The sequence below is a fragment of the Chryseobacterium taiwanense genome (genome assembly GCF_000813825.1).
Lineage (GTDB): Bacteria > Bacteroidota > Bacteroidia > Flavobacteriales > Weeksellaceae > Chryseobacterium > Chryseobacterium taiwanense.
On sequence record NZ_JWTA01000010.1, the window covers coordinates 1 to 214273 of the forward strand.

The 214273-nt window shown below is 34.6% G+C and carries 194 protein-coding genes and 1 riboswitch; of the genes, 80 read left to right on the forward strand and 114 right to left on the reverse strand.

From position 1 onward, the window contains the following. Positions 1-284: 284 nt before the first annotated feature. From RM51_RS12220 to RM51_RS12285, 14 genes are all read right to left on the reverse strand, one after another. Positions 285-971 carry a hypothetical protein gene (locus RM51_RS12220; RefSeq protein ID WP_039370296.1) on the reverse strand — a complete coding sequence of 229 codons (687 nt, stop codon included), beginning with the start codon at positions 969-971 and terminating at the stop codon, positions 285-287. 10 nt (positions 972-981) lie between these two features. After that, positions 982-1842 carry a dTDP-4-dehydrorhamnose reductase gene (rfbD, locus tag RM51_RS12225; RefSeq protein WP_039369801.1) on the reverse strand — a complete coding sequence of 287 codons (861 nt, stop codon included), beginning with the start codon at positions 1840-1842 and terminating at the stop codon, positions 982-984. Between the two features lie 8 nt (positions 1843-1850). Next, a complete protein-coding gene (locus RM51_RS12230; protein WP_039369804.1) occupies positions 1851-2336 on the reverse strand; it encodes an acyl-CoA thioesterase in 486 nt (161 codons plus the stop codon). A gap of 69 nt (positions 2337-2405) precedes the next feature. After that, entirely contained in the window at positions 2406-2909 is a 504-nt protein-coding gene (locus tag RM51_RS12235) for an OmpH family outer membrane protein (RefSeq protein WP_039369807.1), read from the reverse strand. 91 nt (positions 2910-3000) lie between these two features. After that, on the reverse strand, positions 3001-3540 hold the full coding sequence (locus tag RM51_RS12240) for an OmpH family outer membrane protein (RefSeq protein ID WP_039369810.1): 540 nt from the start codon (positions 3538-3540) through the stop codon (positions 3001-3003). Positions 3541-3544: 4 nt separating this feature from the next. Next, positions 3545-6079: an outer membrane protein assembly factor BamA gene (gene bamA / locus RM51_RS12245; protein WP_039369813.1), complete on the reverse strand. Its 2535-nt coding sequence runs from the start codon at positions 6077-6079 to the stop codon at positions 3545-3547. A gap of 30 nt (positions 6080-6109) precedes the next feature. Beyond that, positions 6110-6859, reverse strand: a complete 750-nt coding sequence (uppS, locus tag RM51_RS12250) for a polyprenyl diphosphate synthase (protein WP_039369815.1) — start codon at positions 6857-6859, stop codon at positions 6110-6112. 7 nt (positions 6860-6866) lie between these two features. Further along, positions 6867-7757, reverse strand: coding sequence for a type IX secretion system protein PorG (gene porG / locus RM51_RS12255; protein WP_039369817.1), 891 nt, complete (start codon positions 7755-7757; stop codon positions 6867-6869). Positions 7758-7967: 210 nt separating this feature from the next. Continuing rightward, positions 7968-10451 (reverse strand): exopolysaccharide transport family protein, encoded by a 2484-nt coding sequence (locus tag RM51_RS12260; protein ID WP_039369819.1) that lies wholly within the window; start codon positions 10449-10451, stop codon positions 7968-7970. 2 nt (positions 10452-10453) lie between these two features. Beyond that, the gene (locus tag RM51_RS12265; protein ID WP_039369821.1) at positions 10454-11314 is read right to left on the reverse strand and encodes a polysaccharide biosynthesis/export family protein; all 861 of its coding nucleotides are present in this window, start codon (positions 11312-11314) and stop codon (positions 10454-10456) included. A gap of 35 nt (positions 11315-11349) precedes the next feature. Further along, complete coding sequence (locus RM51_RS12270; protein WP_039369824.1) at positions 11350-12471, reverse strand: glycosyltransferase family 4 protein; 1122 nt, start codon at positions 12469-12471, stop codon at positions 11350-11352. Positions 12472-12565: 94 nt separating this feature from the next. Continuing rightward, the gene (locus tag RM51_RS12275) at positions 12566-13567 is read right to left on the reverse strand and encodes a glycosyltransferase family 2 protein (protein ID WP_039369826.1); all 1002 of its coding nucleotides are present in this window, start codon (positions 13565-13567) and stop codon (positions 12566-12568) included. 3 nt (positions 13568-13570) lie between these two features. Next, on the reverse strand, positions 13571-14641 hold the full coding sequence (locus RM51_RS12280) for a formimidoylglutamase (protein WP_052248496.1): 1071 nt from the start codon (positions 14639-14641) through the stop codon (positions 13571-13573). A gap of 92 nt (positions 14642-14733) precedes the next feature. Further along, entirely contained in the window at positions 14734-15822 is a 1089-nt protein-coding gene (locus RM51_RS12285; RefSeq protein WP_039369829.1) for a glycoside hydrolase family protein, read from the reverse strand. 165 nt (positions 15823-15987) lie between these two features. Here RM51_RS12285 and RM51_RS12290 point away from each other — a divergent pair, with 165 nt between their 5' ends. The 3 genes from RM51_RS12290 (at position 15988) to RM51_RS12300 (ending at position 19008) form a co-directional block, all read left to right on the forward strand. Beyond that, positions 15988-17001: a serine hydrolase domain-containing protein gene (locus tag RM51_RS12290; RefSeq protein ID WP_039369832.1), complete on the forward strand. Its 1014-nt coding sequence runs from the start codon at positions 15988-15990 to the stop codon at positions 16999-17001. Between the two features lie 71 nt (positions 17002-17072). Beyond that, on the forward strand, positions 17073-17987 hold the full coding sequence (locus RM51_RS12295; RefSeq protein ID WP_084111118.1) for an alpha/beta hydrolase family protein: 915 nt from the start codon (positions 17073-17075) through the stop codon (positions 17985-17987). Positions 17988-18135: 148 nt separating this feature from the next. After that, positions 18136-19008: a WG repeat-containing protein gene (locus RM51_RS12300; protein ID WP_131667077.1), complete on the forward strand. Its 873-nt coding sequence runs from the start codon at positions 18136-18138 to the stop codon at positions 19006-19008. Between the two features lie 58 nt (positions 19009-19066). Here the strand turns inward: RM51_RS12300 and topA are convergent, their stop codons facing one another. From topA to RM51_RS12325, 5 genes are all read right to left on the reverse strand, one after another. After that, the gene (gene topA / locus RM51_RS12305; RefSeq protein WP_039369837.1) at positions 19067-21643 is read right to left on the reverse strand and encodes a type I DNA topoisomerase; all 2577 of its coding nucleotides are present in this window, start codon (positions 21641-21643) and stop codon (positions 19067-19069) included. Positions 21644-21691: 48 nt separating this feature from the next. Continuing rightward, the gene (locus tag RM51_RS12310) at positions 21692-22846 is read right to left on the reverse strand and encodes a hypothetical protein (RefSeq protein ID WP_039369839.1); all 1155 of its coding nucleotides are present in this window, start codon (positions 22844-22846) and stop codon (positions 21692-21694) included. Between the two features lie 140 nt (positions 22847-22986). Continuing rightward, the gene (locus tag RM51_RS12315) at positions 22987-26409 is read right to left on the reverse strand and encodes a T9SS type A sorting domain-containing protein (RefSeq protein WP_165585006.1); all 3423 of its coding nucleotides are present in this window, start codon (positions 26407-26409) and stop codon (positions 22987-22989) included. A gap of 267 nt (positions 26410-26676) precedes the next feature. After that, entirely contained in the window at positions 26677-27816 is a 1140-nt protein-coding gene (locus tag RM51_RS12320; RefSeq protein WP_039369841.1) for an EpsG family protein, read from the reverse strand. After that, positions 27813-28805, reverse strand: a complete 993-nt coding sequence (locus tag RM51_RS12325) for a hypothetical protein (RefSeq protein WP_039369843.1) — start codon at positions 28803-28805, stop codon at positions 27813-27815. The genes RM51_RS12320 and RM51_RS12325 overlap by 4 nt, the downstream gene beginning before the upstream one ends. A 274-nt stretch (positions 28806-29079) precedes the next feature. Here RM51_RS12325 and RM51_RS12330 point away from each other — a divergent pair, with 274 nt between their 5' ends. The 22 genes from RM51_RS12330 to RM51_RS12435 all read left to right on the forward strand — a co-directional run bounded on the left by RM51_RS12330 (position 29080) and on the right by RM51_RS12435 (position 48946). After that, a complete protein-coding gene (locus tag RM51_RS12330) occupies positions 29080-32649 on the forward strand; it encodes an MMPL family transporter (RefSeq protein ID WP_228375813.1) in 3570 nt (1189 codons plus the stop codon). Positions 32650-32691: 42 nt separating this feature from the next. Continuing rightward, the gene (locus RM51_RS12335; protein WP_039369847.1) at positions 32692-33606 is read left to right on the forward strand and encodes a hypothetical protein; all 915 of its coding nucleotides are present in this window, start codon (positions 32692-32694) and stop codon (positions 33604-33606) included. A 1-nt stretch (position 33607) separates the two neighbouring features. After that, a complete protein-coding gene (locus tag RM51_RS12340; RefSeq protein ID WP_039369850.1) occupies positions 33608-34747 on the forward strand; it encodes a beta-ketoacyl-ACP synthase III in 1140 nt (379 codons plus the stop codon). Then, positions 34747-35178, forward strand: coding sequence for a hypothetical protein (locus RM51_RS12345; RefSeq protein WP_039369852.1), 432 nt, complete (start codon positions 34747-34749; stop codon positions 35176-35178). Before RM51_RS12340 ends, RM51_RS12345 begins: the two co-directional genes overlap by 1 nt. Before the next feature lie 123 nt (positions 35179-35301). Then, positions 35302-35745 (forward strand): ABC transporter permease, encoded by a 444-nt coding sequence (locus tag RM51_RS12350; RefSeq protein ID WP_039369855.1) that lies wholly within the window; start codon positions 35302-35304, stop codon positions 35743-35745. Between the two features lie 4 nt (positions 35746-35749). Beyond that, positions 35750-36154 (forward strand): hypothetical protein, encoded by a 405-nt coding sequence (locus tag RM51_RS12355; RefSeq protein ID WP_039369858.1) that lies wholly within the window; start codon positions 35750-35752, stop codon positions 36152-36154. A 94-nt stretch (positions 36155-36248) separates the two neighbouring features. Then, complete coding sequence (locus tag RM51_RS12360) at positions 36249-37244, forward strand: BtrH N-terminal domain-containing protein (protein ID WP_039369861.1); 996 nt, start codon at positions 36249-36251, stop codon at positions 37242-37244. After that, the gene (locus tag RM51_RS12365) at positions 37244-37999 is read left to right on the forward strand and encodes an ABC transporter ATP-binding protein (RefSeq protein ID WP_039369864.1); all 756 of its coding nucleotides are present in this window, start codon (positions 37244-37246) and stop codon (positions 37997-37999) included. The genes RM51_RS12360 and RM51_RS12365 overlap by 1 nt, the downstream gene beginning before the upstream one ends. Then, the gene (locus RM51_RS12370; RefSeq protein WP_039369867.1) at positions 37986-39257 is read left to right on the forward strand and encodes an ABC transporter permease; all 1272 of its coding nucleotides are present in this window, start codon (positions 37986-37988) and stop codon (positions 39255-39257) included. Before RM51_RS12365 ends, RM51_RS12370 begins: the two co-directional genes overlap by 14 nt. Next, positions 39247-39669 (forward strand): acyl-CoA thioesterase, encoded by a 423-nt coding sequence (locus RM51_RS12375; protein ID WP_039369872.1) that lies wholly within the window; start codon positions 39247-39249, stop codon positions 39667-39669. The genes RM51_RS12370 and RM51_RS12375 overlap by 11 nt, the downstream gene beginning before the upstream one ends. Continuing rightward, positions 39669-40817, forward strand: coding sequence for a beta-ketoacyl synthase N-terminal-like domain-containing protein (locus RM51_RS12380; RefSeq protein WP_039369874.1), 1149 nt, complete (start codon positions 39669-39671; stop codon positions 40815-40817). Before RM51_RS12375 ends, RM51_RS12380 begins: the two co-directional genes overlap by 1 nt. A 10-nt stretch (positions 40818-40827) precedes the next feature. After that, entirely contained in the window at positions 40828-41367 is a 540-nt protein-coding gene (locus RM51_RS12385; protein WP_117590352.1) for a 3-oxoacyl-ACP synthase, read from the forward strand. 135 nt (positions 41368-41502) lie between these two features. After that, on the forward strand, positions 41503-41760 hold the full coding sequence (locus RM51_RS12390; protein ID WP_039369882.1) for a phosphopantetheine-binding protein: 258 nt from the start codon (positions 41503-41505) through the stop codon (positions 41758-41760). Positions 41761-41825: 65 nt separating this feature from the next. Further along, positions 41826-43025 carry a beta-ketoacyl-[acyl-carrier-protein] synthase family protein gene (locus RM51_RS12395; protein WP_039369885.1) on the forward strand — a complete coding sequence of 400 codons (1200 nt, stop codon included), beginning with the start codon at positions 41826-41828 and terminating at the stop codon, positions 43023-43025. Continuing rightward, complete coding sequence (locus RM51_RS12400; protein WP_039369887.1) at positions 43022-44083, forward strand: beta-ketoacyl synthase N-terminal-like domain-containing protein; 1062 nt, start codon at positions 43022-43024, stop codon at positions 44081-44083. Before RM51_RS12395 ends, RM51_RS12400 begins: the two co-directional genes overlap by 4 nt. 240 nt (positions 44084-44323) lie before the next feature. Further along, positions 44324-45079 (forward strand): polysaccharide deacetylase family protein, encoded by a 756-nt coding sequence (locus RM51_RS12405; protein WP_039369891.1) that lies wholly within the window; start codon positions 44324-44326, stop codon positions 45077-45079. Then, positions 45072-45698 carry a LolA family protein gene (locus RM51_RS12410; RefSeq protein WP_039369895.1) on the forward strand — a complete coding sequence of 209 codons (627 nt, stop codon included), beginning with the start codon at positions 45072-45074 and terminating at the stop codon, positions 45696-45698. The genes RM51_RS12405 and RM51_RS12410 overlap by 8 nt, the downstream gene beginning before the upstream one ends. Further along, positions 45664-46299 carry a hypothetical protein gene (locus RM51_RS12415; RefSeq protein ID WP_039369898.1) on the forward strand — a complete coding sequence of 212 codons (636 nt, stop codon included), beginning with the start codon at positions 45664-45666 and terminating at the stop codon, positions 46297-46299. The genes RM51_RS12410 and RM51_RS12415 overlap by 35 nt, the downstream gene beginning before the upstream one ends. A gap of 4 nt (positions 46300-46303) precedes the next feature. Continuing rightward, the gene (locus RM51_RS12420; protein WP_039369900.1) at positions 46304-46912 is read left to right on the forward strand and encodes an outer membrane beta-barrel protein; all 609 of its coding nucleotides are present in this window, start codon (positions 46304-46306) and stop codon (positions 46910-46912) included. 3 nt (positions 46913-46915) lie between these two features. Further along, complete coding sequence (locus tag RM51_RS12425) at positions 46916-47293, forward strand: 3-hydroxyacyl-ACP dehydratase (RefSeq protein ID WP_084111121.1); 378 nt, start codon at positions 46916-46918, stop codon at positions 47291-47293. Next, the gene (locus RM51_RS12430) at positions 47293-47769 is read left to right on the forward strand and encodes a hypothetical protein (RefSeq protein ID WP_039369903.1); all 477 of its coding nucleotides are present in this window, start codon (positions 47293-47295) and stop codon (positions 47767-47769) included. The genes RM51_RS12425 and RM51_RS12430 overlap by 1 nt, the downstream gene beginning before the upstream one ends. 4 nt (positions 47770-47773) lie before the next feature. Beyond that, positions 47774-48946: a DUF2062 domain-containing protein gene (locus RM51_RS12435; protein ID WP_039369905.1), complete on the forward strand. Its 1173-nt coding sequence runs from the start codon at positions 47774-47776 to the stop codon at positions 48944-48946. 51 nt (positions 48947-48997) lie between these two features. Here RM51_RS12435 and RM51_RS12440 read toward each other — a convergent pair whose 3' ends face one another. The 7 genes from RM51_RS12440 to RM51_RS12470 form a co-directional block, all read right to left on the reverse strand. After that, positions 48998-50653, reverse strand: coding sequence for a C45 family autoproteolytic acyltransferase/hydolase (locus RM51_RS12440; RefSeq protein ID WP_165585008.1), 1656 nt, complete (start codon positions 50651-50653; stop codon positions 48998-49000). A 97-nt stretch (positions 50654-50750) separates the two neighbouring features. Beyond that, a complete protein-coding gene (locus RM51_RS12445) occupies positions 50751-52289 on the reverse strand; it encodes a phytoene desaturase family protein (protein ID WP_039369908.1) in 1539 nt (512 codons plus the stop codon). A gap of 118 nt (positions 52290-52407) precedes the next feature. Then, positions 52408-53292: an LpxL/LpxP family acyltransferase gene (locus RM51_RS12450; RefSeq protein ID WP_039369910.1), complete on the reverse strand. Its 885-nt coding sequence runs from the start codon at positions 53290-53292 to the stop codon at positions 52408-52410. 109 nt (positions 53293-53401) lie between these two features. Continuing rightward, the gene (locus tag RM51_RS12455) at positions 53402-53656 is read right to left on the reverse strand and encodes an acyl carrier protein (RefSeq protein ID WP_039370312.1); all 255 of its coding nucleotides are present in this window, start codon (positions 53654-53656) and stop codon (positions 53402-53404) included. Positions 53657-53660: 4 nt separating this feature from the next. After that, complete coding sequence (locus tag RM51_RS12460) at positions 53661-54881, reverse strand: beta-ketoacyl-[acyl-carrier-protein] synthase family protein (protein ID WP_039369913.1); 1221 nt, start codon at positions 54879-54881, stop codon at positions 53661-53663. A gap of 10 nt (positions 54882-54891) precedes the next feature. Further along, positions 54892-55623 carry a 3-oxoacyl-ACP reductase FabG gene (gene fabG / locus RM51_RS12465; RefSeq protein WP_039369916.1) on the reverse strand — a complete coding sequence of 244 codons (732 nt, stop codon included), beginning with the start codon at positions 55621-55623 and terminating at the stop codon, positions 54892-54894. A 51-nt stretch (positions 55624-55674) separates the two neighbouring features. Then, entirely contained in the window at positions 55675-57195 is a 1521-nt protein-coding gene (locus RM51_RS12470) for an HAL/PAL/TAL family ammonia-lyase (RefSeq protein ID WP_039369919.1), read from the reverse strand. 97 nt (positions 57196-57292) lie between these two features. Between RM51_RS12470 and RM51_RS12475 the strand changes: the two genes are divergently transcribed. Further along, positions 57293-58549, forward strand: a complete 1257-nt coding sequence (locus RM51_RS12475) for an NAD(P)/FAD-dependent oxidoreductase (RefSeq protein ID WP_039369920.1) — start codon at positions 57293-57295, stop codon at positions 58547-58549. Between the two features lie 34 nt (positions 58550-58583). Here the strand turns inward: RM51_RS12475 and RM51_RS12480 are convergent, their stop codons facing one another. Next, the gene (locus RM51_RS12480; protein WP_039369923.1) at positions 58584-59195 is read right to left on the reverse strand and encodes a hypothetical protein; all 612 of its coding nucleotides are present in this window, start codon (positions 59193-59195) and stop codon (positions 58584-58586) included. 93 nt (positions 59196-59288) lie between these two features. Beyond that, positions 59289-60533 carry a phenylacetate--CoA ligase family protein gene (locus RM51_RS12485; protein ID WP_185095009.1) on the reverse strand — a complete coding sequence of 415 codons (1245 nt, stop codon included), beginning with the start codon at positions 60531-60533 and terminating at the stop codon, positions 59289-59291. Positions 60534-61047: 514 nt separating this feature from the next. On the opposite strand from RM51_RS12485, the gene ileS reads away from it, so the two are divergent. The 7 genes from ileS (at position 61048) to trpS (ending at position 68054) form a co-directional block, all read left to right on the forward strand. Continuing rightward, positions 61048-64503 (forward strand): isoleucine--tRNA ligase, encoded by a 3456-nt coding sequence (ileS, locus tag RM51_RS12490; RefSeq protein WP_039369927.1) that lies wholly within the window; start codon positions 61048-61050, stop codon positions 64501-64503. A gap of 59 nt (positions 64504-64562) precedes the next feature. Then, positions 64563-64943 (forward strand): TraR/DksA family transcriptional regulator, encoded by a 381-nt coding sequence (locus tag RM51_RS12495; protein WP_039369928.1) that lies wholly within the window; start codon positions 64563-64565, stop codon positions 64941-64943. An 80-nt stretch (positions 64944-65023) separates the two neighbouring features. Further along, positions 65024-65269, forward strand: coding sequence for a DUF6576 domain-containing protein (locus RM51_RS12500; RefSeq protein WP_039369930.1), 246 nt, complete (start codon positions 65024-65026; stop codon positions 65267-65269). A 17-nt stretch (positions 65270-65286) separates the two neighbouring features. Continuing rightward, a complete protein-coding gene (locus RM51_RS12505) occupies positions 65287-65478 on the forward strand; it encodes a DUF2683 family protein (RefSeq protein WP_039369931.1) in 192 nt (63 codons plus the stop codon). Continuing rightward, complete coding sequence (locus tag RM51_RS12510) at positions 65478-66116, forward strand: lipoprotein signal peptidase (protein ID WP_039369934.1); 639 nt, start codon at positions 65478-65480, stop codon at positions 66114-66116. The genes RM51_RS12505 and RM51_RS12510 overlap by 1 nt, the downstream gene beginning before the upstream one ends. A 14-nt stretch (positions 66117-66130) precedes the next feature. Further along, positions 66131-66775 carry a SanA/YdcF family protein gene (locus RM51_RS12515; RefSeq protein ID WP_039369937.1) on the forward strand — a complete coding sequence of 215 codons (645 nt, stop codon included), beginning with the start codon at positions 66131-66133 and terminating at the stop codon, positions 66773-66775. Between the two features lie 310 nt (positions 66776-67085). Next, complete coding sequence (gene trpS, locus RM51_RS12520; RefSeq protein ID WP_039369941.1) at positions 67086-68054, forward strand: tryptophan--tRNA ligase; 969 nt, start codon at positions 67086-67088, stop codon at positions 68052-68054. 54 nt (positions 68055-68108) lie between these two features. Here trpS and RM51_RS12525 read toward each other — a convergent pair whose 3' ends face one another. From RM51_RS12525 to RM51_RS12545, 5 genes are all read right to left on the reverse strand, one after another. Next, on the reverse strand, positions 68109-68804 hold the full coding sequence (locus RM51_RS12525) for a YjjG family noncanonical pyrimidine nucleotidase (RefSeq protein WP_039369944.1): 696 nt from the start codon (positions 68802-68804) through the stop codon (positions 68109-68111). A gap of 198 nt (positions 68805-69002) precedes the next feature. After that, entirely contained in the window at positions 69003-69593 is a 591-nt protein-coding gene (locus tag RM51_RS12530) for an RNA polymerase sigma factor (RefSeq protein ID WP_039369947.1), read from the reverse strand. Positions 69594-69792: 199 nt separating this feature from the next. Beyond that, complete coding sequence (locus RM51_RS12535) at positions 69793-70284, reverse strand: hypothetical protein (RefSeq protein ID WP_039369950.1); 492 nt, start codon at positions 70282-70284, stop codon at positions 69793-69795. A gap of 81 nt (positions 70285-70365) precedes the next feature. Next, positions 70366-71646, reverse strand: coding sequence for a methionine adenosyltransferase (metK, locus tag RM51_RS12540; RefSeq protein WP_039369953.1), 1281 nt, complete (start codon positions 71644-71646; stop codon positions 70366-70368). A 238-nt stretch (positions 71647-71884) separates the two neighbouring features. Further along, entirely contained in the window at positions 71885-72835 is a 951-nt protein-coding gene (locus tag RM51_RS12545; RefSeq protein ID WP_039369956.1) for a LysR substrate-binding domain-containing protein, read from the reverse strand. A 131-nt stretch (positions 72836-72966) separates the two neighbouring features. Between RM51_RS12545 and RM51_RS12550 the strand changes: the two genes are divergently transcribed. The 5 genes from RM51_RS12550 to RM51_RS12570 all read left to right on the forward strand — a co-directional run bounded on the left by RM51_RS12550 (position 72967) and on the right by RM51_RS12570 (position 77241). After that, positions 72967-74454 carry a catalase gene (locus RM51_RS12550; protein ID WP_039369961.1) on the forward strand — a complete coding sequence of 496 codons (1488 nt, stop codon included), beginning with the start codon at positions 72967-72969 and terminating at the stop codon, positions 74452-74454. Between the two features lie 120 nt (positions 74455-74574). Then, the gene (locus RM51_RS12555; protein WP_039369965.1) at positions 74575-75342 is read left to right on the forward strand and encodes an enoyl-CoA hydratase/isomerase family protein; all 768 of its coding nucleotides are present in this window, start codon (positions 74575-74577) and stop codon (positions 75340-75342) included. Positions 75343-75384: 42 nt separating this feature from the next. After that, positions 75385-75807 carry a deoxycytidylate deaminase gene (locus RM51_RS12560; protein WP_039369970.1) on the forward strand — a complete coding sequence of 141 codons (423 nt, stop codon included), beginning with the start codon at positions 75385-75387 and terminating at the stop codon, positions 75805-75807. A 7-nt stretch (positions 75808-75814) separates the two neighbouring features. After that, positions 75815-76729, forward strand: a complete 915-nt coding sequence (xerD, locus tag RM51_RS12565; protein ID WP_039369973.1) for a site-specific tyrosine recombinase XerD — start codon at positions 75815-75817, stop codon at positions 76727-76729. Beyond that, the gene (locus RM51_RS12570; RefSeq protein WP_039369976.1) at positions 76726-77241 is read left to right on the forward strand and encodes an NUDIX hydrolase; all 516 of its coding nucleotides are present in this window, start codon (positions 76726-76728) and stop codon (positions 77239-77241) included. Before xerD ends, RM51_RS12570 begins: the two co-directional genes overlap by 4 nt. Positions 77242-77278: 37 nt before the next feature. Here the strand turns inward: RM51_RS12570 and RM51_RS12575 are convergent, their stop codons facing one another. The 4 genes from RM51_RS12575 to RM51_RS12590 form a co-directional block, all read right to left on the reverse strand. Beyond that, the gene (locus tag RM51_RS12575; RefSeq protein WP_039369978.1) at positions 77279-77737 is read right to left on the reverse strand and encodes a heme-binding domain-containing protein; all 459 of its coding nucleotides are present in this window, start codon (positions 77735-77737) and stop codon (positions 77279-77281) included. Between the two features lie 5 nt (positions 77738-77742). Beyond that, positions 77743-79515, reverse strand: coding sequence for an Ig-like domain-containing protein (locus tag RM51_RS12580; RefSeq protein ID WP_052248498.1), 1773 nt, complete (start codon positions 79513-79515; stop codon positions 77743-77745). Between the two features lie 25 nt (positions 79516-79540). Beyond that, a complete protein-coding gene (locus RM51_RS12585; RefSeq protein ID WP_039369982.1) occupies positions 79541-80800 on the reverse strand; it encodes a serine hydrolase domain-containing protein in 1260 nt (419 codons plus the stop codon). A 90-nt stretch (positions 80801-80890) separates the two neighbouring features. After that, positions 80891-81823 (reverse strand): 2-hydroxyacid dehydrogenase, encoded by a 933-nt coding sequence (locus tag RM51_RS12590; RefSeq protein WP_039370316.1) that lies wholly within the window; start codon positions 81821-81823, stop codon positions 80891-80893. A gap of 97 nt (positions 81824-81920) precedes the next feature. Here RM51_RS12590 and RM51_RS12595 point away from each other — a divergent pair, with 97 nt between their 5' ends. Beyond that, positions 81921-82277, forward strand: coding sequence for a DUF1648 domain-containing protein (locus tag RM51_RS12595; RefSeq protein WP_039369985.1), 357 nt, complete (start codon positions 81921-81923; stop codon positions 82275-82277). On the opposite strand, the gene RM51_RS12600 is transcribed toward RM51_RS12595, so the two are convergent. From RM51_RS12600 to RM51_RS12615, 4 genes are all read right to left on the reverse strand, one after another. After that, complete coding sequence (locus RM51_RS12600) at positions 82274-82792, reverse strand: acyl-CoA thioesterase (RefSeq protein WP_039369988.1); 519 nt, start codon at positions 82790-82792, stop codon at positions 82274-82276. The two genes, RM51_RS12595 and RM51_RS12600, sit on opposite strands and share 4 nt — an antisense overlap. After that, positions 82780-83538 (reverse strand): HU domain-containing protein, encoded by a 759-nt coding sequence (locus tag RM51_RS12605; RefSeq protein WP_039369989.1) that lies wholly within the window; start codon positions 83536-83538, stop codon positions 82780-82782. The genes RM51_RS12600 and RM51_RS12605 overlap by 13 nt, the downstream gene beginning before the upstream one ends. A 308-nt stretch (positions 83539-83846) precedes the next feature. Next, positions 83847-85952, reverse strand: a complete 2106-nt coding sequence (locus RM51_RS12610) for a TonB-dependent receptor (RefSeq protein WP_039369992.1) — start codon at positions 85950-85952, stop codon at positions 83847-83849. 187 nt (positions 85953-86139) lie between these two features. Continuing rightward, positions 86140-86901, reverse strand: coding sequence for a WG repeat-containing protein (locus RM51_RS12615; RefSeq protein WP_052194330.1), 762 nt, complete (start codon positions 86899-86901; stop codon positions 86140-86142). A 352-nt stretch (positions 86902-87253) separates the two neighbouring features. Here RM51_RS12615 and RM51_RS12620 point away from each other — a divergent pair, with 352 nt between their 5' ends. Further along, the gene (locus tag RM51_RS12620) at positions 87254-90034 is read left to right on the forward strand and encodes a bifunctional aconitate hydratase 2/2-methylisocitrate dehydratase (RefSeq protein ID WP_039369995.1); all 2781 of its coding nucleotides are present in this window, start codon (positions 87254-87256) and stop codon (positions 90032-90034) included. A 155-nt stretch (positions 90035-90189) separates the two neighbouring features. Here RM51_RS12620 and RM51_RS12625 read toward each other — a convergent pair whose 3' ends face one another. Next, complete coding sequence (locus RM51_RS12625) at positions 90190-92343, reverse strand: rhamnogalacturonan lyase family protein (RefSeq protein WP_052248499.1); 2154 nt, start codon at positions 92341-92343, stop codon at positions 90190-90192. A 575-nt stretch (positions 92344-92918) separates the two neighbouring features. Here RM51_RS12625 and RM51_RS12630 point away from each other — a divergent pair. Beyond that, positions 92919-95189 carry an aconitate hydratase gene (locus tag RM51_RS12630; RefSeq protein WP_039369998.1) on the forward strand — a complete coding sequence of 757 codons (2271 nt, stop codon included), beginning with the start codon at positions 92919-92921 and terminating at the stop codon, positions 95187-95189. A gap of 53 nt (positions 95190-95242) precedes the next feature. Here the strand turns inward: RM51_RS12630 and RM51_RS12635 are convergent, their stop codons facing one another. Both RM51_RS12635 and RM51_RS12640 read right to left on the reverse strand, forming a co-directional pair. Further along, positions 95243-95929, reverse strand: a complete 687-nt coding sequence (locus tag RM51_RS12635) for a LytR/AlgR family response regulator transcription factor (RefSeq protein WP_039369999.1) — start codon at positions 95927-95929, stop codon at positions 95243-95245. Next, the gene (locus RM51_RS12640; protein WP_039370003.1) at positions 95922-96932 is read right to left on the reverse strand and encodes a sensor histidine kinase; all 1011 of its coding nucleotides are present in this window, start codon (positions 96930-96932) and stop codon (positions 95922-95924) included. Before RM51_RS12640 ends, RM51_RS12635 begins: the two co-directional genes overlap by 8 nt. 161 nt (positions 96933-97093) lie before the next feature. Here RM51_RS12640 and RM51_RS12645 point away from each other — a divergent pair, with 161 nt between their 5' ends. From RM51_RS12645 to RM51_RS12655, 3 genes are all read left to right on the forward strand, one after another. Next, positions 97094-97927 carry a DUF5694 domain-containing protein gene (locus RM51_RS12645; RefSeq protein WP_039370006.1) on the forward strand — a complete coding sequence of 278 codons (834 nt, stop codon included), beginning with the start codon at positions 97094-97096 and terminating at the stop codon, positions 97925-97927. Positions 97928-97944: 17 nt separating this feature from the next. Further along, complete coding sequence (locus tag RM51_RS12650; protein ID WP_039370009.1) at positions 97945-98760, forward strand: DUF5694 domain-containing protein; 816 nt, start codon at positions 97945-97947, stop codon at positions 98758-98760. Positions 98761-98827: 67 nt separating this feature from the next. Then, positions 98828-100963, forward strand: coding sequence for an outer membrane beta-barrel family protein (locus RM51_RS12655; RefSeq protein WP_039370012.1), 2136 nt, complete (start codon positions 98828-98830; stop codon positions 100961-100963). Between the two features lie 60 nt (positions 100964-101023). On the opposite strand, the gene RM51_RS12660 is transcribed toward RM51_RS12655, so the two are convergent. The 13 genes from RM51_RS12660 to RM51_RS12720 all read right to left on the reverse strand — a co-directional run bounded on the left by RM51_RS12660 (position 101024) and on the right by RM51_RS12720 (position 112818). Next, complete coding sequence (locus RM51_RS12660; protein WP_039370326.1) at positions 101024-101734, reverse strand: HesA/MoeB/ThiF family protein; 711 nt, start codon at positions 101732-101734, stop codon at positions 101024-101026. A gap of 143 nt (positions 101735-101877) precedes the next feature. Beyond that, the gene (gene thiH, locus RM51_RS12665; protein ID WP_039370015.1) at positions 101878-103014 is read right to left on the reverse strand and encodes a 2-iminoacetate synthase ThiH; all 1137 of its coding nucleotides are present in this window, start codon (positions 103012-103014) and stop codon (positions 101878-101880) included. Positions 103015-103025: 11 nt separating this feature from the next. Continuing rightward, positions 103026-103802 carry a thiazole synthase gene (locus RM51_RS12670; protein ID WP_039370017.1) on the reverse strand — a complete coding sequence of 259 codons (777 nt, stop codon included), beginning with the start codon at positions 103800-103802 and terminating at the stop codon, positions 103026-103028. Further along, positions 103799-104413, reverse strand: a complete 615-nt coding sequence (gene thiE, locus RM51_RS12675; RefSeq protein ID WP_039370021.1) for a thiamine phosphate synthase — start codon at positions 104411-104413, stop codon at positions 103799-103801. The genes RM51_RS12670 and thiE overlap by 4 nt, the downstream gene beginning before the upstream one ends. A 3-nt stretch (positions 104414-104416) precedes the next feature. Next, positions 104417-105154, reverse strand: a complete 738-nt coding sequence (locus RM51_RS12680; RefSeq protein ID WP_039370024.1) for a hydroxymethylpyrimidine/phosphomethylpyrimidine kinase — start codon at positions 105152-105154, stop codon at positions 104417-104419. Further along, positions 105130-105714, reverse strand: a complete 585-nt coding sequence (locus RM51_RS12685; protein ID WP_039370028.1) for a thiamine phosphate synthase — start codon at positions 105712-105714, stop codon at positions 105130-105132. The genes RM51_RS12680 and RM51_RS12685 overlap by 25 nt, the downstream gene beginning before the upstream one ends. Then, entirely contained in the window at positions 105711-107522 is a 1812-nt protein-coding gene (gene thiC / locus RM51_RS12690) for a phosphomethylpyrimidine synthase ThiC (protein ID WP_039370031.1), read from the reverse strand. Before thiC ends, RM51_RS12685 begins: the two co-directional genes overlap by 4 nt. A 22-nt stretch (positions 107523-107544) precedes the next feature. Then, entirely contained in the window at positions 107545-107751 is a 207-nt protein-coding gene (gene thiS / locus RM51_RS12695) for a sulfur carrier protein ThiS (RefSeq protein WP_039370032.1), read from the reverse strand. 57 nt (positions 107752-107808) lie between these two features. Continuing rightward, positions 107809-107910: riboswitch (TPP riboswitch) on the reverse strand. Positions 107911-108015: 105 nt separating this feature from the next. Continuing rightward, positions 108016-110082: an Ig-like domain-containing protein gene (locus RM51_RS12700; RefSeq protein ID WP_039370034.1), complete on the reverse strand. Its 2067-nt coding sequence runs from the start codon at positions 110080-110082 to the stop codon at positions 108016-108018. Positions 110083-110213: 131 nt separating this feature from the next. Continuing rightward, on the reverse strand, positions 110214-110894 hold the full coding sequence (locus RM51_RS12705) for an RluA family pseudouridine synthase (protein WP_039370037.1): 681 nt from the start codon (positions 110892-110894) through the stop codon (positions 110214-110216). Continuing rightward, positions 110895-111221 (reverse strand): hypothetical protein, encoded by a 327-nt coding sequence (locus RM51_RS12710; protein WP_039370040.1) that lies wholly within the window; start codon positions 111219-111221, stop codon positions 110895-110897. Positions 111222-111224: 3 nt separating this feature from the next. Further along, the gene (panB, locus tag RM51_RS12715; RefSeq protein WP_039370043.1) at positions 111225-112040 is read right to left on the reverse strand and encodes a 3-methyl-2-oxobutanoate hydroxymethyltransferase; all 816 of its coding nucleotides are present in this window, start codon (positions 112038-112040) and stop codon (positions 111225-111227) included. A 64-nt stretch (positions 112041-112104) separates the two neighbouring features. Next, a complete protein-coding gene (locus RM51_RS12720) occupies positions 112105-112818 on the reverse strand; it encodes a Crp/Fnr family transcriptional regulator (protein WP_039370046.1) in 714 nt (237 codons plus the stop codon). 90 nt (positions 112819-112908) lie between these two features. On the opposite strand from RM51_RS12720, the gene RM51_RS12725 reads away from it, so the two are divergent. The 9 genes from RM51_RS12725 to RM51_RS12765 all read left to right on the forward strand — a co-directional run bounded on the left by RM51_RS12725 (position 112909) and on the right by RM51_RS12765 (position 122564). Next, a complete protein-coding gene (locus RM51_RS12725; RefSeq protein WP_039370330.1) occupies positions 112909-115287 on the forward strand; it encodes a heavy metal translocating P-type ATPase in 2379 nt (792 codons plus the stop codon). Between the two features lie 109 nt (positions 115288-115396). After that, entirely contained in the window at positions 115397-115594 is a 198-nt protein-coding gene (gene ccoS, locus RM51_RS12730; RefSeq protein ID WP_039370049.1) for a cbb3-type cytochrome oxidase assembly protein CcoS, read from the forward strand. Positions 115595-115624: 30 nt separating this feature from the next. Next, complete coding sequence (ccoN, locus tag RM51_RS12735; protein ID WP_039370053.1) at positions 115625-117886, forward strand: cytochrome-c oxidase, cbb3-type subunit I; 2262 nt, start codon at positions 115625-115627, stop codon at positions 117884-117886. Between the two features lie 18 nt (positions 117887-117904). Continuing rightward, positions 117905-118102 (forward strand): cbb3-type cytochrome oxidase subunit 3, encoded by a 198-nt coding sequence (locus RM51_RS12740; protein ID WP_039370054.1) that lies wholly within the window; start codon positions 117905-117907, stop codon positions 118100-118102. A gap of 10 nt (positions 118103-118112) precedes the next feature. Beyond that, complete coding sequence (locus RM51_RS12745; RefSeq protein WP_039370055.1) at positions 118113-118994, forward strand: cbb3-type cytochrome c oxidase N-terminal domain-containing protein; 882 nt, start codon at positions 118113-118115, stop codon at positions 118992-118994. A 96-nt stretch (positions 118995-119090) separates the two neighbouring features. Next, positions 119091-120545, forward strand: a complete 1455-nt coding sequence (ccoG, locus tag RM51_RS12750; RefSeq protein WP_039370057.1) for a cytochrome c oxidase accessory protein CcoG — start codon at positions 119091-119093, stop codon at positions 120543-120545. Between the two features lie 8 nt (positions 120546-120553). Further along, positions 120554-121006, forward strand: a complete 453-nt coding sequence (locus tag RM51_RS12755) for a FixH family protein (RefSeq protein ID WP_039370060.1) — start codon at positions 120554-120556, stop codon at positions 121004-121006. Then, on the forward strand, positions 120997-121764 hold the full coding sequence (locus tag RM51_RS12760; RefSeq protein WP_039370064.1) for a sulfite exporter TauE/SafE family protein: 768 nt from the start codon (positions 120997-120999) through the stop codon (positions 121762-121764). Before RM51_RS12755 ends, RM51_RS12760 begins: the two co-directional genes overlap by 10 nt. 20 nt (positions 121765-121784) lie before the next feature. Beyond that, on the forward strand, positions 121785-122564 hold the full coding sequence (locus tag RM51_RS12765; protein WP_039370066.1) for a hypothetical protein: 780 nt from the start codon (positions 121785-121787) through the stop codon (positions 122562-122564). Positions 122565-122617: 53 nt separating this feature from the next. Here the strand turns inward: RM51_RS12765 and serS are convergent, their stop codons facing one another. The 11 genes from serS to RM51_RS12820 form a co-directional block, all read right to left on the reverse strand. Continuing rightward, entirely contained in the window at positions 122618-123886 is a 1269-nt protein-coding gene (gene serS / locus RM51_RS12770) for a serine--tRNA ligase (RefSeq protein WP_039370069.1), read from the reverse strand. A 96-nt stretch (positions 123887-123982) separates the two neighbouring features. Further along, positions 123983-124489, reverse strand: coding sequence for a hypothetical protein (locus RM51_RS12775; protein ID WP_039370072.1), 507 nt, complete (start codon positions 124487-124489; stop codon positions 123983-123985). 33 nt (positions 124490-124522) lie between these two features. Continuing rightward, the gene (gene asnB, locus RM51_RS19150) at positions 124523-126424 is read right to left on the reverse strand and encodes an asparagine synthase (glutamine-hydrolyzing) (protein WP_052248501.1); all 1902 of its coding nucleotides are present in this window, start codon (positions 126422-126424) and stop codon (positions 124523-124525) included. Positions 126425-126487: 63 nt separating this feature from the next. Then, positions 126488-127741 carry an MATE family efflux transporter gene (locus RM51_RS12785; protein WP_039370076.1) on the reverse strand — a complete coding sequence of 418 codons (1254 nt, stop codon included), beginning with the start codon at positions 127739-127741 and terminating at the stop codon, positions 126488-126490. Positions 127742-127746: 5 nt separating this feature from the next. Continuing rightward, a complete protein-coding gene (locus RM51_RS12790; RefSeq protein ID WP_039370079.1) occupies positions 127747-128877 on the reverse strand; it encodes a glycosyltransferase in 1131 nt (376 codons plus the stop codon). An 84-nt stretch (positions 128878-128961) separates the two neighbouring features. After that, positions 128962-129450, reverse strand: coding sequence for a hypothetical protein (locus RM51_RS12795; RefSeq protein WP_039370080.1), 489 nt, complete (start codon positions 129448-129450; stop codon positions 128962-128964). A 24-nt stretch (positions 129451-129474) separates the two neighbouring features. Further along, positions 129475-130638, reverse strand: a complete 1164-nt coding sequence (locus tag RM51_RS12800) for a hypothetical protein (RefSeq protein ID WP_131667078.1) — start codon at positions 130636-130638, stop codon at positions 129475-129477. 14 nt (positions 130639-130652) lie between these two features. Next, positions 130653-131438, reverse strand: a complete 786-nt coding sequence (locus RM51_RS12805; RefSeq protein WP_039370087.1) for a (Fe-S)-binding protein — start codon at positions 131436-131438, stop codon at positions 130653-130655. Between the two features lie 84 nt (positions 131439-131522). Further along, a complete protein-coding gene (locus RM51_RS12810; protein WP_039370090.1) occupies positions 131523-132848 on the reverse strand; it encodes a 4Fe-4S dicluster domain-containing protein in 1326 nt (441 codons plus the stop codon). 10 nt (positions 132849-132858) lie between these two features. Next, positions 132859-133809: an MlaD family protein gene (locus RM51_RS12815; protein WP_039370092.1), complete on the reverse strand. Its 951-nt coding sequence runs from the start codon at positions 133807-133809 to the stop codon at positions 132859-132861. A 127-nt stretch (positions 133810-133936) separates the two neighbouring features. Beyond that, entirely contained in the window at positions 133937-136078 is a 2142-nt protein-coding gene (locus tag RM51_RS12820) for a peptidylprolyl isomerase (RefSeq protein ID WP_039370095.1), read from the reverse strand. A gap of 259 nt (positions 136079-136337) precedes the next feature. On the opposite strand from RM51_RS12820, the gene lon reads away from it, so the two are divergent. Together lon and RM51_RS12830 are read left to right on the forward strand one after the other, a co-directional pair. Continuing rightward, a complete protein-coding gene (lon, locus tag RM51_RS12825) occupies positions 136338-138743 on the forward strand; it encodes an endopeptidase La (protein ID WP_039370099.1) in 2406 nt (801 codons plus the stop codon). A gap of 130 nt (positions 138744-138873) precedes the next feature. Then, complete coding sequence (locus RM51_RS12830) at positions 138874-139986, forward strand: AI-2E family transporter (protein WP_039370102.1); 1113 nt, start codon at positions 138874-138876, stop codon at positions 139984-139986. A gap of 66 nt (positions 139987-140052) precedes the next feature. Here RM51_RS12830 and RM51_RS12835 read toward each other — a convergent pair whose 3' ends face one another. Then, positions 140053-140295 carry a bacteriocin-like protein gene (locus tag RM51_RS12835; RefSeq protein WP_039370105.1) on the reverse strand — a complete coding sequence of 81 codons (243 nt, stop codon included), beginning with the start codon at positions 140293-140295 and terminating at the stop codon, positions 140053-140055. 151 nt (positions 140296-140446) lie between these two features. Here RM51_RS12835 and RM51_RS12840 point away from each other — a divergent pair, with 151 nt between their 5' ends. Next, a complete protein-coding gene (locus RM51_RS12840) occupies positions 140447-140824 on the forward strand; it encodes a DoxX family protein (protein ID WP_039370108.1) in 378 nt (125 codons plus the stop codon). 64 nt (positions 140825-140888) lie between these two features. Here the strand turns inward: RM51_RS12840 and RM51_RS12845 are convergent, their stop codons facing one another. Next, positions 140889-142247 carry an acyl-CoA dehydrogenase family protein gene (locus RM51_RS12845; RefSeq protein WP_039370111.1) on the reverse strand — a complete coding sequence of 453 codons (1359 nt, stop codon included), beginning with the start codon at positions 142245-142247 and terminating at the stop codon, positions 140889-140891. 206 nt (positions 142248-142453) lie between these two features. Here RM51_RS12845 and RM51_RS12850 point away from each other — a divergent pair, with 206 nt between their 5' ends. The 12 genes from RM51_RS12850 (at position 142454) to RM51_RS12905 (ending at position 153404) form a co-directional block, all read left to right on the forward strand. Further along, entirely contained in the window at positions 142454-143368 is a 915-nt protein-coding gene (locus RM51_RS12850) for a DUF4349 domain-containing protein (RefSeq protein WP_039370114.1), read from the forward strand. Between the two features lie 157 nt (positions 143369-143525). Then, positions 143526-144401: a TraB/GumN family protein gene (locus tag RM51_RS12855; protein ID WP_052248502.1), complete on the forward strand. Its 876-nt coding sequence runs from the start codon at positions 143526-143528 to the stop codon at positions 144399-144401. 19 nt (positions 144402-144420) lie between these two features. Further along, positions 144421-144930 carry an RNA polymerase sigma factor gene (locus RM51_RS12860; protein WP_039370116.1) on the forward strand — a complete coding sequence of 170 codons (510 nt, stop codon included), beginning with the start codon at positions 144421-144423 and terminating at the stop codon, positions 144928-144930. Then, entirely contained in the window at positions 144920-145528 is a 609-nt protein-coding gene (locus RM51_RS12865) for a hypothetical protein (protein WP_039370118.1), read from the forward strand. Before RM51_RS12860 ends, RM51_RS12865 begins: the two co-directional genes overlap by 11 nt. Positions 145529-145718: 190 nt before the next feature. Further along, a complete protein-coding gene (pgi, locus tag RM51_RS12870) occupies positions 145719-147359 on the forward strand; it encodes a glucose-6-phosphate isomerase (protein WP_039370120.1) in 1641 nt (546 codons plus the stop codon). Between the two features lie 2 nt (positions 147360-147361). After that, positions 147362-148186 carry a class I SAM-dependent methyltransferase gene (locus RM51_RS12875; RefSeq protein ID WP_039370123.1) on the forward strand — a complete coding sequence of 275 codons (825 nt, stop codon included), beginning with the start codon at positions 147362-147364 and terminating at the stop codon, positions 148184-148186. Positions 148187-148207: 21 nt separating this feature from the next. Beyond that, on the forward strand, positions 148208-149092 hold the full coding sequence (locus RM51_RS12880; protein WP_039370126.1) for a bifunctional 5,10-methylenetetrahydrofolate dehydrogenase/5,10-methenyltetrahydrofolate cyclohydrolase: 885 nt from the start codon (positions 148208-148210) through the stop codon (positions 149090-149092). Positions 149093-149099: 7 nt separating this feature from the next. Continuing rightward, on the forward strand, positions 149100-149729 hold the full coding sequence (locus RM51_RS12885) for a 7-carboxy-7-deazaguanine synthase QueE (RefSeq protein ID WP_039370130.1): 630 nt from the start codon (positions 149100-149102) through the stop codon (positions 149727-149729). 36 nt (positions 149730-149765) lie between these two features. Beyond that, positions 149766-151136: an exopolysaccharide biosynthesis polyprenyl glycosylphosphotransferase gene (locus tag RM51_RS12890; RefSeq protein WP_039370133.1), complete on the forward strand. Its 1371-nt coding sequence runs from the start codon at positions 149766-149768 to the stop codon at positions 151134-151136. Between the two features lie 105 nt (positions 151137-151241). Then, positions 151242-151994, forward strand: coding sequence for an MlaE family ABC transporter permease (locus RM51_RS12895; RefSeq protein WP_039370137.1), 753 nt, complete (start codon positions 151242-151244; stop codon positions 151992-151994). Then, entirely contained in the window at positions 151994-152809 is an 816-nt protein-coding gene (locus RM51_RS12900; RefSeq protein ID WP_039370140.1) for an ABC transporter ATP-binding protein, read from the forward strand. The genes RM51_RS12895 and RM51_RS12900 overlap by 1 nt, the downstream gene beginning before the upstream one ends. Further along, entirely contained in the window at positions 152793-153404 is a 612-nt protein-coding gene (locus tag RM51_RS12905; RefSeq protein ID WP_039370143.1) for an outer membrane beta-barrel protein, read from the forward strand. Before RM51_RS12900 ends, RM51_RS12905 begins: the two co-directional genes overlap by 17 nt. A 40-nt stretch (positions 153405-153444) precedes the next feature. On the opposite strand, the gene RM51_RS12910 is transcribed toward RM51_RS12905, so the two are convergent. Both RM51_RS12910 and RM51_RS12915 read right to left on the reverse strand, forming a co-directional pair. Then, positions 153445-153759 (reverse strand): DUF1049 domain-containing protein, encoded by a 315-nt coding sequence (locus tag RM51_RS12910; RefSeq protein ID WP_039370145.1) that lies wholly within the window; start codon positions 153757-153759, stop codon positions 153445-153447. A gap of 99 nt (positions 153760-153858) precedes the next feature. Next, on the reverse strand, positions 153859-154665 hold the full coding sequence (locus RM51_RS12915) for a M48 family metallopeptidase (RefSeq protein ID WP_039370148.1): 807 nt from the start codon (positions 154663-154665) through the stop codon (positions 153859-153861). 111 nt (positions 154666-154776) lie between these two features. On the opposite strand from RM51_RS12915, the gene RM51_RS12920 reads away from it, so the two are divergent. Continuing rightward, positions 154777-155331 carry a DUF4251 domain-containing protein gene (locus RM51_RS12920; protein WP_039370151.1) on the forward strand — a complete coding sequence of 185 codons (555 nt, stop codon included), beginning with the start codon at positions 154777-154779 and terminating at the stop codon, positions 155329-155331. A gap of 25 nt (positions 155332-155356) precedes the next feature. On the opposite strand, the gene meaB is transcribed toward RM51_RS12920, so the two are convergent. Continuing rightward, complete coding sequence (meaB, locus tag RM51_RS12925) at positions 155357-156370, reverse strand: methylmalonyl Co-A mutase-associated GTPase MeaB (RefSeq protein WP_052248503.1); 1014 nt, start codon at positions 156368-156370, stop codon at positions 155357-155359. A 221-nt stretch (positions 156371-156591) separates the two neighbouring features. Between meaB and RM51_RS12930 the strand changes: the two genes are divergently transcribed. Further along, positions 156592-156882, forward strand: coding sequence for a c-type cytochrome (locus RM51_RS12930; protein ID WP_039370156.1), 291 nt, complete (start codon positions 156592-156594; stop codon positions 156880-156882). A gap of 45 nt (positions 156883-156927) precedes the next feature. Here the strand turns inward: RM51_RS12930 and RM51_RS12935 are convergent, their stop codons facing one another. From RM51_RS12935 to RM51_RS12985, 11 genes are all read right to left on the reverse strand, one after another. After that, positions 156928-157920 (reverse strand): enolase C-terminal domain-like protein, encoded by a 993-nt coding sequence (locus RM51_RS12935; RefSeq protein ID WP_039370160.1) that lies wholly within the window; start codon positions 157918-157920, stop codon positions 156928-156930. Between the two features lie 24 nt (positions 157921-157944). Then, the gene (locus tag RM51_RS12940; protein ID WP_039370163.1) at positions 157945-158460 is read right to left on the reverse strand and encodes a tetratricopeptide repeat protein; all 516 of its coding nucleotides are present in this window, start codon (positions 158458-158460) and stop codon (positions 157945-157947) included. Continuing rightward, entirely contained in the window at positions 158447-159145 is a 699-nt protein-coding gene (gene prfH / locus RM51_RS12945) for a peptide chain release factor H (RefSeq protein ID WP_039370341.1), read from the reverse strand. The genes RM51_RS12940 and prfH overlap by 14 nt, the downstream gene beginning before the upstream one ends. A gap of 91 nt (positions 159146-159236) precedes the next feature. Continuing rightward, on the reverse strand, positions 159237-160628 hold the full coding sequence (locus RM51_RS12950) for an RtcB family protein (RefSeq protein WP_039370166.1): 1392 nt from the start codon (positions 160626-160628) through the stop codon (positions 159237-159239). Between the two features lie 10 nt (positions 160629-160638). Then, on the reverse strand, positions 160639-161388 hold the full coding sequence (locus RM51_RS12955; RefSeq protein ID WP_039370169.1) for a hypothetical protein: 750 nt from the start codon (positions 161386-161388) through the stop codon (positions 160639-160641). A 645-nt stretch (positions 161389-162033) separates the two neighbouring features. After that, positions 162034-162531, reverse strand: a complete 498-nt coding sequence (locus RM51_RS12960) for a hypothetical protein (RefSeq protein ID WP_039370171.1) — start codon at positions 162529-162531, stop codon at positions 162034-162036. A 60-nt stretch (positions 162532-162591) separates the two neighbouring features. Continuing rightward, positions 162592-164715 (reverse strand): methylmalonyl-CoA mutase, encoded by a 2124-nt coding sequence (gene scpA / locus RM51_RS12965; RefSeq protein WP_039370173.1) that lies wholly within the window; start codon positions 164713-164715, stop codon positions 162592-162594. A gap of 221 nt (positions 164716-164936) precedes the next feature. Beyond that, entirely contained in the window at positions 164937-167048 is a 2112-nt protein-coding gene (locus RM51_RS12970; RefSeq protein WP_039370175.1) for a prolyl oligopeptidase family serine peptidase, read from the reverse strand. 93 nt (positions 167049-167141) lie between these two features. Beyond that, positions 167142-168227 (reverse strand): peptide chain release factor 1, encoded by a 1086-nt coding sequence (prfA, locus tag RM51_RS12975; protein WP_039370179.1) that lies wholly within the window; start codon positions 168225-168227, stop codon positions 167142-167144. Between the two features lie 84 nt (positions 168228-168311). Then, positions 168312-171152, reverse strand: coding sequence for an alpha-amylase family glycosyl hydrolase (locus tag RM51_RS12980; protein WP_039370183.1), 2841 nt, complete (start codon positions 171150-171152; stop codon positions 168312-168314). A 218-nt stretch (positions 171153-171370) separates the two neighbouring features. Then, positions 171371-173446, reverse strand: a complete 2076-nt coding sequence (locus RM51_RS12985; RefSeq protein WP_039370186.1) for a T9SS type A sorting domain-containing protein — start codon at positions 173444-173446, stop codon at positions 171371-171373. Between the two features lie 160 nt (positions 173447-173606). On the opposite strand from RM51_RS12985, the gene RM51_RS12990 reads away from it, so the two are divergent. Next, positions 173607-174476: a helix-turn-helix domain-containing protein gene (locus RM51_RS12990; RefSeq protein ID WP_039370189.1), complete on the forward strand. Its 870-nt coding sequence runs from the start codon at positions 173607-173609 to the stop codon at positions 174474-174476. A 97-nt stretch (positions 174477-174573) separates the two neighbouring features. Here the strand turns inward: RM51_RS12990 and RM51_RS12995 are convergent, their stop codons facing one another. Beyond that, positions 174574-174852 carry a hypothetical protein gene (locus tag RM51_RS12995; RefSeq protein WP_039370192.1) on the reverse strand — a complete coding sequence of 93 codons (279 nt, stop codon included), beginning with the start codon at positions 174850-174852 and terminating at the stop codon, positions 174574-174576. A 93-nt stretch (positions 174853-174945) separates the two neighbouring features. Further along, positions 174946-176553, reverse strand: coding sequence for a fumarate hydratase (locus RM51_RS13000; protein ID WP_039370195.1), 1608 nt, complete (start codon positions 176551-176553; stop codon positions 174946-174948). A 182-nt stretch (positions 176554-176735) separates the two neighbouring features. On the opposite strand from RM51_RS13000, the gene fumC reads away from it, so the two are divergent. Beyond that, entirely contained in the window at positions 176736-178130 is a 1395-nt protein-coding gene (fumC, locus tag RM51_RS13005; protein WP_039370199.1) for a class II fumarate hydratase, read from the forward strand. A 174-nt stretch (positions 178131-178304) separates the two neighbouring features. Here fumC and RM51_RS13010 read toward each other — a convergent pair whose 3' ends face one another. From RM51_RS13010 to RM51_RS13065, 12 genes are all read right to left on the reverse strand, one after another. Beyond that, a complete protein-coding gene (locus RM51_RS13010) occupies positions 178305-179342 on the reverse strand; it encodes an outer membrane beta-barrel protein (protein ID WP_039370202.1) in 1038 nt (345 codons plus the stop codon). 31 nt (positions 179343-179373) lie between these two features. Further along, positions 179374-180012, reverse strand: a complete 639-nt coding sequence (locus tag RM51_RS13015; RefSeq protein ID WP_039370205.1) for a hypothetical protein — start codon at positions 180010-180012, stop codon at positions 179374-179376. Then, the gene (locus RM51_RS13020; protein ID WP_039370208.1) at positions 179993-180559 is read right to left on the reverse strand and encodes an RNA polymerase sigma factor; all 567 of its coding nucleotides are present in this window, start codon (positions 180557-180559) and stop codon (positions 179993-179995) included. Before RM51_RS13020 ends, RM51_RS13015 begins: the two co-directional genes overlap by 20 nt. 214 nt (positions 180560-180773) lie before the next feature. Then, positions 180774-181712 carry a Dyp-type peroxidase gene (locus RM51_RS13025; protein WP_039370211.1) on the reverse strand — a complete coding sequence of 313 codons (939 nt, stop codon included), beginning with the start codon at positions 181710-181712 and terminating at the stop codon, positions 180774-180776. Between the two features lie 20 nt (positions 181713-181732). After that, the gene (locus RM51_RS13030) at positions 181733-182455 is read right to left on the reverse strand and encodes an ABC transporter ATP-binding protein (RefSeq protein ID WP_039370214.1); all 723 of its coding nucleotides are present in this window, start codon (positions 182453-182455) and stop codon (positions 181733-181735) included. A 1-nt stretch (position 182456) separates the two neighbouring features. Continuing rightward, positions 182457-183923 carry a DUF5687 family protein gene (locus tag RM51_RS13035; RefSeq protein WP_039370217.1) on the reverse strand — a complete coding sequence of 489 codons (1467 nt, stop codon included), beginning with the start codon at positions 183921-183923 and terminating at the stop codon, positions 182457-182459. Between the two features lie 186 nt (positions 183924-184109). Next, the gene (locus RM51_RS13040) at positions 184110-185759 is read right to left on the reverse strand and encodes a DNA repair protein RecN (protein ID WP_039370219.1); all 1650 of its coding nucleotides are present in this window, start codon (positions 185757-185759) and stop codon (positions 184110-184112) included. A 70-nt stretch (positions 185760-185829) separates the two neighbouring features. Then, positions 185830-186738 carry a type IX secretion system protein PorD gene (gene porD / locus RM51_RS13045; RefSeq protein WP_039370222.1) on the reverse strand — a complete coding sequence of 303 codons (909 nt, stop codon included), beginning with the start codon at positions 186736-186738 and terminating at the stop codon, positions 185830-185832. A gap of 37 nt (positions 186739-186775) precedes the next feature. Further along, positions 186776-187978, reverse strand: coding sequence for a bifunctional phosphopantothenoylcysteine decarboxylase/phosphopantothenate--cysteine ligase CoaBC (coaBC, locus tag RM51_RS13050; RefSeq protein ID WP_039370224.1), 1203 nt, complete (start codon positions 187976-187978; stop codon positions 186776-186778). Positions 187979-188101: 123 nt separating this feature from the next. Next, on the reverse strand, positions 188102-188425 hold the full coding sequence (locus RM51_RS13055; RefSeq protein ID WP_039370228.1) for a DNA-directed RNA polymerase subunit omega: 324 nt from the start codon (positions 188423-188425) through the stop codon (positions 188102-188104). A 41-nt stretch (positions 188426-188466) separates the two neighbouring features. Next, a complete protein-coding gene (locus RM51_RS13060) occupies positions 188467-189462 on the reverse strand; it encodes an outer membrane protein assembly factor BamD (protein ID WP_039370231.1) in 996 nt (331 codons plus the stop codon). Positions 189463-189564: 102 nt separating this feature from the next. Next, positions 189565-190194 (reverse strand): TetR/AcrR family transcriptional regulator, encoded by a 630-nt coding sequence (locus RM51_RS13065; protein WP_039370234.1) that lies wholly within the window; start codon positions 190192-190194, stop codon positions 189565-189567. A 97-nt stretch (positions 190195-190291) separates the two neighbouring features. Between RM51_RS13065 and RM51_RS13070 the strand changes: the two genes are divergently transcribed. The 4 genes from RM51_RS13070 to RM51_RS13085 all read left to right on the forward strand — a co-directional run bounded on the left by RM51_RS13070 (position 190292) and on the right by RM51_RS13085 (position 192806). Beyond that, positions 190292-190918, forward strand: coding sequence for a TatD family hydrolase (locus tag RM51_RS13070; protein ID WP_039370237.1), 627 nt, complete (start codon positions 190292-190294; stop codon positions 190916-190918). Beyond that, positions 190911-191636, forward strand: a complete 726-nt coding sequence (locus tag RM51_RS13075) for a tRNA threonylcarbamoyladenosine dehydratase (RefSeq protein WP_039370240.1) — start codon at positions 190911-190913, stop codon at positions 191634-191636. Before RM51_RS13070 ends, RM51_RS13075 begins: the two co-directional genes overlap by 8 nt. Positions 191637-191771: 135 nt before the next feature. Further along, the gene (gene rnpA, locus RM51_RS13080; protein ID WP_039370242.1) at positions 191772-192146 is read left to right on the forward strand and encodes a ribonuclease P protein component; all 375 of its coding nucleotides are present in this window, start codon (positions 191772-191774) and stop codon (positions 192144-192146) included. Between the two features lie 54 nt (positions 192147-192200). Further along, positions 192201-192806, forward strand: a complete 606-nt coding sequence (locus tag RM51_RS13085; protein ID WP_039370245.1) for a DUF4126 domain-containing protein — start codon at positions 192201-192203, stop codon at positions 192804-192806. A gap of 259 nt (positions 192807-193065) precedes the next feature. Here the strand turns inward: RM51_RS13085 and RM51_RS19155 are convergent, their stop codons facing one another. The 15 genes from RM51_RS19155 to RM51_RS13165 form a co-directional block, all read right to left on the reverse strand. Next, entirely contained in the window at positions 193066-195030 is a 1965-nt protein-coding gene (locus RM51_RS19155; RefSeq protein WP_052248504.1) for a hypothetical protein, read from the reverse strand. Position 195031: 1 nt separating this feature from the next. Next, on the reverse strand, positions 195032-195580 hold the full coding sequence (locus RM51_RS13100) for an LptE family protein (protein ID WP_039370346.1): 549 nt from the start codon (positions 195578-195580) through the stop codon (positions 195032-195034). Beyond that, positions 195570-196277 (reverse strand): hypothetical protein, encoded by a 708-nt coding sequence (locus RM51_RS13105; RefSeq protein ID WP_039370252.1) that lies wholly within the window; start codon positions 196275-196277, stop codon positions 195570-195572. Before RM51_RS13105 ends, RM51_RS13100 begins: the two co-directional genes overlap by 11 nt. 15 nt (positions 196278-196292) lie before the next feature. Continuing rightward, a complete protein-coding gene (locus RM51_RS13110; protein WP_039370255.1) occupies positions 196293-197585 on the reverse strand; it encodes a sigma-54 interaction domain-containing protein in 1293 nt (430 codons plus the stop codon). Positions 197586-197661: 76 nt separating this feature from the next. Beyond that, complete coding sequence (locus tag RM51_RS13115; RefSeq protein ID WP_039370257.1) at positions 197662-198090, reverse strand: hypothetical protein; 429 nt, start codon at positions 198088-198090, stop codon at positions 197662-197664. Between the two features lie 60 nt (positions 198091-198150). Beyond that, a complete protein-coding gene (miaB, locus tag RM51_RS13120) occupies positions 198151-199587 on the reverse strand; it encodes a tRNA (N6-isopentenyl adenosine(37)-C2)-methylthiotransferase MiaB (protein ID WP_039370349.1) in 1437 nt (478 codons plus the stop codon). Between the two features lie 145 nt (positions 199588-199732). Next, positions 199733-200464 carry a hypothetical protein gene (locus RM51_RS13125; protein WP_039370258.1) on the reverse strand — a complete coding sequence of 244 codons (732 nt, stop codon included), beginning with the start codon at positions 200462-200464 and terminating at the stop codon, positions 199733-199735. A 53-nt stretch (positions 200465-200517) separates the two neighbouring features. Further along, positions 200518-200934, reverse strand: coding sequence for an energy transducer TonB (locus tag RM51_RS13130; protein ID WP_039370261.1), 417 nt, complete (start codon positions 200932-200934; stop codon positions 200518-200520). 5 nt (positions 200935-200939) lie between these two features. Then, positions 200940-201425 carry an energy transducer TonB gene (locus RM51_RS13135; protein WP_039370263.1) on the reverse strand — a complete coding sequence of 162 codons (486 nt, stop codon included), beginning with the start codon at positions 201423-201425 and terminating at the stop codon, positions 200940-200942. 92 nt (positions 201426-201517) lie between these two features. Further along, positions 201518-202753 carry an MFS transporter gene (locus tag RM51_RS13140; protein ID WP_039370266.1) on the reverse strand — a complete coding sequence of 412 codons (1236 nt, stop codon included), beginning with the start codon at positions 202751-202753 and terminating at the stop codon, positions 201518-201520. Further along, positions 202753-204486 (reverse strand): thiamine pyrophosphate-dependent enzyme, encoded by a 1734-nt coding sequence (locus RM51_RS13145; RefSeq protein ID WP_039370268.1) that lies wholly within the window; start codon positions 204484-204486, stop codon positions 202753-202755. The genes RM51_RS13140 and RM51_RS13145 overlap by 1 nt, the downstream gene beginning before the upstream one ends. A gap of 189 nt (positions 204487-204675) precedes the next feature. Continuing rightward, the gene (gene lysA / locus RM51_RS13150; protein ID WP_185095008.1) at positions 204676-205878 is read right to left on the reverse strand and encodes a diaminopimelate decarboxylase; all 1203 of its coding nucleotides are present in this window, start codon (positions 205876-205878) and stop codon (positions 204676-204678) included. 244 nt (positions 205879-206122) lie between these two features. After that, positions 206123-206302 carry a DUF5808 domain-containing protein gene (locus RM51_RS19645; RefSeq protein WP_039370274.1) on the reverse strand — a complete coding sequence of 60 codons (180 nt, stop codon included), beginning with the start codon at positions 206300-206302 and terminating at the stop codon, positions 206123-206125. A gap of 17 nt (positions 206303-206319) precedes the next feature. Continuing rightward, positions 206320-207543, reverse strand: a complete 1224-nt coding sequence (locus RM51_RS13160) for a 3'-5' exonuclease (RefSeq protein ID WP_039370277.1) — start codon at positions 207541-207543, stop codon at positions 206320-206322. A 144-nt stretch (positions 207544-207687) separates the two neighbouring features. Continuing rightward, on the reverse strand, positions 207688-209214 hold the full coding sequence (locus RM51_RS13165) for a helicase HerA-like domain-containing protein (protein ID WP_039370281.1): 1527 nt from the start codon (positions 209212-209214) through the stop codon (positions 207688-207690). A 272-nt stretch (positions 209215-209486) separates the two neighbouring features. On the opposite strand from RM51_RS13165, the gene RM51_RS13170 reads away from it, so the two are divergent. Together RM51_RS13170 and RM51_RS13175 are read left to right on the forward strand one after the other, a co-directional pair. Then, entirely contained in the window at positions 209487-210896 is a 1410-nt protein-coding gene (locus RM51_RS13170; RefSeq protein ID WP_039370283.1) for an MBL fold metallo-hydrolase, read from the forward strand. Positions 210897-211073: 177 nt separating this feature from the next. Continuing rightward, positions 211074-211373 (forward strand): thioredoxin family protein, encoded by a 300-nt coding sequence (locus tag RM51_RS13175; protein WP_039370286.1) that lies wholly within the window; start codon positions 211074-211076, stop codon positions 211371-211373. A gap of 55 nt (positions 211374-211428) precedes the next feature. On the opposite strand, the gene RM51_RS13180 is transcribed toward RM51_RS13175, so the two are convergent. Beyond that, positions 211429-212181: an amidohydrolase gene (locus RM51_RS13180; protein WP_039370289.1), complete on the reverse strand. Its 753-nt coding sequence runs from the start codon at positions 212179-212181 to the stop codon at positions 211429-211431. A 102-nt stretch (positions 212182-212283) separates the two neighbouring features. On the opposite strand from RM51_RS13180, the gene RM51_RS13185 reads away from it, so the two are divergent. Together RM51_RS13185 and rseP are read left to right on the forward strand one after the other, a co-directional pair. After that, a complete protein-coding gene (locus tag RM51_RS13185; protein ID WP_039370292.1) occupies positions 212284-212724 on the forward strand; it encodes a DUF6646 family protein in 441 nt (146 codons plus the stop codon). A 104-nt stretch (positions 212725-212828) separates the two neighbouring features. Beyond that, a complete protein-coding gene (gene rseP, locus RM51_RS13190; RefSeq protein ID WP_039370294.1) occupies positions 212829-214175 on the forward strand; it encodes an RIP metalloprotease RseP in 1347 nt (448 codons plus the stop codon). The last annotated feature ends 98 nt before the right edge of the window (positions 214176-214273 follow it).

Here is a 214273-nt window from a genome sequence, read left to right on the forward strand (position 1 = left end):
TGTGTATAAGAGACAGATCTAAAGGCTCTTCTGCGCTTACTGATATTCTCTCGTTTTCAGTGGGGCAAAGATAGAACCTTTACTCAATACAATCCAAGTTTTGTTAACGTAAAGTTTACTTTTTCGCAATATTTAAACTTAACTAGCTGAATAGATGAGAGAATAATTTTTAGATTTTTAAACTAATGTTTGTTTTTTTATATTCTGGAGATTGAAGATGTATACTAGAACCTTTTTTGGAGAATGATCTCAACCGGATTTTATGGAATAAAAAAAAGCAAAGTTTAATTACTTTGCTTCACTTCTTGATATATTATGCTTAAAAATTCTGCGAAAGATTTTTCTAATCCTATAATATCACCACTTTTTAAGTTCAATCCACCTCTTCCTGAATCATCAGATTTTATTTTTGTGGAAGACATTTGAAAATATTGATTTCCATCGTTAGATCTCGGCTGCAGTTTTATAGTAGATCCCAAAAGTTTTTTAGTAGAAATAACATATACTTCTTCATGTTTCGGTTTTAATATAAAAAAACTTCTGTGTGGTAGAATAAGATCTTTTTTATTAATACTTATTTTTTGTTCTTTATCTGAGGATGCAAATAAATAAATATATCCTGTCTGATTTAAAAGTTTTTCTCTTGAAATAAAATACAAGTTCAATCTATAATTCGAAGGATTGAATGGTTGAGTCGATCCATCAATAGTTTCAAAAGGTTTTAATGAAAATGCATTGGCTCCAATTTCTTTTGCTTTTTTATACACTGATGAAAATACAGCCGCATCATCTTTCGAATATCCCTGAACTTCTATTTCTCCTAAATACTCCGCTTTTTTTACTTCATCTTGTATTTTAAATAATGTTTGATCTTTATTATCACTCGTTTTTTCAACTTTGGTAAGAAAAACATTTTGAGCATTACAAAATTGAAAAAAAGCAATACAACTTATAATAATCAGATTCTTCATATATTCAATTTTATTTTGAGAGAATTTCAATACAATCTTCCAGGCTATTTTCCCAATGCTTAGGTTCTATTTTATAAGCCTCTTCTATTTTATCTAAAGACATCGTACTTCTCTTTGGTCTTTTTGCCGGAGTTGGATACTGCTCTGTTGTAAGTGGATTAAGCCTAATATTTGATTTTGAAAATTCTGCAATTTTTTTCGCGAACTCAAACCAAGTGGTTTCCGGATAGTTTGAAAAATGAAAAATACCAAATGTTTTATGTGAAGCTTCAATGATAGCCATTATTGCTTCTGCCAAGTCATTAGCATTTGTTGGTTGCCCAAACTGATCTGCAACAATTCCTAATTCTTCTTTTTGAGAGAACAGATTCAACATTGTCTTCACAAAATTCTTATTAAACTCTGAATATAGCCAAGACGTTCTCAGAATAATTGTTTTAGGATTACTATCTAAAGCTAATTCTTCTCCTTTCAATTTCGACTGTCCATAAACTCCTATCGGATTTGTAAAATCATCTTCAGCATAATCTAAGTTTGTTTCTCCATCAAAAACATAGTCTGTAGAAACGTGGATTAAAGTGGTACCGAACTCTGCACAAGCTTCAGCAATATTTGCCACACCTTCAGCGTTTACAGCAAAAGCTTTTTCTGGTTCTTTTTCTGCAAGGTCAACTGCTGTATATGCAGAAGCATTGATACAAAAATCGGGTTTATTGTCATAAAAGAAACCTTGTATTTGTTCTGAATTTGTTACATCCAGATTTTGTGAATCTGTAAAGATAAACTCGTATTTATTTTCAAAGTTTTCTGCAATCTTTTTTATACAGTTTCCTAATTGACCGTTACTTCCTACTACTAGTATTTTTTTCATCTTAGTTATTATGAATTTTTTGCGTTTTGAACTCTTAAAAATTTAACTCTAGATTGGAATTCTTTCTGTTCCAAGTCTACATAGAATTTATGGAATGTTTCTTTTATGTCTTCAGGATGTACTTCTGATTTTCTCGTTTTAACATTAAAATAAATCACAGTAACCCATAGAACCGCATGAATTGTTTTTTCATCTAAACTTTTCATTAGAATTTCAACTTTCGCAGTTCTATCCTGAACCTCGATTGTTTTACTACTGATAACAACTGAAGTATTATATCTTACCTCTTTCAAATATGCTATTTCATTTTGAATGGCAATCCAAGTACAACCTGTTTGTTTTGTATATTCTTCGTAAGTAAAACCATAAAATGTTTCTACATGATCTTCTCTGGCATTGAACATGTAATCCAAATATTTCACATTATTCAAATGACCTATCGGATCACAGTCACTAAAGCGTACTTTTACCGTTGTTGATACTTCTTTTTCCATTGTGCAAAAATAAAAAAACCACCCCGAATAGAGGTGGTGGTTCTTATAAATCTTTGTTAATTTCTAAAATTATTTAAGACCTAATTCTTTTTTAACATCAGCAGTGATGTCTGGTCCGTTTTTGTATAACAATGTAGATGAGTTATAATCTAATACAAAGTCAATAGTATTTGCTTTAGCTACTTTTTCAATCGCAGCTTGTAACTTCTTCTCGATTGGCTCGTACAAAGCGTCTTGTTTAGCCTGGCTATCTTTCATTGCCTTATCTTGCATCTGAGCAATTTCTTCTTGCAATTTTTGTAGTTCTGCTTCTCTTGCTTTATTTTCTTCAGCCGTTTTTTTAGAAGCTTCTTCTTGATACTGCTTTACTTTCAATTGCCCAGCATCTCCTTTCTTTTTGATTTCAGTTTGTTTGGTATCAATGAATGCTTTTAAATCAGCATCTGCTTTAGTTTTCTCAGGCATCGCATTAAGAACAGCTGCAACATTTAAAGTAGCCGATTTTTGAGCTTTTACCATACCTACAGACACAACCATCATTATTGCTGCAAATAATACACTTAATTTTTTCATAATTGGTAAATAAATAATTTAATTTTTAAGATTGCAAATTTCTATAAAAGTTAATTTCAAAACAAATTTAATTATACTTTTTAAGGAAATTCTAATTCTTTTTTTCTTTTCCTGTTGTTCCTTTTAATAAAATATCTAAGACTTTATCCGTGTAGTCATATCTTTTCTGAAGGAAAATAACATTAACGTCATTACTTTTATCAAGAACTATGCCCAACCCATTTTTTTCAGACATCGTCTTGATTGCATTCCATATCTGATCCTGAAAAGGCTGAACAAGGTTTGCTCTCAGTTTACTGATTTCTCCGTTGGTACCAAAACGCAAACTTGTTGTTGTTTTGATATTTTTATCCAAATCCATCACTTCTTTTTCTCTAAGTTTTAATTGATCTCCTATCAATAAAACTTTTTCATTTTCAAAAGCAGATCTTTTTTTCTCATACTCTGTCTGCAGATTTTGAAGGTCTGTCTGCCAAGTATCAATTTGTGAGTTTAATCTTGCTTCTGCCTCTTTATACTGAGGAAGCTTGTCTAATATAGCTTGCGTATCAACAACACCCACTTTCTGAGCATTAGAAATTCCAAAGCATATCAGAAAGAAAATGGTGAAAATGGTTTTAAAATTCTTCATATTGTTATAAAGATTGGTTCATCAAGAAATGGGTCTTCCATCCTGAAGGCTCTGTAGAATTGATTGTTTTATCAAATCCATAAGCAAAGTCAAATCCAATCAAACCAAATGCTCCCATATATACTCTTACCCCAACTCCCACTGATCTTTTTAATTGGAAAGGATTATATTTACTCCAAGAGTTCCATACGTTACCTCCTTCAGCAAAAGTAAGCGCATAAATTTTAGCTGTTTGACTCATTGAGATAGGATATCTCAATTCTAAAGTAAATCTGTTATAAATAGTTCCTCCTCCAGCTTGAGTAATATCTTCAGAAGTTCCACCATAAGTAGAAGCATTTTCATAACCTCTCAGTGGAATAAGCTCTCTACCATCATATCGACCTCCGAATAAACCTGTACCTCCTACATAATATCTTTCGAAAGGTGGGGCTCCAAGCTCTTTATTATATCCATCCATGAATCCCATTTCAGCGGAAGATCTTAAAACAAGTTTTCCTGCAATTTCGTTATAAATATCTGCTTTGAATTTTACTTTATAAAACTCCATCCACTTATACTTATCAACAGGTGTCATTGTTGAATAATCTTTATTACTAAACAATGAATATGGTGGAGTAAGTTTCGCAGAAATCTCCACGTTAGAACCCACAGTTGGGAAAATAGGGTCAATACCAGCCGAATTTCTACTTAATCCTAAGTTAATACTAAAGTTATTTGCATTTCCATAATATTCAGTACTGTTACCAAATTCAAAAGGATAGTTACTAAATTTATACTTTTGATATTGTACCCCCGTATATAATGAGAAATAATCATCTGGCCAATTCAATCGTCTATTAAGACCTACCGAAGCAGAGAAAATATTTAATTTCTGATCATTATACCCATCACTGTATTTAACTCTTGAAGTATTCAAACTTACTGAAAGTGCTGTAGGCTTTGTTCCGAATAACCATGGTTCTGTGAATGAAATTCCATAGTTCTGGAAATATTGTCCAGCTTGTGCTTGGATAGACAATGTTTGCCCGTCACCTTGAGGTACTGGTCTAAAATCTTTAAGTTTAAGGAAGTTCTTTAATGAAAAGTTATTAAACGTTAGTCCTAATGTTCCAATAAAGCTGTTTCCTCCATAACCGGCTTGTAACTGAACCTGAGAAGATCCTTTTTCAACCAATTTCCAATTGATATCAACTGTATTGTCTTGCTGATTCGGTTGAATATCTTGTCCGACCTGTTGTGGATCAAAGAATGACATTCCCGCAAGATCAAAATAAGTTCTCTTAATATCTGATTTCTTGAAAAGTTCTCCTGGTTTTGTCATTAATGATCTAAGAATAACGTGGTCATGAGTAGTAACGTTTCCTTCCCATGTTACCTTATTCCAAGTAGCTTTTTCACCTTCATTGATGCGAATTTCAAGATTAATTTTATCTCCATCTACAGATTTTTCAACAGGAGTTACATTCGAGAACAAATATCCATTGTTCATATAAATAGACTTGATATCAGAATCGTCTTCTTTACCACCATCTTCTCCAACTTTTTTGTTGAATCCTACTGCATCATAAATATCTCCTTTTTTATATCCTAAAATTCTTTGTAGGTATTCAGTCGCAAACACAGTATTTCCTGTGAAAGTAATATCTCCGATATAATATTGTTTACCCTCAGTAAGTTTTACATTGATCTCATAATTGTTTCTTTTGTTTCTCCAAACAGAATCTGAAACAATTGCAGCATCTCTATATCCTAATGAGTTATAATAGCTGATAAGGTTTTGTTTATCTTCTTGGTATTTATCATCAACAAACTTTGAAGATTTTAAAATACCTCCGATACCGAATCTTTTTTGTTTTGTTTCCTTAAACGCTTTTTTTCTTAGCTTAGCATCTGTAACGTTTTTGTTTCCTTCAAATTCGATATGATCAATTTTGACTCTTTTCCCTTTATCAACTTCAATCGTCCAGTCTACTAAAGCAGGATCACTTGCATTCACTTTATCTTGGATCGTAATTTTGGCGTCTGCAAATCCCTTTTTAACGTAGTCTTTCGGAATATTTGTTTTTAAACTAGAAACTAAGTTTTGAGTAATTTTAGTTCCAGGTTTTAAATTATTGTCTTTAGCAAGTTTTTCATTTTTAGACTTACCAATCCCTTTTCCGGTAAATTTCACTTCACCAAGCTCTTTTAAGTCTTCCAAATAAAATTTTAAAACAACTGTTTCCCCTTCAATACTTTCAATATACACTTCCACTTCAGAAAATGATTGAGTATCCCAAAGTTTCTTTACAGCTGTACTGATTTTTTGTCCCGGAATATCTACAGATTCTCCTTTCGTTAAACCTGTAAATCTTAGAATTTGAGCGGGTGTATATTTTTTCACCCCATCAACGACGATATCTTTTAACGTATATGTCCCTGCTTGATTTTCTGCATGTACAGAAGAATTCACTTTTGTACTATCCTGCGGTGTTACTTGTCCATAAAAATGTGCAGAAGCAGCAAACATTATGATGGGTAATAATCTAAACTTCATTTTATCGTAGTCTTTCTTTTCTTAATTCTTTTACTGAATCTTTATTTGTTCTCCGGTTTTCCCGTATCTTCTTTCCTTATTTTGATAGTTTAAAATGCATTGGAAGAAAATATCTTTTGTAAAGTCCGGCCAAAGTATATCTAAAAACTGTAGTTCTGCATAAGCAATTTGCCACAGAAGGAAATTACTTATTCTTACCTCACCGCTCGTTCTTATCATTAAATCAACTGGTGGAAAGTCTTTTGTATATAAATAGCTTTCAAATAGTTTTTCATCTATTTTATCTATTTCAAGCTTCCCTTCTTTTACATCTGAACTGATTTCTTTTACAGCATTCAGAATTTCATTCTGAGAGCCATAGCTAATTGCCAGTATTAAGTTACCTTTTGAGTTATTTTTGGTAAGTTCTACCACTCTTAGTAACTGATCTTTTACAAGAGGAGGTAGTTTTTCTAAATTCCCAATCACATGCATTCTCAACCCTTTGCTAAAAATCTCTTCGGCTTCAAGCAATAAAGTTTCCATAAGTAAATTCATTAATGTATTTACTTCGTCATCTGGTCTGTTCCAGTTTTCTGAGGAAAAAGTATAAAGGGTTAAGTAGGGAATATTGATTTCGTTACAAGCATTAATAGCATTTCTTACCGCATCAATGGCATTCTTGTGACCAAATGTTCTTTCTTCACCCCTAGATTTGGCCCACCTTCCGTTTCCATCCATAATGATGGCAACATGTTGTGGCAAATTTTCAGGATCTATTTTATCTTTTAACAACGACATATTTTAATTAATCACAATAACACGGAGGTCTTCCAAAAGAATAGGTAAGTCCTAAACTAAAAGTATTTAACCAATCTCTTGACTCTCCATCTCCAATAGTTCTAGTTCCTTTGTATGCAGCTTCTCTTTCTTGAGAAACAATGTAATAATTCCCTGTTCCTAATAATGAACCTCCCCCAGGAGATAAAATATCAGAATTATATGATGATTTTACATCTTTTGGTAACACTTTGCTGTAATCCAGCTGATCTGTCAATGTAAGCCTGAATGTAGCTTCTGCAAAAATCGCCCAGTTATGATTGAATTTATATTTCAAACCAACACCAAACGGAACCTGCATTGATATTTTTTTCCCTGTAGAATATACTGCCGTAGTCGTAAAATCTTCTTCATTAATCGGAGCTTGCGCTACTCCATCTGCATCTCTTCTAAAGTCGTGTACCAAAGTAGTTTTCGGAGCATCATACATAATAGCTCCAACTCCTGCAAAAATATAAGGACTCAACATCCCCATTTGCTCATTGTTCACTGGGAAGAAATTATATTCAAAGCTTAAACTTGCTTCATAAATATCATTCTTACCAAAAGCATTTCTATTTTTTCTATACTGCTCTTTTGCAGCCTTATCACTAAATTGAACCTGATTGTATCCCAAATCTAATCTTACCGTCTGATAAGGGTTAAAATTAAATCTATATAATAAACCACCATAAAAAGGAACTCCCCAATCAGAAACCCTATCCATACTCAACGGTTTTTGTAAAATATAATTGGTATTTCCTACATCTCCTACTAGGTTACTCATCCCTAGTCGAATTCCCAATTCATTTCTTTGTGCCTTCATGCTCACCATTGTTCCTATAACGGTAAGAAAGCTAAACAATAATTTTTTATTCATAAAAGAATATGGATTTATGGTTATTTTAAAAATTAATTTTTGCAAATATAAAACTTTTTTATATTAATGATATTCTTAATGTTTAGTTAAAAATAAACAAAAAAACATAATTTGTTATAAAGTAAACGGCAAAGTCCTTAAATTATTTCTTTTTCTACATAAACAAGAAATTCATTTCGGAAAAATTGTCTTTTACAGGTTGCTAAAATATTACTTCTTTCCTAATATTTGCTGAATTTTATTTCTAAATCTTATTAATAGTGGTTCTTTGTAGTTTTTATCCTCATCAAAATAGCCATAGCCATAGCCGTAGCCATAACCGTAGCCGTAACCCTGTCTTGTATTGTAATCGTTATAAACAAGCCCTAAATTTCCTACTTCCTGATTATGATATTTCTCCGTAATCATCTTCAACATATATTTTTCTGTGTATTCGTGACGAACTACATAAATATTCGCGTCTGAATGCTTCATCAATTCGTAAGAATCTGCTACCAATCCTACCGGTGGAGAATCTATAATGATAAAATCATACATTTCTTTAAGCTTATCAAGAAACTCTATGTTTTTTTCACTCATCAAAAGCTCCGAAGGATTTGGTGGTATAGGTCCAGAAGTTGCTACATCTAAATTAGGGATTTTCGTACTGTTAATAATCTGATCTATTGAAACTTCCCCAGTAAGGTAATTAGAAATTCCATATTTATTATCGATATTAAAATCTCCGAAAATCTTTGGTTTTCTCAAATCCATTCCAAGCAAGATCGTTTTTTTATCACTTAACCCCAAAACAGAAGCTAAATTGATCGAAACATAGGTCTTCCCTTCTCCTCCAATGGAAGAAGTAATCAAAATCGTTTTACTTTTCTGGCTTTCATTCAGTAAAAATCTCACATTGGCTCTTATTCCTCTGAATGCTTCTGAAACAGAAGACTTCGGAGACTGAAGAACCGTAAGCATATTTTCGTTGTTATTATTACCGATTACCCCTAGTAATGGTATTTTGGTAACGCCTAAAAGCTCTTTAATATTTCTGACCTTATTATCTAAAACTTCTCCTACAAAAATGAATAATAACGGTAAAAACAATAGCCCTCCTATAATTCCGAATTCGGTTCCTTTTTTATTTGGTCCGACTGGAAGTTGTCCTAAATTTTTAGCAGGATCAATCACCGTGATATCCGACTGATTGGTTGCCACTTTCATTTGAGCTTCATTTTGTCTCCCCAATAAGCTATTGTAAGTTGCTTCAATCATGTTGTACCCTCTTTCGGCATCAAGATATTTTCTTTGCTTTTCAGGATAGGAAACAAGATCCGCATTAGCCGTTGCTACTTCATTATTAATTTTATTGATTTCATCGTAATAATGAGTATAATAGTTTCTTAATGAATTTGACGAGCCTAATTTTGCTTCATTAATAAGCCTGTTAATTTCTATCATCGGCTCAGAATTCGGCTTATAAATAGTCGCCATTTCTCTTCTTTTAAGATACAATGCCTTCAATTCTGATACGGAAGCACTAAAGAGACCGTCTTCAAATCCCGCAGCACTTGTACTGATCATTCTTTCAAAATTCTGATTATCGATCGTATTTTTGATAGAGTTCAAAGAGCTTAACTTACTTAGAAGATCTGCTTTTTTAGCTTCTAAATCTTTTATCTTATTCAAAGATTTTTCATCTCTGTCTTTGATGTCGTACAACTTCTCAGAAGTTTTTAAATAATTCAATACCAAAGCACTTGAATCAAGCTTTTTTCTGATTCCGTTTAAGCTGTTCTGTAAGTATACATCGGTATTTTTATTGATAACATTTTTATCGGCTAATCTTTTCTTTTGAAGTTCAGCCACAGATTTATTTAAGAAATTGACAGTTCCATTTAGATTAAACCCTGTTTTTGTGATAATCATAATGGTATTGATTTCTTTATCGAAATCTACATTAATGGTAGAAACAATTCCGTTTACTGTCTGGTTTACCGTTTCCAAATTCACAATAATGTTATCCAACTTTATCGTTGGCTTAACAGGATTTGCGACCAGCTTAAATCTTAAATTAGGGGTCGTGAACCACTCATTTAATTTTACTACTTTATTCGCAGGTTTAGGAAACTCTGTAATATTTTGATATCCTTCTATTTCGTAATTATACAAATTTCCTGAATGACCTTCTTCGGGCAAAACTACCTCATAGGTATTGTTTCCTTTTGGCAATAAAGTAATGGGATAATTAACCTGCTGTAAATGTTTTTTATCGATTTCAAGAAAAACCGGAGAGTCATTTTTATCTAAATAAGTAGACTTAAGAGTCCCTTTCGTAGAAAAGTTTACGAACAGCCCCAATTCTTTTACCAAAAATTCATTATGCGATCTTGACAAAAGCATTTTTTTCAAATAAATCCCATCCTGATTACCCCCTTGTCCCCAAATGAAGTTGATGGACTGGTTAGGCGTAAAATAACTTGCTGTATTATTGGAAACACTCAAAGATAAGTTGGATGCGTAGATATTTTGTGCATAATACTTACTGTACACCCAGGAAAGGGTATAACCAAGAAAAAACATCAGGACGAACCAATACCAGTTTTTTATGATCCTCCTTATGAAATTCTCTATATCAAATAAAGAAAAAGCTCCACTTTTATCTTTTGAAGAATCATTTTTCGCTAGACTAACATATTTTTCAGGAATCATGATTACAGTGTTTTTATGAGTAAGTAGATAGATAAAGCTGTAGTAAGAAGAGAAACCCCAGTCGTTAAAGTCTGTACAGGGTCTTTTCCTAAGCCATTCAAACTTTTCGCTCTTGTATTCAGATAAATCTCATCTCCATTTTGAACGTAATAATATGGAGAATTCATTACATCTTCACGGGTAAGATCTATTTTAGCAATCTTGATCCCTTCCGGAAGTTTTCTGTGAATTACAATACTTTTTCTGTCAACCGTTCTGTTTAGTCCCCCATTCATAGCAATAGCTTCAGTAATGGTAAGAGTGTTTTTATGAGCCACTTTCTCTCCTGTAACACCAGTAGTTTCTACATCACCCAGAATATAATAGGTAATACCGTCTGTATTTAACCTAACTTCAGATTTTCCTTCCTGAAAGTTTTCATTTACTTTAAGTTGAAGCTCCTGAGTTATTTCTTCAATGGTTCTGCCTTCCGCTTTCAAATAGCCAATTCCAAACACATTAATATCTCCTTTTGAGTCTACTTTAAGCCCGTTAAAGTAAAAATTAAGATTTCCTCCGTTTCTTCCTGCATCTCCTCCAGCATTAAGCATTGCTGTATTTGTAACCTGTCCTGGAGTAGCCCCTCCCGAAGTATTATACGCAGAGTAAAACTGAGCCGCGTCTCCTTTAGGAGTCGTGATAATATTTAAGTTAAGGATATCATTTTTTGTAATCCTGTATACCGGAATATTGTATGGAACAAGCCCTTCTTCATTAATGACTAAACTTTCATTAGGCTGCATATATCGCACCTCTTTTGTAGTGATACAAGAAGTCATTACTAGGGAAAGTAACAAAAGGAATAAATATTTATAATTCTTCATCAGATTTAAGTTGTTTGCAAAAATAAAAATTAAAACTATTTATTTGTATTATTTCTTAAATAGTATATAAGATTTGGTAAATATGCACCAATAAACCCTAAACTCAAAACAATCACCAATAACAGCCCTACATTTATGTGTCTTAGGAGATTAGCTATAACTATTATAAAAAGATAATATGTAATAATATAAAAAGTAGATCTTCTATGGGTAAAGCCCAGTTTTAAAAGTTTGTGGTGAATATGGTTTTTATCAGCCTTAAAAAGAGATTTCCCATGAATTAATCTGACAATCATGACATTCAGCGTGTCTACAATGGGTAAAATAAGAATCGCCACAGCAATAGCAGGAGCCGAAGGTAAATGATAAAGAGGAACACCCGGCTCTGATTTGTCAATAAAAATATCAATAAAACATATACTGGTAAAAGCTAGCAGAAACCCTAACAACATAGATCCCGTATCACCCATAAATATCTTAGTGGCTCTGTAATTTGACAAATTATAATACAAAAATGCCAAGACAGATCCGACAATTACAGCAGAAAATACAACCAAAGGATAGTTATATTCTCCTAAACGGTAATAACTAATCCCAAAAAGAGCACTGCAGATCAAAGAGTACCCTCCAGCCAATCCGTCAATCCCATCAATCAAGTTAAATGCATTAATCAGTACAATGAAGGTCAGTATGCTGAATACAACACTCACATAATAATTAATCTCATATACACCGCATATCCCAAAAAGACTTCTGATTCGGATATCTGAGCCTATAACAATCAATGATGAAACGATAATCTGTGCAACAAGTTTTTTATAAGCCCTCATTACCACAATATCATCCATTATTCCTACATAAAGCAGGATAACCATCGATGCAAATAAAAATTTATAGAGTGAAAAAAGTTCGTACGCAAAAATTGACGCACATACTCCGATAGAATAAAATATAGCCGCACCACCAAGATTCGGAATTTTTCTCAAATGAGAACTTCTAACTCCAGGTTCATCCATTAAGTTTTTTCTCTTGGAAATTTTGATGATGGTTGGAATCGTAAAAAAAGTAATTAAAAAAGAAAACAGGAAACCCAATCCTATTTTTATGTAAAAAATAGAAATACCTTTTCCCAGTAAGAACAACTCAAAACTTTGCATTCTTTTTTATTGTTCAGGCACCCGTAATAATAAAGAACCTGATAAAATGTATTTTTAATACATTCAGTATCTTTTTCTTCGCCTGCATTTGTGTTTACATTAATTTTCTTATCAATCTTTTCTGCCCCGCAAAAAAAAGCAGATAGAAAATTCTCTTGCTTACAGACAAAGATAAAATATAATTCTTATCAAAACGACTGTAACTCAATATATCTTTCATTTTAATATTCCTTTTTTTTCTGAAAACATCAAGCTTAGCACTCATTTCATAAAATAACTTTTCATCTTTTACAAAAGCCAGATACGCCAAAAAAGTATAAACACCTTCCAAAATCTGAAAGTTTTTAAGTTCTTTACGTTTATCAGAATAAACAGATTTTTCAAAAGCAACTTCTACATCCTCAACAGATTGAAGAATATCCAATCCTTTTTCGTTGTGGGTTTTTGATATAGAATTCTGACGTTCAAGATACTGATAATGATATTTTTGAGTCTGAGCAATCGTTTTACACTCCAAAAGCAATTGTGGAATTAACTGAATATCTTCAAAAAAAATTCCTTTTTTAAATCTTTTGGTCGCAAAAAGATCTTTCTTAAATAGTTTATTACATGCAAAATAGCTTATATCCGAAAACACTGAAAAATGAGTTTCAAGATCTATTTTTTCAGGCATATTGGGAATTTGCGTTAGTTTTTGAGTGACATTTCCATTCTCATCAACTTTCTGAATGTTACAGATTACCATTTCCGCTTTGTGCTTTTCTGCAAGATGAAGCATTTCTTCAAACATGGTTCCCGAAACATAATCATCGCTGTCTACAAAGCCAATATAATCTCCGGTCGCATTATCTAGTCCAATATTTCGTGCATCACTTAATCCTCCGTTTTTTTTGTAAAAAGATTGAATCTTTTCCGGAAAAATTTCTGAAAAATCACTAATAATTTTTTCTGAGCCATCTGTACTTCCGTCGTTCACCACCAAAATTTCAATATTCTGATACGTCTGATTGATTAAAGAATCAAGACATTTTGCCAAATATTTTTCGACATTATAAACAGGAACAATGATAGAAATTTTTGAGGGAACGTTTGTCATACACTATATTTTCATCAGTCGGGTGTTTAGCCAGCCTTTCTTAGCTTCGTCAAAATCTTTTCTTGAGCAAGGAATACAGTTTTCTATATCTTCATCCTCCCCAAAATACCAAAGATTACTGAAAGTATCCCGTTTAAAAGCATATTGTCTGTCATCAATCAACACATAGAACACTTCGTAATGTCTTTCTTTAGGATGTGATTGCTGAATATTAATTCCTTCGATCAAATACCAGATCATTTGGGCAAGAAGCTGATGATTGAGCTGATTTTCAGAATAAATATTATAATTAAAAATTCCTACCGATTTCAAATTTTCGCTGAGTCCGATTTCTTTCATGTAAGCACAAATCTCTCTTCGGTTCAATCCATTTACTTGTGGATTCATTGAAAAAGGCTCGCTGAAACTTTCGATGGCATCACAGTTTACCGTCACCAAATCAGCTTTCCTGAAAAATGGCTCTGTTTTTTCTGTAGAATTCATCATTTCAGCAAGACGGATAATATCAAATTCCACTTCTTTAATCAATCTTACAGAATCAATTTCGTTTAAATGTTTCTGATAGCCTAAATGATGATAGTTTTTAATTGCGAAATTCTTAGCTCCGAAAATCTTGCTTAGGAAAGTATGTTCATTGATCATTTCACCTTGTTTAAGGGAAATAATATTGCTGATCTGAGTGTAATTAATGCTTTTCGTATGGAAGTTTAATCCTGAAAAAAGGGAAAAAGCAAAGTCATTAGAGCCTCCTACAATCACAGGAATCGCTCTTTTGTAATGACAAGCCGACAATACTTCCTGCAAAATATAATGGGAATCTTGCACCGACTTCCCTGAAACCAGATCTCCTAAATCCACAATTGGAATTTCAAAATCTAGTTGTGACAGTTTGTAAAATTCTTTTCTGATTCCCGTAAAATCCTGAACTTCAGCATCACCATTCGCTCCTCTATAATCAGAAACAAACAAAAGAACAATGCTGTCTTCTTTTATCTCTTTCGTGATTCGGTTTCCGATTTGCCAGCTTTCAGTTTTGAAATTTCTTGGTGAAATAATAAAGTCTTCGAAGTTCATGTATTGTCCGTATTATTTTCACAAACTTACAAAAAACCTTTTCAACTTAAAATCATGTCATATTTTTATTACTAAAAAATAACATCGTCATTCTAGGCTTTACCATTTAAAATTTCAAAAACAAAAGTTGTGGATGTTTCAAATTCACCACCTTGAGTTGCACCGAATAAAAACTTTGGGGTTTCTCCATCTTTATCCAGCAAAATCATTGGCCGCTCCAGCCTTCCGAATCTATTTAGATTTTTGGGAGGAGTTGGTTCACTGATATAACTTTTCATATTCAGATAAGCAATTTCAGGCTTTGTCCAGTGAATTCCGTCTTTTGTCGTTAAGTGCAATCCATATTCATGATTAAAAAATCCCATATCACGGGCAACCATGTGAAATTTCTCCTTTTGTTTCCAGACAAATGCATCTTCTAATTGCGCATTATTCGGCAATGATGAAAAATCAATCACTGGATTTTCTGAAACTTTCACATAAGCTCCCGTTGGAGAATCTGCTTTTGCCAATCCGTATTTTCTATTTCCTCGAATTGGCCCTTTCTGGGTTTCGTACTCATGCGTATTCCATGATTTATAAAACAACCAATATTTTCCGTCGTTTCCTTTTACAAAAGCCGGATTGGTGGTACAATGATCATCCCACGAACCTTCTTTTCCGGGAAGAAGTAAAGGTTCATCCGGTCTTGTCCATTCTCCATCAAGACTTTTCGAAGTTGCCAAACCTATTCTTTTCGTATTTGTTTTTCCATTGGACGTTCCCATGAAAAATAACAAATATTGATTGCCTACTTTTTTAATTAAAGGATTGTGACAGGTCGTTGCATCCCAAAAACCTTCACCTCTTGGCGCAAGAATGACTTGTTTATGTTCAAATTTATCAAATGGAGAATTGGCTTCTGCGCGACAAATTTCAGAACCTTTGAGCCAACCACCCATCCCTTTTTCTTTTTTCCATCGGGAATAAAAGAGATGAACCTTCCCATCTTCACCCCAAATCGGAGAACTGCACCAAATGTAATAGCCTTCTAATTGTAAAGAACGACCAATTGGTTTTAAATTGAAATAAGGCTTTTCATCTGAAGATAATAAGCCGGTAAATGATGATCCGAAAAATACCGCTGCCATTCCTAAAGCTGAAGTTTGCAGAAATTCTTTGCGGGTGAAAGGTTTTTCCATTGCATTTATTTGAAAGCTAATTTAGAAGAAACGAGTCTAAGCAGTGTCCTGCTCCTTCAGGATGATTTTTCATTTATCCAAATTCTTAATAAGAACATTACTATATTTGAATGATTAACATCATCAACAAAAGAAATCTAAAAAAAGAATTCCAATAACTTAAACATGAAATATTACAAATCATTGCTTTCATTTATAGCTACTTTCTTAATTACAATAAATAATCTATTTGGCCAAACAAAACAAATCAATCAAATTGATTCCTTAATGAGGCACTCAAGCCAAATTGGCGTTTTTAATGGAAATGTTTTGGTCGCAAAAAACGATAATACAATCTATAATGCTTCCTTTGGCTTTACAGATGCTACAAAAGCTCAAAAACTAACACCCGATTATAAATTTAATATTGGCTCAATTACTAAAGAATTTAGTGCCGTTGCTTTGTTACAATTACAAGAACAGGGTAAATTAGAATTAGATGATAAGGTTTCCAAATTTATTCCAGAATTACCAAAATGGGCAAATGAAGTTACGATAAAAGACATATTACAGTACACAAGTGGGCTTCCTAATGTAAACTGGAAAAAAATTAAAAGCAATCAAGATGTTTTTGATGATTTAAAGTCAGTCGACAAACTAGATTTTATTCCAGGAACTCAATACGATTACAACATGAATAATGTTTTTCTAAGACAGTTTATTATTGAAAGAATTACAGGAATGACTTATAAAAAATATGCAAAAAAATACATTTTCAAACCATGTAAAATGAATTCATCTGAAATTACACCTATTGATCATATAAAGTTTATTGCAAAAGGATATAACAACAAGCATATCGAAGATAAGCCAGATTTTTTAATTGGAGGAACTTTCTTAACTACAAATGATCTGCTAAAATTCTCAAATTGTCTTCATTCAAAAAAATTAATCAATGAAAATTCACTGTATGAATTAGGTCAACAATTTCATCAAGAAGATACCCAATCTGCTTTAGGCGAAGCAAAATTTGTAAATAAACATTTGATTCAGCATTCTCATGATGGAAGAGCAGGAAGTTATGAAGCAATTTTAGTTTCTGACCTAGATGAGAATTTCACTATTATCTTATTAGGAAACAATTATAACGGAAAGATATTTGAAATCTTAGATGCAATCAAAGCAATTTTAAAAAACTAAAAATATAGTTTACCTAAGAACAATTGATAACGAACACAAAATTTCACTACACTAATAAAAGATAAACTAAAATGATAGCTATAGACAAATTGGCTCATTGTAAAAACATCATAAATACAAAAACAATTTGCAGGAATTTTCTTCTTGTATTATTTCTTTTAGGTATTCTCAATCGTACATTGGCAATTCCTCCAAACTTTACGACTAAAAATATAAAATTTCTAAGTGAAGGAGACATGCTTTCTGGGACAATTTTCACACCGAAGCATATTTCAGCGGCTGTGGTGATGGTTCATGGATCCGGACAGGAAAAAAGAATGACAGAATTTGCGACATTGTTGGCTGAAAATGATATTGCTGTTTTAACTTATGACAAACGTGGCGTCGGAGAATCTGCTGGTATTTATGCAGGACCTGAAGTCGGGACTAATAATGTTGACGCTTCAAATCTTACTCTTTTATCTCTGGATGCGAGTGCAGCAGTAGATGTTTTATCTAAAGATTTATCAAACAATAAAATTCCCATAGGTTTAATTGGCGCTAGTCAGGCCGGATGGATCATTCCTTTGACAGCAGAGAAAAACAAGAAAGTCAAATTCATAACCATATTCAGTGGGGCACTTATAACGGTAAAAGAACAGCTTCGTTTTCAATTTTACACCAACGGAAATTCAAATTTTTGGGATACTCATACAGAAGAAGACGCCCGAAAACACACTATGAATGATCCGGACAAGTATGAATTCACAGACACTGATCCACTAGACGCTCTTTCCAAAGTATCAATTCCGGGACTATGGATTTTTGGAAGCAAAGACATTCAAGTGCCTGTAAACCTATCCATTGAACTTCTTAATACATTAAAGTCTAAAGGTAAGCGCTATGAATATAAATTATTTCCAACATTAGGACATAATACTGCATTCTCCAACTCCGAAGAACCTATGAACATCGCTTTGAAATGGATGAAAAATATCAAAAACTAAAGTACTAACAGACAATAAGAAGATTCACTGATGTATTACTAAAAACATGACATACTTAATATATTTGATTTAATAATTATTAAAAATTTACGTTTTAAATACATCTTTCTCTTCCAAAATAAGAACTAATACAAATTTTATAAAAACATTGAAAGCAATAATACTACTCATGATCTTAGCCTCTTATCTTTTTTATGGACAAGGAAATGGGCTTTATAAATTTCAATCCGAAAATGGAAAATACGGATTTATGGACGAAAATGGAAAAATTAAGATAAAAGCAGAATATTTGAGAGTTGGTGATTTTGGCGACGGGCTTTGTTATGTTTCCAAAGAAGTTATAAAAAAAGGGTATAAGTGGATTTTCATAGATACTTTAGGTAAAAAAGTATTTGATATTCAAGACAATTTCCCGCAAACAGGCTTTAATGAAGGGTTTGCCCAAATATCAAGTTTTGAAGAGCATTGGTTTGTAAATAAAAAAGGAATAAACGAATTTGGAAAGACTTGGAAAGATGGATATGGAGGTTTTAACAATGGAATTGCATTTGTAAGTGATGTAAAATTTTCCGATTTCTATCCTATTAATAAAAAAGGAGAAAGAATCGACCCAAAAACAGTTTCAAGAATAGAAATTTACAATTCCAGAAAAAATGATAATTCAGATATAAAAGATGAAATTGAGCTTAGGTCTAATAAGCTTATTGCATTTCAAGAAAATGATTTGTGGGGCTTCAAAGATGATCTAAATAATATTGTAATTGAACCTAAGTTCTATTTGGTAGATAAATTTCAAAACGGAGTCTGTGCCGTAAGAATTAATAAGCAAGAATTTGAATTTGCAAATGATTATTTTCTTGATGCAATTATAGATGAAAAAGGAGTAATTCTTAATGAAATAGAAATGCATTGTTATTTGGGATTTCAGGGACAATTAATTGAATTTTATGGAGCCCCTCATTTTGGAGGAGGAGTTCATTACTTAAATAAACACGGTCAATTAGTTACACCAATTGAATAAAAATACAAAACCCCTTTTGAAAATTTCAAAAGGGGTTAATCTTTAAATATAAAACTATTTATTTCTTCGCTGCCGGTTTCTTAGCCGCAGGCTTTTTCGCTGTTGTCGTTGCCTTCTTAGTCGTAGCCGCTTTCTTCGCAGCCGGCTTCTTTTTCTCTGCAAAAGCTTTCGGATCCTGATCGGTAATCCATTTTTTAACCTCATCAAGAGAGATATCTTTCAGCTCTTCGCCTTCATATTTGGTATCATCTGCTTTTTTCGGAATTTTAAACATCGCCTTTCCGAATTTGATGAAAGGGCCCCATCTTCCGTTTTCAATAGAGATTTTTTCTTTTTCCCACTGTTGGATATATCTGTTGGCTTCTTTTTCCAGTTTAGCATCAATCAATTCGTTGATATCGCTTTGAGAAAGATTTTCAAAATCATATCTCTTTGGAACATTTACGAAAATACTTTGATATTTGATGAAAGGTCCAAATCTTCCTGTTCCTTTCGTTACAGGCTCTCCCTTGTAAGTTGCAATCGGTGCATCCGCGATTTTCTTTTCATTGATGATTTCTTCCGCACGTTTCTGATCTACTGAAAGCGGATCTTCACCTTTGGGAATGCTGATGTACGTTTCACCCCATTTTACATAAGGTCCGAATCTTCCTACTCCAACTGAAACCGATTGTCCGTCAACTTCATTTAAATCGAATGGAAGTTTGAATAACTCCAAAGCTTCTTCAAAAGTTATCGTTGCAATATTCTGTCCCGCCATTAATGATGCAAAAACAGGTTTTTCTTCATCATCCGTTTCCCCAATCTGAATCATTGCTCCAAATCTTCCGATTCTTGCATGAACGTTTTTACCCGTTTTTGGATCAACTCCAAGAAGTCTATCTCCGGTTGCTCTTTCTGCATGTTCTTCTACATCCTGAATTCTTGGGTGGAATTTTGAGTAGAAATCCGTCATCATTTCTTTCCATTTCTGGTCACCGTTGGCAATTTCGTCAAAACTTTCTTCTACTCTTGCCGTGAAACCGTAATCAAGGATTTCTTTAAAATTATCTGTTAAGAAATCACTCACCACTTCCCCAGTGTCCGTTGGAACGAATTTATTTTTATCCCCTCCGAATTTCTCTTCAAGGACTTCTTTTTTGATTGTATCTTTCGCCAAAGACATTTTGACAATCTCACGAGTATGAGGTTCAATCTCTCGCTTATCAACATATTCACGGTTTTGGATTGTTTGGATTGTCGGTGCATACGTAGACGGACGACCGATTCCCAATTCCTCCAACTTTCTTACCAAACCTGCTTCGGTATATCTTGCACTCGGTCTCGTAAATTTTTCTGTTGCCGTAATTTTTTTATAATCTAAAGCCTCTCCAACGCTTACTTTAGGAAGTAATTTTTCGTTGTTTTCTTCATCATCTTCTTCCGTTTTTACAATTCCGTACGCTTTTAAGAAACCATCAAAAATGATTACCTCTCCTTGCGCTTCAAAATGTTGAGGAAGTTTTGCATTACCAATTTCAATAACCGTCTTCTCAATTTTAGCATTTGCCATCTGAGAAGCTAATGTTCTTCTGTAAATTAATTGATAAAGTCTATTTAACTGAGCATCTCCAATGCTTGTTACTGCAAAATCAGTCGGACGAATCGCTTCGTGAGCTTCCTGTGCTGATGCAGATTTTGTTGTATAGTTTCTTGGTGAAGAGTATTCTGAACCGTATTCTGATGTAATTTGTCTTTTCGCTCCTTCAATAGCTTCCTGAGAAAGGTTTACCGAGTCTGTTCTCATATAGGTAATGTATCCTTCTTCATATAGTCTTTGTGCAAGACGCATGGTATTAGTTACATTATATCCTAATCTTGAAGAAGCTTCCTGCTGTAATGTAGAGGTTGTAAAAGGTGCAGAAGCAGAACGTGTTCCTGGTCTTGTTTCAACATTCAGAACTTTGAACTCCGTAGTTTTTGATAATTCTAAGAATTTTTCAGCCTCTTCTTCTTTGTCAAAGTCTTTTTTCAGCTTTGCAGAAATTTCCTGCCCTGTTTTATTTAGGAAGATCCCATCTAGTTTAAAGCTTGCTTTCGGAGTAAATTCACGGATTTCTTTTTCTCTTTCAACAATTAATCTTACCGCAACCGACTGTACTCTACCTGCCGATAATCCCGGCTTTACTTTTTTCCAAAGAACGGGAGACATTTCAAAACCTACGATTCTATCCAACACTCTTCTTGCCTGTTGAGCATTTACTAAGTTCTGGTCTATATCTCTAGGATTTTCAATTGATTTTAGAATGGCATTTTTAGTAATCTCATGGAAAACGATTCTTTTTCTGTTTTCCGGTTTTAGTTTCAGTTCTTCCGCCAAGTGCCATGCAATAGCCTCTCCTTCGCGGTCTTCATCGGAAGCCAACCAAACCATTTCGGCTTTTTTTACAGCGGCTTTCAGTTCTGTTACCAGTTTCTTCTTGTCTGCAGAAACTTCGTAATCCGGACTGAAGGTAGCCAAGTCAATCCCCATTCCTTTTTTAGGTAAATCTCGGATATGTCCGAAACTGGATTTCACTTCAAAATCCTTACCTAAATACTTCTGAATAGTTTTTGCTTTTGCCGGTGACTCGACGATTACTAAATTTTTCGACATTCTAAAAATTTTTTGCAAAAGTAAAGCTTTTTTATTATATAGGTCTGCTTAGAGCATTTTATTTAGTAATTCCAGTGGTGCAAGGCAAATTCTGTAGAACAATCCTTCGAATGTAAAACCTCTTCCTGACATTTCTACGCGATAAATGAGTGAAAAAATGATAATCAACAGAGTAATGTAAAATTTTTTATTCACAATTATTATTTCTGAAGCATATTCAGAATCACTTTTTTTCAAAAATAGCGCAAAAAGGATAATTATAAATATCATATGAATATACATCCATCTTCCCCAATCGATCGCAAGATAGAAAAGTGGTAAAGAGAATAGAAAAGCCCCTATTAAAAGGATATATATGATTTTTCGTTCTGCTATATATTTGAGATAAAATGCAAGATGAGCAATACTTATCCCTAAACTTAAAAAATACAATCGGTATTCTTTAATATGTTCCAAAATGTATTGTCTTTCATCGATATTCCAAAAAAAGATTCCCCGAGTGAAAATCACTCCTCTCTCTTTTAAAATAGATAAAGACTGCCCTTCATTGATTTCTTTCCCAAAAAGCAACAGCAAAACCACCGGAATAAGAACTGCAAGAATGTATTTTAAATATCTTACAGCTTCTATTTTCTTTGTTTTTAAATATAATGCTATGAGAAAATACGGAATAAAAAATAAGGTAACTTCATGAAATAAGGTAGATATGAAAAGGGCAAGACAAAATCCCCATTCCTTTACTTTAGTAAGTTTATTATTATCTATTAAGTAAGCAAAAACCGCAAACAACAGAAAAATAATAAATTCTTTTTTTCCTACATAATCTACACAGTTCAGCAAACCGACAAATCCAATTGAAGACATCAAAAGGGAGAGATAAAGAAAGGTTGCTTCTTTATATTGTATCAGCTTAAAGTAATAATAAAAGAATAATGAGATGATGATGAACTGAAAGCAGTAGACCAAAATATTCAGCTTTAGCCCTGTAAGATCTTGTAAGATGAAAAAGAAACTTCCGGAAAGACCTCTTCTTTTAAAACCTCCATCCTGATAATTAACCAGCCAATCTCCTAAAATATAGCCATCGGAATGAATATTGTGCAGAAAAGTAAAACCCAGCGTATAAAGTGCTGTTATTGCAATGAGAAAATAAATAAAAATTTTACTATTGAAACGAGAGATTATTTTTTCCAGCGCTGTCATTATTCTACAGTAATTTCCACAAAAAAAGAGAAACACATAGGATTTTATTTTTTCTTCACATTTTCCTATTAATCAAAAATATGAATTTAAAAACATTTTAATACTATATGTTTCTCTTTAATTATAGTTAGATGCTGTATCTATCTTTTAATAATCTTCATGATTGTTTCAGAATTATTAACTTTAATTATATAAACACCTGTAGAAAGGCTTGAAAGATCAGCCTGATTATTTTTAAACTGACCTGTCAATACAAGTTGCCCCGCTGCATTGTATATTTGAAATTGATATAACTTTCCTGTATCTCCTTTTATATTTAAAACATTATGGACAGGATTCGGATACAAAACAAGTGCATCTTCTTTCTTTTCTACGTTAGTTGTTGCTAATCCCGGAGCACCACCTAATCCTGCAGAAACCTGATTTTTAGGGATCGCTCCTAGCTCTTCTCCATTTTGATCATATTTTACTTTTGCACACCTGCAATTCATTCCAAAATAAGGATCATTATTATCATGAAAAGCAATCATACGATTTGCGCTTGATGCGGCATCAAAAAGAATATTAACCGCTCTCCCGATATAATTGGAATTGAGAGCTCCAGTCCATATTCCCGGATATTGAAAATTATTCACATTGAACGTTCCCTGAGCAGATTGATTAGCCGTCACACTTCTAAATCCTCTGGATCCGGAATTCGGATAATTACCCACCAAATAACTCGTATTATTGTACATATATCCTATGGTTGTAGAAGTACTATTTCTAACTCGTGTTCCTAAATAGTCAGTAATCACGCTATAAGCAGTTGCTACATTTTTATCTTTTTTATACCAAGGCGAAATACCAAAGTCTTTATTGCTTACTATGGTAACACCTGTTAAGTCAGGAATCCTCCATCCTTGCGGGCAAGGATCAAAAGGAGATTTTTCACCACCTCTTCCCCATCTGTCCGCAGCAAGATTAGGCTCTGTAGCCAACCAGTCGGTTCCGTTTGAATAATTTGGCGTTGTAGAATTATACGGAGCAAAGCTACTCGGAATCATATACACCAAAGGATGCCCCACAGAATAAGAAAGTACTTTTGCTATTTTTTGTGAAGGTCGGTCAGTTGACAAAACATTTGCGTTTGCAGCATTCGAATAGGTATCATAAGGTATAATATAACTACCGGAAAGGTTATTATACACCGTAGGAGTAAGCGTAGTATACGCAACGCCTCCGGTATCTGAAACATTCCCTAAGAATATATTATAGCTCGATCTGTTATCAGCATTCTGAAATGATGGAATAGGATCTTTTCTTCCCCACTGATACTGCAGTCCTGTTGATGCTCTAATTTTTGAAAGTTCGGCTGCCGTTGGCGTAAGAGGATCTGCAACCTGAGGAAAAGCATCTGTAGCTCCCAGATTTCGATCCATAAATTCTGTTTTTAGAATATCCCCTTTAGGAATATAGTTTACATAATTACTTGCTGTTGCATCAGGCAATTCAGTCGTATAATTATAGCTTCCTACCGCCGTATCTGTCACCCAAATATGCCATGACCAGTACACAGGGTTCGCGATACTTCCATTATGTAAGGTTACAACCGCATTACCACTCTGATTGGGATTAATATTGACAACAATTTTTGAGTTATTTAATGCTGCAGTTGACCCAGGAGATGGATTCGTTACAGTTACCGTATTTATTAATGAAGTATTGGTTGACCAAAGAACATTCGCTTTTAGATTATTAAAACTTGCAGCATTTAAGATTGCCTCATTTCCCAGAAGCTGACTTTGTACAGAGAAAGCTTTACTTACAGGAATCTCAATAGCAGATAAAGAGGTCGACTTTACAATCTGATAAGTATTAGGATTATTTAAACCTTCTTTATATTCAGTTGATGCAGTGAAGTACTCAGTTGGAAAATCGTAATCATTAATTACATTCAAAGGATCTTTTATACATCTGCACGCATTGGCATCTGATGTTTTTACTGCAGAGGTAGGCATATACCAATACCTTCCTTTAATATTCGGTTTTGAAGGATCCGGAATATCGGTCTGATATTGATCTGAAACCATAAATAATGATCTTGCTCCTACCGCAGGAGTCGTATCAAAATGTCTCGCCATCGTTGCCGTCCACAATCCTACATGATGCTGATCCGTATATTGCCCTCCCTGTAAATCTATTGCTAGCTGACCTGTCCCCGGGAAAACACCCATATTAAACCCTCCTACATTAGAAAGATCAAATCCTAAATTGGGATACGCCTTTACTCCTTGTAAGTATGATGGAACGTTGGTATCATTCGGTTTAATAATATGATATCCGTTGGATTCAAATGTATTTTTTCCTAACCCTGTTCGTACTCCAAAAGGAGAAAAATCTACACGAATATCATCCACATAGAATACCGAAGCTAAATTCGCCGTCAACATTGAAGGAATTCTCCATCCATTCGGACAGGGATCGAATGCTGATTTATCTTTATATACCGCTGCGTTATCTGAATTATTATAATCCGCTACAATATTTCCTTCAGAATTATCAGACCACAAGTTGAGTTCAGACAATCGGTTATCGGTTATGGTTGAGGACTTCCCAAACCAGTTTACCATCAAGTTTGTATTGTTATTGTAATAAGCCGGACCTGAATTGTCATCCTTATTGACATAAATTAAACTTAACGGATTTTTTATCGCAAGCTGAATATTATTATTTACCGTAGCATTCGACAACAAAACAAACTGTCTGAGGTTATCAAAGTTAGTTGCATTAGTAAAATTTTTCGCTCCACGGTGTCGGATTCTGCCTATGGAACCTGAAACTTCATAAAAATCACCTCCTTTCATGACCAAAGGAGGAATAGGGTCTTTTCTCCCCCACTGATACAACAATCCTCCATTTCTATTCCATTCCGTCCCGGTCATAGAACTGCTTATCGCTCCTAAGTTACGATCCATCCACTTCCATTCGGAATCAGGAATCACTTCTACAGTCCCATCACTTTTTTTTCTTTTAACTCCCGGAAAGCTTTTATAAGACGACCCGTTACTTGGATCTTCCGTAACCCAAACATGCCAAGACCAAAAAATCTCTCCGTTGATTCTAAATGCAATTACCGCATTTCCTTCTTTTGATTTATTAATCGGAATTTTGATTTTCGCATCTTCTCCGGTTCCAACTATTTCAAGGCTATAATTAGCATTGGCTTTTATCAACCCATGAACATCCTCCCACAACACATCTGCGGTAACGGTACCGGAAGGTAACCCAGACGCGCCCAACAATGGATTAGTCAGCCAGATGGCATACGCTTTTTTTACAGGGATATAAAGGCCTTCATAGGAAGAATAAGGATCAAAAACATAGCTATTCGGTGCTTTTGTCCAATCTTTCAACAAGGTTTTAGAATATTGATTTTTCCACTCTTTTGACTTTTCTACCTGATTATCCTTTTTTAAAGTTTTAAGTTCTAAAGAGTCTTTTTTCACCTTAGAAAAACCCAAAACTGGAATCAAACATAGCGCGTATAGAGCTGTAAGACTAATAGTTCTCGTATTTCTCAAACTTATTATTCTCCATAAAGTGAATTTTATAAATTCATAAATCATAAATGATAAAAATTATTAATAATTAAAAATAAATACATTTATTTAAAATAAAAAACAAACATATTTCAATACTAATAAATTATTAATCATTTTTGTGTCATTGCAAAAATATAATAATATTACACAGAAACAATTAATTTATGATTAATTTTAATTCAACTAAACAAAACGAAAAAAAGCGATACATCACGTATCGCCCTATTTAAAGCAAAAAACTTAATTTTATGGTAGTAAATGATTTTTGTAAAGCTCGATTGTAAATCTACCGTTCACAATATTTTTAAAGCTTGAGAAAACAATAAAGTTGAACATCACCAAAGCGATAATGAACGTATAAATTGTTTTCTTAGTATTCTCAGAAGCTACATACATTGCATTTGGAATAATAATGTACGAGAAACCAATAAATGCCCCCGCCAAACGGGAAGAAAAAATAGGGTTATTTCTAAAGATAAAGTAAAAACAAATTCCGATAACGGCATAGTTCCTATGATATTCGTAGTAAGGAAACTTCTTTTTCATATCAGAATCGAAGAAGAAAAGGAAGAAGGTAAGGATGATCATCATTACCTCTGGAATTCCGAATCCACCGTTTAACCTTTGTGCCGTTTCATCGATATATCCGTTAAATCCTTCCACCAGCTCACTCTGCGAAGCGATATTCGTTAAAAAGTCCCCAAAAATACGATAGACTTCAAATGGAGAAAGAAACACCGAAACCACGATGAGTATCAACATCCAGGTCTTATTCAAAGGCACACGAGCCAACCAGTACATGGGTAAAAATATATAACATACATTGTGAATTCCCGCCCCTATATAAATAAACAAAAGGTAATAAAGCAATTTCCTCTGCTTAATAAACTTAATCGCAAAATAAACAATAAACGATCCTAAACACTGTCTGATTTGCCCACTTTCCCCGATAAAAAAGCCGGGTATGAACATAAACAGCATAAAAGTAAAGGGATAAAAGGTATTATCCTCCACATAATCTATTTTGAAAAATATCGTAATAATGGCAACTACAAAAGTGAGCATGTAGAAAGGCGCATTAAAAACATTCAGCATAATCTTATTAATCAACACAAAGAGCCATTCCAGCTCCATAGGTTGTGGCCCTTCCATATTAAGAGCCTTCATAAAAATACTCAGATAATCTTTTGTCCCGGAATAAATAAAAATCCCGCGATAACTTCCATAGTCAGGTCCTACCTGATCTCTAAGCCCCGCCACGATCATAAGATATACCCCTAAAACCCAAAGCCATCTTTTATCAACCCTTCTGGAAAACACTTCCTGAAAGCTAAAAATCATCATATAAATAATGGCAATAATATAATATGGGTGCAATAAACTCATGAAGTAGTTTTATATTTTTTAAACTCATGAGAAGCTATCACAAAGCCTGTCAGAAGTAAAGGGATAAAAAGTCTCGTCTCCCAAAAAAGCCCTACAAGGGCAATCATCAATAGATAAGGAGATGAAAAAAGAATATATTTTTTTAAAATAATCTGTTGATCCGAACTACAAAGTGAAAACGTAAAGTATAAACCCAAAACCCCAAAACATAAGCCCAACAAATTAAAGGGACTTGTAAAGTTTTTAAGAACGTAAATTCCTTCAGCAAAAGAAACATTCTGAGGAATAAAAAACTTCAATCCCAAATAAGGCAATACAAAAGCAATCACAAGAAAAGCGATTTCCTTACCGTAAGTCAAATCAAATTTTTCAATATTAACAAAAAGGGCTGCGAAAAAAGCAATATTCAAACAAGCTGTTTCTCTTACAAACGTTGAAATAAAAATCAAAACAAGTAATCCTAAAAAAACACTATATTTTTTATAATGAAAATACTTTAAGGTCAATAGAATGCCATACAAATAAAAGAAAACCGCAACCACATCGCAATTGGTAGGTACATACTGAGTAATAACAATAAAAAACACCGCCAACAGATGAACAAGCCGTCTTATTTTAATATCCTGAAAAAAATCGGCAGGACTCAATTTAAAAATTAAATGTAAAATAATGGAAGACAAAACGAAGAACAGGCTGTTCACCACAAAAACCCCATGATAAAACAAACTTCCGTGTTTCAGCAGAAAAGCTTTTAACACCGGAAAACCCTTCATAATTTCAGTAAGAATTTCCGTCACATGAACGCTCAGGTAATTAGGAATGACACGATACGCGTATACCGAAGAAAACATAAAATCCGGAGCCTTCTCCCATTTTTTCATATCCACATAAGAGGATTCAAAGCCATAATACGCTATGAATAGAAGAAGAAACGGGAAAATTATGACAAATAAAACGTCATTTATTTTTTCATCAAATAGTTTCTGCATACAAAACAGTTCCTCGAATTAGAATAATTTTGTCTCAAAAAGTCTCTTTACAAAGACATTATTTGCAAAAATATAAGTTTTTTTCATTCGGACTAGAAATATTTTATTGATTTTCAAGTCAAACTTTATCGTTAAAAATTTTGAACTACCCCCTAAAAATTTAAATTTGCAAACTTGATTTTATAATGTAATGCATCGTTTCTTCATATTTTTATATTATCTCATCTCAAAAAACAAGATTTTTTCTGTTCTTTTTGCGACAGGAATAGCTGTTTTGTGCCTTTTTTTTGCTTCAAAAATCAATTTTGAAGAAGATATCAATCAGATAATCCCTAAAAATGAAAAGTCCGATCTTACGGCAAAAGTTCTGAAACAGCTCAATTTTTCAGATAAAATCATTGTTATCATCGAAAACAAATCCAAAGAAGATCAGTTTCAACTTTCGGAAACCGCGGATACTTTTTTAACTAAAATTGAGCCTTTACAGAAGTACATTGGCACAGTTCAGGGAAAAGTAAATGATAATGAAATTTCAGAAACCTTCGATTTTGTCAATCAGAACCTTCCTTTGTTTTTAGATGAAAACGATTACAGCGAAATCGAAAGAAAACTTCAAAAGGACAGTATCGCAAAACAGGTTGAGAACAATTATGTTTCTTTAGTTTCCCCAACAAGTTTGGTGACAAAAGAATTCATTAAAAAAGATCCGCTGGGAATTACTTTTTTAGGGATCAAAAAACTCAACGCTTTAAATATTAGCAAAGATTTTAAGCTTGAAGACAATTATATTGTTACTAAAGACGGAAAAAATCTTCTTCTTTTCATCAGTCCTAAAAACAAAAGCAACGATACCAAAAACAATGAGACATTTATTAATCAGCTCAACGAAATAAAAGATAACCTCAACAAACACTTCAAAGGAAAAACAGAGATCAGCTATTTCGGGTCTCCAGTTATTGCGGTTGCAAACGCTCAACAGATAAAAAAAGACATCCAAAATACAGTCATTATTTCAATGACCGTGCTTTTGCTTTTGCTGATTTATTATTTCAGAAATGTTTTTACCCCTATCATTGTCTTTCTTCCCACAGTATTCTCTGTTTTATTGGCTTTACTGATTTTATATTTTATTAAAGATAAAATTTCTGCAATCTCATTAAGTGTAGGAGCTATTCTAATAGGAATTACTATCGATTATGCACTTCATATTCTGACGCATTATAAGCACAACAACAATATTGAAGAGCTGTACAAAGAAATCACACAACCTATTATTTTAAGTAGTGCAACAACTGCCGTTTCATTTTTGTGTTTGGTTTTTGTACGTTCGGAAGCCTTAAAGGATTTAGGGCTGTTTGCTGCAATCACCGTGATTCTTTCATCGGTTACCGCATTGATTATTGTACCTCAACTCTACAAACCAAAGACTAAGGAGAAATCAGTTAATACCAATTTCATAGACAAAATCGGAGCATATCCTTACGAAAAAAACAAACCGCTTATTATTGGATGCTCGGTTATTATTATAGCCTGTCTTTTCGGTTTCAGACATGTTGGGTTCAATGAAGATATCGGAGATTTAAATTACATTCCGAAAGATCTAAAAATAAGCGAGGCTAAACTGGAAAAGCTTTCAGATATTACTTCAAAATCGATTTATACAATTTCCTATGGAAACTCTGAAAATGAAGCTTTAACAAGAAACTCTCAACTGAGCCAATTTTTAGAAAAAGAAAAGAAAGACGGAAAAATCCTCAGCTACAATTCTCTTGGAAATGTGGTTTTATCCGAAAAAGATCAGCAAAAAAAGATTGAAGGCTGGAATAAATTCTGGGATAACAACAAGAAAACCCAAACTATTTCTGAATTGGTAAAAAATGGAAATCAATTCGGATTCAATAGTTCGGCATTTGATCAGTTCAATGAAAATTTAAATAAAAACTATTCTACATTAAGTCTAAAAGACTACTCAACCGTAAAAGCTTTACAGGTCTCGGAATTCTTAAGTAATGAAAATGGCTTTTATACCGTTTCCAATGTGGTAAAAGTTGATGAAAAGAAAAGAGACGCCTTCATTAAAGACGTTGAAAAAAATCACGACGCTTTGGCAATCGACCGTCAACAGATGAATGAAAATTTTTTAGGGTTGTTGAAAAGAGATTTCAATACGCTGATTAATTATTCTTTGCTGGCTATTATTTTAACCATCATTATTTTCTTCAGAAATTTTGAACTGACGATTTTGACAATGTTCCCGATTGTCTTGACAGGAGTGGTTACCGCAGGAATTCTATATTTCTTAGGATTAGAGCTTAATATTTTCAGTACCGTTGTCTGCACTTTGGTTTTCGGTGTCGGAGACGACTTCAGTATTTTCCTTACTCAGGCGATGCAGAAGGAACATACAACAGGGAAAAACGAACTTCCTACGTACAGAACCTCTATTATTCTTGCTGTTTTCACCACAGTACTTTCTATCGGATCTTTGATTTTTGCAAAACATCCCGCATTGCATTCCTTAGCTTTGGTGGCACTCATCGGAATGTTCTCGGTGATCATCATTACCTCAACATTATATCCGTTCTGGTTTAGATTATTAATTACCAACAGAGCGAAAAAAGGGCTTTCACCGATTACCTTCAGAATGCTATTCAATTCTGTATTGTCATTTTTATATTACGGATTAGGAGGATTGCTATTTTCTGCGGTTGGAAGTATTTTTGTTAAAAACTCAAAAGGAAAAACACTGGACATTATAAAACTGATTTTAGCTAAATTTTTAGTTTCTGTTTTATACACCAATCCGTTTGTAAAAAAGAAGTTTATCAAAAATCCTAATGAAGATTTCAATAAACCGGCTGTAATTATTGCTAACCACACTTCCTTCCTAGATACTTTGGCTTTGGCAATGAGTAATCATAAAATTATTTACCTGGTAAATGACTGGGTATATAACTCCCCTATTTTCGGAAAGCTTGTAAAAGCTTTAGGATTCTATCCCGTTTCTCAGGGTATCGAAAACGGAATGGAGAAACTGAAAGAAAAAGTAAAGCAGGGATATTCCTTGGTTGTTTTTCCTGAAGCAGAGCGTTCTTACACCAATGATGTCAAAAGATTCCATAAAGGAGCATTTTATATTGCAGAAGAGTTCGGATTAGACGTTGTTCCGGTTTATATCCACGGAAATTCTGAAGTTTTACCAAAAGGTGACTTCATTATTTATGATGGAGTTATTACGGTAAAAGTGGGAGAAAGAATTGATAAAAACGACTTAAACTTCGGAAAAATATATTCAGAAAGAACAAAAAAGGTCAATGCTTATTTCAGAGAAGAATTTTCAAAGCTTAGAAATGAGCTAGAAGATGAAAACTATTTTAAAAAGAAATTATTTTTAAGCTTTTTGTACAAAGACAATGAAGTCGTAAAAGAAGTTAAAAATGATTTCAACAAAAACAAATCATTGTATTTCGAACTGAACAAGCATATTCCAAAAGACGGAAATATCTTACACATTTCAGATGACTACGGCCAAAAAGATATTGTATTTACTTTACAGCAGGCCAGAAGAAAAATATTCAGTTTTATAAGCAATCCTGAAAAACGCGAAGTCGCAAAGCATAATTATATTGTACAACGAAGAAAAATCAAATACATCTCCGATTTCTCAGAAATTGATAAAGAAATTGATACTCTTTTGATCTCCACTGAATCTTTTGATCTTACCAACTTAAAAGAACTTCCTCCAAAAATTATTTTTATTAATGAAGGAAATACTTCTTTTGAACATATAAATTATACACTAGAATCAAGTTCAGCATCAATAAAAATATATAGACATACATAATATACCACTGAAAAACATATTTTTGTAAATAATAACAAACGCATGAAGAAGAATATACTTGTAATATATTATACTCAGACAGGTCAACTCGAAGATATTGTAAAGAACATTGCCCGTCCTTTTGAAGAAAAAACAGACGAGTACCAAGTTACCTATTACAATATCAAAATGAAGGAAGATTTTCCTTTTCCGTGGTCAAATGATGTATTTTTCAATACTTTCCCTGAGTCTTATTTACAAATTCCAAGTGAAATTCTTCCCCCTTCTGAAGAGGTACTGAATAAAAAATACGACCTTATTCTTTTTGGATATCAGGTTTGGTATTTAACCCCTTCTATTCCTATTATTTCATTTTTAAAAAGCGGCTACGCAGAACAACTCCTGAAAGACACACCCGTTGTTACCATTTCAGGTACCAGAAATATGTGGATGTTCTCTCAGGAAAAACTGAAAGTCTATTTAAAAAATATGAAAGCCAAACTGATAGGAAATATTGCTTTGGTAGACCGACATGATAATTACACAAGCGTATTGACCGTAATTCGCTGGATGATCGGCGGACAAAAAGAAAAATCAGGTATCCTTCCTGCAGCCGGAGTTTCAGATCAAGAAATAAAGGATTCTGTAAAATATGGAAACATTATTGAAGCCCATTTCAGCAAGAATGATTTTGAAGGATTACAGCCTGATCTCGTAAAAAATGGAGCGATCGAAATAAGACCGTTCTTAGTACGTGTAGAAAAGGTAGGAAACAAAATTTTCACCATTTGGTCAAACCTTATTATAAAGAAAAAAGAGAAACGACCGCTACTTATCAAATTCTTTAAGGTATATTTGATGGCGGCGATATGGATTATCTCACCCGTAGTGTTGGTTTTACACCTACTAACAACACCAATTTTTTGGTTCAAAAGACAGAAAGAAAAAAAATATTTACAAGGAATTAATTTAAAATAGAATGTACGACGTATTTATAACAAAAGCATCAAAATACTTACCCAACGAGCCGGTTTCAAATGACGAAATGGAAACGTATCTTGGTTATATAAATGGCGCGAAGTCTAAGGCAAAAGCAATTATTTTAAGAAATAATAAAATTACCACAAGATATTACGCTCTAGATAAAGAAGGAAACCCTACTCATACAAATGCACAATTGACAGCAAAAGCAGTTGAAGGACTTTTTGACGAAAAATTCAAAAAAGAAGACTTGAAACTTTTATCTGTAGGAACAACTTCACCAGATCAGATTCAGCCTTCACACGCTTCCATGGTTCATGGTGAATTAAATATCGGAAAATCTATTGAAATTAATACCGCAACAGGACTTTGCAATTCAGGAATGAATGCGTTGAACTACGGATTCCTTTCCATTAAAGCAGGAGTTCAGGATCAGGCTGTTTGCGCAGGTTCAGAAAGAATGTCAGCTTGGATGACCGCAGATAAATTCAATCACGAAGCAGAAAACTTAATCTTATTAGAAGAAAGACCAATCATCGCTTTCAAAAGAGAATTTTTGAGGTGGATGCTTTCTGACGGAGCCGGAGCGTTCTTATTGGAAAACAAACCAAGAGAAAACGAAACCAATTTAAAAGTAGAATGGATTGATTTCTATTCTTATGCTCACGAAATTGAAGCTTGTATGTATGCAGGTTGCGAAAAGCAGGAAGACGGAAGCTTGCAATCTTGGGCAGACTACCCTTCAGAAGAATGGTTGAAGCAGTCTATTTTTGCTTTAAAGCAGGACACTAAAATTTTAGATAAATATATTCTGGTAAAAGGTGCTGAAAGTTTAAGATCATCTTTTGATAAACACAATCTTGATCCGGAATCTATCGATCATGTATTAGCTCATATTTCTTCCGGATATTTTAAAGAAGGACTGAAAGATGAGTTTGCAAAAGTAGGATTGGATTTCCCTTGGGAAAAATGGTTCTATAACCTTTCTGAAGTTGGAAATATTGGAGCCGGTTCAATTTTTATTGCCGTAGAACAATTAATGAACTCAGGAAATCTGAAAAAAGGAGAAAAAGTACTTCTTTGTGTTCCTGAAAGTGGAAGATTTGCCTATTCTTGTGCTTTATTAACGGTTTGCTAATGGAAAACAAATTACCAACCACTGATCAGAATTTCGTGGAAAGTTTAATTCCACAGCGATTTCCTTTTGTAATGGTCAACAGCATTGCAGCATATTCTGAAGATCATTTGGTTTCAGGATTTGAAATAAAAGAGGAAAACATTTTTGTTCAGGACGGGATTTTTCAGGCTTCCGGTTTGGTAGAACATCAGGCGCAGAGTGTGGCGTTACACACCGGCTATAAGTTTTATTTATTAGGAAAAGAGGCTCCGACAGGATACATAGGTGCTATTAAAACTTTTGAAGCAATACAGTTACCAAAATTGGGTGATAAGCTCACTTCAGAAGTTTCTATTATTAATGAAATGATGGGAGTAACTTTAGTGGATATTGTGACAAAGCTTAATGATGAGGTTATTGCTAAATCCCAAATGAAAACTGTGGTAATGTAAATATTTGAATTAAAAGCTTTGTGATCTTGGTTAAGTGAAACGGCTTTGCGAACTTAAAAACGTTTAGTATTTCAAAAAATCTTTGCAAGCTTTGCGTTTAAAACAAATTCAAAAAAATAGATAATGGAAATCAAGGAAGAAAACATCATCAATATACACAATTTTCTCCCGCATCGCGAACCGATGCTGATGGCTGATTATATCTTGGAATTGACCAAAGAAAAAGTGATTACTTCCTTTGAAATCAAAGAAGACAATGTTTTTGTTCATAACAATGAACTCGTTGAAGCGGGTTTAATTGAAAATTTAGCACAAACCTGTTCATCCATTCTGGGACAAAGCTTCTTCGAAAATCCTGAAGCAGATACAAAAGTGATTGGCTTTATTACCAATATCAAGAAAATTGAAGTTTTTGCATTGCCAAATGTGGGTGATAAAATCATTTCAAAAGCATCATTGATTTCCCAGTTTGAAAACATTTGCAACATCTTTTGTGAGACATTTAATAACGATGAACTTCTGATAAGAGCCGAAATTAATTTGTTTATTCAAGAAGTAAAACACTAAACCGATGAAAAAACAAGACCTTCCTCAAGACGAAAGCAATCTGAAATCAGCAAACATGACTGAAGTCTTGTATGTAACTGATGAGAATAATAATTATACCACCGCAAACAGTATCGGTTGGGATGTAAAAAAAGCAGCGTTAGACGAATCTTTAGCGTTAATCAACGAAAGAATTGAAGAAGCCAAACAAAATGTTGCCAACAATATCGTAAGTCCTATTATTTATTTCATGGAACTGAATAAAATGGATCTGCAGGTATTGGCAGCCTACGTTGGAATGTGGCAATGGCGTGTAAAAAGGCACGGAAAACCCAAAATATTTAAAACACTAAGCGAATCCGTACTGAAAAAATATGCCGATGCTTTCGGAATTTCAGTGGATGAATTAAAAAACTTCAACGGAAAATAATTAATTTAAAATAGAAAACATCTTATTTGTCATTCTGACGAAGGAAGAATCTCTTTTAAAAATTATCTCCTGAGATAAATAGATAAAAGCCCAAATGGAACTTAATTTTGAACATCACCAAACAGCGCATTGCGAAAACGGTGTTGCCTCCAATTTATTATTGAACAAAGGACTAAAACTCAGCGAACCTATGATCTTCGGAATCGGTTCCGGATTGTTCTTTGTCTACTTACCCTTCTTAAAAGTAAATTTTGCTCCGGGGTTTAGCTATCGTCCGATGCCGGGTGCGATTTTCAGCAAGGCGGCAAAAAGACTGGGAATTAAAATCAAAAGAGAAAAATTCTCAAACCCAGCGGAAGCACAGAAAGCTTTAGAAAGAAATTTAAATCAGAATATACCAACAGGATTACAGGTGGGAGTTTTTAACTTAACCTATTTCCCTGAAGAATATAAATTCCATTTTAACGCCCACAATTTGGTTGTCTATGGAAAAGAAGACGGAAAATTCCTGATCAGCGATCCTGTGATGGATTATACCACTACTCTTACCGAAGCAGAACTTGAAAAGGTAAGATATGCCAAAGGAGCACTTCCTCCTAAAGGTCACATGTACTACCCTACTTACATTCCTGAAAATGTAAACTTGGAAGAAGCGATCAAAAAAGGGATCAAAGATACCTGTAAAAACATGTTGGCTCCTGTCCCTCTAATTGGGGTAAAAGCCATGAGATGGGTAGCAAGAAGCATCCCGAAATGGGCAGAGAAAAAAGGAACGAAAGTAACCAATCATTATCTTGGTCAACTGATCAGAATGCAGGAAGAAATCGGAACTGGTGGTGGCGGTTTTAGATTTATTTATGGGGCATTTTTACAGGAAGCAGCAGTCATTCTTAAAAATGATAAGCTTAATGAACTTTCTAAAGAAATCACCTCTATCGGTGACCTTTGGAGAGATTTTGCGGTAGATATTGCAAGAGTTTACAAAAACAGAAACTCGAAAAGCGATATTTATAATCAGCTTTCAAAAACAATGCTTCATATTGCAGATCTGGAAGAAGCTTTCTATAAAAAACTGAGAAAAGCGATCTAATGGAGAACTTAATTGAGATTAAAAATTTATATAAAAAATATAAAAATGCAGAAGACTTTTCTGTAAATGATATCTCGTTGAATATTGAGAAAGACGAAATCTACGGAATTCTCGGTCCCAACGGAGCCGGAAAAACAACATTGATTTCCATGCTTTCAGGGTTGATAAAACCCACTTCAGGAAGTTTTAAAATCAATGGATTATCTCCTCAAAAAGACGGTTTTAAATTAAGACAAATCATCGGAATTGTTCCACAGGAATACGCTTTATATCCGACTTTGACTGCTAAAGAAAACTTAATGTATTTCGGAAGTCTTTACGGTTTAAGTCACAAAAAATTAAGAAATGCTATTGATGAATCCTTAGAAATTATGGGATTATCAAAATTTGCAGATAAAAAAGTAGAACAGTTTTCAGGAGGAATGAAACGCCGTTGTAATCTGATTGCAGGAACCCTTCACAATCCTAAAGTTCTATTTCTGGATGAACCAACTGTTGGAGTTGATGTTCAGTCCAAAAAAGCCATTATCGATCATCTTTTGGATTTAAATAAAAAAGGAACCTGTATCATTTATACATCGCATCACCTTTCAGAAGCAGAAGAATTCTGTACAAAAATCGCCATCATCGACCACGGAAAAATCCACGCGGTCGGAACACCTGAAGAATTGGTAAACAGAGTGACGAATGCTGAAAACCTAGAAGATGTTTTCATTTCATTAACCGGAAAAGAATTAAGAGATGTTGTTGTATAAATTATGGAGAAGCTTCGTGAAAGAAGTTCTTTTACTGAAAAGAGATATCGGGGGAATCGTCATCATTTTCGTGATGCCTTTATTGCTGATCATTACCATTACACTGATTCAGGATTCTACTTTCAAAAATCTGGAAGGCTCAAAAATCCCGATCATTTTTATTGATAACGACAAATCTGAAGTTTCAAAAAATATAAAACACGAACTGGAAAGCAGCAAAACTTTCCAACTATTGACCAATTACACTGAAAAATCTGCTCAGGAAGCCGTTTTTGGAGGAGATTATCAAATGGCCATCGTTATTCCTCAAAATTTAACGAAAGATTTAAATTCAAATATCGATGCCAAAGTTCAGGCAATTGTAAGTTCATTTGGATTGGATGAAAATGCAAACCAAAAAGTTCCGATTCCGGCTGTAAAAGCCAAAGAAATTCATTTATACTTTGATCCTGCCACCAATGCCGGATTCAAAAACTCAGTGATGAATTCCGTGAACAAAATGGTTTTTGAGATCGAGAACCAAAAGATTTACAAAGCGTTCCAGGATCAGCTGGGAACCACAGAAAATCTTGAAGAAAATAAAAACTTAATCAGTTTCAAAGAAATCACTCCGAAAAAAGGAAAAATGGAAGTGATTCCAAATTCGGTTCAGCATAACGTTCCGGCTTGGGCATTGTTCGCAATATTCTTTATCGTAGTTCCTTTGTCTATTAATTTGGTTAAAGAAAAAAGCCAGGGAACAAGCGTGAGAGCAAGAATCAGCCCGACTCCTTATTTCATCCATATTTTAGGAAAAACATTTACCTATCTTATCATCTGTATCATTCAGTTTTTACTGATGGTTGCCGTAGGAATTTATCTTTTCCCTTATATGGATTTACCTCAATTTGATGTCACAGGAAAAATGTTCCAGCTTATTGTCGTAACATTATTTTCAGGATTGGCAGCCATTGGTTTCGGTGTTTTATTAGGAACCATTGCTGATACTCAGGAACAGTCTGCACCCTTCGGAGCAACGTCTGTTGTGGTTTTAGCTGCCATCGGAGGAATCTGGGTTCCGGTATTTTTAATGCCAGAATTTATGCAGTCAGTGGCAAAATTCTCTCCTATGAATTGGGGACTAAATGCCTACTATGACATCATTCTAAGAAACAGCGGAATCGGTGGAATTGCAAAAGAGCTCACCTTCTTATTTTTATTCTATCTTGCCATGGTTGGGATTTCATTAATTTACGAAAGAAAACAAAATGCAGTCTAAAGAAAATTTAACTTGTACAGAAGTCGTTAGAGTAAGATTCAATGAGACAGATCCATTGGGAATTGTTTGGCACGGTCATTATATCGTCTATTTCGAGGACGGAAGAGAAGCTTTCGGAAGACAGCATGGTTTGACGTATCTTGACATTCAAAAAGCGGGTTACGTTACACCCATTGTAAAAAGTACTTGCGAACATTTTCTTCCTTTAAAATATGGAGAAACATTTAAAATTGTAACCACTTTTGTGAATTCCAATTCGGCAAAATTAATTTACAGATACGAACTCTTCAACGAAGAAAATAAATTGGTCTGCTCAGGAGAAACCATTCAGGTATTCTTAGATTCAGACAATAATTTGTGCTTATATAATCCTGAGTTTTTTCAGGCGTGGAAAGATAAAATGGGATTATAATGAAGAAGGAAATTTATATTACAGATTATAACTGCGTCACTCCTTTAGGATTTGATGTTTCTTCAAACTGGAATGCCCTTTTAGAAGGAAAATCAGGCGTAGCTTTACATAAAATTATAGAAAATCAAGAGCCGTTTTACGCTTCTATGATTGATTCTGAAAAACTGGAAAACGAGTTTAACAGATTCTTCGACGGAGCTCAGAATGACAATTCGACTTTTACAAGGCTTGAAAAAATGTTTTTGTTAAGCTTAAAACCTCTAGTTGAAAAACATCCTGTTTCAGATGAAACGGCTTTTATTTTATCAACAACAAAAGGAAATATCAGTTCACTAAAAAACCAAACCTCTTTACCGGAAAGCGTTTTCCTTTCAAGCTTGGCTCAAAAGATCGCTGATTTTTTCGGGATTAAAACCAAACCTATTGTTGTTTCTAACGCCTGTGTTTCTGGAGTAATGGCGATTGCCGTTGCCAAAAATATGATTCAGGCAGGAAAATATAAAGATGCTTTTGTAATTGCCGGAGATGAAATTTCCGAGTTTGTCATTTCAGGTTTCAATTCTTTCCAAGCGATCGGAACAGAAATCTGCAAACCTTACGATAAAAATCGTGACGGAATTAATATTGGTGAAGCAACTGCAGCAGTTTATATAACTTCTGAATTAAATCAAAACGAAAAATTTAGTTTTAAAATTTTAGGAGATTCAGCAATTAATGATGCCAATCATATTTCCGGTCCTTCAAGAACCGGTGACGGATTATTTGCAAGCATCAAAAATGCAATGACAGAAGCCCATATTTCAGCAGAAAAAATCGATTTTATTTCCGCTCATGGAACAGCGACAATATATAATGATGAAATGGAAGCTATCGCTTTTAACAGAATGGAATTACAAAACGTTCCCCTAAACAGTATGAAAGGCTATTACGGACATTGTCTGGGAGCTTCAGGATTACTGGAAAGTATTATTTCTATGGAAAGTGCAAGAAATAATATCCTAATTCCATCTAAAAACTTCAAAGAAACGGGAACTTCCCAACTTTTGAATATTATTAAAGAAAACCAACCTGCGGAAATCAGCTATATTTTGAAAACAGCTTCAGGTTTTGGTGGGTGTAATGCGGCAATTGTTTTAGAAAAATGTTAAAATGAAAACCATGAAGAAAACAGACATTTGCACCATAGAGCATTCAAAAATTGTTCTCAACAATGAGGTTATTTTTGAAACCCAAACTGAAAATTTTTCAGACTTTGCAAAAGAAGCCTATAAAACGTTAGAGCTAAATTATCCGAAGTTTCACAAAATGGATAGCTTAAGCAAACTCGCTTTTCTTGCCTCTGAAATGATTTTAAAAGATGAAGATCACAGCAGAACAGCATTAGTTTTTGCCAACAGGTCATCAAGTTTAGATACCGATTTTAAATATCAGGAAAGCATCAATTCTCAGGAAAATTACTTCCCGAGTCCAGCTGTTTTCGTGTACACTTTACCGAACATTTGTGTAGGTGAAATCAGTATCAAACACAAAATGCAGACAGAGAATGCTTTTTTTGTTTTGGATGAATTTGATGAAAATTTTTTAAACGATTACTCAGAGCATATTTTACAGTCGGGCAAGGCTGATAAAGTATTGTGCGGCTGGGTAGAACTCTATCAGGAAAGTTATAATGCTTTTGTATATTTGCTGACATTGTAAATTTGATAATTTGAAAATTACCATTAAAGTACAACGATTATTTAACAGAATATTTTTTATTTTAAAATTCAATATCTGATATAATTCAATACATTTTCAAATTATCTCATTAATATATTTTCAAATTAAATTTTTATGGAAAACTTAAGAGAAGAATTAAAACACAAAATTATCGAAGTTCTTAACCTAGAAGACGTTGCAGTAGAAGAAATCAAAGATACAGATCCTTTATTCGGAGGAGGTCTTGGATTGGATTCTATCGACGCGCTTGAATTGATAGTTCTTCTTGATAAAGAATACGGAATCAAATTATCTGATCCCAAAAAAGGGAAAGAGATTTTCGCTTCTATCGAGACAATGGCGAAATTCATTGAAGAAAACAGAACAAAATAAATTAATATACCAATGTATCGATCCGGCAGAAACCGTTGTATTGATACATTGTTACATTTTGCAACATGGGTCAAAAAATTGCCATAACAGGAATGGGCATCATTTCCGCGATTGGAAACAATGTGGAAGAAAATTTGAGTTCGTTAAAAACCGGAAAACATGGGATTTCAGACATTCAGTTGTTTGAAACACGCCATACCGGAAATATAAAAACGGGCGAGATCAAGTTATCTAATGAAGAGCTTGTACAAAAACTTCAGTTAAATGAAGACAATAATGCTACAAGAACCTCTTTATTAGGAATGGTTGCCGCAAAAGAAGCCGTAGAAAGTGCCGGAATTTCTGACATTAATGAATATAAAACAGGATTGATCTCCTCAACCAGTGTTGGCGGAATGGATATCACTGAAAAATATTTCTACACCTACGAAGACTTCCCTGAAAAGCAAAAATATATTGACGCTCATGATGCCGGAAATTCATCATTGCTGATTGCAGATTATTTAGGCTTACAAGGAATGGTTTCTACCATCAGTACAGCCTGTTCATCTGCAGCCAATGCCATTATGATGGGCGCAAAACTGATTAAAAACGGTGTTTTAGACCGGGTAATTGTCGGTGGAACAGATTCTCTTTCAAAATTTACGTTGAATGGTTTCAGCACGTTGATGATTCTTACGGATTCTTATAACACGCCTTTCGACAACGACAGAAAAGGTCTGAACTTAGGTGAAGCTGCTGCTTTCATCGTTTTGGAATCGGATGAAGTCGTGAAAAAGGAAAACAAAAAAGTTCTGGGTTATCTTTCAGGATATGGAAATGCTAATGACGCCCATCACCAAACCGCTTCTTCGGAAAACGGACAAGGAGCTTATTTAGCCATGGAAAAAGCTTTGAAAGTTTCAGGATTAGAGAAAGAAAATATTGATTATATAAACGTTCACGGAACGGCAACTCCTAATAATGATTTATCGGAAGGAATTGCCATGATCAGAATTTTTGGAGAAAATAATGTTCCTGAATTCAGTTCTACGAAAGCATTTACAGGTCATACTCTTGCTGCAGCTGCAGGAATTGAAGCCGTTTATTCTTTATTAGCGATTCAGAATAATATTATTTTTCCGAATCTGAATTTTAAAACAAAAATGGAAGAATTTGATTTGACTCCTGTAACTGAACTCAAAGAGAAAAATATCAACCACGTTCTTTCCAATTCGTTTGGTTTTGGGGGAAATTGTTCAACTTTAATTTTCTCAAAATCATGAGCGTAGTTTACATCAACAGTGCGGCCTGTATTTCGATTCAGGACACTTTAAATGAAAATTTTTTCCAAAACTTACAGCCTGTACATTCACCTCAGGTTTTAAAAGCTATTGAACCCAATTACAAAGAATTCATTCCGCCTGCAGCAAGCAGAAGAATGTCTAAAACGGTAAAAATGAGTTCCGTAGCATCAAAATATGCTTTACAAGAAGCTGGAATAGAAAATCCTGATGCGATTATCGTAGGGACAGGAATGGGTTGTTCCCAGGATTCTGAAAAGTTTTTAAAAAATGTGATTGATAATAACGAAGAGTTTCTTACTCCTACGTATTTTATTCAATCCACACACAATACAGTTGCGGGACAAATTGCCTTAGGTTTGCAATGTCACGCGTATAATTTCACGTATGTAAATACTTCTTCGTCTCTGGAATTTTCTTTTTTAGATGCAAAACTTCAGATCAATGACGGTGAAGCAGATAACATTTTGGTAGGTTCTACAGACGAACAAACCGACCGTACCATGGAATTGTACAAATTAAACAAAACCATTAAAAAAGAAGAAAATCTTCCCGTTGATTATTTAAACTCAACAACCAATGGAGTCATTTGGGGAGAAGGAGCCAGCTTTTTTGTCTTAGGAAAAGATAAAACAGAAAATTCTTATGCTCAATTAAAAGATATTCAGATCAGCAGCAGATTAAATTTAGAAGAAACTCATCAATTTGTTGAAGATTTTTTGGCTAAAAATAATTTGAAAAATGATGAAATTGATGCTGTTATTTTAGGTTACAGCGGAGATGCAAAATCTGATGTTTATTATACGAATGCAATGGGTTTATTTCAAAATTCAGCCTTATTGTATTACAAGCATTTGAGTGGAGAATTCAATACGGCAAGTGGTTTTTCAACATTTCTTGCTTGTCATATTCTTAAAAATCAAAAAATTCCGGAAGTGATGATGATTAATGATTTAAAAAAAGAGGAAATTAAATACACTCTTCTTTATAATCATTTGGGAGGAAATGATCATAGCTTGGTTTTGTTGGAAAGAGCTTAGTTTGTTGAATTTATTCTTAACGCAAAGAGTACAAAGAAATTTAAATTTTGAAAATATATTCCGTTCGCAAAGACGTTTCACTCAGCAAAAGTAAAACATAGTCTTTGTCATTCGGAACGAAACGAAGTGAAGCAAGGAATCTAAGTAACGTTAAAATACGCTGAGATTCCTACGGAATGACAAACACATCGTTTAAAGTGCTAAGAAGCTGAAAATTTCAGATTTAAAACCAATTAAAAGATGAAACATTATCTGTTTATTCTATTTTATCTTTTCTGTAACGTTTTTATTTATGCGTTTCATGGGACTTTTTGGGTGTATTTCTTTTGTTTTATTGGATTTACCGCAGTTTTAACATGGGGTTCTTTTGATATTACATTAAGGTATTTCATCAACAGCGTTACTCATAAAAGAACAAAAATCAAAGAAGTTGCTTTGACTTTCGATGATGGTCCGACCGAGTTTACACCTAAATTTTTAGATCTATTAAAAGAAAATAACATAAAAGCTACCTTTTTCTGTATTGGAAAACAGATTGAAAAATATCCTGAAACCTTTCAGAGAATTATTGCAGAAGGACATACTATTGGAAATCATACCTATTCACATTCCAACAACACAGGATTTCTATCTACCTCGAAAATGGTTGAGGAAATTGACAACTGTGATGAAATCATGTTAAAGGCTGGAAATCTAAAAACCAATTTATATCGCCCTCCTTTCGGAGTTACCAATCCAAGTATTGCAAAAGCAATAAAAAAAACTCATAAAAAAAGCATCGGCTGGAATGTCCGTTCTTTGGATACTATTACAGAAGATGAGAAAAAAATTTACCAAAGAGTTACTAAAGGTATTAAAAAAGGGAGCATTATTCTTCTTCACGACACTTCAGAAAAAACCTACAATGTGTTGGTAGATTTATTAGTATTTTTGAAGGATAAAAACTACTCAACTTTTACGGTTGATTCATTGATTAAAAATCAAAAAAATGATTAAAAATATTGCTTTCGGAACATTTTTATTTGTTTCAGGATTCTTTTTTGCACAAAACACGGCAATGTCGGGAACTGAGGCTAAAGCATTTGTCAGTAAAGTTTCATCGGAAACAAAAGAAATAAAAACGTTACAAAGTGACTTCACCCAAACCAAGAAAATGGATTTTTTGGACAAAAGTATTGTCACTCACGGAAAAATGTCTTTAAAAACTCCGAATATGCTGAGCTGGAAATACACAAAACCTTATCAGTATAGCATTGTTTTCAAGGATAATAAGATCTTCATCAACGATCAGGGGAAGAAATCTTCTGTTGATGCCAAAAGTAAAACATTTGAAAAAATCAATAAACTGATTGTTGGAAGTTCAAACGGGCAAATGTTCAACGATCCTGAATTTTCTGTTTCTTATTTTAAGAATGCTAATTTCAACATCGCAAAATTCACTCCGAAGTCTGCTCAATTGTTAAAATACATCAAGCAAATCGAATTGAGCTTTCCCAAAGGTCAATCAACGGTTTCACAGGTAAATATGACGGAAGCTTCGGGAGATACTACGAATATTGTTTTCAAAAATACTAAAATCAATGCGCCGATCGCTGCTTCAGAATTCACTTTATAGTCTGATTTTATTATTGTTTGTTTCCTGTAAAACATACCAACTTACAGATGTAAAAACTGTTTCCGGTTCTGAAAAAACGGTTGAAAATTTATACTTTTCTTCCCATGATGATTATGTTTATAAATGTCAGATGGATATTTATAAAAATCACGTCAGCGGAATTCTGATCATCAAAAAGATCAGCGAAACGACACACCGTGTTGCCATGACATCGGATTTTGGGAATAAATTGATTGATTTTGAAATTTCAGAGAATGATTTTAAACTCAATTATGTTCTTCCTGATTTAGATAAGAAAATTGTCATCAATTTCTTAAAGAATGATTTTCAGCAACTTTTAAAAAGACAATATCCTGTAACTGAAAGTTTTGAAAATGAAAATTCAAAGATTTATCTATCCAAAATTGATAAAAAAGTTTACTATTTATTCTTCAACAAAGAAAATAATTTACTAAAACAAATCATCTACACGAAAAATAATAAGGAAAAAATCGATTTTACTTTTGATGCAAAAAAACATATCTTCGCGGATAGTTTGAATCTTCAGCATAAAGATTTCAAAATCAATATAAAACTATTTCAAATAACCGAAACAGAATAATTGCATGAAAAAAATATCATTTTTACTTATTTTACTCATTTCAAGCTTATCTTTTGCACAGGTTACTTTCACACCAGGAATAAGAGGCGGGGTCAATTTTGCAAAATTTACAGAAAATGACGGCGGATTTTACAACTGGTTTGAAGCGAGTGATGAGTATTGGGCCAATGAAGAAAAAGTAAGAACAAGCTATATTACAGATTTCTATGTAGGGGCTTTCGGAAATATCCGTTTTTCTAAATTATATGCTTTACAGCCGGAAATCAATTATTCCAGACAGGGAACCATTATGAAAACGAGTACTCAAGAGGTTAAATCTGAGCTTTCCTATCTTTCTTTTCAGGCTGTGAACAAGTTTTATTTTAAGAATTTTAATTTGCATGCAGGGGTAAGCATCGATGTTTTGATTAATGACAAAAATTTTGATCCTTATAATAAAACAAATACCGATCTTGGAGTGTTGGTGGGTTTAGGATATGATATCACTAAAAATTTTGGTATTGAAGTAAGATTTAAAAAAGGGATGGTTTCTCAGATCAAAACAACGAGTGAAGATCATACCAATCTTCTTTTCCAAACCGGGATTTATTATACCTTTAACACGAAAAAATAATTTATGCAGACTATCCTAACAGATTTTTATACATTAGATTCTTTCCAAAAAACAGAGAACAGTCATTATATTGCCCAAATCAATCTGAATAAGGATCATGATATTTTCAAAGGGCATTTTCCGGGAAATCCTGTAACTCCGGGAGTTTGTATGATGCAGATCGTAAAGGAACTGACAGAAGAGTTTACGGGCAAAAAATTGTTTTTAAAAACGGCTTCCAATGTAAAATTCATGGCAATTATCAATCCTTTTGAAACGCCTAAATTAACCCTTCAATTAGATATTACTGAAAACGAGGAGGAAGTAAAAGTAAAAAATACTACTTCGTTTGGCGAGACAATTGCATTAAAAATGTCAGTAAACTATAAAAATCTGATCTGATGAAACTTATTGTAACGTTGCTAACGGCTTTTCTTGTATTTTTTCAAACTGATCTTGAAGCATTAAGAAACAGCTATGCTAAAGCGAATTTATCAAATACCAATTTAGAGGCTTTTATAAATATTGCTGAAAAACAAAACGGTTCTGACGCTGTAACTAAAGGTTATAAAGCAGCGGCACAGATTATGGAGGCAAAAATTGCCAAGCAAAACCGAAAGGCTATGGTAAAATCCGGTGCTACAAACTTAGAAAGCATTATCAAATCTAATCCTAATAATATTGAACTTCGTCTGATAAGACTAAGTGTTCAGGAAAACATCCCAAAGATTGTAGGATACAGAGGAAGCCTAAAAGATGATAAAGCTTTTATTCTCAATAACTACAGCAAGCAAAATACTGCCTTAAAAAACTATATTAAAAATTTTGCGGCACAATCTAAAACCATTTCGGCAGAAGAAAGAGCAACACTAAAATAAGACAATGACCCTCTCTGAAGTACAAAATGTAATTTCTGAAAAGAAAATCTGCGTTTTAATACCTACCTACAACAATGAAAAAACACTGAAAAGAGTCATTGACGGTGTTTTGGAATACACAGAAAATATCATTGTCGTAAATGATGGTTCTACCGACTCTACTGCTCAAATCCTGCAAAACTATTCTACTATTGTAGTCATTTCTTTGTCTGAAAATAAAGGAAAGGGAAACGGACTGAGAACAGGGTTTAAAAAAGCTAAACAATTAGGTTTTGACTACGCCATAACAATCGATTCTGACGGACAACATTATCCGGATGATATTGCTGTTTTTGTAGAGGCTTTATTAGAAGAAAATGAGGATGTTTTGCTTATAGGTAACCGTAATATGTCACAAGACGGAATTCCCAAAAAAAGCAGCTTTGGAAACCGTTTTTCTAATTTCTGGTTCTGGTTTGAAACAGGAATTAAGCTTGAGGACACCCAATCCGGGTATAGATTATACCCTTTACATAAGATTCCTAAGAAATATTTCACTCCGAAATTTGAGTTTGAGATTGAGATCATTGTAAGAACAGCCTGGAGACACGTTCCGGTAAAAAATGTTCCGATCAAAGTCTTGTATGATCCTGCAGAAAGAGTTTCTCATTTCAGGCCATTTAAGGATTTCACGAGAATCAGTATTCTGAACACTATTTTGGTGACCATTACTTTATTGTATATTATTCCGAGAAATTTCATCAACAATTTCAGAAAGAAAAGCTTTAAAAGGTTCATCAAGGAAGATGTTCTAGAAAGTGACGGAACCAACCGTACAAAAGCATTTTCCGTTGCTCTCGGTGTTTTCATAGGACTTTCTCCTTTTTGGGGATTTCAGACTTTACTGGTCATTTCTCTATCTGTTCTTTTCAAGCTGAATAAAGTGTTGGCTTTTGTAGCTTCCAATGTGAGTTTGCCACCATTTATACCTTTTGTTATTGCTGCTTCTTTATTTTTAGGCGCTCCTTTTGTGAGCGGAGACAGTGATATTTTCAATCAGGAACTGAATTTTGATCTGGTAAAAAACAATCTTTTTCAGTATATCATCGGAAGTATGATTTTAGCAAGCAGTGTGTCTGTGATTTCGGGGATTGCCACTTTCTTGTTTTTGAATAAAGTAAATCCTGAAAATAACTAATTTTTCGGGATTCGTTTCGGCGGCGGCTTTGCCGCCGCCGAAATCATTAAACTACCTCAATTTCTTCAACGTCTTCTTCAAATAATTCTCCACATTTTCTTTATCCGGAACCGTTGTAATTTCTTTAGACAATGCTTTTTCAAATTCAACTTTAGCTTTTGAATATTCTTTTCTGTTAAAATAATATTTCCCGGATTGATAATACACCAGCCAAAAATCCGGATTTAAAGATTGATAATATGGCAGAAGATCATCCGTTAGAAGAATGTCTTTATTATTAATGGCATCATTAACTTCTGAGCTCATTATTTTATAATGTTCATAATTTTCATATTCAGAAGAATCAACAAAAGAATCTTTGGCAATATTTAATTCTGATCTTGAAAATTTTCCATTCTGTAATCTTTTTTCAGAGAAGATCTCATTCAGATCGTAGCAGACAAATTCTCCTAATTGATACGGATTGGAAGAAACCCAAACCAGTTTTTTCTGAGGCGAGAAAATCACGGCATGATGCGCCAAAAGCTGATTGATTGCTTTTTCATTGCCATAACCAATTTTTTCACCTTTCAATCCTGATTTGTCTCTTAAGATAGAAGCCATTTTTTCAGGATTAAGCTTTTTATTTTCCTGTAAAAGTTCCTGTAACTTTTCGTAACGATATTCAGAATGGCTTTCTATGATATGCTTTTGGTTTCTTTTATCATCTTTGTAAGCGTCGGACTGAAAATGATTGGTACAAAAAACACGGCTTGCATTCTCCACTTTATACACTCCAAAATTATCTGGTGATACTTCAATGACCACTGCATTTTTATCATTGGCACTGCCTACAAGAATCGATTCTGAAACGAAAACTTTCCTCTTTTTGGCGATGGCAATAGCTTCATCTATATTTCTTGCATACTGTAAGATCTCTCTTGTCACCAGTGAAATTGGCGTTTTTGCCGTTAATGGAATTTTAGATTTCCCTGCATTAATGGTCACTGTAATTCCTTCTTTATTCATTCCCGAAACGACTCCGATCATTCCCGGCCAGCTTACAGATAAATAAGGAATTCCTCCTTCAGGTTCCACGAATTCCACCAGTTTATTTTTAGCAAAATCATCCCCTACGTAAAAATCAAAATTCCGTCCGATCAGCAGGTCTCCGTCTTCAGTATTTTCATTCCAGACCGCAAGAGAAGTACAACCTACCATCATCAGATCTTGCATTGCATGACCAATATCGTGGGCGCCATGCAGATATAAACTTCTCAGATATTTTGGGGCAATAAAATCATATGTATCGGATGAATATTGAGATAATCCGTACAGTTCTGCCTGAAAATCATTTCTTACGTTCAGATACATTTTCCGGTTATACCATTTCAGAAAATTTCTCAATAAGTTTTGTTTAAATTTTGAAGGAACAAATCCTTCTACTTTAGAGAAGAAAATCTCTTCCTGTTTCTGCATCAAACCTTGGGTTAAAGCTCCATTATTATAGCCTAATTGTAAAGGATTTCCTTTAATATACAGTTCCCAAAGCTGTTGCTTGTTTTTCGTTAGATAATTTTGATTAAAACTAAAAGTAGAATCGTTGATCTTATTCACTTTAGGAACTTCAAGCGAATATTGTTTTACATCCGGAGTATGTTTAATTGATTTCCGAACACCACAAGACGTGAGATTGAGGATAAGGTTTAGGCTGAGAAAAATTAAGATTAACGTTCTGCCATTCTGACGAAAGGAAGAATCTTTTATTATTTGTTGAGATTCTTCAATACGCGTTGCTTCTTTCAGAATGACACTTTGAAAATTATTATTCCTCACCTTTATTTTTATTAATCATTTGTGTTAATCTTCCATCAATCATCTCTTTACCTAAAATCTCTGCACACGTATTGAATCCACCGATGGTACAGCCCAAAATTCCGTGCATATTTACAGATTGTCCGGTAAGGAATAAATTATCGATTTTTGTACGGGGAGAAACCATTGTTTTTAAAGGATTCTCTGAGGTTTTGGCATATCCGTACATATTTCCGTCAAAGCTTCCGATATAATCGCGATAGGATAAAGGTGAAGAAGTGTACACCTTTTTTATAGCATCTCTCAAACCAGGAACTTTTCGTTCGAGAGCAACAATCATTTTTTCGGCTTTTTCCAATTTGAATTGTTCATACAACTGCCCCCTTTCATGTTCATCGGCAACGGTATTGAATGTTTTTTCCCACTCTTTTACCTCATCAAAATCCATATAGGAAATGGCGGTCAGACTTTCCGCAAATTCAGGATGATGTTTAGAAGGCGTTGTAGAAAGCATATAGGTTTCAGGCCATGAATTTTTATCATAACGATAGGCATTCCAGACCAATTCTTCGGATGAGTAATGGTAAATATTGTAATCGTAATTCGGAACCAAATTCGATTTAAGCACTAAATACACACTGAAACAGGAAGAAACAGGCTCCCAACTCAAAACACGGTTCAGAAAAGATTTTTTCAGTCGTTCTTTCCCAATTAATGTAATCAGTGAACGGATTTCAATATTTGAAATAAACTTTTTGGCAGAATATTCTTTTCCTGATTTTGTTTTTACTGAAGTTAACCTATTTTCTTCATTAAAAATCATTTCAAAAACTTCAGCATGACGATGAATTTCGGCTCCATATTCACGGAGTTTTTTTACCAAAAGCTTTGCAATCTGGCTTCCTCCTTTACTACATTTATAAGCACTTTGGATATAGGAATTCACCGTCAATGCATGCACATAAAAAGGGGTATTTTCAGAATCTCCGGCATACAGAAAATTAGATCCCAACAAAACAGCCTGTAGTTTTTTATTTGAAGTTATGGATTCTATAAACCTTCTTGTATTCAAGTGGAGAATTTCCTCGTTATAATTGTCTTTTCCTACAACATTGTATCTTGGGAAATAATTACATATTTCCTGGATTTCCTGACAATAGGTTTCCAAATTCTGTTTTTCTTCAGGGAAAAAATATGCCAATTGATTGACAAAATTTTCATAGCCTTGAGCATGAGGATATTCGGTTTCATCTTCTCCGAAGGTAATTTTATCATAGCCATCTTCATTCATTTTATGAAGTTGAAGCTCATCCATAATTTCTAAATACGAGAAAAAACGGTTAAGATTTTGACCTTCTGAAAGGCCTCCAAGATAATGAACTCCGGTATCAAAAATTAATTTATCTCGTGAAAATGTTTGTAAATTTCCTCCAAACTGATTATTCTTTTCCAACACACACACTTTCTGCCCTTCTTTAGCCAGAATAAGAGCCGAAACAAGACCTCCCAATCCGCTTCCGATCACAAGTATGTCAAATTCTTTTTTCAAAGGAGAAAAGCAGTGTTTTTTTGTTTAATTGGAGAATTATTTCTTTTTAAGAATAGTATTTAATTCCTCAATTAAGTTAATGGTTAAGTTTTAAGTTCGTGGAGGTAAAAGTATGGAATTAATCAATATCATCCCAAAAATCAAAGTAATTGAACCATTGCAGCGGATATTTTTTCAGCATGGCTTCAAGATTTTGGGTATAAGAATTTAAAAGTCCTTGTGCATCACGTTTTTTGATATTCTGAGCGACTCTTGCATATAAATGGTAATGAAGATTTTTTTCTTTCATTACATAGACATAAACAACAGGAACTCCGAGTCTGGAAGCAATAAGGAACGGACCAGCCGGGAATTTCGTTGTTTTCCCCAACAACTCTCCTTCAAGGTATTTTGATCCTTCAAAGTAACGATCTCCGGTAAAGCAGATTAGTTCGTTTTTAGATAAAGCTTCATTAATGTCGAAAATATGCGACATATCTTCTTTCACATAAATGAACTTAATAGAGCTTTTATTAACGGAAACACTTTCAAGGTATTCTTTAATCACGGTAACTTCCTGATCTGTCGTCACTAAATTAATCTGGCAATCAAAGTCGATATCTGCAAAAAAACGTTCGGCAATTTCAAAATTCCCGATGTGAGCACTGATCAAAACTCCTCCTTTTTTTTCGGCTAAAAGATTTTTAAGGTTTTCAACACCATCAAATTCGTAGGTATATTTTTCTCTAAGCCCGGCAGAAATTGCGGTTTTATCAATCAATACCTGACCAAATGTAAAGTAACTTTTGAAAACGGAAAGTTTTGTTTTCCAAGAACTATAATTAAGTCTCTTATGAAAATAATAAGAAATATATCGGTTGCTTTTTTTCAGAAATAAAAAATAGTAAGCAGCAACGAAATATAAAACAACATATGAACTTCGGATCCCGATATTTCTAATGCACCACACGAATATTTTATATCCTAAAATAGTGCCTTTAGATTTACCTTTCCATTTGTTCATAGTTCAAATTTAGCAATATATCAGTCTAACAATGTAACCTTATTTTAAACATTGAAAACTGTCAGATTGCTATATTGTTACATTGTTAGAGTAGATTTTTAATCGATAGTTATGCGTTTTTTTCAGCGATTTTGTTTTCGATAGTCGTGTAGAAATCCTCAAATGTCACCATTTGCTTAAAGTCTGCTTCTCCTAATTTCACTCCGAAATTAGATTCTATTACTACTACAAGATCAATATAATCTAAACTGTCTAAACCAAGGGTTTTCTTAAGATTAGCTTCGTTGCTGATCTCATCTCCGTCTACTTCAAATTCATTAATCAAAAAATCATTTGCTATAGCAATAATTTTTTCTCTTTCCATGTTTTTAATCAAATTTTTTAACTATTAATGCGGAATTGGTTCCCCCAAATCCGAAAGAATTCGACAAAAATACATCAATTTTTTGACTTTTTGTTTTTGAGACCAGATTTATCCTTTGAGCGTCTTCATCCGGGGTTTCCAGATTGATATTCGGAGCAATAAAATCATTCTGCATCATCAGAATGGAATAAATCACTTCGCTTGCACCTGCCATCCAACATTCATGTCCTGTCATCGATTTTGTAGAACTTACCGGAACTTCGCTTCCGAAGATCTCATGAATTGCTCTCGCTTCGTTGGTGTCTCCAATAGGAGTAGAAGTTGCATGAGCGTTAATATAATCTATATTTTCAGCTTCTAATCCTGATTGTTTCAAAGCTCTGTTCATCGCTAAAGCCGGTCCATCCACATTCGGCGTAGAGATATGACCTCCGTTTGAAGAGAAACCGTATCCTACGATTTCTGCCAAGATAGGAACGCCTCTTCTTTGGGCAGATTCTAAACTTTCAACTATTAACGTTGCTGCTCCACCGCTTGGAATAAGTCCGTCTCTGGCTGAGTCGAAAGGTCTTGACGCCTTTGTAGGCTCATCTTCTCTTGCTGAAAAAACACCTAAACCGTCAAAACTTGCCATTGAATATTTATTGGTTTCCTGTGCCCCACCACAAACAATCATGTCCTGAAAACCGTTTTTGATCATCATATAGGCCAAGCCAAGAGAATGAGATCCACTTGCACAGGCTGCACTGATGGTAAGATTGATTCCTCTTAACTTAAAGATTGTTGAAAGATTCATTGTAACGGTAGAGTTCATCGATTTGAAGATCGCTCCGGATCCCATCAATGTTGTATCTTTCTTTTCTCTGGCAATGTCGATAGATTCTACCACTGCCTGAGAAACGCTGTCGTTTCCATATAAAATCCCAACTTCATGGGCATCCAGGAAATCCTGATCCAGATTTGCCTGTTTAAGCGCATCAATGGTCGCAAGATAAGCGTATTCGCTTTCTTCTCCCATGCTTACACGCTGTCTTCTGTTTAAAAGATTTTTCAGATCCGGCTTCGGAACAACTCCTGTAAGACCTGATCTGAACCCGAATTCTTTTCTTTCTTTATCTAAAATAATTCCGGATTTACCTTGATATAGGGATTCTCTGACTTCTTCCAGAGAAGTTCCGATGCAAGAATAAATTCCCATTCCGGTAATTACAACCCTATTTTCCATTTACTGATGATTATGAATAAATTCCACCATTAATATTAATTACTTCTCCCGTAATGTAAGAAGCTTTTCTTGACGCCAAAAATGCAACTAAATCTGCTACTTCTTCGGCTTCTCCAAATCTGTTGGCAGGAATCATTGCTTTCAATTCATCTTCATTAAAATCCTGCGTCATATCTGTTCTGATAAATCCAGGTGCTACTGCATTTACCGTAATATTTCTCTTTGCGACTTCCTGAGCCAACGCTTTTGTTGCACCTACCAAAGCTCCTTTCGCCGCAGAATAATTGGTTTGTCCAGCAGTACCTTTCACACCAGAAACTGAAACCATATTGATAATTCTACCGTATTTGTTACGCAACAATTTCTGAATAAAGAAATTGGTCACGTTATAAAAACCATTTAAACTTGTATTGATCACAGAGTTCCAGTCTTCACTCGGCATCCACATAAATAACCCGTCTCTTGTGATTCCCGCATTATTTACAATAACTTCAACTACAGCATTTGGATTGTTTTCCTGCCATTCTGTTAAAACCTTTTGAGTTTCTTCAGCATTTCCAACATCAAATTTCAGAATTTCTCCGGTTGCTCCCAGTTCTTCAACAGCAGTCAACGTTTCTTTTGCTGCAGCTTCATTGGAAGTGTAGTTGATCAGGAGGTGATAATTTTTTTCTTCTGCGAGTTTTAAACAGATTGCTCTTCCGATTCCTCTGGAGCCCCCTGTTACAATAGCACATTTCATGTTTTTTAATTCTTAATTTATATAGTATTGACAAGTGAACCTCATCAATAATTACATGTTCTTGAAATATTTTTTTACTTGTTCAAGATAAGGATACATGATCATATCTTCTGAAAAAGCAGGAATGATCTTTCTGATATCATCATACAACGCTTTTGTTGCTGAAGAAACTTTATCCTGATATCCAAGATACTCGATCGCCTGAACAATGGTGATGGCTTCAATAGAAAGAACTTCAAATGCATTTTCGATTACCTTTCTACAGATTACCGCCGCATTCGTTCCCATGCTCACAATATCCTGATTGTCATTATTATTAGGAATACTATGAACATACATTGAATTTGACAGCATCTGACTTTCTGCCGTAGTGGAAGTTGCCGTAAACTGAACTCCTTGCATCCCGAAATTAAAACCTAATTTACCTAAATTTACAAAAGGCGGCAAAATCTCATTAATTTTAGCGTTCAAAAGATAGTTAAGCTGTCTTTCTGCTAACATGGTCAGTTTCGTAACGACAATCTTTAGTTTATCCATTTCTAAAGAGATATAATCTCCATGGAAATTTCCTCCGTGATACACATGTTGATCCTCAACATTAATAATCGGATTATCATTTGCTGAGTTGATCTCATCTTCAAGAACTTTCTCGGTAAATTCCAACGTATCCAAAACAGGACCTAAGATCTGCGGAACACATCGTATTGAGTAATATTCCTGAACTTTATCTTTAAAGACTTTATCTTGCTCTTCAAAATGAGTATAAAGGTGCTCTTCTCTTTTTCTTACCAACTTACTGTCTGCCAAATGATTTCTCATTCTTTCAGCAATTTTTTGCTGACCGGCATGTCTTTTTGTTCCGTTTAACGCCGCTGACAAGTGATCGTCATAAGCCAGAACAATTTCATTAATAGCACAAGAAAGTTGGATTGAAATATCCGTCAACTGGTTGGCTTTATAAGCGTTCACAGCACCAATTCCTGACATTACGGAAGTTCCGTTCATTAAAGCCAGTCCTTCACGAATTTCCACATGAATAGGCTCTAATCCTTCTATAGCAAAAACTTCTTTGGTTGATTTTCTTTCTCCTTTATAAAAAACTTCACCTTCACCAATCAGCACTAAAGCTAGGTGAGCCAACTGTACTAAATCTCCACTCGCTCCTACTCCTCCGTGTTCAAAAATAAGTGGCGTAATATTTCTATTAATAAGTTCTTTAAGTAAATTGATGACAGAAACATGTACTCCGGAATTACCCAGTGATAATGTATTTAATCTTGCCAACATCGCTGCTTTCACCTCATCTTCCGGCAAAGGATTTCCAATTCCTGAAGAATGGCTTCTGATCAAATTATACTGCAACTGATGGGTATCATCATCATTGATTTTGAATTGCGCCATCGGTCCGAAACCGGTATTTACACCATATATTACTTTATTTTTAGAAAAATCTTTCAGAAACTGAAAACTTGTTTCCACTCTCTGCAAAAGAGTTTCATTAAGCTCTATTGTTTCTTTTCCGATAATAATCTTCTGAAAATCCGTCAGTTCTAAAAAGTTATTTATTTTCATCAATTAAAAGTAATAATATATAATTTTGTAATATGTAATTAATTGTCACTAATTTTGCGGCAAAGATAGAAGTAATTATCAAAATAAAAAATCAAAGATGAACAAAGAATTTGTTGACGTTCTCGTAATCGGAGCAGGACCTTCCGGATGCGTATCTTCTTCATACTTAAAGAAGAACAATGTCAGCGTGAAAGTTGTTGAAAAAACAAAATTTCCAAGACTGGTTGTAGGAGAAAGCTTAATTCCGAGAGTAATGGATCATTTTGATGAAGCCGGACTTTTCCCTGCTTTGGATAAAATGGGATTTGAGAAAAAGCTTGGAGCGAGATTTTTGAGAGGAGAGAAAGTTTGTATTTTTGATTTTAGTGACAAATTCGGTGAAGGCTGGGATTGGACTTGGCAGGTTCCAAGAGCTGATTTTGATAATACTTTAGCACAGGAAGTCATCAACAAAGGTATTGACCTGGAATTTGAAGCTGAAGTTGTTGATATTCAATTTAACGGGACAGATTCTATAACAACCGTAAAAGATAAAGACGGAGAGACTAAGGAAATCCACGCAAAATTCGTGATTGATTCCAGCGGCTACGGAAGAGTTCTCCCTAGATTATTAGATCTAGAAAAGCCTTCAAAATTATCTCCCCACTCTGCTATTTTTGCTCACGTAGAAGACATCAACAGAGAAGAGGGCGTAGAAGGAACATTAATTTCTTTTGATATTATTGAAACTGAAGTCTGGCTTTGGGTAATTCCTTTTTCAAACGGAAATACAAGTTTAGGAATTGTAGGTTCCACAGAATATATTGAAAAACTAATCGAAAACGGAGATACTACCGAAGCATTAAAAAAAGCGATTTCTCTTTCTGATTATTATATAAAACGTTTCGGAAATGTAGATTTTCTTTTTGAGCCGAGACATCTGAAAGATTATTCTTGTTCGGTAAAAAGCTTATTCGGAGACGGATTTGCCTTAACCGGAAATGCTTCAGAATTCTTGGATCCGGTTTTCTCTTCAGGAATGGCTTTTGCAACCGAATCCGGAATGTTAGCTGCAAAACTGGCTTTAAGACAACTGAACGGAGAAAAAATCGACTGGCAAAAAGAGTATACAGACTATATTTTATATGGTGTAGATGTTTTCACTACTTATGTGAAAGAATGGTACACCGGAAATCTTCAGGAACTGTTTTTCCATCAACCGGAAAATCCTGATGTAAAGAAGAAAATATGTGCTGTTTTAGCAGGATATGTTTGGAATAAAGACAATCCTTTTGTGAAAAAACACGATACTGTTATCAAAAATTTAGCGAATCTTATTAAGCTGGAAAAATTGGAACAGCAAAATCAACAATAAAAAATCGGTCTGAAATTCAGACCGATTTTTGTTTTTATTTTCTCAAAGCTCTTTTATATTCTTTTCCCATCAATCTCTTTCCCGTAGCTTCAAATGCTCCTGCAATTCTTCCATACTCCATTACAAAATCTTTATTTTGTGGTTTCCCTAAAATTTTATCCGCTTTTAGTTCTAATATGACTTTTGAAGGATCATTCGTTTCCACAAATTTCATAATAGATGTCAGTTTTGCTTCCTGCCCCATGATTCCACCATGCCATCCCGCATAAATCCACTGTGCATCAATTATTAATGTATATTTTGCAGGACGTTCATTCTCAAAGACTATTTTTGATTTACTGTTTGCTCCCTTCATAAAATATTTCAAATATTCTGAACTTTTAAATCGGCCCCATTCTTCACTCCATTTCTGCCAATCCGCTTCAGTTTTTCCAGATTTTGCTAAAATATCTTTTTTTCTATTTTGAAGGTATTGTTCCTCTGTTAGATTCTCTACTTGATAAAGAGTATTATCAAATTTTAATTGTACATTAATTTCAGTTTCATTTTTTATAAAATCAAAACTGCCAGAAGTGATCGTCATCTCGTTCTGAGCAAAAGTGATCATCGAAATTACCGCAAAGAACAATAAAAATACTTTTTTCATAATTTATTTAAAATTTGCGCAAATATAAGACTCCCCCATCAATAAAGAATTAATTCAATAATAATATTTCCTTTTTAATTGAATAATTTTAATTTACCTCAAATCTACAAAAGTAATCGGCTTACGACTATTAGGATGAAAAACGGTTTTAGATAAAATGTCAAAATCAACGACTTCAATTTTCGGACTTACTCTGAGTTTTGCTCTAAAATGATCTCTTACTTCATTGACAAAATTTTCATCATTATTTTCCGTACTCAGTTTGATAATAATTTCATCAAGTCCAATTTCATTAGTCTGAATAACTATCTGATAACATAAAATCCCGTTAAAATCATTCAAAATATCATTCATGGCGGGTGGATATAAAGTTGTTCCTTTATATTTGATCATTTGTTGCTTTCTTCCAATTACAGGGCCTAAACGCATCGTATTTCTTCCGCATTCACAAGGTTCATAATGTGCTTTTACAATATCCCCTGTTTTAAATCTCAGTAAAGGAATCGCTTCAACGCCTAATGTTGTAATCGTTAATTCTCCACTTTCTCCTTCCTGAACAGGTATTCCTTCATCATCAAGAATCTCGGTAATGATCAGTTCAGGATGATGATGTCCTCCATGCTGAAACTCACACTCTGTAAAAGCAGTACTCATTTCTGTGGAAGCATAGGTTGAAAACAATTTAATATTCCACTTTTCTTTAATTTTCTGCGAAAGAATATTATCTGTGAAATCCTGATTTTTGATACTTTCACCAATACAAACGGCTCCATACACACTGGAATTTTTATAATCTATTCCATGTTTTTCCGCATAATCAATCATTTTCAACAAAAATGAAGGAACTGTTATTAAATATTTCGGTTTATATCTGAAAATAGAGTCCCATTGCAATTCCGGAATTCCAGGCCCCATTCTCACAACACTTGCTCCCATTTTTCTTAGTCCTAAAAAATAAGCAAGTCCGGCCATAAATCTCTTGTCAATCGTTGTAATCATTTGTACAACATCCCCTTTTTGAATTCCTGCACAGGCAAAAGAAATCGCTTCATTATATGCCAGTCTTTCCAGATCATTATCAGACAAGCCAAACGTTACAGGATCTCCCAATGTTCCTGAAGTTGTACTATAATCAACAATTTTATCAGGAGTGATGCAGAAAAAATCATCATTATTCTGCTGAATATCATTCTTAACCGTTGTTGGAATTTTTTGTAAATCTTCTAAGGTTTGAATATCTGCAATATTGATATTATGTTCTTTAAAAAGCTTTTGATAAAAAGGAGAATAAGTTTCAAGATAAGTTAATAATTCCTGAAGTTTTTGCTCCTGAAACATTTTAATTTCCTGACTTGTTGATTTTTCGATGGGTGGATAGAATTCCAATGGTATTTATTTTTAAAACACAAATTTATTTAATTAAAATTAAACCATTGACAGAGTTAAAATTTGATTTCCACACAACATCAAACTGTTCAAGTATGCTGTATTTTATTTTTAAACGCAAAGATTTATCTTTAGAAGGTTATTTATTCTTAGAAAGCAAAGGCAAATAAATTTGCTACGCAAAGCTTGAAAATATAGCTTCATCAAATCAACTTGTTGATTAATCTTTGCCCACTTAAAATTATTCGGTTATCAAAATAAAAAACTTTGCGTTAAAATTTAACGGAAATCCTCTTCAAAATCTTAATACAATAAACACTCCCAATTCTCACTTCCAACAACCCAATATTTATATTTCTGAAACAGAACTTTTTAATTGGAAATATCAAAATAAAACATATATTATAAACCGACAAATTTTAGTAAATTTGCCAACTTAATTAATCAACGATATTGAGATATTACAATGAGCCAATTTAAAGAATACAAAAACCTCAACCTTATTGACGTAGCAGAGAATGTAGCGGAATTCTGGAAACAGAACAAAACTTTCAATAAGAGTGTTGAGATTCGTGAGGGGCAACCTGAGTTTGTTTTTTATGAAGGTCCGCCTTCAGCAAACGGTATGCCTGGAATTCACCACGTAATGGCCAGAGCGTTGAAGGATATTTTCTGTCGTTATCAGACCCAGAACGGAAAGCAGGTTTTCCGTAAGGCGGGTTGGGATACACATGGACTTCCGGTAGAGCTTGGCGTGGAAAAGGAATTAGGAATCACTAAAGAAGATATTGGCAAAAAAATTTCAATTGAAGATTATAATAGAGCATGTCGTGAAGCAGTAATGCGTTACACAGACGTTTGGAACAACCTTACCGAGAAAATCGGGTATTGGGTTGATCTTGACGATCCGTATATCACGTACAAATCAAAATACATGGAAACGGTTTGGTGGTTGTTGAAGCAGTTGTATGATAAAGGATTATTGTACAAAGGTTACACAATCCAGCCTTATTCTCCGAAAGCAGGAACCGGACTTTCTTCACACGAAGTCAACCAACCGGGAGCTTACCGTGATGTTTCTGATACAACAGTAGTTGCGCAATTCAAGACATTGCCTGAAACATTACCTTCATTCTTACAAGGTTTTGGAGATGTACACTTCTTAGCTTGGACAACAACTCCGTGGACGTTGCCTTCAAACACAGCTTTGACAGTAGGTCCGAAGATTGATTATGTTTTAGTAAAAACTTTCAATCAATATACTTTTGAGCCAATCAATGTTGTTTTAGCCAAAGCGTTGGTTGGAAAACAGTTTGCTAAAAAATATGCTGAAGGAACAGATGAAGATTTTGCTAATTACACAGCAGAAACTAAGGTTATTCCTTATCAGATCTTAGCTGAATTCAAAGGGGCTGATTTGGTTGGAATTAAATATGAGCAGTTATTACGGTACGCTCTTCCTTACCAAAATCCTGAAAATGCCTTCAGAGTAATTTCAGGAGATTTCGTGACGACAGAAGACGGAACAGGTATCGTTCACACGGCTCCGACTTTTGGTGCTGATGATGCGAAAGTGGCGAAAGAAGCAAAACCTGAAGTTCCGCCAATGTTGGTGTTGGACGAAAACGAAAACCCAATCCCATTAGTTGATTTACAGGGAAGATTTTTATCTATCGTAAGCGATGAAATCTATGGTTTTGCGAATGAATATGTAAAAGGAGAATACCTTAGCGAAGACGAAAAAAATACTGAATTAAACATTCAGAAAGAAAACTTAAAGTCAATCATTGCAGATTTAAAGGCTTATCTTTCTGTAGATGAAAGAATTGCTTTAAAATTAAGAAAAGAAAACAAGGCTTTCAAAGTTGAAAAATACGTTCACTCTTATCCACACAGTTGGAGAACAGATGAGCCGTTATTATATTATCCATTAGATTCTTGGTTTGTAAAAATGACTTCGCTTAGAAGCCGTTTGGTAGAACTGAATGAAACAATTAACTGGAAACCAAAAGCAACAGGAGAAGGACGTTTCGCGAACTGGCTTGAAAACGTAAACGACTGGAATCTTTCCCGTTCAAGATATTGGGGAATTCCGTTGCCGATCTGGAGAACAGACGATTTGAAGGAAGAAAAAATCATCGGTTCTGTAGAGGAATTATACAACGAGATCGAAAAATCTATTGCAGCAGGATTCATGAAAGAAAATCCGTTCAAAGGTTTTATCATCGGAAATATGTCTGAGCAAAATTATGCTTTGGTTGATTTACACAAAAATATTGTTGACCAGATCATCATTGTTTCAGATTCAGGAAGAGCAATGAAGCGTGAAAGTGACTTGATCGACGTTTGGTTCGATTCAGGTTCGATGCCTTATGCGCAGTTGCACTATCCTTTTGAAAATAAAGAATTAATTGACAATAATAAAGCATTCCCTGCAGATTTCATCGCGGAAGGTGTTGACCAGACTCGTGGTTGGTTCTACACACTTCATGCAATTGGAACAGCGGTTTTTGATTCAGTTGCTTATAAAAATGTAATGAGTAACGGACTTGTTTTGGATAAAAATGGCGTGAAAATGTCAAAATCCAAAGGAAATGGAATTGATCCGTTTGAAACTTTAGCTGTTTACGGTCCAGATGCTACGCGTTGGTATATGGTTTCGAATGCAAATCCGTGGGAAAACCTAAAATTCGACATCGAAGGAATTGATGAAACGAGAAGAAAATTCTTCGGAACATTGTACAACACGTATTCATTCTTTGCATTGTACGCGAATGTTGATGGATTCAATTATTCTGAAAAAGAAGTTGAAAACAGACCGGAAATAGACAGATGGATTCTTTCTGAATTAAACTTATTAATTAAAGAAGTTAAGGCATTCTACGAAGATTACGAACCGACAAGAGTAGCAAGAGCAATCAACACTTTTGTGAACGATAATTTATCAAACTGGTACGTAAGATTGTGCAGAAGACGTTTCTGGAAAGGAGATTATTCAGACGATAAAATCTCTGCTTACCAGACTCTATATACTTGTTTGGAAACTGTAGCTAAATTATCCGCTCCAATCGCTCCGTTCTTTATGGATCAATTGTATCAGGATTTAAATAAAGTAACAGGTAAAGAAACCGCTGAATCAATTCACCTGACGGATTTCCCTGTTGCTGATGAAAGTTTGATCGATCAGGATTTGGTTGAAAAAACGCATTTAGCACAAACTATTACGAGTATGGTTTTCTCTTTGAGAAAGAAAGAAAATGTAAAAGTTCGTCAACCATTACAAAAAGTATTAATTCCTGTTTTAGACAAGAAAACTGAAGAGCAAATTGCTGCGGTTTCTGAATTAATTAAACAAGAAGTAAACGTAAAAGAAATTCAATTAATCAATGCTGAAGAGGCATCTGATTTAATTGTAAAGCAGATAAAACCAAATTTCAAGGCTCTTGGTCCTAAATTAGGAAAAGACATGAAAGTGGTTGGAGGAGAAATTGCAAATCTTAATGCAGAACAGATCTCAACACTTGAAAAGGAAGGTAAATTAGATATCCAAGGATACGAAATCACACTTGATGATGTAGAAATCTCTACAAAGGATATTCCGGGATGGACCGTAACTTCTGATGGAAAAACGACTGTGGCATTAGATTTGACATTAACAGACGAGTTAAAATCTGAAGGTATCGCAAGAGAATTCATCAACAGAGTTCAAAACTTGAGAAAAGATAAAGACTTTGAGCTTACTGACAGAATCAATATTTCATTGGAAGAAAATTCACCATTCCTGGAGGATATTAAGAAAAATGAGGAATATATTTCTGCAGAAGTCTTGTCAAATAAAATAGAAATTGTATCTTCACTTTCAAATTTTAACGAAATCGAAATAGATGAAGTTAATTTTAAGGTAAATGTTGAAAAAAATTAACATATAGTTATTGTTTTTCAAATTCCATTTCATAATTTTATTAAAAAAGAGAAACGAATATGTCAGACGAAAGAGTAAGATACAGTGATGCTGATTTACAGGAATTTAAAGCGGTCATTAAAGAAAAAATAGAAAAAGCAGAAAACGATTTAAAACTAATCAGAGAAAGTTTTATCAACGATCAAAATAACGGAACTGATGATACTTCTCCTACATTCAAAGCCTTTGAAGAAGGAGCTGAAACATTGAGCAAAGAACAAAATTCTATTTTAGCAGGAAGACAGGAAAAATTCGTGCGTGATCTTAAAAATGCTTTAATAAGAATTGAAAATAAAACGTATGGTATCTGCAGAGTAACAGGGAAATTAATTCCTAAAGAAAGACTTTTGGCTGTTCCTCATGCTACATTGAGCATTGAAGCCAAAAACATGCAGAAATAACCATATCGGTTTGTACAATAAATTTGGGTTTATATTGTATTCTTAGGATACTTTATAAACCTAATTTTTAATATATCCTCATGAGCCAAGTATTAATTTTAGGGATTATCGTCATTGCAATTCTTGCTTTTTTCAATAGGGAATGGATTAAAAATAAATTCTTTCCTGATGAAAAACGAAATTATACAATTGATGATCAATTCAATTCCGACAAACGTGATCGGGAGAAAGAAATAGACAGGCTTTTGAGTAAAATGGGTAAAAATGGAGTCAATGATTTATCTGCAAAAGATAGAAAACGGCTTGATGAATTATCCAAAAAATAAAATTTAAAATCAATACAGTGGAGTCAATAATAGTACACACCAAAAATGCAATGGAACTGAATGCACTGAAAAGTGTCTTAAAAGAAATGAATATCAAATTCGAAAAATTCCATACCAAAAACACCCACCACAACAACAAAACGATCAAGAATATCGTTGATAAGAAGAACGAGAAAATAGGAAAACCTTATAAACCAAAAGGATTGTAATGAAAAAGATATTATTTGTAACCTTTCTTATTTTATTAATTGATCAGGCTTCAAAAATTTATATTAAAACCCATTTCAATCTGGATGACAGCATTTCTGTTCTTCCCGGATTTAAATTAACGTTCGTAGAAAATCCAGGAATGGCTTACGGTCTTCATTTTGGTGGAGTAATCGGTAAATATTTCCTTGTGATTGTAAGAGTTTGTTTAATTGGAGGAATGATCTATTTATTCAAAAAATGGTTGCAAAGAGGGGAATCCAATTACCTATTGATTCCAATGGCTATGATTTTCGCAGGTGCTATCGGAAACTTAATTGACGGAATGTTTTACGGATTGATTTTCGACAGCGGAACTGTATATGACCCAAGTATCGACCGTTGGATTGGTTATGGAGGTATTTCGAAAATTACATCTTTCGGTCATGGTTATTCAACCTTCATGAGAGGATGTGTAGTAGATATGCTTCATTTCCCTTTAGTAGACTGGAATGTGCCTGAAAACTGGCCTCTGATTGGAGGAAAACACATTGAGTTTTTTAAATATATTTTCAATGTTGCCGATTCAGCAATTACAGTAGGAGCTGTTTTATTATTAATTTTCAGAAAGAAAGCGTTTCCAAATGGTTTAGAGTTTTAGAACCTATACACACAATGAAAAAAATTATTAAAACAATATTTAAATTTTTCCTGCTTCTTTTCGTTGCAGGAATTATTTTTATCGCCTGGGCGAATTACAGCATCAAAAAAGATAGCAATGATTCTGTTTCTAACTACCTTGAAGAAGTTCCCAAAACCAAAGTTGCATTACTTCTGGGAACAAGTAAAAATCTTAGCAACGGACAACCAAACGCTTATTTCTACAACAGAATTCAGGCAACTGTTGATCTATACAAAAGCGGAAAAATACAATATATCATTGTAAGTGGCGACAACAGCAGAAAAGACTACAACGAACCGGAAGATATGCAAATGGAACTGATTAAAAACGGAATTCCACAAGACAGAATTTTTATGGATCATGCAGGTTTCAGAACACTAGATTCTATAGTGAGAGCTAAAGACATCTTTGGTCAAACCAAATTGGTTATTATTTCACAAAAGTTTCACAATGAAAGAGCCGTATTTTTAGCTCAACAAAACGGAATTGATGCTTTCGGATATAATGCTAAAGATGTCAATAAATACATGGGGCTTAAAACCAATATGAGAGAGTATTTTGCTAAAGCTAAAGCATATTGGGATTTAATTTTAGGAATTGAGCCTAAATTTGGAGGGGATAAAATTTTGATTCCGTAATTTTTATCGCGCTGATTTTACAGATTATACAGGTCTTTTTGACGCAAAGATTTTAATTTGATAATTATTACATCTAAGTGAGCAGAGATTGATCAACAAGTTGATTTTATGAAGTTATATTCTTAAGCTTCACGCAACAAATTGAGTTGTCTTTGCCTTCTAAAAATAATAAGCTGGGAAATAAAATCTTTGCGTTTAAATTAACCTTTAATAAAGCATAAAGCACAATCATCTGTGAAAACTCGTGGAATCTGCTGGAGAAATCCCTAAATTTGTACTTCATTAATTTTTTAAATATAAATTTTAAACAATGTCAAGAATTCTTACCGGCATTCAAGCCACCGGAACACCGCACCTTGGTAATTTATTAGGTGCAATTATTCCTGCAATTGAACTATCAAAGCAGGAAGGAAATGAATCATTTTTATTTATCGCCAATCTGCATTCATTAACGCAGATAAAGGATGCAAAAGAACTTAAACAAAATACCTACGAGATCGCTGCGGCTTGGCTTGCTTGTGGATTAGATACCGAAAAAACATTTTTTTACAGACAGAGTGACATCCCTGAAACCTGTGAACTTTCTTGGCATTTATCATGTTTTTTTCCTTATCAGAGATTAACGCTAGCACATTCATTCAAAGATAAAGCAGACCGATTACAAGATGTAAATGCAGGTCTTTTTACCTATCCGATTTTAATGGCCGCAGATATCTTGCTATACGACGCAGAAATTGTACCTGTAGGAAAAGATCAGCTTCAGCACTTGGAAATTGCACGTGATGTTGCTTCAAGATTCAACAATCAGATGGGTGAAGTTTTTGTGTTACCACAATCTGAACTTCAGGAAGACACCAAATATGTTCCGGGAGTGGATGGACAAAAAATGTCAAAATCAAGAGGAAACATCATCAATATTTTCCTGCCTGAAAAAGAATTGAAAAAACAGGTGATGAGCATTGAATCTGATTCAAAATCGTTGGAAGAACCTAAAGATCCTGAAACGGATAAAACATTCGCGATTTACCAATTGATTGCAACACCTGAACAAACTGAAGAGTTAAGAGCAAAATATTTAGCCGGAAATTTTGGTTATGGTCATGCGAAAAAAGAACTTTTGGATTTAATTCTTGTTAGGTTTGAAAAGGAAAGAGAGCTTTTCTCTTACTATATGAATAACCTTGATGAATTAGAAGCAAAACTTCAGGAAGGAGCAGAAAAAACAAGATTTATCGCAACGAATACGATTAAAAGAGTAAGAGAAAGTTTAGGACTTTAATATTTTTATTACTCATAAATAAATTTCGGCGGCACCTTTGGTGCCGCCGAAACTTTATAAATAATCTTTTATTTGCAAAAGATGTTTAATTACCTTCAATTCTTCCACTCCCTTATTTTCATTAAAAACATCAAAGAAAATGACATCCATACCGAAATTCTGAGCTCCAACAACGTCTGCAACCCAATCATCTCCGATGAGAATACTATTTTCTTTGGTTGCATCGGAAAGACTTAAAGAATATTCAAAAATTTCAGGGCGGGGTTTTCTCACTCCTACCGTATCTGCACTGGTAATCGTTTGGAAATATTTATCAATTCCGGATAGAATACACTTTCTTTCCGTGACTTCTTTGAATCCGTTGGAAATAATATGAAGCGTATAATTTTTAGCTTTAAGATATTCTAAAATATAGTCCGCTCCTTCTACCAATTCATTATGATTTAGAATTTTATCAAGAAAATGTTCTTCAAAATACATTGCTAATTCTTCATCGTTTACATTGAAACGACTGAATGTATCATAAAAACGATGTTTCCTTAGGTATTCTTTATCAATAACTCCATCACGGATTTTCTCCCACAGACTTTCATTAATTTCATGATATACCGTATGGAATTCTTCAAAATCTATAGTGTATTTTAATGAGATTTCTTCTTTTTCAAAAAGGCTTTTAATAGTAAGATAGGCATTCTTACGGTGATCCCAAAGTGTATTATCAAGATCAAAAAAAATGTGCTGAATTTTCATACAGCACAAAATTAATAATTTTAATTTTTGGTAATCGGATAATTCTTAGCCTTTGTCTTAATAATTTCAAGACTTTTCGAATAGCTAAGTAAAAACTCAATCGTTTCTTTTTTTGGTTTCAAAGTTTTCACTTTTAAAGAATCATTTTTTTTCATAGGCGAAAAATGTTTTCTTTAAAACGTGAAATAGTTAAATTTATTATCTCGTAAGAATAATATTATTTTCTTCCATGATTTTTCTAAGATTAATCAAGGCATATCGTACTCTTCCCAACGTTGTATTGATACTCATATCTGTATGATCCGCAATCTCTTTGAAGCTTAACCCATCAAAAAACCTCAATTTAATAACTTCCTGCTGATTTTGAGGAAGAAATTGAAGCATTTTCAAAAGATCTTCCTGAATCTGGTTGGTTACCAATTGATCTTCAATATTTTCCGAAGGTTCTCTTAATAAATCAAAAATAGAATATTCATCAGTTTCAAAAGTTGTTTCCGAAACTTTGATATTTTTTGATTTTGCTCTGAAATGATCGATGATAAGGTTGTGAGCGATTCTTTTTGCCCAAAGAATGAACTTTCCTTCTTCATTATACCGTCCTTCTTTCAGCATCACAATAATTTTCATGAAGGTATCCTGAAATACATCATTTGCTAAATCTTCATCATTAATTTTGTAAAAAATGAATGTAAAAAGTTCTCTCTGATGACGATGAATAAGCGTAGATAACGCTCCCTCGTCTCCTTTCTGATAAAGGGAAATAAGTAAACTATCCGATTTTGATTTCATAACTTCTTCTCAATAATAAAAAATTTGTAGACAAGCGTATATCCAGATATTTAATCTGGCTTTCACTATAAATACAAAACAGTTTTTTAGAGTAAAGTCGAATCAATAGGCAGTACAATTTTTATATGGTGTAAATATAATAATTTTTTAATAACTGTTAACCTATTATTAATTTTTTATCAAAAAAATTTAAAAATAATCAATTAAACATGTCATGAATAAAGACAGTTGGGATATTTAGTGTAAAATTAATATTCAACCCCTCCATTTTTTTGCCATTTAAACGTGCGTTACCAATAGGAAAAGCATATCCTCCCGTAAGATCTAAAATCCCGAAAAGAGAAACTCCGACCTTTGGAGCCAAATATTTATTGGTTCCTTCCGCTCCTACCAGGAAATAATACGAGTGATAGAAGTCTACATTTTTTTCAAAATTTAACAAAACGTCTGCCTGTAATTTTGGCATTATAGCAAACTGCGAATTTGCAGAACCCATTAAAGCAGAACCACCCAAACGGTAAATAACATCATCATTCTTCAGAAATAGTAGCTTACCTCCTATTTCTCCAAAACTTTGGTTTTGATACGTATACCCTACACTAATCATTTTATGCATGGTATACTGCGCTTTTGCAAATACGCTTAGGAAAAATACCGAAAGAATAGTAATCGCTGTTCTCACATTCATCATCTTTAAATCTATTATCGTGTAAAATTAAAAAAAACTGCCTTATCCGAAGATAAAGCAGCTTGATTATTATTTAAAACAAAATTAAATACCGAAAGAAGCTTTAATTTCGTCCACTTTGTCTAATTTCTCCCAAGTAAAGAATTCCAACCCTGTAAGAGTCAATTCGTTTTTCTGTCCTTTATTAAACGTTTTATCAGCTACATAACTCTCTCTTCCCATGTGTCCATAAGATGCTGTATCCTGATAAATAGGATTTCTCAATTTTAAGTTTTGCTCAATAGCATAAGGTCTTAAATCGAAGATCGTAGAAACCTTTTTAGCAATATCACCATCATGAAGATCTACTTTTGCAGTTCCGTACGTATTGATATATAAACCACAAGGTTCAGCTACACCAATTGCGTAAGAAACCTGTACCAAAACCTCATCTGCAACACCTGCAGCCACTAAGTTTTTAGCAATGTGTCTTGTTGCATAAGCAGCACTTCTGTCTACTTTTGAAGGATCTTTTCCTGAGAAAGCTCCACCTCCGTGCGCTCCTTTACCTCCGTAAGTATCAACAATAATCTTTCTCCCTGTAAGACCTGTATCTCCGTGAGGACCACCGATTACAAATTTCCCAGTCGGGTTGATGTGATATTTGATCTGATCATTAAATAACGCTTTAATTTCTTCAGTTTGCTGAGCCACCACTCTCGGAATCAAAATATTTTTGATATCTTCACGAATTTTGTTCAACATTTCTTCTTCAGCACCAAAATCATCATGCTGAGTAGAAACCACAATAGAATCTATTCTGATTGGTTTATGATCATCAGAGTACTCAATCGTAACCTGGCTTTTTGCATCCGGACGAAGATATTTAATTTCAGTATCTTCTCTTCTGATGGCAGAAAGTTCTTTAAGAATAGTATGCGCTAAATCTAACGCTAAAGGCATATAGTTTGCCGTTTCGTTCGTAGCATACCCAAACATCATCCCCTGATCTCCTGCACCTTGAGCATTTGCTCTTGCTTCAAAAGATTCATCTACTACAGCTCTGTCAACTCCCTGATTGATATCCGGAGACTGCTCGTGAATTGCAGAAATTACTCCACAAGAATCACCGTTGAACATATATTCTCCTTTTGTATATCCAATCCCGTTGATAACTTCTCTGGCGATAGTTTGTACATCAAGGTAAGCATCTGACTTTACTTCACCTGCAAGTACTACCTGTCCTGTTGTAACAAGAGTTTCACAAGCTACTTTTGAATTTTTATCGTATGCCAAGAAATGATCGATTAATGCATCGGAAATCTGATCGGCAATTTTATCCGGATGTCCTTCTGAAACGGATTCAGATGTAAATAAATAAGACATATTCTTCTATATTGTATTTAGATTAAAAAAACCGAAGAAAAATAAGAAGTGTTGCCCAGAAAGCCTAAAAAAGAATACTGTTTTAGCATTTTTTTATAGAGGTTGCAATCAGGTCAAATTTCTCCTCGTCTGTAAACGTTGGCAAATTTAAGTACTATTTTTTTAATACTCAAAACTTTTGTTTACTAATTATAATTTTCTTGAAATTAATGATTTATCTCGCTTTTATAAAAAGAAACTATTGAGGTTTTATGCTTACATATTCTTTAGGGCTTTCATTGTAATTCAGCTTTTTCTCTAAAGATGTTTTGATAGAATGCGATAATTCATCAATAATTTTTTGTTTAAATGTCGGCTTATAATAAATAATGCTGATCTCTCTGTATGGGAAAGGCTTTTTGAATCTGAAAACATTTTTCTTCTGTTCTTCAGACAGTTGACTCAAAGCCAACTCCGGTAAAATACTGATTCCACCCACTTTGTCTACCATATGCACCAATGTTTGAATATTGGAAGCCAGGAAATCTAAATTTTTAGGTTTCAACGTATTTTCCTTAAGATGACAGATATTCTCAAATTGATTTCTAAGACAGTTACCTTCCTCAAGAAGCCATACTTTCTCAACATTCAATTCTTCAGGTACTACATATGAATTCTTTTTATTCGCCTCCGTATTTGAGCTATAGATCATCAATTCTTCATTGAACAGGAAATCCTGATAAAACTCGTCTGCAGAATCATAAGGAGTGGAGATAATTCCCGCATCCAGTTCTCCGGCTTTCAAAGCTTTAACAATATTATCCGTTGTCATTTCTTTTACGTTCATCTGGATTTTCGGGTTCTCTTCCAAAAACTTAAAAATCTCAGTAGGCAAAATAAAAGAAGACACTGTAGGAATGATCCCTAAATTGATGGTACCTCCTAAAATGTTATTTAAAAGGTTCGCTTTATTCTTTAATTCATTGACAGATTCTATAATTACCTTCGCCTGATCAATGATCTGAAGCCCTACGTCTGTAGTACGTATAGGATGGGTAGTTCTGTCAAAAACCTTAACATCCAGTTCGTCCTCAAATTTCTGTATCATTGCACTTAAGGTTGGCTGTGTAATGAAGCATGCTTGAGCTGCTTTACCAAAATGTTTGTACTTATCTACAGCGATAAGATACTCCAGTTGCTGAATGTTCATTTGATTAATATTATCTATTACAAAGATATAATGTTTTTGCTATTAGCAAAAAAATTGAAGTAAATTTGATATTTACTACCTTTACATCTTTCAATTACAACAAGAAATTTCTCACTCTAAAGAATAGATTTATGGATTCTAAAAAAATAACCCTAAGCAACGGTTCCCCCTATTTTGAACATCAGGATTCACAGACAGTAGGACCTAGAGGACCAGTATTACTGCAAGATTTCATTCTTCAGGAAAACCTTGCTCACTTTGTAAGAGAGAGAATTCCCGAAAGAATTGTTCATGCCAAAGGAAGTGGTGCTTACGGAAAGTTTACCGTAACTCACGATATTAGCCAATATACCAAAGCAAAATTATTTTCTGCAGTAGGAAATTCATGCAAAATGTTTGCTCGATTTTCTACAGTTGGCGGAGAAAAAGGAAGTGCCGATACCGCAAGAGATCCAAGAGGTTTTGCCTTAAAATTTTATACAGAAGATGGGAATTGGGATTTAGTAGGAAACAACACCCCAGTTTTCTTTATTAAAGACGCCAAAAAGTTCCCTGATTTTATTCACACTCAGAAAAGAGTACCGAAAACCAACTTAAAAAGTGCCACGATGATGTGGGATTTCTGGAGTTTGAATCCGGAATCGCTTCATCAGGTTCTTATTTTGATGTCAGACAGAGGAACGCCTTACGGATACAGACATATGCATGGTTTTGGTTCTCATACGTTCTCTATGATTAATGAGAAGAATGAAAGAGTTTGGGTAAAATTCCATTTAAAGACCAAACAGGGAATTAAAAATTTCTCCAATGACGATGCAGTCAACATGGCAGGTAAAAATCCTGATTTTGCTCAGGAAGACCTTTGCAATGCTATTGAAAATGGAGATTTCCCGAAATGGACCATGTATATACAGGTAATGACGGAAGAACAGGCAAGAGATTTCAGATGGAATCCTTTTGACATCACTAAGGTTTGGTTCCAAAAAGATTTCCCTTTAATTGAAGTGGGAGAAATGGAGCTTAATGAAATCCCTGTTAATTACTTTGCACACGTAGAACAATCAACCTTTTCTCCAAGTAATTTAATTAACGGAATTAGTTTTTCACCAGACAAAATGCTTCAGGGAAGATTATTTTCTTATCCAGATGCTCACCGATACAGAGTTGGAGTAAATGCTCATCAACTGGAAGTTAACAGATGTCCTTTTGCCGTTAACAATTATCAAAGAGACGGATTTATGGCAGATTCAAGCTATTATCAGGATAAGCCTAATTATTTTCCTAATAGTTTTGATGACATTAAACCGGATTCATCATATAAAAATCATGAATACGAACTGGATAGTGCTCATGTTGCCAGCTATAACAGAAATGAAAATGATGATGATCACTACACACAACCCGGATTATTATATTCAAAAGCAATGTCCGGGGAAGACAGAGAACATCTTGTCAACAATATCGTCACCAGCATGAAAGAAATAAGCGGTCCCAAGAAAGATGAAATCATCAACAGACAATTGTGTCATTTTTTCAGAGCCAATATTGAACTGGGTATGAAAGTTGCATCTCAACTGAGTGTAAATATTGATGCCAATATGATAAATCATTCCAAATAAGCAACAAAAAAGAACTTTCCATTAAAAATAAATCAACATAAAAGGAAAAAAGTGAATATTTTTTCCTTTTATGTGCAAAAAAATTATAATTTGCAGAAGATAATATTACAAGGCTAAAAAATGAATTACGAGAACATATTATTACAATCTGAAGAGAAAATATCAATCATCACTATAAACAGACCTGAGAGTTTAAATGCATTAAATGCCAAGACTATTCAGGAAATCAGTACCGCATTAGATCAATTAAATTCAGACTCATCTTGCAGAGCGATTATTATTACCGGAAGCGGAGAGAAATCTTTTGTTGCAGGAGCAGATATTAAGGAATTTAGTGATTTCGGACAGGAAAAAGCAGAAGAACAGGCAAGAAACGGACACAATTCTTTGTTCAACAAAATTGAATCATTATCTAAACCTGTAATTGCTGCAGTGAATGGCTTTGCTTTAGGAGGAGGTTTAGAATTAGCAATGGCTTGTCATATCAGATACGCCTCTGAAAATGCTAAATTAGGGCTTCCGGAAGTTACTTTAGGATTAATTCCTGGATATGGAGGAACACAAAGACTTCCTAAATTGGTAGGAAAAGGATTAGCGAATGAAATTATTTTTTCGGCTAAAATGATTCTTGCTCAAAGAGCGAAAGAAATAGGACTTGTAAATGAAGTTTTTCCTATTGAGGAACTTTTAACAAAAACCAAAGAACTGGCAAAAACAATTGCTAATAACTCACCAATGGCAATTTCCAAAGCGATACTTGCCGTTAACTTATCTGACACAGATAAAGGTTTTGAAACGGAGATCAAATCTTTTGGAGAACTTTTTGACATGGATGATAAGAAGGAAGGAGTTTCTGCTTTTATGGAAAAAAGGAAACCTACTTTTTAATAGATTATTTATAAAATTATTTCGAAAATATAATGCTGCTGTATGAATAAGTTTGATAAAGCTTATCTAAAAATGGCTCAGGAATGGGCAAAGCTTTCCTACTGTAAAAGAAAACAGGTAGGAGCTCTTATTGTAAAAGACAGAATGATTATTTCTGACGGCTACAACGGAACTCCTTCCGGATTTGAAAATTGCTGCGAAAACGAAGAAGGCAAAACGCATTGGTATGTATTACATGCTGAAGCTAATGCAATATTAAAACTTGCCGCCTCTACACAATCTGCAAAAGGAGCAACGTTATATTTAACGCTTTCTCCCTGCAAAGAATGTAGTAAACTCATTTTACAAGCTGGAATTACACGATTAGTATATATTAATGAATATTCTGATGATGACGGAATATCATTTTTACAAAACCATAACATTGAGACAGAACAGATATCGGAAGTTGAACTAAAAAAATAAAACACAAATGACTTGGCAGGAAAAAATTAAAGATTTTGAAATTTTTCTTCGGTTCGAGAGGAATTTTTCAGAAAATACCCTCGACGCCTATATACGGGACATCAAAAAATTAAAAGAATATAGCGAAGAAAGTCTTGACAATATAGGTCCGGATGTGATAAGCTATGAAGATATTCAACAGTATATATTTTTACTTTCAAAACAAAAATTCAGTGAAAGATCTCAAGCAAGATGGATCTCTTCTATAAAAGCTTTTTTCAAATACTTAGTAGAGGATGAAATAAGAGAAGACAATCCAGCAACATTACTTGAAGGTCCAAAATTGGGTTTATATCTTCCTGATACGTTAAGTCTTCCCGATATCAATAAAATTATTAACGCTATAGAAGTCTCAACAGATCTAGGCAAAAGAAATCAGTGTATCATTGAGGTTCTTTATGGTTGTGGATTAAGAGTTTCTGAGCTTATAGATTTAAAGATATCTAATATTAATTTTAATGAAAAGTTCATTAAGGTAACAGGAAAAGGAGACAAAACCAGACTTGTTCCATTGGCAGATTATACCTCGGAATTATTGAAAAATTATATTCAGGATGTCCGCTCCAAAAACAAGATCAATAAAAAGCACGAAGATTGCCTTTTCTTAAACAGCAGAGGAACTTCTATGTCAAGAGTTATCGTATTCCTTATTATAAAAGAGCTAACAGATAAAGCAGGCGTAAACAAAAAGATTTCGCCTCACACTTTCCGACACTCTTTCGCAACCCACCTTCTGCAAAACGGAGCTGATTTGCGTTATATTCAGGAAATGTTAGGTCACTCCAGTATTACCACAACTGAAATTTACACTCACTTAAAAACTGAGGAACTTAGGGATGTCATATTAAATTACCACCCGAGAAATATTAACATTACCCAATGAAACTATTGAAGTATTGTCCAAGTTGCGGTAAAGAATCGCTGCACTGGGATAATGAAAAAAAATGGAGCTGTCCTGAATGCGGTTTTACATTGTATAATAACGTAGCCGGAGCTGTAGCAGTTGTTATAAGACATGGAGACGAAATATATCTTACAAGACGAAATAGAGACCCTAAAAAAGGAAAACTGGATCTGGCCGGAGGATTTGTAGATCCCAAAGAAAGCGCAGAAGAAACATGCAAAAGAGAACTTTTTGAAGAACTACATATAAATATCGATATTTCGAATTTAAAATATCTTACAAGTCTTCCTAATGTGTATCAGTATAAAGAGATTGATTACAATACCATTGATCTTTTTTACGAATACCGTGTTTCAGAAAAATTTGAAGTAAACCTTGAGCTTTCTGAAATTTCAGAAGCAATCTGGATCCCTTTGAAAGACTTAAATATTGAAGATATTGCTTTTGATTCCCAGAAAATATTTTTTGAAAAATACCTACAATCTATATAAAAAATAAAATCGCAGACTTCTCTGCGATTTTTGTTTATTAATAAGCATTATTTTTAATAATCTCTTCAAAGTATTTCACTAACAAAGCTCTTTCAGCTTCCGACAAATTAGCTTCTTTATGATAAACCGTATATCCCGGTAAAGGCATTGCTTTAGTCTGAATTGTTTGTATTGATTTATCCAGCATACTCTTTTTTAAATCTTTATTATAGCTTTCCCAAACAGAAAAATTAAGATGTTCCCTCCCTTCATTCACATGACTCTTTATTGACCATGAAATAGGCGCAAAATAGGCATATTTAGGGTAAACCGTTTCATTTGAATGGCAATCGTAACAAGCTGACTTAATAAGATTACTGATCTTAGCTGGTGTTTTTTTAACATCAACAAAATTCACAGAACTCTTCACAGCAGCATTGGTTTTATCCACCGGTATAAACTGAATAAGGACAAACCCAATCAGCAGCCAAAACAAAACTTTTTTTACAGTAACCATACTTCTTATTTTACAGGTGTCAAGACTTTATTTTGTCTATTTTTATTTGTAGTCGTATTAGTAGGTACTATTGTTGTACTATTAGTCTTTACCTCTGAACTTTTAGTTTCAGATGGTGCTCCGTTTTTATTGGTCGAAGCCTTTCTAGGACTATCCAATGTTCTTGTATCTTTCAGATCCCAGTCTTCATTAGTATCCCACAATGGTCTCACAACAGCTTGGGCATAATACACATAGGAATCTTCTGCAAAAATTTCTTTATCCAAATCCGCCTCATCCCAAAACTTATTACCGTTATTATCAACAAGAATCCTTACAATATACTCTCCGGGTTTTAGAATATCAAACTTTACATAATCCCCTTTTGTATATTTTTGATAAGCTACCTTGTCTGAAGAATCCAGCAATTGAATCCAATAATCGGCAGTCGGAGCATTGGTAAGTTTAAATGCCAAACTTCCATAGTTTTCAACCTTATCCGCTTCAAAATCGAGACGATAAGGATCTCCTATTTTATCATAGAAGGAAGAAACTGTTTTACTTGGAATAGTCAACTGATATTTTTTTCCGGCTTCAAAATTTGATTGTACCAAAATCTGATAAGGATTTGTTTCAGAGATTCTAGCCGTAAACTCCTGCGTTGTCGTACTATCTTTTTTCAATACCCATTTATCAGAATCAATTGAATTAACAATATAATTTGAAATAATAGTAAGGTCAGATTTTGGAGCTAAAAGAGCATTTCCGTTGGAAATGGTCATTTTATTCTTAGTATTGTATTTATAAAATAATGACGCCGTTAAAGCAGTATCCTTTATCTTCGCATCATAGCTGAACTTTAGATTTTCAGTCGTTCCTTGCCCAATCTCACTTTTCACCGCATCAAACCAGATTTTTACCGAGTCTGACTTTGGTGTATGAGTCACTTTAAAATCTTTAAGCTTTTCATTCAAAGGAAGCACTTTTACACTTTCAGGATGCCCTTCAAAAGTCATTGTAACTCCTCCCGGCATTTCTTTCATTTCAATATATTTCAACGGCTTTTTAGAAGGATAAATTTTCATATTCAACCCCGATATTGATTTTGTAAAATCTATCGATTCTTTTTGAAAACCTACCTTTTCCCTACCCGGATCATATACTGAGTTTCCGTTCTCATCTTCAAAAGCAACAATTTTATATTTACCCGGTGACAAATAATTAAGTTCGTAATACCCGTCATCATCCACTTTAGTGATATAATAAGGCTTTTGCCTGTAATTCATGGTATCTTTTACCTGAAAAAGGCCAACCACCATTTTATTTTCACCCGTACTTTTTTTAGTGGCAAGAGCATCTTTTATTTCTCCACTGATGTATAGATCATCAATTTTCTCTCCCGTAGAAAATGCAAAATTGTAATATCTTAAAATATTTCCTTCATTATTATCGGCAATAGAATTTCCGAAATTGAAATTATAAGTCGTATTGGCCTGTAAAGTATCTGTCCATTGAATTAAAAGAAATTTATTCGCAATCGTAGAAGGAATAATTCTCTTAATATTTTTAATAGGAGGCGAAATAATCAGGTTTTTACTGATATCTTTTAAGGTAATATATTCATCAAAATCGAGCCTAAGTTCCTTAAGGTCTCTGGAAACATTTATTCTCGTGGTATCAATATTTGAGCTTAAAAACTTCGGTGCTATAGAGTCTTTTGGTCCACCTACAGGAGAACCTAATCTTGCACATGAATGCAAAAGGAAAGCAGCAACGAATAATAAAAAAAATTTCTTCATGAATACGTTTGAACAAAAGTAAACATTATTCTCCAAAAACTTCATTTCCTCCGTTTAAAGAATCTTTATTATCGTTCATTACGGTATGTAGTTTTGCTTTCTGCTGCGGAAAGTCCTCGAACAGTCCTGACAAAGCCAAAGCGGTATATACTCTTCCCGAATATTTATTTCCAATCGCTACAATCGTCACTTTAGATTTCAGCAAATGAGCAAAAACAGAATTGGTTCCATGCCACCATCCATTGTGATAGGTCAGCTTTTCTCCGTTATCGAAAATCTTCATTCTAAAACCTAAACCGTAATTGTTCATTCCGAATTTTTCATTGCTGTAAGGTTCAAAAACCATTTTCATCAATTCAGGTTTCAGGAAGTTTTTGGAGAACATTGCTTTTGAGAAATTGAAAAGATCTCTTGGTGTAGTATATACATTTTTATCACCATAAATAAGATCTAATCGGTCTAAAGGATACAATTTATTTCCTCCGTAATAAAATGACTGAGACGCTGTAGGAATATCTTTCTCCTGAAAAATATAAGTATTGTTCATTTTAAGAGGAGCAAAGACCATTTCTTTCATTGCCTGAGGAAAAGGTGTTTTGGTTACTTTTTCAATCAGCAAAGCCAGTAAAGCAAAATTGGTATTACAATACATAAATCCGGTATCGGTATCTCTTGCCAAATCGGGTTTGTATTTAATAATCATATTCAATACATCCTGATTCGTAATAAAAGGCTTAGATAGCTCTGCCGGTTCCGGTTTTATTTTTGTGATAAAGTATTCATATTTTGGCAAACCGCTTCTCTGATCCAATAAAGTCTGAACGGTCACATTTGGATAAGGAAACCCAGGAAAGAAGTCAGTTAAGTGATCTGTCAATTTTATTTTTCTTGCTTCCACCAATTTCATCATTGCCATTGCCGTCAAAGTTTTGGAAACCGAAGCCACATGCAAAGGCGTATTTTTATCAATAGGCATTTGATTTCCTTCTCTTCCAAAACCTCTATAGTTTTCGTACAGGATTTCATCACCTTTTGCCACTAAAATTCCTCCGCTCAAATTCCCTTTTTCCCAAACTTTTTGATAGTAGTTATCGATATATTGAGTGATGGTATTTTTATCTGAAAGCACAAGATCTTCCTTGGTAAAAACATCATCTAAATCTACCGTTCCATAATTAGGTAAGTTTGATGTATAAACAGGTTCAGACTGTTTTTCTTCTTTCTTTTTACAGGATGTAATACAAAAAATAGCGGCGGAAATAAGTACAAAACTAAGCTTCTTCATGAATTTCTAAAATGAGTGGCAATTTAATAAAACCCAAAGAAAATATTAAATATCAACTATATATTAAGACTTATTTAACATAATCGGTATCTATGATAAAAACGAAGCTACAATTTTATCTACAATTACCTGTGCTAATTTTTCTTTACTCTGGTGCGTCCATCCCGCAATATGTGGTGTTACAATTGCTTTTTCAGAATGCAATAAATACTGTAGTGCTTCATTTTCAGATTCAATATTTTCAAAAGAAGATTTTTCGTACTCCAATACATCAAGACAGGCTCCTTTTATTTTTCCTGACTCAAGCGCATCAACTAAACTTTTAGTTTCTACATTTTTCCCTCTTGCTGTATTCACAAAATAAAACTCATTTTTCATTTCTGAGATAAAGGCTGAATCAATCAGATAATGGGTTTCCTCCGTCAATGGAATATGCAAACTCAACACCTCAGCTTTAGCTTTTAATTCTTCTAAAGAAACCTGTGTTGCATACTCATCAGAAAGATCAGGAAGAATATCATGGAAAATCACTTTACACCCAAAACCGGAAAGTCTTTTTGCCGTTGCTTTCCCCATATTCCCATAACCGATCAACCCTACTGTTTTACCTAGAAGTTCATCTCCTCTGTTTTCTTCACGTAACCAAATTCCATTTTTCACTTCCTGTGACGCGATGAAAAGACGGTTCATTAGGATCAACAACATTCCCACCACATGTTCTGCCACAGAATCTCTGTTTCCTTCCGGAGAATTAATTAATTGTATCCCTAGTTTTTCAGCTACAGGAATATCAATATTTTCCATTCCTGCTCCCACTCTTGCAATGAATTTCAGGTTCTTTGCACTTTCTAAAAAGTTTTTATCTAAAGGAATCCTGCTTCTGATAATCACTCCGTCATAGTTTTCAATTTTACTGCAAACCTCATCATAAGAAGAGGTAAAATCTTCTTCTAGGATACAATTTTTAGCTAAAAGCTGTTCTGTAATAAGCGGATGATTTTTATCGAGGAGTAAAATTCTCATAGAAGGCATAATTCTTTATATTTGTTGATGCAAAGGTAAGTTTCAGAGATATAGAAACGTATTTTGTGAGATAGAATTTTTCAATTTTTTCATCTTAATGAAATTACATAAGTTTATTTTCGGGCTGTCTATCCTTTTATTATTGGCCTATTGCATTTTTTTAGGAATTAAGTTTTCATCCATTCAGGAAATTATTCCTATTCATTATTCCGGGGAAGGTTCGGATGGATTTGGCAGCAAAATATTTTTGTGGTTGGAAGTCGGAATTAATGCAGTCTTACTGCTTTTGATAGGATTAATTATTGGGTACCCGAAAAAAGCATTTGGAGAAAGAACTGATTATCTGGAACCTTCTCCAAAGGATGCAATAAAAAACCGACAAATAATTTTGTCGGTTATATCTTTAGTGATTACACTTATTTTTTGTGGTCTTTCTTTAAGAGAAATTATTTAAGCTTCCTGAAAAAGTTTTTTCAACTCTACAGATTCTGAAGCCTTCATTCTTCCAGAAAGAATTAATGAAAGTTCTTTTCTTCTTAATGCCGCTGCAAAACGATCTTTTTCAAGTTCAGTTTCCGGCTCCATTTCAGGGATTGGAATAGGTCTGTTAAATTCATCTACCGCCACGAAAGTATAAATTCCCGAATTGGTATGAATTTTTTTCTGATTGATCGGATCATCCAACCAAACATCTACATAAATCTCCATGGATGTAGAGAAAGCTCTTGACACTTTAGACTCCATCACCACAATACCTCCTTCCGGAATAGGATAATCGAACGAAACGTGATTCACAGAAGCCGTCACCACCCTTCTTTCACAATGTCTTGTTGCAGAAATTGATGCACATCTGTCCATTCTCGCCAACAGTTCTCCCCCAAAAAGATTTCTCAGCTGGTTGGTATCATTGGGAAGTACAATATTAGTCATCACCGTCAGAGACTCCGACGCTTTTTTTACTTTTGCCATTTCGATTTAGGTTTTGAAACTGTTGCTTTATTGGTTTTCACAACAGCCGGTTTTATGATAGAATCTTTTCTTAAAGAGTCTTTTTTCAAGGTATCTGAAACTTTCGTTGTTACAGAATCTTTTTTTACAGGAATTACTTTTTCTATTCGCTTTGTTTTCGTCTGCACAGAAAGGCTGTCGAAAGATTTCTTCCCGAAAATCAGCTCTTGCTGAGAATACCCTGCATAAGCAATTCCTAATACAGGAACTACAAAAAGGAAAGCCCACAGAATAGACTTATTGAATTTATAATCTTTTTTAGATTCTTTGGGTTGCTCTTTCTTTTCAGAGTTTTTAATATCCGAAATTCTGATCTCTTCTAATCCGTAAAAATCGGGACGATCATTTTCAAGACGCTTTCCACTGAAAACAATATGATCTCCATCTAAGGAAAGCTTTCCTAAATTCTGAATTTCCAAAACCTGATCTGCCTGAAGTTTTTTCTTCCAAAAATCGGTCTGAATCTTCAAATCACTTTTGGAAGCTCCTAATGGCATCTGTTTCTGAGCAGCAATAAAAGCAACCAATTCCTCAGACTGAATTTCATAATCCGGAGTGAAAGCGATCTGACTTGCAGGAGGAAGAATACTTCCGTTTTCAGAATTAATAATTGCTTTCGAGTTCTCTAAAGAAAATACACCAAAGCCCGGAACCACAACGCTCCCGAACTGTTTTAAATATTCTAAAATGTATGCTGAAATATTCATTTGGTGGCAAATTTATAACTTTTCCCTGACTTCTTGAAGCATTTTTCATTATAAAAAAAGATTCTCAAAAAGCTTATTTTTCTGAATTTATTAATCAATTCTTACCATTATATGGATTATATATAGATTTTAGTTGAGGAATAGCATTTTATATGTATTAAAAACAGAATCCTTTTGAATTTTCAATTTTATATTTTTCACAATTTTTAAGCACAAAATTGATTAAAAACAAAAAAAGACTGCCGAAGCAGTCTTCAAATCTAACTTTTACTTTTTACTATATAATTATTTTAAATATAGTCAATTGATTAATGTATTTTCCAGCTTACCCCAAACATAAAATTGGTTCCTGCCTGTGAAAAATAGTAAGGACTTCCATCCCACACCGCTCCGTTATTTACATACTTCTTATCGAAGATATTATTCACCAATAACTTCAAAGCAACTTCATTATGCGCTATTGTAAATTGATATTGAGCATTAAAATCTGTTAAAAGATAATCTTTCAATTGAAGATTCTTATCTTCGGAATTATCAAGATATTGTTTTCCTACATATTGATTCATCAAAGAAAACTGGAAATTTTTCGTAGGACTGAATTTCAACCCTAAGTTGGCAATCACATCCGGAGAAAACGAAATCTGTGTATTTCCAAGATCTTTTACTTCTGTTTGATTTTCGATTTTGAAATCTAAATTTCTATTGTTGCTGAAACTTACATTTCCTGTCAGTTCCCATTGTTTTGAAAGTTTGGCTAAAGCACCCAATTCAATTCCGCTTCTGTAGCTTTTCCCTGAATTGGTTCTAATAAATGCACCCACATTATTTAATTCACCATTCAATACCAATTGATTGACGTAGTACATATAATATAGATTGGCTGTAAACGACACAGGTCCAAATTGTCTTTCTAAACCGGCTTCAAAATCATGAAGTTTTTCTGCTTTCACATCATTATTTGCCAACAAATCATCTCTGTTGGGTTCACGATGTGCGTGTGCATAAGAGAAGAATATTTTTCCGTTTCCGATTTTATAGTTAACTCCCAATTTCGGATTGAAAAACAGCCAGTTTTTATTTAAATCCGCTCCTTCATCATCTCCTGAAGTCAATATTTTTGTGTCATAATCTACACTTCTTAACTGAAGATCTCCGAAAAATTCAAAGTCATTTACCCTTACCAAAGCTTTTGCAAAACCTGAAGCTTCGTTTTTCACAGAACGGTTTCTGTAATACTCATGCTCATCAATTTGTGGTAGGAAAACTCCCGTCACATTTCCAAAATGCCTTCCGTAATATTGATTGGCTACTGCTCCGAAGTTAACATCTACAATTCCCAACTTCCCGTAAAGTGTTGAAACTACTCCGTAGAAATCATTATTCAGCCATTTTTTTCTGATAAAATCTGAATATTCTTCCCCTCCAAAATCCGGCAAATTATATCTCGCAAAGGGATCTCCTTGTTTATAGTTTTCGTAATATCCTTTTCCTTTGGTATAATGAAAAGTAGTTTCTAAATTCCATTTATCATTGAATTTCTGCTCCCAAAGCAACTGATAATGGTTTTGTCTGTAATTATCCGTTTCATTATCGTAAAATCCTGTAATATTTTCCCAATTTGAATCATAAATAGCTCCAGAAGGATTAAATCTCGGGTTGGTTTCCCAAGTTTTTCTGTCAATTCCATTCCAAGCCTGATACGTTTTTTCTTTTCCACCGAAAGCCATTAGGCGTAATTTTGTATTCCCTTCCTGAAATAATGCGGTAAAATTATAAGAATTCAAATCAGAAAATGCGCGGTCGATATATCCGTCAGAATGAATATGGGTGTATCTTCCCATTACAGACAATCTGTTTTTCCAAAATTTCCCTGAACCTACTTCCGCAGAATATTTATAGGTATTGAACGACCCATAACTATCATCTGTCTTGAAGTAAAACTTGTCTTCCGGATCTTTGGAAAGAACATTAATACTTGCTCCAAAAGCAGCCGCTCCATTATTAGAAGTTCCGACACCTCTTTGAATCAGGATTTGAGAAGCAGAACTTGTTAAATCCGGTACGTTTACGAAAAATGTTCCCTGACTTTCAGAATCGTTATACGGAACCCCATTCATCATTACATTGATTGCACTTCCAGAAACCCCACGAATTCTAAAACCTGTATAACCAACGCCATTTCCTGCATCGGAAGTAGAAATTATGGAAGTTTGATTTTTAAGTAAAATAGGTAAATCCTGTCCAAGATTTTTACTATCTAAATCTTTCTGAACATTGATGATTTCTTTAGCAACAGGAAGCCTTTTAGTAAAATTAACAGCTTCAATTTCCTTTATTTTTAAGGAATCGGTATTTTGTGCTTGTACAAAAGCGAAAGAGCCAACAGTAAGCCCTAAAAAAAACAAACCTTTCATTCTATAAATTTTTAAAATTTAATGAATAAAAGGGGATTGATAAGATATTATACAGTTCGGCTCTGCAGCCGAATTCCCTAAACAGCATTACCCGTTCCAGGTTCGTTGGGTATAATCTCAGCCTGTGACAGCACCCCTTTATTTCGACTGCAAAAGTATGGTTTTTTCTGTTTATGAGCAGATTATTTTAGTATTTTTTGTTTCTGATGTCTACATAGTAATAATTTTTACCATCTTTTGAAACTTCAAACATCCCTCCTAATTTCCAGCTGAAATTCAATTTAATGTCTTCATATTCGAAAGGAATCATGATCTTATTTTCTTTGTTAATCACCCCAAATTTATTGTTGGCAATCGCCACCACCATAGGTTGATCCAAATCATTTCCTTCCAACACATACAGCATTTCATATTGCGGAACGATCTGAAATTTAAAAGTAACTTTAGAATTTTTATAGAGGTTATTATCTCCCAATCCGAAAAGATATTTGTCTTTATAGACTCCGTATCTTTGTTTTACATAGGTATTCTTACATTTTCCTAGATCCGAATCTTTGTACTGATATACTTTTTTCCCAAAAACATCTATTCTATAGGAAATCTGTGCTTTTTCCACCGTAGCATATTCATTCGTTCCGTATTTTCTTACTTTTTCATTTGGAGAATTAAGCAGATTACAGTCTTCGGAAAAAAACATTCCAATATAGAATTCTGCAGGAATGATCACCTGTCCTTTCTGATTCACATATCCCACTTTACCATTCTGTTTTTTGGGAATAAGCAAGGGAATATCTCCGTATAACGAAATCAAATCGGGACGGTTCGGATTCATCCGGGCAAACTGGGTAGTTCCCGGAAATTGGGTTTCGCTGGTTGAAACCACATGACTAGACTGCGAAAAAGCCATACTAAACAGCAACGCAGCAAGGAGTTGATAAATATTTTTCATGGCATGTTTTTGTAATACGAAAATACGCATATTTTTTAACATTTGCACATCTCTTAAAAATCTCAGAACCCTATGAAAGTCAAAACATAATAGATTATTTAAAAATCATATTTATAAAGAATCTAAATAATTTCATTCTCATAAAAAATTAAAATTTCGTAATTTTGGGAACATTTTCAGGTGTTTGATATTATAAAAGCATCATAAAGAAATGATTTTTGACAAAAAAAGTCATAAAAACCATATTCTTTAGTAGGTTTTAACTCAATATCAATACTCCTTTTAAAAGAAATATAGGTTATAGCACAACGATTATAATCTATTTATAAAGATTGAAAAGACTTCTATTATTATGAATATGTATCAGGATTACATCCAAGAAATTGCAGAAAGAAAAAACCAAGGGCTACATCCAAAGCCAATTGACAGTGCAGAATTATTAAGCGAAATCATCGCACAAATTAAAGATACAGCTAACGAATACAGGGCTGATTCTCTTAATTTTTTCATTTATAACACTCTACCAGGAACAACAAGTGCTGCAGGTGTAAAAGCTCAGTTTTTAAAAGAAATCATTCTTGGTGAATCTGTAGTAGAAGAAATCACTCCTACTTTCGCTTTCGAATTGTTGTCTCATATGAAAGGTGGACCTTCTATCGAAGTTCTTCTTGATTTGGCTTTAGGAAATGATGAAGCGACTGCAAAACAGGCTGCTGAAGTTCTTAAAACTCAGGTTTTCTTGTACGACGCTGATACTGCTCGTTTGAAAGAAGCTTACGAATTAGGTAGTGCAATCGCTAAAGATATTTTGGAAAGCTATGCAAAGGCAGAGTTTTTCACTAAACTTCCTGAAGTTGCGGAAGAAATTAAAATCGTTACTTATATTGCTGCTGAAGGTGATATTTCTACCGATTTATTATCTCCGGGAAATCAAGCGCACTCTCGTTCTGACCGTGAATTGCACGGACAATGTATGATGTCTCCTGCTCAACAGGAAGAAATAAAAGCGCTTCAAGCTCAACACCCTGATGCAAGTGTAATGCTGATTGCTGAAAAAGGAACAATGGGAGTTGGTTCTTCCCGTATGTCTGGTGTAAATAACGTTGCTCTTTGGACAGGGAAACAGGCAAGTCCTTATGTACCTTTCGTAAACATTGCTCCAATTGTAGCGGGAACAAATGGTATTTCTCCAATTTTCTTGACAACCGTTGACGTAACCGGAGGTATCGGAATCGACCTTCAAAACTGGGTTAAGAAAACAGACGAAAACGGACACCCTGTTCGTAACGAAAACGGTGACATCGTTTTAGAAGAAAAATATTCAGTTGCTACAGGAACTGTTTTGACTATCAATACTAAAGAGAAAAAATTATACAACGGAGAGACTGAATTGAAAGATATTTCAAAATCATTTACTCCTCAAAAATTAGAATTTATCAAAGCGGGTGGTTCTTATGCTATCGTTTTTGGTAAAAAAATCCAGACTTTTGCTGCTAAAACTTTAGGAATTACAGCTCCTCTAGTTTTCGCCCCTTCAAAAGAAATTTCTATCGAAGGACAAGGATTAACTGCTGTTGAAAAAATCTTCAACAGAAATGCAGTGGGTGTAACTGAAGGTAAATTGTTACACGCAGGTTCAGACGTTCGTGTAGAAGTAAACATTGTTGGTTCTCAGGACACGACAGGTTTGATGACTTCTCAGGAATTGGAATCTATGGCTGCAACGGTAATTTCTCCAATTGTTGACGGAGCTTACCAATCAGGTTGTCACACTGCTTCAGTTTGGGATAAAAAAGCACAAGCTAACATCCCTAAATTAATGAAATTTATGAACGATTTCGGTGTAATCACAGCTCGTGACCCGAAAGGTGAATACCACGCAATGACAGACGTTATTCACAAAGTTCTTAACGATATTACGGTTGACGAATGGGCAATCATCATCGGAGGTGACTCCCACACAAGAATGTCTAAAGGGGTTGCTTTCGGAGCTGACTCTGGAACGGTAGCTTTGGCTTTGGCAACTGGCGAGGCTTCAATGCCGATTCCTGAATCTGTGAAAGTAACTTTCAAAGGAGATATGAAAGAGCACATGGATTTCCGTGATGTAGTTCACGCAACTCAAGCTCAGATGTTGAAGCAATTTGATGGAGAAAATGTTTTCCAGGGAAGAATCATCGAAGTTCACATCGGAACACTTCCTGCCGACCAAGCATTTACATTTACAGACTGGACTGCAGAAATGAAAGCGAAAGCTTCAATCTGTATTTCTGAAGACGATACTTTGATTGAATCATTGGAAATTGCGAAAAGCAGAATCCAGATTATGATTGACAAAGGAATGGATAATAAAAACCATGTTCTTCAAGGATTAATTAACAAAGCAAACAAGAGAATCGAGGAAATTAAGTGTGGTGATAAACCTGCTTTAACTCCTGATGCTAATGCAAAATATTATGCTGAAGTTGTTGTAGACTTAGATGTAATCGTTGAACCAATGATTGCTGACCCGGATGTAAACAATGATGACGTATCGAAAAGATATACTCACGATACCATCAGAGACCTTACATATTATGGAGGTGAGAAAAAAGTTGACCTTGGTTTCGTAGGATCTTGTATGGTTCACAAAGGTGACCTTAAAATTGTTTCTCAGATGTTGAGAAATCTTGAAAAGAAAAATGGTAAAGTAGAATTCCAGGCTCCTCTTGTGGTTGCAGCTCCTACTTATAATATCATTGATGAATTAAAAGCTGAAGGTGATTGGGAATTACTAGAAAAATATTCAGGTTTCGAATTCAACGATGCAGCTCCAAAAGGTGAAGCTCGTACACAATATGAAAACATGATGTATCTTGAGCGTCCTGGTTGTAACCTTTGTATGGGTAATCAGGAAAAAGCTGAGAAAGGAGATACTGTTTTAGCGACTTCTACGCGTCTTTTCCAAGGAAGAGTGGTTGAAGATTCTGAACGTAAAAAAGGAGAATCTTTATTGGCTTCAACTCCGGTTGTTGTTTTATCTGCTATTATTGGTAGAATCCCAAGTATTGAAGAATACAAAACAGCTGTTGAAGGAATTGATTTGACGACTTTCGTACCTTCGATTAAAGAATTGGTAACGGTTGGTCATTAATTTTTAGGCTAAACTTTAAATATAAAAGGAAGATTTCGAGAGAAGTCTTCCTTTTTTTATGGAATCAATTTTAATAAAAATTATGGCAAAGATTTACTTAAAAACATTTACCCTAAAATCAATCATATCACCCAAATCCGGCAATTAATTATTTCCTATTCTTTTATCAATTTGATATTTGATGTTCCTTTTTCAGACTGAACCGTAACAATGAATACGCCCGTACCCGAGGAGCTAACTTCAATTTGATTTTTTCCTTTTCCAGAGCCCACTCTTACACCTAACATATTATGAATGGCATAAGTAAACACTCCTTCAGCCTTAATTGTAAAAGTTTGACCAGCAGGATTCGGATAAATCACAGCATTAGCTGATTGCACATTCTGAGATGGATTTGCTCCCGCAGTAACTACATTTGGCTTTGTTTGCGCTGCCATATCTACTCCTAAATAAAAACTTGGATGAGGCGGCTGGTTGTAAGCCGAATTTTGCCATGCAATAGCCGTTCTATATTGAGTATCGTGCATCAAAGTATATAATTTATGGGTTGTGGCTATATTGGTCGTGTAAATTCTTAAAGAAGAATTATCTTCCTTACGAAATATCACTTCTTCTCGCCAATCGCCAAAAAGATCAGCACTTAAACATGGGGTAGCTTTTGTGGTATTGTTTGATGAATATCCTGTAGCAGTAAGTATATTAACGTTTTTCCCATTAATATAATCCCATTTATCTATTTTATTCGAATCTAATAATTCACGGTTCAAATCTCCATCCCACCAGATAGAAAAATTTTGTGTCGGTTTTTTATTGCTGATTAGATTTCCTTTGCAATCCATCAAATAGTTTACGCCATTTGCGCTTCCAAAACATTCATAACCTTTGTAACGTGGGTCAATATCTGCAGCATTACAACGTCCTATGTCTCCAGTTGAAGGTATTCCCCATAATGTAGCTCCTGTTTTTCCATCTAAAAAAACCAAGCCATTCGTTTTATATTTAGCAGGTTCTTCTAAACACTGCCATATTTCCATTCCAGGACGATCCGGATCCATATCAGTCATATGTAAAGCATCCCCATGACCTAAAGTATTAGCAAATAACAAAGTACCATCATCATCAATAGCACTGGAACCGTTAATTATTTCGTCTTTGCCATCACCATCAACATCGCCTACAGTCATTTGATGATTCCCCATGCCTGCTGCTGCAGAATTTCCAGAAGTACTGCTGTCAAAAATCCATCGTTGTGAAAGCTTACCGTTTCTCCAGTCCCAAGCCACACGTACGAGTCTTGTGTAATAACCTCGTCCCATTATTAGACTGGGTTTAGATCCGTCAAGATAAGCAACAGCGGCAAGAAAACGCTCAGAACGGCCTCCATAACTATCTCCCCAAGAAGATACGCTTCCACGTACAGGCAAATAATCGGTTGTAGCCATTGCTTTTCCTGTTTCACCATTAAAAATAGTTAGAAATTCAGGACCTGATATAACTGCACCATAAGTACTTGTTGATGTTGTACTTCCGTTTGGATTTCTGTAATCTGCTGCTGCATTTCCAATAACAACTCCAGCTCCATCTATGGTTCCGTCCGATGTTCTGCAAGCCAATTCTGCTTTTCCATCCGAATCCAAATCATACACCATAAACTGGGTATAATGAGCACCAGCACGGATGTTTTTCCCTAAATCGATTCTCCATAAACGTGTTCCGTCTAAGCGATAGCAGTCAATATAAACGTTGCCCGTAAAACCGGGCTGTGAATTGTCTTTTGAATTGGAAGGATCCCATTTTACAAACAGTTCGTATTGCCCGTCTCCATCTACATCACCAACACTGCAATCGTTTGCACTATAGGTGTAAGCAACGTTATCCGGGGTTGTACCCCCAGCCGGTATTTGCATAGGAATATCTAGATATTGATTAGCCCAAACAGTAGCAGATTCTGATGCAGGCTGTTCTACACCATTAATTATGGCACGAACGGTATAAGTTCCGTTGGTCGTAATATTGTGATTAAAATTTGTAGTAGTTGTAAAAGGACTTCCTGTTACTTTTACATTATTAAAATACAGGTTATAACTTGTATTGGGTTCTTCGGTTCCCAGCATTCTCCAGCCTACATACACCTGATTGGCGTTTAATCGCATGGCTACTAACCCCCGGTTAAGTTTTTCAACTGTACGTTGTGCGTTCATTTGTGAGGCTACTCCGAAGAGCAATAAAAATAAGATTCTCGATTTCTTAATTATATCAGCAATAGTGCTTCTAAGATTTACATACGGTTTTAGTTTTTTTTTGTTCATGGTTTTAATATTTGTTGGATGGTTTTTTGATGAAAATTAAATTGAAGCAAACACAATTCACTGAGACGTGATTACAATCATATGTAAAGCTACTTCAAAAAATATTTTTAATTACAATTAAAAAACAAAAAATTCACGAAAATTATAATTATATTATAGCAACAAACACTTTATCATTAAGATATTAATAATAGATAGCTGGAAATTAAAAAAATTAACATATAAGAAAAACCGTCACAATAAAGGACTTTTATAGTTTAAATCCCTAACAAAAAAAAACATATTTCAGTTATTTTTAAAGGCAAAATAAACACATGATGGCCATACCTAATTATAAATAAAATTTTTCTTTTTTAGAACCGTTCTATTTAAGGCTGTTAAGAATTATTTTAACCTATATCAATGTTAAAAAATCATTTTTTCCTTAACTTCATAGTCATAAAATATTTTAATCATTTATCATATTTATTCTTTACAAAAAGCGTAGGAATAGATTTTGATGTATTGTATTAGATAAAATTTCCGCTCACAATCACGGAAAAAACCTATTAAAAAGAACAAAAACTAAATTAGATATGACTTTTGATATTGATATGATCAAAAAAGTGTACGAGCGTTACCCGGAAAGAATTGCTGCGGCAAGACAAATCGTGGGAAAACCTCTTACCCTTTCAGAAAAAATTCTTTACACCCACCTTTGGGAAGGAAATGCTACACAAGCCCACGAAAGAGGAAACTCTTATGTGGATTTTGCTCCAGACAGAGTAGCTATGCAGGATGCCACCGCACAAATGGCACTTTTACAGTTTATGCAGGCAGGGAAAGCTAAAGTTGCTGTTCCTTCAACCGCTCACGCTGATCACCTGATTCAGGCAAGAGTGGGTGCACAGGCAGATTTACAGGAAGGTCTTAATAAAAACTCTGAGGTTTTCAACTTCTTAGGTTCAGTTTGCGATAAGTATGGTATTGGTTTCTGGAAACCGGGAGCAGGGATTATTCACCAAGTGGTATTGGAAAATTATGCATTCCCTGGAGGAATGATGATCGGTACAGATTCACACACGGTAAATGCAGGAGGTTTAGGAATGGTAGCGATTGGTGTAGGTGGAGCTGATGCAGTGGATGTAATGGCAGGAATGGCTTGGGAACTTAAAATGCCAAAATTGATCGGTGTAAAATTAACCGGTAAAATGAACGGATGGACTTCTGCAAAAGACGTTATCCTAAAAGTAGCAGGAATTCTTACTGTAAAAGGGGGAACAGGATGCATCGTAGAATATTTCGGAGAAGGAGCAGAATCTCTTTCAGCAACTGGTAAAGGTACTATCTGTAATATGGGAGCTGAAATCGGAGCGACAACTTCTACTTTCGGATATGATGATTCTATGAGAAGATATTTAGCAGCAACCGGAAGACAGGATGTCGTAGATGCTGCTGATAAAATTGCGGAACACTTAACAGGTGATGCGGAAGTATATGCAAACCCTGAACAATATTTTGATCAATTAATAGAAATCAACCTTTCCGAATTGGCTCCTCACTTGAACGGACCTTTCACTCCGGATTTGGCAACTCCGGTGTCTGAATTCAGAGCTAAAGCAGAAGCCAACGGATGGCCTCTAGAAGTAGAATGGGCATTAATCGGTTCTTGTACCAACTCTTCTTATGAAGATCTATCAAGAGCAGCTTCTATTGTTGAAGATGCCGTAGCAAAAGGAGTAAAACCAAAAGCGATCTTAGGAATTAATCCGGGTTCTGAGCAGGTGAAATTCACAGCAGAAAGAGACGGATTCCTGAATTCTTTCAGAAAATTTGAGAATGCAAGAATCTTTACCAATGCTTGCGGACCTTGTATCGGACAATGGGACAGAGAAGGTGCTGAAAAAGGAGAGAAAAACTCAATTATTCACTCTTTCAACAGAAACTTCGCGAAAAGAGCGGATGGTAACCCCAATACACACGCTTTCGTAGCTTCACCGGAAATGGTAGCTGCGATTGCAATTTCAGGAAGATTAGACTTTAATCCTATCACAGATACGTTAACGAATGAATCTGGAGAACAAATAAAATTAAACGAGCCAAAAGGGTTTGAATTACCGGAAAAAGGATTCGCAGTAGATGACAACGGATATCAAGCTCCATCTGAAGATGGTTCTAGCGTTGTGGTAAATGTAAGCCCTACTTCGGACAGACTTCAGTTATTGGAAGAATTCCCAGCTTGGGATGGTAAAAACATTACCGGAGCTAAAGTTCTGATCAAAGCTTTCGGAAAATGTACAACCGACCACATTTCTATGGCTGGTCCATGGTTAAAATACAGAGGTCACCTTGATAATATTTCAAACAACATGTTGATCGGAGCTGTAAATGCTTACAACATGGAAACCAATAATGTTAAAAATGAATTAACCGGAGAATACGGAGAAGTTCCTGCTGTACAGAGAGCTTACAAAGCTGCCGGAGTTCCTACGATCGTTGTTGGAGACCAAAACTACGGGGAAGGTTCTTCAAGAGAGCACGCTGCAATGGAACCAAGACACCTTGGTGTAAAAGCAGTACTGGTAAAATCATTTGCAAGAATTCACGAAACAAACCTTAAAAAACAGGGGATGTTGGGAATTACGTTCGCTAATGAAACCGATTATGATAAAATCTTAGAAGATGATACGGTAAACTTCTTAGACCTTGATCAGTTTGCACCTGGAAAACAGCTGACTTTAGAATTCGTTCACAAAGATGGAACTAAAGATATTATTGTAGCAAACCATACCTATAACGATCAACAGATCGAATGGTTTAAAGCAGGTTCTGCTTTGAATCTGATCAAACAACAAGAGAAAAATTAATTGTTAGATTTAATTAATCATAGAAAAAGCAACTTCAAATTGAAGTTGCTTTTTCATTTTATTTTGGTCAGAAGGTTCATTCTGAAACTCTCTCCTATCGGAATTTCCTGTTCAGAAATCAGAGTTACCTTTTTGCTTCCTAAATTTTTAATCTGATTTAAATTAATAATAAAAGATTTATGAATTCTCACAAAAGAATGATCAGGAAGTTGCTGTTCCATTGATTTCAAAGTATCCAAAACAATATATTCCTGTTCCGAAGTTCGGATATTTACATAGTCTTTGATACTTTCCACGTACAGAATATTCTCAAAATTAATCCTATGCTGCTGTCCTGAAGACTTTACAAAGAAATGAGCATCTTCCTTATTTTCATTAAAAACAAAACGTTCCTGAGCTTTTAAAGCACTTTTATAAAAACGTTCAAAGGAAATCGGTTTTAAAAGATAATCAACGATATTATGTTCGTATCCTTCCAAAGCATATTCGGAATAAGCCGTTGTCAAAACATACTTCAGCTTGTCCCCTAAAATTTTCATGAAATTGATTCCTGTCAGTTCAGGCATCTGAATATCCAAAAAAACAAGATCTGCTTCATTATTCTGAATAAATTCTAATGCTTCGATCGGATTTTCGGTAGAGAAAACCAATTCAAGAAAAGGAACTTTCCAGATATAACTTTCCAAAAGCGAAATCGCCAATGGTTCGTCATCTACCACAATACATTTAATTTTATTCATTTCGTAAATCAATCTTTAAATCTACGACAAATTCTGTTTCTGAATCTTTTATGTTCAGTTCATATTTTTTAGGATAAAGAATTTCCAGCCTCTTTTTCACATTCTCAATTCCAATTCCTGAAACGGAATCTTTCATTCTCTCTTTCTTATAATTTAAAAGATAAAAACGAAGAATCTGCCGCTCATCCGAAACCTTCATCTGAAAACCTTTGTCACGGAAGTCTCCATGTTTAAAAGCATTCTCCACAAAAGGAACCAAAATCATCGGGGAAATATTCAGTTTGGGATGATTAATGTTTTTTTCAAATATTAATAATTCAGGGTTTTTGATTCTTAATTTCTCCAAAGCTGTCAAACTATCAATATACCCGATTTCTTTATCTAAACTGATAAAATCTTTTTCCAGATCTTTGGTACTGTACCTCAACAACTGACTCAATTCTTCAAGGGCGGGTAAAGCTTTATCCGATTTTTGATAGACTAAAGAATAGATATTATTCAAAGAATTAAAAATAAAATGTGGATTAATCTGTGTTTTTAAAGCCTGTAATTCTGCATTTTTCTTCGCTTCCATCAAAGCCGTTTTTTCCTGCTCACTGTTGATCGAGTATTTTAGAAACCAAAAGGTAGTACTTATAAAAATCGTAGTACTGCTGTAAAAAATATTATCAAAGAAATAAAACATAAACGGAGTTTCCTCCGAATAATTCCTGATCCCGAAAAATCGCGGCAAAAACCATTCTTCCACCCCGTAACGCACCCCGACAAAACAACATGCACTGAGAAAGAAAACAATGACCGATTTATAGATCTTACTTCCTTCAAAAAATCTGGGAACCACTATAAAGTAATTGACATAAAAGCAGATAATGCTCGTAAAAAAGAACGTGACATTAAAGATATTATTCTTACTGTCGAAAGCTAAATACGGAAGAACCACCGATCCGGTAAGATAGATCGTCCAAAAGAAAAGGTGGAGATAAAAGAGCTTGCTTATTTTCATACAACAAAAATAAAGTTTAGTTCAAATTATTCCTCGAATAATCGACAAACCATTTCTTTTCTCCGATGAAAACAGATTAATCCTAAAAATATATCGTTTCATCTACCCTCTATTTTACAGCGATTTTTATACATCTACTTTTGAAACATCAAAAATCATTTATGAAAAAAATATTTTACTTAGTTCTTATTTTATTGTTCTCATTAGGATTCAGTCAACAAAAAATTAACGTGATCCTTATCGGAACCAATCATTTTAATAATCCGGGGCATGATGCTGGAAAACCTGTTGAAATCAAAATTCTGGAAAACCACAGACAAGAAGGGCTGGAAAGAATTACAAATAAGATTATCCAAAAATACAAGCCACAAAAAGTCTTTGTAGAATACCCTTCAGATCAACAAAAAACGCTTGATAAGTTCTACAATCTTTACAAAAACAATCAGGCTTATTATCAATCCGATACGTTAACAAAAGAATGGCAAAAGAGATTTTATAAGGAAAACGAAATTTTTCAGTTTGGATTTCGACTTGCCAAGAAATCTGCCAATCAAAAAATATATGCATTAGATTATGAATCTCCGATGAGGTTTGATCTTTTCACACAAAAAGCAAAGGAAATTTCAACTGTGAATCCTACAGCTTTTGATGATAGTGTGAAGAAATTAACTGAGAAAACCAATAAATGTATCACACAAAAAGAAATGGAAGATGTTTATAAATGTCTTAATTCTGCCGAAGATCTTAGGTTCAACAAAAGTATTTACATCAATACTTTCAACAGACTCAACAAAGAACCTGACTTTTACGGCTCTGATCTGGTTGCAGCATGGTACAAAAGGAATCTGATTATGTTTTCAGCTGTTCAAAATGCAGTTTCAGATAATGATAAAAACATTGTCATTCTTGTTGGGCAAGGTCATGCAGCGATGATGGAAGAATTTATAAGATTAGATAGCAGATTTAACCTAGTTACTGTAGAAGAAATATTCTAATTAAAAAATAATATACTATGAAAAAATCCCCCATTTTATTATTCTTTTTATTGTTATCATCCATGTTTTCTGCACAACAGTTTGAATTTAAAGATAAGTTTGATAATGCCGTTCCTGTTCTTAATGTTGCCACTTTTCATATGGGAGAAACCTCAGATGCAACGAGTACTGAATTTGATGAGCATAATCCCAACAATCAGAATGAAGTAAAAAAACTGGCAAAAAAGCTGGCAAAATTCAAGCCTACTATTATCATTATTGAAGATCTTCCGAAGAACGACAGTATACGCAACATCGATTATCTTAATTATATAAAAAATCCGGATACAAAGTTTAAGAATCCTGATGAAAGGGAACTTCTTGCCTATGAAGTGGGAAGATTAAGCGGAGCAAAGAAAATTCATGGAATAGATTATAAAGAAGGTTATAATTATAGAATTGAAAGTTTGGTTTCACAAAAAGTAGATAAAAAAACTACGGGAGATTACTGGACATTGATTGAGGAAAACGAGAAAATAAATCCGGAAACAGGAGTTCCGTTTCAGCAGTTATTTAAACTGAATAATCAGCCAAAGTATCTGGAAAGTTTAATCAACATCAATGCAGATATTCTTACGTATGTTTCATCAAAAGGTAAATCTGAAGGAGCAGATGAAGCTGCAAAATTTTACCATAGAAATCTCGTGATGTTCTCTAATTTAAATCAAATTCAGGTAGATAAAAACGATAGAATATTTATTTTGATGGGAGGAACCCACACCGCATTCTTCATGGATTTTTTAAGAAGAAGCCCTAAATATTTATTGGAAAACACTCTTGATTATTTAAAATAGCCTATTTAATGGAAATAATTTGTAACAAAATTCACTTTTCTTCGTCAAACTATATATAAATATCACAATGAAGAAAACAATATTCGCAATCTCACTATTAAGTTCCGGATTCATTTTTGCTCAGGAAAACAAAGATTCGCAAGTAAAAGAAAAAGAAATACAGGAAGTCACCCTTACTAAAACTAAAAAAGCCGTTGAACAAAAAGCGGACCGTACGATTTTTGATTTTTCGGAACAGCCAAGTCTTAATTCAGGTTCCTTAATGGAGGGAATCAAAAAGCTTCCCGGATTGGTTGCCTCAGAAATGGTAGGAATTATGTATCAGGGAAAACCACTGGATGTTTATATGGACGGAAGACCTCTGAATATTTCCAGCAATGAACTGAACGCCTTCATGGAAGGAATGCCTGCCAATTCTGTAGAGAGAATAGAAATCATTACTCAACCCGGCGCAGAATTTCCTGCAACTTCCGGAGGGGCTATTTTAAATATCATCACCAGCAAATCTGCAAAAAATTATCTTACGGCAGTATACAACGGAGGGTACCGTTTTTCAAACTATGATAAATACAGAAGCAGGTTTAATAATTCCCTTGCTTTAAACTCAAGAAACAAATGGTTTGGATGGCAAGTAAATTTGGGACAATATTATCGTGAAAGTTTATCAGATTCAGAATTTGATGCGTTAAGTAAAAACCATTCCAACTCTTTAGGAAGAACGTATTATATGAATTCTGCCTTTACTTTTGAACTTGGAAAAGACCGATTGTTGCTGAATTACGACATTAGCCACAACAATAATGGATCATCTATTACTTCAGATGAATTTTTAAATGGATTCACGAGAAGTAATTTCACCAGTGATACAAAGGGATTGAGACAGGAAGCTGCCGCTACGTATCAGAAAAAGTTTGAGGACAAAAACAAAAAACTGGATTTCAAATTCGTTTATACGAATAGTAATTCAGATTTTAATCAGCAAAGCACCAATAATGCTAATCTTCTGGACAATTCATCAAAATTCAATGTGTATAATTTCAAAATTGATTATTCGCAGCCTTTGAAAATTTTAGATGAAGGAAAAGTAAGCTTTGGAGGATTATTTGATCAGCAGGATTTCGAAACTAAGGACAAAAGTATTGTCAATTTAGATTATACAAGACAAACAACTTCTGGGTATGTAGAGTTTCAGACCAAGCTGAAAAAGTTTGATTTCATTGCCGGAGTAAGAGCTGAAAACTACAATATTACCGGAATTACGAGAATGTTTAATGATAATGATGAATTGGAGCAGAAAGATCTTAATGCATTCAAAAAATTCAAGGTATTCCCAAATGCAAGCATACAGTATAATCTGATGAAGCAGCTTTTCGTCAACCTGAATTACAACAAAAAGATCAGCTTACCAAGTGTGTCATTATTGAACCCCAACAACACGACTTTAAAAAACAATACGATTACGTCTAATGGAAATCCGAATCTTCAACCTACGATTTATGACAATGCAGAGTTTAAGATCAGTGCGTTTGATTATGCTTACATCAGCTATAATACAAGTTGGGTAAAAGATCAGATTGTTCAGAGGGTTTCCCGAGAAGGCGATCTGATCAGAAATGAACAGGTACAGGTAAACAGTTTAAGAACGCATAATTTCAGCTTTGGAATGCCGATTCCTTTTATGCTGTTCACTACTCCATTCAGCGAACTGATGAAGTTCAATGTAAATCCTGACAAAATGAATCTTTTATATGTTTATACAGGGTATCAGCTTCAGGAAATGCCCGATATTAAAACTAAAGGGTTCTGGATTTTCAGCTTGATGGGACAGTTTATTTTACCAAAAGATATCAGATTTCAGGCGAATTACAATATTATTCCTGCGAGAGGAAATTTCTACTACTTCGAGCTTGAAAAACCTCTTAACAATGCACTTGACATAACGATCTCAAAGAAATTCATGTCAGACAGGCTTAATCTTTCTGTATATGCAAGGGACATTTTCAATCAGAATAAGAGTGTGATTATCGCCCGTTCAACCGGAGGAAGTGTTTATACATCGAATAAATTTGACAGTAGAAGTTTCGGAATTTCTGTAAACTATAAAATTCCTACCAAAAACAAACTGGCAAAAGAGGATCCTAATATGATCAAAAATACAACGCAAAGTGAAAACAATGGCGGAGTGATGAACCAAGGACAGTAATACAATTAAAAACGAGTCAGCAAATATTTTGCTGACTCGTTTCTTTTAAAACAATATAATTTAAAAATTAACCGTCTGAAATCTCCATTCCAGTGTATCGATTAATGTGATTTGATTGAATTGTAAAGGTAAATCCGTGATGAGTTTCAAGGTCAGATTGGCCATCATACTTCCCACAATTCCCGGCAATGCACCCAGAACTCCCAGACTGTCACAATCCGGAAGATCTTCATCGAAAGGAGGTTCCGGAAAAATATCTCTTAAGTTCTTGCTTCCATTGTAATTGAAAATGGCAACCTGCCCGGAAAAACCCAGAATACTTCCGAAGATTAAAGGCTTATTGAGTCTGACACAAGTATCATTAACTAAATATCTCGTTTTAAAATTATCTGAGCCATCTACAATTATATCAAACTGAGAAATAATGTCTTCCGCATTTGACTCATCTATTTTTTCTTCAATGGAAATAAATTTCACGCGCTGATTTAAATTTTTCACAAATTCTTTAGCACTTTTTACTTTAGAAATCCCAACAGAGTTTTCATTATGAATGGTTTGTCGGTTCAAATTATGGAGTTCCACCTCATCAAAATCTACAACTCCCAATATTCCGACTCCGGCTGCCGCCAAATATTGGATTACAGGACTTCCCAAACCTCCAGCTCCGATTATCAGAACTTTGGCATTCATAATTTTTCGCTGACCTTCCAAACCGATTTCCTCAATAAAAATCTGCCGGCTGTATCTTGAGAAAACATCTTCGTTTTTCATTTTATTCATTGATTTATCTGCACCATTAAGATATTATTTAGAAGTGAAGAAAAATTAAGTATTCACAAGTGAATAAAATAAGCTGAATGCTAAAAAATATTTTCAACTATTTTCTTAATTATACTTAATTCCTTCATATATTCTTAATGGTTTAAATTTCCTGAAACTCCACTATAAACAGCATCCCAATCTTTCATAATTGGATCATAGCCTGCTTTTTTAATGATATTTTTAATTTCATCCATGCTTCTTTCATCGCTCGTCTCAAACTGTTCTAGGGATTCCTTATCGACCGCATAGCCTCCCGGATTGGTTTTAGAAGCGGCACTCATCGCCGTTGCACCCAGTGAAACAATATGATTTCTGAATTTCTCATTTTCTCTGGTAGAAATAGAGATTTCCAAATCCTCATTCCAGATTCTGTAAGCACAAATTAATTGCAACAAATCTCTGTCTGACATAATAAATTTAGGTTCAATAATTCCTTCTGCCGGTCGAAGTCTTGGAAATGAAACCGAATACCTGCTTTTCCAGTATTGTTTTTGGAGGTAATCAATATGAAGCGCATTGAAAAAACTATCCACTCTCCAGTCTTCCAACCCTAATAAAACCCCCAATCCCATTTTATGAATTCCTGCTTTTCCAATTCTGTCGGGAGTTTCCAGACGAAAATTGAAATTTGATTTTTTTCCTTTCGGATGGTATTCTTTATAGACTTCCTGATGATAGGTTTCCTGATAGACCAACACCGCATTCACACCTGCCTCATGAAGCTGTTGATATTCTTCTTCCGATAAAGGCTGAACTTCAATTGAGATATTAGCAAAATGAGGTTTTAATAATTTAACAGCATTCAGAAAATAATCAATCCCAACTGTTTTATTGGCTTCTCCACTTACCAGCAAAACATGATTCACTCCCATTGACTTTAAAACTGTCGCTTCAATCATCAATTCTGTATCAGTCAGCGTTTTTCTTTTAATGGAATTATCTAGGCTAAAACCGCAATAGGTGCAGATATTCTGACATTCATTACTCAGATACAACGGAGCGTAGAGCTGAATGGTTTTCCCAAAACGTTTCTGGGTAAGTTGTTGGGTCATTTTTGCCATTAGTTCCAACTTCTGAGCAGCAATAGGTGAAAGAAAATTCAGAAAATCCTCGATTGTTTTATTCTTTTTTTGAAGACTTCTTTCTACATCAGATAGCGTTACTTTTTCAAGCCTCGCTTTAATTTCATCCCACTGATAATTTTCAAAAAAATCTTTAAAACTTTTCATAATATTTAACTTTAATCAAACAAAAATGAAGTCAGTGGACTTGATGCTTCTGCGTGTTGTGCAATCGCTCCCAAACCAGCTTCAAAAGCTCTTCTTCCGGCAATCACGCCTTCTTTAAAAGCTAATCCCATATTTACCGGATTTCCTGCAACAGCTATTGCTGTATTTACCAACACTGCATCTGCTCCCATTTCCATAGCTTTTGCCGCATCGGAAGGCGCTCCAATTCCCGCATCTACAACAACCGGAACATTACTTTGACTGATAATAATTTCTAAAAAATCTACAGTTTTCAGCCCTTTATTGGTACCAATTGGCGCTCCTAAAGGCATTACTACCGCAGTTCCCGCATCTTCAAGACGTTTACACAAAACAGGATCAGCATGAATGTATGGCATCACGACAAATCCCAATTTCGCCAATTCTTCTGTTGCATATAAAGTCTCAATTGGATCGGGCAATAAATATTTTGGATCAGGATGAATTTCCAGTTTCACCCAGTTGGTTTCCAGGGCTTCTCTTGCCAATTGTGCAGCTAAAACCGCTTCTTTAGCCGTTCTTGCTCCTGATGTATTGGGTAAAAGGTGAGCTTTTATCGGTTTTAAAGCATTCAATAAATCATCTTCTGAGGATTGTGAATCGATGCGCTTTAAAGCCATTGTTACCATTTCACTTCCTGAAGCGATAATGGAATCTGTCATTTCTGAAAGATTTCCGAATTTTCCTGTTCCTAAAAACAATCTCGATTCGAAAGTTCTGTCTGCTATAATTAAGGGTTGATTTTTCATTGTAAAATGGTTTTAAATTCGTTGATAACTGAAGGCTGATTGGTAATTTGCCCTGAAACTGCAACTCCGTAAATTCCGATTTGCCGTAATAATTCAATATCTTCTAAAACAACTCCGCCAATAGCGAAGATTTTAGGAATTTCTAAGGATCTTTCGTTTAGGTTTTCAATGATTTTCTGATAGCCTTCAAATCCTAAAATCGGGCTCAACTGTTCTTTAGTTGAAGTAAAACGCAGAGGTCCCAAACCTATGTAATCACAAGGTTCGTTCATTCGTTGAAGAACATCTGAAATTGTGTTTGCTGTCCCTCCAATAATTTTATTTTCTCCTAAAATATTTCGTGCAATTTCAATAGAGGTATCTTTTAGTCCTAAATGGACACCATCGGCATCGATATCTTTAGCAATCTGAACATGGTCATTAATGATACAAACCGTCTGATGGTCTAAACATATTTTTTTTGAAATTTCACAAAGTTTGATGAATTCATGTTCAGGAGCATTTTTCCAACGAACCTGAATCCATTTGATTCCGTTATCAAGAGCTTTTCTGATATTTAACTCCTGATCTTCTATGGTGAATCCTTGAGATATGTATTGTAATTTTTCCATTTTTTAATTTGAATGAAATCCCAGCAAAGTAGGGTTACTTGTTAAAAATTTTTCTATGTATTGTTTTCCTTTTCGACAGGCATTTTCTATATTTTCTCCTTTTGCTAGATGACTTGCAATTGCAGAAGAAAGTACACAACCGGATCCATGTTTTGGATAAAAATCAGAAGCTGTATCATTAGGCTCAATGGATATTTCTTGTCCATTTTGAATTAAAATATCTGATCCTATTTTATCTTCTCTATGCCCTCCTTTTATTAAGACTGGACATGAGTTTTCAAAAAGATTGACCTTCTCTAATACTTTATATTCATTATAATTCGGAGTGATCAAATCAATTTGTTTCAGCATATTTTTCAAATCTGAAATTGTATTCAAATCAAAAAAAGAAAACTCGGAAGTGCTTTTCAATACAGGATCCCAAACAATTTTTGCTGTAGCATTCACAGATTTGATCTTTTCTACAATTTGTGTTATAAACTCAGCATCTTTCACCACTCCAATTTTCACAGCCTCAATATGATATTTTTTCATTAAAACCTCCATTGTTGACAGAGCTACGTTCAAAGACTGCCATTCCAAACTCAAACATTCAGACTCGGTCTGAACTGTCATTGCCGTACAAACTCCCACCCCCTGAACCTTTAATTGTTCGAAGGTTTTTATATCTGCCAATAAGCCGGCTCCTCCACTTGGATCGTAACCAGCAATACTCATTACGAAAGGACGTTCTGTCTGCATTTTTTGAAAACTTGTATAGGTTCTTTGCTTTCCCAGATCGCTCCCAGTAAAGCCACTCCGTCAATATTATTGTCGAAAACTTCACGAATATTGTTTTCATCAATTCCCCCCAAAGCAATTAATTTCACATTAGAATGTTCTCTTCTTTTAATCTCATTTAAAATGTCAGAGTTTTCTCCGTACCCTTTTTTAGAAATACTCGGAAAAACAGGGCTTATAAATGAATACTCCCACTCTAACCCTAATTCATTAAAAGTTTCAATATCATGGACTGAAGTAGAGATTATTTTCTCTGGAAAAGATGTAAACAACCCATTCTGTCTGTCAATTTCTCTGAAATAAAATCTTGAAATATTAAAATCCTTTGCTAGCTCATAATGACTGTGTAGAACCAATTGGGAATGAAATTCAGCACCTATCTTTTGAATAAAATTCTTCATTTCTTCCGCATTGATAAAAGGCTTTCTGACATGAAGTAAATTCAATCCTTCCTGAAACAATTCATTAATTATTTCAGTTTCGTTTTGAACCAATTCTTCGGGAGTGATTACGATAATCATATATAAATCTCCTTACCTTTTTCGATGAATTCCTGAGATTTGTCGAACATTCCTTTTTCTGCAGATTCACGGATTTCCTGTGTGATTTTCATTGAACAGAATTTTGGTCCACACATGGAGCAGAAGTGTGCAATTTTTGCTCCGTCCGCAGGAAGGGTTTCATCATGATAAGATCTTGCTGTGTCTGGATCTAATGAAAGATTGAACTGATCCTCCCAACGGAATTCAAATCTTGCTTTACTCAAAGCATTGTCTCTGTATTGTGCTCCGGGATGCCCTTTCGCTAAATCAGCAGCATGAGCGGCCAGTTTATAAGTAATAACCCCAACTTTTACGTCTTCTTTATTGGGTAATCCTAAATGTTCTTTTGGCGTTACATAACACAGCATAGCACAACCGAACCAGCCAATCATCGCTGCTCCGATTCCCGAAGTAATGTGATCGTAACCCGGCGCAATATCGGTCGTTAAAGGCCCCAAAGTATAAAATGGCGCTTCATCACATACTTCCAATTGTTTTTCCATGTTTTCTTTGATCATGTGCATCGGAACGTGACCGGGACCTTCAATCATTACCTGAACATTGTGCTTCCAAGCAATTTTAGTTAATTCACCTAACGTTTCCAGTTCTGCAAACTGTGCTTCATCATTGGCATCGGCAATCGAACCGGGACGAAGCCCATCTCCCAAAGAAAAAGCAACGTCATATTTTTTCATGATCTCACAGATCTCATCAAAATGTGTGTACAAAAAGTTTTCTTTGTGATGAAACAAACACCATTTTGCCATGATAGATCCACCTCTGGAAACGATTCCAGTTACACGTTTTGCAGTTAAATGAATGTATCTCAACAAAACTCCGGCGTGAATTGTGAAATAAGAAACTCCCTGTTCTGCCTGCTCAATTAAAGTATCTTTAAAAATCTCCCAAGTTAAATCTTCGGCAACTCCTTTTACTTTTTCCAATGCCTGATAAATCGGAACAGTACCAATTGGAACCGGACTGTTTCTGATGATCCACTCTCTGGTTTCATGAATATTTTTCCCTGTGGACAAGTCCATAATCGTATCGGCTCCCCATCTGCAAGCCCAAACCGCCTTTTCAACTTCTTCTTCAATACTTGATGAAACAGCACTGTTTCCAATGTTGGCATTAATTTTAACCAGAAAGTTTCTTCCGATAATCATCGGTTCGCTTTCCGGGTGATTGATATTGTTTGGAATGATCGCTCTTCCCGCCGCAATTTCGTCTCTTACAAATTCAGGAGTAATTTTACTTTTGGGAGTTCTTGCACCAAAACTATTTCCTTCATGTTGAAACGCCATATCTTTTGAAACAGAATCCAACTGCTCGATTCTTTGGTTTTCCCTGATCGCAATGTATTCCATTTCGGGAGTAATGATTCCCTGTTTTGCGTAGTATAATTGGGTAACTTCCTGCCCTTCTTTTGCCACTTTCGGTTTGTGATTGTAAGAAAAGCGCAGTTCATCCAGTTTTGAATCAGCAAGACGGGCCTGTCCATACTCTGAGGTAATTCCGTCCAGAATTTCTACATCATTTCGGTCTAAAATCCATTGTTCACGGATTCGTGGCAGCCCTTTTTCAATATCAATTTCAGAATTTTCATCTGTATAAGCTCCCGAAGTATCGTAAACGGTAACGGGAGGATTATGTTCTAGAGTTCCGTTGGATAATTTTGTCGGACTTAGTTCTATTTCGCGCATCGCTACATTGATTGGGTGAATTGTTCCTTCAACATAGATTTTTTTTGAGTTCGGAAACGGCGAACGGGTAATGTTGTGAGCCATATAATGATTGTTTTTATAAAGATTAACCGCCCTGAGTAGCAGTGATAATTAGAATTGAATCTTTGTTGTTAAGAAATGTTTCCGCCCAGAATGACTGCGGAATAATGCGGTTATTGAGTGCTACGGCAATACCTTTTTTCTTTTCAGGTAATTCCATAGCAATAAGTGCTTCCAAATTTTCGGGAAGTACATCAAATGTTCTGAGCGTGTGATTAATTGTGAGTTCCATTCCTAAATTTTTAAATACACTTTAGGAATGCCCAGCATTGTACAATAGAATGTACAGCAAAGTCATCTCACTTTTCCCTACGCTAGTATTGTCTAGAAATCAGGTTCAAAGGGTAAAGTCTCAGCCTGTTCATTTGAACAGACACCCCTAAAGTTTGGACAAAGCTATACATTTTTTTGAAATGCACAAAATTTTGTTTTTTGGATAAAATAAAAGAGCAGTGAATCAACACTGCCCTTTAGATAAAATATTTTGAATTATTTTTTATTTCTTAATCACCTTGATAGATTGTTGAGTCCCATCTTTCATTTCTAAAACCAAAACATAAAGCCCAGAAGAAAGATATTGCAAGTTGATAGACGATTGAGGATTATTAATCGTTCTAATTAACTTCCCTGAAACATCCAGTACTTTAGCAGTTCTTACCAATTCCGATTTATTAATATTGATAATTTCTGTAAACGGATTTGGATGAACTTTTACATTTTCTTTAGCCAAAGCTTCGGAAGTTCCTAAACAAGCTGCTGCATCTACTGTTGCCGTTACTTGCTGACGAGCAGATTCACATTTTGTATTGATTTTCCAATTATAGAAATAATAATAATAAGAAGCACTAGCCCCACTTGTATAGGCAGATGTAATTGAAATAATATCAGATATAGTATAAGGATAAGTATATCCTGTTGTACTCTCCCTTACAAGATAAGTAAGACCTGTCTGACCAGTAACAACTAATCTATACCCTGTACCTACTGACACAGGAAAATCTAAAGCAATGGTATTAAGAACTCCTGTAGACGATACGTTTACATTCACTGTTTTGCTTTGAAGAACAGTTCCTGCGGAATTTTTTAACGCTACGGTAACCGTTCCTGTTGAAGAACTTCCCATTGGATAAACATCAACGGTTTCAATAGTTGTATTAGCTAAAACATTGAATACTAACCCTACATCACTCCAACCATTATTTCCCGTGGTAGACACCGGTACTTCCTTACCTACGTAAACTGTAGATGATGCTGAAGCTGTTGCCCAATAGTTTGTAGTTGCTGTTAATGCAGGTGTTGTAAAAGAAGTTCCTGTTCCTACCTGATTACCATTTGTAGCAGCATCATACCAAGTAACATTTAACCCCGCAGATGTAGAAGCCGTAAGTGCAGCAGTGTTTCCTGGGCAAATTGTTGCTCCCGTTGTAGAAGGTAAACTTAGAGGTTGGCAGAGTGTAGTCACAGCTACAGGACTAGCAATCCATGCACTATAATTACCTGAACCGCAGTTTGATCTAACCCAAACATAATAAGGAGTAAGTTGTGATAAAGAACCAATAGTCGCTGATGTCCCCGTAATATTTGATTGTGTTGGAGGTGTACTACTTGTTGGCGCTATATTGGTGGCATTATAATATACATCATAATTACTTGGAGCCGGTGTAGGAGCTGTCCAGTTGACTGTAATGGAATTTGTTGTAGATGAGCTTGTCGTTACCACCGGAGCAAAACAAGTAGGAGGAGTCCATGTATAAGTAAATCCTGCAGGCGGCATCCCAGATGTAGCACCTGCCGTTGTACTCGTATATTGAGTACTTGCATTATCAGTTCCAGGAGTAGAACTCGTAAACGCTAATGTACTTGCATTTAAACGATTATTATAATCAGAACTTGATGCACCACGAAGCCCAATTTGAACTGCTCCAGAAACATTAGTAGAACCTATAGCAAAAGCGCCACTATTGTATACCATATTAATAACATTACTTGTTTCTTTTAATCTAATTTGGAAAGAAAACGCATAAGCAGAAGTAGTAGAAGTACTATAAGCAGGTCTGAAATTCGTCCATTGAATAATCATTTCCCTATTAGGTGCTGTTCCTACAACCTCTGTTCTGATATCTCCGGTAATCCCGCCCAAACCGGCAAATGTATTCAAACTTTTACCAAATACAGAGACTGCACCGTTGTAAGCTTCTGTTGATGATATTGGAGTCGAATTAGAGGTTCCTGGTGCAGTTGTCCCAAAAGTAATATACCCATTAGAAGAAACCTTAATACTGGAGTAAACCGTACCATTATAATTAAAATTAAAAGGTAATGCTACATCATAGGGTGTTACCTGATACAAACTTGCTGCTGCTGAAGTTCCTGTTGCTGTTGCTAACACTGTTCCAGCAGTAACAGCCGTAAAAGTACTTGTAGACTGGGCAAAAGTATAAGCTTTAGCCTGAGCATCGATGGAAGCGTATGAACCTAGTAAAAATAAGGAGCAGAGCGCTGTTGTTTTCAAGTTCCTAGTTCTGGAATTCTTAAAAACTTTTAAATTGTAAAAATGTTTCATTGGAATTGGATTAAATTAAAAACTTTGACAATTTAACAAAAAAACCAACAAAACAATAAAAAAACAATTATTTATTTATACAAAAAAACAACAAATAGATATTTATTATGAAAAGTTCACAATTAAAACGTTTAATCTTCACAAACTTTCCAAATCGCATCATTTTGCGGAACAGGAGCAATAATTTCTATTTCTTCTTTAGTGACAGGATGAATAAATTCCAGCTTTCTGGCATGAAGATTAATCCCACCGTCAGGATTCGAACGGGGTGAACCGTATTTCAAATCCCCTTTAATAGGAACTCCGGTTTTCGATAACTGGGCACGAATCTGATGATGCCTTCCTGTTTCCAGATCAACTTCCAATAGGAGATAATTGTCTAACGTTTTAATGACATGATAAGTAAGAATTGCTTCTTTTGCACCCTCTGTTGCCTTTGGGAAAACAATCGCCTTATTATTCTTCTCGTTTTTCTTTAAGTAATGAACCAGCCTTTGAGTTTTGGGAATCATTTCTTTCGCTACTACCGCCCAATACGTTTTCTTTATCTCACGATTTTTGACCATTTGAGTCAGGCGAGACAATGCTTTAGACGTTTTCGCATAAATTACCAACCCCGAAGTAGGTCTGTCGATACGATGAACCAAACCGAGGAAAACATTCCCCGGCTTGTCATCTCTTTTTTTTATAAAATTCTTGATGGATTCTAATAAGGATTCATCGCCGGTTTTATCACCTTGTACAAGTTGTCCGACTTTTTTATTGATAACCAAAAGATGGTTATCCTCATAAACAATCTGCTCCTCCATGATTTACTGACGATAAGTAGGCCTGTTTACGATAGAAAGAATAATTCCTCCTAAAAGGCCTATTGTTTTAATCGATTCCAATTTTGTTCCTAATGGAATGAATAAACCTCCAAGTACACAAATGGCAGCTGCAGCGTACATTGCATATACAAAATTCTTATTGCTCAATAAAGGTGCCTGAAGAAAAAAACTAATTCCTATTAAAACATAGAATACTTTGCGTGAAAGTAAATTATTGATTTCCGGAGAAAAGAAATTAAACCACCCTGCCGCAAGACAAATCAGGGCAATAATCGATAAAATTCCTTGGGTAGACTGTTGGTTTCTCATTAATTAATAGCTTTCGTTTTCATTTGGAAAATCTGCACTTTTCACATCTTTTACATATTGAGCAACCGCTCCGGTGATTTCTGTATAAAGATCTAAATATCTTCTTAAAAATTTCGGACTGAAACCTTTATTCATACCAACCATATCGTGATATACCAAAACCTGTCCGTCACAATGAGGACCTGCTCCAATTCCTATGGTCGGGATTGAAATCGCTTCTGTTACTTTTTTTGCTAAATCTGCCGGAATTTTTTCCAACACCACAGAAAAACATCCAAGTTCTTCTAGTAATTGAGCATCAGCAATTAATTTTTCAGCTTCAGCTTCTTCTTTAGCTCTTACCTTATACGTTCCGAATTTATAAATAGATTGCGGCGTTAATCCCAAATGTCCCATCACAGGAATTCCTGCATTGATAATTTTTTTAATTGACTTTGAGATTTCTTTCCCTCCTTCAATTTTCACAGCATGAGCACCTCCTTCCTTCATCATTCTCACCGCAGATTCAAGCGCCTTTTCAGGATTACTCTGATAAGTTCCGAAAGGCAAATCGGCAACTACCAAAGCTCTGTCGGTTCCTCTCACCACACTTTGAGAATGATAAATCATCTGATCTAAAGTAATCGGCAACGTAGTTTCAAAACCCGCCATTACATTAGCTGCAGAATCTCCAATCAAAACAGCATCAATTCCTCCCGCATCCACCATTTTCGCAGTCGTAAAATCGTATGCTGTAAGCATGGTAATTTTTTCCTTGTCGAATTTCATTTTACGCAAGGTTTCAGTGGTAACTTTCTTAATCTCAGAATGAACAGACATAATGTATCTATTTTTTAAAAGTTAAAAAGTCGGCCTTGAGCCGACTTAAAGTTTTGTATGATTTTTATAAAACTACGTGACCTAGTTTCATTAATTTGTCGTGGTTAAGAATCTTAATATTTCGACCGTCTACTTCGATGAGACTGTCTTGTTTAAATTCAGAAATCAGACGGATTGCACTTTCTGTAGCGGTTCCGATAATATTTGCAATTTCTTCTCTCGTTAAAGAAATCTTGATGAACCCTTCCGGATCTACTCCCAATTTCTGTTCAAGAAGCAATAAAATTTCAGCTAGTCTTTCTCTCACTGTTTTCTGTGCCAAGAAAGTGATGGTATTTGAAGATTCTCCTAATTCGTAGGAAATTTTCTGAAGCATTACAAACGAAAGCTGAGGGTCTACTTCCAAAAGGTGCATGAAAACCTCTGAAGGAAGGAAAATACACTCAACATCGGTCATCGCTTCTGCCTTTGCCTGAAAATTTTCTCCACAAAGCAATGCACGATATCCGATGATGTCGCCTTCTTTAATAAATCTTAAAATTTGGTCTTTTCCAAAAGCTCCCGATTTAGACAGTTTAGCGGCACCTTTTTCCAAAACATATACCCCTTTTGGGATTTCTCCGTCTTCGAAAATGATGTCGTGCTTTTGAAAACTCATTTTTTTCTTTACGCTAATGTATTTCTCAAAATCTGCATTAGAAAGTCTTTCTTTGAATGATTTATCATTAAAAACTCTGGCAAATCTTTCTTCAATAGCGAGCTGTTGTTCCTGCGGCATCTTAATATGACATTTATCACAAAAATAGAACTTTTTAACTCGATAAACAAAAAAAATTGTTATAATTTTGTGCTTCAATAATTTATGGAGGTGAGCGAGAACTGTTTTCATTGTGGTCAAGGGATAGAAAAGGAACAAATTCTATTTGACGAAAAAGTTTTTTGTTGCAACGGCTGCAAGTCTGTTTACGAAATTCTGAATACGAATAATTTAAGTAATTTTTACGAGCTCAATAAAAGAGCCGGAATTCGCCCTAGTGATGAAAGCTCTACCCAGTTTGATTATTTAGACACTCCTGAAATTTTTGAAAAGGTTACAGATTTCTCAGAAGGAGGAACCAGTTTGGTTACTTTTAAAATCCCTGTAATCCACTGTTCATCATGCATCTGGCTTTTAGAAAGCCTTCATACTTTAAATAAAAACATTAAATATTCTCAGGTCAACTTTACAAGAAAGACCTTACAGATCTCATTCAATCATAACGAATTAAAATTAAGTGAATTAGCTAATTTTTTAACCAATTTAGGATACAAACCCGTCATCAACCTTGAAACTGCCGACAAAAACGTAGATCATCTTGACAAATCTCTACTGGTAAAATTTGCCATTGCTGCTTTTGCCTTTGGAAACGGAATGTTTCTAGCCTTCCCGGAATATGTAGGTGGAGAAGATTACTGGATGGATCATTACAAAGGACTATTCAGAACATTAATGTGCCTTTTAGCCGTTCCCGTTGTATTTTATTCAGCTTCTGATTATTATAAATCTGCATGGTACGGTTTAAAAAATAAAATCGTCAACATCGATGTTCCTATCGTTTTGGGAATCATTGTTCTTTTCGGACGAAGTGTTTACGAGATCGTAACAGATTACGGACCAGGATATTTTGACACTTTATGTGGACTTTTATTCTTCATGCTTTTAGGTAAAATTTTTCAAAAAAGAACGTATAACGCCCTTTCTTACGACAGAGATTACAAATCTTTCTATCCAATTGCCGTAACCAAGGTTGATTTTGATGGAAAGCAAGACAATATCCTGCTTTCCGAGATAAAAATTGGAGACAGAATTTTGGTTAGAAACCAGGAAATCATTCCTGTTGATGCCATCCTGATCAATGGTGAAGGGAATATTGACAACAGTTTCATCACAGGAGAAAGCGCTACAATTAACAAACAGCCGGGAGATAAAATTTTTGCAGGAGGAAAACAGATTGGTTCTTCTCTGGAACTGGAAGTTATAAAAGATGTTGACCAAAGTTACCTGACTCAGCTTTGGAATAAGGAAGCCTTTAAAAAACACGAGACTGGTCTTGACACACTGACCAACAACATCAGTAAATACTTCACATTCATTATTTTAGGCATTGCTTTAGTTGCGGGAATCTACTGGGCTACAGTAGATTTAGAAAAAATGTTTCAGGTCATTTCTGCGATTTTGATTATTGCTTGTCCTTGTGCGCTCGCTCTGTCTGCTCCGTTCACTTTCGGACACATTATGAGGATTTTAGGTCGAAATAAGTTTTATGTAAAAGACACTTTAACGATCGAGAAAATTGCAAAACTAGACACGATTGTTTTTGACAAAACAGGAACTATTACTCACAGAAAAAAATCGAGTATCAAGTATGAAGGTTCCGAGATCAAAGATTTTGATTTACAAAACATTAAAACGTTATTAAAAAACTCTAATCACCCGCTTTCAAAATCATTATACGAATTCATTGACATCAGTGATGACTATTTCCCTGTTGAGCATTTCGTCGAAATTTCTGGAAAAGGATATGAAGCCAACGTGAGAGGAAATATCTACAAAATTGGTTCTGCAAAATACAACAATCAGGAATCTAAAAATTTAGAAACCGCTGTTTATATCAGCAAAAACAATGAGTTTTTAGGGAAATTCATCTTCAAAAATGAATACCGCCCAAGTCTTAGCAATCTATTCAAAAAGCTTACAGACTACAAAATTTTCATTTTAAGCGGCGATAATTCCTCTGAGGAAAACCAATTAAAAGAACTGATTCCTAACTGCCAAGGAATGGCATTCAACCAAAACCCTGAAGACAAACTGAATTATATCCAAAACCTTCAGAACCAGAATATGAAAGTGGCTATGTTGGGAGACGGACTAAATGATGCAGGAGCTTTAAAACAAAGCAATGTCGGAATTGCCATTGCTGATGATTCCAATAGCTTTACTCCTTCTTCTGACGTCATCATGAATGGAGAAAAAGTAGTTACTTTAGATAAATATCTGAATGTATGCAAAGGCTCGATCACGATTGTAAAAATGACATTTATAATTAGTTTCCTTTACAATGTTATTGGTTTAAGCTACGCAGTTACAGGACATATGCACCCTCTTTTCGCAGCATTAATTATGCCAGCAAGTTCTATCACGGTCGTTTCATTCACCACACTTTCGACTTGGATCTTGGGAAGAAAGCATTTCAAAAAACAGGCTTAAAAGCCCTTATTTAGACTGATTTTAAATTAGCCAAAACCCGTATTTCGTGATGAATGTCATTATTTTTCACTAAATTTGAACCCCGAAAATAGGTTAATTTTGTTGTCAAATGGATATTCTATATTTAATGATCCTATGCAGTGTTTCTTTAGCTGCGATTTTCTTGGTCGTATTTATAGTGTATGCCAAAAAAGGACAGTTTGAAGATGATGAATCTCCTGCTGTCAGAATTCTTTTTGATGATGAGATCAAAAAAGAATACGAAATTGGCAACAAAGAAACAGACGAAAAAGAAATAGGAAAATAATAAAATTGAAGAAAAAAGTGAATAGTTGATATGGAGACACAAAAGTTTAGTTATGACAATAGCATTGTCCGTGCATTCCTCTACGCGACCATAGTATTTGGTCTTATTGGATTCACGTTCGGGCTTACGGCAGCATTAATGCTTTTCTACCCTGAACTTCCCGAATTTTTATTCGGAACTGATGATACAACGATTAAAAGTTTAGCATCGGGGAATATTCAAGGGTTAATAAACACTCATGGTGCGTTCGGATTTGGTAGAATCAGAATGTTGCACACAAACACAGTAATCTTTGCATTCGTATGTAATATCGTTTACACAGGTATTTATTACTCATTACAGAGATTATTAAAAACAAGAATGTACAGCGATACTTTATCTTGGTTACATTTCTGGACTTGGCAGTTTATGATCGTTGCTACGTTCGTTACATTCTTTATGGGTATTAATACTTCTAAAGAATATGCAGAACACGAATGGCCAATCGATATTTTAATTGCGTTCTCTTGGATTATTTTCGGAGCAAACATGTTCTTAACTATTGCAAAAAGAAGAGTAAGACACTTATATGTAGCTATTTGGTTCTACATCGGTACTTGGATTGCAGTAGCTATGCTTCATATCTTCAATAACCTAGAAGTTCCATTATCTTTCACAGGATGGAAATCATATTCAGCTTATGCAGGGGTAAAAGATGCTATCGTACAGTGGTGGTATGGTCACAATGCAGTAGCATTCGTATTAACGACTCCGGTTTTAGGTTTGATGTATTATTTCTTACCAAAAGCTGCAGACAGACCGGTTTTCTCTTATAAACTGTCTATCATTCACTTCTGGTCATTAATTTTCGTATATATTTGGGCTGGTCCTCACCACCTTCAGTATACAGCACTTCCGGCTTGGGCTCAGGCAGTGGGAACAGGTTTCTCAATCATGCTTATTGCACCATCTTGGGGAGGAATGCTAAACGGTCTTCTTACCTTAAGAGGAGCTTGGGATAAAGTAAGAGAAAATCCTATTTTGAAGTTCTTCGTAGTAGCTGTTACTTGTTATGGTATGGCAACATTCGAAGGTCCGCTTTTGGCAACTAAAAATATTAATAAAATTGGTCACTTCACAGACTGGGTTATTGGTCACGTACACTTAGGAGCTCTTGGATGGAATGGTTTCATGGCATTCGGAGTTATCTACTACTTGGTTCCAATCATGTGGAGAACAAAAATTTGGTCTGTAAAATTAGCTAACTGGCATTTCTGGTTAGGGACATTAGGAATTATTTTCTATGCAGTACCAATGTATATTTCAGGATTTACTCAAGGGTTAATGTGGAAACAGTTCAACCCAGACGGAACTTTATTGTGGAAAAACTGGTTAGATACCGTAACTGCAATTATTCCTTACTTTAAAATGAGATTCTTAGGAGGAGCATTCTATATTTCAGGAGCTATCCTAATGATTATAAACGTTGTTGCAACTGTAAGAAAAGGATCATTCCAGAAAGAAGTTCCTGCAGAAGCACCAGCTTTGGCAAACATCAGCAAAAACAGAAAAGAAGGAGAAGGAACTCACCTTTGGTTAGAAAGAACACCAGTATTATTAGGTATTCTATCTTTCTTCACAATTTCAATTGGTAGTTCAGTAGAGATTATCCCTACTCTATCTCTTAAGAAAAGTGTACCTACCATTTCTGCAGTGAAGCCTTATTCACCACTAGAATTAGAAGGTAGAGATATTTATATCAGAGAAGGATGTAACGCTTGTCACTCTCAGATGGTAAGACCATTTAGAGATGAGATTACGAGATTCAACGGTAAAAACGGACAGTACTCAAAAGCAGGAGAGTTTGTATATGACAGGCCGTTCCTTTGGGGATCAAAAAGAACAGGACCGGATTTGCATAGAGAAGGAGGGAAAAACCCAAGTTCTTGGCACTACAAGCACATGTATAACCCAAGATCTACATCTGCAGGTTCTATCATGCCTCGTTACCCTTGGTTAATTGCTACAGACTTAGACAGATCTAAAATGGTAGCTAAACTGCAGTTGATGAAAGGAGCATTTGATGTACCATATACTAAAGCTCAGATTGATTCTGCAAACTCTTGGGCAGATAACCAAGCTAAGAAAATTGTAAAAGATATCTTCTCTGAAGCAAATGACTTGAAACAGGAATATGCAAAGAGACCTGATGTAAAATTGGAGAAAAAAGAAGTTGTAGCTCTTATCTCTTATTTACAAAGATTAGGTACAGATATTAAAACAACTGAAATTAAAACAGCAAGTAATAACTAATAAAACGTTAAAAAGTCTATGATTCCTCAGAACTTTAAAGATATATTATCCAATACAGAAAATGCTGGTTTTTACCAGACACTGGCTCTGATTTTCTTTATCCTGTTCTTCGTAGCTTTGATAATATATGTTTTTAGCAGACCTAAAAAATATTACAAAGAAGAAGAAGAGGCGCCTCTGCAGGATGATGAAGATGATTTTAATTTAAAAAATTAAACTATTTATTATGAAACAAAGAACACCGGTTGTTGTAAACATTTTAATAATAATTGGACTTCTAATAGTTTTTTATTATTTGTTTGTACAAAGCTACTCGTTTTTAACGTCTCCTTATTTCTGGGGAACTGTAGTCATAAGTGCAATCTTGGCTTACATTCACAGTGCAATTGGAGATTTAATTGAAAATAATAAATTCAAAAAGCTATCTGATGAAGAAAAAGCAGCATACTTAGCAGAAAAGAAAGTTCCTTTCTTAAAAAGAATGTATGATGCAGCTTTCAAAAAGCAATCTGATACAGAAGAAAAAGATATCCTTATTGACCATGGTTTCGACGGAATTATGGAGTTGGATAACCAATTACCAAAATGGTGGGTAGGTTTATTCTATTTTGGGACTGCTTTTTGTATTGTATATGTTGCAGCATTCTCTTTCACAGATTTCGCTCACCCGTTAAGCGAATATGAAAAAGAATATAAAGAGCAATTGGCAAGCATTGCAGAATATGAAGCAAGCCAACCTCCTGTAACAATTGAAACAGCTAAATATTCAGCTGATAACATTGCAGAAGGTAAAGAATTATTTAAAACAAACTGTGCGTCTTGTCACAAAGAAGATGGTAGTGGTGGTATCGGACCAAACTTGACCGATAACTTCTGGATCAACCAGCCGGAGAAAACATTATTCAAAAACGTTTTCCATATGGACTGGAATGGTTCTCCTACAAACCCAGCGATGAGACCATTCGGGAAAAACGGAGAAGTTTCTGGTGCTGAAATTGAGAAGATTGCAGCGTATGTATATCACATCAACCAAGAACAACCTCCAGTGACACCAGCTCAAGGTGGTGCAGCTCCTCAGGGAACAGAAGCACATTGGGAAAAAGAATAATTTTTTTTTAAAATTAAAACATATGAAAAAACATAATTGGTTATTAGAATAAAATAGTAACGAATTATGTTTTTCTTTTTTTAAACATATTACAAAATGTCAGATATAGAAGAAATAGAAGCAAGAGGCGGACAAGGACAGGTACTTGATCCCGAAACTTACAGAGACTCTATTGGCACAATGGAACAGTCGGGAAAAAGAAAATGGGTTTTCCCGAGAAAACCAAAAGGTAAGTATACCAACTATAGAAATATAGTAAGTTATATTTTACTTGTTATTTATTTTGCATTACCATTTATAAAGATTAATGGAAATCCTTTGATCTTATTTAACGTTATTGATAGAGAGTTCTTCATTTTTGGACAACCCTTCTATCCTCAAGACTTTTTCATCCTTACTTTAGGAGCCATTACTTCTCTTATTTTTATTATTGTATTTACGATTGCATTCGGAAGAATTTTCTGCGGGTGGATATGCCCTCAGACAATTTTTATGGAATCGATATTTCGTAAAATAGATTACCTTATTGAAGGAGACAGAAATAAGCAGATGAAACTGGACCGACAGGAGTGGAATAGTGAAAAGATCTGGAAGAGAAGTTTGAAATGGACTATTTTCATTATTATTTCCCTCATCATTACCCATTTCATGTTCATGTATATTGTAGGGTATAAGGAAGTATTCAATATTGTATCGCAAGGGCCGTTTGCTAATCCTACCAATTTTATGGTAATGATTCTGTTTACTGCAGCTTTCTATTTTGTTTTTGCTTGGTTTAGAGAACAGGTTTGTACATTGGTTTGCCCTTACGGAAGACTTCAAGGGGTATTAATCGATAAAGATACCATCAATGTATTTTACGATTTTAAACGTGGAGAGGGAAGATCGAAATGGAGAAAAGGGGAAGACAGAAAAGCTGTAGGAAAAGGAGACTGTATAGATTGCCATCAATGTGTGGTAGTTTGTCCTACAGGTATTGACATCAGAGACGGACAACAGTTGGAATGTATCAACTGTACTGCATGTATTGATGCTTGTGACGAAGTCATGGAAAAAGTAGGGCTACCGAAAGGATTGATCAGATATGCTTCCGAAAACGAAATTGAAAAAGAAACTCCATTTAAGTTTACAGGAAGAATGAAAGGTTTTGCCATTCTTCTTTTAGCATTGGTAGGGTTCCTAGGTTATCTGTTATCCAGCCGTGGAGAAATGGAAGCTAAATTCATAAAACCTGCGGGAAGTACATTCTTTGTAAGAGACGGCAAAATTACCAATACCTACAATTATACATTCTTAAATAAAACGAATGATAAAAAAGTAGTAACTATAAAAGTAATCGAGCCAAAACACGGAGAAATTATTTACAGTGCTTCCAGCAAAATTACAGTAGAAAGAGATAAGATCACAAAAGGGACTATCAATATTAGCTTCCCTGAAAACGAAATGAAATTATCGAAACAAAATATTACTATAGGCGTTTATGATATGAAAGGTAAGCTTGTTGATTCTTACCAGACATATTTTGAAGGACCTTTTAAATTACAATTTTAATTTTTAGTATGAAAAACTTTAGTTGGGGACACGGTATTGTAATTGCACTGGCTGCATTCATTATTTTTATTCTGTCAATGATGTTTCTTTTCACAAACGGACAGAAAAATTCTGAAATGGTAACGGATAATTATTATGAAGAAGAGCTGAAATACCAAGATGTAATTGATGCTAAAAAAAGAGCCGATGATTTGCAGGAAAAACCTGTATACAAACAAGATAAATCCGGAATTGTAATTTCTTTTCCTAAAGATTACGACAATTCCAACACTACGGTAAAATTTGTTTTAAACAGAACCGACGACCAGAATTTAGATATACACAGAACTGTACAGCTTGATGCCAATAAATCTTTTACCATTCCTACTCAGGTTTTAAAACTGGGAAATTATACGTTGAGATTGACTTGGACCAGAGACAAAACAGATTACAGAATGGACTATGATGTGATATGGAAATAGCACTTATTGTATCGGCAATCGGTTTAGGCTTTGCATCCGGATTTCACTGTATCGGAATGTGCGGCCCTATTGCTTTGTCGATGGGATTAACTAAAAAGCAGGCTACCAATTATTACCTTCAAAATCTGACGTACCAGTTCGGAAGAATATTTACTTATTCCCTTTTGGGCGCGATCTTAGGAATTATTGGAGAAGGTTTTGAAATGGCGGGTTTTCAAAAATACTTGACCATTTTAGTGGGAGTTCTGCTGATTATTATGGCCTTATTTTCTTTTGGAGGAAAAGATTTTGCTTCAAAGATTCCTTTCTTTTCTAAATTTTTATTTTCTGTAAAATCGAATTTAGGAAAACTTCTTCAGAAGGCAGATTACCGCTCCAGATTTACAACAGGTATTCTCAATGGGTTTTTACCTTGCGGAATGGTGTATATGGCATTAACGGCTAGTTTAGCAAGCGGAGGAATATGGCAGGGAGCTTTATATATGTCTTTATTCGGATTGGGAACCCTCCCTTTTATGTTTGCAATTGTTTTGGTAGGAAATCTCATGAATCAGGCTTTTAGAGTAAAAGTTTTAAAAGTCATTCCTGTCGTAATGATTGTCTTAGGAGGATTATTCATTCTTCGTGGTTTGGAGCTCGGAATTCCTTACATCTCTCCTCCTGCGGATGCAATGTCTGTTTCTAAAGATAATCAGGGAGATTGTCATTTACCCGGAGATCACAGTACCCATAATCACAACAACACAAATTGTCATTAATTTATAAATCAAATACACCTATGAAAAAGATTTTATTTTTACTTGTAATCAGCCTTTTTACCTTACAATCGTGTACGGTAAACTCGGAAATTGTTTATCACAAAGATGCAGCATCTACAGCATTAATGGATATTGATATGAAAGAAGCCATGACCATGTTCAAATCATTGATGCCGGATTCTGTAAAAAATGATAAAAAAGAACTTGCCGAATTGGAAAAGCTACCAAGAACATGGACTAGTCTTTATGAAATGGAAAAGAAAGAGGGCAAACTAAAAACAACCAACCCCGATTCTATCAAAATCATGAAAAAGGTATTCATGAAATCTAATTTTGATAAAGATGAGCTATCCGGTTTCTCTATGAAGATGGATCATTTTACAAAAGCAGATTACAATACCATCAGCAATATGTCTAAAAAAGACAAGCTTCCTGTTGATCAGATGGCATTAAATATGTGGGATGGCAAAACACTTACCATAGATACAGAAAATTTGAATATTAACGGTTTTAAAGATATTCTTTCAGGTAAAGATCTTCCAGGAGGAGAAAGCCTTGATTTGGATGATCCTGCCGATAATAATCAATCAGCGTTATCTCTGATGAAAATGATGCTGAAAAAAATGAGTACAACTTTAAAGTTTGAAAATAAAATAAAGTCCATCTCCGGAAAACATGACTGGATTACCAAAGTAGATGATCACACCATAAGAGTGGATTACAATTTGGATGAAATGTTCGGAGATTCCAAAAAACAGCTTACAAATTCAGATAAGAAAATAGTTATTGTCACTGAATAAAAAACAAACCCACCAGAGAATTCCGGTGGGTTTTTATATAAAATATAGTATGATTAGTTAATCAAATCGAATCTTGCATATTCAGCAATCTTCTTAGGAAGTTTAATTCCTTCCGCAGTCTGGTTATTCTCAAGCAATGCAGCCATAATTCTTGGTAAAGCCATTGCAGAACCGTTTAAGGTATGAACTAACTGAGATTTACCATCCGCTTTATAACGGCATTTCAATCGGTTTGCCTGGAAAGTTTCAAAATTGGAAACAGAACTTACTTCCAACCACATTTCTTGAGCTGCACTCCATACTTCAAAATCGTATGTCATGGCAGAAGCAAAACCTGTATCTCCTCCACAAAGTCTTAATACTCTGTAAGGAAGCTCAAGATCTGTTAAAATCTCTTTGATATGCTCTACCATTTCTTCCAGAACAGCATAAGAATTCTCCGGTTTTTCAATTCTTACGATTTCCACCTTTTCAAACTGGTGAAGACGGTTTAACCCTCTTACGTGAGCTCCGTAGCTACCTGCTTCTCTTCTGTAACACTGAGAGAATGCTGTATTTTTGATCGGAAGGTCTTTCTCTTCCAATAAAACATCACGGTATAAATTCGTTACAGGAACTTCTGCTGTAGGGATTAAATATAAATCATCAGCTCCAACGTGATACATCTGACCTTCTTTATCCGGCAACTGCCCCGTTCCATATCCTGAAGCTTCATTCACAACGTGAGGAGGATTTACTTCCATATATCCTTTTTCAACATTCTTATCTAAAAAATACTGAACCAAAGCTCTCTGCAATCTCGCTCCTTTTCCTAAATATACAGGAAAACCAGCTCCGGCAATTTTAACTCCCAATTCAAAATCGATAAGGTTGTATTTTTTTGCAAGCTCCCAGTGAGGAATTGCTCCCTCTCCTAATCCTTCCACATCATGGGACTGATAAATAGTTTCATTATCATCTGCAGAAGCACCATTCTTCACCAATTCATTCGGAATGTTCGGAAGCTGATACAAAATATCCAGCAAAGCTTTTTCTTTTACATCCAATTGAGATTTCAATTCCGACGTCGACTCTTTGTATTGTGCTGTTTTAGATTTTGCGGATTCAGCTTCTTCTTTTTTCCCTTCTTTCATCAATATTCCGATTTCTTTGGAGATTTTGTTGATTTCGGAAAGCTGGGAATCTAGTTCAAACTGAATTTTTTTTCTTTCTTCGTCAGTAGCAATAGCCTCGTCTACCAACTCAAGATTCTTGAATTGTCTTTTTTTAAGACCTTCTAAAACGCGTTCCTTATTGTCGCGCAAAAAATTGACTTGTAACATAAAAGTTTAAAGTTTAAGGTTCAATAGTAGATACATTAAATCTGAAAATCATTGGTTTCAAACTTAAAACATTGAACAGTTTATGCAAATTTAAGATTATTTTATGATTGTAACCTCATTCGGTTCATTAGGTGTCTTCGAGAATTTCAAAACTTTATTGTAATACACTTTCGAAACCTCAAAAACGGAAGGATTCACTCTGTAGTAGATTTCCAATGTATCAATATCTACAGGAGCTGTTGTTGTCTCCGATGTTTTTTTAGTCAGAGAAACCTGTATTTCCGATCGATAAATTTTATTTTCAGGATCACTGTCATCATAAAGAACCCTTGTTGCTCCTGCTGTATATTCAGCATAATAGGTAGAATCAGCAAGCATTTTACGACTAAAACTTACCGTGGCAACATCAGTATCTGCCAATTCATCATTCCATGAAACACCCGTATAAGAACCCACTTTAGTAGGATTTAATAAATCTTTCCCTGAAGAATCTTTTATATACAGATTAAAAATCTGATCGATTTTCTGTAAAGAATCATCGTCACTTCCACAGCTTAGAAGTGTTAACAAACCAATTAGCATTCCCCAAAAAGATTTCTTCATCCCACAAAGGTAAAATATTAATTTTTAGTCTCCTTACAGATTTTCAAAATATTTCTGATACCACAATTCAAAGGAGACAAGTTGCCAGATTTTAACGCAATCATAAACATCGTTCTGATTTTGCCACCATTCATCGATAATATGAGCATTGAAAAAATTTCTTTTTTTAAGGCTTGATAAATTATCTTCAATAAAATTCCTTACCTTATTTTCGTTTGTAATGAAATCATGCAGAGGAAATGAAAAACCTCTTTTCGGCATCTTTAAAATCTCTTCCGGAAGATATTTTTCAGCAACTTTTCTTAATAAGGGTTTATTCTGAACACCATTATATCTAATAATTTCAGGTAGGGAAGACACAAAATCAATCAATTCGTTGCTTAAATACGGATAACGGAATTCAACTCCATATTTCATCGCACTTAAATCATCTCTGAAAACATGATGTGACGAAAGCGAGTATTTCATATCGTATTCAAAATAGCCCTTATAATCTCTAGTTTCTTGTAAATGATATTGCTGAAGATCTGAATTAATATTTTGAAAAACGGCAGTTGTAAAAACCGATTTTGCTTCAGCTGGTTTCATTCCCACCTGACTTTGCCTAAAGAAATCAAACATGCTATCCTGAGAAAAATAATTTTTGACTTTTTTTGAAAACTGATCCTGTGTAACAATAAAATTCCTTACAAAATTGAAATTCCTAAGAAAAAGCCATTTATTCAGTTTTAAAGAATGAGAATAGCCTGCAAAAAGTTCATCGGCTCCATTTCCGCTCAGAACAACTTTAAACCCTAAGTTTCTCGCATATTCTGCTGCATTGGTCAACACCTCTAGACTGCTGTAAGGTTCTTCAAAATGCTGAATATTTTCCTTCAACTCTGCTAAAACTTCTTCATCACTCACATTTTTTATATGATGTGGAATTTCAAGAGTATTCGCCACTAAAGACGCATTTTTCACCTCTTCTTCAGAAAATTTATAGGAAATGGTAAAAGCATTAATATCTTCTTTAAAAGGTTTTGATTTGGCAGTAATCAAAGTAGAATCAATTCCTCCACTCATCATGCTTGCAACGGGAACATCAGCATGAAGCTGTTCAGAAACACTTTCAGCAAGTAAATGATCTATTTTTTCTACAGTATCCTGTTCTGAAATCGTTGAATTTGATTGTAAAGAGAGCTCCCAGAATTTTTCTTTAAAAATTTTCTGCGTCTTAAGATCAATACTCATCAAAGAACCGGGTTCCAGTGAAAAAATATGCTGAAAACAGGTTTCTGGAGCCAAGGTTGTCTGAAAAAGAAAATTGGTATAAACTCCGTTCCAGTTGATCTCAGGTTTTACAAATTCATTTTTCAGGATTGCTTTGATCTCTGAAGCCCAAATCAATCCGTTTTCATTTGTACTGTAAAATAAAGGCTTTAGTCCTACTCTATCTCTGCCAAGAATAATTTTTTTCTGCTCCAGATCCACAATACAAATTGCAAACATCCCGTCAAGCTTTACAAACATAGAAGTTCCCCATTCTATATAAGACTTAAGAATCACTTCTGTATCAGACTGACTTTGAAAATGATATCCTAAAGTTTCAAGCTCTTTTCTGAGTTTTTTAAAATTATAAATTTCTCCGTTGAAAGTAATGACAATTTTTTCATTTTCAGAAAGCATCGGTTGATGCCCTTTTTCAGAAAGGTCGAGAATGGAAAGTCTTCTGAAACCCAAAGCAATTTTTGAATATTCTTCCTGTAAAACCGGAAATTCTTTTTTGATCTTTTCTGTAGAATCATTTCCTGAAAAATTTTGGCTTTCAGAACCGTCAGAAATCCAGAATCCTTCATCATCGGGACCGCGATGTCTGATCGACTGATTCATCTCTGCAATATTCTTAGATGAAATATTTTTATGAAATGAATAATAACCGCAAATTCCGCACATACTTCTGATTTTGTTGGGTAAAAATAAGCAAAACGCCTGATTTTCTAAAAAGTAAAGAGTAATTTACTTCTTCTTCAATTTTTCTCTGGCCAAACGGATATCTTCTTTAGTAATCAAATAATCCTGTATTTTAAAATCTGTGGAACGGTAAAATTTCAGGAAAAGTAATAAAGCCGAGACTGAATAGGATAAAGTCGTCACAATACAAGCTCCTAAAATACCATATTTCGGGATTAGTAAGAAAGAAAAAGCAACGGTAATGACCAAACCGACAATTGATTTTACATTCAGAATTCTCAGTTCTTTTATCCCTGAAAAATAATAGCCTATCATATCACTGATCGCAATAGCCAGAATTCCCGGAGATAAAAGCAACATAATTTCTTTTGTTCCTCTGAATGCCCTTCCGAAAATCATTTCATATACCGAACCAGGAATGATAATAATTCCGAGTAAAAAGATCAGCATTAAAAGAAATGAAAGCTTCAATGAAGATTTTGTTTTAAGAATTGATTCTTCTCTGCTTTTGCTGTTAACAACATCTGAGTATAAAACCACAGCAATACTTCTTGTGATCGTCCAGATCGCTTCTGAAAAGGTAATTCCTATTGAAAAAACGCCTACACTTCCAATGCCTTCAAAATGTTCAAGAAAATAAAAGGAGAGCCTATAATTCAAGAATTGCACAAAAGCACTGAGCTGGGTCTTCCATCCATACTCAAACATACTTTTAAACACTTTTTTGGATAAAGAGACTTCTGAGATCTTACATTTTCTGATTACCTGAATGAAACTTGTAAAAAATAAAAATGCAAGACAGCAAATCTGTGCTACAAAATAGGCCGAAACGTCTTTAAAATCTAAAATAAAGATAAAAACTCCTATAAAAAGTATATGCACAAGCTGTTGTAAAACAGTATAGATATTAAACAATCTGATATTTCTGGTTCCAATAAAGAGATTGACATTTACAGATAAAAGCGCAGAAAAAACTGAAATCCCGATCAAATGTATCAAATAATCCGCCTGAATATCTGCAAAGCTAAATATAACAGGAATTAAGATTCCCATAATGACCGACCAGATATAGGAGTACACTAAAATCTGTTCGGTCTTAAATTTTGAAGCAAAATAAGAGGTACTGCTTCCTGCAAAAATACTACTGAAAAAGCTTACAATCGCTGCATTAGCAATCACAATCGAAATCGTTCCTTTTCCTTCACTTCCCCACATATTCGTAGAAAAGATCACCAATCCAAAGCTGAGGATCAGGATCAGAAAACGTGAAACAAAAGTTTTGACAACAGTGAGTTGCATGGTAATTATTTAATAGATTTTTTTACAAAATCAGCGAAGAAATTCCGGATGACCTTCCAATTGTATTTTTCTTCAAATTCTTTTCGGGCATTGACTGCAAGAGCATTATAATGTTCCGGATTCCGGATGTAATTTACAATTAAATCGGAAATAATTTCTGCATTTTGCGGATCAATAAGCTTTCCAAATGCTGAAACATCCATATGTTCACGAATTCCTTTTAGATTTGAATAAATTACAGGTTTTCCGGCTCCTATATAATAGAACAATTTTATCGGTAACGAGTGGTTATTTTCAAAATTGAGTTCACGAAGATCAAAACAGAGATCTGCATCGGCGAAAGTTTCTGTAAAATATTCAAATGAAGTAGGCTTCCGAATCTCAATATGTTTAAAATTATATTCAGAAAGCAGATTTTTAAAATACTTCTCATCGCTTTCTTTTCTTGCGGCTCCAACAATCAGTACTTTTATGATTGTTTCCGGTACTTTTTTCTTCAGGGAATCTACTACCCTAAAAAAATTACCTATTCCTTTATCTTGTGATAATACTCCTGTATAGCAAAGTGTTATTTCGTTTGGAGTAAGTCTTTTAATATTGGAAACAACATATTTTTCATCCGGATAATAAGGAAGAATCATGCTTTTCTTAAATGGAAAAAAATAAGCTAAAGGAAATTTCTTCGTGCTTTCACCAAAAATAAAATGGGTACTTAAGAAACCCGCATATAACTGAACCAGGAAAAACTTTACGGCATGAATTATTTTTACAGGATATGGATAAGCTTCCAGCATTGACATTGCAGGATACCATTCGGTGATATCATAAACAACACTTACTTTTTTCTCTTTCTGATATTTTTTTGCTGCAAAAACAGCGATAGGTTCTGAGCAGATAATGCAATCAGGCTGAAATGAATGACAGATCTTTTTAAAAGTTTCAACTTTTTCCTGTACTGATTTTTCTAGGATAGAATATGATTCTATCTGAATTCCGTCTACATTTCCCTGCATATCCGATGAAAGGCTGCTTATTTTAACTTCAAATCCTTCCTCAGCAAGCGTTTTTGCCTGATGAAAAAAAATCCTGTCATCATTGAAATGATGGGCAGTTGTTAAAAAAAGTACTTTTTGCATCCGGAATATATTCTGCTAAGAAAATTTCCTCAGAAGTTTCAGTATACAGGAAACCTCGGAGGAAATTCAGATATCTTTTAAAAATTATTTTATAGAAGCTGCCCAGCTTTTTTCAAGCGGCAACAAAAAGTGACTTAAAAAATCAAGATAGGTATTTTTAGAAAAGTCAAACACCTCAATATCTTTAGAGATTTCGTTGTTTCTCAATTTTGATTTAAAATCCACCAGTTTCAACGTTTTCACCTCTCCATTTTCAACAAAACTAGCTTTCATTCTGTCGAATAAGCCCAATTGATATTCTTCATCAATTTCTCTCATAATTTTCCCTAGCGCGTCAATACTACATCCGGAAGCCATTTCTTGTTCTTCGTCTACACAGATAATAATAAACTGGTTTTTCTCAATTTTAAAAGAGGAAGAAAGCGGTTTTCCGTGTGCTGCCCAAGTCGCTAAAAAGTCGTACAATTTCTCTGTAATCGTTTTAGCTTCTTTGGTTGTAAATGGTCTTGATGCAGGATATATGATAACTCTGTAGTCGTTGGTTTCTACAATATTAGATTCGTCAATTTTCATTTCCAATAAATTTAAAAAGTAAAATTACGCAATTTTCCTGAGTTGAAAACCATCGTATTTTTTACTTGCCGCATAACACAGCATTAAAAAAAGCATCAGGACATAGCCAAAGAAAAATCTGCTTTCTGCCGAAGCCGGAAAAAACATGAATTTTAAATAAATATTGCCAAAAATAAATACTGAAAACATTCTTACCCAAAGATCTTTTGAAAAATAATAAATCAATCCAATGATCATAAATGCAGCTAAAGAGATCTTCTTAAAACTTATTAATTTAATGAAAAGAAAATGTAGATAGTAGCTGAAGGTGAAATCAGCCGCTTGAGCTGAAATCAAGGGTCTTCGGTCTATAAATGTATCATAAAAGACATCTTTCCATCCCGGAAAATGATAATACTTAATAATAAACAGATATACAGCCGAAAATAAGACACCCTGTAATATATAAATAAAATTTATTTTCCTGTTTTCCGACAACCAGGTAAACCCAAACGATGTTGCCGAGTAGGTAAGCGCAAAAATAATGTAGTCCGGGCGAATCAATATAAGGCATACAATCACTAAAAACATTTGCCAATTTCCCCATTTTCTAAATAATCCGATCATGAATATAAGAAGAAAAAGAAGGGAAAACATATCCGGAACAGGCGTATTAGACAAAGCTCGTATAGGGGGCAATATCAGTATTCCCACGGTAAGTAAAACAGATAAAATATTTTTTCTGGGAAAAAGTATATTGAAAAGGTAGAAAAGAATTAATCCTGATAAAAAGTAAGAGACAATACTTACCAGCAGAACGGAATGTGGCGGGGAAAAGCCTAGCTTATAGAAAAACAGAACTGCAAAGTTGTATCCTATTTTTATTTGATAATAGGGCAATTGCTCTGAAAAAGCCTGTGTATCTTGCTTAAAAAATTGTACGGCTTTACTTGGCTGAACCAGCCCGGAAATATCTTTGAACTGAGAGGGAGAGGCTTCTTTTTTGATGGAAGTATAGGTGTACTGATGTACTTTCTCTGGAGATGTAGAAAATTCTCTTTGAAAGAGACATCCCAGATAACCAGGCATATCCCAGTCGTAAACTCGGTTTTTATAACTCCAACAACTTAGGAGAAAAACCAATAGTAAAGTAATTAGGAAAGAAATTTTCCATTGCGAATCTCTATCCTTCTTTCCTAAAAACTTCACCTGAATTGTATTAATTAAAGATCTTCAGCTTCTGCCAGAAGTTCTACAATATCTTTTACAGCAACTTCTTCATTCTTATTGAAGTGCTTTACTCCGTCTGTCATCATCGTATTACAGAATGGACAGCCTGTAGCGATCACTTTTGGCTCAAATGACAACGCTTCTTCCGTTCTTTCTATATTGATGTCTTTGTTACCTTTTTCAGGCTCTTTAAACATCTGTGCACCTCCTGCTCCACAACATAATCCGTTGGTTTTACAACGCTTCATTTCTACAAGCTCGGCATCCAATTTTTCCAGAAGCATTCTTGGTGCTTCATATTCATCATTGGCTCTTCCTAAGTAACAAGGATCATGGAAAGTGATCTTCTTCCCTTTGAAAGCACCTCCTTCAATCTTCAGACGTCCTTCCTGCATTAATGTTTTAAGGAACTGTGTATGGTGTACCACTTCAAAATTCCCTCCTAAACTTGGATATTCATTTTTCAGGGTATTGAAACAGTGTGGACAAGCCGTTACGATTTTCTTTACTTCATATGCATTCAGAACTTCAATGTTCGTTAATGCCATCATCTGAAAAACAAACTCATTTCCGGCACGTTTTGCAGGATCACCAGTACAGCTTTCCTCTTGTCCTAAAACAGCAAACTCCACTCCTATTTTATTAAGGATCTTACAGAATGCTTTTGTTATTTTTTTGGCTCTGTCATCAAAACTTCCGGCACATCCTACCCAGAAAAGAACTTCCGGAGATTTGCCTTCCATTGCGTATTCGGCCATTGTTTTTATCGTGAAATCCATAGTAGTTTTCAATTTTATCAATATAACAGTGCAACAGTTTACGAATGATTGTTACATCGTTACATTTTTACATTGTTAAATTAATTAATCATTTGCCCAATTCAGACGGTCTGCCTGATTATACTGCCATGGAGCAGCATTGTTTTCAACATTCGTCATCATCAGATTTAATTCCTGAGGTGCGGCAGACTGCTCCATCACCAAGAATCTTCTCATTTCAAAAATAATTGAAAGCGGGTCTAATAACACCGGACAAGCATCTGTACACGCATTACATGTCGTACAAGCCCAAAGCTCTTCTTTGGTAATATAATCGTTCAACAATTTTTTACCGTCATCTACAAAGCTTCCATTCTTATCGATATTTTTTCCCACTTCTTCCAGACGGTCTCTGGTTTTCATTAAAATTAATCTCGGAGATAGTTTTTTACCTGTAATATTCGCAGGACAAACTGAGGTACAACGACCACATTCTGTACAAGAATAGGCATTTAATAGCTGAACCTGATTCAAATCAAAAATATCTTCTGCCCCGAATTTTGAAGGAACTTCTGCTTCTCCTTCAGCCGGCGCTGCGTAAGGATCTGCATTGGGATCCATCATTAATTTAATTTCTTTTGTAACAGACTCCAGATTGTTGAATTTTCCTTTTTTCTCCAGATTCGCATACCAAGTACTTGGGAAAGCCAAAATAATATGTAAATGCTTAGAATAATAAAGGTAATTCATAAAGAATAAGATTCCCACAAAGTGAAACCACCATGCTGCTTTTTCTGTGAAGAATAAGAACCCGTCACCAAAGTTGTTTAAGATAGGTCCTAGAATGGTAGAACTGATTGGAAAACTTCCGTGTTCAGGAAGTAATCCTCTTTGCTGAAGAACCCAATCTGAAGCATTCATTTTGAAGAAAGCCATCATTAAAGCAAACTCGATAATCAAAATCCAGTTCGCATCATGTTTTGGCCATCCGAAAAGTTCTTTCATCGTTAATCTTTTCACTCCGTAAAAATTTCTACGGATAAAGAATACAACGACTCCAATTACTACCAAAAGTGCTAAAACTTCTAAAGTAGCAGTGAAGAAATTATAAAAACCATGTCCGAATATTGAAGATAGAAATCGATGTGTTCCGAATATTCCGTCAACAACAATTTCAATAAGTTCAATATTAATAATAATAAAACCGACATATACGAAAAGGTGTAAAATACCTGCTACAGGTCTTTTTACCATTTTACTCTGTCCCATAGCCACACGCGCCATGGTTTCCCAACGTTCTCCTTTTCTGTCGTTTCTATTGATTTCTCTTCCTAATCTGATGTTTCTATATATCTTTTGCAGACTTTTCGCAAACAGCCCGAAACCTGCAACTAATAAAATCAGAAAAATAATATTATCGATATATTGCATGGCTTAAGTTTTAGTTTTTATTATTCTTTCCGAACACTGAGAAATTGATATATCTCTTCGGATTTGCTTTCATATCTTCTATTAAAGCATTCAGGTTGGTAGAAGCAGAATTCAGATTATTATACAACTGCTCGTCTTTCATCAGTTTACCTAAACTTCCTTGCCCTTTGTCAATTCCACCAATTACCTGATTTAGTTGCCCAACTGTAGCATCTAAATTTGCGATAGTAACATTCAACTTTTTAGTATCGATGCTTTCTGCAAGATTTCCGTATTTATCCAAAGTCGTTTTACCGCTTTGCATCGTAACGCTTGCATCATCCAATACTTTTTGAAGCTTCGGATCATTGTGACCTACCAAATTATTTACACTTCCTGCAGTCGTTTGTAATGCTCCAACTGTTTTATTAAGATTTGATAATAACGCTCTGATTTCAGCTCTGTTTTGGTCGTCAACAATTTTATTGGCATTTGACATTAAAGAATCAACTCTGTATAAAACAGTTTGCAGCTGATCTTTTACCGGTCCGACCTGAGAAGAAAGACTTCCCATCATTCCCAGCTTGAAAGCTCCTTGTAATGTATCTCCGTCTTTTGCCGTTGCTCCACCATACACCAAGTTAACTCTCATTTCTTTTCCGGACATTAAACCCGGTTCGAAAATTTCTAATGTAGAATTTTTTGAGAATTCGAAACTATTATCAACAGTAATTTTAACAACGAATGTAATTTGTCCTGTTTTTGATGTTTGGGGAATGATTTTAACGACCTGTCCTACCTTCAAACCATTGATAGAAACAGGAGAAGATTGCGCTAATCCTTCTACATTATCATATTTTGCGTAAAATATATTATCGGTAGTAAAAAGGCTTCTGCCTTTCATAAATTGAAATAATACGACAAAGCCTACGATAGCTAAAAGCGCGATGACACCTGCTTTTAATTCTTTACTGAACTTCACTTGCTAATTTTTTCTAATGAGCAAATATACTACATTTTAAATTAATGTTTTCGTTTATTGCTCTGCTTTAAATACAAAAAAAGACGACAATAATTGCCGTCTTTATATTTCTATTTAGGAGTTTATTTTATTGTTGAGCTCCTACTTTATTCCAGATTTCAATTCTATAATCTTCGATATCTGCATTGTCTTGCAAGCTCTTCATCCAAGCCTGACCAAACATACCACCATTTCTCTGAGTTATAGACTCTGTAAACTGCTTAAGATCTCCAGGTTGTTTGTTTACGGTTTCGTTCTTTTTAACTAAAACATAAACTCCAGTTCCACCTTCAATTGGGTTAGAAACTTTACCTTTCGCTACTCCAAATGCAGCTCCCGCTACTTTAGGTTCCATAGCTCCTGCTACTGAAGGACTTAAAAGGTTTACCTGAGCAGACTGTTTTGTAGTTCCGAATTGCTTCGCAATCTGATCTAAATTACCAGCTTTACCGATTTTCTCAGCAATTTGTTTTGCAGCCAATTTATTTTTAACGATAACTTCTATCTGATCTCTTACCGCTTCTGGATCAGCAAGACCTTTTTCTTGTTTTCCGTTTAGGTAAACAACAATTTTATCCCCTGTTCCGTCTACTGTAAAGAATTCAGTATCTCCTTTTTCTCTTTTCTTATCGAAAGCCCAGGCTAAGATATCTCCATCTTTATCTGTACCTAACCCTTGAAGCTGACCATCAAATCTTTTTGCTTGTTTTGGATTAGAGAATTGATAGTTTCCTTTTTTAGCAATATTCACGAAATCATTGAAAGATTTCCCTTGTACTTGCTGAATAAATCTCCTTGCTTTTTTATCTGTTTCTGCTTCTGTAGCATCAGATGGCTTCACTGATTTTACTAAATGAGCCACTTTATAACCCATTGCTCCAGATTTTTTATCATCCACACTGATAATATGATAACCGAAAGATGTTTCAGCTAAACCGATATCTCCTTTTTTATGAGATGCTAAAAAGCTTAAATATCCTGGAGCAAACGGAGAAGATGGTGTTGTCCAACCTACGCTTCCACCTCTTTCAGCAGCTCCCGGCTCGTCAGATTGAGCCAAATTAGCTTTAAACTTAGCAGGATCTGCTTTTACTTCTGCCATAATTTTATCTGCAAGAGCTTTAGCTTCTTCTTTAGTTCTTGTTGCTGTAGATCTTTCTGCTCCTTTATAAGCGATCAAAATATGACTAGATGATGTAGAGTCTGAAGCTTTTTTATCTAAAAGTTTAGAAGCTACATATACGTTTTGCTCTTTATAAGGACCAAAAGTTTGTCCGATAGCAGCAGTAGCAATTTGTCCTTGCAATGCTTGTGGCAATTGGTTTGCTGCTACATATTGATCGTTGAAAGGCATATCAGAATTTGCCATTACAAACATAGAATCATTCTTTGTATTCTGGAAGTTTTCAGTTCCTCCACTTGCATCAGTTCCTACTGAAAACAGTTTTGTCATTTCTTTCTGCACTGCCGCATCATCTGCTGTACTTGGCTGCGAAGGGAAATATACAACTCCAATATTTCTGCTAGGTTCAGCTTTAAACATCACAGGGTGTTGTTTAATATAGTTAGCTAAATCTTCAGTACTTACGTTAATTTTAGTTTTTTGAAGGTAAGCTGCATAATCAACTTTTACAAAATCTATATCTGCAAGCTGATCTCTCTGCTTCATCAATTCTTCAGCTTCTTTTTTCCCTGTAGTAATTCCTGCAGAGATGTTTGCGAAGACCTGTCTAGCCATTAGTCTATATTCAATTGATTTTCTTGTTTTCAACCATTGATTATAGCCTTCAGGACTCATGTTTTTCATGTCCTCTATCTGTTTTTTAAGCTCCTGAGTCTTAAAATTACCTTTCTCATCAAAGAATTGTTGATTTTGAGCAAACATTTGATCGTATTGAAGTTGATTCCAGAAATAATCTTCTGTCATTTCAAATCCTAATTTTTCAAATTGCTGCTTGATCAGTTTTGACTGAACCAACAATTGCCAAGCCTGCTCCTCAAGACCATTTTTTGGTTGACCTTGTTGCTCTGCTTGCTGCTGTAATACAAAAAGCTGGTCGCTAAACTCTTCACGAGTAATTTTTTCACCATTTACTTTTCCTAAAACATCAGGATTTTTACCAAACACCTTATCAATACTGTCCGGGTTTACCAAGAACGCCAAAAGCGCCAATGCAATTACTCCCATCAAAAGCCAAGGTCTACTCCTAATCTGTCCTAAAATTGCCATTTTATATATTATAGTTTTTTATCAGTTTGCGAAAATACACATTTTTAAGAAATTACAGAAATCTAAGTTCTTTTTTTAATTTTTAAAATGAAAATTTTATAAAAAAGGAAATTTTGACCGCATTTTTTCATAAAAAACAAATGGCATAAGTATTGTGCATTTTACAGCAACATCCTATAATATGTATTTTCAAAGTATATTATAGAATATTCCTTTAACGATTTAACATGGAAATGACAATTTGTCATTCAACATAATTATGACAGAATTTGAAGATATGAGCTTAGAAGAAATGATCAGTGACGGATTTGATATTGTAGCTGAAGAGATCAATCTTTCTGACCTCTCAGAGACAGAGAAAAATTCGGAACAAAAAATATTCCCTATACTTCCCGTAAGAAACATGGTAATGTTTCCTAATGTGGTAATTCCTATTACAGCAGGAAGAAAAACCTCTATACAGCTTCTTGAAGAAGCACAAAAAAACGGAGATTTTATTGGTATCGTAAGTCAGAAAAACTCAGAGCTTGAATCACCGACTGAAAAAGACCTTTATCATACCGGTACTTTAGCAAAAATCATTAAAATCATCAAGCTTCCGGAGGGTAATATTACAGCAATTACGAAAGGATTCCACAGGTTTAAGATCAAAAAAATGATTGAAGCACAGCCTTATTTCAAAGCTGAAATTTCAAAATTAAAAGATTCTAAGCCTAAGAACAAGGAAGAATATGAAGCATTGTTGGAAAACGTTAAAGATCTGGCATTGAAAATCATAGAACTAGATCCAAACATTCCGAATGCAGCAAATTTTGCTATAAAGAACATCAATAATAATGATGATTTATTAAATTTCATCTGCACCAACGCTAATTTTTCATCTGTTGAAAAGCAAAAACTGCTTGAAGAGAAAAACATGATGGAAAGAGCGAACAAATGCTATGAAATGATGCATGAAGATTTCAGAAAGCTTGAACTAAGAAATCAAATTCATCAGAAAACATCAAAGGATCTTGACAAACAACAAAGAGAATATTTTCTAAATCAGCAGATTAGAACCATCCAGGAAGAACTTGGAGGTGGGCCAGAAAGTGATGTTGAAGATCTGATCGCCAAAGCAAGAAAGAAAACATGGAGCACGGAAGTTGAAGAGCATTTCCAAAAGGAAATCAGCAGATTACAACGTCAGAACCCTAATTCACCGGATTATAATGTTCAGAGAAATTATTTGGATTTCTTTACAGATCTTCCTTGGGAAACGTATACAAAAGACGTTTTTGATATTGCCAAAGCAGAGAAAATTCTAGATAAAGCTCACTTCGGATTAGAGGATATCAAAAAAAGAATTTTAGAACACATGGCTGTTTTAAAACTGAAAAACAACATGAAATCCCCTATTCTATTATTGGTTGGCCCTCCTGGAGTTGGTAAAACTTCATTAGGAAAATCTATTGCAGATGCATTGGGAAGAAAATATGTGAGACTTTCTTTGGGAGGACTTCACGATGAGAGCGAAATCCGTGGACATAGAAAAACGTATATTGGAGCAATGGCGGGAAGAATCCTTCAATCGATTAAAAAATCCGGAACTTCCAATCCAGTAATTGTTTTGGATGAGATGGATAAAATCGGACAAGGCTTACATGGGGATCCAAGTTCTGCACTTTTAGAAGTTCTTGATCCTGAACAAAATAAATCTTTCTATGATAATTTCTTAGAAATGGGTTATGATTTGTCTAAAGTGATGTTCATTGCAACGGCAAACTCATTATCTACCATTCAAACTCCATTGTTAGACAGAACTGAAATCATCCAGATTGCAGGATACACTTTGGAAGAAAAGATTGAAATTGCAAAGAGACATTTAATTAAAAAGCAGCAGGATGAAAATGGTTTGGATTCAAAATCATTTAAACTGGGGAATGCTGAATTAAAACATATTATTGAAGCTCACACATCAGAAAGCGGTGTACGATCTTTAGAGAAAAGAATTGCTTCTATTGCTCGTTGGGTAGCTTTACAAACTGCATTAGATAAAGAATATGATACTAAAATTTCTGTTGAAAAAGTTGACGAGATTTTAGGGGTTCCAAGACTGAAAAGTTTATCGGAAATCACCGGAGTTCCGGGAGTCGTAACAGGTTTAGCCTGGACAAGCGTTGGCGGAGATATCTTATTCATTGAAAGCATTTTAAGCAATGGAAAAGGAGCTTTATCCATGACAGGAAACCTTGGAACGGTCATGAAAGAATCTGCAACGATTGCCCTTGAATATATTAAAGCAAAGCATGATGAATTAGGAATTTCTCAGGAGGACATTGAAAAACATAATATTCACGTTCACGTTCCGGAAGGAGCAACTCCAAAAGACGGACCTTCTGCGGGTATTGCTATGTTAACTTCAATGGTTTCATCATTTAAAAATAAAAAGGTAAAACCTCATCTTGCAATGACGGGAGAAATTACTTTAAGAGGAAAAGTACTTCCGGTTGGAGGAATTAAAGAAAAACTTCTTGCTGCCACCAGAGCAGGAATTAAAGAGGTAATTCTTTGTGAAGCCAACAGAAAGGATGTAGAAGAAATCAAAAAAGATTATTTAAAGAACCTTAAAGTTCACTACGTCAACAGAATGGAAGAGGTAATCGATATTGCTATCGAAAAATAATTCGCAACATATTAACATTCTCAATATAAAGAAAACACGTTTCAGATTTCTGAGACGTGTTTTTGATTTATACACAAAACACTCATTATTCAAAGTGTTTTCTTAACTTTATGCTGCAGATTTTGAATTTATGAATTTTCTCAGGCTTCCATTTCTTGTTAAACTTACCCTCGTTATCGTTTCCCTTATCGGAATCGTTTATATTTTAGCACTCGGACAGAGCATTTTAGCTCCATTCTTTTTAGCATTTTTAATGGCGATGCTGTTTTTACCATTTGCTACTTTTTTAGAAAGAAGGCTAAGATTTCCAAGATCGGTTTCAACAATGACATCGGTGCTCATCATGTTGATTTTTTTAAGTGGTATGATTTATTTCTTCGGATCGCAGTTATCTACTTTCAGCAAAGACATTCCTCATCTAAGAGATCAGTTTATCAGTGTATTTGACAATCTTCAACATTGGGTTTCGAGAACTTTCAACATAAAAATTAATGATCAGCTTGATTATATTGATCAGGGATTAAACAAGCTCCTTTCTTCTTCAGGATTGATTTTAGGATTTACTTTGGGAGTATTCTCGACAGGATTTGCTTTTATTTTATTCTTCATCTTATTTTTCATTTTCATCCTGAATTACAGAAGGACTTTAAACAATTTTATCGTAGCGGTTTTTAACGAAAAACATAAAACAAGCGTACAGGAAGTCGTAACACAGGTGAGAATAATGACAAAGAAATATATTATTGGTCTTTGTCTTCAGGTATTCATTGTATCAATTCTTACTTCAATTGTTCTTACAGTTTTAGGGGTGAAATACGCCATCCTTCTTGCTGTTCTTACGGGATTACTGAATGTAATTCCTTATCTGGGAATTTGTCTTTCGCTAGTCATTTCCTGTTTTATCGCTTTTGCAACCGGAACCCCTTCCACGTGTATCTATGTTACGATTGGTTATATTGCGGTTCATATTATTGATGGGAATATTGTTCTACCGTTTGTTGTGGGTTCAAAAGTAAAGATCAATGCTCTTTTTTCATTTTTAGGAATCATTATCGGAGAACATCTATGGGGAATCGCCGGAATGTTCCTATGTATTCCTGCCATTGCTATTATAAAAATAATTTTTGAAAGAGTTGATGGACTTCAACCTTGGGGAAATCTACTCGGAGAGGAACACAAACCCCATAAAAAGAAAAAGAAGTATAAAATTTCGAAGAATATTACTCTGGAAGAAAAGGATTAATCATAACCACTTCCAAACAAAAGTTAAAGATATAAGTAAAGCCTTCAAATTGAAGGCTTTACTTTTTTACAATGCGCAAAGTGGCTGTAATCCGTTCGGACATGTTTCTGTACAAAGAATATAAGTTCCTACGTCTGGACAATACCCATATTCGGGTCCTGTTGGTGGACCTCCAGGACCTCCTAAACACGGATCTCCTGGCGGAATTTTACATGGGCAACCTACAGGTCCGATATCACATAATCCGGAACCTCCTCCTAGAACTTCTTTTAAATCTGTCCGATTTAATTTTTTAAGATTTTTCAACATAATATTTTGTTTTAATTTGTCTGGTAAAACAAATATATAAAATCAAAAGATATGCGGATTATTATTTCATAAAATAGAAGATATTTTTAAAGTTATTTACTCTTTTATCAATGAATTAGAATTTTATTTAACTTTAATAAAAAATAAACCTATGAAAATAATAAAATTCATTCTATGCCTTCTTTTCGGGTTAATGTTCATTAATGCAGGATTAAACAAATTCTTCAATTACATGCCCATGGAAAAACCAACTCCTGAACAGATGAAACTTTTTGCTGCGTTTGGAGAAATTCATTGGTTGATGCCATTAGTCGGGATCGTTGAAGTTATTGGTGGATTATTATTCATCTCCCCAAAGACAAGAGCCTTAGGCGCAATTGTTATTTTACCTGTAATGGTAGGAATCGTACTGCATGTTTTCACTATAGATAAATCACCAATGGGAATGTCCATCGGTGGAATTCTATTTTTAATTAATCTTTGGATGATTATTGATAATAAAGAAAAATATAAAGCTTTGGTAAGCTGATTAAAAAAGTGAAGGGTCAATAATGAATTTTGCTACGCAAGTAAATTGACCCTTCACTTTTTGATCATACAAATGCACTGAAACCTGTAATGGATCTTCCTACAATCAAGGAATTAATCTCTTTCGTTCCTTCATAAGAATAAATTGCTTCTGCATCGGCAACAAATCTTGCGACATCATATTCAAGTAAAATTCCGTTTCCGCCCATCACTTCACGGGCTCTGGAAACAATATCTCTGGTTCTTAATGTACAGAAAACTTTAGCTAAAGAAGCATGTTCATCTTTCAAAATCCCTTCATCCTGCATTTCTGAAAGTCTGAAAACCATGGTCTGCATTGCGGTAAGATTTGACAACATTTCTACCAAATGCCCCTGAATCATCTGAAAAGAAGCGATAGGTTTTCCAAATTGTTCTCTTTTTCTTGTATAGTCTAAAGCACTTTCATAAGCTCCTCTTGCACAACCCGTCGCCATCCAGGCAACCCCTGCTCTCGTCATTTGCAAAACTTTTGCTGTGTCTTTAAATGAATTGGCATTCTGTAATCTATTTTCTTCTGTTACTAAACAATCTTTCAATGTAATTAATCCGTTCTGAACGATTCTTAACGCCATTTTCCCTTTAATTTTCTCAACAGAATAACCGGGATTATCTTTTTCAACAATAAAACCTTTTACCTCTCCATCATCTAAATCTCTCGCCCAAATGATAATAATATCTGCAAATGTTGCATTTCCGATCCATTTTTTCTGACCATTCAGAATCCAGCCTTCAGGAGTTTTTTTACATGTTACCGTCAAGCCTCCTGCCGCTCCGGAACCTACCTCCGGCTCTGTTAAACCAAATGCTCCGATTTTTTCAAATTTCTGCATTTGAGGAAGCCATTTCTGTTTCTGCTCTTCTGAACCACAGATATAAATAGAACCCATTGATAATCCTGACTGCACGCCAAAGAATGTCGCAATTGAAGCATCAACTCGCGCCATTTCCATTGCCAAAACTCCTTCCATTAAAAAAGGCATTCCCGGACAGCCGTATCCTTCATACGTAACTCCACAGATATCTAATTTCTGGAATTTTGGAATCAGTTCAAATGGAAATTCATCACGCAACCAGTAATGATTTACCAAAGGTTTTACTTCTTTTTCCATGAAAGTTCTTACTTTAAGCTGAACTTCCCGCTGTTCAGGGCTCAACGTATGATAAATATCGTAGAAATCTCCGTCTATGGGCGGAAGCTCTTTCTTTTTCTTATTCGGATCTAGCATTTTCATTAAGCCTCCAAGCTGTTTATCATCGAGTTTGGAGAAACTTTGCATCAGTTTTGGAAGATCTACTTTTTTAGAAATAGCACTCAACTGATCAAAGTCTATGGATCTGAATAACTCAATCGCGTTTCTGATTTTGGAAAAAGTATTTGACATAGTAATGATTGTGTATTTGATTTGTAAAAGTTAAGCAAAAATTACTCCGAAAACAAAGACCTTCCATCAAAGTTATTTTACAAAACACTGAATTTTAACATTTTAAAACAGATTTTCTCTTTACAAAATTTTTACGCTTGATTTTCAATTTTTACAAATGATTCGGTTAGAACTTTGAGGTAAGCAAAACATTAAAAATCAACGTTATGAAAACTACTTACATCAGATTATCAATCGCTACGGCGCTTTTATTGGGAATTTATTCATGTAAAAAACAGGAAGCTACTGCTGAAGGATATGGAGAAGCTTCAGCGACAACAGATTCAACCGCCGTGATCTCTTCGGACAGTATTTCTTCTGTAGCCACCATGAATGTAAAAGACAAACAATTCATTAAAACAGCGGATGTAAACATGGAAGTAAAAGACGTTTATGATGCTACAATTTCTATTGAAAAATCTGTTCAGGAACTTGGGGGATTCGTTACTCACAGCAATTTAAAAAGCAATGTCATCTCAGAAGACACCTACAATACGTCCAACGAAGAAGCTATGCTAGTAAAAAAATATCAATCGGAAAACAGCATGCAGGCGAGAATTCCAACTGTCAAATTAGGAGAGTTTTTAGCGCTGATCAATGATAAAAAATTATTTCTGAATTCAAGGTCAATCAATGCAGAGGATGTCACTTCAAACATAAAATATGCAGAACTTGAAGGAAAGAGAATAAAAAAGACAAGTGAAAATATATCTCAGCTAAAAACCAATAAAGACAAAGTACAACTGGACGATGAAAATATGTCTGAAAGCAACCAGCAACAGTTTGCCAATATGGATGTAACTGATAATTTAAAATACAGTACCGTTGACATTTACATTAAAGAACCCAAAATAAGAATTGCTGAAATTGCAATCACAAATACTCAAAGCATCGATGACAGGTATAAATTTGATTTCATCTACAGTGTAAAATCTGCTTTTGTGGAAGGTTATTATTTAATTCAAAGAATTATTGTCGGACTCATTGTTATCTGGCCTATCCTATTAATCGGAGCTATTGGTTTATTTCTTTATATAAAAAGAAAATCAGCAAGAAAGATCCAGCAAAACATTTCAAAGTAAAGCTTTCCTAATCTTTATGATTATCTACATATTTTAATTTTACTGACCTTCGGAATTCCGGAGGTTTTTATTTTTTTTCAAAAAAACTGTAACGATTGTAAACTCTCCTTTACCTACTGTTTAAAAGAATAGAAAATCAATAAAAAAAAATAACAGTATGAAAAATTTAGTAAAACTTGGAGTCGCTGCATTAATGACTATTACATCAATTAATATCTCTGCACAAAATAAAAATGCAGATAATGAAAACAGTATTCTTTGGGAAGTGACAGGAAACGGACTTTCAAAGCCGTCTTATATTACCGGAACCTGCCACATTATGTGCAGCAAAGATTTTGAAATGAAACCTAAGGTATTAAAAGCTCTTGAAAAATCTGACAGCTTTGTGATGGAAATCAATTATATGGATCCAAAGGAAATGACCGCTTTGCAGGGAATGTTTAAATCTGATAAAAAATTATCTGATCAATTAAGTCCTAATGAAGCCAATGAACTTGATAAAGTCCTTGCCGATTACGGAACCAATCTTAAAAATATGGACAGTTCATCTTCACAAGCATTGTACGCACTTATTTCAATGAAAGCCGTTCCATGTCCGCAAACTGAGATAAAATCATATGAAATAGAACTTTTACAAACCGCTCTTAAAAGTAAAAAAAACATTGGAGGACTTGAAAAAGTGGAAGATCAGCTGACTTCAATTAACAATGCTTATGATTTAAAAGAAGTTATTCAGCAATTAAAAATGGGGAAAGAATACGAAGTGCTTCTTCAGGGAATGGTAAATGCATTCAAAAAAGAAGATGTACACACTGTTTATAATCTTTTTAAAAATGATAAATTTATGAACAGCAAACAGGAAAAAGCCATGCTTACCGACAGAAATAAAAACTGGGCAGAAAAAATGCCTGAAATGATGAAAAAAGAAAGTTCACTTTTTGCAGTGGGAGGCGCACATCTTATGGGAGAAAACGGAATCATTAAGTTATTGAGATCAAAAGGATATACTGTAAAACCAATAAGCAGCCTATAATCTAAATCATGACAACATCGTGAGCAATTCAACAGAAGCTACTTTTTTACGATTGATCAACGAGCATAAAGGGATTTTGTATAAAGCCTCCCGTATTTATGCAGATTCCATAGAAGACCGGGAAGATCTTCAACAGGAAATCATGATCCAGCTATGGAAATCGTACCAAACCTTTAAAGGAAATAGCGAGTTTTCTACATGGATGTACCGTGTAGCTATCAATACCGCCATTACTTTTCTAAAAAAAGAAAAACAAAGAGCCAACCATCACACCGATACTCCCCATCATTTTGAATTTCAAAACGAGGAATACAATCCTTCTAAAGATAAACAGCTTGAGGTTTTCTATAAAGCCGTTCAGGAATTGAAACCTCTTGAGAAAGCAATTATCTTCTATTTCATGGAGGGACTTTCTCATAAAGAAATCGGAAACAATATGGGACTCAGCGAAGGCAATGCTCGTGTAAAACTGAACAGAACAAAAGATAAAATACAACACATCATAAAAAAATCAGGTTATGAATTTTGATAAATTAAAATCAGAATGGGATAAAGAAAATACTGATATCAATATTCCCAATACAATAGATCAGCTCAAAGAAAGCAAACATCCGATTGAAAAGATTCAAAAAAATATGAAAAAGGAATTTATCATGCAGGTTATTGCGATTATCCTCATCGGCTTATTTCCTCAACAATTTAAGTTTCCGTCTTCACAATATATTATCTATTACACCTCATATGCTATGTTGGTCGTGATCTCTTCCTACTATCTTTTTGGATTTTATAAATTCTACAAACAAACCGAACTTTATACGGGAAATACGAAAAACAGTCTATGGAAGATTTACCATGAATTAAAACTCAATATGGAACGTTACCAGTCTTTTGGTTTTCTTCTTTTACCTCACTTTTTAATCACCATAGGTTTGTTTATTTATAACACGTTGGTGCAAACCGGAAAATCATTCTCAGACCTTACCAACTCTCATATATTTACTCTCATTTTAATCGTATTAATAGGAACTTTAGCGGTTGTAACCAGCATTATTCTCTGGACCAAATATTTATATGGGCGTGATGCCAAAAAACTGGAAAACATTTTAAATGATATGGAAGAAGAATAATATTATTTCATTCTAAAATTAGCTTCAAATTAACCATTTGAGGCTTTTTTATTAAAAAACTATTATTTATCTGTCTCAAACTTACTTGAGGTTTTATTTTTCCGTAAATTTGCAAATCAATAATTTTGCATGAGGATTTGGTATTCAACAATCCTAAATCCAAAGCCTTAAAACCTTAATTTCTTAATATATGCTAGCAAAAATAAATCCTTTATACACAGAAAGCTGGAAAGCACTGGATGAACATTTCGGGGACAATGATTTGGATTTAAGAAATCTTTTTCATGAAAACTCCAATCGTTTTGAAGAGTTTTCTTTACAAAGAGAGAACTTTCTTTTCGATTATTCAAAAAACCTTATCGATGCAAGAACCAAAGAACTTTTATTGAATCTTGCCGAAGAATGTCAATTAAAGGATGCCATTTCTAAAATGTTTTCTGGAGATAAAATCAATGAAACTGAAGGAAGAGCAGTTCTTCATACAGCTTTAAGAGATTTTTCCGGTAAAGAAATTTTGGTAGACGGAGAAAACATCAAGCCGCAAATTAAAAGAGTCTTAGATCATATGAAATCTTTTTCTGAAAGCATTATTTCAGGAACTCATAAAGGTTTCAGCGGAAAAGAAATTACAGATGTCGTGAATATCGGAATCGGAGGTTCAGATTTGGGACCTGTAATGGTGGTTTCGGCTTTAAAACATTTTAAAACAAGATTAAACGTTCACTTTGTTTCTAATGTGGACGGAAATCATATCGCAGAAGTTGTAAAGAACTTAAACCCAGAAACCACTTTATTCATCATTGCTTCTAAAACCTTTACGACTCAGGAGACAATGACGAACGCTAATTCAGCAAAAGACTGGTTCTTACAAGCTGGAAAACAGGAAGATGTAGCTAAACACTTTGTAGCTTTATCAACTAATGTTCAAGCAGTTAAAGACTTCGGAATTGCAGAAGAGAACATTTTCGAGTTCTGGGATTGGGTTGGTGGAAGATACTCACTTTGGAGTGCAATCGGATTAAGTATTGTTCTTGCAGTGGGTTATGAAAACTTCGAACAATTATTAAAAGGAGCTTTCGATACGGATCAGCATTTCCAGACTGCGGAATTCTCTGAAAACGTTCCTGTTTTAATGGGACTTTTAGGAATTTGGTACCGTAATTTTTATGCAGCAACAAGTTATGCGATCCTTCCTTATTCTCAATATTTAGACAGATTTGCAGCTTATCTTCAACAGGGAGATATGGAAAGCAACGGAAAATATGTGGACAGAAACGGTGAATTTGTAGAATATGAAACCGGACCAATTATTTGGGGAGAACCAGGAACAAACGGACAGCATGCTTTCTATCAATTGATTCACCAGGGAACTGAATTAATTCCTGCTGATTTTATTGCTTATGCAAAAAGTCCAAACAAAGTTTCAGATCACCAAGATAAATTATTAGCTAACTTTTTCGCTCAGACTGAAGCACTTGCCTTCGGAAAAACAGAAGAAGAAGTTGAAGAAGAATTAAAAAATTCAGGAAAATCTGAAGAAGAAATTGACTTCTTAATCAATTATAAAATCTTCCAAGGAAACACTCCGACTAACTCTATATTATTCAAAGAATTAACTCCTTTTTCATTAGGACAGTTAATTGCTTTATATGAGCACAAAATTTTCGTTCAGGGCGTTATCTGGAATATTTTCAGCTTCGATCAGTTTGGAGTAGAATTAGGAAAAGTTTTAGCAAACAAAATCTTACCGGAACTTGAAAACAATGAGACGATTAGCTCTCATGACGGTTCAACAAATGGGTTGATTAATTATTATAAATCAAACAAATAATAATGTCAGCATTAAGATCATATTATTATAAACTACCTCCAAGCTTAAGACTTTTGGGAAGAAAAATATATTTTTTTCCTATTGATTTTTATGAAGGAATTACCGGAAAAAGATCTAAAAAGGAGCCTAAAAAAGGAGATATTTATGTTGGCAGCAGCGATTTCATTCCTCATGGTATCCGCCAGACAAAAGTTTTACTAAAATATATTGATCTTAAAAGCACTGACCAAATCCTTGATGTCGGATGTGGAATCGGAAGAACTGCAGTTGCATTAACAGATGTAATTAAAGAAGGTTCTTATGATGGTTTTGATGCTGTTGAAAAAGGCATTATCTGGTGTAATAAAAACATCAATAAGAAACACCCTCACTTTAAATTCAAATTTACCCCGATTTATAATGATTTGTACAATACTTTTAGCCAAAAAGCAGAAGATTTTACATTTCCTTACAAAGACAATACATTTGATAAAACATTTTTATTCTCTGTCTTTACACACATGCAAGTTGTGGAAATCAGAAGATATTTAAATGAAATAAGCAGAGTTTTGAAAAATGAAGGACGATGCTTAGCAACATTTTTCCTTTATGATGATTCTAAAAAGGAAGAAGGAACAATGCTTTTTCCTCATATATATGATGGGTATAAATTAATGAACGATAAAGTAACAGCCGCAAATATTGCCATCAGTATTCCCTTATTGAATAAAATGGCTAAAGATGCTGGTTTAGAAGTTACCAAAATAAAAGAAGGATATTGGAGAAATGATGTGGAAAAGCAAGAAGCAGATGAATTTCAAGATATCGTAGTATTCAAAAAAATCTAATAAAAAGTAATAAAAGTAAAAATGGCAGAAATTCTTGACGGATTAAAAGTATCCAAAGAAATAAAACAGGAAATCAAGGCTGAAGTTGAAAAAATTGTTGCCGGAAAAAGAAGAGCACCACATTTGGTGGCAATTCTTGTCGGAAACAACGGAGCAAGTAAGGCTTATGTAAATGCTAAAGTGAAAGACTGTGAAGAAGTTGGTTTCCAGTCTAGCTTAGTGAAATTTCCAAGCACAGTTTCTGAATCTGAATTATTGGAAAAAATCGATGAATTGAACAAATCGAAAGCAGTTGACGGATTTATCGTTCAGCTACCTTTGCCAGATCAGATCGATCAGGAAAAAATCATCAACGCGATTGATCCAAGAAAAGATGTTGACGGTTTCCACCCGGAAAACTTCGGAAAAATGGCTTTGGAGATGGATACTTTCTTACCTGCAACTCCGTTTGGAATTTTAACATTATTGGAAAGATACAATATTGAAACAAAAGGTAAAGACTGTGTCATCATTGGAAGAAGTAAAATTGTAGGAAGACCAATGAGTATTTTGATGGGAAGAAAAGATTTCCCTGGAAACTCTACGGTTACGTTGACGCACTCTTACACAAAAGATATCGAAGAATATACTAAAAAAGCAGACATCGTAATCACAGCTTTAGGTGATCCTCATTTCTTAAAAGGTGAAATGATCAAAGACGGAGCAGTGATTGTTGACGTAGGAATTACAAGAGTAGACAACGATTCTCCAAAAGGTTATTATTTGGCAGGTGACGTAGATTTCGACAGTTGCGCTGCAAAAGCAAGCTGGATTACACCTGTACCGGGAGGAGTTGGACCTATGACAAGAGCGATGTTGATGAAAAACACCATCATTGCTTACAAAACTTCGGTCTATAACGACTAATTTTAAAATGAAAATAGAAGAAGATATTTTATTAAAAGAAGGTAAAATGCTCCCTGTGATGGAGCATTTTTACACTCTTCAGGGAGAAGGAGCACACACGGGAAAAGCAGCCTATTTCATTAGATTAGGAGGTTGTGATGTCGGGTGTCACTGGTGTGATGTAAAAGAAAGCTGGGATCCGAATTTACATCCATTAATGAATGCAGAAGAAATTGCAGAAACAGCAGCAAAGCATTGTAAAACAATAGTTTTAACGGGAGGTGAACCTTTAATGTGGAATCTCGATATTTTAACATCCAAATTAAAAGAATTGGGATGCACCGTTCATATTGAAACTTCAGGAGCATATCCTATGAGCGGGCACATCGACTGGATTACCCTTTCGCCAAAGAAAACAGGTCTGCCAAAAGAAGAAATCTATGCTAATGCTCATGAGCTTAAAGTAATCGTTTTCAATAATAATGATTTTAAATTTGCTCAGGAACAAGCTGCAAAAGTTTCGGAAAATTGTACATTATATCTTCAGAGTGAATGGAGCAAACGTGACGAGATGTATCCAAAAATCACAGACTTCATTTTAGAAAATCCGGAATGGAGAGCTTCAGTTCAAACTCATAAGTACCTGAATATCCCGTAAAATTGATTATCTTAGGCCTTCAATTATTCTGTGACCATGCAGAGAATAAGATACTCTAGATATTTAAAGACAATAATTATTCTGCTTGACCTTTTGGTTATTGCAAGTGTATTTATATACTTTTTTATCAATAAAAATGCAGAGTTGATACATGATAAAGAAATCTGGTATGAGAACTCATTTCCTCTGCTTTTACTTATATCTTTCTGGGTTTTACTTAGTGGCAGAACTCAGATCTATAATATCCGGAGGAATATTACGTATACAACCTTTCTAGAACGCATTATCACCCATTTCATATTATTTGTTATTGGGTTGGTTCTGATAAGAAAAGTGAGTAACAATCAGTTTTTTGGTTCAGAATTATCATGGCTTTCTCTCAATCTTTTCTTTTTTATTGTTCTTACAAGATCTGTTATTTATTTCATCATTAAATATTTACGTTCTTTAGGGATCAATAATAGAAATATTATGTTTCTGAATGAGAATAGTTCAACCAAGGTTCTTAAAGATATTTTAAAAGAGAGAAAGGACTTTGGCTATAAAATTTTTGAATTTCAATCTGAAGCTCTTACTATTGAAAAACTTCAGGCTTTTTGGAAAACAAATGGAATCCACACCTTATTTTTGCCTTTAGAAACAACAATTGATAAGGTAACGGAAGATCAGATTTTCAAACTTGCAGAAGCTAATAAAGTGCATATCTCTCTGATTCCCAATATCTCACAGAACGATTGGTTTTTATATGATTTAGGATATATTCAGAATCAGCCTGTTCTGCATCAAACTACATATCCTTTAGATATTTATTCCAATTTCCTACTGAAAAGAACATTTGATATTCTTTTCTCAATAATAGTCTTGGTTGGTATTTGCTCCTGGCTTTTCCCAATCATCGCCATTTTGATTAAAGTAACATCAAAAGGACCCGTTTTTTTTGTACAAAGAAGGTACGGATTTCATGAAGAGGTCTTCAACTGTCTCAAGTTTCGCACAATGATTGTAAACGATCATTCTTCAACAAGAACTACCTCAGAAAATGATTCCAGAATTACAAAATTTGGAAAGTTTTTAAGGAAAACCAGTCTTGATGAAATGCCACAGTTTTTGAACGTTCTGAAAGGCGAAATGTCTATCGTTGGACCTCGTCCTCATATGTTGGCAGTAGACGATTATTTTAAACCAAAAATCGGAAGATACAGCTTAAGAAGTATGGTAAATCCTGGAATTACCGGACTAGCACAAGTAAATGGCTTAAGAGGAGATTCAGGAGATGTGGAAGTAGAAATGAAAAAACGTGCTTTGGCAGATGCCTATTATGTAAGGAATTGGAGTTTTGTTTTAGATTTAGTGATCATATTAAAAACTATTATCCTGGTAATCGCTGGAGATAAAAAGGCAAAATAGGATTTAATTTATGGTTTCTATTTAGTCAAATTTTAACAGTAAACTAAGCCTAAACCTTACCCATAATCTTCATCTAATTAAATAAAAAAAGTCTAATTTAGCAGAATGTTAAAAAAGTTTTTTACAGCAGTAGGAGAATACATTATCCTTCTAGGTAAATCTATCCAGAAACCTCAGAAAATGAGAGTTTTTTGGAAGCTGTTCATGCGAGAGATCAATGATTTGGGAGTCAACTCATTTGGGTTGGTAATCTTTACTTCTATATTTGTCGGAGCCGTAGTTGCGATTCAGATGTTCAATAACTTCGATGCTTCTTCATTTCCGATTCCTCCATCATTTGTAGGATATGCTACAAAAGCAGTTTTAATTTTAGAATTCGCTCCTACCATCATCAGTTTAATTTTAGCAGGAAAAGTAGGTTCATATATTGCTTCCAGTATAGGTACCATGAGAGTGTCTGAACAAATCGACGCATTGGATATTATGGGGGTAAATTCCCCTAATTTTCTGATTTTACCAAAAATTATTGCCTGTGTCATTTTCAACCCTTTATTAATTGCAATCAGTATTGTTTTCGGTATCGGTGGAGGATATATCGCAGGAATCCTTACAGGAAACTGGACAACAAATGATTACATGATTGGTATCCAAATGTATATGCCTAATCTTTTCATCTATTATGCATTTGCTAAAACGCTGGTTTTCGCTTTCATTATTGCAAGTGTACCTTCATATTTTGGATACAATGTAAAAGGAGGTTCACTGGAAGTGGGTAGAGCAAGTACACAAGCTGTAGTTTGGACGATGGTATTCATCATCATTTCCGAATTGCTATTAACCCAATTAATATTAAGCTAATGATTGAGGTAAAAAATTTAAAGAAAAGTTTTGATGAAGTTGAAGTACTTAAAGGAATTTCAACCTCTTTTGATAAAGGAAAAGTAAACTTAATTATTGGACAGAGTGGTTCTGGAAAAACTGTTTTTCTTAAAAGTTTATTGAATGTTTACCAACCTACTTCAGGAGAAATTCTATTCGACGGCAGAGACATTAACGTCATGAATAGAGAAGAAAAACTGCAACTTCGTTCAGAAATCGGAACCGTATTCCAGGGAAGTGCTTTATTTGACTCTTTAACTGTGGAAGAAAATATTATGTTTCCATTGGATATGTTTACCAATCTTACCTTTAGAGAAAAAAAGAGAAGGGTATTCGAGGTAATCGGAAGAGTACATTTGGATAAAGCAAACAGAAAGTTTCCATCCGAAATTTCCGGAGGAATGCAAAAACGTGTAGCGATTGCAAGAGCCATTGTAAACCACCCAAAATATCTTTTCTGTGACGAACCAAACTCTGGTCTTGACCCATATACTTCTAATGTAATTGATGATCTTCTGCTTGAAATTACTAAGGAATACAACACCACGACCATTATTAATACGCATGATATGAACTCGGTGATGACAATTGGCGAGAAAATTGTATATCTGAGATTAGGAATAAAAGAATGGGAAGGTAACAAGGACATCCTGATTACTGCAGGCAATAAAAATCTGATCGATTTCGTTTATTCTTCAGAACTATTTAAAGAGCTGAGAGAATATATGCTCGAAAATAATAAAACTATTGAAAATACAATCACAAAAATAGACGATAATGAAACGAATACTTAGTATCGCACTTATAGGGTTTTCTATGCTCGCTTCAGCACAGATCTCTCTTGCGGGTAAAGCTAACTTAATTTTTCCAACGGGTTCTCCTTCATGGAAAAATATAAAAGGAACGGTAAATGAAGCGATAGATGGTGAAGGTAAAAATAATGTAGGTTTCAACGTGGGTCTTTCCTTGAAAGCCAGCCTTCCTGCATCATTTTTCTTGATGCCCGAATTATATTACACCAACTTTAAAAACGAATTTACTACAGCAAATACCACTTTTGATATCAAAAACAGTCGTATAGATCTACCTGTTCTTGTAGGACATAAAGTATTGGGAGATATGTTGGGGGTTTTCGTAGGACCTGTTGCAAGCTATAATTTGAGCAAAGAAGATACCTTCAATGATTTCAAAGAAAATGCAAGAGATAATTTCACGGTAGGATACCAATTCGGAGCTCAGCTGGAAATTAAAAAGCTGATTTTAAATGCTAAATATGAAGGTGCTTTCAGCAAAGACGAAAGAAAATTCATCAGTAGCGTATCAGGAGAAGAGATAAGATATGACAACCGTCCTAATCTGTTTATGGTAGGGATTGGATACAAATTCTAGATTCATCGAAAATAACAACTATAAAAAAATCCTCAGATCATTAGATTTGAGGATTTTGATTTTGAGAATGGAACTCAGCTTCTCGTTTTGCAAGTTCAGCCGCCTGCTTTTCCAGTTCTTCTTTATCTTTTTGCAATTGTTTGAATTCTTTCTTTTTTTGTTCCGCTTTTATTGCGCTTCCTTTACTTAAATAGCCAAGGATCCCTCCAATAATTAACCCAATCCCAATCCCTCCAAGAATTCCCATGATATGAGACATTTTCAAATCATTTACGGTGAAATTGGGTGATGTTAAATAGAATAAAAGTACAGATAATGCCAAAAGTATAATTCCGGTAATAGATAAGCTTTTCATAATATTTGTGATGGTATTTAAAGGTTGATTAACTAAAAAAGTCTTATCAAATTTACTAAAATTCAATAAGACTTTATCAAGATTAAAATTCCATATTAGTTATATTTTTCCACCAGCAGCTTTATAATATTCTAAAGCTTTTGGTAAGTCTTTATTAATATCCGAAATTCTTGTTTCAGGATTCGGGTGAGTAGAAAGGAATTCTGGTTGTCTGTCTCCTGAAGAAGCCGCTTCCATCCTGTTCCAGAAAGGAATTGCCTCTCTCGGATCATATCCCGCCATTCCCATTAAATACAATCCCATTTTATCCGCCTCAGATTCTTGGTTTCTACCATATTTTAATAGAGCAACCTGAGAACCGATAGGGTAAGCTTTTTCAAAAATTCCTGCCCATTGAGCATTAGAAATTTGCCCACCTAAAATCTGTCCGCCGTATTGAGCTACCATTGCCTGAGAAATTCTTTCATTTCCGTGACCTGCTAATGCGTGAGAAACTTCATGTCCCATTACAACCGCAAGACCATTATCATTTTTAGTAACCGGTAAAATTCCGGTATATACTGCTACTTTTCCACCAGGCATACACCAAGCATTCAGCTCGTTACTCTGCAAAAGATTAAATTCCCAGTTATAGCTTGCTAAGTCAGCGCTTCTACCAATACTCGCATAATATTTTTCTGCTGCTGCTTTGATCCTGGTTCCTACATTTACCACTTTTTTTGCATCTGTCGTCCCAGTAATTACTTTAGATTTACCCAATGTTGTTTTATATTCTTGTGCAGACATGGTCATAATTTCTGAGTTATCTGCTATCTGTAGCGAAGATCTCCCCGTAATTGGGTTTGTAGTACATGCTACCGCCAACAGAGCAACTGCTCCTATTCCTAATAATTGTGTAATTTTCATAGTTTCGAGTGTTAAATAATTCAACCTTTACAATTTCTATTCCAAAAAGTTTTTAGAAGGAATATATTTGCATACATTTTGCTATTTAAATTTAATAATTATTTTGCTATCATGAAAAAGTATATTTCAATTCTCTATATGTTAGGGTTTTTGTTTATTTTCCAAAGCTGCTCTTCTCAAACAGGAATGGATACCCAAACAGTAACAGCACTTGTAAACTCTCAAGACTTTTCGTTTCATGCTGAAAGAGCAAACCCTACCAATTATGATGTCATCAATGTAATGAACTCAATGCCTAATTCTACTTCAACAAGAATTTTGAATCTTACGGATGGATATTATTCTATTGATATAAAAGGAGATAAGTTAGAGTCTGTTTTACCTTATTTCGGAAGAGTTTTTAATCCTTCATATGGAAATAATGAGAAAAACAGCTATAGATTCACCTCAAAAGATTTTACCGTGACCAAATCTCAGAACAAAAAAGGAACTTGGATTGTCCGAATTAAGCCAAAAGATGTGAGCAATGTCGATGAAATCGTTATGGAAGTCTATAAAAACGGAAAAGCATTCACTTCAATCAAAGGCAACGACAGACAGCCGATTTCTTATGATGGATACATTTCTAAAAACGAAGAAAAAACCAAGGAAAAAGAAAAACTTTAGTATAAATACGAGATAAAAATAGAATTTAAATATTCTCTGAATCACGAGACACGGATCTAGAATCCCGTAAAAACTTTTCAACAAATAATTTTGCTTCGGTACTTGGATTTGAAACCATTGCTGAAGCATTTTTTTTATGTTCAATATACGCTTCTTCAACAGAATTATTTCTCTTCATCATTCCCAAGATATATTCCTGAACCCAGTATTCAAATCGCTTTTCAGCCTGCTGAACTCTTACTTCTTCGAATCTTTGAGTTTTCTTTTTAAGATCAATAAATTCATTTATCTTTTCAAAAACCTCTCCTAATCCTTCATTATTCAAAGCGGACCCCAACAAAACCGGAATTTTCCAGTTTTTTTCTTTTGGAGGAATAAAATCCAATGCTCTTTTTAATTCTAATTTGGTATTCTTTGCTTTTTGAAGATTGTCGGCATCTACTTTATTAATGAAAATCACATCCACCATTTCCATGATCCCTCGTTTAATTCCCTGAAGCTCATCTCCTCCTCCTATAATTTTCAGGAATAAAAAAACATCGGTAATATCTGCTACCAAAACTTCAGACTGCCCTACTCCGACTGTTTCTATTAGAATATAGTCATACCCTGCAGCCTCACAGATCATCATCGTTTCAAAAGTTGTATTGGCAACACCTCCTAAAAAGCCTGAACTTGGCGAAGGGCGAATAAAGGCATTTTCTTCTTTTGCCAATTCTTCCATTCTGGTCTTATCCCCTAAAATACTTCCTTTATTGATTGCTGAACTCGGATCGATGGCAAGAACAGCCACTTTTTTACCATTTGAAATAGCTAATCTTCCAAAATTTTCTATAAAAGTTGATTTTCCGGCTCCCGGAACTCCTGTGATCCCTACTCGAATGGATTTACCGGTAAAAGGCATGACTATTTTTAATAATTCTTCTGCCTGTATTCTGTGTTCAGATTTTTTGCTTTCAACTAATGTAATAGCTTTTGCAATCAGGCGTTTATTTCCCAATCGTATTCCTTCAACAAGCTCTTCTGTAGAAAATTTCATCGATTCAAAAATAAGGATTAAACGTTGAATGGTCAATAGATAATTCGTTTTGTTTATCTATTTTTGATGAATTCTCCTTCAAATTATCCGATAAATTAAATAATTATAAAATAAGTTGTAATGAATTTATAATTTTTATTTCTTCTAAATTAAAACTACATCAGTTTTTATCAATCCAAACCGAAATTAATTACATTTGTTAGTATTCAAAGATAATAAATATGAAAAACATCATCGCTATAGCTTCATTTGCTACTATTTTACTAGTTTCTTGTACATCAAAAGCTCCTGTTGCTAAATCAGCACCCATAGCTTCCACTTCTACTCCTGAACAAATTGCTCAAGGGAAAACAATTTTCGAAAACTCTTGTGGAAGATGTCATAAATTACCTGATCCAACATCACACAGCTCTGTGCAATGGGTAGGAATTATGAATTCAATGGCTCCAAAAGCAAAATTGACAGATGAGCAACATCAGTGGGTATATGATTATGTTGTTTCTGTAAAATAATAAGTTTAAGAATTATAAAGCGACTGTTTTTCTAGACAGTCGCTTTTATTTTAAATGGATTCCTAATCCCGGTTTATCTGCTAGAATTATTTTTCCATTGTCTACCGTACTTCCTGTTGCATAATCATTAGCAATCAAATTGGCTCCGTCTAAATCTACAAAATCTACAAGTCCGGTCAACACACAGCCCGCAGAAATTCCGACACTAGATTCCGTCATGCAGCCTATCATTATTTTATAGTTCAATTCCCTAGCTTTTTTAATCATTCCTAAAGCAGGTGTTAATCCGCCACATTTCATTAATTTGATATTGATACTTTTATAATAAGGAACCAATTCTTCCAGAGAATCTATATTTTGGCAATCTTCATCTGCCATCCAATTGGCAAAACTATTTTTGCTTAATATTTTGTAATGATCAATGGGTCTCGGTTGTTCAAGGTAAGAAAATTTTTCAACCTCAGCATTTTCCTGAAGCCAACTACAATCTTCATCCGTAAAACTGGCGTTCGAATCTAAGGCAATATGATCATCTAATGACAATAGCTTTTCAACATGGCCTTTATTTAAACCTTTACATTTCACTTTGAATTTATTCCAGCCGCTTTTGTTGATTTTTTCAATCTGGTGATCAATTTCTCCCACAGAAATAGTAATCGAGCTTTCAACCAAGTTTTCAGTTGGGAGATTATTTAATTCAATAAAGCTTTTATTCTCCAATTTCCCGTACAAATCCCAATAGGCACAATCCAACGCAGACAACAGAAATGGATGTAGATTTAAATTCAACAAAAAACTGAAGAAATCTTTCGGATGAATAATACGATGAACTTCAATCTGACTTTGAATTTCTTTTAATTTTAAAATAAAACTTGATAGATTTATTTTATAATAATCGATCGCAACACATTCTCCGTACCCTTTATAATTTTGATAAGATAATTCTACGAGTAAAGCTTCTCTTTTATTATAATTCCCGTAAGCAATTGAGAATGTTTCTTTTAATTGAAGTTGTTTTATTTCAAACCGTAATTCCATTATTAAATTTACAAAAAAGGAGACTTAATTAGTCTCCTTCTTCTTTTTATTTTGCTTTTTCTTCGGCATTTTAGATTTTATAAATTTCTTACGATCTTTTACAACGTTTAGGCTGTATTCAGAAAAACAATACTTTCCTGCTTCATCTAAAAACTTGAGCGCATTGATGAAGCTACCTCTTTTCTCAGATAGTAATGATCTGTAAAACCATAAAGTTGCTTTATCAATTCCTTTAATCTTCAATGAATAGGCAATCAGTTTTTCAGCTTCAAAAAAGTCTTCGTTATCCAAAAGACATTTTATATAATATTGAGGAACATTTAAGTTTGTAATATCACATTGCATCGCTTCTTCAAAGTAGAGTTTTGCTTTTTCATAATCAGATAGCATTTCGCTATAGATTCTTCCCATCAGACATAAACTGTCTGCATCTTCCGGATCATAAGACAACGCATAATTCAACGCTTCCAAACATTCCGGAAGGCTGTACGGATAATTGTCCAAAGCCTCAAAGTAATATTTATTTTTAGTTAAGGTCATTTTTGTAGTTTTTTAATTCGTTTTTCAGTTGACTTCTTTGTTTTTTGAAAGATTTTTCCTGATAATTCTTTTTAAAATCTGTTCCTGAAAATATTCTAATCGGATTTCCCCTCTGAACATTCAAGTGATTATTCCACGTTTCCTGCATTCTTTTCTGAAGCTGGATAATATTCTGTTCCAACACTTTTTCTTTCAGCCTGAGAATTGAAAGTTTTTTATTCTCCAATTGTGAACGCGAATCCTGCACAAAAACACTTTGTCCGGTCGGAATATGAGTTGCACGAACTGCCGTATTCACTTTATTTACATTTTGTCCGCCACTTCCCTGACTCCTCGTTGTCTGAAACTGAATATCTTTTTCATTAAAATTGATGGTCTCCAATCCTTCGAGCTCAAAAACCCCAATGAACCAGTTACTTCTTTTATGGAGTTTTCGGAACGTACTTTTTCCCATCCAACAAATGCTTCCTAGCCAATTCTTTAAAAATTCATTGATATTTTTTGATTTTAAAAGAAGAGTTACAGATTTCAAAGTCAGGTTTTCATCACCATTTTCACGGTGGATGATTTCGTATTCCAATTTGTTATCTTTTGCTTCCTCAAGAAAAACCTTCAGAACTTTTGCAACCACCCATTGGCATTCTAAAGGTCCTCTCCCTGAGGTTATTTGTATTAATTTTTCCATTTTTTTACTTGATTTTGTCATTCCGACGAAGGAGGAATCTACTTTTTATCGTTAGATTCTTCACTCCGTTCAGAATGACAATGTTTTGTTTCTATCGATCCATTCTCACAATTCGTGGTTGGAAAGTTCCAAGAATATCAACCAATTCACTTTGTGCGTTCATGACTTCGTTGATGTCTTTGTATGCCATTGGAGCTTCTTCTGTATTCCCACCCATCAAAGTGACATTCTTGAGTTTTAATTCTTTTTTGATGTCATTTTGGGTAAAAAGACTTCTGCATTCTCCTCTCGAATGTGCTCTTCCGGCACCATGTGACGCTGAATTCAATGAATCAGGATTTCCTTTTCCACGAACGATGAACCCTTTTGCGGTCATCGAACCCGGAATCATTCCCAATTCGTTTTCATTTGCCGGAGTCGCTCCTTTTCTGTGAACAATCACTTCTTTTCCGTTATGGATTTCTTTCCAAGCAAAATTGTGATGATTTTCAATTCTTGCTTTTACTCTTCCTCCGACAGCTTTTACCAATCTTCTGTGAATATCGTCGTGACAAGCTGAAGCATAATCTCCTGCTAAATTCATGGCAGTCCAATACTCTAAACCAAGATGAGTACTCAAGTCCAGCCAGGCAAATTGTTGTGCCTCTTTTGGCAACGGACATTGTTCTGTTGCTACTCTTGAGTAATATTGAGCGATTTCTGCTCCCAATCCACGTGAACCGCTGTGAGAAAGAATTCCTAAGTATTTTCCTTTCGGAAGTCCGATTTGCTCATCTTCTTCCGTAATTTCCACTTCTCCGAATTCCACAAAGTGATTTCCACCACCGGAACTTCCCATCTGTTTGATGGCTTTTCCTTTTAATCTTCTCAAAATCGGAATCATATCGAACGTATCTCTGTCGAAGATTTCATGATCGATGTGAGATTTATGTGTTTCATACATTCCGAATTTTGTGTGTTCAGCAAGAGCTTTTTCGTATTTATCTCTCGCTCCGTCAAGATATGAAATCGGAGTATCCAAAATACTGAGACTCATTCTGCAGCCGATGTCCATACCTACTCCATAAGGAATCACAGCATTTTCTACCGCCAAAACTCCACCGATAGGAAGTCCGTAACCACTATGCGCATCGGGCATTAAAGCGCCCTGCGTTGAAATTGGAAGTTTCAAAGCGGTGTACAGCTGGTTTTTTGCTTCGTCTGAAATATTGTTTCCGAAAATATTAAAAGTCGCTCTGTTTGTATTGAGCATTCTTTTTTCTGTTTTCTTTGATGAAAGCAATGCTTCTGCAATTTGTCCGAAAGTCAGATCTTTTTCAAAATCTTTCGGGTTTTGCAGAATTTCCTTTAAAATAGATTTCACATGATGAATGTTTTTCGTTGCAAAATTTCTTTTCATAACTTCCAAAGCGATGTTTACACTCTGATTGCTTGGATAACCTATTTTTAATATATCTTTTCCTTTAAGTTTTAAATTTCCCATTGTTGTTGTTTTAAAATTTCAGGACATTTTCGTCCTCTAAATTTTCTGCAATCTCTGTTGCAGAGATGTTGTAATGAAAGGTTTTTAAACTTTTCATCTGATCACGTTTGTATTTATCTCTCCATTTATCAGATTTTCCATAAATCTTTTTATGAACAATCCCTTGAATTTTATACCGACCTAAATAAGAATCGAGTTCATCAATTTCTTTTTCTAAGTCTGAGTCTAAGGGTTTGTAATGAGTGATGATATTGGGTCTTACTCTTAATACAAATCTCCATGGTTCGATAAATTGGTAGTAGACGGTTGTTGATTTTCTGATCGGACAATAGTCTTCTCTTTTTAGAAAGTATTGTCTTTCTCTTTCTGTTAAGCCTAACTTTGGATTATTCCATTGATACGATGAAAGCTGAACCAATTTTTGTTCTCTTTCCACATATATTCTTCGTCCGAATTTTCTTTTTTTCTTTAAGAATTTTCGGGTTTCGGAATACATTTTTGTGTTAATCTTGTTCAGAATTCCTTCGAAGAAATCGCCGTCTTTTGAACGTTTCACGTCATCTCTTACCACAAAGAATCTTACAAAACCTCTCTGATAAGGATGATCCAAAGGAATTAATGGAATTTCTCTTCTGATTTTCCAAAGTTCTCTACTCCGTTTATACTTTTTTATGATCTGTTTTTCTACATCTTTTCTTATTATTCTTTTTCTGCTTCTCAGACTTCGCAATCTGAAAGACAGAAGGTTATCTTTTTCCATTAATTTCCAGATATTAGAGGTGAAATACAGAAGTTTTGTTTCTATAAGTCACGTTAAATCTTATTCAACTAAATATTTAGTTGATTTTGTTTTTTGTCATTTTGAGATGAGATTCTTCCTATCGTCAGAATGACAATGTGAATGCTTTTCCTAGCCCCGATTGCAGCGACATCCTTTTTTGTTGCGGCCGCAGCGAAGCGGAGGCCGTAATGAAAAAGATATAGCGGAAAGCGGGAAATAGCTCCTAAAAACTATTTGAAAAGATTCCTAAATTTTATAAAAAAAGATTTCGGGGAAACTGGTTTGAGTTTGAAATATTGCGCAATAAAAAACCCGAAATCTCTGCGACTTCGGGTTTTGATATTTCGTTATACTTTTATTCTAAGAGTGTACCAAACCACGAAGCCTCGCCTTTGCAAAAGGCAATCCTACTGTTGAAAGCTGACTGAATTTGAACATTGCTTCGTTGTTTTTTAAATGGTTAAACTTGATTTTCAGATGCAAAGATATATTATTTTTTTAATCTGCAAAATTATTTTTTGTTTCAAACTAAAAATTACACTGGGAAAAATTCTGTAAAAAAAATAAACCGCCCAAAAGAAAATGCTTTCTTTCGGGCGGTTTTTATCTATTCTGTATGTTTACCTAATCTTTTGATCCGAGAGAGTCCATTCTTCTGTCCATCCCTCTGCTATTAGGGCGATATACTCTTTCATTATCTAAGAAATACACATTGTGTCTTGCTTTAGCGATAATTCCGTTATATACATCTTCTGGCATATCTGCAATTTCGTGTTCCTCTTCTTCAGGTTTCTTTTTGTATACTTCTATAGCCCCACTTTCATTGAGAATTGTTTTTGCTTTCTGCGCATTTTCTAAAGAATCTGTATATACTACCACATCATGTTTTCCTACGCTTTCTTTACTGTAAGCAGATAACAATTCACCTCTTTTTACAAACAAAAAATCCCAAAAACCTTTTGTTTTTTCGTCTTCTTCGTAATCTTCATGAGAAGAACCCTCATGCAGTTTAGATGTTGAAAGGATAATATCAGATGAATTAAATCCTTTTCCTACTAACTCTTTTTTTACATCTTCAACGTCTACGGTTGAAGGAAATACTGAAACAACTGTATAAGACATAATAAACTTTTTATCTATACACAGCAAAAATTATACAAAATCCTGATTTAAAACCTGTTATTAATCATTATTTAATAATCCGTTCAGAATATCAACGGCACATTTAGGTAAGTTTGTACCCGGGCCAAAGATGAAATCTGCTCCGTTTGCATAAAGGAATTCATAGTCCTGCTGCGGAATTACTCCCCCAACCACAATAGTAATATCATCTGCACCTAATTTTTTCAATTCTTCTACAACTTGTGGTACTAATGTTTTGTGACCTGCTGCCAAAGACGATACGCCTAAAATATGAATATCATTTTCAACCGCCTGTTTTGCAACTTCTTCCGGAGTCTGGAATAATGGTGCAACATCGACATCAAATCCCATATCTGCAAATGCTGTTGCAACCACTTTTGCCCCTCTGTCGTGGCCATCTTGTCCCATTTTAGCCACCATTAGTCTTGGACGGCGACCTTCTTCTTCTTCAAATTCCTGAGTAAGATTCAGGGCTTTTTCGAAGTATTCGTTTTTACCTGCATTCATAGCGTAAACTCCCGAGATTGTTCTGATATTTGCTTTATATCTTCCGAAACTTTCTTCCATGGCATCACTCATTTCGCCAAGAGTCACTCTTCTGCGGGCTGCTTCGATACATAATGCCAAAAGGTTTCCTTTTCCTGTTTTTGCTGATTCTCTGATTTCATTTAAAATCTGTTCAACGGCTTCAGAATTTCTGCTTAGTTTTATTGAATCTAATCTTTCGATCTGCTTTCTACGAACTTCTGTATTGTCGATATCTAAGATTTCAATTTCGTCTTGTTTCAAGTCTGATTTGAATGAATTTACTCCAATGATAAATTCTTCACCGCTATCAATTTTCGCCTGTTTTCTTGCTGCAGCTTCTTCAATTCTCATTTTGGGAATTCCAGCTTCGATCGCTTTAGTCATTCCGCCTTCCTGCTCCACCTCATCAATGTATTTCATTGCTTCTTCGATCATTTGCTGAGTCAGAGATTCAACCAGATTACTTCCTCCCATCGGATCTACCACATCGCAGATTCCGCTTTCCTGTTGAAGGATAATTTGCGTATTTCTCGCAATTTTCGCTGAGTAATCTGTAGGAAGAGCAATAGCTTCATCCAAAGCATTCGTGTGAAGAGACTGAGTTCCTCCCAATGCTGAAGATAAGGCTTCAATGGCGGTTCTAGTAATATTATTGAAAGGTTCTTGCTCTGTTAAAGACCAACCTGAAGTCTGAGAATGGGTTCTTAAAGCTAAAGATTTTGGATTCTGAGGATTGAATTGCTTTAGTAATTCAGCCCAAATATATCTTGCCGCACGCATTTTTGCAATTTCCATGAAGTGATTCATTCCGATTGCCCAGAAGAAAGATAATCTCGGTGCGAAATCATCCACATTCATTCCTGCTTTTATTCCTGTTCTTACATATTCCAATCCATCTGCAAGCGTATAAGCCATTTCCAGCACCGGTGTAGCTCCGGCTTCCTGCATGTGATATCCTGAAATTGAGATTGAGTTGAATTTTGGGATATTCTGAGATGTATATTCAAAAATATCTGCAATGATCTTCATGGAAGGTGCAGGTGGATAAATGTATGTATTTCTCACCATGAATTCTTTCAAAATATCATTCTGAATAGTTCCTGAAAGCAATTCCTGAGAAACGCCCTGTTCTTCTGCTGCTACGATATAAAACGATAAAATCGGTAAAACGGCTCCGTTCATCGTCATGGAAACCGAAATCTGATCTAATGGAATTTCATTAAATAAAATCTTCATGTCTTCCACAGAATCGATTGCTACTCCCGCTTTTCCAACATCACCGACTACTCTTGCATGATCTGAGTCATAGCCTCTGTGTGTTGCCAAATCGAAAGCTACGGAAAGACCTTTTTGTCCTGCCGCTAAGTTTCTTCTGTAAAAAGCATTTGATTCTTCTGCTGTTGAAAACCCTGCATATTGACGAATCGTCCACGGTTTCTGAACATACATCGTAGAATACGGACCTCTTAAATAAGGGGCAATTCCCGGAGAAGTTTCTGTTAATTCTTTATTTTTAACGTCTTCTGCTTTATAGGAAGATTTTAACTGCAATCCATCTTTTTCGAATGGATAGATTTCCGATTTTTTTTCGGTTATATTAAATTGAGGAGTTTTATTTTGAACTTCTCTTCTCATACTTTCAGATTTATTACCGGCTAAAATTACGGATTTTTGAGATAATAATTTTGTGTTAATTTTTGAAGTAAAAGACAGTTTTGCGATCTCACAAAACTGCCTTTATTTTTGTCTAAACTATTAAAAACAATGTCTTTTTGAGTTTTTCATATTAGTTTTTTTTATAAAACCAATATAAAATTCTTAATCAGGACAATTGATCTGAATGGTTAAATTTTCAATTATTTTCCAAGTTTCTTAATTCCCATTTCATACAGCGCGAAAGAAATCAAATCTGCATTCTCCCCAATTACCTGTTCTGTAGAACGACCTGCTCCGTGACCTGCATTTTTTTCAATTCTTAATAAAATAGGATTTTTACAAGCCTGTTTTTCCTGCAATTCTGCCCCAAATTTGAAAGAATGCGCTGGAACCACTCTGTCATCATGGTCACTTGTAATAATCATTGTTGAAGGATAGCAAGTTCCTGCTTTTACATTGTGAACAGGTGAATAAGATTTTAGATATTCAAACATTTCTTTATTATCTTCTGCCGTTCCATAATCGTAAGACCATCCAGCTCCTGCCGTGAATTTATTGTATCTCAACATATCCAACACGCCAACTCCAGGGAAAGCAACTCTTGCCAAATCGGGACGCATAGTCATGGTTGCTCCAACTAACAAACCTCCGTTTGATCTTCCTGAAAGTGCCATAAATTCTTTTGAAGTATAGCCTTTAGCCTGTAAATATTCTCCGGCTGCAATGAAGTCTTCAAAAACATTTTTCTTTTGCTGCTTCGTTCCTGCATCATGCCATTTTTTTCCGTATTCTCCACCACCACGAATGTTTGGTACGGCATAAATTCCGCCATTTTCCATCCAGATTGCATTCACTACAGAGAAAGAAGGCTGTAAACTGATATTGAAGCCTCCATAAGAGTAAAGAATCGTTGGATTTTTACCGTCAAGCTTGGTTCCTTTTTTATAATTAATCATCATCGGAATTTTCGTTCCGTCTTTTGAAGTATAGAATACCTGTTCGGACACATAATCTTCCGGATTGAATTTTACCTTCGGTTTCTGATAGACTTCAGATTTTCCAGAGTCTGCATTGAATTTATACGTAGTTCCCGGAGTGATGTAATTGCTGAATGAAAAGTACAGTTCTTTTTCTTCTTTTTTACCTCCAAAACCTCCAACATTCCCTTTTCCCGGTAAAGTAATTTCTCTAATCAGTTTTCCTGTTTTATCGAACTGTTTTACCTGATCAATGGCATCAATCATATACGTTGCAAAGAAATATCCTCCTCCTGTAGAGATTCCCAACACGTTTTCAGTTTGCGGAATAACGTCTTTCCAAGTTTCCGGTGACGGATTTTGGATGGTCGTTTTCACCAATCGCATATTCGGAGCGTCTTTATCCGTGAAAATGTATAGATTATCACCATCCGTGTCTACAATGCTTACATTGAGATCGAATCCTTTATTGATTTGTACAAAATCACCTCCTTTTTTCAGGTCTTTGATGTATAATTCATTTCCGTTGGTTGCATTGGCCGCAGAAATAATCAAATATCTCTGGTCTTCTGAAACTCCTGCTCCCAAATATCTTCTTGGGGTCTTATCCCCACCGAAAATTAGCTTATCTGAAGATTGTTTTGTTCCAAGCTTATGAAAATAAACTTTGTGCTTATCGGTCATTCCGGAAAGTACGGTTCCTTCTTTCGGCTTGTCGTAGCTTGAATAATAAAAGCCTTCGTCTCCCTGCCATGAAATTCCACTGAATTTAACATCAACCAATGTTTCATCAATTTGTTTTTTTGTAATCGCATCGATGATAATGATTTTGTTCCAGTCACTTCCTCCTTCTGAGATCGAATAAGCCGCCAAGTTTCCTTTTTTATTGAAAGACAACTGAGCCAAAGAAGTTGTTCCTTTTTCTGAAAATTTATTAGGATCTAAAAAAACTTCTGTTGATTTCGTTTTATTGTTGGTTCTGTATAAAACCGACTGCGCCTGAAGTCCATCATTTTTATAATAGTAAGTATAGTCTCCTTCTTTGAAAGGGGCTGAAATTTTTTCATAATTCCAGATATCTCTCAACTGATCTTTAATCTGATCTCTGAAAGGGATTTTTGAAAGATAATTCTGACTGTGCGCTACTTCTTCATCCACCCATTTTTTTGTGGCTTCAGAATCGTTTTCTAAGTCTCTGAATGGGTCTGCTACTGCTGTTCCGAAATATGTATCTGTTTGATTTCCTTTTAATGCTTTTGGATAAATCATTTTTTGCGAATAAAAAGTTGCCGAAAATAAAACTCCGGCTGTTAGTAAAATAGGTTTAAAATTCATTGTGAAGGTTTTCTCAAAAATACGGAATGTGTTTTAAATAAAAAAAGCTTCTGACTCATCAGAAGCTTTTAGATATATTTTTAAAAGAAAAGATTAATAATTTTCCTCTTCTCCTTTCATTTTTTCAGCGTTTTCAGCCATGATTACCGCATCAATCATTTCAGAGATATCCCCATTCATGTACGCATCAAGGTTGTACATTGATTTGTTGATTCTGTGATCGGTAACTCTTCCTTGTGGATAGTTATACGTCTTGATCTTTGCAGAACGGTCACCTGTAGAAACCATCGATTTACGCTGTGCTGCAATATCGCCCTGTACTTTCTGTAATTCGATGTCGTATAATTTGGTACGAAGCATTTCCATTGCCAATTCACGGTTAGCCAACTGTGAACGAGCCTGCTGACAAACAACTACCATTCCTGAAGGTTTGTGCGTCAACTGTACTTTAGTTTCTACCTTGTTTACATTCTGACCTCCTGCTCCTCCTGAACGCGAAGTCTGCATTTCAATATCAGCTGGATTCAGTTCAAAATCTACTTCTTCTGCTTCGGGTAAAACGGCGATTGTAATTGCTGAAGTGTGAACTCTTCCCTGAGATTCTGTTTCCGGAACACGCTGTACACGGTGAACTCCTGATTCGAATTTCATAATTCCGTATACTCCTTCCCCTTCCACTTTCATAATCAATTCTTTGTAGCCTTTTGCAGCTTCGTTAGAATCGGTTACTTCATGTCTCCATCCTTTTGTTTTAAAATACATGGTATACATTCTGTACACATCTTCTACGAAAATTGCAGCTTCATCTCCTCCTGTTCCGGCACGAAGTTCCACAATTACGTTTTTGTCATCAGCAGGATCTTTAGGAATCAAAAGAACTTTAAGCTCATCTTCCAATCCAGGAATTTTTTCTAAAGCTTCGTTTTTTTCGATTTTTGCCAGTTCAACAAAATCTTTATCTGAACCATCTGCAATAATCTCATCAGATTCTTCAATGGTATCTAAAGCCCCTTTATATAGATCGTAAACTCTTACAATTTTCCCCAAATCACTATATTCTTTGTTTAAAGAAGAATATCTTTTCTGGTCTGAAATAACATCAGGCTGAATAATAAGGTCCGCAACCTCATTGTATCTTTGTTTTATAGCTTCCAGTTTCGGAATTAAACTTTTAGACATAGTGAAAATTTAGTTTGCAAAGATACGGAATTGATTACGAACAAAAAAAGCCCATTTTCATGAGCTTTGGATTTATATAATTTTTTATTTAATGATCATTTTCTGGATGGCAACTCCCGTTTCTGATTTCAACTGAACAAGATAGGTTCCTGCCGGATAATTTATTTGAACTTCATACGTTCCGCTTTCATTGGCAAGCTTAAAGAAATCCATCTTTTTTCCTGACAGATCATAAATAGTGATCTCCCCATTTTTAGCTTTATGATAAATGAGTTTTGCTATCCCCTTTTTCACCGGATTATCAGCAATCTGAAGAGACAATCTGTTTTCAGATTTTATTTCCGAAGTCGACAAAGTCCCGTCCGTACTTCCAAGAATTCTGAATTCTCCCGGCTGTAATGTAATCGGAGCCGTTGTAGAAGTTACATTCATGACAGTATTATCCATCAAGTTTTTCCATTGTCCAGCATAAGGAAAATACGGAACTACATTTTTTGCCGTAATTCCATAATTGGCAAGAACCACGATATTTTTCAGCTCAATTCCCGTTAGTGTGGTATCATATACATAAATTCTCGTGATCAGTCCATCAGGATCGTTCGTCAGATTGTTTGATTCTACCGTATAAGTTTTTGATTTGAAAACAGGATTGGCATTTCTGATATTAATAATCTGTGCCCAGGTATTATACACCGCTTTTCTATTGGTATCCGTATCATAACCTAAAGTGAAAGCAACTGGTTTTTCATCGGTACGGCAATTGGTATTGATGGTTCCGTCCGTACATCTGTTGATGCTGAAACCATATCCCAATTCTCCAAACTGCCATATCATTTTCGGTCCAGGAATCGTAAAAAATGTTGCTCCAAAAGTTTTCATTCTGTCCAATGCCGTATTTAAATTTTTCACATCATACGTTCCGTTTGCAGCACCGTAAGCAAGATTTTTAAACATCAGTCTTTCTTCATCATGGCTTTCTCCGTATCCTACTGCTCTCATATTGGTAAAACCATGAAGATCATGATCCATACGGTCAAAATTACTATTTGATACATATCCCATTGTATTTTGATTATAAGGATCCGTCTGTTTATTCCAAAGCATTACACCTTTTCCTTCGGCAACTCTGTAGTTCGCCCACTGCTGCTCTTCTGCATCTGTTCCCAAGTGTTCAAAAATCATATATGAATTCGGATCGATATTCCATTGTTTATCTGCATAATATTTTAGAATATCCACTCTGTCCTGTTGGTAAGCATTGGTGCAGGTTTCATCATTTGCCGTACAATTCTGGGTAAACCCTTTGGTAAGATCCCAACGGAAGCCATCGATATGATATTCCGTTAACCACTGTTGCAGACATCTTTCAACGTAATATTTAGTCCAAGAACTTGAATGGTTAAAATCATTAAATACATTATACGAATGCTTTGGAACGGTATTAAAGTACGGATTGTTTGTGGCTACATCTCCATACCCGTCTCCATCAGGATCTACATTCCAAAGTCTGACCAAAGGAGAACGTCCTGTTGCATGATTAAAAGCAATATCTAAAATCACAGCAATTCCGTTTTGGTGGCACAAATCTATAAATTCCTTAAACTTTTCCGGTGTTCCGTACGCTTTATCTAGCGCATAATGAAATGATGTATTATACCCCCAGGAAAGGCTTTCTTCAAATTCCATAACCGGAAGAAGTTCAATCGCATTGATTTTTAAGTCTTTTAAATAATTGATCTTATTGATTAGTGACTGCCAGTTTTTTTCCTGAGTAAAATCTCTTAGCAATAATTCATACACCACTAAATTTTCTTTGCTTGGTCTTGTAAAGTTCGTTACCTGCCAATTGTAAGGAGTTTGCCCTGTTTTAAACATCGACACTTCAAAACTTTGTCCTGAAGGAAAAGCCGGAAGATTCGGATAAGTAGTTGATGAAATCGATGGATCATCATACAAAGACAGAATCTGCGGAGAGTAAGGATCTGCCACCTTTTTCAGATCATTGGTTCTGTATTGGAAAGTATATAATTGCTGCGGAGTTAATCCATTCAGCTCATACCAATAAAGATCCGGATTCGTGGTATCTCTTTTCATCAGATAGATATCATTTACACTCCAATTATTAAAACTTCCGATCAGATGAACAAAGTTTTTATATGGTGCATACAAAGCAAAACCTACTCTTGTAGGATCGGCAGGATCGTAATTAATACCCTGTTTGATCCAGCTTGGAATGGGTTGAGAGATTACATTTCTTGGAACCTGTAAAATGAACGTGGCATTTTTAGAACTGGAACCCTGAGTAGCAATTAATTCCATATCCGCATCTTGTGTCACTGTATAACTGTAAGAATAAGAAGTGGATGGTGTAGAAGTAGAGTTTACAACGACTCCATTTGCTTTTAGCTGAAAGGTTGCATTTACATTGGTATTTGCGGTGATATTGATTGAATTTCCTACCGGAACAGACGTTAAGCTATTCACGGAAGGATTGGTAAGACTTAAATTTAAAACTCCAACATTTACCAAAATATCAGGAGAGGTCTGATGAGTTCCGGTTTTATCTTTTAATAAAAACCCCAATCTTCCGATTCCTGTTCTGTTATAAAACACAGTCGGAGTAAAGGTTAAAGAATAAGTATCAGTGCCTGAATTATAATTTAATTTATTCAGATCATTAGAATTATTCCAGGTTCCGTTGGTTGGGCAATCCTGAGTATTTTGGTAGTTACCGTCTAAAGACCATGACCAAATATAGATCGCATTGTTGACAACTCCCCACGCTGTTTCATCAATTTGATTGCCGGGAATTGATAAAGTAATGGCATCTGTTTCGTTAAAAGGATTTGGGTTAATCGTATAACTTATTTGTCCAAAAACAAAAGCAACAAAAAGCATCATGATTCCGGAATATAATTTTCTCATATGATCTCGTTTTTCATATTAATTCATACTAAAGTAGTTCATTTTCCAGAATTATTGATTTTTTAATATAAAATTTTGGAGATTACCCTATTGAAACGTTATGCATTAACGAGTTTTTAAACTATAATTTGTTGGGCAAAAATTGATTTGAGTAAAGTTCATAAAAAAAACAAAAGGCTTAAAAAAGCCTTTTGTCTATCAATCTAATATGAACGGAATTAGTTTTTAATCACTTTTTTAGAAATTGTCTGTCCGCTTTTTAGTTTTAACTCTACAATGTACACTCCGTTTGGATAGCCTTGCAGATTGATCTGATTATTAGAGAACTGAACATTAATTCTTTGCCCTACCATATTGGTAACGTTTACGGCATCAATTAATGAATCGATTTTAATATTCAGAATATCTTTTGTAGGATTCGGATAAATCCCAAGATTTACACGTCTTATATCTGATGTTCCTAACGCGGAAGTTTCTTTAATACATCTTAACGACTGCCCTTGTCCTCTAGGACCTCCTGAAGAAGCATTTGCAATGGTTGTTCCTATATAAAGATACTTTCCACCTGAACCAGACACATCTGAACTCCAGTAATATCCTCTTTGCCCTTCATAAGTAAAAGTAGCATCAATAGGACTTCTATTACCTGCTGCAGGAAGTTTAAGTCTGCTGTTAAATGCTGTCGTAGGGTTTGAAATACCTTCTGCACTCACCGCTGTTGCCCAGTCTGCCTGAGTTGGCAATCTCCAACCTTGCCCAATTGCTTTACAAGGATCTACTCCGATTTCTGAAGTAATTGCAGATGTATTTGCTCCCGACCAAGTATCTGTTGTAGCGTTTGTACTCCACCAATAATTACTTGTTCCTGAACCGATAATGAAGGAAGTAATCCCTGCTAAACCTGATGGGTTATTAACAGAAGGCATAGAAACCGTGGATGAATTTCTCACTTGGTGGCCATCATCCCATCTTCCCCATTGGAAAAGATCTCCATAAGAATTGGTATCCGTCATAGCAGTCGCAACCTGAGTACTTCCTAAATTCTGCTGAAGCCAAACCTTTCCGTCCTGTCCTCTTACCGTTGTATAAGAAACCGGCTGCCCTTTGTACGTAAAACTTACGCAACCAGTATCTCCAGGGTTTGCTCCCGGATCTGTATTATTACAAGCCGGAGTAAGAGAAATTCTCTTTACTCTAACACCACTTTGCGAATAAGTAAGAACTAAGGAATTATTGACTGCATCATATTGCAAATCATTGTACGTTGCTGTACCATCGGATATAAAATCGCCTCCAAAAGTTGCCCAAGTATTCGTTGTAGCATTATATTCATATACAGTATTTTTTCCTCCGTTAATGCTCCAGCCACTTGCCACAACATACAGTTTTCCGGCAGGTGTTACGGTAATTGCTACATTATAAAGGTCATTAGAAATTCCAAAATTTACATCTCCTACTTGTTCCCAATCTGTTCCATTGAATTTTTTTACATTCAGCCTTCTGTTGTTTGCCAGGTTTGAAGAATAAACTACATACAATTTATTGTCTGCTCCAATTGCAATATCTGAAGTCGCATTTACTCCTTCTGTAAATGTAGTTCCAGCCGAAGCTCCCCCTACTAAAGTCCAACTATCTGTTGCAGATGCTGAGAGAGAGTTTTCGTATACTTTTACTCCGGATGCATTATGGCAAACATACACTTTACCATTAGTTCCAATAACCATTTCAGCATTGTAAGGAGTTGCCCCTGCAATTCCTGTAGGTCCTACCTGCTCCCATGCTCCGTTTACAAAACGCTTCACGGTTCCGGAATCTACAGATCCATATACGAAAAGAGTTCCGTTGGGTGCTACTGCAGAAGCCTGATAATTTGTGGTTGCACTAAATGCATTGGGAAGCTGACTCCATGAAGTTCCTTCAAATTTTCTAACCTCCATTCCTGAATTTGGATATGACCATTGATTGGTGTAATATAAAATCCCTGAAGAGTTTAAAGATAAAGAACTGTATGTTGCACTTCCTGTTGTAATTCCTGCTGAACCTCCTACATAAGACCAAGAGGTCCCATTAAATTTTTGTACCGAACCTTTAGTTGCAGCCACATCATAATAGGAAACATAGTAATTTCCTTGCCCATCAATCGCTAAATTATTATAACTTGACGTTCCTGTAGAAAGACTTCCCGATACTCCTACATCCTGCCATTGCTGAGCAGACAAAGCTCCTGACGCAATGGATAACATTCCTAACCCTAAGCCAATTTTGACCGTTGCAGAATATAAATTTTTAAACATTTGAATATTTATTTTTATTTATTCTAAATTAATTGTAGTAAATTTGCGCAAAATTAGTTGTATCGGATTAAGTATAGTTATCATTTCCAAACTATTGCTAATCATACGAATCTCTAATAAGTAAAAGACTGATTTACAAATAATAAATTGGAAACGCCATATGAAGAATAAGATACAAGAGGGGCAAATTTATAGTTCGGAAGAAATTTCTATTGTTTTTCATACGAATACCAACAGAGAGAAATCCCCTAAAACGAACTTCGTAGAAGGAAAATCAAGTTTTAATCTTCTCTATTTATTGAGCCCCAATATCAATCTGGAAGCCGACGACTGTGGAACCAAGTTTTCCTTTAAAAAAAACGAATACATCCTGCACTATTCTTCGGAAGAGAGTAAAGCAAAATTATGGACAGAGAATCAGGAGCTTTTAAAATATTTACAGATACAAATAAAATATCAATATATTTTCAATCTTTTTAATCCTCAAAAAAGTAAAGAGAGCTCTGAAATATTAGAACAAATGACAAAAAATAATTTCATTTTTCTACATAAGCAAACGCCTCCTTTAATGACTGTGGAAATGCATATCATTCTGAAAGAGATCATCGAATATTCAAAAAAAGGAATGATGCAGAAACTGTTTATCGAAGCTAAAATTATCAAGCTTTTAATTCTGATTTTCGAACAGTTTACAGAAAAAAATGATTCAGAAACCCCTTCAAAGCTACATATTCGCATAAAGAAATATATAGATGACAACTTTCACAGAAGTCTGAAGATAAATGATCTGAGCCAAGAACTTGGAGTTAATGAAAATAAAATAAGAAAGGAATTTAAGGAGCATTACCATTCAACCATAGTTGATTATGTCTCAGAGCTCAGAATGTTAAAGGCTAAGAAGCTCATCGTTGATAAGAATATCATGATTAAAGAAATCGCCATAGATTGTGGATATGACTATGTCCAGAATTTCTCCAGAGCATTCAAAAAAAAGTTTGGGGTTTCTCCTGAAAAACTCAGGAATGGATGAAACAGAAAAACCACTAACAAGTTAGTGGTTTCATATATGTTGTTTTGCTTTGATATTGCTTCTTCAGAATTCAGGTGAAAAAGCAATGACATACAAATTAATGATGTCCGTGACTATCATGAATAAAAGGACCGTGACCTTTAGGTGAGTTGTAAATAACTTCTACACCTTCTTGCTCGTACACCATTTTACTTCTAATTTCTTCCGGATCAAAAGGAGCTACTTTCCCAAAGTATTCTTTCAAACCTTCCGTCAACCACATTGGAATCACCAATCCGAAAAACATAAAAATACACCAGAATCCTACTAGGAACATTGTAACAAAGTAGATTGTCCAAAGGAACTGATAAAACGGCCAAAATGCTGATAACATCATTTTACTTAATATTTTAGGCAAAAATAGAACTTTTTTCCTTTTTACACAAAAGATACACGTCCTATTTTTTTATTTATTTTGATTTTAAACTAATTAATGAGCAAGTGCTGCAAAGAAATCATTTCCTTTATCATCACTAATGATGAATGCAGGGAAATCTTTTACTTCAATTTTTCGTACAGCTTCCATTCCTAATTCAGGGAAATCTACTACCTCAACAGACAGGATATTGTCTTTTGCCAAAATTGCAGCAGGTCCACCGATTGATCCTAAATAGAAACCTCCGTATTTCCCACAAGCATCGGTTACATCCTTACTTCTGTTTCCTTTTGCCAGCATGATCATGCTTCCACCATGACTTTGGAATTCATCCACATATACATCCATTCTTCCCGCAGTTGTAGGCCCGAAACTTCCTGAAGCCATTCCTTCCGGAGTTTTTGCAGGTCCTGCATAATAAATCGGGTGATTTTTGAAATATTCAGGCATTGGTTTCCCACTGTCAATAATTTCTTTGATTTTCGCGTGAGCGATATCTCTTGCAACGATTAAAGTTCCGTTTAGCTTTAATCTCGTTTTGATTGGATATTTTGAAAGTTCAGCCAAAATTTCAGGCATTGGCTTATTCAAATTAACTTCAATTGCTTCCTCTAAATGTGGTGGCGTATCCGGTAAAAATCTCTTAGGATCTTGCTCCAATTGCTCTAAGAAAATACCTTCTTTTGTAATTTTCCCTTTAATATTTCTGTCTGCAGAACAAGAAACGCCCATTCCAACCGGACAAGAAGCAGCGTGACGAGGAAGTCTGATTACTCTCACATCATGCGTTAAATATTTCCCTCCAAACTGCGCTCCAATTTCACTTTCCTGGCAAATCTTCTGAACTTTTGCTTCCCATTCTAGGTCTCTGAAAGCCTGACCAGCTTCATTTCCTTCTGTTGGAAGATTATCGTAGTATTTCGCAGATGCTTTTTTCACTGCCGCCAAATTTGCTTCAGCAGAAGTTCCACCGATAACCAAAGCTAAGTGATAAGGCGGACAAGCCGCAGTTCCTAAATCTGAAATTCTCTCTTTTACGAAAGCTTCCAACGATTTTTCGTTTAGTAACGATTTTGTTTTTTGGTAAAGGAATGTTTTGTTGGCAGAACCTCCTCCTTTTGTTAAGAATAAAAACTCGTAATAATCTCCTTTTTTAGCATAAATATCAATTTGCGCAGGAAGATTAGATCCTGAGTTTTTTTCATCAAACATCGTTAAAGGAACAACCTGAGAATATCTTAAATTTCTTTTTTGGTAGGTATTGTAGATTCCTTTGCTTAAATATTCACCATCATCAACTCCCGTGTATACATTTTCTCCTTTTTTACCCATTACAATTGCCGTTCCTGTATCCTGGCAAGAAGGTAAAGCACCTTCTACAGCAACTGCAGCATTTTGCAATAAGTTATAAGCAACGAATCTGTCGTTATCTGTAGCTTCAGGATCATCGATGATTCTTCTCAAACTTTCCAAATGCGAAGAACGAAGCATGAAAGAAACGTCTGCCATAGCTTCTTCAGCCAATAGCTCAAGACCTTTCGGATCTACCGCTAAAATTTCTCTGTCTCCTAATTTTTCAACTTTTACATAATCTGATGTAAGCTTCTTATACACCGTATCATCTTTCTGAATCGGATACGGATCCTGATATCTAAATTCCATTTCAATTTTTTATTGATACAAAAATACGGCTTACGTAAAAAAACATGAGCAAAATCAGCGACTTAGATTGATATTTATAATGATTATAAATTGCGTGTTTTTTCATTATTAAGTAACTTTATAGAATGTTATTTCAACCATAAAATCACAAACATTTAAACTAAATAAAAATTTCAATCACAATGAATTACAGAATAGAAAAAGACACCATGGGCGAAGTGCAGGTTCCCGCAGATAAGTTTTGGGGTGCACAGACTGAACGATCAAGAAACAATTTTAAAATAGGACCTGAAGGTTCTATGCCGCATGAAATTATTGAAGCTTTTGCTTATTTAAAGAAAGCAGCAGCTTTTGCAAATACTGATTTAGGCGTTCTACCCACTGAAAAAAGAGACATGATTGCTAAAGTTTGTGAGGAAATCCTGGAAGGAAAACTTAATGATCAGTTTCCTTTGGTGATCTGGCAAACAGGATCAGGAACACAATCGAATATGAATGTAAATGAGGTGGTTTCAAACAGAGCTCATGTAAATAACGGCGGAACTTTGGGTGAGAAATCTGAAATTCACCCGAATGATGACGTAAACAAATCTCAGTCATCAAACGATACTTATCCAACAGCAATGCACATTGCTACTTACAAAAAAGTGGTAGAAACAACGATTCCTGCTGTTGAGAAACTAAAAAATACGTTGAAGGAAAAATCGGAAACTTTTAAAGACATTGTGAAGATCGGAAGAACGCATTTAATGGATGCGACACCACTTACTTTAGGACAGGAGTTTTCAGGATATGTTGCTCAATTGGAATTTGGATTGAGAGCTTTAAAAAACACTTTACCTCACCTTTCTGAATTGGCTTTAGGAGGAACCGCTGTAGGAACAGGATTGAACACCCCACAAGGTTATGATGTAAAAGTGGCAGAATATATTTCAAAATTCACCAACCTTCCGTTTGTAACGGCAGAAAATAAATTTGAAGCGTTGGCCGCTCATGATGCTATTGTTGAATCTCATGGAGCTTTAAAACAATTAGCCGTTTCTTTATATAAAATTGCTCAGGATGTGAGATTAATGGCTTCAGGACCACGTTCGGGAATCGGAGAAATTCATATTCCTGAAAATGAACCAGGCTCTTCTATCATGCCGGGAAAAGTAAATCCTACTCAAAACGAGGCGATGACGATGGTTTGCGCGCAGGTTTTAGGAAATGACACTACCATTTCTTTTGCAGGAACGCAGGGAAATTACGAACTGAATGTTTTCAAACCAGTGATGGCCTACAATTTCTTACAATCTGCTCAGCTAATTGCTGATGCGTGTATTTCATTCAATGATCATTGTGCGGTAGGAATCGAGCCCAATCATGAAAGAATCAAAGAACTGGTTGATAAATCATTGATGTTGGTAACCGCCTTGAACACCCATATTGGTTATGAGAACGCTGCAAAAATTGCAAAAACTGCTCATAAAAACGGAACAACACTGAAAGAAGAAGCTATCAATCTAGGTCTTTTAACTGCCGAACAGTTTGACGAGTGGGTAAAACCTGAAGATATGGTGGGAAGCTTGAAATAAGAACTCATCACAAACAAAAGCACTCTACAGAAAATTGCAGAGTGCTTTTGTTTGTTAATATGAATGTTATTATTTATTATTCAATTCTCATACCAAAGAGTAATAATTTATTTTTATTTTGCATGCAAACCATAGATTATGAATCTACATATACGCAGAAAACATTTTCAACTTTTACCACCAAAGCGCAACTCCGAAAACTAATGCTTTATCATTCTCAAAATTTCCATTTTTAAAGAAGTTTCCGAAATCTTTTTTTACGAAGATGCTAAAGTCATCATAAGAAACTGTAAACTGACCTCCATAAATGAAAGGACTTACCTGATAATTGCTTCTGTCTCTATCGCTGATTCCTTCGCCTTTCATAATATTATTCGTCGACATTTTAACTCCACCATACACATTTGCCCCAACTTTAAATCCTTTCTGATAATCTCTGTACTGAACATCCATTCCCGCATTTTTCAGTTTTGAAAAATTATACTGAACTCCTAGCGGAACCATAACATATCCTGTTCTCAGCTTGCTTTTGCTCAATCCTTTCTCATAATTCGCCAGATAAACATTAGAGTTTGCATCTTTAGCAACAAACATATTGTTATCAAGACTTAGTGTTCTCCACGAAAAACCGATTCCGGAAATCAATCCCCAAGGACTTGTTCTACTAAACTGATAATTAAATTTTAATCCGAATTCGAAATTTCCGGCATATCCTAAATTTTTATCCAACGCATTGTCGGCTTCGCTATTCGTAAGATTCATGATTCCGTAAGAAATATATCCTGAAAAATTCTTTGCAGGTCTGAATTTTTTCAACAGCTTTTCTTTCAGTTCCTCATTGGAAGTCACATCAGAATTCAACAATGAATATCTTACCTGCTTCTGGATAACCGTATCCAAATCAAATCCTAATTCTTCAATTCTCTGGTCAATTTTTTCTGAAAAACGATCTGCTATTACAGCTTTTTGTTTGTCAAATTCTGCTTTATCAAGATTTTTTGCTTGAAGAGTCAGCAATTCAGCTTCCATCATTTTCTTTTCTTCCTGAATGATTGCATCGATTTTTCGGGCGTATTCATCTACCTTTTCCTTTACGATAGGACTTACTTCAGTATCTTCTTTTGGCTGAAGATTTACCAATGGCTTTCTTTGTGCGTATATTGATGTGGAAACAAGACATACGAATCCCATCATGATCATTTTTTTAATCATATTATTAATTTTTTATTGTTAAATTTTAGTATTATCTGCCGTTCAGATCAACGGTTGCGACATTGCTTTCTTTTGTTTTTTCGATCACATCTTTATGCTCTACCGAGAAAAGCAAAGTAGCGGGATCTACATATTTTTTTCTTTTCACAGGAGTTTTTACAGCATCCTCCGTTTTCGCCATCACTTTATCCGCCGAAACAGAAATTTTAGAGGTTTCAGGAGTAATAATTACCTGTGCTTCATCTTTCGGAGCTGTTTTTTGTGTTTGCTCAGCTAAAACTTTAGGCGACCGTTGAACAACTTCATTGATCGTTTTAGTTGAAGCCTCTTGAGTTTCCTGAATTATTTTCTTCTCTGCATATACAGGTTCAGAAATTGTATTTTCAGTAGCCTTTTCAGTAGCTTTCTCCTGTGGAGAGTTCTCTTTTACTTTAGTGATCTGAACATTTTGAATATTATTTTTTTCTGAAGAATTTGAAAAAAGAATAAATCCCAACCCAAAAACAAGTACCAAACATGCCGCCATCAATAGCCAATTCATCTGGAATTTGGAATGAGGTTTTTCTTTCTGCAATTCTATTTCAGACCAAAGATCTCTGGAAGGAGCAATTTCTCTTTCTTCAATCTGTTTTTTTATCTGATGTTCTAAATTATCTCTGAATGTGTTCATTTTTCATTGTTTTTTGTTGTTGAAGATAAAGCACTCTCAGCTTCTCTTTCGCCCGAAACAGTTGGGTCTTACTCACCGCAGTGGAAATTTTCAGCGCATCGGCAATTTCCTGGTGTGAATAGCCTTCTAACACATATAAGTTGAAAACCATTCTGTAGGCATCTGGAAGCTGATCTAAAAGATCCTGAGCATTGAAGTCAAAAACAACTTCCTCTTCCAGAGTTTCAATCATAAATGAAGGATTGATATCATCAATATAAAAAACGGTTTTATGGCTTTTTATAAAGTTGAGGCATTCATTTACGACAATTCGCCTTGCCCATCCTTCCAGATTCCCTTCTCCACGAAAGCTTTCAATGTGCTTAAAAATCTTGCAAAAAGCTTTAATGACACAATCTTCCGCCTGATACAAATCACTGATGTAGCTTTTTCCTACACTCAGAAACTTTTTGACGTTCTGCTCATAAAAAACTTTCTGTGCAGCCGGGTCTTGTTTCTTAAGCCGGCTGAGCAAATCTTCTTTTTTATTTCCAAATAAAAGCTTCATGAATTATCTGTTTCTATCTTAAAGACAACAAAGTTTTAAAAAGGTTACACAAAAAAATATTTTTTTTGAAAATTATTTTTCCTTGTCATTCTGAACGTAGCAAAGCGGAGTGAAGAATCTATTGTTAGAAGCGAGATTCTTCCTTTGTCAGAATGACAAGTTCATACTATTTAAATTAAAAAAAGACAGAAAAATTCTGCCTTTCTATTTTATTTTATCCTGAAAATTCATCCAGCATGTCTCTGGTCGGAACAAAGAAAAGTGTTCCTGTAACTGCTGTACTGAAATCTAAAATCCTGTCGTAATTTCCCGGAGGATTCCCGATAAACATATTCGTCAGCATTTTTTTAGTTGTTGAAAATGTACTCGCATAAGAAATGAAATACGTTCCGAATTCTCCTGTTGAAGGACTTCCAAAAGGCATATTATCTCTTACGATCTTTAGTTCTTCACCATTTTCACCTTCAATATTCGCTAATGCAATATGGGAATTTGAAGGTTTTACATCATCCGACATTTCAATATCGTTTTCTTTTGATCTTCCGATAACTTTCTCCTGTTCTTCTGTAGAAAGGCTACCCCATTCTTTCATGTTATGAAGATATTTCTGGGTAAAAAGGTAACTTCCACCTTTATATCGTTCATCTTCATCACCAATTTTAGCAAAAAAATCACGGTCTTCATTATGCGGATTTTCTGTTCCATCTACAAAACCGAGAATCGAACGGGCATCCCAATATTTAAATCCATGAATTTCTAAAATACTTTCCGCAACAGGTGACAGTAATTTTGAAATTTCAATCGCCATATCGAAAATGATACTTTTATCATCTGCTCTCAGATGAAAGTGCAGATCTCCTGGTGTAGATACTGCGGTATGTTTTTCTCCTCTTATCTCTTCAAAACTGGTTAACTCTTTGGGTAAAGGAGTTGGAAGATCAAGAATATTCCATGCGTGATATCCAATTCCTATTACACAACTTGCTCTGCTATCCGGAAATCTATTGAAAACTGAATTATTAAGATTCAGCACCAATGCGCACAATTGTTGAAAGGTATCTTTTAGTTTAGGATTATCATTCAGTTTCCACACCATAAAAATGGTATTACTGTTTGGATAGTCTGTAACATTTTGGGATTCAGGATTGGACATTATTTAGTTTTTAAATCGTTTTACATCACTTCAACAGGTTTAGAAACCTGGTCTGCAAAATATTGTTCCAGATCTTTCAAGGTTTCAGGATTTGTCTGGATATCTTTTACCAACTGCCCTTTATTTACCACTACAATTCTGTTACAAACTTCTGTCGTATGGGAAAGATCATGGCTTGAAATAAGGAAAGTTACTCCTTCCTGTTTCGATAATTCTTTGATCAGATTTTTAAGCTTGATCTGTGTAGAAGGGTCAAGATTCGCAAAAGGTTCATCCAGAATAATAATTTCCGGATTCCCGATAATTGCTCCAACGATTCCTACTTTTTTCTGGTTTCCTTTTGATAGATCACGAACATATTTTCCGGAATTTAAAATCTCTCCGTTAAAAAGATCCTGAAATTGCTTTAAAAACTCATCTACAGATGCTTTGTTCTGACCTCTTAATTCTCCAATGAAATAAAAATATTCTTCGGGAGTAAGATATCCTATCAAAAAAGAATCGTCTACGAAGGCTGAAACTTTATTTTTCCATGCTTCAGATTCATTTACTTTTATCCCATCAATGCTTACAAAGCCTGTTGTAGCCTGAATCAGATCAAGCATTAAGCTGAAAAGTGTCGTTTTTCCTGCTCCGTTATTTCCTACCAAACCGAAAGTTTCGCCGTTAGGAATTTCAAGGTTTTCTATATTTAGAACGGTAGCTTTACCGTAAGTTTTTGATAAATTATTAATCGCGATCATACTAATCTTTGTTTTTGAATGCTTCTAATGTACTGTATTTTTCTACCTTATAATGTTTTACGATGATGTCGAAGATTTTTTCTCTTAAAACAAATCCAATCCCCCCCATCACTGCCACGCTAATAACTGCTGCTGTGAGTCCGAGGGAAATTTTTACAATCGCAAACACCAACATTGGTAAAAGCATTTTGGGGATTAATAAGAGTAAAGCTTTTAGATTAAAACTATTCTTTTGCCCGAATCTTTTTTCTTTTGCATTCAGATCAATCTGCATCTTATTGAATGCTCCCGACCAAAGTGTAAATTGAGAATTAACTCCAATATTATAAATCCCGGCCGCAAAGAATGTCAAATATATATCCCAACCAAAATAGGCATAACAAATTGCCAATACCATACACACAGCCGTTACAATATTCATCAACCACCATTTTGCTTTTATATATTCTTTATAAGGAACATTCAATGTCATCATTAACGGATAGTATGAGCTGTCAAACGCAGGAACTCTCTGTCCGAATAAAAACTGAAAACCTCCTGTCACAAACAATCCCATCACCATCATCATCGCCGGAGTTTTATAGACTGGTGAAGAAAACATCAGCATTCCATAAAAAAGGAATAAAAAGCTTCCCAACAAAACGCCTTTAGTTACTTTATTTCGCCTCAGCATTTTAATATCATTATTGATAAATGTACCGATAGCTCCATATTTATTTAAGAAAGCAATATTTTCTGTTCTTCCGACCGTTTTTTTAGCCTCCAATCCTTCATCCAGATAGAACACTTTATAAATATGATTAAAACAAATCTTCCATAGTCCGGTAAACAACAGGATTGAAATCACCGCGAAATAAGGTCTTTCGTAAAAATTAAAGAAAAACCTTTCGGAATATTCCAGAACAGGAACAATATGATAATACGTAAGACCTGCTACTGCAGCGAAAATACATCCGATAACAACAACAACCGTTTCGTTGTCATTGAAAAGAATGTTGATAAAATTATTCAGATAGAATAACAGAGAAACTCCAATTAACCATGTAAAAACTCCTACCAAATTATATCCATGAAATATTGCAATTCCGGAAAACGTAATAAGAAACAGGGAGTTTAACCAACTGAATGCAGACAGAAAAGTCTTACTAAACATATAGTTGACCAATGTTTTTTTCGGAATATTTAAGGTAAGAAAGGGCTTAATATTCTGTGTCGGCATTTCCTGCCACATATATTTAATAATAAGATCAACCGCCCAAGCTACAAGTAAAAACTTAGAAACAATTTTTATAGGATCTGCATGCATATCTTCTTTGATGTAGAAAAATGCAACAAATGCACCTCCTAATAAACAGCCCATAAAATAAAGGATCGCAAAAAGACGGAGAATTTTCATCGCCAGATTGATTCCCAAAGAAGAACCTCGAAAAAAGCTTTTGAACTCTAGTCTCAGAAATTTTAAAAACATAGTTATCTTTTTTACATTAGTAAATATAAGGTTAAAAATGTTACAGGTTTTTACGAGATAAGCAGATATAAAGTATTTTTATCAAAATAAGTCTGTTTATAACCACCAGAATTTTTTTATAATATGTAAAATAAAAAAGACCTCCGAATCATCAGAAGCCTTATTATATTTTAAGTTGAATTTAAGTTACCCGATCAATTCTTTCGCCTGTGCCATCGCAGCCTCTGTAATCTTGCTCCCAGAAAGCAACTGAGCAATTTCGTTGAGTTTTTCTTCGCTGCTTAAAGGAACAATGGTGGATTGAGTTTTTCCGGAAACGTCCTGTTTTACCACTTTATAGTTATCATTTCCTTTTGCAGCAACCTGCGCTAAGTGAGAAATGACAATAAGCTGCATATCCGCAGACATTTCACGCATTAAGTTTCCAATCTCTTCAGCTACTTTTCCTGACACTCCGGTATCGATTTCATCTAAAATCAATGTTGGAAGCTCATCACTTTCTGCAATAATCTTCTTTACCGCCAACATGACACGCGATCTTTCACCTCCGGAAATAGCCGTTTGAATCGGTTTTAAAGGAAATCCTGAATTCGCCTGGAATAATAACTGAATATTTTCTTTTCCGAATTGATTAAAGTCTGAAGAGTCTTGTAATTCAATATCTACTTTTGCTTTTTCTAAGCCTAACTTTTTAAGTAAATCTTCTGCTTTTTTAATGAAAACAGGAATACTTTTCTTTCTGTTTTTTGAAAGCTTTTCAGCTAGATTTTGAAGAGCCTTTTCTTTTTTAGCAATATTTTCTTCAATTTCTGCAATGTTGGCTTCCAATTCAGAAGCTCCTTGTTGTTCACCAGCTAATTGATCTCTGATTTCTTTCAGTTCTTCAATTCCGGAAACACTGTGTTTTAGAAATAGTGAATTAATCTTATTATTCAATTCAGAAAGTAATGCTAGATTTTCAGGGTTTATTTCAATACTCTCAGCTTCATTTTCAAGCTCAGAAATAATGTCTTTCAGTTCTACAAAAGATATTTCCAATCTATTATCTAGATCTGAAAAACTATTTGAAACCTCTGAAATCTTAGAAAGTTTATTCTTCGCTTCATTAAAGAATGAAAGGATGCCAACTTCTTCCTGATGAAATCTTGATAAAATCTGTGCAAGATTCTCAGAAATCATCTCCGCATTTTCCTGTATGGATAGCTGGTTTTGAAGATCTTCATAGTCTACATCATCGAGCTTCAATTCTTCTAATTCATTCAGCAAAAATTCTTTGTAATCACTTTCTTTATTATTCTCAGACAGTTGTGTCTGTAATTTTTTAAGTTGAGTTTTTAAACTCTGGAAATCTGAAAATTCTCCTTGATATTCCTCTACGATCTGCTTATTTTCAGACAATCCGTCAATAATTTTAAACTGATATTCTGCAGTAAAAAGATTGGATGTTTCGAATTGGGAATGAATATCTATAAGCTGAGAAGAAAGTTCTTTCAGAACATCCAACGTCACCGGAACATCGTTAATAAAAGCTCTTGATTTTCCGGATGGAAGAATTTCTCTTCTTATAATGGTTTGCTGATCGTAATCAAGATCATTTTCTATAAAAAACTTCTTGAAACGGTTATTTAATGAAAATTCGGTTTCCACAACACTTTTTTCGTCTGTGTTGGAAATAGATTTTGCATCTGCACGTTCTCCTAAGATAAGGCGAAGTGCTCCTAAAATAATGGATTTCCCGGCTCCGGTTTCTCCCGTGATTACCTGTAATCCTTTATTTAAAGAAACATCCAGTACATCAATAAGTGCAAAGTTTTTTATATAGATTCTCGAAAGCATAAATCGGCAGCAGATTATGATTGATACTGCAAATATAAAATTTCAAATTAAGATTTAAGAACAGATTTTCTTACTTCCATTTATTCCACTTAGAATCAGTATGTTTCGGAGCAAAAACAATCATCAATTGCTTTAAATCACCTAGCATAATTCCTCCGTTATTCCCTGAATTGAAAATATTGAAAATTTCATCACTTTTTGCTTCGATAAAAACATTGAAAGCATAGTTCTGCTGGAATGTATTTTCATATATTTTTAATTGCATTAAAGCATCAAAAATGGCCTTTTTAGAAGGAGTCTGATCCTGATTATAAAGACCATCTAACCCGATTCTATGGTAAGTATAAAAAGTAGTTCTTAGCTGATTGGTATTAGAATTCAATAACGTACTAATTAAATTACCTCTTGTTCTTGGTCCTTCTGTTCCCAATTGAGCCCACCCTTCGTAATTTCTATTCTGAGAGTTCTGAGCAATCTGCTGTGCCTTTGTAAACCACTGCGTTCCGCCCATCGACTGAAAACTATCTGCATCATACCCTAAAATCAGATATACATAAAAGCTGATCACATCAATCAGGTTTTTTCCTGAAAACTGTCTTTCATTAAAGATCAGGTTTTCATTTTCTACATATTCAAATCCGAATTTCGTATCCTGAATATTAATTAAGGGGGATTCATAATTTGTACTGAATACGGGACGAACTGCCTGTACTACAATACTTCCTTTATAGGTATTCCCATTTTTTTCACTGATGACAATCGCAAAATTTGATTTGATTTTTTCAAAATTCTGTAATTTCTTCCCTGTCCAGCTTGTATTGTTAATGAAATCTCTAAGACTCTTTTCCAATGTTTTATATACCTGCTGATTACTTCCTCCCATTTGCTGAGCGTTGATCTGCACTGTGGAAAGTAATTCCTGAGAAAAACTGATATTATAAAGGAAAAATATAAAAAATATGCTTAAAATTCTTTTCATTGTTTATTTAAAAATTGAGAACGGAAATTTATAAAAATTATTTTAATAGCTGATTCTCAATAAAATTGAAAATATCTTTTGCTACTTCATCTTTAGATTTCAAATCAAATTCTGTTTTCTCTGTTTTTGTGAAAATTTTGATTTTGTTGGTATCGTTTTTAAAACCGGCTCCTTCATCTCTCAAAGAATTCAGAACAATCATATCCAGATTTTTCTTTTCCAGCTTTCCTTTGGCATTTTCTTCTTCATTTTGAGTTTCCAAGGCAAATCCTACCAAAAACTGATGATCTTTTTTCTCACCCATCGTTTTTAGAATATCCGGATTTTTAACAAGCTCTATGGTTAGATTCTCATCATTCTTTTTGATCTTCTCTTTGGCAACTTCTTTGGGTGCATAATCTGCAACCGCCGCGCTTGCAATAGCAATATCTACATTTTCATAGAACTTGAATACTTCTTCAAGCATTTCTTTCGCAGACGTTACTCTATGGATTTCAATATTCTGAATATTTGTTTTTTCGGCACTTGGGCCTGAAACTAAGATCACTTTTGCTCCTCTTTTTGCCGCCTCTTCCGCTAATGAAAAACCCATTTTTCCTGAAGAATGATTGCCTATAAATCTAACAGGATCAATAGCTTCATAGGTTGGTCCCGCTGTAATAAGAATAGTTTTCCCTTCTAATGTTTTATGCTGAGCTGAATAAAAAAAGTCTTCAAGAATTTTTACGATGGTTTCTGGTTCTGCCATTCTTCCCTGTCCTACCAATCCACTTGCTAATTCCCCATTTTCAGCCGGAATTATATAATGTCCGTAACTTTCAGCCAATTCTAGGTTTTTCTTTGTAGAAGGGTGTTGATACATATCCAAATCCATTGCAGGAGCAATGAATATGGGACACTTCGCTGACATATAGGTTGCAATTACCAAATTATCACAGGTTCCGTGAACCATTTTCGATAATGTATTGGATGTGCATGGAGCAACAATCATTACATCTGCCCACAATCCAAGTTCTACATGGCTGTTCCAGGTTCCGTTATCTCCATAAAAATCCGTATACACCGGTTTTTTTGATAAGGTAGACAGGCTCAATTTTGTAACAAAATTTTCTGCATCGGGAGTCATAATCACCTGAACTTCCGCCCCTTTTTTCACAAAATCTCTTATTAAGAAATGAATTTTGTAAGCTGCAATTCCTCCAGAAACGGCTATTAGTATCTTTTTGCCGGAAACACTCATTGAGTTTTATTTTTTTGAATCACTAATTTACTTATTTTTCCCATAACAGCCATTATATAAAATAGCAAAGGTCATAAAGAAACAAGTTTCTTTATGACCTTTGTATATGTAAAACACAAAAGATTACTTTCTATCTTCCGTTTTTCTGAAGTATACATCATCATTTAACCATTCTTCAATTGCGATAGAAGTTGGTTTTGGAAGTTTTTCATAGTGTTTAGAGATTTCAATCTGTTCTCTGTTTTCAAAAACTTCTTCCAATGTAGAGTTGTGAACAGCAAATTCATCCAGTTTATTGTGCAATTCTGTACGAATCTCTGCATTAATCTGCTCTGCTCTTTTTCCCATGATAACAATAGCTTCATAGATTGAACCTACTTTATCTTCAATCTTATCTTTATCGTAAGTAATCGTATTTACTTCTGCTTTTGTATCTTTTACGCTCATTTTGAGAAATTTATTTTATTTTAAGATGGCAAATTTACAAATTATCTTTGAATTTTGAAAGTCGCTGCCGGAGGTGGTGTTTGAAGCGCTGCACTATCTCTTTGAATTTGCATGGCTTTCTTCTCTGCAGAAACCTGATCTTTCAGCTGCTGCTCAGTCTTTGCTTTATCTGCAAGCTTAGCTGCTTCCTTCTTTTGTCTCTCCGTAAGAGTAGCAATTCTTGCCTCAGTTTGTTTCTTTACAACGACAAAATTTTTCTTTTCTCTCTCTAATTTTTCTCTTAGATCTAAAGCCGTCTTCGAATATTCTGTATTAGGAAGTTCTTTTTCAACTTGTTTTGTAAAAGAAAGAGCACTTTCAATACGTTCATCCTTCAAATCGTATACCGACTTCACAGCCAATTCGTAACGAGACTTCATGATAAAGTCATAGATTTTCGGACGAAGTTTTGTACTTGGGAAATCGTCTAACACATTCTCCAACGCTACATTGGCAGATTTGTAATCTCCCATTTTGAAATATTGTCTTGCGTTTTCGTATGCTTTAAATTCCAGTTTATAAGAAAGCTCATCAATCAACGTATTGATATTTTTTGATCTTTCAGAGTTTGGATAATTATTGATGAAATCCTGAAGTTCATTGATTGCCAATTCTGTACTAGACTGATCCAAGTTATAGTCCATAGATCCTTCATAGTAACATAGTGCAGACATATAAGCTGCTTCTTCTGCTCTAGGATCTTTCGGGAAACTTACTGCAAAATTTTTAAACTGATGTCCTGCCAGTTTATAGCTTTTATCATAATAGTTTGCATATGCCGTATTGAAACCTACATTAGGAAAATCATCCGTCCCTGCTACTAAATTCGTAAGCCTATCGTAAAGAGCCAACGCATTTTTCCACTTCTTTTTTGCAAAGTTTTCATTTGCTGCTTTTAAAATGAAGTTTTTGTCAGCACTTTTTAATGCTCTCTCCTGCTGGCTTACACATGACACAACAACCGTTAGTGCAAAAAGACCTAAAATATATTTTTTCATATAAAAATTCAACAGTTTTCGGATTTTATAGCCGATTTACTAATTTGCAAAAATATAACTTTTTTGCCAAAAGATTTTTTTTTATGATTATTTAACGTAATTTTAGTCTGCAGCGTATCCCAAAATTGCAAAAACACTTAATAAGAGATTCATTCTGATTTTTTTCTCAGCTTCTTTTACATAGGTTTCTTCATTTTTATGAGGAACATACAATTCATAGAAATTTCTGTTTCTAATCACAAATAAAGTAGACCCAATAATGGTTGTCAGAATATCTTCCGGTTTTGGAGTAAAAGTAAATACTCCTGAAGCTACCCCTTTTTTGATAACTTCATCTATTTTCTTTACAAAAAGCTGATAGAAATCCAGCAATTCATCTTTCAGGTTATCCGTATGTCTAAGTTCCTGCGTTACAAAACCGTGAAAATAATTATATTTAAAAAGTTGTGTTACGATAAATTTAATCATTTCCTTCATCTGCATTTCAGGTTTACCGTCTTTAATCGTATCAGCAAATTCTGAAAAATTTTCTCTCGTTTTCAAAACTCTGTATTGATAGAGATAAGACATCATTTTTTCTTTAGATCCAAAATAATATGAAATCATGGCAACATTTATATTGGCTTTGGAACAGATATCTCTTACGGAAGTTCCTTCATATCCTTTTTTTGCGATCAGCTCTTCGGCTATGTCTAAAATATGAATCTGCTTTTCAGTAAACTTTTTTCTCATGAGGATTGAGTTTGAGTAAAGTTAGGAAATTTTTAACATATTTATAAACGTTTGTTTAGCATTTTTATCTGAGTCTTAAATTATCGTATTTTTGTTCATGGATTATTTTGATTTTCATCATCATAAGAAAAATATTTCTTTCGGAATCTACAATTTGGATCTTACTGATAAGATTCCGGATTCTTTATATTCTGTTGGAATTCATCCTAAAGACATTCTTTATGACAAGATAACGGAACAGCTTAACTGGCTGAATGAAAATATTACGGAAAACTGTTTTGCGATTGGTGAATGCGGTTTAGATTCGTTTGTTCCTATTGAACAGAACATTCAGGAAGAAGTTTTCTTACGACAAATAGAAATTTCTAATGAGCTCAAAAAACCGATCATCATTCATTGTGTACGGAAATTTTATGAAGTAATTTCTTTCAGAAAAAAGGCCAATCAGGCGATGATTATTCATGGATTCAACAAAAAAGAAAGCATTGCCCATGATCTTCTTAAAAATAATTTTTATCTGAGTTTTGGAAAAGCAGTTTTGTATAATTTATCTTTGCAGAATACTTTGAAAATTACCCCTTTAAACAAAATCTTTCTGGAAACGGATAACGAGGATTTTGAAATCGCAACATTGTATGAAAAAGTTGCCGAAATAAAAGGGATTTCTCTGGAAGTATTAAATGAACAGATTTTAGAAAATTTAGAGATCATAAGACATGGATAAATATTGGTTGGAAAGAACGGAACTTCTCATCAAAGAGGAAGGATTGGAAAAGCTGAATAAAGCTAACGTTTTGGTTGTTGGATTGGGAGGAGTAGGCTCTTTTGCTGCAGAATTTCTGGCCAGAGCAGGAGTTGGAAATATGACGATTGTGGATGGAGACACCGTGGATATCACGAATATTAACAGACAGCTTCCTGCGTTGCATTCAACAGTGGGAAAGCATAAAGTAGAAGTCGTTGCAGAAAGGCTTTTAGATATTAATCCTAAATTGTCTTTAATTAAAATCAATGAATTTCTGAATCCTGAAAGAATGGATCAGGTTCTTGATGAAGGAAACTTCAATTACATTCTTGACTGCATCGACAGTGTGACTCCCAAGCTTAAGTTATTAATTGCTGCAAGAAGGAGAAAGATAAAGGTCGTAAGTTCTATGGGAGCCGGCGGAAAAGCTGACCCAAGCAAAGTCATGGTGAGAGACATCAGCAAAAGCCACAATTGTCATTTAGCAAGACAGATAAGAAAAAGGCTGAAAAAAGAGAAAATAAACAAGGGAATCCGTTGTGTGTTTTCTAATGAGATTCAAAATGAAGAGAGCTTAAAAATGACTGACGGAACCAACTACAAAAGGTCTTTTTACGGAACAATTAGCTATATTCCAGCTATTTTTGGATTATATGCTGCTGCAGAAGTAATCAATCATTTGGTGAAGAAAGACTAAGCTTTTATAAAATATGACGAGATGCTTCGACTTCGCTCAGCATGACATTTTTACTACCAAATATTTTTAGTAGTACCACACTAAGCGAAATCGAAGCATTTTAATTTAAAATTCCACTATATTTACAGTCCGTAAATGACAGACTTCAAATATTCCAAAGCCGAAAAACTCAAAAAAGAGACAGAAATTGCTTTACTTTTCGAAAAAGGTAAATGGAAAACTAATGGCAATCTAAGAATTATTGTTCTGAAGGAAAAACCTACTGTTTCTATTGAAAAAGGAAAATTCGGGGTTTCGGTCTCTAAGCGATATTTCAAAAAAGCAGTTCACCGTAATCGTGTAAAAAGACTTTTGAGAGAAGCTTATCGTCTAAATAAAGACGTTTTTAAAGAGGCTTTCGGAGAGAAAACATTTGCCATGCTGTTTTGGGTTTCTTCGGAGATTCCAGCAAAATTTCAGGATGTAGAAGAGCAGTTTATAAAACTTTGCACCTCTCAAAAAAGACAATAAACATTCTTCTATTTTTTTGTACCTTTAAAAGGAACTATTAATCTGAAAAATAAAATGTTAGATAATATTCCTTACCTTCCTTATATCATAAGTGCATTTATTGGTATTGGCTTGGCTGCAGCAAGTGGATTTCGGGTTTTCCTTCCTCTTTTTGCAGTAAGTTTAGCTTCTTATTTTCATTGGATTCCTATGAGTGAAAGTTTTGAATGGCTTTCTGGGCTTCCTACGCTTATTACAACCGGAGTAGCGATGGTATTTGAAATTCTAGCATATTACATTCCTTTTTTAGACCACCTTTTAGATACCATTTCTATTCCTATGGCTACAATCGCTGGCTCTATTCTATTTGCGAGTCAGTTTGCGGATTTAGGTACATTTCCTCAGTGGGCTTTAGCTTTGATTGCCGGAGGAGGAACCGCTGCGACCATCAGTACGGGATTTGCAGGAATTCGTGCAGCATCTACTGCGACAACAGGAGGAGTGGCAAATCCGGTAGTAGGAACCACCGAAACTGCAGGAGCAGGACTTATGTCTGTTTTAGCAATGGCGACTCCTATTATTGCAGGAATACTTGCTATTATTTTCATTTTTCTGGCTCTTTCTATAGTAAGGAAGGCCTGGAAAAAGCTTAGACATAATAAAAAAACGGCTTCAGAATGAAAATTTTGATTTCAATTATAAAAAAGGCGGCTGAAAATGAATTTTCAGCCGCCTTTTTTTATTTTATTTTCTTCATATAATTTCCAAAAACAATCCCGAGAGGACCTAAAACTGGAAATAAAATCAGAACTAAGTAAGGTAAAATACCCGATTTATTTTTAAAGAGTGTCGAAATCGCTACAATGTACAGTACAATAACAGCAACAGCGAACAATATTATTTCATATGGCGTGATTACAAGTAGGTTCATTAATATGATCTAGTTTTTACTACGGAAATCTTTTATTTCTTGAATTTTATTTTTAAAATATTCTTCTTTTTCCGGATTCTTTTTAATCAGTATATCAAATGCTTTTATGGCTTTTGTATACAGCTTTTGCTCAAAATATAAGGTCGCAAGTGTTTCAGTCATTAAATGGGAAATATCGTCATTCTTTTCTTTCACCACATAGGTACTTTCTTCTCTTAACTGGCTGATTTTCGGATTATTCTCAATAAAGCTTTCAATAGCCTTCGCTTTGATTTCAACTTTTTCTTTTTCAACTTCTTCGGTTCTGTCGATTTTCAACCAACTTTGCCAAGTATTGATAAATCCTGGAACATTACTGTCTAGAAGATTTGCCTTGGGAGCTTCAACCACAGTTTCTTCTACCTTTTCTTCTTTAATTTCTTCTTTTTCCTCAATTATATTCTGAACTTCTTTTTCAGGTTGGGCAATCGTCCAATTTGAACTAAAGAAAGACACATTCATCACAGGAACATCTTCTTTATTTTCTTCGGTCTTCTCAGAGACTTCCTCCTCTACTGTAAGTTCTTCAACAGGTTCTTCTATTGGAGCTGATTTCTCTTCAGTTATGGCAGCAACTTCTTCTATAACAGGCAACATTTCTTTTTGCTCCGGAATTTCTTCTTGAACAGATTCTACTTTTGGAATAATCGTTTCCGCAGGTTTATTAAGTAAAGAATCCGGAAGGTTTGATTCAAAAGACATTGGCTTCCAAGCAGATTTCGTCTCTACAACTTCTTCTGCTGATGTTTTTTCTTCAGTACTTTCTTTCTCCGGCTCTACAACATCTACAACTTCAGGTTGAATTTCTTCTATTGTATTTTCCGGCTCCACTTCCTCTTTAGCTTGAGATACAATTGATGCCGTTTCAAAACTTTGAGTTTCAGCAAAGCTGATTTCGTGACCAGTAATTTCCGGCTCTTCTTCTTTTACTACTTGCTCAGAGGCAGCCTTTTCTTTCATTTTTTTCTCAACCTCTTCTATCAAACGACGTATTTCATCTTCATGTTTATTCAGATTCGGTTGAAGAATTTCAGTAATAACTTCTTCAGGATTATTCGGTTGAATTTTCACTTCCGGTAAGAAAGACTCCATTCCATGGAAACTCAATTCTTCCTTATCTTGGATATTTTCTGTTTCTGAAGAAATTTTATCTTCATTAATGATTTTCTCAGGAGTAAATTCCGCAGTCTCTACAGCCTCGTTTTCTTCTTTTACCTCATCAATTACAATTTCCTGTTCTTCATTACCCTGAATATGAATATCAGAAAGGGAAGCTTCCGTTTCATGGAAACTTAATTCCGAGTCTTCTAAAATCTCTTCTTTTTCAGGCTCAGAAGTGATGGTTTCTTCTTCGATAATCGTTTCCGGCTCAAACTCTTCAATTTCTTCAAAAACTTCATGATTTGAAGCCATTAAAGAATCTGAACTAAGAGTAATTGTCTGTACAGGTTCTTCTGTAAGGAAATTTTCTTCTCCTTCGAACAGAATTCGGTTTTTCTCTCCGTTTACATACACATACGTAACCTCTTGTCCGGATTGTACAGCACACGAAGTATCATCAGTATCATTTGAAGTTTCATTTTCTCTTCTCAGAGGGAAACTACTGCTTTGGTAGAAATGTTGTTTAGGAGTATTATTAAGATCCTGCTCAATTTTATTTTCATGAACAACAGGTTCTTGAATCTTTGGTTTAGGCTTCTGCTGAATTTTACCATTGATAAGCTGGTAAAGAATCTTTTTATCTGTAGTATATGCAGCCGTAGTAGAAAGTTCTCTCTGATAGTTTTCTTTTTCATACAGATGCACTCCAAATAAATGTAATGCTCTGATATTTTGAACATAAGGAAAAGCATCGATCTCTCCTCTCAGAAGATTAATATCTTCCGGCTGAATGTTTTTCGGATTTTTTAATAGCTCTAAAACTCTAGGATTCATCTTACCAGTTTGCTACAATATCGTTAAATATTTTATTAATAATTCTTTCGTTGACAATTTTTACCTGAGAGGTTTCTATATCACTTTGAGATAAATTGCTATTGAAAGTTGCTTCATCCGTGTATGTTCTGTCAAAACTTAATTCAGGATGAATCTTGTTTTCGTAATGAACTTTCACTGTAATCGTCAATTTATTCTGTGAATCCTGAATAACTCCTGCACTTGTGGTAGAAGTCGTTGAACTAATCGTGGTAGGATTAATAGCATAATCTGTAATTTCTCCTTCCACTAAAATATCAGGATTTTGTTTAGTTCCTTTAAGCGTAGTTCTTTGTAAGAATCTGTTTTGAATGTCTGTAGAAAACTGTTGTGCCAATGCAGGGTTTACCAATGCCGCATTGTTTGGGAATTCATTAATCTGAATGGTTTTTTCATCTTTAAGAGAGGAACCTGAAAAGCTATAACAGGAATTCAGCACATTTAAACAAAGCAGTAAAAGCCAAAATGTTTTTGGCTGATTGATTTTGATATTTTTAATTTTAAAATTCATTTTTAGATCCGATTTCTGTAATTTCATCATACTCAATTTGTTGAATAGCATCTTCATAAGCAAAATAATTAGCAGCATACATAAACGGAATGGTAATAAAAATACCGATTCCACAAGCCAAAATACCAATTTGAGATAAAATTCCCACCACAATTGCAAAAAGTAAAATTGACCACAAATTACCTTTAGTCATCGCCGTTGAAATATTCCAAACTGTTTTTATATCTGTAATTCCTTTAAAGCTAATTAACGGAATAATGTAAAACCCTCTCAATAAGAAATAATAGAGTGCTACAATCATTAAAAACATGTACGGGAACATAAAGATCATGACTCCTGCGCTTGGCTCACCATTTCCACCTGATGTTAATCCCGCTAAAACAGCCAAAATCATTATCGGAATATATAAAACAATGACACCTGCAATGATAATCAACTGTAAAATAAAATAAGGCATAAAGTCTTTGAAATCAAAAATTTCTCCTGCACTTGTCAGCTGATTTCTATTGAGCTTTCGAAGGTATTTATAAAAATTTCCCGCTGCTAAAAGTCCGCAGAAAGGAATAATCGACATGATAAAGCACATTAAAAATCCTACAAAAACATTTCCAAAGTCTTTCTTTAAAAGTTCAATTCCTTTATTGATATATTCTCCGAACTTAAAATTGATGGGTTTAGGTACTAAATTTATTTTCATTTTTTGTGTTGGATGTTAATCTTCTAAATTATATTGTTTTATTTTTCTATATAAAGTTCTTTGTGAAATTCCCAATTCGTCTGCAGCCTTATTCCTACGTCCATTATGCTTCTCTAACGCCTTAACAATCAAATCCTTTTCATTGTTTTGAAGGGATAGAGATTCCGGTTTATTTTCTTCTATTTCAATATCTTCAAAGTCCTCAAAATTATCATCCGGATTGGCAATAATGGTAGGATTTTGAATATGCTGATTATTATTGTTTTGATTTTCAAAATACAGTAAAGAGTTTGGCGCTACATTCTGCTGTGTTTCAGGAGTATAAATTCTATTGATTAAATTTTTCTCATGATTGCTTAAATCATTAGTTCCGCGGTTCTTTATTAATTCCGAAGTTAAGGATTTTAAATCATTTATATCGCTTCGCATATCAAAGAGAATTTTGTACATAATTTCTCTTTCACTACCAAAATCGCTTTGTTTTTGAGCATTCGGCTGATTAACAACCATTGGCAAATGGGCATCCATAGGAATGTATTCTGCCAATTTTTCTACCGTAATATGTCGGTTTCTTTCTACCACCGTCATTTGTTCAACCAAATTTCTCAATTGTCGAACATTCCCCGGAAATGTATAATTTTCAATATAATGAACAGCACTTGGCTCCAGCTCCAGTTCAGGCATTCTGTATTTTTCAGCAAAATCTATTGCAAACTTTCTGAACAGCAAATGAATATCTCCTTTTCGCTCTCTTAAAGCAGGCATATCGATTTGCACAGTATTAAGTCGGTAATATAAGTCTTCACGGAATCTTCCGTCCTGAATTGCCTTCATCATATTCACATTGGTAGCCGCTACGATTCTTACATTTGTTTTCTGAACCTGTGACGATCCTACTTTCATGAATTCACCGCTTTCTAAGACTCTCAGCAAACGAACCTGTGTTTGTAGAGGTAATTCTCCTACCTCATCAAGAAAGATCGTTCCTCCGTCTGCTACTTCAAAGTATCCTTTTCTTGTTGCTGTAGCTCCTGTAAACGCTCCTTTTTCGTGACCGAATAATTCAGAGTCGATTGTTCCTTCCGGAATGGCTCCACAGTTTACAACGATATAAGGTTGGTGTTTTCTTTTGGATTCTGAATGAATGATTTTAGGAATAAATTCTTTTCCTACCCCACTTTCTCCAATCACAAGGACTGAAATATCTGTAGGCGCCACCTGGATTGATTTTTCCAAGGCACGGTTTAAAGCAGGAAAGTTTCCGATGATCCCGAAACGGTTTTTTATATTTTGTAACTCGTTACTCATAAGTAAATTTTAGATTGTTGATTTAAATTTGATCTACGGTATGTAGACATTGAATTGGTTTAAAATGGATTAAATTTTAACCAATCAAATTCAAATAATCTTTGTTTCTAACCTTTGTAACTTTAGCTTTAAAATATAAAATTTCAGCAAAGAAATTTTCCTTACTGCTTTTCTCGAAGTTCTTTAGAAGCAGATCATGTTTTTCTTTTTCAGAAAAATTAGCTTCTAATTTATTTGTACAAGATCGATATTGATGTTTTTCAAATAGAGATTTCCCAACAATATCAATGATATTTTGCTTCTGATGAATGGCAAAATTAGATCTTGATTTTTCTTTTACACAAAACTCTCGTGAGCCCTCACATTCATGGTTTAAAAACTGATTGTAAATTTCATAGAATCTACAATCTTCATTTTCTAATGAGCCATTATTGATCTGGGCTGAAATATTACTACAAATTATTACCAATAAAACACTGAGGCAATATTTCTGAAATTTTTCCATTGTCTGAGTTTTAAAAGTTAATAATGATACTAATTTGTTATATATAATTCTGAGAAAAGATTATTTCACAGTTTCCCCCAAAAGTGTGCCTTGTGTATTGTCGAATACAAAAACATTCACAATCTCACCAATTTTCTGGCCTTCCAACATATCGAATACACAAACCGCGTTTTGAGAGTTTCTTCCTTTCCACTGGTTTTTATTCTTTTTAGAAATTCCTTCAATTAAAATCTTGTGCGTTTTTCCTACATAAGATTTCATACGGTTTCTTGATAATTCCCCTTGCAAAGCAATGACTTCAGCCAAACGTCTTTGTTTAACATCCGCAGGAATATTGTCCTCCATTTTCTTGTGAGCCGGAGTTCCAGGTCTTTCTGAGTAAGCAAACATATAACCATAGTCATATTCTACTTCTCTCATCAAGCTTAATGTATCTTGGTGATCTTCTTCAGTTTCGTTGCAGAAACCAACGATCATATCCTGAGAAAACGAAACATCAGGAACGATTTCTTTAGCTTTTTTAATTAAGTCTAAATATTCTTCACGAGTATGTTGTCTGTTCATTGCTTCCAACATATTATTGCTTCCACTTTGAACCGGCAAGTGAACATATTTACAGATATTCTCGTGCTTCGCCATCATTCTGAATACATCAAGACTCATATCCTGAGGATTTGAGGTCGAGAATCTGATTCTCATTTCAGGAACAGCTTTAGCCACTAAATCAAGCAATTGAGCAAAATCCACAGCCGTTGCTTTCTGCATTTCTGATGCTTTGGCAAAATCTTTTTTAGGTCCACCTCCATACCAAAGATAAGAGTCAACATTCTGACCTAATAATGTAATTTCTTTATATCCATTGTTCCAAAGATCTTTACATTCATCCAAAATAGAATGTGGATCACGGCTTCTTTCCCTTCCTCTTGTAAACGGAACTACACAAAACGTACACATATTATCACAACCTCTCGTAATCGTAACATAAGCTGTAACACCATTTCCTCCTAAACGAACGGGATTAATGTCTGCATATGTTTCTTCTTTTGAAAGAATTACGTTAATAGCATCTCTACCGTCTTCGGTTTCTTTCAATAGGTTTGGTAAGTCTCTGTAGGCATCGGGACCAACAACAAGATCAACCAATTGTTCTTCTTCCAAGAACTTAGTTTTCAATCTTTCAGCCATACATCCAAGAACCCCCACCGTCATATTTGGTTTTTCTTTCTTAAGATTTTTGAACTGAGAAAGACGCATTCTCACCGTTTGCTCCGCTTTTTCACGGATCGAACATGTATTTAAAAGAATAAGATCAGCTTCTTCAACTTTCAGAGTGGTATTGTAGCCTTGTTCGTTAAGAATTGATGCAACAATTTCAGAGTCAGAGAAATTCATCTGACACCCATAACTCTCCAAGAATAATTTCTTAGAGTTCCCCTCTCTTTCTGCAATAGCAAAAGCTTCTCCTTGTTTTGTTTCGTCTATATATTTTTCTTGCACAATTGTCTGTTTAAGGTTCAATATTTAAAGTTCAAGGTTTCACGACCTGATTTTTAAACTTTGAACTTTTGAATTAATTTGCAAAGATACAAAATATTGTGACAGAATGTCAGAGAAAAAATTTGGAGTAAAAATAACTTTAGAATTAATTAGAATAATTTGCATTAAATCTTATAGGCATTGTGAAAACTTGTTTAACAGGCACTCCTTTGTAATAACTAGGTTTCCAGTAGGACTTTTTTGTATTTGATGCACAATCTACAACCATTCTGTTAAATTTTTCCAAATTAGATTGGTTGTCAATATAAAAAAAGCCAGCCTCTCCGCTTGTATCTACATCAAAATTAATGGTGAATGAGTAATCTACATTAGCTTTATATCCATTCGCATCAAAGCATTTCACAAAGTTTTCTCTAAACTTCATAATATTACTTTCTTTATCTTTATGCATGTAAACAGGCATTGAAAAATCAATTTCACTGAATTTGTTTTTAAATAACAAATCATCCGTAAAAAGAGTGCAAAACATCGCCGCTGTTTTGTTACCATCTACTTCTGCCACCTTCCAGTTTTTTACATTTTTCATTATTTCCAAAACTTTATCCTTCATACATTTGTTATTCTTAACTGCAACCGTATCTGTATCTGCAACATATTTAACTTTGCTATCTGGATAAACTATAAATCTCATGAATAACGCTTCTGTTTTTTCACAAGGCTTCATGTTATTTTTGACAACAATCTCCTGAATATCATCATTAAAACCCTGTCTTCCTCCTTCGTAAAATGTCTGACCTTTCGGATAATTGTATAAGACTTGTGCATTAAAGCTTATAAATAAAGTTGAGAGAATAAGAATAAAAATTTTAAGTTTCATGTTATAAATATTAATTCATTTTTTAGTGTGTTTTAATCACAATTAAACTTCAACTAATCTCCATGGTCAAAATGGTCTGTTGTAAAGTTGATTTTAATTATTTTTTTAGAAATCACGGGTTGCCCGTCTTTCATAGCCGGTTTCCATTTCTTTTTTACTTTTTTGATAGCGAATTCCATGTCTTCTATAAACATTTCACTATTCTTCACTTTTGGTAAGACATCAAGATTTCCAATTTTACCATCCGGATTTACGTCAAAAACGAAAACAAACTTTCCGTTTACCGCATACTTTTGCAGATCAATATAAGCATGAACCATTTTTAGAAATTCATTAGCAAAAGCCGAATCTCCACCTGGAAACTCAGCGTTTTGTGAGAGTGTTATATTTTCTTTTTGCGGTTGATTCTCTTGAGAATATCCTTTAAAGCCAATAAAGAATAAAAGTAAGGTTATAATAGTTTTTTTCATACAATTTACATGTCCGCCGACATTGATGAGAAATTCATCTTAAGTTTCATTTCAGACTTTATAGGTTGTCCGTTACAGGTAGCGGGAGACCAGTTTTTTTTAATTCTTCTTACCACATATTGCATATCATCAAAAAACACTTCACTGTTTAATACTTTTGGATCTCCTGAAACATCAACTACTTTTCCGGTAGCATCAATCGTTAAAGTAAACGTAAAATCCCCCGACAATGTGTAGAAATCAGAATTAAGATAAGTATACATATATTTTTTCAGTACTTCTTTGTAAGCAGCAGCTCCGCCTTCATAACTTGCTGCTTTAAAATCATTACAATTCTTCGCCGCAATCTGTAAAAAAGGTTCTTTGATATCAATCTTCAAAAGATTCTTATTATTCTCTACAATAAAAGATTCATCTCTATCTTCCAGATCTGTTTGTGCAAAAGTAAAATTTGCTAAAAAAAGCCCTATAAATAATGCTATTGCTTTCATCTGTATCTTTTTAGATTATGAATTACAAATGCCAAAATTACACCAAAAAAAAGAACTTCGCTATAGAGTGAAATTCCTTTTTATTATTTTAATTAAACACTGGCCTGAGCTTTACTACCGGTTTCTTTTAACATCAATGAAACAATAATAGCCAAGACAATTCCTGAAATCCAAAACAGCACAGAGTGCTGAAAGTGTAAATCTCCTGCAGACAGCCCTAGACTTTTTCCAAACCATCTGCTGAAAACAGGACTTAATAAAGTCGTAACTCCAAAAGTGATAAAATTAATCGCTCCTGTCGCACTTCCTTTTACAAAATCAGGATTGGTTTCTTTAATGACTGAGTAAGGAATCATAGCCGCTCCGGAACCCAACCCAAGAATAAACATGCTTATTTTCGCAGGATATAGATCAGGAAGATAAATTAACTGTAATAAACTTACTATCATTACAATTGCCCCTCCAACCAAAACGGGTTTCCTTCTTCCTATTTTATCGGTGATGAAACCTAATAAAGGACATCCAAAAACCCATCCAAAAGCTACCATCGCACTGGTAATCGCCGCATCATGAAAAACAAAACCTTTATCTTTTTCAAAAAAAGCAACTGCCCAAGTCATGGCAAAAATAGTTGTCGGAGCAAATAATAGTCCTGATATGATTCCACATAGCCAAGATTGAGGATTTTTAAAAACTATTTTATAGGGTTCAAGATAACCAATCGATTTCGTTCCTTTTTCTGTAGACTCTTCTGATTTTTCTTCTTTCGGAATCACAAAAAACAAACAGAAGGCAGTAATAATGGTAACAATTCCTGACCAAAGCCAAAATGTATCAATATTTACCCCTTCTTCAACCCACGGACCAACTACAAACTGTCCTGCTGTTCCGCCCAACATTCCGATACACTGAGTAACTCCAATCGCCGTAGCCAAAGATTTTGAAGAAAAGCCTTTACTAGCCAGATATACACAGCCCGGAAATGCAAAAGCGCAACCGGCTCCCTGCAACAATCTTCCGGAAACACCCGCAACCTGACTGGAAATCAAAAATAACAAACAGCCAATCCCTAAAATCAAAGCGCCAACAAAAAGAGATCTTTTCCCTCCAAATTTATCTAAAGCAACTCCTGCGATTAAACTACAGGTAGAATAAGTATAATAATAAGTTCCTACCATGCTGATAAGTTTCAGCTCGGTGGTATTAAAATTATTGACCAATTCAGGAATCATTACCGCCGGAGCCGATCTAATCACGTAATCCAGAAAGTAAAAGACCAACCCGAAAAGCCAGGCTATGACGTAATATTTTTTTAAAGATGCACTCATTATAGCAACCCTTTAATATGTTTATAATTTGTTTTGACAGTATCTAAAGCTTCTTCCATTTTCCCTCCCAACATGAGTTGTGCCATAGATTTCGTCATTCCCACAACCTGTTCAAATTCAATTTTAGGAGGTAAAGCCAACGCATTTGGATTCGTAAAAATATTGAGTAAATAAGGGCCGTTGTATTCCAAACATTCTTTAATAGCAGCTTCCACTTCTTCCGGCTTATGTACATTTTTTCCGGGATATCCCATCGCTTGTGCAATCATTCCAAAATCAGGATTGATCATATCCGTTTCGTTATCGGGCATTCCTCCTACTTCCATTTCCAGTTTTACCATTCCCAATGCTCTATTATTGAAAACAATCAGTTTTACGGGTAATTTATACTGAAAAATAGTTGCCATATCACCTAATAGCATCGATAAACCACCATCTCCACACATTGCAATTACCTGTCGTTCAGGATGAGCCAAAGATGCTCCGATTGCCATTGGCATTGCATTCGCCATAGAACCATGATTGAATGACCCCAACATTTTTCGTTCACCAGTTCCGGTAATATATCTTGCTCCCCAAACACAACACATTCCTGTATCTACAGTGAAAATGGTATCTTTTTTAGCCAATTTATCTAAAGTATGTGCTACAAATTCAGGCTGAATTGCATTTTCTTTTCCGAAATCTTTTACATAAGTCAATTGGGTTTCTTTTACTTTTTCATAGAATTCCAATTGCTGATTTAAGAAATGAACATCTGTCTTCTCATTTAATAAAGGTAATAAAGCTTTGATGGTTTCTTTTACATCACCTGCTAATCCTAATTCCAACTTCGCCCTTCTTCCCAATCTTTCCGGACTTTCATCGATCTGAACGATTTTATTTTTAACAGGCATGAATTTCTGATAAGGAAAATCTGTTCCTAAAAGAATAAGTAAATCCGCTTCGTGCATCGCATGATAAGCAGAAGGGAGCCCCAAAAGCCCCGTCAAGCCCACTTCATTAGGATTATTCGGCTGAATAGCCATTTTTCCACGGAAAGAATACCCAACAGGTGCTTTTAAATATTTTGATAATTCTACTACTTCAGTATTCGCGTTTTCAGCTCCAATTCCACAATAAATGGTGACTTTTTTGCTTTCATTAACCAGATCGGCCAATTGATTCAGTTCCTCATCAGACGGACGGATAATCGGGTTGGTCTTAAATACTTTATTGGAAGTTGTGGCTTCTTCAGCATTCAGTTCAGAAACATCTCCCGGAAGACCGATCACAGCCACACCTTTTTTTGATATTGCATGCTGAATCGCCGTCTGAACAGTTCTTTGAACCTGCTCCGGTCTTGTAATCATTTGGTTATAATGACTACAATCATCAAATAATTTTATGGTATTTGTTTCCTGAAAGTAATCCATTCCCATTTCATCACTTGGAATAGAAGAAGCAATTACCAACATAGGAACATGAGAACGATGTGCTTCATATACTCCATTGATCAAATGAACGTGTCCCGGTCCACAGCTTCCTGCACAAACGGCAAAACCATCGAGTTCAGCTTCTGCCGCAGCAGCATAAGCACCGGCTTCTTCATGTCGTACATGAATCCATTCGATACTGCTTTTTTTTACAGCAATGTTTAAATGATTGAGACTATCACCTGTTACTGCATAAATTCTTTTCACATTGGCGTTTTCGAGCATTTCTACAATCTGCTCTGCTATGTTTTTAGCCATAATAATATGTTTTGGTGTTATAATTATCTGAAAAAACGGATGTGAATATGGATTTAGAGATAAACTTGGATTAATCGTTTATGTCTCTATCAAATGTAGGGAATAATAAATATTTAAAAGATGCTTTCCGATTAAAATTACCTTAAGAACATAAAAAAACTCCGCAATTTCTTGCAGAGTTTTAGTATTTTAATTGATCACTTCAATCTGATTTCTCAACAGATCTTCAAATTCATCTCTTTTTCTGATCAAATGAGCTTTTCCGTCTAAGAAAAGAACTTCAGCAGGTTTCAGCCTTGAGTTAAAGTTTGAACTCATTTCAAAACCATAAGCTCCTGCATTATGGAAAACCAAAATATCCCCTTCTCTTACTTCATTCAGTTTTCTGTCCCATGCAAAAGTATCCGTTTCGCAGATATTTCCAACTACCGTATAAATCCTTTCTGCCCCTTTTGGATTAGATAAATTTTCGATAACATGATAAGAATCGTAGAACATTGGACGGATCAGGTGATTGAATCCTGAGTTTACTCCAACAAAAACAGTAGCGGTTGTTTGTTTAATTACGTTAGCTTTTACCAATAAATATCCACTTTTTCCAACCAAGAATTTTCCTGGCTCAAACCACAATTCGAATTTTTTCCCTGTAGCTTTTGAAAATTCAGAGATTACTTTTTCTACTTTTTTACCTAATATTTTTACATCCGTTTCTTCTTCGGTATCCTGATAAGGAATTTTGAAACCACTTCCCATGTCCAAATATTTCAGATTCGGGAAATGTTCAGAAAGTTCTAACATGATATCTAAAGCCTGTAAGAAAACATCAGGATCTTTGATTTCACTTCCTGTATGCATGTGAAGACCTTCCACATTCAGGTTAGTAGATTTCATCACTCTTTCGATGTGACGAACCTGGTGAATAGAAATCCCGAATTTGCTATCGATATGTCCTGTAGAAATTTTATAGTTCCCTCCTGCGAAAATGTGTGGGTTGATTCTTACCAGAATAGGATATGTATTTCCATATTTATTCCCGAACTGCTCAAGGATAGAAATGTTATCGATATTAATATGCACTCCAAAAGTCATTGCTTCCTCAATTTCAGCCAAGTCTACACAATTCGGAGTGAAAAGTATTTTTTCTTTTGGAAACCCAGCTTTTAAGCCTAGTTTCACTTCATTAATTGAAACACAATCCAAAGAAGCACCTAAGTTCTTGACATATTTAAGAATGTTAATGTTTGTCAACGCCTTTGCCGCGTAGAAGAACTTTGTGTGTTTTAAAAAAGAAGATGTCAGTTTTTCGTATTGAACTTTGATGGATTCAGCGTCATAAACGTACACCGGGGTGCCAAACTCATTGGCGATCTTTAATAATTCTTTTGGATTCATAATTTCATTTTAACATAAAAAAGGGCAGATTCTTCGAAAAGAGTCTGCCGCAATGATTATTTTTTATGCAAGACAACTCTTTAAATATTCCAAACCTTAGAGAACTTTACAGTTCCCTTCTTTCCAGTTTTAGTTTGTTTAAAATTTTGCATTGCTTTTACTTATTTTTTTGCAAAAATACTATTTATTTTGAGAAAACTGCCCCGAATTCTTACAAAATGTAAATATCAACTTATTTCAACAACTATGAAATGAGGCCAATTATAATCAAAATCAATAAAAATAGAGAAACAGATAATGGATTGGCAAAATTTACCGTCCAGCCAAACCCGAACCTCTTCGGAGGAAATATTCTTTTATCTTCTTTGTTGTAATAAAAAAAGCCAAACTTCCAGTGAGAAGATTTTTCATTTAAACCATTCATAATGTATCTGCTTTACATTACTTCGGCAAAGGCAGCGTTTCAAAATCACCTCGAAGCAAAGCCAATTGTAATTCATTCACCAAATCCGAAGATTGATATTGCAGATCGATCTTCAATTTTGAAAGCTTACTTAAGGTTTGAATCTGTGTGAAAAGTTCGTAAAATCCATAAGACATCACTTTCCCGTTTTCTATAATCAGGAATAATTTTTCGCCTAATTTCCTTCCTTGTCCAAGCCAAAGCTCATTTCTTTTTCTAAACTCAATTTTATTTTTTAAAGCTTCAACATCATTATATTCTTCAAGATTTGAGATAAACTGTATCGCTTTTGAACCCTGCGTAAATGACCTGAATTTCAGGATAGGCTTTTCGACTTTATTAAGTTTATTTTTCTCAACCACATATTTATCACTTCTGTAATATAACCCAAACGGAAGCGGATCTCTTTTCTTAATTCCTTTAGAATTCAACAGCAGCTTAGCAATAATATCCGTTCCGGTAAGTTCATAATTAATCTGCTCTACTTCATTTTGAATTGCTTCCCACTTTTTAGATTTGGAATTAAAAACCTTCTTCGAAAACTTATTAATATCCTGCACATGATCTGAAAAAATGATTTTCCCGCCTTCATTTTGAAAATACACAAACCCTTTTTCGTTAGGAAGATCCTGAGTCAGTTCTTTTATTTTATTGATATACGTTTTTGCATTCGTTTCGTCGTACTGTTTTTGAACGATTTCGTTTTCAGTATCTTTTGATACCAAAAGCTTGAATAATTCCAGCGTTGCTCTTGCATCCCCTTCAGCTCTGTGATGATTCGTCAAAGGAATTCCGAGAGATTTTACCAATTTTCCAAGGGAATAACTTACTTCATCCGGAATTAGCTTTTTCGCCAAAGGAATTGTATCCAACGTATTGATTTTAAAATCATAACCCAATCTCTGAAAAGATTGACGAAGCATCCTGTAATCAAATTCTATATTGTGACCTACCAAAGTTGTGTTTTCAGTAATTTCAACAACCCTTTTGGCAATTTCATGAAATTTAGGAGCTGTTTTGACCATTTTCGGGGTAATTCCCGTAAGTTTCTGCACAAAAGGAGTGATGTCACTTTCCGGATTCACCAATGAAATAAACTGGTCAACAATCTTCTGACCATCGTATCTGTAAACAGCAATATCTATAATGCATTCTTTTCTGTAACCTGCACCATTACTCTCTATGTCAATTATTGAATACATTTAAATTTTATATTTTTAGAATACTATTAATAATCCTCTTCATTAAAAAGTCCTAAACTTAGTTAAAATAATAACAGAACTTATGCCAATTTCTCTTATTTCAAGAGAGTGACAATCCTGCTAAAATAATAAAAATTATTAATTTTATCTTCTTCTTCCTCCTAATCCGAACATTCCCAAAATCGCTTTTGCTCCTTCTCTCAACAAGGTATTCGTAAAAGTTCGTCCTTGCCTGCTGTTTAAAACCTGCTCAAACATTCCCGGTTCTTCTTTTACCGGCTTTGTCTTCTGTGTTGGAGCCGCATTTTGTACCGCCTGTTCCATTCTGGTGACCAACATTTCATAAGCAGATTCTCGGTTGACATCGTTCTGATATTTAGCAACCAATGACGAATTATTTGTCAGTTCAGAGATTTCTGCGTCATTCAGAATATCCATTCTTGATTCAGGCGAAATTAAATAAGTATGAACCAATGGGGTAGGAATTCCTTTTTCATCCAAAGCCGTCACAAAAGCTTCCCCAATTCCTAAATTTTGAATTAAGTTTGACGCATCATAAAATTCCGTTGTAGGATAATTTTCTACTGCCTTTGTAATTTCCTTTTTATCTTTTGCAGTAAACCCTCTCAATGCATGCTGAATTTTCAACCCTAATTGAGAAAGAACCGCTTCCGGAACATCTCCCGGAATTTGGGTAATAAAATAAATCCCCACTCCTTTTGAACGGATCAGTTTTACCATCGTTTCAATTTGTGAAACCAATGCTTTTGATGATTCATCAAAAATCAGATGTGCTTCATCGATGAAAAGAACCAGTTTTGGCTTTCCGCTATCTCCTTCTTCAGGAAACGTCATATAAATTTCCGCAAATAACGAAAGCATAAAAGTCGAAAACAACTGTGGTTTACTTGGAATATCAGCAACTCTCAGGATATTCACGACCCCTTTTCCATCTCTTGTTTCAAGTAAATCATGAACATCAAAACTTAATTCTCCAAAGAAGCTTGAAGCTCCCTGCTGCTCCAAAGCGACAATTGATCTTAAAATAGCACCTAAAGAAGCCGGTGCAATGGAACCGTAATTAGCCGCTAACTCAGCTTTACCTTGTGCATTATCTGTAACATACTGCAACACTTTTTTCAAATCATTAAGATCAATTAAAGGCAATCCTTTATCATCACAATATTTGAACACAATGGACATGATACTCTGCTGCGTTTCGTTCAACTGCAAGATTTTACTTAATAAAACCGGACCGAATTCTGTAACCGTAGCTCTTAATTTTACTCCTTTTTCTCCGGAAATCGACATCAGTTCTACTGGAAAAGCCTGCGGATTGTATGGAAGTTGTGTTTTTGCATATCTTTCCTGAATTGCCGGGTTTTCCGTTCCCGTTTCCGCAATTCCTGAAAAATCTCCTTTTATATCCAATACCAAAGACGGAATTCCCGCATGAGAAAGTTGCTCTGCAAACACCTGTAATGTTTTGGTTTTTCCTGTTCCTGTAGCTCCTGCAATCAGTCCATGACGGTTAATTGTTTTTAGAGGAATAGTCACATTCACTTCGGGAACTACCTCTCCATCCAACATTCCTTTTCCTAATATAATATGTTCTCCTTTGGGAGTATATCTTGCATTTTGCTGTTCAATAAATTGTGCTTTGTCTGCCATTTGATTTTTTTATCTTAGTAAATATAAAATTTTTTGGAAAACATTTACGCATTGAATATTAATCATAATTAATTTCAGCTGATAAATTTCAGGAAAACTCTATTTTAGCTATAAAAAACTGATTTATTGAAGTTTAAAATAAAAACACTTCACCAACCAACAACTTTATAGATTTATTCTATCGGGATAGATTCTTTATTTTTGGCAAGTATTAAAAAATAAACGCGATTTTTGTACTTAAATAAAAACATTAAAGCTTTTACAATCAGATAATGAAAGTTGAACAAATATATACAGGATGTCTTGCTCAGGGAGCATACTACATCGTATCCGAAAATGAAGCGGCAATTATTGATCCTTTAAGAGAGATAAAACCTTATCTTGATCGTTTAGAAAAAGACGGGGTAACATTAAAATATATTTTTGAAACCCACTTCCACGCAGATTTTGTCTCGGGGCATTTGGATTTAAGCAAAAAAACAGGGGCTTCCATTGTGTATGGACCTACTGCACAACCACAGTTTGAAACGATTGTTGCAGAAGACGATCAGATTTTTGAAATCGGGAATATCAAAATCAAAGCATTACATACTCCTGGTCACACCATGGAAAGCACAACGTACCTTCTGATTGACGAAAACGGTTTGGAAACAGCAATTTTCACAGGAGATACTTTGTTTCTAGGAGATGTCGGCAGACCGGATCTTGCTCAAAAAGCAGGAAGCGTAACTCAGGAAGATCTTGCAGGGATTTTATATGACAGCCTTCAATCGAAAATCATGCCTTTGGATGACAGCATTACTGTGTACCCGGCTCACGGTGCAGGTTCTGCTTGCGGAAAAAATATGCAGAAAGAAACTGTTGATATTTTAGGAAATCAAAAAAGAACCAATTACGCCCTTAATCAACCCGATAAAGAGTCTTTCATCAGAGAAGTTTTAGACGGATTAACAGCTCCTCCTAAATATTTCGGGATGAATGTAGCGATGAACAAAGGAGGATATGAAAGTTTTGACACCATAATGGACAAAGGTTTAACACCTATTTCTGTTGAAGATTTTGAAGCGTATGCAGAGGAAACCGGTGCGTTGATCTTAGATACAAGAGGTGCCGCAGATTTCCACAAAGGATTTGTCCCAAATTCTATCAATATTGGTTTAAAAGGTGATTTTGCTCCTTGGGTAGGGACTTTAATCGTTGATGTAAAGCATCCTATTTTATTGATTTCCCAAAACGGAACTGAAGAAGAAGCTATCACAAGATTAAGCAGAGTTGGTTTTGATAATGTCTTAGGTTATTTAAACGGAGGTTTTGATGCATGGAAAAATGCAGGAAAAGAAACCGATGAAGTGAAAAGAATTTCACCTGCTGAATTCGCGGAAGAATTTAAAGAAGATTCTAAAGTGATCGATGTAAGAAAACTGACAGAATATTCTGCAGAGCATATTGACAATGCCTACAACAAGCCTTTGGACACCATCAGTGATTGGGTAACATCTATTGATGATTCTGAACATTTTTTCCTTCATTGTGCAGGAGGTTACAGAAGTATGATTGCCGCAAGCATTCTTAATTCTCACGGAATCAGAAATTTCACAGAAATAGACGGAGGATTCAACGGAATTAAAAAAACAGAAAAATTGCCAACTTCAGATTTCGTTTGTCAATCAAAAACGATATAATTTTTGGAATTGTTTTTGCAGTAAATCTGATACATAACAAATTTATAACACTTTAGTTTATTAGGATAAAGTATTTAAAAACACAAAGTTTAAATTGTACTCTTCAATTACTCTTTTAAGTGCTTTTAAAATTTACATGTGATAAACTAAAGTGTTTTTTTAATAAAAAACTCAAAAATGTCACAAAAATTTCAGGAAATCATAGATTCCGAAAGACCTGTATTAATTGACTTTTTTGCAACATGGTGTCAACCTTGCAAAGTACAGTCTTCGGTTTTAAATACGGTAAAAGAAAACGTAGGTGAAGGAGCGAGAATCATCAAAGTAGATGTTGACCAATATCCCGCTCTTGCAGCTCAATACGGTGTTCGCGGCGTTCCTACTTTAGCGATCTTCAAAAAAGGAGAAATGCTTTGGAAAGAAAGCGGCGTTCATGACGTTAATACATTAACACAACTTTTAAAAGAACATACTTAATAATAAGATTAAGGCTAAGGTTGAAAAAATCTTAGCCTTAATTTTTGGTTATATCTTACAATTCAATTGAAAAAGAATCGCGGTCATTTAAAAACTGAAAATGATTTCTGAAATCTTTCAGTTCATCCATATTCAATTCAGCAGAAACAATGTTTCCTTGTTTTTGAGAAATCTCTTTTCCATCCGCGAAAAAACAATGTGAACTTTCCTGATACAACAGATTATTTCCATCGGTTCCTATTCTGTTGAGTCCAAAAACAAAAGATAAGTTCTCAATGGCTCTGGCTTTCAACAAATGTTCCCAAGCTCTCACTCTCTTTTCTGGCCAGTTGGCGACATATAAAACAGCATCATAATCATCATTATTTCTTGCAAAAACAGGAAAACGAAGATCATAACACACCTGCAATAGGATTCTGAAGCCTTTATAATTTACAATCACCCGTTCTTTTCCGGGAGTGTATACTTTATCTTCTCCTGAAAAGGAAAATAAATGTCTTTTATCATAGACATCAACCTGAGAATCTGGCTGCACAAAATACATCCTGTTATAAAACTTCCCATTATCTTCCACAGGAGCGCTTCCACAGAACGCTGCATTTTTTTCTCTAGCCATTTTCTTTAAAAATTCTAAAGACTCTTCATTTCTATCCGAAACTTCAGACGCATCCATACAGAATCCCGTCGAAAACATTTCCGGAAGAAGAAATAGATCTGCTTCCTGATTCTGTAATTCTTTTTCTATGAGTTGAAAATTTGCCTCTTTATTTTTCCAGATGATATCTAAATTAAGTCCTGTGATCTTCATAAACTTTGTTAAAAAACTTCACTAAAAATACGATTTTTCAATGATTTCGGTTCTATTTTTGATACGGATTGTTTTTAGTAATATTATAAAATTGTAAAATTTATGAAGAAATTGGTTTTTATGTTCGCGCTGATCTTTGCAGGAGCTACGGCAAATGCACAGGCATGGACAGGAAAAGGAGATCAGAAAATCAACGCAGGATTGAGCGCTTGGGGATATGGAACAGGAATTACCGGAACTTATGATTATGGACTTAACCAATTAATCTCAATAGGAGCCGGACTCAACGGTTATTTTGATAATTATAAAGATAATGACAACGATAATAATGTTTTTATCTTCGGAAGACTTAATTTTCATTTGAAAGATGCTTTACAATTGCCTGAAAAATTAGATATCTATCCAGGTGTTGATGTTGGAGTTTTAGGGAAAGATTTCGGAATCGGAGCACACATTGGTGCAAGATACTTTTTCACCGAGAGAATCGGAGTTTTTGCTGAAATCGGCAACAATGGCAGTTTAGGAGTTTCCTTTAATCTGTAAAAAATCATTCTATTATATGACAAAGCTTCTCGTTTCGGGGAGCTTTTTTATTTGGCATAGTTTTGATAATTGTTACCTTTGCAAATTAAACATAAAAAGCATTAATGGAAATAGCAATCAAACTGTTTCAATTTATATTGAGCATTTCTATCTTGGTTATCCTTCACGAACTTGGGCATTTCTTACCCGCAAAATGGTTTAAGACCAAAGTTGAAAAATTCTATCTTTTCTTCGATCCATGGTTTTCTATCGCAAAGAAAAAAATTGGCGAGACTGAATATGGTATCGGTTGGCTTCCTTTCGGAGGATATGTAAAAATCGCAGGAATGGTAGACGAAAGTATGGATACCGAACAATTGAAACAACCAGCTCAGCCTTGGGAATTCAGAGCGAAACCGGCTTGGCAGAGATTGATCATCATGTTGGGAGGAGTTACAGTAAACTTTTTCCTGGCTTGGCTTATCTATGGATGTTTATCTTTCTTCAATGGAGAAACGACTTTCGACACCACGAAAGTTGACACTCCAATGCATTATACTAACGTTGCGAAAGCAATGGGCTTCAAGGATGGTGATAAAATCTTAAAGGTTGACGGAAAAACGCAAAACAATTTAGATAAGTTATCTCTAGATATTTTATTAAGTGATCAGGTTACCGTTTTAAGAGACGGAAAAGAAACCACTTTTAACACGAATGACGACGGAAAAGCTCTTGCTTTTAAAGATGAAAACCCTAAAGGATTCCTTACGCCAAGATATGCAGCTGTAATTGATACGATTGTTAATCCTAAAACAGCAGAAGCAGGATTAAAAGTTGGCGATCAGGTAGTTTCTGCAAACGGACAGAAAATCAACTATTATGATGAATTTCAAGCTGCGGTTGGGAAAAGTGTAGGAAAGCCGATTAATATCGAAGTCCTAAGAAACGGAACTGTACAACCATTGAGCATTCCTGTTTCTAAAGAAGGAACCATTGGTATTGCGTCTTATAAGCAATTAGAAAAATATGCCAACACTCAACACTTCACGTTTGGACAATCAATCGGAAGAGGTTTTACAAGAAGTATTGAAAGTTTGACGTATCAAGTTAAACAGTTCAAATTAATCTTCAACAAAAAAGTACAGGGGTACAAGAAAGTAGGAGGACCTCTTGCGATCATTAAAAATATGCCGGTAGACCAATCGAAAGACGGAAGTATTTCCATCAACTGGACTGCTTTCTGGAGTTTTACAGCAATGTTCTCCGTTTGGTTGGCATTTTTGAACTTAATTCCTATCCCAGGATTGGATGGAGGACACGTTATTTTCACATTATATGAAATGATCGTAGGAAAACCTGTTCCTCAAAAAGTATTGGAAAACGCACAGATGGTAGGTGTTATCTTCCTGTTAGGATTGATGTTACTGATTTTCGGAAGCGACATTTTCAAAGCCTTAACCGGGAACTTATAATATTTTTTAAAATTTTTAATAAAAATATTTGTAGGGTATAAATATTCGTCCTATATTTGCACCACTTAAAACAAAGGACATTCCTCCTTAGCTCAGTT

What these genes read in the sequence shown, in the direction of transcription:
- RM51_RS12220 (WP_039370296.1), bottom strand. Translation starts at nt 971, where the DNA reads ATGAAGAATCTGATTATTATAAGTTGTATTGCTTTTTTTCAATTTTGT.
- rfbD (WP_039369801.1), bottom strand. Translation starts at nt 1,842, where the DNA reads ATGAAAAAAATACTAGTAGTAGGAAGTAACGGTCAATTAGGAAACTGT.
- RM51_RS12230 (WP_039369804.1), bottom strand. Translation starts at nt 2,336, where the DNA reads ATGGAAAAAGAAGTATCAACAACGGTAAAAGTACGCTTTAGTGACTGT.
- RM51_RS12235 (WP_039369807.1), bottom strand. Translation starts at nt 2,909, where the DNA reads ATGAAAAAATTAAGTGTATTATTTGCAGCAATAATGATGGTTGTGTCT.
- RM51_RS12240 (WP_039369810.1), bottom strand. Translation starts at nt 3,540, where the DNA reads ATGAAGAATTTTAAAACCATTTTCACCATTTTCTTTCTGATATGCTTT.
- bamA (WP_039369813.1), bottom strand. Translation starts at nt 6,079, where the DNA reads ATGAAGTTTAGATTATTACCCATCATAATGTTTGCTGCTTCTGCACAT.
- uppS (WP_039369815.1), bottom strand. Translation starts at nt 6,859, where the DNA reads ATGTCGTTGTTAAAAGATAAAATAGATCCTGAAAATTTGCCACAACAT.
- porG (WP_039369817.1), bottom strand. Translation starts at nt 7,757, where the DNA reads ATGAATAAAAAATTATTGTTTAGCTTTCTTACCGTTATAGGAACAATG.
- RM51_RS12260 (WP_039369819.1), bottom strand. Translation starts at nt 10,451, where the DNA reads ATGATTCCTGAAAAATATGTTAGTCTAGCGAAAAATGATTCTTCAAAA.
- RM51_RS12265 (WP_039369821.1), bottom strand. Translation starts at nt 11,314, where the DNA reads ATGAAGAATTATAAATATTTATTCCTTTTGTTACTTTCCCTAGTAATG.
- RM51_RS12270 (WP_039369824.1), bottom strand. Translation starts at nt 12,471, where the DNA reads ATGCAAAGTTTTGAGTTGTTCTTACTGGGAAAAGGTATTTCTATTTTT.
- RM51_RS12275 (WP_039369826.1), bottom strand. Translation starts at nt 13,567, where the DNA reads ATGACAAACGTTCCCTCAAAAATTTCTATCATTGTTCCTGTTTATAAT.
- RM51_RS12280 (WP_052248496.1), bottom strand. Translation starts at nt 14,641, where the DNA reads ATGAACTTCGAAGACTTTATTATTTCACCAAGAAATTTCAAAACTGAA.
- RM51_RS12285 (WP_039369829.1), bottom strand. Translation starts at nt 15,822, where the DNA reads ATGGAAAAACCTTTCACCCGCAAAGAATTTCTGCAAACTTCAGCTTTA.
- RM51_RS12290 (WP_039369832.1), top strand. Translation starts at nt 15,988, where the DNA reads ATGAAATATTACAAATCATTGCTTTCATTTATAGCTACTTTCTTAATT.
- RM51_RS12295 (WP_084111118.1), top strand. Translation starts at nt 17,073, where the DNA reads ATGATAGCTATAGACAAATTGGCTCATTGTAAAAACATCATAAATACA.
- topA (WP_039369837.1), bottom strand. Translation starts at nt 21,643, where the DNA reads ATGTCGAAAAATTTAGTAATCGTCGAGTCACCGGCAAAAGCAAAAACT.
- RM51_RS12310 (WP_039369839.1), bottom strand. Translation starts at nt 22,846, where the DNA reads ATGACAGCGCTGGAAAAAATAATCTCTCGTTTCAATAGTAAAATTTTT.
- RM51_RS12320 (WP_039369841.1), bottom strand. Translation starts at nt 27,816, where the DNA reads ATGAGTTTATTGCACCCATATTATATTATTGCCATTATTTATATGATG.
- RM51_RS12325 (WP_039369843.1), bottom strand. Translation starts at nt 28,805, where the DNA reads ATGCAGAAACTATTTGATGAAAAAATAAATGACGTTTTATTTGTCATA.
- RM51_RS12335 (WP_039369847.1), top strand. Translation starts at nt 32,692, where the DNA reads ATGAAGAAGAATATACTTGTAATATATTATACTCAGACAGGTCAACTC.
- RM51_RS12340 (WP_039369850.1), top strand. Translation starts at nt 33,608, where the DNA reads ATGTACGACGTATTTATAACAAAAGCATCAAAATACTTACCCAACGAG.
- RM51_RS12345 (WP_039369852.1), top strand. Translation starts at nt 34,747, where the DNA reads ATGGAAAACAAATTACCAACCACTGATCAGAATTTCGTGGAAAGTTTA.
- RM51_RS12350 (WP_039369855.1), top strand. Translation starts at nt 35,302, where the DNA reads ATGGAAATCAAGGAAGAAAACATCATCAATATACACAATTTTCTCCCG.
- RM51_RS12355 (WP_039369858.1), top strand. Translation starts at nt 35,750, where the DNA reads ATGAAAAAACAAGACCTTCCTCAAGACGAAAGCAATCTGAAATCAGCA.
- RM51_RS12360 (WP_039369861.1), top strand. Translation starts at nt 36,249, where the DNA reads ATGGAACTTAATTTTGAACATCACCAAACAGCGCATTGCGAAAACGGT.
- RM51_RS12365 (WP_039369864.1), top strand. Translation starts at nt 37,244, where the DNA reads ATGGAGAACTTAATTGAGATTAAAAATTTATATAAAAAATATAAAAAT.
- RM51_RS12370 (WP_039369867.1), top strand. Translation starts at nt 37,986, where the DNA reads ATGTTGTTGTATAAATTATGGAGAAGCTTCGTGAAAGAAGTTCTTTTA.
- RM51_RS12375 (WP_039369872.1), top strand. Translation starts at nt 39,247, where the DNA reads ATGCAGTCTAAAGAAAATTTAACTTGTACAGAAGTCGTTAGAGTAAGA.
- RM51_RS12380 (WP_039369874.1), top strand. Translation starts at nt 39,669, where the DNA reads ATGAAGAAGGAAATTTATATTACAGATTATAACTGCGTCACTCCTTTA.
- RM51_RS12385 (WP_117590352.1), top strand. Translation starts at nt 40,828, where the DNA reads ATGAAGAAAACAGACATTTGCACCATAGAGCATTCAAAAATTGTTCTC.
- RM51_RS12390 (WP_039369882.1), top strand. Translation starts at nt 41,503, where the DNA reads ATGGAAAACTTAAGAGAAGAATTAAAACACAAAATTATCGAAGTTCTT.
- RM51_RS12395 (WP_039369885.1), top strand. Translation starts at nt 41,826, where the DNA reads ATGGGTCAAAAAATTGCCATAACAGGAATGGGCATCATTTCCGCGATT.
- RM51_RS12400 (WP_039369887.1), top strand. Translation starts at nt 43,022, where the DNA reads ATGAGCGTAGTTTACATCAACAGTGCGGCCTGTATTTCGATTCAGGAC.
- RM51_RS12405 (WP_039369891.1), top strand. Translation starts at nt 44,324, where the DNA reads ATGAAACATTATCTGTTTATTCTATTTTATCTTTTCTGTAACGTTTTT.
- RM51_RS12410 (WP_039369895.1), top strand. Translation starts at nt 45,072, where the DNA reads ATGATTAAAAATATTGCTTTCGGAACATTTTTATTTGTTTCAGGATTC.
- RM51_RS12415 (WP_039369898.1), top strand. Translation starts at nt 45,664, where the DNA reads ATGCGCCGATCGCTGCTTCAGAATTCACTTTATAGTCTGATTTTATTA.
- RM51_RS12420 (WP_039369900.1), top strand. Translation starts at nt 46,304, where the DNA reads ATGAAAAAAATATCATTTTTACTTATTTTACTCATTTCAAGCTTATCT.
- RM51_RS12425 (WP_084111121.1), top strand. Translation starts at nt 46,916, where the DNA reads ATGCAGACTATCCTAACAGATTTTTATACATTAGATTCTTTCCAAAAA.
- RM51_RS12430 (WP_039369903.1), top strand. Translation starts at nt 47,293, where the DNA reads ATGAAACTTATTGTAACGTTGCTAACGGCTTTTCTTGTATTTTTTCAA.
- RM51_RS12435 (WP_039369905.1), top strand. Translation starts at nt 47,774, where the DNA reads ATGACCCTCTCTGAAGTACAAAATGTAATTTCTGAAAAGAAAATCTGC.
- RM51_RS12450 (WP_039369910.1), bottom strand. Translation starts at nt 53,292, where the DNA reads ATGAACAAATGGAAAGGTAAATCTAAAGGCACTATTTTAGGATATAAA.
- RM51_RS12455 (WP_039370312.1), bottom strand. Translation starts at nt 53,656, where the DNA reads ATGGAAAGAGAAAAAATTATTGCTATAGCAAATGATTTTTTGATTAAT.
- RM51_RS12460 (WP_039369913.1), bottom strand. Translation starts at nt 54,881, where the DNA reads ATGGAAAATAGGGTTGTAATTACCGGAATGGGAATTTATTCTTGCATC.
- fabG (WP_039369916.1), bottom strand. Translation starts at nt 55,623, where the DNA reads ATGAAATGTGCTATTGTAACAGGGGGCTCCAGAGGAATCGGAAGAGCA.
- RM51_RS12470 (WP_039369919.1), bottom strand. Translation starts at nt 57,195, where the DNA reads ATGAAAATAAATAACTTTTTAGAACTGACGGATTTTCAGAAGATTATT.
- RM51_RS12475 (WP_039369920.1), top strand. Translation starts at nt 57,293, where the DNA reads ATGAACAAAGAATTTGTTGACGTTCTCGTAATCGGAGCAGGACCTTCC.
- RM51_RS12480 (WP_039369923.1), bottom strand. Translation starts at nt 59,195, where the DNA reads ATGAAAAAAGTATTTTTATTGTTCTTTGCGGTAATTTCGATGATCACT.
- RM51_RS12485 (WP_185095009.1), bottom strand. Translation starts at nt 60,533, where the DNA reads ATGTTTCAGGAGCAAAAACTTCAGGAATTATTAACTTATCTTGAAACT.
- ileS (WP_039369927.1), top strand. Translation starts at nt 61,048, where the DNA reads ATGAGCCAATTTAAAGAATACAAAAACCTCAACCTTATTGACGTAGCA.
- RM51_RS12495 (WP_039369928.1), top strand. Translation starts at nt 64,563, where the DNA reads ATGTCAGACGAAAGAGTAAGATACAGTGATGCTGATTTACAGGAATTT.
- RM51_RS12500 (WP_039369930.1), top strand. Translation starts at nt 65,024, where the DNA reads ATGAGCCAAGTATTAATTTTAGGGATTATCGTCATTGCAATTCTTGCT.
- RM51_RS12510 (WP_039369934.1), top strand. Translation starts at nt 65,478, where the DNA reads ATGAAAAAGATATTATTTGTAACCTTTCTTATTTTATTAATTGATCAG.
- RM51_RS12515 (WP_039369937.1), top strand. Translation starts at nt 66,131, where the DNA reads ATGAAAAAAATTATTAAAACAATATTTAAATTTTTCCTGCTTCTTTTC.
- trpS (WP_039369941.1), top strand. Translation starts at nt 67,086, where the DNA reads ATGTCAAGAATTCTTACCGGCATTCAAGCCACCGGAACACCGCACCTT.
- RM51_RS12525 (WP_039369944.1), bottom strand. Translation starts at nt 68,804, where the DNA reads ATGAAAATTCAGCACATTTTTTTTGATCTTGATAATACACTTTGGGAT.
- RM51_RS12530 (WP_039369947.1), bottom strand. Translation starts at nt 69,593, where the DNA reads ATGAAATCAAAATCGGATAGTTTACTTATTTCCCTTTATCAGAAAGGA.
- RM51_RS12535 (WP_039369950.1), bottom strand. Translation starts at nt 70,284, where the DNA reads ATGATGAATGTGAGAACAGCGATTACTATTCTTTCGGTATTTTTCCTA.
- metK (WP_039369953.1), bottom strand. Translation starts at nt 71,646, where the DNA reads ATGTCTTATTTATTTACATCTGAATCCGTTTCAGAAGGACATCCGGAT.
- RM51_RS12545 (WP_039369956.1), bottom strand. Translation starts at nt 72,835, where the DNA reads ATGAACATTCAGCAACTGGAGTATCTTATCGCTGTAGATAAGTACAAA.
- RM51_RS12550 (WP_039369961.1), top strand. Translation starts at nt 72,967, where the DNA reads ATGGATTCTAAAAAAATAACCCTAAGCAACGGTTCCCCCTATTTTGAA.
- RM51_RS12555 (WP_039369965.1), top strand. Translation starts at nt 74,575, where the DNA reads ATGAATTACGAGAACATATTATTACAATCTGAAGAGAAAATATCAATC.
- RM51_RS12560 (WP_039369970.1), top strand. Translation starts at nt 75,385, where the DNA reads ATGAATAAGTTTGATAAAGCTTATCTAAAAATGGCTCAGGAATGGGCA.
- xerD (WP_039369973.1), top strand. Translation starts at nt 75,815, where the DNA reads ATGACTTGGCAGGAAAAAATTAAAGATTTTGAAATTTTTCTTCGGTTC.
- RM51_RS12570 (WP_039369976.1), top strand. Translation starts at nt 76,726, where the DNA reads ATGAAACTATTGAAGTATTGTCCAAGTTGCGGTAAAGAATCGCTGCAC.
- RM51_RS12575 (WP_039369978.1), bottom strand. Translation starts at nt 77,737, where the DNA reads ATGGTTACTGTAAAAAAAGTTTTGTTTTGGCTGCTGATTGGGTTTGTC.
- RM51_RS12580 (WP_052248498.1), bottom strand. Translation starts at nt 79,515, where the DNA reads ATGAAGAAATTTTTTTTATTATTCGTTGCTGCTTTCCTTTTGCATTCA.
- RM51_RS12585 (WP_039369982.1), bottom strand. Translation starts at nt 80,800, where the DNA reads ATGAAGAAGCTTAGTTTTGTACTTATTTCCGCCGCTATTTTTTGTATT.
- RM51_RS12590 (WP_039370316.1), bottom strand. Translation starts at nt 81,823, where the DNA reads ATGAGAATTTTACTCCTCGATAAAAATCATCCGCTTATTACAGAACAG.
- RM51_RS12595 (WP_039369985.1), top strand. Translation starts at nt 81,921, where the DNA reads ATGAAATTACATAAGTTTATTTTCGGGCTGTCTATCCTTTTATTATTG.
- RM51_RS12600 (WP_039369988.1), bottom strand. Translation starts at nt 82,792, where the DNA reads ATGGCAAAAGTAAAAAAAGCGTCGGAGTCTCTGACGGTGATGACTAAT.
- RM51_RS12605 (WP_039369989.1), bottom strand. Translation starts at nt 83,538, where the DNA reads ATGAATATTTCAGCATACATTTTAGAATATTTAAAACAGTTCGGGAGC.
- RM51_RS12610 (WP_039369992.1), bottom strand. Translation starts at nt 85,952, where the DNA reads ATGAAAGGTTTGTTTTTTTTAGGGCTTACTGTTGGCTCTTTCGCTTTT.
- RM51_RS12615 (WP_052194330.1), bottom strand. Translation starts at nt 86,901, where the DNA reads ATGAAAAATATTTATCAACTCCTTGCTGCGTTGCTGTTTAGTATGGCT.
- RM51_RS12620 (WP_039369995.1), top strand. Translation starts at nt 87,254, where the DNA reads ATGAATATGTATCAGGATTACATCCAAGAAATTGCAGAAAGAAAAAAC.
- RM51_RS12625 (WP_052248499.1), bottom strand. Translation starts at nt 92,343, where the DNA reads ATGAACAAAAAAAAACTAAAACCGTATGTAAATCTTAGAAGCACTATT.
- RM51_RS12630 (WP_039369998.1), top strand. Translation starts at nt 92,919, where the DNA reads ATGACTTTTGATATTGATATGATCAAAAAAGTGTACGAGCGTTACCCG.
- RM51_RS12635 (WP_039369999.1), bottom strand. Translation starts at nt 95,929, where the DNA reads ATGAATAAAATTAAATGTATTGTGGTAGATGACGAACCATTGGCGATT.
- RM51_RS12640 (WP_039370003.1), bottom strand. Translation starts at nt 96,932, where the DNA reads ATGAAAATAAGCAAGCTCTTTTATCTCCACCTTTTCTTTTGGACGATC.
- RM51_RS12645 (WP_039370006.1), top strand. Translation starts at nt 97,094, where the DNA reads ATGAAAAAAATATTTTACTTAGTTCTTATTTTATTGTTCTCATTAGGA.
- RM51_RS12650 (WP_039370009.1), top strand. Translation starts at nt 97,945, where the DNA reads ATGAAAAAATCCCCCATTTTATTATTCTTTTTATTGTTATCATCCATG.
- RM51_RS12655 (WP_039370012.1), top strand. Translation starts at nt 98,828, where the DNA reads ATGAAGAAAACAATATTCGCAATCTCACTATTAAGTTCCGGATTCATT.
- RM51_RS12660 (WP_039370326.1), bottom strand. Translation starts at nt 101,734, where the DNA reads ATGAAAAACGAAGATGTTTTCTCAAGATACAGCCGGCAGATTTTTATT.
- thiH (WP_039370015.1), bottom strand. Translation starts at nt 103,014, where the DNA reads ATGAAAAGTTTTAAAGATTTTTTTGAAAATTATCAGTGGGATGAAATT.
- RM51_RS12670 (WP_039370017.1), bottom strand. Translation starts at nt 103,802, where the DNA reads ATGAAAAATCAACCCTTAATTATAGCAGACAGAACTTTCGAATCGAGA.
- thiE (WP_039370021.1), bottom strand. Translation starts at nt 104,413, where the DNA reads ATGGAAAAATTACAATACATATCTCAAGGATTCACCATAGAAGATCAG.
- RM51_RS12680 (WP_039370024.1), bottom strand. Translation starts at nt 105,154, where the DNA reads ATGCAGACAGAACGTCCTTTCGTAATGAGTATTGCTGGTTACGATCCA.
- RM51_RS12685 (WP_039370028.1), bottom strand. Translation starts at nt 105,714, where the DNA reads ATGATTATCGTAATCACTCCCGAAGAATTGGTTCAAAACGAAACTGAA.
- thiC (WP_039370031.1), bottom strand. Translation starts at nt 107,522, where the DNA reads ATGGCTCACAACATTACCCGTTCGCCGTTTCCGAACTCAAAAAAAATC.
- thiS (WP_039370032.1), bottom strand. Translation starts at nt 107,751, where the DNA reads ATGGAACTCACAATTAATCACACGCTCAGAACATTTGATGTACTTCCC.
- RM51_RS12700 (WP_039370034.1), bottom strand. Translation starts at nt 110,082, where the DNA reads ATGAAACATTTTTACAATTTAAAAGTTTTTAAGAATTCCAGAACTAGG.
- RM51_RS12710 (WP_039370040.1), bottom strand. Translation starts at nt 111,221, where the DNA reads ATGAGAAACCAACAGTCTACCCAAGGAATTTTATCGATTATTGCCCTG.
- panB (WP_039370043.1), bottom strand. Translation starts at nt 112,040, where the DNA reads ATGTCTGTTCATTCTGAGATTAAGAAAGTTACCACTGAAACCTTGCGT.
- RM51_RS12720 (WP_039370046.1), bottom strand. Translation starts at nt 112,818, where the DNA reads ATGCCGCAGGAACAACAGCTCGCTATTGAAGAAAGATTTGCCAGAGTT.
- ccoS (WP_039370049.1), top strand. Translation starts at nt 115,397, where the DNA reads ATGGATATTCTATATTTAATGATCCTATGCAGTGTTTCTTTAGCTGCG.
- ccoN (WP_039370053.1), top strand. Translation starts at nt 115,625, where the DNA reads ATGGAGACACAAAAGTTTAGTTATGACAATAGCATTGTCCGTGCATTC.
- RM51_RS12740 (WP_039370054.1), top strand. Translation starts at nt 117,905, where the DNA reads ATGATTCCTCAGAACTTTAAAGATATATTATCCAATACAGAAAATGCT.
- RM51_RS12745 (WP_039370055.1), top strand. Translation starts at nt 118,113, where the DNA reads ATGAAACAAAGAACACCGGTTGTTGTAAACATTTTAATAATAATTGGA.
- ccoG (WP_039370057.1), top strand. Translation starts at nt 119,091, where the DNA reads ATGTCAGATATAGAAGAAATAGAAGCAAGAGGCGGACAAGGACAGGTA.
- RM51_RS12755 (WP_039370060.1), top strand. Translation starts at nt 120,554, where the DNA reads ATGAAAAACTTTAGTTGGGGACACGGTATTGTAATTGCACTGGCTGCA.
- RM51_RS12760 (WP_039370064.1), top strand. Translation starts at nt 120,997, where the DNA reads ATGGAAATAGCACTTATTGTATCGGCAATCGGTTTAGGCTTTGCATCC.
- RM51_RS12765 (WP_039370066.1), top strand. Translation starts at nt 121,785, where the DNA reads ATGAAAAAGATTTTATTTTTACTTGTAATCAGCCTTTTTACCTTACAA.
- serS (WP_039370069.1), bottom strand. Translation starts at nt 123,886, where the DNA reads ATGTTACAAGTCAATTTTTTGCGCGACAATAAGGAACGCGTTTTAGAA.
- RM51_RS12775 (WP_039370072.1), bottom strand. Translation starts at nt 124,489, where the DNA reads ATGAAGAAATCTTTTTGGGGAATGCTAATTGGTTTGTTAACACTTCTA.
- asnB (WP_052248501.1), bottom strand. Translation starts at nt 126,424, where the DNA reads ATGTGCGGAATTTGCGGTTATTATTCATTTCATAAAAATATTTCATCT.
- RM51_RS12785 (WP_039370076.1), bottom strand. Translation starts at nt 127,741, where the DNA reads ATGCAACTCACTGTTGTCAAAACTTTTGTTTCACGTTTTCTGATCCTG.
- RM51_RS12790 (WP_039370079.1), bottom strand. Translation starts at nt 128,877, where the DNA reads ATGCAAAAAGTACTTTTTTTAACAACTGCCCATCATTTCAATGATGAC.
- RM51_RS12795 (WP_039370080.1), bottom strand. Translation starts at nt 129,450, where the DNA reads ATGAAAATTGACGAATCTAATATTGTAGAAACCAACGACTACAGAGTT.
- RM51_RS12805 (WP_039370087.1), bottom strand. Translation starts at nt 131,438, where the DNA reads ATGGATTTCACGATAAAAACAATGGCCGAATACGCAATGGAAGGCAAA.
- RM51_RS12810 (WP_039370090.1), bottom strand. Translation starts at nt 132,848, where the DNA reads ATGCAATATATCGATAATATTATTTTTCTGATTTTATTAGTTGCAGGT.
- RM51_RS12820 (WP_039370095.1), bottom strand. Translation starts at nt 136,078, where the DNA reads ATGGCAATTTTAGGACAGATTAGGAGTAGACCTTGGCTTTTGATGGGA.
- lon (WP_039370099.1), top strand. Translation starts at nt 136,338, where the DNA reads ATGACAGAATTTGAAGATATGAGCTTAGAAGAAATGATCAGTGACGGA.
- RM51_RS12830 (WP_039370102.1), top strand. Translation starts at nt 138,874, where the DNA reads ATGAATTTTCTCAGGCTTCCATTTCTTGTTAAACTTACCCTCGTTATC.
- RM51_RS12835 (WP_039370105.1), bottom strand. Translation starts at nt 140,295, where the DNA reads ATGTTGAAAAATCTTAAAAAATTAAATCGGACAGATTTAAAAGAAGTT.
- RM51_RS12840 (WP_039370108.1), top strand. Translation starts at nt 140,447, where the DNA reads ATGAAAATAATAAAATTCATTCTATGCCTTCTTTTCGGGTTAATGTTC.
- RM51_RS12845 (WP_039370111.1), bottom strand. Translation starts at nt 142,247, where the DNA reads ATGTCAAATACTTTTTCCAAAATCAGAAACGCGATTGAGTTATTCAGA.
- RM51_RS12850 (WP_039370114.1), top strand. Translation starts at nt 142,454, where the DNA reads ATGAAAACTACTTACATCAGATTATCAATCGCTACGGCGCTTTTATTG.
- RM51_RS12855 (WP_052248502.1), top strand. Translation starts at nt 143,526, where the DNA reads ATGAAAAATTTAGTAAAACTTGGAGTCGCTGCATTAATGACTATTACA.
- RM51_RS12865 (WP_039370118.1), top strand. Translation starts at nt 144,920, where the DNA reads ATGAATTTTGATAAATTAAAATCAGAATGGGATAAAGAAAATACTGAT.
- pgi (WP_039370120.1), top strand. Translation starts at nt 145,719, where the DNA reads ATGCTAGCAAAAATAAATCCTTTATACACAGAAAGCTGGAAAGCACTG.
- RM51_RS12875 (WP_039370123.1), top strand. Translation starts at nt 147,362, where the DNA reads ATGTCAGCATTAAGATCATATTATTATAAACTACCTCCAAGCTTAAGA.
- RM51_RS12880 (WP_039370126.1), top strand. Translation starts at nt 148,208, where the DNA reads ATGGCAGAAATTCTTGACGGATTAAAAGTATCCAAAGAAATAAAACAG.
- RM51_RS12885 (WP_039370130.1), top strand. Translation starts at nt 149,100, where the DNA reads ATGAAAATAGAAGAAGATATTTTATTAAAAGAAGGTAAAATGCTCCCT.
- RM51_RS12890 (WP_039370133.1), top strand. Translation starts at nt 149,766, where the DNA reads ATGCAGAGAATAAGATACTCTAGATATTTAAAGACAATAATTATTCTG.
- RM51_RS12895 (WP_039370137.1), top strand. Translation starts at nt 151,242, where the DNA reads ATGTTAAAAAAGTTTTTTACAGCAGTAGGAGAATACATTATCCTTCTA.
- RM51_RS12900 (WP_039370140.1), top strand. Translation starts at nt 151,994, where the DNA reads ATGATTGAGGTAAAAAATTTAAAGAAAAGTTTTGATGAAGTTGAAGTA.
- RM51_RS12905 (WP_039370143.1), top strand. Translation starts at nt 152,793, where the DNA reads ATGAAACGAATACTTAGTATCGCACTTATAGGGTTTTCTATGCTCGCT.
- RM51_RS12910 (WP_039370145.1), bottom strand. Translation starts at nt 153,759, where the DNA reads ATGAAAAGCTTATCTATTACCGGAATTATACTTTTGGCATTATCTGTA.
- RM51_RS12915 (WP_039370148.1), bottom strand. Translation starts at nt 154,665, where the DNA reads ATGAAAATTACACAATTATTAGGAATAGGAGCAGTTGCTCTGTTGGCG.
- RM51_RS12920 (WP_039370151.1), top strand. Translation starts at nt 154,777, where the DNA reads ATGAAAAAGTATATTTCAATTCTCTATATGTTAGGGTTTTTGTTTATT.
- meaB (WP_052248503.1), bottom strand. Translation starts at nt 156,370, where the DNA reads ATGAAATTTTCTACAGAAGAGCTTGTTGAAGGAATACGATTGGGAAAT.
- RM51_RS12930 (WP_039370156.1), top strand. Translation starts at nt 156,592, where the DNA reads ATGAAAAACATCATCGCTATAGCTTCATTTGCTACTATTTTACTAGTT.
- RM51_RS12935 (WP_039370160.1), bottom strand. Translation starts at nt 157,920, where the DNA reads ATGGAATTACGGTTTGAAATAAAACAACTTCAATTAAAAGAAACATTC.
- RM51_RS12940 (WP_039370163.1), bottom strand. Translation starts at nt 158,460, where the DNA reads ATGACCTTAACTAAAAATAAATATTACTTTGAGGCTTTGGACAATTAT.
- prfH (WP_039370341.1), bottom strand. Translation starts at nt 159,145, where the DNA reads ATGGAAAAATTAATACAAATAACCTCAGGGAGAGGACCTTTAGAATGC.
- RM51_RS12950 (WP_039370166.1), bottom strand. Translation starts at nt 160,628, where the DNA reads ATGGGAAATTTAAAACTTAAAGGAAAAGATATATTAAAAATAGGTTAT.
- RM51_RS12955 (WP_039370169.1), bottom strand. Translation starts at nt 161,388, where the DNA reads ATGGAAAAAGATAACCTTCTGTCTTTCAGATTGCGAAGTCTGAGAAGC.
- RM51_RS12960 (WP_039370171.1), bottom strand. Translation starts at nt 162,531, where the DNA reads ATGTCTTATACAGTTGTTTCAGTATTTCCTTCAACCGTAGACGTTGAA.
- scpA (WP_039370173.1), bottom strand. Translation starts at nt 164,715, where the DNA reads ATGAGAAGAGAAGTTCAAAATAAAACTCCTCAATTTAATATAACCGAA.
- RM51_RS12970 (WP_039370175.1), bottom strand. Translation starts at nt 167,048, where the DNA reads ATGAATTTTAAACCTATTTTACTAACAGCCGGAGTTTTATTTTCGGCA.
- prfA (WP_039370179.1), bottom strand. Translation starts at nt 168,227, where the DNA reads ATGTCTAAAAGTTTAATTCCGAAACTGGAAGCTATAAAACAAAGATAC.
- RM51_RS12980 (WP_039370183.1), bottom strand. Translation starts at nt 171,152, where the DNA reads ATGAGAAAATTATATTCCGGAATCATGATGCTTTTTGTTGCTTTTGTT.
- RM51_RS12985 (WP_039370186.1), bottom strand. Translation starts at nt 173,446, where the DNA reads ATGTTTAAAAATTTATATTCTGCAACGGTCAAAATTGGCTTAGGGTTA.
- RM51_RS12990 (WP_039370189.1), top strand. Translation starts at nt 173,607, where the DNA reads ATGAAGAATAAGATACAAGAGGGGCAAATTTATAGTTCGGAAGAAATT.
- RM51_RS12995 (WP_039370192.1), bottom strand. Translation starts at nt 174,852, where the DNA reads ATGATGTTATCAGCATTTTGGCCGTTTTATCAGTTCCTTTGGACAATC.
- RM51_RS13000 (WP_039370195.1), bottom strand. Translation starts at nt 176,553, where the DNA reads ATGGAATTTAGATATCAGGATCCGTATCCGATTCAGAAAGATGATACG.
- fumC (WP_039370199.1), top strand. Translation starts at nt 176,736, where the DNA reads ATGAATTACAGAATAGAAAAAGACACCATGGGCGAAGTGCAGGTTCCC.
- RM51_RS13010 (WP_039370202.1), bottom strand. Translation starts at nt 179,342, where the DNA reads ATGATTAAAAAAATGATCATGATGGGATTCGTATGTCTTGTTTCCACA.
- RM51_RS13015 (WP_039370205.1), bottom strand. Translation starts at nt 180,012, where the DNA reads ATGAACACATTCAGAGATAATTTAGAACATCAGATAAAAAAACAGATT.
- RM51_RS13020 (WP_039370208.1), bottom strand. Translation starts at nt 180,559, where the DNA reads ATGAAGCTTTTATTTGGAAATAAAAAAGAAGATTTGCTCAGCCGGCTT.
- RM51_RS13025 (WP_039370211.1), bottom strand. Translation starts at nt 181,712, where the DNA reads ATGTCCAATCCTGAATCCCAAAATGTTACAGACTATCCAAACAGTAAT.
- RM51_RS13030 (WP_039370214.1), bottom strand. Translation starts at nt 182,455, where the DNA reads ATGATCGCGATTAATAATTTATCAAAAACTTACGGTAAAGCTACCGTT.
- RM51_RS13035 (WP_039370217.1), bottom strand. Translation starts at nt 183,923, where the DNA reads ATGTTTTTAAAATTTCTGAGACTAGAGTTCAAAAGCTTTTTTCGAGGT.
- RM51_RS13040 (WP_039370219.1), bottom strand. Translation starts at nt 185,759, where the DNA reads ATGCTTTCGAGAATCTATATAAAAAACTTTGCACTTATTGATGTACTG.
- porD (WP_039370222.1), bottom strand. Translation starts at nt 186,738, where the DNA reads ATGAAAAGAATTTTAAGCATATTTTTTATATTTTTCCTTTATAATATC.
- coaBC (WP_039370224.1), bottom strand. Translation starts at nt 187,978, where the DNA reads ATGAGTGTTTCCGGCAAAAAGATACTAATAGCCGTTTCTGGAGGAATT.
- RM51_RS13055 (WP_039370228.1), bottom strand. Translation starts at nt 188,425, where the DNA reads ATGAGCGTAAAAGATACAAAAGCAGAAGTAAATACGATTACTTACGAT.
- RM51_RS13060 (WP_039370231.1), bottom strand. Translation starts at nt 189,462, where the DNA reads ATGAAAAAATATATTTTAGGTCTTTTTGCACTAACGGTTGTTGTGTCA.
- RM51_RS13065 (WP_039370234.1), bottom strand. Translation starts at nt 190,194, where the DNA reads ATGAGAAAAAAGTTTACTGAAAAGCAGATTCATATTTTAGACATAGCC.
- RM51_RS13070 (WP_039370237.1), top strand. Translation starts at nt 190,292, where the DNA reads ATGGATTATTTTGATTTTCATCATCATAAGAAAAATATTTCTTTCGGA.
- RM51_RS13075 (WP_039370240.1), top strand. Translation starts at nt 190,911, where the DNA reads ATGGATAAATATTGGTTGGAAAGAACGGAACTTCTCATCAAAGAGGAA.
- rnpA (WP_039370242.1), top strand. Translation starts at nt 191,772, where the DNA reads ATGACAGACTTCAAATATTCCAAAGCCGAAAAACTCAAAAAAGAGACA.
- RM51_RS13085 (WP_039370245.1), top strand. Translation starts at nt 192,201, where the DNA reads ATGTTAGATAATATTCCTTACCTTCCTTATATCATAAGTGCATTTATT.
- RM51_RS19155 (WP_052248504.1), bottom strand. Translation starts at nt 195,030, where the DNA reads ATGAATCCTAGAGTTTTAGAGCTATTAAAAAATCCGAAAAACATTCAG.
- RM51_RS13100 (WP_039370346.1), bottom strand. Translation starts at nt 195,580, where the DNA reads ATGAATTTTAAAATTAAAAATATCAAAATCAATCAGCCAAAAACATTT.
- RM51_RS13105 (WP_039370252.1), bottom strand. Translation starts at nt 196,277, where the DNA reads ATGAAAATAAATTTAGTACCTAAACCCATCAATTTTAAGTTCGGAGAA.
- RM51_RS13110 (WP_039370255.1), bottom strand. Translation starts at nt 197,585, where the DNA reads ATGAGTAACGAGTTACAAAATATAAAAAACCGTTTCGGGATCATCGGA.
- RM51_RS13115 (WP_039370257.1), bottom strand. Translation starts at nt 198,090, where the DNA reads ATGGAAAAATTTCAGAAATATTGCCTCAGTGTTTTATTGGTAATAATT.
- RM51_RS13125 (WP_039370258.1), bottom strand. Translation starts at nt 200,464, where the DNA reads ATGAAACTTAAAATTTTTATTCTTATTCTCTCAACTTTATTTATAAGC.
- RM51_RS13130 (WP_039370261.1), bottom strand. Translation starts at nt 200,934, where the DNA reads ATGAAAAAAACTATTATAACCTTACTTTTATTCTTTATTGGCTTTAAA.
- RM51_RS13135 (WP_039370263.1), bottom strand. Translation starts at nt 201,425, where the DNA reads ATGAAAGCAATAGCATTATTTATAGGGCTTTTTTTAGCAAATTTTACT.
- RM51_RS13140 (WP_039370266.1), bottom strand. Translation starts at nt 202,753, where the DNA reads ATGAGTGCATCTTTAAAAAAATATTACGTCATAGCCTGGCTTTTCGGG.
- RM51_RS13145 (WP_039370268.1), bottom strand. Translation starts at nt 204,486, where the DNA reads ATGGCTAAAAACATAGCAGAGCAGATTGTAGAAATGCTCGAAAACGCC.
- lysA (WP_185095008.1), bottom strand. Translation starts at nt 205,878, where the DNA reads ATGAATCCAAAAGAATTATTAAAGATCGCCAATGAGTTTGGCACCCCG.
- RM51_RS19645 (WP_039370274.1), bottom strand. Translation starts at nt 206,302, where the DNA reads ATGAATGGTTTAAATGAAAAATCTTCTCACTGGAAGTTTGGCTTTTTT.
- RM51_RS13160 (WP_039370277.1), bottom strand. Translation starts at nt 207,543, where the DNA reads ATGTATTCAATAATTGACATAGAGAGTAATGGTGCAGGTTACAGAAAA.
- RM51_RS13165 (WP_039370281.1), bottom strand. Translation starts at nt 209,214, where the DNA reads ATGGCAGACAAAGCACAATTTATTGAACAGCAAAATGCAAGATATACT.
- RM51_RS13170 (WP_039370283.1), top strand. Translation starts at nt 209,487, where the DNA reads ATGAAAGTTGAACAAATATATACAGGATGTCTTGCTCAGGGAGCATAC.
- RM51_RS13175 (WP_039370286.1), top strand. Translation starts at nt 211,074, where the DNA reads ATGTCACAAAAATTTCAGGAAATCATAGATTCCGAAAGACCTGTATTA.
- RM51_RS13180 (WP_039370289.1), bottom strand. Translation starts at nt 212,181, where the DNA reads ATGAAGATCACAGGACTTAATTTAGATATCATCTGGAAAAATAAAGAG.
- RM51_RS13185 (WP_039370292.1), top strand. Translation starts at nt 212,284, where the DNA reads ATGAAGAAATTGGTTTTTATGTTCGCGCTGATCTTTGCAGGAGCTACG.
- rseP (WP_039370294.1), top strand. Translation starts at nt 212,829, where the DNA reads ATGGAAATAGCAATCAAACTGTTTCAATTTATATTGAGCATTTCTATC.